The organism is Prochlorococcus marinus str. NATL2A, from assembly GCF_000012465.1.
Taxonomy (GTDB): domain Bacteria; phylum Cyanobacteriota; class Cyanobacteriia; order PCC-6307; family Cyanobiaceae; genus Prochlorococcus_B; species Prochlorococcus_B marinus_B.
In genome coordinates, this window is sequence record NC_007335.2 from 1,621,009 (window position 1) to 1,842,899 (window position 221,891).

The following is a 221,891-nucleotide window of genomic DNA, read 5'->3' on the forward strand; positions in this document are numbered from 1 at the left end:
CATTACTTGGCTTGAACAAAATCCTGAATCAAAAGAAATAATTGAAAAGTTAGTTAAAGAAAAATTAACTGAGGGCTCAGAAGTAAGTGCTAATTCAATGAGACCATTAGCGTCAGCGGCTCGACAAGCTTCTTCACGACCAAACCTAAGCCAAGTTTCAGCGAACGGTTAAAGGTAAAACATACTTGGCTTTATCTGATATCAGCAGGAATCCACCACCCTGCTGCAGGACCAACAAAGCGAACAATGATCCAAAGAATAACTAAAGCAGCAATACCTATCCATCCTGCGCGAATACTTAATTGTATAAATTGATCTCTTTGCGCTTGCGTAACAGGAAACCAAGAAACAATACGAGGTGACTCACTCCTAGGATTTTTCTTATTACGAGGTTTCAAGCCTTGCTCAGATCTTCGGCGTGCTTCTCCCATTATAAAAAAAAATATTTTTTAATCTAAGAGATTGATTTTAATAAGGCAACAAACGCTCTAAAGCAACCCACGGTTCAAGAGCTTCGAATATTAGTTTTCCCCAATTTCTATAGCGCATGCGGCCGTCAAGGATAGCGACTCGAACATCTTTCCCCCTAATAATAGCAAGCGATTTGAGAAGGATGGCAAGGGTTTCTGGGAAAAGGAATTCTCGAAACCAGTCACGACCTTGATGCTTAAGCATTTCAACTTTAGCGGCAATCCAAGGTGATTCTAAAGTAGGCAATGGAATCACTGGAAAAATTAATTGATCTGGCGTTGGTAAATTGTACTGATTAACAATCCACCACTGACAACTACAACAAACAATCCCATTAGTCTCAATATTAGTCGTTTCATGAACGACTCTCAATCCAAATTCTCCAGCTAGTTCACTAGTTATCTGAAGTCGTAGTTGCAAGTCATCTACCAAAACAATAGTTGGATGAGTACGCCCAAGAATTAATCTTTGACACTGTCTTATAATATGACGATAAAAATGAGACGTATTCGGCAAAGGTTGTCTTTTAGGAACAAATAAAGGAATAGGTTCTTGATCATATTTATTTCCCAAATCCACCTTCACATTGAAAGTAAATTTTTTACTATTTAAATCTAAAAAGAAAGAATCGCTTTGACCAGAATTAGTCAGCATTAAAAGAGTATTTTTTGATAGCAGGCCTGAGAGAGTTTGCAATGGAAGCAAAGGCTGAATATACCAATCCCAGCTAAGTTTTTGATTATCTAGTTTAGCCCATGTTACCCATCTATTGTTGACGACATTAAGAGCCCGCCGCCAAGGCATTATGGAAGGCAAGTCATCTTTGAGAATTTCTTTTAATGCTAAAAGTTCCTTATAATCAATTCTTATAACAGCATCAGAACTTAATGAATGACTGAAAAGACTTCGACTTAGACGCTCATGAGCTTCAATAATTGAAGCTTCAAAACGTGAGCGAGAAGCAATTAAATTCTGCCAATCTTTTGGAGTAATTTTAATAGACATAGACTCTCTAAGCTCGTTAGAAATAAACTCAGATTCAGGAAAAATTAATTGGCGATTTTTTAATAAATCTTTTTCATTTGCAAAAATAAGATCTTGGTATCTTAGAACCCAAATTTTTTCATCTGAGGGAATTAATTCAATTCCTTCTACATAATCGAAACCTAATCGACTAGAACTTAACTTTGGTAATTCCACTTCAAACAAGAGTCGATATTGTCTCTCTGAAAGAATCAACACAATATTATTGTTATGCAAACAAAGTGGAATCAAAAGGCCAGGCCACCAAAAATTTCTACTGTCACTTGATAATTGAATAAAAGTATTATCTTTACGACTTAAGCTTCTAGAGATCAATCTTGCAAGGGTCAAATTATGAGGCCATAGAGCAAGATTTTTTTGATAGTATTTTTTTAGATGTTTATGTGAATGCACCTCAAGCATTAGTAGGACCTTTTATCAAAAAAATCTTTTAATCGTGTTGCCCTATCAATAAATATATAGAACAATACTACTTATGGAGCTTAAAACAAAACCATCTGAAAATATTGGAATTGTGGGATTAGGTCTAATTGGAGGCTCCTTAGGCTTAGATCTCCAAAAGCTTGGATATACAGTTTATGGAATTACTCACCGAGAAAAAACTGCACAAAAAGCCAGAGCAAGAAAACTCGCCCAAATTGTTAGTACTGACCTGAGTGTTTTAAAACATTGTTCTCTTATTTATATTGCTTTACCACTTGAACAACTCCTCAATCCTTCATCAGCTTTAATCAATTCCATTCCGAGGGATGCTGTTGTTACTGATGTTGGATCTGTAAAAGTCCCTATATTAAATACTTGGAATAAGTTACATCCGCGTTTTGTAGCCAGTCATCCAATGACAGGAACGGAAGAATCTGGTGTTAACGCAGGTCAACATAATTTATTTAAAAATAAGCCCTGGGTCGTTACTCCAAATAAAGAAACTGATAAAAAAGCCCTCGAAATAGTTCGCCAAATTACTTTGTCACTTGGGAGTCAATGGATAAGCTCTGAAGCTCAAATACATGATGAAGCTGTTGGCTTGATTTCACATTTACCAGTTCTAATTAGCGCAGCATTACTCAATACACTCAGTACAGATGTAAAGCCTTCCTTATATTCACTTGCAAAAAGTATTGCATCCAGTGGGTTTGCTGACACCTCTAGGGTTGGAGGTGGAAACCCAGAGCTAGGAGTCTCCATGGCAAAATTGAACAAAAAAAATATAGAGAGACATTTAGCGTCTTATAGACATTCTCTAGATATTTTTGAAAAATATTTACTTGAAGAGAACTGGAGTGAACTCGAAAAAATACTAGTTAATACACAGGAAGAAAGACAGAATTTCATTTTAAAACCTACTAATTAAAGACAGGGATATTTAGATGTCTACCTTTAGATTCCAATAGTTGTCTTACAACCATCAAAGCTGATTGACTGACGCCAGCGGTACCTTCACCAGGGTATATAGAATCTCCACAAAGCCATAAACCTTTGAGAGGGGTTCTACTTGACAAGCCAAAAGGACCAAATTGATCTGGATGTTGACCAAGCCCTCCGACTATTCCACTAGGACGTCCTGTCCACCTTTCAAAGCTTCTTGGGGTAGAAAGTTCTTGATGATCCCAACTCGTCTCTAGCAAATCAAACTTGTGATCTAAAATAGCTCTAATCTGTTTCGATACGACACTTTTTTTTCTGGTATATGCTTGACTATCTAGATTAGACCATTGATCAATATCTACAAATACACTTGCTATTAAAGTGGCCATCCCAATTGGTGCACGTTGATCATTTTCCAAACTGATAGAAATAAATAAAGAACCAAAATGCTCATCAAATACTTGAATATGACCTGGACAATCAACGGGCAAATCTACACGACGGAGAGCTCCGTAAAATACAACGGCACCACTAGGTTTAGGTAATTTTTTTATACTTTCACGGTATGTTGTAGATAAACCTCCATCAATAGGAATTAAATCTAAAAGAGATTGAGGAGGCAAGCTAAAAACAATATCTGATGCTTTCATCTGTAACAAATTCTTTCTTCTATCAAGCACTTTGACATCAAAAACATTTGAATTTTCTTTCCTTATTATTTTGGTCACTCTATGCCCAATCAAAAGGCTTCCACCATCTCTCAAAAAACTATCTTTCAATAAATCGCTAAGAATTTGCATTGATCCATGAAGATGCCATAGACCTCTAGGAGATTGGGCCATTTGAAGAACAGTTGCACCGTATAAAGCTGCCGTTCTACTTGCTGGCTCTTGAGAGTAAAGTTTTAATTGAAGGTCTAAAAAACTTCGTAGACGTCTATCTTTATGACAACCGGTTATTGTAAGCAAGTCTGCAATAGTCAACTTACTCAAGAAACCAGTTAAAAGATTTGAAGGACGTATGGCTCTAATTAATTGACTTAAATCCCAAAAATTTCTTACCGGAAGTATTGGATCTCTTTCGACAAATTCCCAGTTACTTTCATGAATTTTAGAACATAATGACCAGAAGATTTCACTCCCAGGAAACTGTTCTTGTCTTTCTTTCTGCCATCTCAATGGATCATGCCAAAGATTGATTGGCCTACTCCCATCACCGAGAGTAACTGAACAGCCAGGATCCAAAATTTTTGCATCAGGTAAAGGAATATCTAAATAATTAAATAAACGATGATGAATTCCTCCCCTCTCCAGACCTGCAACTTGGGTAGCACCAACATCAAAGGTATAAGAACCTCTTTTAAAAGTTCCTGCACAACCACCTAATTGACTATGTGCTTCGACCAAAGTTACCTGATAACCCTCTTTAGAAAGAAGAGCAGCACCTGTTAAGCCAGCTATCCCTCCCCCAACAACAATGATAGATTCTTCAGACATAAAAAATTATCAAGCGAGAATAAAGTGAATGGAGGAATTAATCCAAAAGGCTCTTTCAAGTTCAAATAAAGTAAGCAGCAATTCACTAATAGAAAAAATAATTCCGGTAGGCGGAGGTTGTATCCACAAAGCTTGGTCCATTCATTTCCAAAACGGTAAGAGGGTTTTTGCTAAATCAAATTACATTGACAATATTAATATGTTTAAGTTTGAACGTGAGTGTCTTTCAGTTCTAAAAAGATTTGCTAATGAATCTTATATTTGCGTTCCTGAAACACTAGATCTCATAAGTTATCAAAATATATCTATACTTTTTTTAGAATGGATAGATCTCAAACAATGCCAACAAAATGTACTTGGGAAAGGCTTAGCACTGCTGCATAAATCTTCGAGTGAATGGAGCAAAAAAAATTTCGGATGGGAAGAAGAAGGTTTTATAGGTTCTAGCACCCAAGCAAGAGGTTGGAAAAGTAACTGGGGAGAATTCTTTGTAAATTATCGTCTTAGGCCACAACTTTTACAAGCAAAAGCATGGGGAGTAAGAGTTGAGGATTATGAGGATGTTTTAATATATTTAAGCTCATATCTAAATGATCATCAGCCAAAGACCTCATTAGTTCATGGAGATCTTTGGTCCGGTAATTGTGGAAGTACTAAAAATGGCTTAGGAAGTCTTTATGATCCTGCCTGCTACTGGGCTGACAGAGAAGTGGATATCTCAATGACTAAATTATTTGGTGGTTTTAATAGAGAATTTTATAAAGGATACGAAGAGATTTGGCCACTAAATAAATTTTCAAAAGATAGAAATGATATTTATAATCTTTACCATTTGCTTAATCACGCAAATATATTTGGTGGATCCTACAAAGAAAATTCCCTGAAAATACTAAAAGATCTGAGATCTCGTGTGTAACGAAACCTCAGATCTATTGTTCTCTCTGTTATTAATTTATCCTAAGTACTCTTTCTTAAGATTTTGAACTTTGTCGAATACAGCAGTTCTTTTTTCACTTGTTGTTAAGTTCTGCCAACTCCATTGGCCTAAAACAACAATTCCAAGAAGTTCTAGCAAACCAGGAAGAATTGGAAAAAAATTAACTGTATCGATAACAACCTTGATCAAAACTTGAGCTAAAACAACAACGGCAATAATCCCTGCTGCCTTGCCATACTTACCCATTTGAGTCCAATCAATTTTGCTCAAAGATTCATTAACTTTTCCCATTACATCACTGTAACGTTCTGAAAAATTAACACCTTCTGTTTTCCCTGCCTTTGATTCATCTTTAGAATCAGGATTTACATCAGACATGAACACAAGCTACTAAGCAATTATGGACTGAGCGTATCGAATTAATTTAAAAAATGCCATAGGCTGAATAGAGATAAGTCCGAACCAAAATAGAGAGGATGCCGAATCAAATCATTTTTTTTCATGAAAATTCCAAAATATATTGAATTCCATAACCGAACAAATTCTGTTCTCTCTAGATTTTTAAAGGCGGCAGAGCCTGAGGAAGGCTGCTGTATTCTAATCGGCAAAACAAACAGCTTAACTAAAGATCACAAAAGAAATATTTGGGAGGTAACTCACGTATGGAATTGTCAAAACATTTGGGGTGAAGAAGAATCGAGATTAATTGATCAAAATATAGAAGCGGTTTCTAACCAAAAAAATTTGCAATTATCCAAAAAAAATTGCTTCGAAATATACGCTAAAGATCAAATTGCATCTCAGAAATGGGCAAGAGAGAATGATCTTGAAGTTTTATGTTGTGCTCACTCACATCCTTTAAATGAAAACAGACCCTCAGAAATGGATCTATTATTCCACCAACCTCCTGGTCTTATGGTTATTTCAAATAAAGATGGAGATTTAAAAGCATGGTGGATTAAAAATAAATTAAAATTCCATAGCGTGAAAATTGAAGTTTTTTCTTTAACGTAAATAAATCAGCGAAGGTTTGATTAATGGAGCAAAGCCAGAATGAAGCAAATTTAAGTTCTGAAGAAATTGACAGGTATGCAAGACATATAAGTCTCCCAGAGATAGGTATCAAAGGCCAAGAAAAATTGAAGACAAGCTCAGTTGCTTGCATTGGGACAGGAGGGCTGGGATCTCCACTCTTAATTTATCTTGCAGCAGCTGGAATTGGACGTATCGGAATAATTGATTTTGATGTCGTTGAATACTCAAATTTACAAAGACAAATCATTCATACAACAGATTCAATAGGTCTATTAAAAACAGATTCGGCCAAACAGCATATACGCAAAATAAATCCTTCTTGTCGAGTTGATTTATTCAATCAAAAGCTAACAAGTAGTAATGCTTTGGAAATACTTAAAGCTTATGATGTGATATGTGATTGTTCAGACAATTTCCCAACGCGTTACCTGATTAATGATGCTTGTCTAATACTTAACAAACCTAATATATATGGTTCAATCGCAAGATTCGAAGGACAAGTAAGTGTATTTAATTTGAAGGAAGATAGCCCTAACTATAGAGACCTTATCCCCACGCCCCCTCCACAAGAATTAATTCCATCTTGCTCTGAAGCAGGAGTGATGGGAATTCTTCCAGGAATTATTGGTACAATTCAAGCAGCAGAAGCTATAAAGATAATAACAAATATTGGTTATCCACTTAACGGTAGGATCCTCATTTTTAATGCATTAAAAATGCAATTTAAAGAGCTAACTTTGAAATCTAATCCAGAAAATAAAAATATCCATAAATTAATAGATTATAAAAGTTTCTGTTCAGAAGTTAAAGTTAAAGATGAAGTAGAATGTGATATAGAAAGTATTTCAATTAAAGAATTAAAAGTACTTCTTAGCCAATCTTCAAAAGAAATATTATTAATAGATGTTCGTAACCAAAATGAATATAATCAATGTTCAATTACAGGTTCGTTACTCATGCCTCTTAGCTCTATTGAAAGTGGTAAAGCCATTGATGAAATTAAAATCCTTACCGCAAAAAAAAATCTTTATGTATTATGTAAAAGTGGAAAAAGATCATTGCTTGCATTAAAGCATTTAAACAAATTTGGAATTATAGGTATTAATATTCTTGGAGGTATTGATGCGTGGAATAGCGAAAAAAATTAATTAAAACTAATAATCAACTCCTCTTTTTAAATCAACTCCTTTTTCAGCATAGTGCTTGTGACACACCATCTCAGAATGAACACTTGCTAAATCAAAATATATAGGTTGGTTTTTGCATCTTCCTGTAATAATCACCTCAGTTTCTGAAGGTTTACGAAGCAATGTTTGAACAATAGGCTCAACTGGGAGGAGTTCCAAATCAACGGTTGGATTTAACTCATCCAAAATCACAGTCTTATAAAGACCACTTGAAATAGCTGCCCTTGCAATTTCCCATGCTCTTTCAGCCTCTACATAGTCAATGGGCTTTTGCTGGCCCCTCCAAACAATCGCATCTCTACCAGATCGAAGATGGTCTACTAAATGAGGATAACTTTCTCGAAGAGCCGCAATAGCGGCATCCTCTGTGTAACCACTACCACCCTTCAGCCATTGCAAAATCAAAACACGATGACTTTTATCCTGACTTATTCCTCTACCAATAGCTTGTAAAGCTTTACCCAACGCACTGGTTGATTTGCCTTTTCCTTCACCGGTATATATTTCAATCCCACCAACATTATTTTCAAAAAGAATTTCATCGTTACTAATCTCAGGTCGTCTGTGAGCTCTCATCTCAGAATGCAGTTCCGCAACTTTAATCAGAGGATTTGGTGCAGCTCTTCCAGTAACGATAATTTCCATACCATTTGGTCTTGACTTAAGTGTTTTAACAACTTCTTCAACAGGCAATAATCCTAAATCCAGAACAGGATTCAATTCGTCGAGGACAACAACTGAATACAAGGCACTAGCGATTGCCCCCTTGGCTATGTCCCAACCTCTTTGAGCTTCCTGATAATCAAATTTGGTAGATTGATCGGCGCTAAAAAATTCTCCCCTGCCAGTCCTAACTTGATCAATCAAGTGAGGGAAGCCTTGCTGCAAAGCATCTATTGCGGCATCTTCGTCATACGAGCGACCAGGTCCTTTCAAGAATCTAAGAAGTAATACCCTTGTTTGTCTTTTCTCACATATACCTAGACCTATGGTCCTCAGAACGACCCCCAAGGCTGCCTGGCTCTTCCCTTTACCCTCTCCGTCATAAACATGTAATTGTCCTTGACTACGTTCCAAGCTTTCCGATGCTGTCGTAATCCCTATACCGTTTGAAACCACAATCGATAATTCTGCTTCTTATGTATGCAACCTAACTTCTTATACAATAGACGTCATAGAATATGCAAAATACATACACAGATGAAGGAGACTAAGAGTCTCAATTTAATCAAATCAATGATTTTTTAAAAAGTGTTTTTTAGTCAACTTGAATCTTTAACTGACTCAGAACTAAAGCAATTAAGATTGTTAAGGGAGTTTATTAAAGACATAAATTATGTATGTGTTGCTTTTTCTGGAGGCGTTGATAGTTCTTTAGTAGCGACAATAGCCCATGAGCAACTAGGTTCAAAAGCCTTTGCCGTTACTGGTGTCTCTCCTTCTTTAGCTCCATATTTGCTTAAGCAAGCGCGTCTTCAAGCAGACTGGATTGGGATTCATCATGAAGAATGCCAAACAAATGAAATTAACCAACCAAATTACTTTAAAAATCCTGACAATAGATGTTTTGCATGCAAACAAGAATTACATACACATTTAACTGAAATTTCAAAAAAATTCCATAATGCTCAAGTCCTTGATGGAGTGAACTATGACGACCTTCACGACTATCGACCAGGCATTCAAGCATCAAATCAGGCAGGAGTAATATCACCTCTAGCTGAACTAGAAATAGATAAAAAATCAATTCGTTCAATTTCGAAATCATTAGGTTTACCATGGTGGGATAAACCTGCACAACCATGTTTAGCCTCTCGTATTCCTTTTGGAGAGGAAATAAGTTCAAAAAGGCTTAAGCAGATTGCGTTAGCAGAAGAATGGATTATTAATCAAGGTTTTTCAAAAGTACGTGTAAGAAGTCAAGGCCTATCAGCAAGAATCGAATTACCAGCAAATGAAATAAATAACTTTCTTAAAATCGTTGAAAGAAATAAATTAATTAAATATTTTTTATCTTTAGGTTTCCATTCTATAAGTCTAGATCTTGAGGGTTTGATTAGTGGAAAACTCACAAGAGATATAAAGACTACTTAGACAATAAATTCCGATGTCGAAAAGATGATTGATTTATTTTTAATCTTTCATTGTGGTCAAGGTTCACGATGCAAAGTTTGGATTCCGGCAGGGATCTCTCTTTCGATATTTTTAAAAGCAAAGTGCTGAGCCAAAAAATCTTTAAAAAGAAACTTACAAGCTTTTTCAGGCATCGTATGGTCACCACAAGTGAAAACATCAATAGCTGCATAACCAATCTCAGGCCATGTATGTATTGAAATATGAGATTCAGCCAATAAAGCTAGTCCAGTTACTCCTTGAGGTTTAAAGCTATGTGTCACCAAATTCATGAGTGTTGCACCAGCAATTTTGGCCGATGATGTAATAGATGTCCTTATAAAAGCTTCATCATTAAGTCTCGCGTGATCACATTGGTAGAGTTCAAGTATGCAGTGCCGTCCAATATTCTCACTAGAATTAAATTGTATAGTATCTATATCTTTTGACTTGAAAGAGTCACCCCATCCAGGATTTGGATGCAATTCAGAAAAAAAAGGTTCCATATTATCCAAAAATCATTTCCACAATAACTGACCAATAGTTTCAACTAAAAGAATCCAATTCCATTAATTGTGAGTTTCGTACCCATTCACCCTCAAAAGATTCCAGATGTGTTGCACTGATTAAACACTGATGTTTTTGACCAACAGCCTCTAAAAGCAATAATTGACGCTTGGGATCTAGCTCAGCCAAAACATCATCTAAAAGCAATATTGGAGATTTGCCATAAACCATTTTAATTAATTCTAATTCGGCCAATTTCAAAGACAATACAATAGTTCTCTGCTGACCAGCAGAACCAAAACGTCTGGCATCTACATCATTTATTGAAAACTGTACATCATCACGATGAGGGCCGACTCTACAATTACCCGTTATCTCTTCCTCAGACCTCATTTCTAAAAGTTGACGTTCAATACTCTCCCTCCAAAGCCTTTCACTCTCTTCAGCCTCTAGTTTACTACCTGGCAAATATGTAATATCTAGATTCTCTTGACTGTTACTAAGATGTTGTTGCCAGCTTGAAGCGATAGGAAGTAGACGATCTAAAATACGCCTACGTCTTCGATGAATTCTTGTACTCACTAAAGCCATTTGCATATCAAAAGAATCCAATAAAATATTTTGATCCTTGCTCGATTCAAGGCTCAAATTACGCCAAAGCTGACTTCTTTGCCTCAGCAATCTAGAAAACCTTCCTATCAAATCAGAATAAATAGGTTCCAGTTGCTGGACAATTCTATCCAGCCAATGTCTTCTAAGAGAAGGTTCTCCTCTAATTAATTCTAGATCAAGAGCACTAAAGCCTACGCTTCTCATTGGTCCAATCAAATCAATTTGACGATTTAAAAGTTTGTCATTTTTGTAGGCTTTTCTTCCACCTTTTCTATTTAGCTCTAAAGAAAGTTTTTGATCATCTTCAATCATTGCAGATAAGCAAGCCTGATCTTGATCCCAATAAATTAAATCTTGATTCCGATTCGATCGATGAGAACGTAAACTAGACAGGAGCTCTATGGATTCAAGAAGATTAGATTTACCAACTCCATTTTGACCTATGACTATCAATCTGTTTTCAGTTAACTCCAACTGAAAACCTCGATAATTTCGAAAATTATTAAGTTCTAACTGATGAAGTTGAATGTTTCTCTATGGAATTTGTATGTAAGCTAATTTTAATAAGGTCTAGTTATTTGACCTTTTTTAATAACACCCCTCGTTGGGCATGTAGCTCAGTTGGATAGAGCATCAGATTCCGGTTCTGAGAGTCGGGGGTTCGAGTCCCTCCATGCTCGTAAATTGAATTTTTCAAAGTCTGAATCCCATTGTTTTAATACCATTTGGATCCAATAAAAATCCATTGGCTTTCAATGAATCAAGAGAAATTAATGGAGCAGCAACAGAAATACTGCAGCCTGGTAACTCCCTTCTAATTATTTCAATTGCCTTAAAAACTATAATAGACATGTACTTTTCTTGTTGATCACCTGGCTCTGCAACTAAATCCCACAAATTTGCATTTAAACCTTTATCACTAGTAACACGGACAAATCCTACAAGATTCTCAGGAGTTTTTCGAATGAGAGTCAAATAAAAATCACTATTTTTCAAAGCCAATTCTAGTTTTCTTGGTTGATGAGTATCTTGGTTACACCTTGATAGCAGCCTATTTATTTTACGTATAGAAATTAGTTCGCTCCGAAGTAGAAGAAAGCCCTCGGGAATTTGAGGGCATTTATTTGCTGAATTTAATCCAAGCATGTCATCCTGTGTTTCTCATACCTGCAGCGATACCATTGATAGTCAACAATGCACCACGCAATAATTCACTACGACTATATGTACGAGAACTTTGAGTAGAGTCAATACTTACATCTTCACTAATTGGTGGTTGACGATTCTGATCTCTTAATCGCTTGAGAAGAGCTACTTGTAAAAATCCTAAAGGGACAATAGTCCTATTTCTCAGGTTGACAGACAACTGCAAAGCAGGGTCTGCACTTAATAGTTTTGACTTGCCAGTAATTTCTAAAATTAATTTCTTAGTCAAGCTGTATTCGCTTGAGATAATATCGAAAATTCTAGCGAAAGCATCCCGATCATCACTTCCACCCAAACTAACCACATAATGGTGGGCAACATCTAAATCAACTTTTGAAAGTGTCATCTCTACTTTAGATATCAACATTCTAAAGAATGGCCATCTCTGATTCAACATTCGCAACATCTCCATTTGGTCGGGGTCAGCCTTTAATTCAGTAGCTAAAGCCGTACCAACACCAAACCAACTTGGCAAAAGGAAACGACTTTGAGTCCAACCAAAGACCCATGGGATAGCTCGAAGACTTGATAAGTCTTTTGCACCACTCTTTCGTCGAGCAGGACGACTAGAAATTTGCAACTTACTAATCTCTTCTATTGGAGTAACTACCTGAAAAAATTGAACTAAATCTGGATTATCATGAACTAAGGCTCGGTAATGCTCCCTTGAACGAGCTGCAAGTCTGGTCATCAATTCATTCCAACTTGGCGTAGCATCCAATTTATTGGTAACCAAGCTATTTTGAATAACTGCAGTGGTTACAGTTTCCAGATTATATAAAGCTAATTCTGGAAGACTATATTTTGAAGCAAGTACTTCCCCTTGCTCTGTTATTTTTATACGTCCCTGAAGTGTACCACTAGGTTGAGCCAAAATAGCTTGATAAGCTGGTCCACCGCCTCTTCCTACAGACCCACCTCTACCATGAAAAATACGTAATGCTATTCCTTGTCTACTAGCTAGGTCTTGGAGTGCTATTTGGGCCTTATGAATTTCCCAATTACTTGAGAGAAAACCAGAATCCTTATTACTATCGGAATATCCCAGCATAAGTTCCTGAAGCGGTTGTTTTTTCTCTCCTACTCGTGGAAGTAATTCGCGATAAACATCAGTTTGTAGTAACGACTCCATTACAGAAGGAGCATGTTGTAAGTCCTCAACCGTTTCAAATAATGGAACAACGAGAAGATCAGAAGCTCCTAAAGTTGGATCAATCAAACCCGACTCTTTAGCTAAAAGAAGAACTTCTAATAAATCTGATGCCGTATGACTCATCGAAATTACATACGAGCGACATATACGAGTACCAAATTCTTTCTGAAGCCTATGAAGCATATGAAAAACTGAGATAGTTTCTTGAGTACTTTTAGACCACTCAAAAGAAGGCGGGATAAGTGGTCTCCGAGTTCTTAATTCTTTCATCAACCATTGAACTCGACTTTCCTCGCTCATCACTCCATACGACTCAGGGAGATCTAAATAGCGAGTGAGCTCATCCAACGCATCACTATGTCGTGTGCTTTCTTGCCTAATGTCTAAACTAGCCAACGAGAACCCAAAAATATGAACTTGATTTAGCAAAGTATCTAATGGTTCACAAGTAAGATCTGTACTAACCAAACTATTTCTAATAAGCTCTAATTCATTTTTTAATTCTTCTACAGATTTGTAGTGGAGTACTTCATCAAAACTATTATTAGTAGATATTAGCGGTTTCCCATCGGGTGAGAATTGCCATCCAGCATCCGCTAGCTGCTTATTACGTAGTTGAGTAAGTCGTAGCCTCTCAAGTGTATAGCTAAGCTTCAAGCGATAAGGTTCCAGTCTATATCTTGCAGCCCTTTCCTCATAAACCTCAGGGAAACGAACTCTGTCCATTTCCAATGACTCTAACAAAGGAGAACTTACTTGACTCCATTGCATAGATATACTGAGTTGGTCTCTTAGATCTTGAACTGATGCAATATACCTATCCAACATTAATTGTCTTTGGTAACACGCTGTTCTCCATGTGATTTCAGGAGTAACTGACGGATTCCCATCACGATCTGAACCTACCCAAGAGCCAAATGTGCAAAAAGCTTCATTAGGGATCTCTACGTCTGGATAACTTGAAGCAAGTGCGGTAGTCAGTCTCCTTCTTAATTGAGGCATTGCATCAAACAAAACCTGCTGAAAATAATGAAGGGCATAGTCAACCTCATCAAGGACAGTCGGTTTGAATTGATGAAGCTCATCAGTTCTCCACCAAAGTCTTATCTCCTCCTCTAGCTGCAACCTAAATATTTCTTTCTCTGATTCGGAAATCAAGCTATTAGATTGAAGTTGCTGCAAAAGAGTGGCAACCCTGCGTTGCTTATGGCGAACCGTGTGTCTAACTATTTCAGTTGGATGAGCTGTAAAAACAAGACGAATATCCATTTCTCTCATCAAACCATCAAGCTGAGCTGGAGGGACATTCAAACGACGTAATCGCTCAAATAATTGTGTAAAAGTTGCTGGAGCAGTCTGACTAGCTAAAGCTGGAGCGAATGGATCTATTTTATAATTACTGGTGTCTAACTTCCCTTTTTCTATGCTTTCTAAATAACTATCCTCTTCTATGCGTTGCTCCAGAATGTTTACCAACTGAAAATAAAGAGAAAAAGCCCTAGCAGCAGATATCGCCTCAGCCAAATCCATTTTTGTAATCAATTGGACTATTGCCTTTGAGGAATTGTCTTGATTTGACTTACTAGGATCACTTAATTGTTTTAATCGCAATAATCTCTCTGTTTGATCAGGTGGACATTCACTTTTGAGAACGGTTTTCCATAGATCCTCCACTAGTTCAAGCCTTTGTTGCAATAAAGATCCAGGATCTTGATCCTCAACACATACTGTCGAGTGATTAGAGATATTTTCGTTAGAAGGATTTTTCAACATACACGTATTATGAGGCAGTTCTACGGACTTAGTCACTAATAGGTTGAATTCATTTGCATGAAATTGGTCTCCTCTAGTTCCATTTCACCGATACCCTGCTGAAGCAAGGTCTGAATTGATACTCCTTTGGAATAAGAATCAAGCCACATCATTGATTGATTTCCGTTGGTCAAAACAGTTTTAATAGGTTGCAGTAACTCAAACATATCAAGCTCCTTAGCTAAAGGAGTTACATCTAATAGAAGTTCATTTATCCAATCACGACATTTGATTTGTTGCCCATTTTTCCAATGAAATAAATTGGCATCAAGACTTGATTGGGCTGCTATCAAGTCATTTTCATCTGCTAATAAAGCCAATTCTTCTTGTGTTTTAGAGCTTGCTTCAATTGGATCAAATTTTTTCATGTTGTTTTTAAGATTAATAATTCTGAGTTCAAGTAACGCTGTAATAGCCAAAAGCAAGTCAACATCAGCTACTAAATCACATATCCTTAGCTCTAATCGATTTAAAACATGAGGTCTTTCTGGACCATTTGGCCTTACTGATGTCCATAAATGTCTCTCATTTTGCATACTGCCCTGCCCTAGTTGCTCTTCAACCCATGCCACATAGTGTGCGTGATCCACAAATAAGGGAACATTAGAGGGTGTCTTAGGGAATTGAACCCATCTTTGAGAATGTGCACCCGTTGCCTGACCTTCTAAGAAAGGAGAACTAGCACTTAATGCAAGAAATAATGATGCCTCACATCTAACCAAGCGTAGGGCCGAAAAAAGTAAGGATAAATTTTCAATACCTAAATTAATGTGAATGCTTGCTGTTACAACATTCGTTCCATAGTTTTTTTCTATAAATGAGTGATAAGAATTGTCTAAATCTGACCTTTCAAAAATTTTTGTATTACCAAGACTAAGTGTGCTTCCTGGCAGAATTGTAAGTTTTTGAAAATCAAGCCATTTCCTAAGTTTTTGTCTTGGTAGTAAAAGTGCATGTTTTAAAACAGCGTATCTTTGATCTGGAACAGTTATGTACTCAAGATTTCTTTGATCCGGCTCTTTGACAAAATCTGATAAATCTTCAGTAATAGCAGATGCAACACCCACATTTTTACCAGCATATGTACCAGTAAAAAGCTCCACTTCAAACCCCTTTAAAAGCATAAAGTTGGTCATAAATCTTGGGGGTCTAAGCAAGCTAAAGCAGTAAACATCCCTTTAGCTTTATTTAAAGTTTCTTGATACTCATTAGAAGGAATGGAATCTGCAACAACCCCTGCCCCTGCTTGCACTTCAACAGTAAAACCATTTTTGTTTTTTTTACGTACAATCATCGTTCTAATAGTAATAGCTGTATTTAATGCTCCATTTAAATCTATAGACCCATAAACGCCTGAATAAGGCCCTCTACGTTGATTTTCTAATTGATTAATTAGTTGCATTGCTCTTATTTTTGGGGCTCCACTTACAGTCCCAGCTGGGAAAGAAGCAATTAATAAGTCCCAAACATCCTGTTCTTTTTTTAAAGTGCCTTCAACCTCACTTACGATATGCATTACATGCGAATATTTTTCAATAACCATTAATTCTTTCACAACAACACTACCTGGGGTACAAACTCGACCTAAATCATTTCGACCCAAATCTACCAACATCACATGTTCTGCTCGTTCTTTGGGATCTTTTAAAAGATCTTTTTCTAAGGCTGCATCTTCCAAATCATTTTTACCTCTAGGTCGTGTACCTGCAATTGGTCTCAAACTTGTCTGAATACCCTTTTCTGTTTTTTGGGCCTTAACCATTACCTCCGGGCTAGAACCAATAAGTTGCCAGTCACCAAAGTCAAAAAACGCCATAAATGGAGAGGGATTTACCATCCTCAGGCTTCGATATAGTTCAAAGGGTTTTTGCGTAACAGTCGACTCCAATTTTTGACTAAGAACTAACTGAAAAATATCGCCTTGTTTAATAAATTCTTTTGCCGCTTCAACACTATGTTCAAATTCACTTTTTGAGGTATTAGCAGCCATATCAATAGATCTATTCGATCTTTGATTCCACTTTAAAGACTTTATTGGCTTTAAAGGAGAAGCCATTAAATCTTGCAGTTCATTGATTTGTTCACAGGCAATTTCATAAGCTTTTTGAGAAGAAACTCCATCACTTAAATTCCCATATGCAACAGCTGTTATTAGGCGTTTGACTTGATCAAAAATCAGAACTTTATCCATAAACATCCAAATACCATCAGGTAAGTCTTGATCTGATAATTCATAAGTAGGCACTGAGGGCTCTATCCATTGAATTAATTCATATCCCCACATGCCAAAAAGTTGTCCCAGTTGTGGCAAGCCAGGCAAAGAAACAGATTTATAAGGCTCAAGCATTTTCCTGAGGATTTCCACTGGATTTCCATGAAACTTTTCTTGTTTTCCATCCCTCCAGCATCTAGTTAATTCATCGCCCCTTACTACTACTTTCCAAAGGGGATCTGATGCAACCACACTCCACCTACCGATAGTTTCTCCACCCTCTACTGATTCAAGCAATACTCCTGAAGGAGCATCATTACCAACTTTAAGCCAGGTTGTAAGAGGAGTTTCTAAATCTGCCGGCCAACTTTTTGCCAACGGAATATAATTAGCCCCGCTGGACACTGACAAAATAAATTCTTCCTTATCTAAATTAAGCATGACTGCATAATGGCAGTCCAATATATATATTCAAAGGGAACACAAGTTTAAATTGAATTACTTATGCATCGTAAGTTTTTTTACCGCTAAATTTCAAACTTGCTGGATTAGGATTTTCACCGATGCGTCTATTGTTGTAGCCCTCTTTCAAGCGGCCTTCATTAGGTTTCTCAGAGAAAACCCCATCTTTTGGGAAAAGCAATTCTCTATCTCCTCCAGGATAAATTCTATATATTTTACTTGTTTCAATTCTTGGTTTAAATCCTCTCAATTGAGTATTCAAGGCAAAACATTGCTCTTTTCTAGCAAAGTACATGAGATTATCACCCTCGTGCATGACTGCAGCTCCTCCTGTTGGAAGTTCAAAGACCCCAGAAGTTTTACTTGTCCATGTAATTGCATATTTTTCTTCGGTTTCAGCGGAGTTCAATAACCCACCAGTGCTACCAATGTGCTTTGGAAGTGTTCCAGGTAATACTTCGGTCATGCTTTCAATTAAATCAACTTTTTCTTTATATTTTTAAATTAGCACTTTATTTTGTGCCTTTTGACTCATTAGACGTCAACTTCACACGCGTCAACATTAACCTTAAAGATCAAGTTCTTTTGATTCAGAAACAGGAAAAAATATCGTCATTCCACTGTCTCGCCTATTTGTCAGACGTCCACCAAGGCTTTTCAAAAGTCTTTGTGTTGCAGCCTGACTAAGTTGCAAATTACCTGTAGCTGGATTCCAACTGAGTACTGGTCCAATTTCTTCATTGGAAACACTTTCTGATAATCCAGAATGAGTAGTAGCTGTAAGATGGGTTAAAATCTGAAGCTTTAGTCTCTGTCCAGCTGGCCTTAATTTCAAAGTTAATTCTCCACCCACTTGTAATCCACGACTGTTTCTGTCAATAAGACCTGTCAACATTAATTCAAGTCCTTCTGAGTCACTCAAAACTTTTGGTAAATCCTGTGTGATATCAAGAATAAGTGTCAAGCCTTTTCGCTCTAACTGACTTCTCCACACGGGAGAAAGCATTGTGAGCATTTGCCCTAAATCGGTTAAAGCTAAATTTGTTTGTTTAGGCTTGCTTCTCTCTAGCTCCACTGCATTAAAAATCAAACCAAAACGATCAATTTGTTCCGTACATTCAATATCTATTTGCTTCAAACGCGTTTCAACTACTTGAGGTAAATCTTGCTTTCTTAAAAGAGATCTTATTAAGGTTCTTATTGTCGCCAGCGGAGTTCTGATTTCATGAGTTAATGCCTCTAGCAAGGAAATTTCACTATTTTTTGAACTAGATTTGTGATCATTAATTAAATTGTCTGGCAAAGTTTGAATATTTAGACTTGGTGCAATATCTGCTAGACGTTGAGATAATAGAGGCCAAAATACTTTAGATAAATCATCATTTGTTTTTAGCTGTCCCATCTCACCAAGTGCATTTCGGAGATTATTTGCTTGTTCAACATTCTCTGTATTCAATCTATTATCAAGTAGTGTCAAAAGATCACTTAGAGTCTCGGGATCACTTCGCATTAATAATTTTCTCTCATGCGATTTACCTTCCAGAGCCAAAGCTATTTGAATTTCAGGAGTAATAACTATTAGTAATGGATCATTTCCATCTTCCTCAAGAAGAGACAAGCGCTCATAGCCTGCAGAATCATTGTGGAAATCCATCGAAGCCGATTTACTTGGAGGCAACATCCCCATAGAAGGGTTTGAAATATTTAACAAGTCCTTTGGTGCCCACACCCATCCTTGAAATTTCTTGAGTAATTTAGGTTCGTAGAGTGCAGGCAACGGAGAAGACAACCACAAACCTCTTGTAAGGTTCATTGGCAACAAAATGTCTGACTGAAGAGTATCAAGAGCTGCCCACCACATTCTCCTTACTGCGGATTCACTGCTTGTGGCATGAGGAACACCCTCAGCCATTCTTCTTTGTAAGGCTTTAATAGTTACTAGAGGCGTGCTCACGAGAACCTAAAAACCTCATGCAAACCTTTAAATCCATTTGATTGATTAGATTTTAAAGGATGAAAAAGCATAAAATGTAGAGTTAAAACTCGTGAGGTTTGCTTAGTTGCCTAATTAAAAGTTAATTAAAATCTCTTTAGAAAACTAAGTTCATAGGAGCTAATTTGTCTATGAGTAAAGATTTAATAAGGAGAAATGAATCTTAAAAACTTACTTTTCAATATTAACTAATTCAATGAAGCTAATGTTTGATCTGAAAGTGAGGATTCCTTCCTTTACATAGACAAAAAAACTTAACCTCAAGATGGTATTGGTATTAACCCTAATGATACTAAAGGCTCTATATTGACTAAATAAATGCGTTTAGAAAAACACCTAAGCAAAAGTATCTAGTCAAAGATTTCTTCTTACTGACTGACCTCGTCTAGACACTGATAAACAAAAGCCCAGACTAATAAAATTGACAAATAACGCAGTTCTTCCATAGCTCATAAAAGGTAAAGGGATTCCAGTCACAGGGCCTAGGCCAATAGTCATAAATATATTGACCATAATTTGAAAGATAAACATTGAAGTTATTCCAATCACAATCAATGATTCAAAATCAGTACGCGCATCAATAGCTATCTTTATTAATCGCAAGATTAGAATAAAAAATAAAAATGAGACCAATAAAGTTCCTAAAAAGCCTGTCTCTTCTCCAAGAGCACTAAAAATGAAATCTGTATGTTGCTCTGGAATAAATTTTAATTTAGTTAATTGACCTTGCATCAGACCTGATCCCAGCAATCCTCCAGATCCAATGCCTATTTTGCTTTGAAGCATGTGATATCCACCACCTAAAGGATCTTGGCTAGGATTAAGAAAAAGGATTAGTCGATCTTTTTGGTAATCTCTTAAAACAGATTCCCAAATCCAAGGAGAGATTTTCGCTATTAATGAATGAAAAAAGACAACTAATAAAGTTAGTAATTTTTTTTGATGTGGCAGAGACTTATAAGACAAAAAACCAATGATTGGGATCCAAATAAAAAGTCCAAATTGATATACGTATGCAAGTAATCCCGTAACCAAAGTAGCCAAAATAATAAATGCCCACTCATATGGCATCCCCGCCCAATACAACATTCCAAGAAGTATGGCTCCAAAAACAAGAGATGTACCAAGATCAGGTTGTATAAAAACCAAAATCCAAGGCAAAAAGGAAACGAATAAAGGTTTCATTAAATGGGATAAATCTGAAAACCTTTTTTGATCTAAGATAGAAGCCAAGACAAGTATTAAGGTTAATTTTGCAAACTCAGAGGGTTGAATATATAAGCCAGCAAAGCTCAACCATCTTTTTGCTCCCAAGGCAGAAGTACCACTAAAATTCACATATAAAAGTGTTGAAATAGTCAAAAAATATATTGTTAGAGTATATTTTCGTAAATCTTGCAAAGGAACTTGAGCTAAAAAATAAATAATTAATGTACCTATATAAGCAATAATTGCATGTTGATACCAATCTGTAATTCCAAGATTTCTCTGAGTGCTCGCAATTAAAAAACAAGATAAATGTACTAAAATAAAAGGCACGATCCAAATTACTAAATCTATATCTCTCCAAATCTTTTTGTTTCTTACTATTTTAAAAGAAGATATTTTATTGCGACCAAAACCCATCATTAATTTAAATCACTGTTTAACAGATAATGCATTACACAAAGTTCCAGCAAGTTCTAAAAATACTTTTGCTGTTATTGAATCTCTAGATGTATGAACGACAGGTAGATCCTTACCTGTGCCTGAAAAAGTATCTGTCTCTATTGGTATTTGAGAGAGTAAAGGGACATTATTCTCTTTAGCTAATTGACTACCTCCTCCTGAACCAAAAATCTTGTATGATTTTTGTGGCTGATCTGGAGGGATAAAATAGGTCATATTTTCTATCACTCCAAGTACTGGAATATTCATTTGTTTAAACATTGCCAAGCCCCTTCTTGAGTCTTGAAGGGATACATTTTGTGGAGTTGTAACTATTATCACACCTGCCATGGGAACTGCCTGGGCCAAAGAAAGTTGGGCATCTCCAGTTCCTGGGGGAAGATCTACTATTAAAAAATCACGTTCACCCCAAGAAGCTTGATATAAAAATTGTCGAATAATTCCATTAAGCATAGGGCCACGCCAAATTACTGGCTGATTTTGATCAATTAATAATCCCATTGAAACCATTCCAATTCCACAAGTTTCAATGGGAATAATCTTTTGCTCAGCACCCGACCCACTGACTTCAGGAGTTATTTCGCTAACGCCAAGCATATACGGCGTATTTGGCCCATAAATATCAGCATCAAGCAAGCCAACCTTAAAACCTTTTTGACTTAGAGCACAAGCCAAATTCACGGCAACCGTACTTTTACCAACCCCACCTTTACCGCTACTTATAGCGATAACATTTTTCACTTTTGGTATTGCAGTTAATCCCTGAGATTGACTACCGTGGCCAGCTTGACCAATAGGAGACTCTTTAGATGGAGATGAATCACCTATCTCTATTTGTACTTCTTCTATATCTTCCAATGACTTAATGCTTTCCCTAATATCAACTGCCATCTGACCTCTTTGAGCTATCGCAAAATTAGGGAGATTTAGTCTTACAACAATTTTCGGTGGCTTTACTGAAACTACTTCAAGCCATCCGAGTTCCACAATAGATCGTTCACTTCCGACATCCTTGACTGAATGAAACGCTTTTAAAACCTTATCGTTGGTTTGCATTCTTAATTTCTATTACATTTGATGATAGTAAAAAATTCGGCACATATTCCACCTCATGATCCAATGATATTGCCTTTAGTAATAAGTAAAAACTATTCGCAATACAAACTTTTCCAATATTGGTGTGAAATGTGCATCATTTGAAAGTATTTTTTTAAAGAAAGCAAAATACAATTAATTTTGTCCTCCTCACAAGATAAAGCCAATTTACCGGCAAACAATTCAAGAGCTCGAGCAAAAAAGCTTGTTTTAGAGCTTCAAGATGAAATTTGCGCTGGCTTAGAGACTATTGATGGTGAAGGCAAATTCCTAGAAGAATCTTGGGAGAGACCAGAGGGTGGTGGTGGACGCTCAAGAGTCTTGAAAGATGGACAAATCTTTGAGCAGGGAGGGGTGAATTTTTCTGAAGTACATGGCAATGAACTTCCACCCTCAATCATTAGCCAAAGACCAGAAGCAAAAGGTCACTCTTGGTTTGCGACAGGAACCTCAATGGTTCTTCACCCCAAAAGTCCTTACATACCTACTGTTCATCTTAATTACAGATATTTCGAAGCAGGGCCTGTTTGGTGGTTTGGGGGAGGGGCTGATTTAACACCTTTCTATCCATATCTATCTGACACGCGTCACTTTCACTCATGCCATAAAAATGCATGTGACACAATTGACAAAGATCTACATAAGGTTTTCAAACCTTGGTGTGACGAATATTTCTTCCTAAAACATAGAAATGAGACTAGAGGAGTTGGAGGTATCTTTTATGACTATCAAGACGGATCCGGCTTGCTTTATAAAGGACAAAATGCAAATGGGAAGGCCTCTAAAATCGCAAAAGAGCTAGGGGAATATTCTTTGAATTGGGAAAATCTTTTTTCACTTGCCAAAGCATGCGGGCAGGCATTTCTGCCCTCCTATGAGCCAATAATAAAAAAGCGAAAAAATCAAAGTTTTTCAACCAAAGAAAGAGACTTTCAACTTTATAGGCGAGGTAGATATGCTGAGTTCAATTTAGTATGGGATAGAGGAACCATTTTTGGATTACAAACGAATGGAAGAACGGAGTCAATATTGATGTCATTACCTCCCTTAGCAAGATGGGAGTATGGATATAAGCCAGAAGAAAATTCACGTGAGGCTCTATTAACAGATTTATTTACTAAGCCTCAAGATTGGTTTACAGATAAATCTCTGGAAAAGAGGTGTTTAACTCATCAAGCATTAGATTAGATACTGAACTTCTAGATTATTCCATTTAAAAAAGCCTGAACTATTTCAGTTGCAAGAAGCTTTATTGTTTTTTGCCTAGTTTTTAAATTTCTGAGATTTTGTTCTAATAAACCCTCTAATTTCCCGATTTCAAGAACCCTTATTTGTCTTCTTGGAGCTCCTAAACCTCCTCTAAATAACACAGGAAACCGTCCAAATTTCCTGGCAATTGACTCGTCTATTTTATTTGGTGTCTCAGAAAAAGGAGGGATTAATCCTGAACCAACTCCGTACTTACCATATGCATCAAAATGAATCTCAATCGCATACCCACCACGTTTGGCGAATCTCTTACCTACTGACCAATTCGTTCGTGGATCATTAGCATCATCTATATTTCTTATTCCTGGGTCATAAGATCTGATATTTAAACCTTTTTTTTTGCCAAGTTTAACAATTGATTCTTGTAATTTTAAATTCCAAAAAAGTTCATCACTAATTTCTGGATGCATAGGATTCAAACCAAACTTATCTACAGCTTCCCCAGGTGTGCCAGCACCAGCCAATCCCTGAGAGTCTGCGTGGCCAGCTAATACTAAAATAGGAATATTTTTATCTACATCTTTACTACCAATCCAAGTTGCAGATAGATTAGAAGCATCCCCGATGATTAGTTCAAAATCTTCTTTAAAGCTAAAATTCCTAGTATAATAAAGTTGAGCAAACGTATAAAAAGCAAGTAAAAAAACTATTAATTTTAAACTATCTAATACTTTATTTCTTAACACTAATACTAATTAAATAGGAGAAGAAAGTAGAGAGTTTTCGCTACTAAGCTCAAGACTTTCAGATAATTCCAACTGAATTGCTATCAGCTCATCACGATGAGCTTTGATTCGTAAAATGCTCATATCAGATAGATCTGAACTTAACAACTTAACTTCTAATGATTCCTCTCGTTTGGATTTAATACGATAAATGATTCCAGCCAGAGGTGCACCAATAGCAGCTAGTAGCAAAGGCCACCAGCTCAAAGAGGGATAAAGCTGAATTAGAACAAGGCCTAAACAGGCTGAGCCCACTCCTCCTAGGCAAGATAAAAAGATCACCAAAAAAGCACTAGAAGCAACATTGCCACTAAAGATCAACACTTTCTCTTCAACATTGCCTCCATTTTTTTTCCAACCACGATCTTCCAACCAAAAACTAATGCCTTTCAAAACTTCTAGGGGAGGCAAAGGGGACTGAACATCTACAATTGTTGTGCGGTCCTTACTAGCAGCTCGCAAAAAGAATCCCAAACCTATTGCCAATAGGATAGTGAGAAACAAAGTTGAGGAGAATGCCGATTGCATCTCAAAAATACGATCATTTTTATTTTAATTGTTCTGGAAAACATAGCTACAAAAGTGAGCTAAAGAAATCAAAAGATTTTTGAACACATAACATCGTTGAATTTACTGAATATTTTTTATCATTTGAGGTACTAGAATTAGATCATAAAGAAATTTCTGCTGAATTAAATTTCCATTAAATTTATTATGCCAAAAAAAACCGATGAACCCTCGACTTTCAATATCTTTGATCAAGACATAGATAGTGAAACTGAGATTGCTTTAAGATCATCTTCAGCTTTAGCAGTTGATACCGAAGCCATGGGATTAATTCATGGTAGAGATCGGCTTTGTTTAATACAAATATGTGATGAATTTGATAATGTTATTTGTATTCGTATAGAACGAAATCAACATTCAGCACCACACTTAAAATCTATTCTTGAGAACAAAACAATTGAAAAAGTCTTTCATTTTGCAAGATTTGATGTCGCTGCCTTAGCAAGTAATCTCAATATTAATGTTAATCCAATTTTTTGTACAAAAATCGCAAGTAAAATAGGAAGAACTTATAGTCCAAGGCATGGATTAAAAGAAGTAGTTTTGGAGACTGTTGGAGTGGAATTAGACAAACAAGCTCAAAGCAGTGACTGGGGAAAAGTTGGTGATTTAACTCAAAAACAACTTATCTATGCTTCAAATGATGTTAGATATTTACTAGGCGCAAAACACAAACTTGAAGAGATGTTGAAACGTGAAGAAAGATGGGGATTAGCCCAAAAATGTTTCCAATGCGTACCAGTTTTGTCCGAGCTTGATAGAAGAAGATTTACAAATATTTTTGATCATTAATTTTTTCATCCAAAAAATGTATTAATCCTCAAGCATAAAATTCTCCTCTTCTTTTAGAGCCTTTAATAATTGATCAAATGATGCGGCGGCAGATACACTTTGTTTTGTATCCTCATTTAAAGTTTGCTCAAGGAAACTTTGAGCAATTTCTTTTCTAGATTGCAAATCTTTTTTGCCTTCTTTAGCTGCCGCGACCTCTACTTTTCGTCGAGCGGCTGAAATACTAATACTTAAAGAGGATGCTAATTGAGCACAAATTTTAAGATAATGATGATCTTCAATTAGTGGCATATGCAGAAGCTTGAATAGAAAATCTTCATGAAAAATCTTTTATTAGATTACACCTCACTATGAGCCCTGGGACAAGTGATTCGAAATACTAAGTGCTATAGAGTGACTTCCGCCCTCTGGACCCATTCTTTGAGCCCCTCTTAAGCCAATAATCTCTCTATCAAAATCAGAGTTCAGTAAAAACTCTACTTGTTTTGAGAGAGTTTCATAACTCTTAGCAATAGCCACCGATCCTCCTAATAAACGACTTTGACGCTTAGCAAAATTGAAATTAAATTGGTGTCCTTTTGCTGGCAAGGAAACGCATGGGATTCCTAAACCTACTACTTGTTCTGTAGCTGTACCTGCATTAGCTACTCCTACTTCTCCCCACTTAGCCCAACAAGAAAATTGGTTAAAGCCAATCAATATAAGTAATGAGTTTTTTTTCCATATTTCTGAAATCCCATTTTGACCTGTTGATTGATAAGTAGATTTAAAGCCTAAGTCCATCAATATTAATGCTATTTTTTTTCTCATTGCAGAAGAACTTAAAGGAACAAAGACTGCAATGGAAGATTTAATTCGAACAAATTGAACTGCAATTAAAAGTTTTTTAAAATTCTGATACGCCTCAGGCAAACGACTTCCACATAACAAAATCAAACGCCTATATCTTTTAAAGTCATCAGGACATTGTCTTTTAGAAATTCCATCCATCATTGGATTTCCCAGGGACAGTGCCTTTACGCCGTGATTTCTCAAACCTCTAGCAGTGATTTTGTCTCTTACTGCAACCATCTTGCATCGACTAGATCGCATTAACCAATATTCCCATGGATCCCACTCAGTTCCTTTCAATCGATGGTAACAATCACTTACAGCGGATCTTGGACCACTGGCCCATGTGTAATCACTTTTAGGAGTACCAATAAAAAAATAATTTGCTCCACTAGCCCATGCAAAAAGAAGAGGTAATAAATCTCCAACTGCAACGATAATTTTTCCTTCTTTGGCTGCTCTATGAGTCAAAGTCCATTGAACCCAAAGACTTCCTAACAATCCAGCTTTTAAATCTAAAACCAAACCACTAAAACTCTGATTACTAAATCCTCCGCTTGGCAAAAATGTTGAGGGGCCAATCTTTGCAAGCCAACCATTTTTTACATGCTTTAAAAATGCTTTCCCATCTCCAACCATTGGGAGAACTTCTTGGGAGACATTTGGATTCATTTCATGGAGAGCTTCTATAACCCTGCAAGCAATCGTGTCTTCTCCATGTCCATTACAAAGAAACAAAAGATTTTGTTCGGCTTGACTGATACGATTTGAATTGGAAATGAAACTTTCATTTTCGGCGGCATGGCCAAGTGGTAAGGCAGAGGATTGCAAATCCTTTATCCCCAGTTCGAATCTGGGTGCCGCCTTAATTATTATTCGTTTAATTTTCCTGCAGAAGACCTCTAGCAAAATGCTCCATGTGTAGCGAGTAGCAAGTTTCAAGAAGATTCAGAAATCAATTAATTGATCTTGGTACAATATCTAAATATTGATCTATATCCATTCTTACAGTTAGTCTCTAAAAGAACCACTAGCGAAAAGCTTGTGGTTAATCAGAATGAGAAATTTTTACATCTTATTTTCACTACTTGATTAAATATTTTTTGTACATGTTATGAAGGTTTTTTTTCATTACAATTAAATAGAAGAATTCACATAGAAACATTATTCATGAATTAATATTAATCATATTAATCAATAAGAACAGTGTCTGATCAAATTGAGTTCAGTTCTTTTTATAAATTATTAAATTCAATAAAGGAAGGTAAATCTGAACAAATACCTTTACTAGATGAAACAATCAATGACTTCCAGAATGGTAATAACTCGAAAAGTTTTCTTGATGAATTAGGGTCTCTTTATCTCTCTATAGGTATGACAGAATTATATAACTTTGCGAATACAAGAGATCTCCAAGAAATTGGACTTATCGATAAAGAAGGATGGGAAACTTTATCTTCTAAAAATCAACAAGAATTACCTGTATACCTAGCAAACAAAATGATTGAGTACATTAAAGAAAATAAAAAAGTAAAGGAAATGTCAAACAAGTGGAATATTAAAGAAGGTGAAATAAGAAAGCATATAACTAAAATGGCAAGATATATAACTGAAGGGATTATTGATGTAATTGAATAGAATTAAATAAAGATTAATATTTCATATGACAATCTATTTTAATACTTTTATATCTAAATAGATAAATCAATACTCATTATCTGCCACACAAATACCTAGACATCTTATTCCGTTACTAGAAGTTCTTCCACAATGATTACATAGAACTTTTTCTTGTTGACCTTTACTTTCATTGTCATTATGTTTTTCTTCACTACTCTGCTTTTTTTCAAAACAAGAATCTTGAAAACTATTTAATTTATCCATGTAAGATAATAATATTAGTTTTATTTATTTGAAATAACTTCAATGAAGTCATGACTAAGAAAAAAATTGGGATTGGTTTTGGAACATGGGCGTGGGGAAATAAGCTTGTTTGGGACTACAAAGCTGAAACAGATGATATTTTACTTAAAAAAACTTTTTTTGATGCAATAAATGGGGGATTAGATCTTATTGACAGTGCAGATTCATATGGCACGGGAAGTTTATTTGGGCAAAGCGAAAAGCTAATAGGCGATTTCCTTGAAGAGTTGCCCAAGAGAAAGCTGAAAAAAGTTACTATCGCAACAAAGCTTGCACCCTTTCCATGGAGAATTGGTCGCAATGGTCTAGACAATGCATTCCAAGAAAGTAATCAGCGGCTAAAAGGAAATATGACAAGAGTACAACTTCATTGGAGTACTTATCGCTATGCACCTTGGCAAGAAGAACAATTACTAAATGGACTAGGAGATTTATACGAAGAAGGTTTAATCAAAGAAATTGGGCTATCTAATACTGGTCCAAAAAGACTAAATTTTTTATTCCAAAAGCTGAAGAAAAGAGGAATTAAAATTAAAAGTATACAAATGCAGCTTTCGTTATTAACAAAACCATCTTTAGAAGATGAAAATATAAAAATTATATGTGATGAGAATGAAATTGAATATTTAGCTTATAGTCCATTAGGACTGGGAATCCTTACAGTTCCACCTAATCAATCTCCTAAGCCTACAACATTCTTACGAAAAAGTTTATACCAAAGGATACTTCCAAAAACCATAGAATTGAGAACATTACTAACTCATATCGGTAAAAAGTATTCAGCTTCCCAAGCAGAAGTTGCCTTGAATTGGGTTAGGTCTCATGGAGCTAAACCAATAGTCGGTATTCGTAATCCAAACCAAGCTAAAGATGCAATTTCAGCACTTAATTGGTCTTTAACTAAAAGTGAAAAACAAAAGCTGGATTTTTGCAGGAATGCATGTCTAGCAAATATGCCACTAAATCCTTTTACTAGTCCATAATCCAAATTTAAGTATCAGGACTAACAATAACCTTCATTGAATCTGAAGAGGTTGGAAGACTAATAACTTTTGCCGGTGGAATTGGCTGTGAATTTGAGCTTTTTCCAATTATTTCTTTCTCAGGCTCTTTTTCATCATTAGCACAAGCTTCTAAAGCCTCTCTCAACAACGAGTCAAAGGTTGCACCTGGCAATCTATGCCTAGCTACCTCAAGGAACGTGAGCGGTAAAGACTCTGATGCCGCATCTTTTAATGCAGGATTATTTTTTCTATGCTCTTGCTCGTCCTGAATTGCTCGGATAAATCTTAGAGTGACTTCATGCTTAGTCGAAGCTTTAATCAAAGTATCGTTATCTCTTGGACCATTAGTTGCTTCTTGTTCTAGATCATTAATTCTACTCTCCAAACTTGTAAGTACTTCATCAGCTTCTTTCCCAATATGAGAAAGTTGTCCGTCAGACAAGTTTGGTAAATCAGCTACATATACTTTTCCATGATCTCTAAGGGTTAAAAAAGTTGGTCTTGGGCCACTATTTTGCCGCATACCCGAATCTGCTTGACCTCCAAGAGGCTTTCTAGGAGGTGTTGGACCTGCAGAACTTCTCCTACGCGTTAGACGCTGTTGATTTTCAAAAGGCATAGAGCTAATTAAGATCTAACTTCGCATTACCCGAACTAATATCCGGCTTGCGTTTTTTTACATCTTACTGTTTTTTTACCGTTATAGAAAATCTTTTTTAACCTTCATTTAATTTGTTCAGGTACTGTACTAGGGATTTTATAAAACTTCGCTTGTAACCTCAGCTTGGTATTCCAAAAATACCGATATTTTTTGAATTGTTCTGACTTTCAACAACTTGACCTATATTCCAAGCCTCAAAATCATTTTTGATACATATTTCTAAAGCAGAATTCACCTCATTTTTAGGAACAATTAAACAAAAACCAATACCCATATTAAATGTATTCCAAAGATCAATTTCAGGAATATCTCCAGCATTTTGTAACCAATTAAAGATTTCAGTTATTTCCCAAGTAGTTATATCTATATGTGGTGACAATCCAGAAGGGAAAATTCTAGGAAGATTCTCTGGCAATCCACCACCTGTAATATGCGTCATTCCATGAATTGGTAAATTTTCTCTCAACAATTTCTCAACAAGTTGAACATAAATTGCTGTTGGTTCCAGTAAAGATTGGATCAAGTTCCTTTTATCTTTCCCAAAAAGAGTATTTTCATCCACATTCGCCATAGAAAGAACTTTACGCACAAGACTAAAACCATTGCTATGAACACCGTTACTTTTAATCCCAATGATCTGATCTCCACAATTGATTTTCGTGCCGTCTATTAAGTGATGATTTTCAACGATCCCAACACAGAAACCTGCAAGGTCATATCTTCCAATGGGATAAAAACCTGGCATTTCAGCTGTTTCGCCTCCCAAGAGAGAACAATCCGATTGACAACAGCCTGCTGCAATGCCCTCTATCACTTCAGCTAAAGCATCAGGAGTCAAAGTTCCGCTTGCTATGTAATCAAGAAAAAATAAAGGTCGAGCCCCATTAGTTATTACATCATTTACACACATTGCAACCAAGTCTATTCCGACTCCAAAATGGCAACCATATTGCTGAGCTAATTCTAATTTTGTACCAACACCATCTGTCCCAGAGACCAAGACTGGACTTTCAAAGCCTTTTGGAATTCTTATACATCCTCCAAAACCTCCTAACCCACCTATGACCTCACTTTTATGAGTTTTTTCAACGCATGATTTAATTCTCTCCACAAAGGCTCTTCCAGCAGTAACATCAACTCCCGCAGTTTTGTAATCCATCAGTAAAAAGCTTTCTTATTCAAAAGATATGAACCCTAATATGAAATCCATATGGGATCAGTATGCAATCAACTTATTTCATTTCAATCATAAGTTGATGAAATTAATTTGTTTACCAACATAGTGGTACGAAAAATCTTCCAAACTAATGCTGAATTAAAAGATTGGCTTAGTGGACAAAATTCAGCAATAATTTTTATCCCTACTATGGGAGGACTTCACCCTGGGCACCAATATTTAATTCAGAAAGCAAAAGAAAAAAAAACAAACACAAACCAAATTATTCTTGTAAGTATTTTTGTAAATCCATTGCAATTTAGCAAGGGTGAAGACTTCAAAAAATATCCCAGAAATATAAAAAGAGATGCTGAATTAGCTTTTAGTGCAGGAGCAGACGCGATTTGGGCTCCAGAATATGATGAAGTTTTTCCCGGAGGCGCAGATTCACATTTTAAAATTGAAGTTCCTAAAACATTGCATAATCAATTATGTGGTGCTGAAAGGAAAGGACATTTTGATGGAGTCGCAACCGTTATTATTCGATTGATAAAAATTATCAAACCAAAGAAACTTATTCTGGGAGAGAAAGATTGGCAACAATTAATTATAATTAGAAAACTCTTTCAAGAACTATCAATACCTGTAAAAATTGAATCCTATTCCACACAAAGAGACCAAAGTGGATTTGCTTATAGTTCAAGAAATTCTTATCTTAGTGATTCTGAAAGAGTAAATGCTCAATCATTACCTAATGCAATCAAAGAAGCAAAAACAGAATTTGATAAAGGGAAAGTAATAAATCTCACAAAAATAGCTTCGATATTTAAAGAAAATAATTTAAAAATTGAATATCTCAAAATTGTAGATCCATTTTCATTAAAAGAAACAGAAAATATCAATAGACTATGCCTTTTGGCAATAGCAGTAAAATGTGGGTCTACGAGGCTAATTGATCACACTTTTCTTATGCACAGAAAACCAATTATTGCGATTGATGGTCCTGCTGGTGCAGGGAAAAGCACAGTAACTAAAGCATTTGCCAAGAAACTTGGTTTTATTTATTTAGATACTGGCGCAATGTATCGAGCAGTGACTTGGTTAATCATAAGCAATTCTATTGATCCAAATGATCAAGCGGAAATCAAAAATATCTTGAAAGATTCAAAATTAGAATTTAAAAACTCAAGCTTTGTTGAGCAAAAAATCTTCATAAATAATATTGACGTAACAGAGAAGATACGATCCCCTCAAGTGACTTCAATGGTATCCGAAATTGCCAAACAACAATTTGTAAGAGAAGTATTGACGCGAAAACAACAAGTAATTGGAAATAATGGGGGCTTAGTTGCAGAAGGAAGAGACATAGGCACAGCTGTATTTCCAGATGCAGACCTAAAAATTTTTCTTACTGCCTCTCCAACAGAAAGAGCAAAAAGAAGAGCCCTTGACTTACACAAAAGAGGTTATGAATTCTCCAGCATTGAAGATCTTGAAAAAGAAATTAAAGAAAGAGATAAAAAAGATAGTGAACGAAAAATAGCTCCTTTAAAAAAAGCTCAAGATGCCATAGAGCTTGTAACAGATGGTATGAATATTGAAGATGTATTAAAAGAGCTAATTGATATTTTCAGATCAAAGATTCCAGAGGAAGTCTGGCCAACGCCTAATTCGTGAGACTATCTATTAATCCATCCATAGCATCATCAAGTAAATCTATAACTTTATCGAATCCATTTTGTCCACCATAATAAGGGTCAGGGACTTCATCTAATTGAAAGTTTTTTGAGTAACTTAGAATAAGCTTTATTTTAGAATTTACAGGATTATTTTGATCTTTAGTTAATGATTTAACAGCATCGAGATTATCTTTATCCATAACAAGAATCTGATCAAATTCATATAAATCATTTTCTTCGATTTGTCTCGACCTACTGGTCAGTTCTATCCCCCTTGATAACGCTGTTGCTCGCATTCTTTTATCAGGAAGATTTCCAACATGCCAACTACCTGTTCCTGCGGAATCAACTACAAACAATTTTTCTAAATCTCTCTCTTTAATTTTGTGATTAAAAATGCCTTCAGCGGCAGGCGAACGACAAATATTGCCCAAGCAAACAAAGAGAATTTTTTTTACCATTTTTCTAATGTCTTTATTTTATTTTAAGTCAAAAAGGATATTATTTATATAGCTTTCAGTCCATACCTCTCCAAAAAAGCTTCGCAACATGCCTCTTGCAGGATCTTTTTCAGCCCTATATCGCATATATTTTTTCTGACCATTTAACAGTTGAAAAGATCTTTCCTTAGAAGTTATTTTTGCATCTCTCAATAAATCAAAGAAACAATTCAAGTATTCATCAAAAGCAGGTTTAATTGTCTGAGTAATTAAGTTGTCACCTTCTTCTCCTAATGGAATTCTAGACCAAAGAAAAGCTGGAGAAAAGTATTGTCTAGCATCAGAGGGAATATCACCTCCTGATGGAATTTTAGATTGCCAATGAGCATGTATAGGTTTTAATTTATTCCAAACATGTTGAGTATGATTTATATCATCTTTTAAAGCTGGTTGAAGATCTAATGCAATAAGATGTCCATTTGGAAGTGTGACAAAATCGGCTCCAAAAAAAGGGAGATCATAATTATTGAGAGGTGAAATTACCAAATTCATGACAGAAGTAATTTCACCTGCTTGCAAGCAAGCACATCTGGCCTGTCGTATTTTTTCCATCTTTAGACCCCATGTTTCCAAAATGACTTTTTTAGGATTAGAACTTGAACCAAAAAAAGACTCTCTAAACAGAAAATCATTATCTATTTGATAAGGTCTAGTTTGAAAAGTAGAAAAGGCCTTAATAGTTTCATCTAAGAAACAAGCCCAACGCCAATTACTTATTGAAATAGGATCCTGACTATTATTTCGAATAATTTGCATTTAAAAAATAAACTTAAGGATTAATGTTTTCTAGGCTTAAAGGAAATAAAAATTCTTTCATATATTTCTCTGACCATTCTTTACCGAAAAAGCCAGAAAACAAACCATGAGCAGGATCTTTTTCAGCACTATATTTATCATAATCTATATGCAATATGCTGACCTCTTGAGATTTAATATGATTTTCATTAGCTTTAGATAAATCAAGATTTTTCCAATAACATTTAAGAAAAGAACTAAAAATTTTTGGTAAAATATTTTCCGCTTCAAAATTACCTCCTTTGCAAAATAGAGCCCATGGAGAGAAGTACTTAGTTGGATCATATATATTACTTTTCATATCAGAGTTAAACTCATTAAAACTTTTTTTGAGGCTTTTCAAGCCATCAAAATATCTATCTAAATATTCTTTATCTTGAACTAGAGGCTGGAAATCAAGAATCGCAACTAGCTTTTGTTTTTTTTCAAACCACAAAAGGTCAATACCCATAATTGGCATATCATTTTGTTCATTAGGATAAGCAACTGAATTTAATACCTGAAGGCGATCTCCTGCGTCCAACCTGGTGACTCTCCATCTTCGAAATCCTGGAACATCCCATAACCAGCTGTTGAGTTTACAATTACCTTGTTTTGAAACGCATTCACAAAATTCATTCGGAACAATCAACTTTTTACCGCCATGTTCAAGAATATTTTTTGTTAACTCACTTAACAGGTCATTAAACATATACAGTCATCTCCTTGCAGAGTTTAATAACGTCTTCTCCCTTAAAAAAATTAAATCGGTTAAAGAGAATAAATACAAACCTTTTACACTTTTATATTTCATAATAGATATCTTAATAGATAATGAATATAAATAAAATAATGATCTTAAAAAAATATAAATTTTACTACTCCGTGCTACCTTTTCGCTTTTTATTTGCAAAAAATCTAAATAAAACTTTCCCTATTGCTGCAATTAAATTTCCTTCTAATTCATTAAAAATATCCATATTATATTTAAAAGATCTATTGGCCTCTTCTATAATTGAATCTGCTATCTTTTGATCAATAGGAAGATTATCCAGGGTATTTCTATACTTAATCTTAAATTCTTTTGCATCGCTGATTTCCTCAAAAATATAAAAGCTAAGTCCATCATCACCAGGAAGATTCATGGCTTTTTTAGTAATTGTTTTCAAAAGCTGTCCTCCAGACAAGTCACCTATATATCGGCTGTAATGATGCCCAATTAAAAGTTCAGGATTATCTTTCGCGATTTGTCGAATTCTTGCTTCATATTCAACAGCTGGCTTTGAGGGTTTTACCAATTCAGACCAATTACTACCAAAGTAGAACGACAAATCTTGCTCTAATTTTTTCTTACGAAAAAGCTCTTTAAATCCAATTGGAGAAATTATCGGATGAGAATTTTCACAAAGTTTTTCTATCTCTTCCTCCATCGCAGAGTAAACAAAATATAAATCAGCTAATAAATTTCTGTATGAGGACTTATCAACTACGCCCTTGAGGAAACAACTTATAAAACCTGTATTTTCAGCCATCGTATGAGACTTTTTAGTCCCTTCACGAAGTTGCCTAGCGAAGGCTAGTGCCATGAGTTCAAAATCATTTAATCAAAACTTACCACTTAGACATAAGCTCAACATTAGATGAATTAATCGCTGAATAAAAATCATGGCAAATTTTGAAAAGCTTACTGCCCCATCAGAAGGCCAAAGAATTACTTTTTCTGATGGAAACCCAGTAGTCCCAGACCATCCAATTATTCCATTTATCAGAGGTGATGGAACAGGGATTGATATTTGGCCAGCTACACAATTAGTCATCGATAAAGCTATTGAAAAAGCTTATGGAAAAAATCGATCCATTGAATGGTTCAAAATCTATGCAGGTGATGAAGCTTGCGAGTTATACGGAACTTATCAATATTTACCAAACGATACCCTCGAAGCGATCCGAACTTACGGGATAGCTATCAAAGGACCTTTAACAACTCCTGTAGGTGGTGGGATTAGATCTTTAAACGTATCTCTAAGACAGATTTTTGATCTATATTCATGTGTTAGGCCTTGCAAATATTACGAAGGGACTCCAAGCCCTCATAAAAAGCCTCAGGATTTAGATGTAATTGTTTATAGAGAAAATACTGAAGATATTTATATGGGTATTGAATGGGAATCTGATGATCCTGAATGCATCAAATTGATTGACCAAATCAATAATGAAATAATTCCAGCCAGCCAAAAACTAAAAAACAGGAAAATTCCAAGCGGATCAGGAATAGGCATTAAACCAGTTAGTAAAATTGGTAGTCAAAGACATATCAGACGTGCAATTAAACATGCACTCACCCTGGAAGGGAGCAAAAGACATGTGACCTTGGTTCACAAGGGAAACATCATGAAATTCACTGAAGGAGCTTTCAGAGATTGGGGATACGAATTAGCAACCACAGAATTTAGGAATGAATGCGTTACCGAGAGAGAAAGTTGGATTTTAGGTAATGTAGAAAAAAATCCTCACATCTCCTATGAGGAGAATGCTGAGTTAATTGATCCAGGTTATTCGTCTTTAACAGAAGAGAAAAAGAAAGCTATTTGTGATGAGGTTTGTTCCGTTCTTTCAATCATTGGCAGTAGTCATGGCAGTGGTAAATGGAAAGATATGGTGATGGTTGATGACCGAATAGCAGATAGTATTTTTCAACAAATTCAAACTCGTCCTCAAGAGTATTCCATACTTGCAACTCTCAATCTTAATGGTGACTACATATCGGATGCGGCCGCTGCAATTGTTGGTGGACTGGGGATGGCACCAGGTGCAAACATTGGAGATAAAGCGGCTATTTTCGAAGCTACCCATGGAACAGCTCCTAAACATGCAGGTTTGGACAGAATAAATCCAGGTTCAGTAATACTAAGTGGAGTAATGATGCTGGAATATTTGGGTTGGAATGAGGCAGCAAAATTAATTACAAATGGATTGAGCAAATCTATTTCAGACAAACAAGTTACTTACGATCTAGCACGATTAATGGAACCACGCGTAGAGCCTCTTAGTTGTAGTGATTTTGCGAACTCAATTGTTGAAAGATTTTAACTAATTTTATCTAGAGTCTTCACAAATTAAGAAATTGAATCCATCAATTTCAATACTTCTAGTAGTGTTTTCTCATTTCCAAGATTGCCTGGGAAAGTAATTACTGGTAAATTATATTGATCAGAATCACCTGTTACTATTGACAACCCTGGTAATATTTGTCCTTTTAAATGTACATGATTAAAATTCAACCCTTTCTGAAGTAAGATTTGTGTTGTAATACCTCCTTTACTAATAATATAACCAAATTTATTAGTTATTTTTCTAACTAGAATTGACATAAACTCTGCAAGTTCAAGTCCAAAAGTCATTCTTTCAGAGTAAGAAGAAAACTTCATTTCTTCTCGAGAAGTATATAAAACAGGTACTTTTTCTAAATCCAAAATATCATCTATTTTCGATAATAAAGTATACTCTATTTCTAAGATTTCCTGTTGACGATCTTCCAAAGCAAATATATTAGCTAATTTACTGACTGGTATTTCCAACCCTTTACAGGAATTATCCATCATTAAAACCTCTAATTGATCTGTCGCTAATTTCACATGGGAGCCAACTATTATCAAACCTGGCTTATATTTATACTCATTATTTTTCGATTTCAAAGAAACTAAATCTGCAGTACATTTAGGGTTAGGTGGCAATGCAGATAAAGATTTTATAAAGCTTGCTGCAGTCCTAAAAAGAAATCTTTTTTCTTTAGAAACTACTTTGATCGCATTAGCTAGTATTTCTAGATGATGAGGTAATTTAGCATCCACAACCACTGAAGTATTATTTTCTAATTTAGATAAAAATTTTAAAAGAGATTCAAAACCATCTTCATCATTAAAAGCCATGTCTAATTGTTTAATTTTAACGTGCAAGATATTTTTCGCCTTAATCTTTCCAAAACTTTTTTCTTCAATCCATTTAGCTAAATTACTAGTAGAAAATCCAAAAATATTATCATGACCAAAATCAGTAGCATGAACAGGTATACCATTTAAATAATGAATACCGTTTTCAGTTGTTCTTCCACCTTCCAAAAAAGCTGGAATGTGAAATGTTGCATCAAATGGTCCTAATTCTTCCGCAAGAATTGCAGGTTCTAAAACACCATGACCACGTAAGGTTGAATCACCTCTACTAATATAAAAGAAATCATTTTTGGAATATCCTTGTCTTACAAAAAATTTCTTAATAGATGAGCATATTTCTCTGGTTTTCTTAGCAGCCAACACAGAAGATAAAGATCTTGTGTTCGCAAGTATAAATATTAAAGGAGAAGACTGTTTAAATGCTTTCTCTAGATTTTGTTCATCCCAATTTAATAATAATGGGCATCCATAAACAGTTTGAGATCCAGTTGGATCATCATCAAAAATAATTATTTTCATAGAAAATAAATCTATTATTCAATCAAAGATTTATTCGAATCTCTCCCAACTTTCAGGAACTTGAATATAAGATTTACTTAAATCGGCAACAGACCCACATCCCAATAGTTTCATAGTTCTCACTATATCTGTTTGAAGAATTTCTATAGCTCTGGCAACGCCTTTCCCTCCTGCAGCAGCAAGTCCATACGCATATGCTCTACCGATCAAAACTCCTTTCGCGCCAAGACATAATGCTTTCACAACATCACTACCCCTGCGAATACCTCCATCTAGCAACACATCTATTTTCCCATCAACTGCAGCTAAAATTTCGGGCAAAACACGGATCGTGGGAGCAACGCTATCAAGTTGCCTGGCTCCATGATTAGAAATAACGATCGCATCAGCCCCTAGCTCTGCCGCTTTTTTTGCGTCATCACCAATATGTATACCCTTAACAATAATTTTTCCACCCCACGCTTCTCTTATCCATTGAAGATCATCCCAAGTAACCACTGATTGCTCTAAAGCAGGACCAATTGCCGTGTATCCCATAGGGCCATCATCTAGTTGAACATTAGGAAAACTCATTAAGCCTCCATCACTTAACCATTGAGTCATCCAGCATGGTTTAACTAATATTTGAGGAATATAAGGAAGCATCTCCAAAGGATTCATTGATAAAAGCTGTTGAGTTCCTGATCGCATATCTCTTTCCCTCAAACCAGATACAGGTGTATCAATAGTTACAACTATTGCTGAGAATCCAGCTTCTTTAGCTCTAGCAATTGTTTTTAAAGCGACTTCTTTACCACCAAGTAAATAAAGCTGATACCAAGCTGGCCCGTTTGTAGCAGCTTTAACGTCTTCTAACAAACAACCTGAGAGAGTCGACAAGGTATATCCAGTTCCAGCTTTTCCTGCCTCTCTAGCTGCAACAACTTCTCCTTGAGGATAGAACATTCTGCTACTACCTACTGGTCCCAACAAGAAAGGAAGTTGAAATTGCTGATCTAAAACAGATATTCCAAGATCACACGATGGAACAGAAACTGCACATCTAGGTCTAAATAAAATTTCATTATATGCGTTGCAATTTTGCGAAAGTGTTTGCTCTCTATCTGCACCACTATCTATATAGTTAAAAACCATTGCCGGCAGACGATTTTTAGCTCTAGACCTGAGGTCATCAATATTAAGTACCCCAGGAGAGGAAACATCTGCTCCTAACATTATTCATCACAAATTCATGAATTATGAATCTATAATATATTGAACATAGTTGCAAAAATGAACAAAATATTGAAATATTTGTGATACAAAAAGCTATAAATTAAATTTAATTAGTTAGAAACTATACTCATCAAAAACTTAAATAACTAAAAAGAATTATGCTGAAAAGTGGTAGATAAATCTATATATTCTTCTGGCTTGATTTCCAGCTTTCTATCTCCAGTAATCAGGGAATTCCTTGGGCTAGTCCAAGGCTCTAGACAAACCATTTGTCTAGGAGGGTCAGTCCATATGACTGTTGTATCCATAGGCTCTTGATGAATTAATTCAATTACATTCCTAGATAAAAAATCAAACATTTTAACCGAAGAAGAAGGATAAGAAAGAAAATCAACACCTTTATCTAAAATCCTTATCTGATCAGAGACATTAGTAACTTTCATATTAGTTTGATCAATACATTTTTCAGGCAAACCATCTATCTTTATTTTTTGTGTATTTGAAACTTGAAAATATGGATGCAGACCAAAACTGAAAGGCATAGACTCTTGACTCTGATTGTGGATTTTAATTGATATTTGAAGACTTTTTTCTTTCAAGCACACGTCCATCCACAAAGTAAAAAAGAAGGGAAAATAAGAACGTGAATCCTTTGTATCAGTGAGTTTAAGTCTTATTCCTAGTTTATCTTTTAACAAATTTATTGACCAAGGTAAATCTCTTGCAAAACCATGCTGTTTTAAAAAATACTTCTTGCCGCCATTTGAATAGCCCTCAGACAAATCACCGCATATGGGAAAAAGGATAGGTATTCCTCCTCTGACACTTTTATCTTTGTCTAGAAAACGCTCTAAATCAAAGTACAAAAGTTCCTTCCCTTCGCTGCGCCATTCAGTAATCAACCCTCCTCTTTCAGGGACAATTCTTATTGATGAATCGAATTCAGGGTTTGAATATTCCCAATGAGGATAAGGCTTTATCTTTTTTTCGAAACTGACGGTCATCGATTAGAGCTGATTAATCCATTCTAAAAGAGCGGAATTAACCTGATCGGGCACTTCATCATGCGGACAATGACCAGCGTCTAAAACAACTTCTTTTGTATTTGTAGGAGTGTGTTTTTTATAAGTAGCCCTTTTACCAGGGGCATTCATCCAAGGATCTCTATTACCCCAAAGCAATAACAATGGTGCCTTCAACTGAGAAAATAACTCATCAAGTGGTTTTCCCTGAGGTCCTGCTGGATCGAAAACACTTTTGAAGACATTAAAAGCACCCTTATCCAAAGATGGTTTTCGAATCGCTTCTACTAGTTCATCATCAACGTTAGATGTATCAATATAAACTTGATTTAAGGTACGTTTAATTGTTGAAGGTTGTCTAAGGTTTTCAAAAATTATTCTTTGCAACAGAGCATTTTTGAGAAAGATACCAGCAACAGTTTTTCTTGCTGTCGCCCAAGTTCCTTTAGTTGTTTTCTTGTCTTCACTGAAATAACCCGCAGCATTTAATAAAACCACACCTGCTGCTTCTGGACCCATCGCCGCACCACTAGCAAGCGCAGCATATCCCCCTAGAGAGTTACCTACAAGAATTGTAGGTCTCCCAATTTTTTCTTTTACGTAAGCAACTATTTGATCTTTCCAAAGTGGGCCTCCATAAGCAAGACCACTCGGTTTGGAGCTTTTACCAAACCCGAGAAGATCTAAAGCGTGAACTTCATACTTCTTTCCTAGTACTGGTAAGTTGTACCTCCAATGAGTTGTGGAGGCACCAAAGCCATGAATTAAAAGAATTGCTGGACCTTTTTCTTCATCAGTCTTGGTTTTATGAGCTTCAGGAATAATGCTCAGACTATGAACGGAATGACCTAAGAATTTCCAATCAGAAAGTTTTGTTTCTACCACTGAGGAAACCATTTAAAAGTAAATTCTAACTTCTAGATCTTAGTAAATAATTGATAGAAAAAGATTAATGATTTTATTTCTTTTTTTCGAAATTGCCTCACCTTTTTGAAAAAGAGTTCTTGATGATTTTTAAACCAATCCAACTGGATCAGCTGCAATCTCATCAGGAATAGAGTTGCCTCCTGAAGGGGGTTTATCTTTCAAAACAACTCTAAGCAAAACAGGTGCTAAAAATGTTGTTCCAATAACCATTAACAATATTGCAGCCTCAAGAGAAGGGGTAAGCAAACCAGCACTTGTTCCCAATCCTAGAAAAATCAATCCGACCTCACCTCGAGGCATCATTCCCAGGCCAACTACTAATCTATTTGTTGGTTTATCAATGACAAAGCACCAGCCAGCAGCGATTTTCCCGACAATTGCCACAATAAATAAAAAACCAGCCACGATTAGAGCAGAGCGACTCTGTGGATCAAGAGGATTGATCACAGAAAGATCCATACCTGCTCCAACAAGTACAAAGAAAATAGTTGCGAAGAGCGATACTAATGGCAAAACAGATTGTTGAATTGCGTGATTATTTTTTGAACTACTTAGTATCAATCCAGCAGCAAAAGCACCCAAAGCAGCTTCTAAACCTATAGCAGTAGCAACAAAACAGCTCAAGACTAGTATCACAAAAGAAGCTACAACAACCGCTCCGGGAGCTTTAAGTCTCTCAAGCAACCAATCAAAGGCTGGAGCAGCTGTTCGACTTAAAGCAATTGCAGCAAATACAAAAACAGTTGCAGCAAGTACTAATTTGACAATGGGAGCAATTTGTAATGATCCTCCCGTCGCAAGAGCTACAACAACTGCAAGAATAACAATTCCAAGTATGTCATCTAATACTGCTGCGCCAATAACAATTTGACCCTCACGAGTTTTTAAATAACCAAGCTCACCAAAAACACTTGCAGTAATACCAATACTTGTCGCGGTCATAGATGCACCAGCAAATATTGCAGGAATGATATCTACTTGGAAAATAAACATTAATCCAAAAGTTCCAAAAGCAAATGGCAAAATCACTCCTGCCATTGCAACAGTGAAAGCTTGTGCTCCAACTGCTACAAGTTCCTCTAATTCACTCTCCAGTCCGGTCAGAAATAACAAAGCGTATAGCCCTAAAGTTGCTACGGCTTGTAATGATGGAAAAGTTTCAAAATAAATATCTGGGACTGCTTCTTTGGGTACTGAAGCAAGGGTGCTAATAACAGAAACAAAACCTTGATTCAACTCAGCATGAGCACTAGGCGGCAATAAAAGATGTAATCCTGAGGCACCAATTAAAACTCCCGCAAGAAGTTCACCGACTATGGTAGGCAAACTTAGTCGAACCAAGATTTCAGCCAAAGTCCTTGCCGCAACAAAGATCATCAAGAAATTAATGACCCCTATCAGCGTTTCCGCTACCTCAACATCATGAGTATTAAGTGCTGAGACTAAAGGAGTTAATACCATCAGGTTCTCTAGAAAAGCCTTTTCTTTAAGATATAAATTACCTAATCACAGGGCATATTTGCCATAAATATCAAAGGTGACTTAATCAATAAGGTGTGGATCTGAAGTTACTCACTGATTACTAAGGCTTTATTGGCTAGCGTCCAAAGACCTTTGATGCCCCTATGAGCAGCTCCCAGTCACTAGACCTGCGTCTACCGACCCCAGGATGCTATGCGGATCCTGTTCGGGCTGGCATGGATGCTGATGCTGTCTTCGATGGAATGACTGAGCATCTCTTTTTTACTCTCGGCAAACTGGCTACATCAGCAAGTCTCAGAGATCTCTATATGGCTTTGAGCTTTGCTGTTAGAGACAGATTGATGAGTAGATATTTAACTAGTCAAGAGACAATCAGAGCAAGACCTCAAAAAACAGTCGCATATCTTTCAGCTGAATTTCTAATTGGACCTCAACTAAATAATAATTTACTCAATCTTGGCATCAAAAAAGAGGCAGAAGAAGCTCTTAAAAGGTTTGGAATTGAATCTTTAAATGAGATATTGGAAGTAGAAGAGGAGCCTGGCCTTGGGAATGGAGGATTAGGGAGACTTGCAGCTTGCTATATGGAATCACTTGCAAGTCTTCAGGTTCCTGCCGTGGGATATGGAATTAGGTACGAATTTGGGATTTTCAATCAATTAATTAGAGATGGTTGGCAAGTCGAAGTTACTGACAAATGGCTCAAAGGTGGATGGCCTTGGGAATTACCCCAACCAGATGAAGCTTGCTTAGTCGGTTTTGGAGGGCAAACTGAAAGTTATACAGATGACAATGGAAATTATCGCTCTCGATGGATTCCAAGCGAACACGCTATTGGTGTTCCACATGATGTGCCTGTTCTTGGTTATCGAGTAAACAGCTGCGATCGATTGAGATTATGGAGAGCTGATGCAACCGAAAGTTTTGATTTCTACGCTTTCAATATTGGCGATTACTACGGAGCTGTAGAAGAGAAAGTAGCCTCAGAAACACTATCAAAAGTTCTATACCCCAATGATGGAACTGACGAAGGAAGAAGACTACGCTTGAAGCAACAACACTTCTTCGTAAGTTGTTCCCTTCAGGATATGCTTAGAAGTTTAGAAAAGCGGTCAATAGCTGTTGAGGAGTTTCCGAATCACTGGACAGTTCAACTAAATGACACTCATCCAGCTATTGCAGTAGCAGAGTTAATGAGACTATTAATTGATCAACATAGATTGGATTGGGATAAAGCCTGGGAAATTACCAATAGATCCGTTGCATATACAAACCACACTTTGTTGCCCGAAGCTCTTGAGAAATGGGACCTTAGCCTATTTAAAAATTTATTGCCTAGACATTTAGAACTTATTTATGAAATAAATAGACGATTCTTACAACAAGTAAGACTCAAGTATCCAGGCAATGACTTGATTTTAAGGAAGCTTTCAATTATTGATGAAGAAGGAGGGAAAGCTATACGAATGGCACATTTAGCAACAATTGGAGCACATCATGTCAATGGAGTAGCAGCTCTTCATTCAGATTTAATCAAGAGACAATTACTACCTGAATTTGCACAACTCTGGCCTGAGAAATTCACTAATGTCACTAATGGAGTTACTCCACGTCGATGGGTAGCTTTAGCAAATCCTGAACTTTCTAAACTTCTTGACAAAGAGATTGGTCCTAATTGGATTACCAATATGGACCTACTACTAGAGTTAGAAAAAAAAGAAAATGACTCTAACTTTTTAGATCTTTTTGCATCGGCTAAGCTATCTGGCAAAAGGAAACTAGCCGGCTATATTCATAGACAAACTGGAGTTTTAGTAGATCCCTCAAGTTTATTTGATGTTCAAGTTAAAAGAATTCACCAGTATAAAAGACAGCATTTGAATGCTTTGCAAGTCATCGCACAATATCTAAGAATTAAAAATGGAATAACAAAAAATATTGCACCTCGTACTGTCATTTTTGGTGGTAAAGCTGCGCCAGGTTATTTCATGGCGAAGTTAATGATTAGATTTATCAATGGAATTGCAGATGTAGTTAATGCAGACCCAGATATGGATGGATTACTAAGGGTAGTTTTTCTTCCCGATTACAATGTAAAGCTAGGTGAGCAAGTCTATCCCGCAACTGATCTCTCTGAGCAGATTTCAACTGCGGGGAAAGAAGCCTCAGGAACTGGAAATATGAAATTCGCTATGAATGGTGCGTTAACAATTGGAACTCTTGATGGAGCTAATGTAGAAATCAGGGATAGAGTTGGCGCAGAAAATTTCTTTTTGTTTGGTAAGACAGAATCAGAAATCATGGAATTAAGAGATCAAGGATATAGTCCAAATAGTTTTATTGCCGAATCAAATGAACTACAAGAAACTCTTAAGTTAATAGAAGTTGGGCATTTTAGTAACGGGGATAGTGAACTTTTTAGACCAATAATAAATATCTTGACAGGGAACGATCCTTTCTTTGTTATGGCTGATTTTGATGATTACCTTCGTGCACAAGATGAGGTTAGTAAAGCTTGGAAAAAAAGTAAAAAATGGAATCGTATGGCATTGCTAAATACAGCAAGATCTGGGTTTTTCTCATCAGACAGATCAATTAGAGAATACTGTCAATCAATATGGAAAGTTAAACCATTACCTGTAGAGATAAGTTGTGAAAAATAAATAACTATTTATCAGGCAAGTCTGGTGTTTGATGCAATAATCTATTCAACCTTAAACGATCAATATTTAATGGATCTGGAGCAAGCTCACCAGCGACCTCTCGAAATTTATCTTCAACTTCATCAGGAACTTTGACATCAAAAATTCTTTCCATCAAAGCCTCAATAGAATATAAATGAGCATTAATATTCTCCAGATCAGAAACTACTTGTGTAATTGATTTATCTTTTTTCTCAATAGTTAAATTTTGACAATTATCTTCAGATTGATCGGATGACTTTGAATTTAGTTTCTTTTGCAAATCTTCTAAAACTCGTCCACATAAAGTTCGAAAAGATTGAAGCGCAGCCCAATTGACCTCTTGTTGTTGGCGCAAAGTGGGAAACTCTCTAATCAAACGATCATGTTCCCTATAAAATCTTAGGCAATCTGGACATTGGCATGGTTCTTCAGACACCTTCATCGAGGCAGCTTAGAAACCATCATTACATTTATTAGGCCGTCATAGGAGGCTCACCGTTAAAAAAGCCACCTCCTTCGTCATTGTTATCTAATTCAGAGCTTTCAGGCAGAGGTATTTCAATGCTAGTAACAACTTGAATAACATCTCTTAACCTCATTGAGTCAGCGAACCAACCCATTGCTTGTTCTGTATCACTTCTTCCTTCCGCATCATTAGCTTGATCTTCATGCGCTTCAGCTAGAAGTGTTAACCAACACAAGCATCGAGCTTGAACAATTGATAAATCTAAATCATTTGGTTGGGAGTTGGATATTTGCTCACTCTCTTGTTGAACAAGCAATCGTAAGCGAAGATCGTGAAGCTGGGCCATGTTGACTGATTCACTAAACCAACGCTAGCGAGAGAGTAATGATTTTGCACACCCACCACATATAGGACTACATATTTTTAGTTTTTATTCGTTTTTGGCACGGGGCTGGCGGGACTTGAACCCACGACCTACGGTTTAGGAAACCGTCGCTCTATCCAACTGAGCTACAGCCCCCTGAAATTAATTATGCCTTGAGGCATGATGGAGTTGAAAGCAGGGGAGGTGATCGCAATTGAACTTCAGCAAAAAGCTGAAGAATTCTATTGAGGAAAGTCCGGGCTCCTATTTGGCCAGGCTTGCTGGGTAATTCCCAGTGCGGGTGACCGTGAGGATAGTGCCACAGAAACACACCGCCTAACGCTTAATGGGGATATCCCAACAAGCGCGGCAAGGGTGCAAAGGTGCGGTAAGAGCGCACCAGCAGCATCGAGAGGTGCTGGCTAGGTAAACCCCGGCCAGGAGCAAGGCGAGGGGCACTGGATGGCCATAGACCTTGTCCCTGTAGAGAGCCGCTTGAGGCTAGCGGTAACGTTAGTCCCAGATAGATGATTACCCATTCGCTTTCTAAAGAAAGAGGAATGAACAGAACCCGGCTTATGACCTGCTTTCACTTTATTCATTTTACAAAAAAATTACAGGCAAAGTCCTATTTTTTATCACTCAAATTATATGCTTTAAATTATTATGAAAATTTCAAATCACAGAGTAGAAGAAATAATTAATTTTATTAAAGGTCTAAAGTTAGATCAAAAATTTCAAAAGGAGTTTACTAAAGAAAAAATAAAAAATATTTTATATATTAATGAATCACTTACTCATAGTTCCGCAAATAGTGAAATTAATTATGAAAATCTTGAATTTCTTGGAGACGCAGTTCTAAGACTCATTGCTTCAGATTTCATAAAAAATAAATATCCATATATGCAAGTAGGAGAAAGATCTGAACTTCGTTCACATCTTGTAAGTGATCTATGGCTAGAAGAAGTTGGTAAAAAAATAGAAATCAACAGTGTATTAGTAATTGGGAATAAAGCCCTTAGAGATAAATCAGCAAACGCAACTATTCAAGCAGAAGCAACTGAAGCATTAATAGGAGCTTTGTATGAAAGCCTTACTATTGTAGAACCTATAAAAGATTGGCTTATTCCATTCTGGGAAGAAAAAAGTAAAGAAGTTCTAGCTGATCCTCATAAGAAGAATTACAAATCAGCACTTCAAGAATTGACTCAAAGTAAAGGCTTATCAATTCCCATATATAAAACAATTGAAATTGACAAAAAGCATGACAATCCAAAACGATTTTTTTGTAATGTTTATGTCAAAAACCGATCAATAGCTGAAGGAAGTGGAAAGTCAATTAAACAAGCAGAGAAAAATGCTGCCAGTAAAGCATTGAAGTATTTCGAGAACAATGTAATTGATCAGTAATTAGTTTCTTTGGAAAAATAAATAATCAGCTTTTCTTAAGATCTTTCAAAGGTAGTGTCAACAATTTATCCCAATTACCACCTTCAAAAAGTACTGCCGCTTTATCACCGCTTATTCTTTGAACAAACCCTTCATAACCATTGTAAATTGAATCTTGGTTATTAACAGTTACTGTTGTCCCAGGAAGAATAGGATCTTTTGAATCAGTCATAAATAAGCATATTCAAATAAACTTTTAAAGAAATTCTACTCATAAAAATGTTCGAAAAAGATAAATGGATGACAATAGGTGAAATTGTTGCTCCGCAAGGGTTAAGAGGAGATCTTCGAATTAAACCTAGCAGCGACTTTCCTGAAAGATTTACAAAACCTGGGAAGAGATGGATTCAAAAAACTGATGAATTGCCTACTGAAATCAAATTAACAAAAGGGAAGCTTATTCCAGGTAAGTCAATCTATGTACTTTCAATCGAGGGAGTATCTACTAGAAGTTCTGCAGAAGAAATTATTGGTTGGAAATTAGTCATACCAATTGATAGCAGACCGATGTTGAGTAAAGATGAGTACCATTACCATGATTTAATTGGTTTAGAAGCAAGAAGAGGTCCAAGTAAAGCTCTAATTGGTTATGTAACTGACTTAATCAAAGGAGGTAATGACCTTCTAGAGATAGAGTTAGTGGAAGGTAAAAAAGTTTTGGTACCTTTTGTTAAAGAAATTGTCCCAGAAATAGAAATCAAAGAAAAATGGCTGCTAATCAACCCACCCCCTGGCTTATTGGAACTCTAATAATTATTCGAGTTTTTAATCAGAACTTCAAAAATAGATTGCAAAGTTCTTTATGAACATAACTGATCACTCAATAATTCCTGTAATTCTTAGTGGTGGATCAGGAACAAGACTTTGGCCACTTTCTCGAGAAAGTTATCCTAAGCAATTTCTAGCATTAGATTCACGCACAAAAAAAACACTTTTGCAGAAAACTTATGAAAGGCTTCTAGGTTTAGAGGGACTAGAAAATCCTATATTAATATGCAATGAAGATCACAGATTTATAGTTGCAGAGCAATTTAGAGAGATAAATACTGATCCTCAAGCAATTATTTTAGAACCCGTAGGACGTAACACAGCTCCAGCAATAGCAGTTGCTGCTCTTCAAGCAATTTCTTTAGGTAAAGACCCTTTACTATTGATTTTGGCTGCTGATCACTTGATAGAGAATAACGTTGAATTTCAAAGAGTAATTCAATCTGCAAAAATATATGCAAATCAAGGAAGTCTAGTAACTTTTGGTATAGTTCCAACAAGCGCAGAAACTGGTTACGGTTATATTGAAACAAAAGAATTTCCTACCAAAGAAAATCAAAAAATTGGTTTAGAGATAAACAAATTTATAGAAAAGCCTAATAAAGATATAGCTGAGAAATTAATCAAAGATTCTCGCTATACATGGAATAGTGGTATGTTTCTTTTTAAAGCGAGTACGATAATTAGTGAATTAAAAAAATTCGCTCCAGAGATACTTAATTATTGCAAAATTGCTCTCGAGAAAGATATAGAAGATCTTGATTTTCTACGTTTAGAAACTGAATCCTTCAAGCAATGTCCCAAAATATCTATAGATGTTGCAGTGATGGAAAAAACGAATTTAGGAATCGTTCTTCCTCTAAATGTTGGATGGAATGATATAGGAAGTTGGAAATCTTTATGGGATATTAGCAAAAAAAATAATGATGGAAACTATATAAATGGGAGAATAATAGCTGAAAAAAGTAAAAACTGTTATTTAAAAAGTGAACAACGTCTAATTGTAGGAATAGGGATAGAAAATCTAATAGTTGTTGATACAAATGATGCTATATTAGTAGCCAATAGAGATCAATCTCAAAATATTGGAAATATAGTCAAAAATCTAACTTCGACGGCATTTCCAGAAGGGAAAATGCATAAAAAAATCTATCGACCATGGGGTAATTACACTACAATTGTCGAGGGAAATAGATGGCTAGTGAAACTCATAGAGGTAAAACCAAATGCTTCTCTTTCTTTACAAATGCATCATCATAGAGCTGAACACTGGGTTGTAGTTAATGGAACAGCCTTGATAGAAAAAAATGGAGAACAACAACTTTTAAGTGAAAATGAAAGTACATTTATCCCTTTAGGTTGCAAACATAGATTAAGTAATCCAGGGAAAATGAGACTTGAACTTATTGAAGTTCAAAGCGGAACGTATTTAGACGAAGAAGACATCATTCGTTTTGAAGATTCTTATGGCAGAATAAAAAATCAGAATTAATAAAAAAGCTTTATTTTATTAAAAAAATCTTCTGGAAATTAATTAGAAAAAATGATTGAAAGTTAGAAAATTTTATTCAACGGTTACACTTTTGGCTAAATTCCGCGGCTGATCAACATCTAACCCTTTATGAGCTGCTATGTGATAACTAAATAGCTGTAAAGGTACAACAGTTAATAGGGGGCTTACCCATTCACTAACTTTTGGAATAGTAAATAATTCATCAAACATTTCCGATTCAGATCGATGTGTAGACACCCCAATTAAACGGGCATCTCTAGCTTTAGCCTCTTGCGAGTTACTAAGTACCTTTTCATACACGACCCCCGGGACAGCTATAGATACCACTGGAACATGTTGATCTAAAAGTGCTATTGGTCCGTGTTTGAGCTCTCCAGCTGGATAGCCTTGCGCATGGATGTAGCTTATTTCCTTAAGTTTTAGAGCACCTTCAAGTGCAATTGGATAATTTATTCCTCTACCCAAAAAAATTACATCCTTTGTTTCAACAAACAAATGTGCTATTTCCTTAGAGAGAGAATCATGTTTTTTTATAAGATTTGTTAGCTGTTTAGGAATTAATCTCAAATCATTAGAGAGATCTAAAATTTCTTGAGATTTTCTTTTTTGTCTATGTGATGCAAATAAAATTGTCAAACCATAAAAGGACAACATTTGACCCAGAAAGGTTTTGGTGGCTGCAACACCTATTTCAATGCCTGATCCAATATCAATAACATTTTCTAGTTCACGACCAAATGAACTATCAACCCTATTAGTAATTCCCAATTGATGAAAAGAAAAATTAGGATCTTGAGTCGAATCTCTTCTCTCCTTTTCCATCCTTAAGGCAGCTAACGTATCTGCCGTTTCGCCTGATTGACTTACTCCTATTGTCAAAGTATGGGGGGAAAGTGGAGGGGGAGCATACCGAAATTCACTCGCGAAATATACCTTTGTAGGGACCCCTGCAAACTGTTCTAACAAGTAAGCACCAACCATACCTGCGTGTCTGCTCGTGCCACAGGCAAGTATTTGTATTTGTTCTATATTCTCAAGGATCGATTTAGATACCGGCATAGCTATTGGATTTTCGGAAGGCAAGTCCATTGGCAAAAATCTATCTATCCATTGTTGTGCAGTCTCTGGCTGCTCATAAATTTCTTTAAGCATGAAATGACGGAAATTTCTTTTATCCGCAAAAAATTCCGCGCCCTCTATGATCGACGGTGCTCTATGCTGCCTCTTTCCATCATCATCATAAAGTTCAATTCCTAGTGGAGTTAAAAGTGCACTTTCGTGATCCCTCAAAGGTAAAAATGTACGGGTAAATCCTGTTAATGCTGGCGTATCACTTGCACAAAAAAACTCACCCTCGCCAAAGCCAAGAACTAATGGTGCTTGTCCTCTAGCAACCACTAAAGCATTGGGTGCCTTGGACCAAATCACAGCTATGGAATAAGTCCCTTCTAATAAAGTCAAAACTTTTTGAACAGCGATTAATAATGTTTGTTCATTAGGGGAAAGTCCATTTGCAAGATAGTGTTCTATCTCTAGACCGATTAAATGTGGAATTATTTCAGTGTCAGTTTCCGAGGTTAATTTGATTCCTTTAAGTTTCAGGCTGTTAGATAAATCTCTGTAATTCTCGATAATCCCATTTTGCACAACTGCAATTTGCCCTGAGAAATCAAGATGAGGATGGGCATTTCTTTCATTAGGTTTACCGTGAGTAGCCCATCTAGTATGGGCGATACCAACATGACCTTTTGGAGGCTTTTTTTTAATTAAGTTTGATAGATTAATTAGCTTTCCTTTTGCTTTTGTGACATTTAGTTGTCCAATTTGATCGTTATTTAAATTGTCAATTGTTGCTATACCTGCAGAGTCATAACCGCGATATTCCAATTTTCTTAATCCATCAATAAGTAAAGAAGAAACTTCTCTTGATCCAATAACAGCAAATATGCCACACATATATTTAAATTAACGTCACAAATTATTTATATAAAATAAACCTTCGTTAAGAAAAATACTAATTTTTAGTAAGCCAATCCCATACTTCTAGTTGTTTCATCACCTAAGTAAACTCTAATACTAAGGAAATCAGTTGGACAAGCAGTTTCACAACGCTTACATCCAACACAATCTTCTGTTCTTGGAGATGAAGCTATCTGTGAAGCTTTGCAGCCATCCCAAGGGACCATTTCAAGAACATCTAACGGACAAGCCCTTACGCATTGGGTGCAGCCAATACAGGTGTCATAGATTTTGACGGCGTGTGACAAATTACTAACCCATATTTTCTTGATGTATAAAACTATACTTACGTTTCGCTACATAAAAAAAAATAGTTGCAATGCCGTCACTTTTGTTAACTCGACACTCTAACCCGTAGTATTGGAAGTCAGGTCTAAGAAGGTTATGTCCCAGGAAGCAATTCTTGAAAAAGTTCGTTCTATTGTCGCAGAACAACTTAGCGTTGAAGCCGGTGAAGTTAAACCGGATTCAAATTTCCAAAACGACCTCGGAGCTGACTCTCTCGACACTGTCGAATTAGTTATGGCTCTTGAAGAGGCATTTGACATAGAAATCCCCGACGAGGCTGCTGAAGGCATTGCCACTGTTGGTGATGCAGTCAAATACATCGAAGAAAAACAGTCTTGAGGTTCAAATGATGGAGAAACTCCATCGAGTTGTTATTACAGGTCTTGGCGCCATTACTCCAATTGGCAACGACCTCGAAAGTTACCTCAAAGGGCTTCAATCCGGGCAAAATGGGGTAGATCAAATAACACTCTTTGATGCCTCATCCCATGCATGCAGATTTGCAGCAGAGGTGAAAAGTTTTGATCCGACTGGCAAATTAGAGCCAAAAGAATCCAAACGATGGGATCGTTTTTCAAAATTTGGAGTTATTGCAGCAAAAGAAGCCTTAAATCATTCAGGTCTAATAATTGACAACTCAAATTCTGGAAGAATTGGTGTAATTATTGGTTCTGGAGTTGGCGGATTGTTGACTATGGAAACCCAAGCTCATGTTTTAGAGAACAAGGGAGCAAGTCGAGTTAGTCCTTTTACTGTTCCCATGATGATTCCCAACATGGCTACAGGGTTAGCAGCTATTGCACTAGGCGCTAAAGGTCCAAGTTCAGCAGTTTCCACTGCTTGTGCCGCTGGATCAAATGCTATAGGTGATGCATTTAGACTGCTCCAATTAGGCAAAGCAGATGCAATGGTTTGCGGTGGAGCAGAAGCAAGTATCACCCCTCTAGGAGTAGCAGGATTTGCTAGTGCAAAAGCCTTATCCTTCAGAAATGATGATCCATCTACCGCAAGTAGACCTTTTGATTCTCAACGAGATGGATTTGTAATTGGAGAAGGGGCCGGAGTACTAATTTTAGAAACTCTTGATCATGCATTAAAAAGAGACGCAACAATCCATGCAGAGATCATTGGTTATGGAACCACTTGTGATGCTCATCACATTACCTCTCCTACACCTGGTGGAGTGGGAGGGGCAGAAGCTATGAAACTTGCATTAATTGATGGACAAATTAATCCCGAAGAAGTCGATTACATTAATGCTCACGGAACTAGCACTCCAGCTAATGACAGCAATGAAACATCTGCTATAAAAGCTGCTTTAGGAAATCATGCGTATCAAGTACCTACAAGCTCAACCAAATCTATGACTGGGCACTTACTAGGAGGGTCTGGTGGAATCGAAGCTGTTGCTTGTGCTCTGGCAATAAAACATGAAATAATTCCGCCAACAATTAATTATTCCAATCCAGACCCAAATTGTGATCTTGATTATGTGCCCAACAAAGCAAGAGAAAAGAAATTAGGTGTCGTACTATCTAACTCATTCGGGTTTGGCGGTCACAATGTCTGTCTAGCTTTTCGACAAATGATCTAAATCAATTTCATTTTCGCTTTCCACTTAAATTTCTTATCCCCCACTCACTAATTCAAAATGGTTGCCTTGACTACTTCCCTAGACACACTTTGCGTCAACAGCATCAGGATGCTCGCTGTTGATGCAATTAATAAATCCAAAAGTGGTCACCCAGGTTTACCTATGGGTTGCGCACCTATGGGTTATGCATTATGGGACAAGCATTTACGACACAATCCAAAAAACCCGAAATGGTTTAATCGAGACAGATTTGTTCTTTCAGCAGGACATGGCTGCATGCTTTTGTATGCTCTCTTGCATTTGACCGGCTATGACTCTGTCACCATTGAAGATATAAAAGAATTTAGACAGTGGGGAGCTAAAACTCCAGGGCATCCAGAAACCTTTGAAACTCCTGGAGTTGAAGTAACTGCAGGCCCTTTGGGAGCAGGAATTTCAAATGCAGTTGGATTAGCCATTGCGGAAGCTCACCTCGGTGCAAAATTCAACAAACCTGATTCAACAGTTGTAGACCATTACACCTATGTGATCATGGGGGATGGATGTAATCAAGAAGGTATTTCTTCAGAAGCATGTTCTCTTGCTGGGCATTTAAAACTTGGAAAATTAATAGCTCTCTATGACGATAATCACATAACTATTGATGGAAGAACAGATGTCTCATTTACGGAGGATGTCTTAAAAAGATATGAAGCATATGGATGGCATGTACAAGAAATTTCTGAAGGGAATACAGATGTTGAAGGCATATCTCAAGCAATCGAAAAAGCCAAATCAGTCACTGATAAGCCATCCATCATCAAAGTAACAACAACTATCGGCTACGGTTCTCCAAATAAAAGTGATACTGCAGGTATTCACGGCGCCCCATTGGGCGAAGAAGAGGCAGAGCTCACTAGAAAACAATTAGGTTGGTCATACAAACCTTTCGAGGTTCCCCAAGATGCTTATGATCAATATCGACAAGCCATTCAAAAAGGTGCACAGCTAGAAGAAGAGTGGAATCAAAGCCTAGCTACATACAAAGAAAAATATCCTAATGAAGCATCTCAATTTGAGCGCATGTTGAGAGGTGAGCTCCCTGAAGGCTGGGATAAAGATTTACCTACCTATACATCCGATGACCAAGGGGTTGCCACTAGAAAACATTCTCAAATATGTCTAGGTGCTCTTGGTCCAAACATCCCTGAACTAATAGGAGGTTCTGCTGATTTAACTCATTCAAACTACACAGATATAAAAGGCGAAACTGGATCTTTTCAATATGAAAGTCCTGAAAAACGTTATTTACATTTTGGTGTCAGAGAGCACGCTATGGCAGCCATATTAAATGGAATTGCTTATCACGACAGTGGTTTAATTCCTTATGGTGGAACCTTCTTAGTCTTCGCAGATTACATGAGAGGATCTATGCGTCTTTCCGCTCTTAGTGAGCTTGGAGTTATTTATGTTTTAACCCATGATTCCATAGGTGTTGGTGAAGATGGCCCAACACATCAACCTATAGAAACCATTCCATCATTGAGAGCAATGCCCAATATGATGGTATTCCGTCCTGGCGATGGCAATGAAACCAGTGGTGCTTATAAAGTTGCAATTAAAAATCGTAAGAGACCAAGTTCCTTATGCCTGAGTAGGCAGGGTATGGCCAATCAACAAAATTCATCCGTAGACAAAGTTGCTTTAGGTGGATATGTACTTGAGGAGTGCGATGGCACTCCAGAACTGATACTTATCGGAACAGGAACTGAACTTGATTTATGTGTTCAAGCAGCGAAAAAGTTAACTAAGGAAGGTAGAAAAGTGCGTGTTGTTTCTATGCCATGCGTTGAACTTTTTGAAGAACAAAGCGATAGTTATAAAGAAGAAGTTTTGCCTTCAAATATCAGAAAACGCCTAGTAGTAGAAGCCGCAGAGAGTTTTGGATGGCACAAATATATTGGTCTTGATGGTGACAGCGTAACTATGAATAGCTTTGGAGCATCTGCTCCAGGTGGATTATGTATGGAAAAATTTGGATTTACAGTTGAAAACGTACTAGAAAAATCTAGAAGTCTTCTCAACAAATAAAATTAATTATTTAATTAGAAATAGTTATTACAGAAAAAGTTAAACAAAGAACTAGTTTTCTTTGTTTAACTTTACTGGAGTTAATTCAGCTGCACCTTTTGACTGTATTTGATCGTTTAATTTATCAAGATCTTCATCTGTGATTTTTGTATTCATTGGACAATGATTAGGACCGCACATTGAACAAAACTCTGCTTTCTTGAAAATTTCTTCAGGTAAAGTTTCGTCATGATATTGCTTGGCTCTTTCTGGATCTAAGGACAATTCAAATTGTTTGTTCCAGTCAAATTCTTTACGAGCCTTACTTAATTCATCATCACGATCACGAGCTCCTGATCTATGTCTTGCGACATCTGCAGCATGAGCAGCAATTTTATAAGCAATTAAACCTTCTCTAACATCCTCAGGATTAGGCAACCCAAGATGTTCCTTAGGTGTTACATAACAAAGCATCGCAGTCCCGTACCAACCTGCCATGGCTGCACCAATAGCACTTGAAATGTGATCATAACCAGGAGAAATGTCTGTTACCAATGGACCTAGAACATAAAAGGGAGCTTCTGAACACTCCTCCATTTGCTTCCTAACATTGAATTCGATTTGATCCATAGGTACATGACCAGGCCCTTCAACCATGACTTGAACATCATGCTTCCAAGCACGTCTAGTCAATTCACCTAGAGTTTTCAATTCAGCGAGTTGAGCTTCATCTGATGCATCATGCAGACATCCAGGCCTTAGAGAATCACCTAAAGAAAAGGTGCAGTCATAGCGTTTAAAAATTTCACAAATATCATCAAAACGAGTAAATAGAGGATTTTGTTTGTAGTGATAAAGCATCCATTGGGCAAGAATTCCTCCGCCACGACTAACTATTCCAGTAATACGACCTTTAACTTTGGGTAAATGTTCAATCAATAAGCCTGCATGAATGGTTTGATAATCAACTCCTTGCTGACAATGCTTTTCTATTATGTGTAAAAAATCATCCTCATTTAACCTTGAAATAGAACCGTGAACACTTTCTAAAGCTTGATAAACAGGAACTGTCCCTATCGGGATAGGGGAGGCATTAATAATTTCAGTTCGTACCTCATCTAAATTAACCCCTCCAGTAGAAAGATCCATAAGAGTATCAGCCCCATATTTTACTGCTAGATCAAGCTTCTTTAATTCTTCACTAATATCGCTTGCATTTGGTGAAGCACCAATATTTGCATTGACTTTACATGTTGAGGCAATACCTATTGCCATCGGCTCTAAGTTCATATGGTTAATATTTGCAGGAATAACCATTCGACCGCGCGCGACTTCTTCCATAACCAGAGACTCAGGAAGATTCTCACGCTTTGCCACATACCTCATTTCTTCAGTAATTTCGCCTTTGCGAGCAAAATGCATCTGAGAAACATTGGTTTTACCTTTTCTAGAAGCCACCCATGAATTCCGCATGAACTAAAAAGCTATTGAATAAAAAAGGAGCAATATGCATCAAGATCACAAGATTTCACTTTCCTTACACTGGTTTAAACCAGATCAAGTTCAGAGGGTGTGATCTCAGCCATACCGCAAAGCAATATGGCACCCCTAGTGATAAATACAAATTAGCTCGAAATCCGCAACTAAACCCTAAAGTTTTTATAGATAAAATTTTCGAATTAAAAATTTTGTTCATTCATATCTTTTTTTATCTCTAGAAACAACATTCTTCGTCTCCGAAATCTTCTAACCGCACCAGTAAAAACCAATCCACTGCCTACAACTAAAGCAGGTATGGCTTGGATTTTATCTTTGCCCTCTCTATGTAAAAAGCCTGTAATTGCTAATAAAATTAGCAAAGGTGCTGAAATTGAGATTAATGGGTTGCCCAATCTGTTCATAAAATCAGCAACTAAATGTTTTGGAGGGTTTTAGATGCCATGACTAATGTTTGAGACAAAATTTTTATTCCTAATTCTAGGCTTCTTTCATCCAAAGAAAAGTTTCCACTGTGCAATGGAGCACAACCTTTATTGCCAGCCACTCCTAATCTAAACATCGTGCCTGAAACATCTTGCAAGAAGAAAGCAAAATCTTCAGCTCCTAATGACGGATTTTCTAAATAAACAATATTTTCTTCATCCATAAAATTCTTCGCACAGGTAGATAACAAACTAGTCAACTCTGGATCGTTATAAACTGGAGGCGCGATCGACTTGAATTTTATATTCGCCTTACCTCCGTAAGTAGAGGCTATATTTTGTACTATTTTCTCAATCCATTGAGGCAATTTTTCATAAAGGTTGTTATCAAGACACCTTACTGTGCCTAGAAGCTTAACCCTCTCAGCAATTACATTGAAAGCACTACCTCCTGAAATCTTCCCAAAGCTAATAACTACGGGCTTAAGAGCATCTAAACGTCTACTAATAGCCTCTTGAAGTCCACTAATAACTTTTGCAGAAATCCAAATTGAATCTATGCCTTCATGTGGTCTGGCTCCATGCCCTCCATCACCAATAATCTCTATTTCCAATTCAGCCGCGGCAGCTGTAAAAGTACCAGTTCTTATTCCAATCTTGCCAACTGACAAATCTGGATAAACATGCACACCAAAAAGAGCTTGAACACCTTCAAGAACCTTTTCAGCTCTCATCCAATTTGCACCTTGGGCAATCTCTTCAGCAGGTTGAAAAATGATTCGGATTCGAGAATTTGTAAATTTGTTTTTTGCTAATACTTTAGCCACCCCCAAACCAATACAAGTATGTAGATCATGGCCACAGGCATGCATCAGGCCTTGAATTGAAGATGAATATTCTAAACCTGTTCTCTCCTCAATTGGCAAAGCATCCATATCAACTCGTAAGCCAACAACAGGTCCGCTTTTGTTACCCATTTCAGCTACTACTCCCGTTTTGCCAACTGCTTCTTTTACATCCCACCCTGATTTTCTAAGCTCCCCTGCAACAAGAGCAGCAGTTTGATATTCCTGACCGCTTAGCTCTGGATGAGCATGGAGATGACGACGTAATTGAATTAAATCAGGCAGTATATCCTTGGTTAAAACGTCAATTTTTTTTCCTAAATCTTTCATCTATCATCCAATGCAAGAAATGCAATCAAATCATTTGTAGGTTTTGGAGGCCAACGGCGAATATTCAACAACCATTCTTTCTCTCGATATCGAATATCTAATCCAGCAGCCGCAGCCCAATTACTTTCAGCTTCACCTAAGAAGCCTTTACTCCATAGAAGAGCACTTAATGCTGCTCTCGCATCTGCGAATAAAGGATATTTACGGATTAATATTCTGATTTTCTTTTCAGCGAGTTCAAGATCGCCCAATTGATAAATCGCTAGCGCCTCACTAGACCTAGCCATAGCTATTGCATTGTTTGACGAGGCAGCTTGAGCAAACAATTTCTTCGCTTCACTCCAATTATCCATGGAACCCATCACATTACCTAAGTTATATAAAGCTGAAACATCTTTAGGATTATTTTTTAAAACATAGTTGTAATCTTTACTGGCGTCCTCCCAACGCTGCAAAGCTTCTTCAGCAATTCCTCTATTCAGATAAGGGTCTAAATCTTCAGGCGAAATTTCAATAGCCTTAGTTTGATCTTTTATAGCTCCTTTAGGATCACCAAGTGCGAGACGAATATTACCTCTATTACTCAAGGCAGCCGCATCATCTGGGTAATCATTTAAATAAGAACTCCAATCTTTTTCAGCTCGAATGAAATCTCCTTCTTTACTTTCTTGAAGGGCTTTCTCGAATAAAACTTTAGGAAGCACTTTAGCTTGGGTCGACAATGGCACGAAAACAAAAATAATAGAAAGTAAAAGTAGAACTTTTACAACTCTTCCCAAAATCATTTATCTATATTATTTGGGGAAGTTAGTAAATAATGTTTTTTAGCTGCTGGAGTAACAACCCTTCCCCTAGAAGTTCTGTGTAAAAAACCAATTTGCATTAGATAAGGCTCAACTACAGTTTCAAGGGTCGTTGAATCCTCTCCAAGTCCAGCAGCCAAAGTCTCAAGCCCTACTGGGCCTCCTTGATATTGATTTACTAACAAGCCTATATAACTTCTATCTGTTGCATCTAGACCTCTTTGATCCACACGATGTAGATCAAGTGCATCGTTCACAACTTCAACATCGATCTTCTTTGAATGAGAATACACTTCTGCATAATCTCTAACTCTTCGTATGAGCCTATTTGCAATCCGAGGAGTACCTCGACATCTTTTGGCTAATTGTTGAGATGCTTCCTCTGAAATTACTAAATTAATAAGTTTCGCAGATCTTTTAATTATATTTTCAAGGTCCAAATAATTGTAAAAATCTAGTCGCTGAGTTATACCAAAACGATCTCGCATAGGGGAGCTTAATGCTGCAGGTTTTGTTGTAGCACCTACTAAGGTAAAGGGGGGGATTTCGATTGATCGCATTCTAGAAGAAGTACCCTTACCTACAGTTAAATCTAACCTTCTATCTTCCATAGCTGGATACAAAAGTTCCTGTGAAATGCGATTGAGTCTGTGAATCTCATCAACAAAAATCAATTCACGTGGTTGAATATTAATCAATAATCCAACAATATCCCTTGGTCGTTCAAGAGCAGGAGCACTTGTAACTCTAGCTTTAACCCCCAATTCCTCAGCAATAACAAGAGCCATGGTAGTTTTTCCCAATCCTGGCGGCCCATAAAGCATTAAATGATCAAGTGCTTCTCCTCTTTTTAATGATGCTTTAACTGAAATCTCAAGAACTTTTTTTAATTCAGATTGACCTACAAAATCATCAAAAGATTTAGGCCTTAGTGAATCTTGTTGAGATAATTTAAGCTCCTCTTTTAAAAGACTGGGACCAACCAATCTTTCCTCTCCTTTATCATTGGGAAGAGAAGAATGATTAGTAATTGAAGACACAATTGCCATGATCAAATGGTAGTGGCATCTCAACAAAAATGGAGGTAAATAGAAGAATGAGCAAAAAAGGAAAGAAACAATCCAAAAACAATTCCTCAGTTGATGGAAATCGTCGCTTAGCAGAAAATCGACAAGCAAGATATGAATATGAAATCCTAGAAACACTTGAAACTGGATTAGAGCTTCTTGGAACAGAAGTTAAATCAATTAGAGCTGGAAAAGTAAATTTAAAAGATGGATTTTGCCTAATCAAAAAAGATCAAATTCAACTTCATAATGTTCATATATCGCCTCATAATCATGCCGGTAAATTTTTCAATCACGAACCTCTGAGAATCAAAAGACTTCTTGCACATCGAAAAGAAATCGAGAAATTAAAAATAAGTTTAGAAAGAAAAGGTTTAACAATAATCCCTTTAAGTCTTTATCTAAAAGGCTCATGGATCAAATTAAAAATAGGAGTCGGTAAAGGAAGGAAGATTCATGACAAAAGAGATCGAGAGAAGATCAATGACTCCAAAAGAGATGTAGCTAATGCTCTAAAACGTTTTTAAAAGAAAAAAATTTGTTACTTTTTACTCGAATTCTTATAAAAAATCAAACTTTAATTATCCTTTCTCATGTGACATCCAAGCTAACATTTTCGGGTGGCGGTGTTGGATCAGGATCAGCAATGAGCATATGTTGTAAAACGATTTCAGGACGCTCGCTATCTCTCCATCTAATGCGATAAGCAGGCATTTTTGTACCCCTGCTTGTCGTTTGCTCAACAGGTTCCATAACCCAACCGCGTCTTGAACGCCCTTGGGGGTTCCTTTTCACAACAGCATCTGCATGCTTGAAACGGAAACCAACTCTCTCGCCGCTCATCTGAACAAAATACTTACATGCCTATTATCCACTCTGATGGGTCACTTTGCAGTTTGTTTTAAATTTGCTTCTGGTCGTAAAAGTGGAAAAGCTATTACATCTCTTATGGAAGGACTATCTGTTAACAACATTACAAACCTATCTATTCCTATTCCAAGACCTCCTGTGGGAGGCATTCCGACCTCAAGAGCATTGATAAAATCCTCATCCAGGCTTTGAGCCTCAAGATCACCTGCTTCTTTTTTCGCTTGCTGTAAAAGTAAACGTTCTCTTTGATCAATAGGGTCAATTAATTCGCTAAAAGCATTGGCAGTTTCTCTACCAACAATAAAAAGTTCAAATCTTTCCACTAAACCTTTTTTAGTTCTATGTTTTCTAGCCAATGGAGAAATCTCAATTGGATAATCCATGACAAATGTAGGCTGAATCAGTTCAGGCTCTACTGCTTGCTCAAAAGCTTCATTTAATAGGCTTCCAACAGTATCAGCCTTATCAGGCACTTGAAGCCCCTCTCGACTCATTTCAGCCTTAGCATCATCAACATTGTCTCCAAATAATTCAAAATCAATTCCAGTAAATTCCTTAACTAAATCATGCATCGTGGCCCTTCTCCAAGGAGGTTGCAAATCTATTTCTTGCTCTTGATAATTAATTTTGGTCGATCCACAAATCTTTTCGCAAACTGAAGAAAGTAATTTTTCTGTTAAATCCATCATGTCGAAATAATCTGCAAAGGCCTCATAAATTTCAACAGAAGTAAATTCAGGATTATGCCTTGTGCTAATTCCTTCATTTCTAAAAATTCTTCCAAGTTCATAGACCCTTTGAAATCCACCCACCACAAGTCTTTTAAGATGCAATTCTGTTGCAATCCTCAGATACAAAGGTAAATCGAGCGTGTTGTGATGAGTTATGAAAGGCCTTGCATCCGCTCCTCCAGCTTCTGATTGTAAAACTGGAGTCTCGATTTCAAGAAAGTCTTTTTCATCTAACCAACGTCGAATTGAACTAACTAATAAAGCCCTAGTTCGAAAAGTTTTTCTTGACTGTGGATTTACAATTAAATCTAAATATCTTTGTCTATAGCGCTTTTCTACATCGGCAAGTCCATGCCATTTATCTGGTAGGGGTTGTAAAGATTTTGATAGCATTGACCATTCGAAAACCTTTATAGAAAGTTCACCTCTATCAGTTCTCCTTAATATTCCACTGACTCCTATCCAATCACCAGAGTCAACCAAAGAGGTAATGTTCTCAAAATTATTCTTTGGATTCTCACTATCTTCATTCCGATTTAAGGTCGCCTTTTCCAAAAAGAGTTGAATTATGCCTGTTTCATCGGAAAGAGTAAAAAAAGCAAGTTTTCCCATCACTCTTCTAGAAGTTACTCGCCCTGCGATAGATACTTCGTCTTTTTTTTCTTCGCCATTTGGTAAGTCTTTATATTTTCCCTGCAAAACAGCGGCAGAGTCAGTAGGTCGAAAATTCAAACCATAGGGACCTTTCCCAAGGGTTTTTAGTGCTTTTGCCTTCTCGAGGCGCGTATCTCTTAATTCAGACAAGGCAATGGGTACATACGGCAAGAATAAACAATTTCAAATGCAAACCTATCAATTTTGAGCTATTAATCTTTAACTGGCAATAGCAGTAGGAAATTCTCCAATTCTTTGAGAAGCATAGCCAATGCCTCTGACAGTTAAAATCAACTCAGGATTCCTAGGATCTGGTTCAAGCTTCCCTCTTAAACGAGCTACGTAAACATCCACAACTCTTAAATCAGCCGCTCTTCTTGGAGGATAACCCCAAAGCTGTTCCAGAATTTCTGCTCGAGGTACAACACGGCCAGGATCACGAAATAATAATTCCAGCAAGCTAAATTCTGTATATGTTAAGCCTATCCTTTCTCCTCCTCTACTGACTTGCCTTCTATTGGTGTCTACAACAAGATCACCAAGCTTCATTACTCCTTGACCTGACGGGACTTCTCTTGGTTCATCAATAGTTGGAGCAGGTCCCACACGTCTCAAAATCGTCGCTATTCTAGCTTCTAACTCCTTGGGGCTAAATGGTTTAGCCAGGTAATCATCAGCGCCTAAATCCAAACCTGCAACTCTTTCTGAAATCGCTTCAAGAGCAGTCAAGAATATTATTGGAACGCAAGACTCAGCTCTAATTCTTCGACAAACTGCAAAGCCATCCATCTTCGGGAGCATGACATCTAGAACCACTAAGTCTGGAGCTTCTTTGTGAAAAACCTCTAGTGCTTGCTCTCCATCCTGTGCAGATAAAACTTTATAACCAGCAAGATTTAGCCTTGTGACCAAGACTTTCAATACTGCTGGTTCATCATCTACAACCAAAATGCAGGTCATGAGATTAGCTGTTGCCTTAGTGACAGGACCATCGAAATGGCTTCTTGTTATATGACGATATCATCTTAAAGTAAGGTATTCAAAGCCATTTGACTAATCTAAAAGACAGAGTCCCCACTAATAAATAAGTATTTATTCTATTTTTAAAGCTTTAAAAAATTTTGCATTAGTTTTTTTTATAAGTAAGAAGAAGCCATGAGGAGAAAAATGGGGCAACTAATCCAGTAATTATGACCTCAGAAATTAATACAAAGATTGACCAAGAATGAAACCAATTATTTCTTAAATCGCTATAAAGAAAAATTTTTTGAACCCATATAGAAAACCCAACAAAGGCAGTTCCAAATATAGCCATCAAACCAATATTTAGAAATAATTCAATTTTTTTATTATGCAATCCATATGTACTCCAAACGATAGACAGAAGCAGCAAAGATGGAACGTAAGAAACATCACTAATTGTAAAAGAATCTATAAAGATTCCTAATAAAACTGAAGCTATAGCGGCTTTATAAGGACTATTCTTCAGTGAAAGTGGCAACAATAAGATAACAGGCCAACATGGAGTTATTCCATTTATTTTTAGCCAATCAGGAGCTGTAATTATGCAAAATTGCAAACAAGTTAAAATAAAAAAGATTGATATTTTCTTATTATTTTTGAGCATCATTTTTCAAGACTTGAACCCAATCAACCGCATCAGGTGCTGCAGTTAATTGAACTATTGCATATGGAGATGGCAAGGCTTTTTCGTTCACAAACTTAACAATTCCAATTGTTAAGTTTGGGGGTAATAGAGTACTTGCTGGCGATGTAGTAACAGCATCTCCAATTTTAGCCAAACTATTTTTATTTAAAAAAATCAGTTTTGGTCTATTTGTTCCCATCCCAGTCAAAATCCCATGGTGCTGAGTACGATCAATCCAAGCTCCTACCTGATGACCAGGATCGGTCAATAATCTAACTCTTGCAGTAAGTGGGGTTACGCTGTCAATTAGACCAATTAAGCCGCCTGGACCAATTACTGTTTGCCCTTTCAAAACTCCATCTTTTGCACCCTTATTAATTTCTAACTGTTGCCACCAATTTCTTGAAGATCGAGATATTACAGCAGCTGAAATTCTTTGATTAGTATTAAAATCTTTTAAAGAAAGAGCTCTTCGTAAACGAGAATTATCATCTGCAAGCAATTTTAATCGAATATTTTTTTCAGCATTATCTCCTTCCTTGATCCATTCGCTTTGAGCAGTACCTGGGAGTATGGGTTTTAATAAAACCGAGTATAAATCTAAATATCCTGCTCCTTTTGACCAACGAATCCCAAATAATAAAGCTCCAAATAAAAATATTACCCATAACCTCCCTTTCAAAAGCAAATGAAACCCTATTTCCCTTCGGGCTTTAATCATTGTTCAATCTCTAATTACATTTCGAGCAAAATCAGGCGTATCTAAAACTCTTCTCATTGATTTAAAATCATCTAAAACCAAACCACATCCATTTACTACACATAGCAATGGATCTTCGGCTACGTGCGTAAAAATTCCTGTTTCATGACTTAACAGATCACTAATTCCTCTAACAAGAGCCCCCCCTCCTGCAAGCATTATACCCCTATCAACAATATCTGCCGCTAGTTCAGGTGGAGTTCTCTCTAGAGTTCTTTTAACAGCATCAACAATCTTATTCAGAGGCTCTGACATGGCTTCACGTAAATCGCCTGCTTTCAAGTTGATTGATCGAGGCAACCCTGAGAGTAAATGTAATCCCCGTACATCTATTGATTGCAAATCAAATTCATTAGATGGAAAAGCTGATCCAATTTTAATTTTTATCTCTTCAGCTGTTCTCTCACCAACTACTAGGTTATGTACTTTTTTCAAATAGGTCGCGATTGAATCATTAATTTCATCGCCTGCAACTCTCACAGATTCACTTAAAACTGTTCCACCAAGACTTAAAACAGCAACTTCAGTAGTCCCTCCACCAATATCAACAATCATTGTCCCTATGGGCTCAGTAACTGGCAAAGAAGCTCCAATTGCAGCAGCGACAGGCTCATCAATCAAATGCACCTCTCTTGCTCCCGCGAGACCAGCCTCCCGAACTGCCCGTCTCTCTACACCAGTCACACCACTGGGAATACCAACTACTAGTCGGGGTGCAATTATTCCACGGCCCTCATTGCATTTTTGAATAAATGTCTTAAGCATTTGCTCAGCCGCATCAAAGTCGGCTATTACCCCATCCCGAAGGGGTCTAACGGCACGAATATTCCCTGGTGTTCGCCCTAACATTAACTTCGCATCATTGCCCACTGCGAGTGGGATCCCCTCTTCTAAGTCCATCGCTACAACAGAAGGTTCTTGCAGAACGATTCCTTTACCAGAAACATAAATCAAGGTATTTGCAGTACCTAAATCAATCCCAATATCTCGGGAAAATTTGAAACGGTTAAAAAACACGGATTTCAATCATTTGAGCCATCATAAAGAGAGTTGAACTAAGATAGATATATTATTTAGCAACCAGTAAACAGAGGAGGTAATGATGGCAATAAATTCAGTCACTCTTGTTGGAAGAGCAGGCAGAGATCCTGAAGTTAGATATTTTGAATCTGGAACTGTAGTAGCAAATCTAACAATGGCCGTAAATAGAAGGAATAGGAACGATGAACCAGATTGGTTCAATTTAGAAATTTGGGGAAAACAAGCCCAAGTAGCGGCTGATTATGTAAAAAAAGGCTCTTTGATCGGTATAACTGGTAGCTTCAAATTGGATAGTTGGAAGGATCGCAATACTGGAGAGGATAGAAATAAGCCAGTTGTTAGAGTTGATCGTCTTGAATTATTAGGATCAAAAAGAGATTCAGAAAATAGTAATTTTCAAAACAACAATTTTAGCCAGCAACCAAGTAATAACGACGAAATTCCATTTTAAAAATATCTTTTTAGTTGTTAATTAGTTTACGTAGAGTTTTATAAATTAAATTTATTAAAGCTCCAGATATAACAACAATAATGATTATCTTAAATACACTTGAGAAGGGACTAATTAACGTTTCAATGTTTGCATAATTATCCCCTAAATAGAACCCTGTAATTGTTAAAAACAACGTCCAAATCAAGCTTCCAGCGGTTGTCCAAATTAGAAAAGGAGTGATAGGCATTAACTCAACCCCTGCTGGAACTGAAATCAAAGTACGAATTCCAGGTACTAATCTTCCCCAGAAGACTAAAGACACTCCATACCTGTTGAACCATTTACGACTGCGAGCAAGTTCCTGAGGCTTAATCCCAATCCAACGTCCATTCTTCTCAAGCCATTTCTCAAGTCTTTCTTCATTCACCAATCTGCCAATTCCATACCAAGGCAACGCCCCAATAACAGTTCCGATTAAACCTGCTAAAACAACTGGTAAAAAATCTAATTGACCTTGAGACACATAAAAGCCTCCAAGAGGCATAATCAACTCTGAAGGAATTGGCGGAATTAGGTTTTCCAAAAACATTGCCAATAAGATCGCTCCATAACCAATCCACTGATTGGTCTCAACTGCATTTCCTATAAATACTGGTAAAGAAGAAATAAATTCAGATATTTCCATTTAGTTTGAACTATTTAAATAAAATCAATAACGATATTGCTCTGTCTTGTAGGGACCTTCGATTGGAACATTAATATATTCAGCTTGTTCTTGAGTTAACTTAGTTAACTTTGCTCCAATCTTATCTAGATGAAGAACAGCCACCATTTCATCTAAATGTTTGGGCAAGACATAAACTTTGTTCAAATATTTAACGCCATATTTAAATAGTTCAATTTGAGCTAATACTTGATTAGTAAAAGAATTACTCATAACAAAACTAGGATGACCAGTGGCACATCCAAGATTAACTAATCTCCCTTCTGCTAGAAGAATAATTTTGTTACCGCTTGGTAAAGTTATGTGATCTACTTGGGGTTTAATATTTTCCCATTCATAAGACTTTAAAGAGGAAACCTCTATTTCATTATCAAAATGGCCAATATTACAAACAATCGATTCATTCTTCATCCTAATCAAATGCTCATGACGAATCACTTGAAAATTTCCAGTGGCAGTAACAAAAATATCTACATCTTCCACAACTTCATTTAATCTCACAACTCTATAACCCTCCATTGCGGCTTGAAGAGCACATATTGGATCTATCTCAGCAATCATTACTGTCGCGCCTAAACCCCTTAAAGACTGCGCAGAACCTTTTCCAACATCTCCATATCCCATTACAAGGGCTACCTTGCCAGCCACCATGACATCTGTAGCTCTTTTGATCCCATCCACCAAGGACTCTCGGCAACCATAAAGATTATCAAACTTACTTTTAGTCACAGAATCATTTACGTTGATTGCTGGGAAAACAAGTTCTCCATTTTTTTCCATTTGATAAAGACGAGCTACACCTGTTGTGGTTTCCTCAGTAATTCCTTTTATAAAAGATTTAGCTTTTGAATAAAAAGTTGGATCTTGTGAAAGTTTTTTCTTAATGGAAGCAAATAATGCAATTTCCTCTTCATTTGAAGGGTTATTAAGAACTGAAATATCTTCTTCCGCTTTGCTCCCCAGAATAATCAATCCAGTCGCATCACCACCATCGTCAAGAATCATATTTGCAGATTCACCATCTCTCCACTCAAAAATTTTATGCGTATATTCCCAGTATTCATCTAAAGTCTCACCCTTCTTGGCAAATACTGGGACTCCTGAATTTGCAATAGCTGCAGCAGCATGATCCTGAGTGGAAAAAATATTACATGAAGCCCATCTAACTTTTGCACCAAGTTCAACGAGAGTCTCAATAAGAACTCCTGTTTGAATAGTCATGTGGAGACTACCTGCTATGAAAGCACCTTTTAAGGGTTTTTGGGATCCATATTTTTTTCTCAGTGCCATTAAACCAGGCATTTCTGTTTCAGCTATCAAAAGTTCTTTTCGCCCGAATTCTGCTTCCGTTATATCGTTAACGACGTAATCAGTATTATTCTCAATACTGTTGAGATTTGACTTGGTTGCTGCGAACATAAGTTGGACTCTCTATGGGAGATAGTGGAAAAAGATACAGAAAAACAATTCAAGGTTTTTAATTCATTTGCTCAGCAAACCAATAATTTCTGCTGGACTTTAGATAAACCTGAATCAACGATGTCATTAGGTTCAACATTAACAAAAATATTTCCAGATCTACGCATTCTCCTTTTAAATGGGCCTCTTGGAGCAGGAAAAACCACATTAGTTAAAGGAATTGCAAAAAGTCTAAAAATTCAAGAGCCCATTACTTCTCCAACTTTTCCTTTATCCCAACATTATCCTTTGGGATCGCCTCCATTGGTACATCTTGATCTTTACAGGATTGAAGAACAAAATGCGGCAAACGAATTTTTTTTACAAGAGGAAGAGGAATCTAAAGCCATTGGTGCATTGATGGTTGTTGAATGGCCAGAAAGGTTATCACTGCCAATGCCTGATGCTTGGAGAGGAAAATTAGAATATTCCTCAGAAAATCAATCCCGTTTTTTTCAGCTGATTTCTCCTTTAGATAAAGACAATAAATTGTCAATATCATCTAAGTAAGGTTGTGGTTCTATCGCTCCTAATCCCTTGCAAACATGAGAGCCACATGCAATTCCAAATTGAATAATATCTTTAGCACTTTGTTCACTGATTTGATCTAATTCAACAGAGATGAGTTTATAAATTAATCCTGCAGTGAATGCATCACCAGCTCCAGTTGTATCAACCACAGAAGAGGGGATAATCGCAAATGATTTGCCAAGGTGATTATTGAGTCGCCATAAAATAGGATTTGATCCATCGGTAACTACAACAGATGGTCTTTGCGGAAGAGATGAAGAGATTTCAGTTGGATCAGAACTATTAAAAAACCATTGAGCCTCCTCTTTTGCGAGTTTTATTAATGAGACGTTTTTTAAAATTGACAATATTTGATTTTTTTCTTTCACAGAGGGCTCTGAGCCGGTCGAAACTTGGTTTCGCCAAAAAGTTGGACGCCAATTCAAATCAAGGGCAATCTTTATTCCTGAATGCATAGCATTTTCGATACACCACAAAAAAGCTTTGGATGATATTTCTGAAGCCAAAGGAATTGTTCCTGCCACTAACCATTGCGCATTTTCCGCAACCAATGGCCAGTCTCGAATAATTTGTTCCAAAGATATGGCTTGATCGGCAAATCCCAAGCCTTTATCACCCTCAAATCCTTCAAAACATCTTTCTCCATCAGAGTCTCTACGAACCAATACAACTCTTGTTGGACGAAGAGTATCTTGCTGTAATCCAGAGGTATTAATTCCCCTTTGGATTAATAGATTATTAAAATCCTCTCCAAAAGCATCATTTCCTAAAGAGCCAATAAAAGAGACCTTCGCTCCTAGTCTGCTCAAGGCACAAGCAACATTAGCTGGAGCGCCACCAAAACAATCTGTTACTGGCAAATCACTAGATGGGTCTCCACCAAGAGGTCCAAGTCGATCTATTAAAGCTTCTCCAATCGCAATGACACTTCCAGCACGCATGTCTAATTAATTATTAATAGATTTATTATTGGTGATTTACAGATTTTTATTTCCAATACAAAGATGTTTATGTAATTCAGAAATAATTTTAGTATTAGCAGCAGGAAAAGGAAAATCAAAAAGTTTGTCGGGAGACACCCAAAGTAATTTTTGACTAGCTAAAGGTTTGGGCTGACCTGATATCCATGCGCAAATATGAACAGTAAAATTCAGCCTCTTGTGAGTATAAGCGTGTTCAAAAGATAAAAGCTTTTCTCCAACGTTGACAACAATCCCAAGCTCTTCTTTTAATTCTCGCTCGATAGTTTTCACAATCGATTCGTTGGGAATTTTTTTTCCTCCTGGAAATTCCCACATTCCTCCCATACTTGAGTTTTCTAATCGCTGATCGATAAGCAATTCACCTTTTTGATTAAAAACAAGCCCAATTCCAATTTCTTGCAGAGGCTTTATTTTGGTCATTTCTTTTTTAGGAAAATCTTCAGGATCGTACTTTGTATAAGCAACACAAAAATTTTGTAGTGGGCAAGAAGAACAACTTGGATTTTTGGGAGTACAAATAATTGCCCCTAAATCCATCAAAGCCTGATTGAAATCCCTTGGACTTTGCCTTTCAATCAATAACGAGCTGAATTCCCATAATTTTCTCTCATCTCTAATAGATTTTCTTTCAATGGCTAGCAATCTAGACAAAATTCTTTTTACATTCCCATCCAATATTGGCGTTGGCAGGTCAAATGCAGATGAGATGATGCTACCTGCAGTACTTCTACCGATACCAGGAAGAGACATCCACTTATCTATTTGATTAGGCCAAGAATCTGGATCTTGATCTCTATTTTTGCCAACAAATTCAACTAATATTTTAGATGATTGATGAATTCGTTTCGCACGTGAATAGTAACCAAGACCTTGCCATATCATAAGAAGATTCTCCAAATCAGCCTCTGCTAAATACGACAAGGTAGGAAAACACTTCATCCATTTTTTCCAGTAAGGAATAACGACCTTCAACTGAGTCTGCTGAAGCATGACCTCTGCAATCCAAATTCCATAAGGAGATATACTTTCACCTGATCGAGGAACGGAACCATCTTTCTTTAATTTCCATGGTATCCAGTATCTACCATTTTCCCTAAACCATTCCAGAAGTGAATTTTGGATATCTTGAGGAGAATCAAAAATGCCCATCAAAATAAATCAAAATTGAAAAAATGTTCTTTCACAATATCATTTTTTTGATAATTTTATCGACTCAAATTAATACTTTTTGAATAGCTAATACATCGAATAATATGAAAAACAAAACTATTCACTTTACGAAAGATATATCTTTAAGTAAAAATAATTTCATCCTTCTCTAAAAATATGAAGCAATTCTGGAATTGGAAAAATTATCAAATTGCATGGCAAGTAGAAGAAACAAGTAATGATTCAGGAATCGCTATAGTATTAATTCATGGTTTTGGAGCATGTAAAGAGCATTGGAGATTCAATCAAAAAACTATTAGCTCAATTGCACCATGCTATGCATTAGATTTAATAGGTTTTGGAGACAGCAGTAAGCCAAATTCACAGATTCCATATGAAAAGAAAACCTATCAGAATTTCAATTATTGTTTTGATAATTGGAGTCAGCTAGTTTATGATTTTTGTAACGAAATAGTTAAAAAACCTGTCTTATTAATTGGAAATTCGATTGGGGGAGTTATTGCATTAAATACATCGAAAAAATTATCTCAAAAAGCCTTAGGGGTCATATTAATTGATTGTGCTCAAAGGACAATGGATGATAAACGCCTAGCTGAACAATCGTTATTAATGAGATTTTTAAGACCAGTGATTAAAACTTTTGTAAGACAAAGACTTTTAAGTTCCAACATTTTTAACATCGCAGCACAACCAAAATTTATTGCGAAAATTTTAAAAGTAGCTTATCCAAGTCGAAATAATGTTGATGAAGAGTTAATAGACACACTCTTCAAGCCAACCCAAAGCAAAGGAGCTCCGGAGGCTTTTAGAGGATTTATTAACCTATTTGATGATTATCTAGCACCAAATTTACTAAAGGAAATGAATACTTCAGTTCACTTAATTTGGGGAGAAAAAGATCCTTGGGAACCTGTGAAAGAAGCTCAAAAATGGTTTAAAACTTTTGAATGTATAAAATCTTTAGATGTTATTTCAGACGCAGGACATTGTCCCCATGATGAAATGCCAGAAAAAGTTAATCCTATTCTTATAAAGATAATTCAAGAAGCCATATAAGCTTCAACTGAGTCTCCGGTTTTTCTTAAACCTCGCAAACCGTCTCTTTCTAAATTTCTTACTCTATCTCTACTAATACCCAAAACTCTTCCAATACCAGTAAGACTCATCGGATCATCACCATCTATACCGTATCTCATTCTTAAAACACGATTTTGTAATTCGGGTAATTGTTCGAGTAATGTTTCTAAATCACCCTTCATGCAATCACTTTCAATTTGTTCGGAGGGCATATCAATTTCGTTAGATAATAAGTCTAATAAAATAGTATCTTCACCATCGCCAATTTTTGTTTCTAAGCTAACTGGCTGCCCAGCTCTACTCATTAAATCTTTAACGTCAGTCTCTGGCAACTCAACATACTCAGATAGTTCTTTCAAGGTTGGAGTTCTAGAAAGTTCTTGACTTAATTCTCGTTGACCTTTTTTCAACTTGTTTAGCATTTCAGTTATGTGTATAGGCAGTCTTATAGATCTACTTTTTTCAGCAATTGCGCGTGTGATGCCTTGACGTATCCACCAGTAGGCATAGGTTGAAAACTTGTATCCACGAGTAGGATCAAATTTTTCAACTCCCCGAACTAAGCCGATAGTTCCTTCTTGAATTAAATCTAATAATTCCATATTTCTTTTTGTGTATTTCTTAGCAACACTTACTACCAAACGAAGATTGGCTGCAACCATTCTCTCTTTTGCTCTTCTTCCGCTCTTTAACTTCTTTTTTAATTGGATCGGAGAGATTCCAGCTTTGTCAGCGAAAAAGTTGATGTCTGGCTTTTCCCCTAAATCGCTCTCGAGTTCGGTCTCAAGATTTTCAAGGGAAACAAGATCTTGAACTTGTCTTCCCAAAGTAATTTCCTGCTCGTGTGACAGCAAAGGGACTCTTCCAATATCTCTTAAGTAAGAACGAACTAAGTCAATATCCGTAACGGATCTTGCAGAAGCAGCGGAAGATGAATTCTTAGTCTTAGGAGCCTCTACTGCCGTTGTCATAGGTTTGTTGAGTTTTGTAAAGCTTACTACTAAGAATTGTAAAGATCAAATAAGAATAGCTCGGCTTCCCACACTTTGAGTAAAAACACTCATTCGACTTCTACCCCAATCTTCCTAGGAGCCAAGAAGCAGTTTTCAAATAAATCAGTACCCCTGCAACATCTGTGGCAGTAGTAATAAAAGGTGCAGACATTAAAGCGGGGTCTAAGCCCATACGATCAAAAAGCAAAGGTAATGAAGCTCCTGCGGTAGCAGCAAGAGTTGTAATAGCAATCAAGCTTATTCCTACAGCAGTTGCAACTAAAGGTCCCTGTCCTTGCCACCAAGCAAAAGGTACGACAAAAACAGCCATCGAAACTCCCAGCAAGGCTCCTGCTAAAGCTTCTTTTGCAATAGCCCTAAATAGACCAAGTCGTTGTATTCGTTGAGTACTCAAACCTCGAATAACAACCGTTGAGCTTTGAGCCCCAACATTCCCTCCTGCGCCAATCAATAAAGGAATGAAAGCAGTCAACAAAACCACTTGCTTCAAAACCTCGTCATTCATTGCAATCACTTGAGTTGTTAATCCATTTGCGAGGACCAAAACGGCAAGCCAGACAATACGCCGTCTGGCTACAACGAATAAATTGCTTTGGAAGTAATCATCTTCATCACCAGCTTGAACCGCTCCAGCTGCATAAATGTCCCTAGTCGCCTCTTGCTCAATAACATCAATTACATCATCAACAGTGACAATTCCTACTAGTCTTTTCTCAAGATCTACCACCGGTAAAGCTAAAAAATCATATCTTTGAATTGCTCTTGCAACCTCTTCTTGATCAGTATCGGTTCTGACATTTACAACCTCTCTTGTCATCACTTCTCCAATAAGTGATTCAGGATCAGCAACTACTAAATCCCTTAAAGATAAAATTCCAGTCAGATGCCTCTCTTTATCAGTCACATAAAGGCTGTAAATGGTTTCTGAAAAAGTAGCTCTTTGTCTGACTAGTTTTAAAGCTTGTGAAACGCTAAGAAATTCTTTGAGATCTATAAATTCTGTTGTCATTAATCTGCCAGCCGTTTCAGACTCATACCCCAACAGCTGAGCAGTTACTCGTCTTTCTTCGGGACTAAGCTCTGCAAGTAAACGCCTTACAACTTTTGCAGGCAACTCATCAAATAGTCGAACACGATCATCGGGTGACATTTCTTCAACTAAATCGAGTACTTCGTTTGACCTCAAACGATCTAAAAGATTTTGTTGTACTGAAGGATCTAAATATTCGTAAACCTCAATTGCTTCGTTTTTATTCAAAAGCCTAAAAGCCAAGGCTTGCAAAATCATCGGCAAAGTTCCAATAGCCTGAGCTATATCAACAGGCTGCACAGGGCTGAGAAGTAATTTGACGCCATCGTAATTTCCCGCTGAAAGCATTGCCTCTAGTTGCTGAGCAACTGCCTCAGCAACCAAACTGCCATTAGCCAAGGATTGAGTCTCACGAGATGCCCCTATTTCTTCGTTCATATTTGGAGCAGCAAGCCATTATTATTTTATGGCTAACTCCAGTTTTTTATCACTTCCATATCCATGTCCGTAAATATCAGCAAAGTGGAGGTCTTCTCTTTTAAAAATCAGAAAATAACTTTTGATCATTACAAAGGAAATGTCTTATTAATTGTCAATGTCGCAAGCAAGTGCGGATTTACTAAGCAATATAAAGCTCTTCAGTATCTTCAGGATAAATATGAATCCAAAGGCTTCAAAGTTTTAGGCTTTCCTTGCAATGACTTTGGAAACCAAGAGCCTGGGCAATTGGAAGAAATAAAAGAGTTCTGTTCAACAACTTATGGAGTCAATTTCCAACTTTTCCAAAAAGTTCATGCCAAAGGCAAAACAACAGAACCATTTACTACCTTGAATCAAGTAAGTCCATCTGGAGACGTTGAATGGAACTTTGAGAAATTTCTCATTAATACTGAGGGAGATGCGGTCGCAAGATTTAAAAGTTCAATAGAACCTGACAGTCCTGAAGTCACACAAGCAATAGAAAAATTACTCGATTAAGCATTTAATCTCTTTGCAAAGATGTGGCCTAAAGCAATAGACAAAACTCCCATAAGTACAATTGAAAGTGAGTTCAGTAAAAATAATTTATACAGGCCTTGATTTAGTAACTTATATAAGTGAGACATCCAGCTACTAAAGGTAGTCATAGAGCCACAAAGTCCAACACAAAGAGTTAATTTATATCTTTTTAAAATATTTAATGAATTAAAAAATCCTAATAAAAAGCAACCAATTAAATTGACTATAAAAATTTCATCAATTTGCCATCGAAATAAAGCTCCAAGAAATGCTCCTAAAGATATTAAGAAAAATGTATTGTTTTTAATATCTATACCCATCTATTGAGTACCTAAGAACAATCCAAATGCAAAAGCAATGATTCCTATACTCACAGAAATAATAAATAACTTTAAAGCTCTAAAAAGTTCCAATTGCAAACATAAATCAAACAGATCATAAACAAATGAAGAAAAAGTACTGAGGCTTCCAAAAAAACCAATTGAAAAGAATAATATTAATTGGTAAGAATAAGTAAAAGCTCTAAATTGCTCTACAAGTGAAAGGAATAAACCAAGGCCAAAAGAAGCAAAAGTATTAATTATTAGAATTAAAAAACCTTTGTCTAAATTTAAGTTTCCTAATTTATGATGAATTTGAAATCGAATATTAGCCCCTAAAATTGCACCAATAGAAACAAATAAAATATCAGACATATATCATATTACTCAAATTTCCACCCATCCTCTTCTATAAAACAACTGATCAAAGTTATGACATAAAACACTAACTAATAACCAATTTTTGCTCTCATTACTTTCCCATACTTGAATAACTTTAACTGGTGTTCCTGCTTTAACCTTAGTTAAAGTAGATGAATTATTAGAGGCTGAGGTAAGCAAATTAAAATCTTTTAATGCAATTATTGGTGATCCAATATTATTTTTTCTATGCTGAATAATTGATTCTTGGGCACCCCCAGCAGGTAATGTAGTAGGGGCTACCAAACCAATACATAAAAGCCATGTCCAGACAATAAAAGTACTAATTATATTCATCAAATATCTAAAGTAGCCAGGTCCAGATCAACACTATGAGTTTCAATAAATTCTCTTCTTGGTGCAACTTTATCACCCATTAAAATTGTAAATATTCGATCAGCTTCAAGAGCATCTTCTATCTCAACTCTTTTCATCATTCTAGTTGTTGGGTCCATAGTTGTTTCCCATAATTGTTTAGGCATCATTTCTCCTAAACCTTTAAATCGTTGAATTGTATAATTTGCTTTTTCTCCAAAACTTGCAAGAGTTTTTTGCATATCTGATTCGTTATAACAATATTTATGATTCTTTCCTCTTGTAACTTTATATAGAGGTGGACAAGCAATATAAATATATCCACCTTCTACAAGATCCTTTTGATACCTATAAAAGAAAGTCAACAGCAACGTTCTTATATGAGCACCATCTACATCAGCATCAGTCATGATTACTACTCTGTGATATCTGAGATTCTTAACTTCAAAATCCTCACCTTTTATTCCTAAACCAAGAGCAGTTATTAAAGATTGAATCTCAGTATTTTTATACATCTTCGCATCATCGGTTTTCTCAATATTTAGAATTTTTCCTCTCAAAGGTAAAATTGCTTGAAATTTTCGATCTCTTCCTTGCTTAGCCGATCCTCCAGCAGAATCTCCCTCAACTATATAAATTTCTGATTCTGATGGGTCTCTTGAACTACAATCAGCCAATTTTCCTGGCAAAGTAGAACTTTCTAAAACACTTTTTCTACGAACCAATTCTCTAGCTCTTCTAGCTGCCTCAGCAGCATTAAAGGCTTGTATTGCTTTCTCTAAAATTAAGTCAATAACACCTGGGTTGAATTCTAAATATTGACTCAGAGCCGTCCCTACCAAGCTATCAACAATTCCTCGAACCTCAGTGTTACCTAATTTAGTTTTTGTTTGACCTTCAAATTCTGGATCTGGAACTTTTACAGATAAAACAGCTGTTAAACCTTCTCGAATATTTTCCCCTGCTAAATTCGAATCTCCATCTTTTCGTTTACCTCTTTTCTTTGCAAATGAGTTTAACGTTCTAGTTAATACTGTTTTCAGACCCTCAATATGAGTTCCACCATCTATGGTGCGAATATTATTAGCAAATCCAAGAATGCTATCTGAATAAGCATCAACGCACCATTGCATTGCTGCTTCTACTTGAACACCATCTTTTTCTGAGTTGACATAAATAATCTCTGGATGTAATGAGTCTTTTGCTTTAGTCATATACTCTACATATTCTTTTATTCCACCTTCGTAAAAATAAACTTCTTCATATGGAGTTTGCGAAGAATCATTCGATTGCTTTCTCTCGTCACGAAAAACGATACGAACCCCTCCATTTAAATAGGCTAGTTCTCGTAGTCTCGATGATAAAATTCCGTATTCAAACGATATGCCATCCGTAAAAATTTGATCATCAGGTTTAAAGCAAACAGTAGTACCAGTTAAATTTTTATCTGATTTCGAAAGATTCTCAGACTTTAGACTCCCAATTGATGCGCCTCTTTCGAACCGCTGAAAATGAACTTGTTGTTGCCTCCTAACTGTTACTTCCACCCATTCACTTAAAGCATTTACAACCGATATTCCAACACCATGCAAACCTCCAGAAACCTTATAACCACCGCTTCCAAATTTGCCACCAGCATGCAAAACAGTTAGAACGGTTTCAAGAGCACTTTTACCAGTGCGAGGATGTAAGTCAGTTGGAATTCCCCGACCATTGTCTGATACTGATGCTGAACCATCCTCACAAAGCAATATTGTGATTTGATCACAGTGACCAGCTAGTGCCTCGTCTACAGCATTATCAACAACTTCATACACAAGATGATGAAGTCCTTTAGAGCCTGTTGAACCTATATACATTCCAGGCCGCTTTCTTACAGGTTCCAAGCCTTCAAGAACTTGGATCTGCTCAGCACCATAAGCCGCTTGGACTTTTGAATCTTTACTCATTCTGATAAACGGATGCAGGCAAGGTTGTATTTGATACGAGCATTAGCCGAAACCTTTCCCCAAATTTCAATTTAACATTGGTATCAAGGAAAGTCTTAGGAAAAATTTAAAACCAAATTAAAAAATTTAATTTCATGCAATTACTGCTAATAAAACCCCTGAAAGACAATCATGCAACCCAATAAACCTCTTGTCGTAGCCCTTATGGGCCCAACTGCAAGTGGTAAAACTGAACTTGCGATTGATATTGCAAAAAAAATCAATTCTAATATTCACAATATTGATTCTCGCCAAATTTATATTGATATGGATATTGGCACCGCAAAGCCAACAGCAGTTCAACAAAGCCAAGTAAACCATTTCCTTATTGATATTTGCTTGCCATCTAAACCAATCAATCTTCATGATTTTCAATCCATAGCCAAAACATCCATTGAGAGAGATTTAGAAAAAAAGGGTTTAACTTTACTTGTAGGAGGAAGTGGTTTATATCTGCAAGCCTTAATTGGAGGACTTAATCCTCCAGCGGTACCTCCTCAAAAATTCTTAAGAGATCAACTTAAAAAAATCGATAAAGCCGAACGACACAAATTATTAAAGCTTTGTGACCCTTTCTCAGCGCAGAGAATACATCCAGAAGACTCAATAAGAATAATTCGTGCTCTTGAAGTTTTTTATGCAACAGGAAGAATGTTTTCGAAGGCTAAAAACATGAGGCCTACTCCTTGGAGAGTTTTGGAACTTGGATTAAATCCTGAAAATTTAACCAGTAGAATTCAACTTAGAACTAGAGAAATGTATAAAAAAGGGTTAGTAGAAGAAACAGGAGATTTGATCAATAAATACGGAAATAATTTACAGTTGCTTAAAACTATTGGATATGGTGAAGCAAGGTCTATGATTAATGGAAAGATTAATTATGAGGAGGCTTTAGAAATAACAATAAAACGAACTTGCCAATTAGCCAAAAGACAAAAAACTTGGTTTAGAAATAAGCATAATTCTAAATGGCTAAATGATGAGAATGCATTACCCGAAGCTTTAGCTTCTATCTATGAGTTTCTTGGTTGATGAGATCATATATGCTTAGAATTGCTCCAAAAGGTTTTTCCACGTTAATTAATTACTGAATGCCACCACGTCCCCGTTTTGATCGTCGCGCTCCAGAAAGGGAGTTGCCCAATATTAATGAAAGAATCAGCTATTCGAGCTTGAGGGTTGTTGATTCAGATGGCACTCAACTTGGAGTCATCAGTCGCGAGGACGCTTTAGAGGTCGCTAAAGAGAGAGAATTAGATCTTGTTCTAGTAAGTGAGAAGGCGACTCCTCCTGTATGCCGAATAATGAATTATGGGAAATTTAAGTTTGAGCAAGAAAAAAAAGCAAAAGAAGCTAAGAAAAAATCACATCAAACAGAAGTTAAAGAAGTAAAAATGAGGTATAAAATTGATCAGCATGATTATCAGGTCCGTATTAGTCAGGCCACTAGATTCTTAAAGGCTGGAGATAAAGTCAAATGCACAGTTATATTTAGAGGCCGCGAAATTCAACATACTGCTCTAGCAGAGACACTTTTAAAAAGAATGGCCAAGGATTTGGAAGAAAAGGCTGAAGTACAACAATCGCCCAAAAGAGAGGGAAGAAATATGATCATGTTTTTAACTCCGCGTAAAACTCCTCTTTTAAAGAAAGAGAGTGAAATAACTGAGCCCAAAAAAGCTTTGAGAACAATTGATTAAATTAAACAAAATTGTCATATGACAAACAAAAAATTGTCACTGGCTATTCTTTTTATTAATCTAGCCACATTCACACCTGGCATATCAACGCGTGAGATTCCACATACAACAGGACAGTGAAATCCCGGCATCAAGCCAGTTATATAACCAAGTTTGTTTTGCTATTGCAGCAAGACATTACCCACCTGGACATAGGTTGCCCAGTACTAGGCAACTTGCGATGCAAACTGGTTTACATCGAAATACTATAAGCAAAGTCTATAGACAGCTAGAAAAAGATGGAGTTGTTGAAGCTATTGCAGGTTCAGGTATTTATGTTCGGGATCAGCAAAAACAAAAAGATTTAAGAAGTAGCTCTCATGCACTACGTAAAAAAGGTATCCAAGATATAGACCATGAAGTCCGTAAAAGTATTGATGAACTTTTAAATACGGGATGCACCTTGCAGCAAACGAGAGAATTATTTACCCGTGAAATTGATTGGAGGCTGAGATGCGGAGCTCGCTTACTTGTTAGTACTCCTAGAGAAGATATTGGAGCATCATTACTAATTGCTGAAGAATTGGCTCCTCATTTAGATGTCCCAGTCGAGGTTGTTCCAATGGAAGAACTAGAGAGTGTTTTAGAAAGCTCAAGCAAAGGAACAGTCGTGACAAGCAGATATTTCTTACAGCCTTTGGAAGAATTAGCAAACCGACATCAAGTTCGAGCTGTCGCTGTAGATCTCAGCGATTTTCAAAAAGAACTAACCATATTAAAAAAACTTCGCTCAGGCAGTTGTGTAGGAATAGTTAGTATTAGCCCAGGAATATTAAGAGCAGCAGAGGTTATTTTACACAGTATGCGAGGCAACGAATTACTTTTGATGACTGCAAATCCCGATGTAGGTAGTAGATTAATAGCTTTACTAAGGGCTGCCAGTCATGTGATTTGTGACAGCCCAAGCCTTCCTCTTGTGGAACATACTCTCAGGCAAAATCGTTCACAATTAATGCGCATGCCTCAAATACATTGTGCACATAAATATCTTAGTGACTCTACAATTGAGGAGCTTCGAAAAGAGATTGGTCTCTTAGAGTAATCAATGCTTAAAATTATTAAGGCAGATTTCTCAATTATCAAAGAAAGAGATCCGGCTGCTAGAGGTTTTTTAGAGATTGTTTTTTGTTACCCAGGGTTTCAAGCCCTGGTTGTACATAGAATTAGTCATAAACTCTGGAATCTAAAACTTCCACTAGTCCCAAGATTACTCAGCCAAATAACACGGTTTTTAACAGGTGTAGAGATTCATCCGGGAGCGAAAATTGGTAAAGCTGTATTTATAGATCATGGAATGGGAGTTGTTATTGGCGAGACGAGTGAGATAGGCAACAGATGCCTTTTATATCAAGGAGTTACTCTTGGTGGAACAGGTAAAGAAAATGGGAAAAGACATCCAACTTTAGAAGCAAATGTTGTCGTTGGAGCCGGAGCTAAAGTTCTTGGTGCAATCATTGTTGGCACGAATACAAGAATTGGGGCTGGGTCAGTGGTAGTTAGAGATGTAGAAGCTGATAGCACTGTAGTAGGGATCCCAGGCAGGGTAGTGCATCAAAGTGGAGTCAAAATCAATCCACTTGCTCACTCTGCGTTACCTGATACAGAAGGAAATGTAATAAGAAATTTAATGGAAAGAATTGATGAGCTTGAAAATCAAGTAATTAACTTTCAAGAGATAATCAGAAATTCAAATATAGGGATAAATGATAAGAACTTCCATCAAGGAGAATCACAAAATTTAAAAGACAAAGAAATCATCGAATTCATCGGAAAGAATAAAAAATAATAGATAAAATTTAGTATTATTTTCAAACCAAGAAAGGTAATTTTCCACTACTCTTTTTTAGAAAATTTAGAGAGAAGTATATTCCTACAAAGTTAATAATTAGTATTAATAATGATTCTCTATAATTAACAAATCCACTATTAATGCTGACTCTTAAAGGGTCTAAAATTCTATAAAATAAATTAACATCAGTTATCCAGCCTATATTACCTAAACTCTCTTTTCTGTATAATATTGGAGATGTTAAAAAGACTATTTGCATAATTATTGGAACTAGTTGAGCCAGATCAGTATATCTAATACTGATCAAACAAAGAAGCAAAGGAAACCAATAAATGAATAAAACAAAATTGAGCATGGGAATCCATGACGCAGTACATATATTTATTAGTAATACAGGTTTAAAAAGTAAAAGTACAATAAAAACCAGCAAGAAAGACTGAAAAAAAGTCTGAATCTGAAATGCCCATTCTTCTAAGGTATAAAATAATGGCCTTAAGTTCATATTTTTTATATTTGAGGAATTATTAGAAAAAAGATTAGGAGCCATACAAACAGATGAAGAAATTGTATTCCAAATAACCAATCCAATTCCTAGATATACAAAATACGAACTGAAGTCTTGAACTTTAAAAACAGTTCCATACACAAAACCTAAAGTTGAGATTGACAGTAAGTTTGAAAATCCTAGCCAAAAGCTACCAAGAGTAGTTCTTGCAAATCTTGCTCTTGTTCTAGATGTAGCGGTATACCACCATACTCTTCTGTTATTTATAGCAAACTTAAAATCATCAATTATCATTGCTGTGGATATAATCATGAGTGTGATAATAATTTAATGAAGCATCTAGTGAGCCATCATAAACAACTTGCCCATGGTTAAATACAATACCTCTTGTACAAAATTGTTTTAAAAGATGTTCAGAATGACTTGCAAGTATAAGAGTCCCTGAAGAATTCATAAATGATTTCATACGTTTCTCAGCCCTTTCAAAGAAATCAGAGTCTCCAGTCCCAAATCCTTCATCTATTGCTAAACAATCATGGGGTATGGATGTCAAAATTGAAAAAATTAATCTAGCACTCATTCCTTCACTATAAGTTTTAATTGGTAGTGAAATAAACTCACCTAGTCCAGAAAATTCTATAATATCTTGAAGAAATTGATCAAAACCATTTAAACTTTTATTTACTAGCAAATAATGTGCCTTGGCTGCATCAACGCCAGTGAGATCTGTACTTGTTAAAAAACTTTTTTGAAGCATGGGATACACATCGACTTCAACATCTAAATCACCTTCTGTAGGTAAATAAATACCAGAAATAACCTTTAAGAAGCTAGTCTTGCCTGAACCGTTATGACCAATTAACGCAACTCTTTCTCCATTCATAATTGTCAAATTTATATTTCTCAAAGCCTCAATTTTTGTAGTTGTTTTATTTTTGACTAATTGACCACCAATAATAGAGTTTAAAACACCTTTTGTTAAAAGATTAGATAACTTTTGATCGTGTTTAAAAGAAATTGGAATTGTTAGAGATAAGTTTCTAATTTTTATTATTGCTTTTGTTGATGTATTAATTTTCTCAAAGCTCATCTTATGAAGTATTTCTGTAACGGCATACTTATCCAAATGATAACTTGAATCGACTTTGTTCAGATAATTTATACCGACTTGAAGAGCTTTCCCTAAGATCCAAGGATCAATAGAATCTGGCTTATATGCATTTATCCAACAAATATCTTTACTTATTTGATCGGTAAATAATTGAGCAGCTTGTACTTTTTTTTCTAGGACTTCAACATCCTTCAAAGAAATATTATCAATTTTTTCTTCAATGTTAGACTGCTCAATAGTCAACATAGATGCTAATTCGTATATCTTTAATTCACCTCTTTTACACTTTAAAGACCAAGTATTTAAACTATCAAAATCTGCTTTTCTTGCAAATAAATTCAAGTAAATTTGATTAATTTGAAACTCTATAGAATTCACAGATGTTAAACTTTTCTTATACTCCTCTTGTGATGAAAAAGCCTTTGCGACATCAATTAAATTTGCTTTATCTTCTGATTTTGATAACCAGTAATTCATTCCCGCAGGATCACATGGTCTACCAAAAAATGCGATATATAGCTTCTGCAGTTCATTAGAGTTAAATGATGTCATTTACATCACTTTATTATTCATGATTCAACTTTCTTAGTTGTTGGTTGAAACATAAACATTGAATAAATAACATTTCTCCGAAAATTAATCATCATCTCTAAAAACATGTCATATCCTTCATTTTTATACTCGATTAATGGATCTTTTTGTCCATAGCCTCTTAAACCAACAGATTCACGTAAGGAGTCCATTGATTGAAGATGTTCTCTCCATAGTGTATCAAGTTGTTGAAGCATGAAAAATTTTTCAGCTTCTCTCATAATCCCTGGATGTGTTTCTTCTAATTGAGCCTCTTTCAGATCGTAAGCATTTCTCATTTGCTCTTGTAAAAAAACTTTTAATTGATTAGTGTCTAAACCTATTAATTCGGAGCTTTTTAAGTCATTTAAAAGATAAATAAATTCTTGTACTTTCCCTACTAATTTATCAAGCTCCCATTCTTCTGGAGGTAACTCTTCATTGATATATGCATCGACAATTTCTCCCATAGTTTTTTCACCATAACTAATCACTTGAGATTTTAATTCTTGCCCCTTAAGCACTCTTCTTCTCTCGCTATAAACTGCTTTTCGTTGATTATTCATTACTTCGTCATATTCAAAAACTTGTTTTCTAATGTCGTAATAGTAAGTTTCAACTTTTTTCTGAGCTCCCTCCAAAGATCTTGTTAACATTCCAGACTCAATTGGCATATCTTCTTCAACCCTAAAGGCATTCATAAGTCCTGCGACTCGATCCCCTCCGAAAATCCTCAATAAATTATCTTCCAAAGAGAGAAAAAATCTAGTACTGCCAAAATCTCCTTGTCTTCCAGCTCTTCCTCTCAATTGATTATCAACTCTTCTTGATTCGTGACGCTCAGTCCCAATCACATGAAGGCCTCCAGCCTCTGTTACCAACTTCTCTTCATTATTGGTAATAACCTCGTACTCGGTTTTTATTGAGTGAATTGCTCTTCTTATAGCCAAAATATTTTCATCTTTTGTTGGTGTCTTTTCTGCAGCAGTAGCTATGTAATCCTCCAATTCTCCAAGTGTCAAAGCTCTATCTCCCCATTCTTTAACAAGTTTTGCAGCTAATTGGCCAAGTTCATTATCAGTTTTATCGGATAAAATAACCGGAAAAAGGTTATTTAGTGAGCTAGATTGATTGCTAGTTTTTGCTTCTGCCTTAACCTCGAGAGATTTAAAACCTGAAGCTTTATCCCTTTGCAAAGGAACTGGGGGATTATGTCTATCCTCAGGTTTAACCAAACGAGAACTTAAAACCTGTTTTATTTTTAGCTTGGCCATATATTCACTATTCCCACCAAGGATTATATCCGTACCTCTTCCAGCCATATTGGTGGCAATAGTTACTGCTCCTTTTCTCCCTGCTTGTGCAACAATTTCTGATTCTCTCTCTACATTTTCAGGCTTAGCATTCAACAAATTATGTGGAATATTTTCCTCAGCGAGAAGTGTACTTAATAATTCACTTTTTTCAACACTTGTAGTCCCTACAAGTATTGGTCTACCTTGTTTATTAATTAATGAAGTTTCTTTGGCAACAGCACGCCATTTAGCATTTTCAGTTTTAAAGACTTGATCAACCCAATCCTCTCTTGAAACTTTTTTATTAGTTGGAATAACACTTGTTTTTAATTTATATGTTTTGTCAAATTCCACCTCCTCTGTTTTAGCAGTGCCTGTCATTCCAGACAGACGAGGATAAAGAAGAAAGAAATTCTGATAAGTAATTGACGCTAAAGTCTGAGTCTCTGGCTGTATGGCTAAATTTTCCTTTGCTTCAATGGCTTGATGCTGTCCATCACTCCATCTCCTTCCTGGCATTACCCTCCCGGTGAATTCATCAACTATCACAGCCTCTCCATTACGGACTATATAGTTAACGTCTTTTGTAAAAAGTTCTTTTGCCTTTAAGGCATTTGTAACGTAATGAGCCCATGGATCTTTGGGATCGAAAAGATCTTTAACTTCTAAAAGTTCCTCTGTTTTTGCAAACCCATCATCAGTTAAAACGCAACTTCTTTGTTTCTCATCAACTTCATAATCGCCTTCGGGATCAATTCCATCTTTGCCTAACTCCGAAGCTCTCTGTAATTTCATAACAACTTCTGCAGCCTTTTGATATTTCTCCTGAGGGCGTTCAACTTGACCGGAAATGATTAGTGGAGTACGAGCTTCATCTATAAGAATTGAATCAACTTCATCGATCACACAAAATTGAAAATCTCTTTGAACAATCTCCGCTTTATCGGCAGCCATGTTATCTCGCAAATAATCAAAACCCAATTCAGAATTGGTTGCATATGTAATGTCACATTGATAGTTTTTTTTCCTCTCTCGAGGATTCATATCCTGCTGTATTAAACCAACTTCTAATCCAAGAAAACGGTGTACTTGTCCCATCCATTCAGCATCCCTCTTAGCTAAATAATCATTAACCGTAACAACATGAACACCTTTTCCAGTTAAAGCATTTAGATAACTAGGCAAAGTAGAAACAAGCGTTTTTCCTTCACCAGTTTTCATTTCCGCTATCTGTCCCTCATGTAAAACCATTCCTCCAATAAGTTGGACATCAAAATGTCTCATTCCAAGAACTCGCTTGGAAGCCTCTCTTACAACAGCAAAAGCGTTTGGTAACAACTCATCTAAAATTTTTAATTGTTTATCTGAATTTTCAGCTTTCTCTAGCCTTTGCCTAAATTCATTTGTGCTACCCCTAAGCTCTTCGTCACTCAACACGGAAATGTCTTCTTCTAAAATATTGATCTCTGAAACTATTGGATAATAATTTTTCAGTCTTCTTTTATTAGGATCCCCAAGCAACTGTCCAAACATTCAAAATAAATTTAATTCCCTTCATTATATGATGCTTGAGATCGATATCACTTAATATAAAATATTAAATAAGTATTCATACACGTAACAATCAGTTTTTCTGCTTATGTTTTATAAATTAATTTGATCGTAAAAAAAATACAAAAGTATGTTTCATCGATGCAGTAAAGTAATATTGGTTTTTATTAAGGCAAGAGTGTGAGCCCCCAAAAAACTGCTCTTATCACAGGCATCACAGGGCAAGATGGTAGTTACCTAGCAGAATTACTAATATCAAAAGGATATGAAGTACATGGCCTTGTTAGAAGATCAAGTCAAGTAAATACACATCTAATCGATCATTTGATAAGTGATAATGAAGAGAAAAAAAAAGTTCATTTACACTATGGAGATCTTACACACAGCACAAATTTAGTAAGAATTATAAAAGAGATTGAGCCAGATGAGATCTATAATTTAGGTGCTCAAAGTCATGTAAAAGTAAGCTTTGAATCGCCAGAGTACACAGCTCAAACTGATGCACTGGGACCTTTGCGAATACTTGAAGCTGTAAGGATCCTTGGATTAACTAAAAAGACTAGAATTTATCAAGCCAGTACGTCCGAATTATATGGCCTAATACAAGAAACACCTCAAAAAGAGACCACACCTTTTTATCCAAGAAGTCCTTACGGAGTAGCAAAATTATATGCTTATTGGATAACTATTAACTACCGTGAGTCTTATGGAATATATGCATGTAACGGCATACTTTTCAATCATGAGTCTCCAAGAAGAGGTGAAACTTTCGTAACAAGGAAAATCACTAGAGGTTTAACAAGAATAAATTTAGGCTTAGAAAAATGCCTAGAGATGGGAAACATTGATTCTCTAAGGGACTGGGGACATGCAAAAGACTATGTGGAGATGCAATGGAGAATGCTTCAACAAGAGACACCTGAAGATTATGTGATTGCAACTGGCCAAACAACATCAGTTAGAAATTTTATAGAAAAATCATCTATTGCTCTGGGCTGGGGCGGAATCGAATGGGATGGAGAAAATGAGAAAGAAGTTGGCAGAAGAAAAGACAATGGAGATCTGGTAATAAAAATCAATCCAGAGTTTTACAGGCCTGCCGAAGTAGAGCAATTATTAGGTGATGCGACAAAAGCACATAACAATCTCGGATGGAAGCCGAAAATAAAAATAGACGAATTAATAATGGAAATGATCAATGCTGATAAATTAATTGCTGAACTAGAACTAAAACAGATGTCTATTTAAATCAAAAAATCACCAATAATATTTTAGTTGTTATGTTATGTAAAAATATTGATTAATGCTACTTACTATTGATTCACTTATAAGTGATGAACTCATAGATCACACAAAATATACATTATCAGGAAGCGAATCACTATCTTATTATGTAGATAAAACTGTAGGAGTTGAAAGCCTAGATAGATATTATTTAGATTCTAATCAACAAACTAAATATTTAGATACAATTAAAACAATTAACCAAGGTCATAACCAAGAAGAGCAGAATTTTATCAAAGATATTTTTAATAGATTAGATTTAATTATTGATCTTGATTTCTATGAAATGTCACATAATAATGGTTCTATGCTTGATATCTATCACATAACTTACTCATCACATTTCGAACAAAATGTAATTGGTCAAGCAATTCAGCAAAAAACTAGCACTGGTGGATGGTGGGATATTTTTTGGAAGGATAGTCCTAATGAAAGAAGCTCAGATAGTAAAGAAAACTTTAATACAATACTCCACGAAATAGGCCATACACTTGGACTTAGTCATCCTAATGATGATCCTTTTGATAAAAATTTTAATTCCCAAGATACAATAATGTCTTACAATAAAGGTCCAGGAGATTGGGGACACTGGTTCTCCACAAAGGATATTAATGCATTGATAAAAATATGGGGAAGAGAAAATGATCTTGGTTTTATTGACTTTGATGGTGATAGTGTTCAATATAAATTTAAAAAGTCAGAGGACAAAAAATACTTCATAGAAACTGAGATTGGGTTCGAAGATATAACTAACATTTATAGTTTAAATTTCACAGATAAAACTATTAATGTAGGAGATGATATTATTGATGTTTTTAATTTATTAAATGATAAAGAAGATGCTACCAGCAAAATTTACAGGCTCTATAACGCTTCATTTTCTAGGTTTCCAGATAAAGAAGGATTAAAATATTGGATTAATAAGAATAAGTCAGGTGAAAATACTTTTCGTCAAACTGCCAATTCTTTTATACTTTCGGATGAATTCACAAAAAAATACGGTAAAGATCCTAGCAACATTGATTACATCAAAAATCTCTATCAAAACGTTCTTAATAGAGATCCAGACATCATTGGACAATCATATTGGTTAGGTAAATTAAATGAAGGTTTGGAGGATAGAACAGAATTATTGATCGGATTTTCCGAATCTGAAGAAAATAAAAATATGTTTTCAATCGAAACAAATATTTTTTAAATATCCTCTTATTAACATCTGAACGAAATTTCTTGAAATAATTAAGTATGGATACGCTTTACAATATATAGTAGTTAGAAAGCATTAACAAAATGGCCAACGTCACAATAGATGGAAAAGAATACGACGTCGATTCTCTTAGTAAGGAAGCAAAAGAACAACTTGCGAGCTTAAAATTTGTCCAAGGTGAGATTCAAAGGCTTCAAGCCCAAATGGCAGTTTGCCAAACGGCAGCTGCTGCATACTCTAATGCATTAAAAAATTTACTAGATTAAGGTGTTTTAACTAGTTCCATAAAATAATGCTCATATATAAAATACGTATATGAATACGAGAAATTACATATAAACTATAATGGAATCAATCAAATGTCTAAATGATGACACAATACAATTATTGTCAAAGCACAAATTACTTAAAACTCTTGTAAGGTCTGAAATAATTAAAGATGAGCTAAGTAAAATATACATAGATGAGAAGAGAAAAGAGGAGTTAATTTTAGAATTTAAAAAACAACAAAATATAATTGAAGACGATAAATATAAAAATTTCCTCAATATTAATCATCTCAATGATTATGATGTTGAGGACATCGCTCTAGGAAAAACTAGGATCTATGAATATTCTTTGAAGAATTTTGGTCACAAGATTGAATCTTGGTTTTTAGAGAGAAAAAGTCAATTAGATATAATCGTTTATAGCTTAATTAGAGTAAGTGATCCTTTTATAGCAAGAGAGCTTTACTTAAGAATACTCTCTAAAGAGACAGATATTGGTGATTTGGCTACAGAGTTTTCTGAGGGTATTGAGAAAAAAACTAGAGGTATTGTAGGTCCTATATCTATAGGCAATTCTCATCCATCTCTTGCAAATTTTTTACAAAATTGTGAAATAGGTAAAGTACAACCACCCTTAAAAATCAATAACTCTTTTTTAATTATTAGAGTTGAGAACTTTGAGCCAGCAAAACTTGATGAAGACATGAAAAAGAATATGGGAGAAGAATTGCTTAACAAATGGCTGGACATTCAGGCAGATGATATGATAGAAAAATTAATAAAAAATCACTCCACAAAGTCAAATAATTCCATAACCTCATGAATGAAAATATTAATATAAGTTTAAGAGATATTGAAGGATTTAATTCAATTAGTGACTACAGTATTCAAGAGCTAAAAAATGATTTAAAGCCTATAAGATATAAACTTGGAATGCCTATTTGTGATACAAGTAATATTCCTAATAAAATAATAGTTATAGTTTCTGGCGAGGCAAGAGTTGTAAATGGGCAAATCAATAGTTGCGAATTAATTTCCAAACTAGGAGCTCAAGAATTTATTGGGCTAGCATCTCTTATCAATGCTCGAGGTTGCGAATTAATTTCCGCAAGTACAGAACTTATAGGCTTATCATTTTCTGATAAATTAATCATCAAACTGTATAAAGAAGAAGAAAGTTTTAGAGAATGGTGCAACCAAAAAATACACCTTTCGGAAATCAATCAATTAGCCAATCATCTATATAATGATATAGCAGATTCAAATATCTCTATACAAACATTATCAGATATTTTATCAAAAAATATTAGAGTTAAAACTTATAAAAATGATGAATTTATTTCTAATAATACAGAAATTAAAAATTATTTAATTAGTGATAATGTTAATGATTCTACAATTTTTGATATTTTAGATCAACAAAAAATATCCACTAGAGGTCCATTTCCTGCAAGAATATTTGAATTAAATAAAGCAATTTATGCAAATATATCTAAACCTAAATCTACAAGTAAAAAGCCGTCAGAAGACAATATAAATTTAAATAAAAGCTTAAAAAGTGAAGACAAGATGCTTGATATAAGTTCAGAAAAAGTAGGTCAATACAACACAGAAAAGAACATTAAATTAATCAAAGGTCAAGGTGATCTAAGAGAGGCATTAGCTTGTTTGCAAATGCTTGCCTCAGAAATCAACTTGCCTTATCGTTCAGATTCTATTGAAAAAATTCTCCGAGATGCTTTAAATCGAGGGAAAAAGCCCAATCTTCAACTTCTTGGAGGTATTACCTCAATAATGGGGTTGCATTCAACAATAGCTAAGGTACCTAAATCAGAAGCCAGTAGAATACCCTATCCCTCCATAATTGCTTGGAAAAATAGTTTTGCTCTTGTCAAAGAAACTAATAGTTTATTTCTAGAAATTATTTCACCAAATAAAGGTATTATCCGCTTAGATACTAATAACTTAGATGATAGTTTTAATGACGGATTTATTGAACTACTTTTAGTTGAAAAGAATGATCAAACACCAAATATTAAATTTGGATTAAGCTGGCTTTTGCCTGCAATTAATAGGTATCGAGGAGTACTTTTACAAGTTTTGCTAGCCTCTTTTATTGCTCAACTTTTTGGGCTAGCAAACCCATTATTAATTCAAGTTGTCATTGATAAAGTTATTAGTCAGAGAAGTCTTGATACTCTTCAAATATTAGGTATCGCATTAATTGTAATCACAGTTTTAGGCGGAGTAATTAGTAGTTTAAGAACTTTTCTATTTAATGAGACTACAAATAGAATAGACTCAAGGCTTGGTTCAGAGGTCATTGACCACCTTCTGCGCATACCCCTGGGATATTTCGATAAAAGACCAGTTGGTGAACTTGGGAGCAGAATTGCAGAACTAGAAAAAATAAGAAACTTTCTTACAGGTCAAGCCCTTACAACAATACTTGATGCTGCATTTTCAGTCATTTACATAATAATAATGGCCCTTTACAGTTGGTTGTTAACCATAGTGGCTCTAATAGTTGTTCCAATTCAAATATTTATAACAATTATTGGTGCACCATTAATAAGAAGACAAATAAGAGAAGTTGCTCAAAGAAACGCTAAAACCCAAAGTCATTTAGTCGAAATATTAACCGGTATACAAACCGTAAAAGCGCAAAACATAGAGAATGTCAGTCGCTGGAAGTGGCAAGAATTGTATGGAAGTTATATATCGAAGTCATTCCAAAAAACAATAACAGGTACAAGTTTAAATGAAATAAGTCAGGTTCTACAACAAATATCTCAACTTCTTGTGTTATGGATTGGAGCAGGATTAGTACTAAATGGAAAGTTAACGTTAGGCCAACTTATCGCATTTAGAATTATATCTGGATATGTAACTCAACCTCTTTTACGATTAAGTACAATATGGCAAAACATACAAGAACTAAAAGTCTCCTTTGAGAGATTGGCAGACATCATAGATACGCCTGAGGAATCTTCAGAAGTTGATAAAGCAAAAATTCCACTACCTAGCTTGAAAGGATTAATAGAATTTAAAAATGTAGAGTTTAAATTCAATCAAAACAGTCCTAATGTACTTAATAACATTAATCTCACAATAAAACCAGGTCAATTTGTAGGTATTGTCGGCCAAAGTGGTAGTGGAAAAAGTACACTTATGAAATTATTACCCAGACTATATAAACCTAATGAAGGTAAAATACTAATTGATGGTTACGACATTAATAAAGTTGAACTATATTCTCTCAGGAGACAAATAGGTATTGTTCCACAAGAACCTTTATTATTTGCAGGTAATATTAGTAGCAATATATCTCTAATTGATCCAGAAGCACCCAGTGATGAGATTGTGAGAGTAGCTAAAATTTCGAATGCTCACGATTTTATTATGAGTCTTTCAGAAGGATATAGTACAGATATAGGTGAACGAGGAGCGGGATTATCTGGAGGCCAAAAACAAAGATTAGCTATAGCAAGAACTTTATTAAGTAATCCGAAATTGTTAATACTTGATGAAGCTACAAGTGCTTTAGATTATCAGACTGAGAGAAAAGTATGTGAAGGTTTAAGAGAAGCTTGTAAAGAATCGACTGTATTTTTCATTACTCATAGATTAAACACAGTAAAAAATGCTGATGTCATCGTTATGCTTCACGATGGTTGTATTAGTGAAGTTGGTACGCATGATAAGCTAATGGAGCTTAAAGGTAGATATTTTGCTCTATATCGTCAACAGGACGCTTCATAAAGATGAGCAGCCTAAACAAAAAATTTTACTCATCGGTAATGAAAATAAAACACGTAGTTCCAAAATTAAAAAAAAAGTTTGGAACCCAAAAAATAATTTTTAAAAATTTTGAAATAAAAAAATTATTAAATAATGTCGTAAACGAAAATAGATATTATAAAAAAACAAAAAAAATATTTAATGAGATAAAAATTCAAAATATTCAAGATAATATCGAAAGGTTATTCAAGAGTGATACTAATAAGATTGTATTAAAACAATCTAAATATTGGGCAAGAGCGATTACTTGGGTTCTTTTAGGAGGTACAGCATTTTCAATAGGATGGTTAGCCTTTGCCAAAACCGAGGAAATAGCAATTGTAATGGGAAATCTAGAACCGATTGGAGGAGTAGTCGATGTACAGATGCCACTTCAGGGGATTGCACGGGAAATTCTAACCGAAGAAGGTTCTAGGGTAAAGAAAGGAGACGTTCTCATAAGGCTAGATACTGAAATAACAAAGGCACGTTTAGATTATCTTCTCGAAAATTTGAAATCTAAAAATTTAATACTTAATAAGCTAAAACAACTATTAGATGAAGGAGCTGTTTCAGAATTGCAATATCTTGAACAAAAAATCAGTGTAGAGGAACTAATGAGTGAAATAAAAGCAAATCAAGTGCAATTTAAATATCAAGAAATTAAAGCACCCATATCTGGCACAGTTTTTGATTTAAAACCTAAAAGCCCAGGATTCGTTGCCCAAACTAGTGAACCAGTACTTAAAATAGTTCCAGCCAATAATTTAATCGCAAAAGTTGAAATTGATAGTCGATCAATAGGATACATAAAAATTGGTAAAGCGGCAGACATAAGCATTGATACATTTCCTTCAACAGATTTTGGTGTAATTAAAGGAACAGTAACTAGTATTGGTTCAGATGCATTGCCACCAGATCCATCGCAAGGTAAAGGATATAGATTTCCGGCAAAAATAAAATTAGATGAACAATTTTTAAAAGTTAAGACTGGAAAAAAGCTTGCTATTCAAGCAGGAATGGGTTTAACAGCAAATATCAAATTAAGAAAGTTAACTTATCTTCAACTACTTCTTAGTAATTTTAGTGACAAGGCCGAATCACTAAATGCTATTTAATTCATAGGTGCAGATCAATCTCATAGAGAAATATATGATATATATAAATACAAAAATCTAATAAAAATGCTGCTTATAAAAATATTATTTAACTAGCTAAACCAATCAACAAAAAAATAATCGAAAAAGAAGAGATATAATTTATAAAAATGAAAAATTAAATGAAAAATATATAAGAAATAAAATTACTCAGGATTAGAAATTTATCTACGATAATTAAACAATCGATAAAACATAAACTTACAATAAAAAGAAATACTAAAAAGAAAATCAGATTAAAGAATGCAACTTTGATTTCTTAAAGGTTTACTAGTCATTAATTGATAATGACTCATGAATAGTAGTTATAAGGCAAAAAAAAACCTCTGGTTTCCCAGAGGCTTTTTGGATAAGTCTTTAATTAAACTTAGATATGGAAAATACCAGCTGCATGAGTAACAGCTACCTTAGTGATAACAGTATCATTAAGTTGGAAGAACTGGTCATCTGAGTTATTGGTGTTAGCACCTTCAGAGAAGATGAATGAATCACCACCTGTAGTGTAAGCAACAACATCACCTGCAGCATGTGTACCAGCAGCTGCAGCAGCTAGGAACTCTAGTCCTGTAGCAGTACCTGTGTTCTTGGTGTAAACACCTTCAGCAGCACCAGTACCAACTGTGTAACCGGTAATAGTACCATCACCGTCGGTTGCGGTTCCTCCTGGAACAAGAATATTAGCCTCAGTATTTAATGCATATCCGGTAATTATTATCGGTGCACTAGCACTACCAAGGGTCTGACCTGCAGTAGCTGTGATCGACAATGAAGCTCCAGTTTGATCAATTGTCGTGATTGAAGAAGCAGTAAAGTTAGCTCCAAAAGTGGCTGTAGATGCTGCAGTCGTAAAATCGAGAATCTCAATACCGCTGATTCCTACAATGTCGGCGTCAACAATGGTTCCTTGATTTGTGATTGAGAGAATGTCACCAGTACCACCTTGACCATCAAGAGCTGGGTTAGCAACGCTGAAGGCATCAAAAACAGCATCAGTCACTCTGAAAGTATCGTTACCTGTACCAGCATTAACTGTATCCCCACCAGCGACTGTAATGAAGTCTGCAGCAGTACCAGCTGTAATTACGTCAATTTGTGGTGTACCAATGATGTCATTGGCCGTTGTTGGAAGTCCAGTAATTCGAGCACCGAATGAGCCAGTAAATCCAGAGAGATCAACATACTCGAAGCCAGTAACGGTTCCAGTTGGTACTGAACCGTCTATGCTGACGATTTGATTCGTTGTCGAGGTTAAATCAACATTCAAACCACCAAGGATAGCTGCAAAATTAAGATCCAATGTATCTGTTCCGGCACCAGCTGCAATTACGTCACCAGAATTTGCCCACATAAATGTGTCATTACCATCTGAACCTGTATATGTGGCAGCAGCAGTTGAAGATCTTGTAGTCGTCTGTAGAACAGAACCACCTACTCCCATGCCAGATGCATCAATTACTGTTACATCTTCTGCAGTAGAAATAATTTCAACATCATTTGTACCAGTTAAATTGACCGCCATGGTAGCTCCAGTTGCAGTCATAGACAAGCCACTAAGGTCCAAGTCAACTTGAAGAGCTGTTTCTGGCTTGATAACAAGTGTTTCAACGTCAGCCATTGTGATCTTCAAATCATCATTTGCGGATGCTGCTGAAACATTAACTGTTTGAGATTCAGTACCACTGACAGTTGCCAACTTAATTTCTAGTTCTGAAGCAGTACCGTCAGTAGTCGTGTAATCAACCGTGACACCAGAAGCCAAACTAGATAGTTCAAGTTTTTCGGATGAAATATCAACGACATTTATCTGAGACAAGCCTGAAGCCTTAGACATATCCAAAACGTACTCAGTACCATGATCAGCCAAACTTATATCGAAGTTTTCAATACCTGTCATGTTTGGAGTAACGCTAGCATCTGTCGCAGCATCATAGGAAGCTGAAACTGTGTCTGTATTTGCAGTACCTACAACAGAAATTGTTGTAGCAGCCTCACCATCATCGAAATCATTTAAGCCAAAGGTTAAGTCAGTAATGACTCCTGAATAACCTGAGAAATCAAATACAGCACTATTAGTTGCAGTTAAAGTATCAGATGCATTTATACGGAATGAAGACAATGCATTACCACCTGTAACGTTGACTGCTGTAGCAGCGTTCAAACCGTTAGCAGCATTACCATCTGAATCCATTGATACATCAGCCTAACCTGAGATAATCAGGTTAATAGTGTCAACATCTGAGACATTATCAGTGATCGCATCTCCATCACCAAGGGTAAGGTTAAGAACATCAGTTCCTCCATTACCGTTGACAGTGATATCGGCATTAGTGGTTTCTCCGATAGTGAAGGTGTCATTTTTAGATGAACCAGTAATGTTATGAGCTCTGTCACCTTTAAGGTCAAAGGTAGTAGCTATAGCAGTACCTGCAGTAGCAGTTAGTATTCCAAAATAACCAGTCGCATCAACAGCTGTTGTATCAGTATCAAGAGTATTAAGCGTCATTGTCTGTCCAGCATCAGCAGCTGAACCGACTACAACAATCTTTGCTGCATTAAGTGAGTCAACATCAAGACTTGTGTTGGCATTTGAGGTGTCAGTGTCGTCAGTGACGTCAAATGTAACTGTCTCAATTCCAGTTGCTTTTACTTCAATAGTGTTTGTATTTGGAGTAGTTCCATCTGTGTCATTCAGGTTGAACGTAAGTGAATCTGAAGTTCCAGAGGAATCAGCAAGACTGATATCGAATAAACCATCTACATCACCATCGGTATTGTTGAGACCTGCTCCAACTTTTACTCCAGCAGCCAGATTAGTGATTGTTGTTGAAGTTGTGTTTGTTGTAACAGCAATTTCACTGGCTCCAGTAACTTTGGAAGCGTCAAAAACAAATACTCCGCCATTAGTTAGGTTCAGAGTTTCTACATTAGAGACATTTAGAGCACCGGTCGTAGCAGTTAAACCCGTTACAGTTGCAGAAAGTGTATCTGTGCCTGCTCCTCCATCAACGGTGTCTGCATTGTTTAGATTAGAACCGAAGACTAATGAATCAGCACCTGAACCAGTAGTAATCGTTTGATTAGCAGCTACTCCATCGAGTTGCAAGTCTCCAGTAAAAGTAGAAGCATCAACAGTGACAAGTTTTGAAGCAGTTATTGTGCCATCAATATCAAGAGAAGAGTCACCAGTGATCTTCAAAGTAGTCAGGGCGTTTGTACCACCGTCAGTAAGAGTAGATACTACATAATCAACTGTGTTAGCTGATAAGCCTGAGGTATTAATAGTAAGTGTCTCAATGTCACCAGCTGAAATTTGCTCAATTGTTTGTGTTAAAGCCTTGTCACCAGATGGTGAAGTTAGGTTTACGGTTAGCGAATCTGCAGTTCCTGATGGATCTTTCAAAGAAGCAGTTACTTGAGCCCCTGAACTAATTTCTACAGTTTGATCAGTTAAATTTGTGAATGAAACGTTTGAGTATCCAACTTCTGCAACAGCAATATTACCGGTACCAGTAATACTGTCGAAATTGATTGTGTCTCCGGTGTCAGATGTTCTGGTAATAAAAACACCATCACCTGTTCCGTCTACGTCGACAGCTGTGGCAGTAAATCCTGTCAAGGCGTTGATAGATGCAGCTAGTTCAGCAGCAACTTCAGCGTCAGTATTGGTGCCCGTAGCGGAAGCAATTGATGTTGATACACCGTTTAGAGAGTATGAATAATCATCGCCAGCTGCGTTCAAAGAACCTGTCACATGAACTGTTTTTGTGTGCCCAGCTGCTTTTAGAGTTGTAAATGAACCAACTCCATCTGCATTAACTACAGCCGAATCGTTAGTTGGATTGACTTCTAAAACCTCAACGTTACTTACATTTGCGAATGTTGTACTTGTAAGGGTGGCATTACCCAAATCCAAGCTTAAAGTATCTGTTCCGGCGCCTCCATCAACAACATCAGCACTTGTAAAGCCAGTAGAAAACTCAACGAAATCATCACCTGATCCACCAGTTACTGAAGCTATATCTCCTGTATTGAGCTGTATAGAAAGGTTACCGGTGAATGCAGATGCATCTACAGTTCCATCAATAGCTGTTGTTGTGGCATTGTCTGCAAAATCTACATCACCAACGATTTGAAGATTCGCAGAGCCAGTTACGTTTAATGCTGTAGCGTTATCGATTACGACATCAGTCAACTGACTTTGAGTCAGAGTTGAGTTGATTGTCAAAGTTTCGATAGAAGCTGCTGTGAAGGTACCGCCAGAAAGATTACTCACATCAAGAGTAATTGCGTCACTTGAGCCAGATACAGCAGTTGAAGTATGAGTAAGGGTTAAGTCAGCCGCACCATTTCTCAACTCTGCATTTGTCAACACAGTCATTCCTTGGAAAACAGTGTCTCCATCAGATCCAGAAGAACTCAAACCAACTGTTGAAGGTGCACCGAGCAGAGTTGTATCTACGGTTGTAACACCAGTAGGTCCATCAAAGTTAGTTAGTAAAACCTTTTCAATGCCAGTTGCTTGAACACCGCTAAGAGTTGTAGCTGCATCACCAGAAACAGCGATGTTTAAAGTATCTACACCTGATCCACCATCAATTACGTCACCAGCTTGGATGGTCGTACCAGTAGCACCGCCAACAATAACTCCATTAATCTTGTCGTTACCAGCACCACCAGTGACTGAATCCTGATTAGTTGTGAGAGTTAATGTCTTAGATGCAGTAGCAGTTGTTGGCACCCCATTTGAAGTAATGGTTGCGACACTTGCAGCTATACCTGCAGCAGTTGAAGCTGTATCTTTATCTATTGTTGATAGATAATTTCTTGCAGCGATGATGTTGTTACCAGCAGCAAAAGTAGAATCAGCTGCTAGACCATCATTTAGAGGCTGATAAGAAAGTATTCCAGCTGTAGTCTCTTTAATTTTGGCTGTATAAGCTACTGCTGCTTCAGTTCTATTACTTAAGGCTGCTTTATCATCTGCGCTTCCAGAATTATTTTGAGCAGCCCAAATAAGATCATTTGCAATCTCAGCTAATTGCAAATTACCTAAACGAATTTGCTGAGACCAATAAGTCAAGCCAGCTACATCGGCATCTCTATCGAATAGATTTTTATAAATCTGGTTTACTTGTGACTCGATGGAGAGAGTTCCGTACTCGCTTGTGAATTCGGGCTGAGCATACATATTTGCTGCAAATGCCGCGGTAGTGATCCCTCTTTCCGTCCAGTAATCAAGACCAGTGGGATCCGCAGCGCGTCCGAAGTAAGCAACGTATAGCTCTTGAAGTTGGGTACTAGTCGCGTTGGTCATGGGGGTGATGAAAATTAGTTATTCGTAAAGGGATCTCCGCAGCTAGACTGCGGCTATCTGTTTTCGGTTGGGGCACTATATAGCCCAACCAGCAGAATCACCGGAACTATACGGTGTATTGCTCATATATCAAGGCTAATTAGATACAAAAACAAGGAATCCCAGACATTTTAGTTCTCGGTCTAAGTTGAATTTCGTGCAATTAAATTGCTCAATCAAAAATAATTTTTTTTGGCTAAAGGGATTTAAGGAATAGAAAAACCGTTCGTATTACTGAGTTCTCGAGAATATGAATGTTCTGATCCCCCACAAAATCTAAAAAATTAAGAAAAGCTTTATTCATGCGTTAATCCTATTGAACCTCTAAAGACTGAACCAGCTAACAAAGTGCACACCAACAAAAGATATTGAATCAAAGAGTAAAATTAAAGGTGAAAAACAGACATAATCACATCAAAAATAGTTAGTTCATCAAGTTTCAATAAATTTATTTCATTAGAAAACTTGTAAAGTTGAAATACATAAAATAATCTCAAGACAAACAAAAAAACATGAAATCACTTGTTATTAAAAGTGTGGAGTACTAGTTGAAAAGTAAAACCGCCGTTGTTCTGGGATGCAAAGGACAAGATGGTTCTTTGATGTGCAGATCGCTTTTGGAAAAAAATTACAAGGTAATCGGATTAATTCGTGGAGAATTAAAAGATGAGAGCAATCTTCACAAGCTCGACATAAAAAATAAAATAAAAATTGAAACAGGAGACATAAAAGATTTTCAGATCATAAGTAACTTGATTGAAAAATATCAGCCGGATTGCGTGTACAACCTTGCTGCTCAGTCATCCGTGGGTCAGTCGTTCCAGAATCCAAAAGAAACAATAGATTCAATTGTAAATGGAACGATGAATATTTTAAACGTATGCAAAATTATCAATTACACCGGAAGAATTTTTTTTGCTGGTAGTAGCGAAATGTTTGGAAATATCGAAAGCAAGGCTAATATTGATCACCCACAACAACCAAATTCACCATACGCTATCGCTAAACAAACAAGCTTCAATCTGGTAAAAATGTACAGAGAGATATATGCATTAAAATGTACAACTGGGATTTTGTTTAATCATGAATCAAATTTAAGACCAGAAACATTCGTAACACAAAAAATTATAAAAACTGCTCAAGAGATCAAAAAATATAAAAAAAAGAAATTAATAATTGGCAATATTGATATAATAAGGGATTGGGGTTGGGCTCCGGAATACATCAATGCTATTCAGTTGATATCTAATTCTAATTTAATTAAAGATCACATAGTATGCACCGGTAAGGCAACAAGTTTAAAAACTTTTATTCAAAAAGTTTTTGCCAAGCTTGATTTAGATTGGGAAGAGTTCACTGTAGTGAATAAAAATTTATTTAGAGCTTCTGATATAAAAAGAAGTTGTGGAGATCCTACACCACTTTTTGAAGAATTAGGGTGGAAGTCCAAGGTTAATTTCGATTCAGTAATTGAGAGAATGCTTAATCAATGAGTTAAGTCAAATTGTAATCATAGCTATTCATTAATTTCTAGACTATTAATCATATTAAATAAACGAAATCCCAGTCTAGAAAACTTAAAATTATTAATAAATTTTTGTTTATTATATTGTAGAATTTCAGCTTCTTTTTTATTTTTTGATCTCTTGATCCAATTAATAATTCCATTGGCAATTTCATCAGAAGTAAACCCAGGTAGGTATTCAATGCAATCAGAAATATCATTAAATATTGGATTGGGAGTAACTAAAGTTGGTTTTAAAGCCGCTAATGCTTGTCTCACTGAAGCGCTTGAAGATTCGTTGGTATGTTGATAAGGAAAAACAATCAAATCTTGCGAAGACAAATTTTTTACAGTTTGTTCATCGGCCATATATTCAGTGTTTATGTTAACTATATCTCTAATATTCAACTTATGAACTAAATCTACCAACTCATTGTAAACATAAGTAAAGGAATCATTATAGATTGCCGTAAACAAATTTAATTCTAAATATATGTTTCTATCAGATAAAATTTTGACTGCCTTAATCAATTCATTGAAACCCTTATTAGGCAAACAAAAACCATATGAAGCTATTCTTAATTTATGTTTATGACTAAATAAGTTGGCTCTAGAAAAGTCTTTAGATAATTCATGATTAATGGGAACATATTTTATGCCATGCGGAAATAAACTTACATTTTCCTTCAGGCCTAAAAGCTTTAAGCGATTCAGATCTGTTAATGTATGGACTAATATTCTGCTACATTTAAATAGAGAAGGAATTAAGTTCTCTATACGTTTTTTATTATTCCCAATTGGATCAAGAGTCGAATGCATAAATAAGATTATATTGATTTTATGTGATGAAACTTTATCTATGAAACTAGATAATTCAGAGAAATTAAAAAATCCATAATTAAATTGTATTACTAAAGAAGTTATCTGGGCATTAATAACGTCATTAAATAATTGATTTAAATCTTGCGATATATCATTATCTAATTCCCAACACTGAATTGTTTCGTAAGTTGTACTAATTTTTTGTGATGAAATTGGAGTAAATATTGTTACTCTTGAGAAAATATTATCTATTAAATTTTTTGAGTAAGATGCAATACCACATCTAGTTCCCCAGGATGTAATCCATCCTATACGTGGATGAATACTTTGCATATTATTCAAAATATTTTGTGAAAAATCTAGATTCTTAAGTGCCACATTTTTCCAGGTAAATTTTTCAATATCTGATTTAGCTTTAGAAATTTTAGACCTTAAACTTAACTTATTTGAATGAAATAATTCTTTCATAAGTTCCGACAAGTGAGAACAAGATGGCTCTGCCCAATAAGACATGCCTAAATCAAAATGTGTTTTTGCTGATAAAAACTCATAATCAATTAGCCAGCTATTTTCATGATTACAGAAATCAGTTTGACCTCCCCAAGCTGTAGTTATAACAGGCAAATCTAGAAACATTGCCTCAGCTATGGGTAAACCAAATCCTTCTCCCCGGCTTGGTGCTACTAATGCATCTGAGCTAAAATATAATGCTTTTAACTGTGAATCACTTAAATCCTCGTTGATAATCATTACATCTGGATATTTAGAATTTATAGATTTCTCCTTCTTTAGGATTTGATCTACATTATTATGGGAATTCTTGAATGTTTTTATAATTAAAGTAACGTCATCATAAGAATTAAAAGCCTGGCCATAAGCTCTTAATAAGATATCAATTCCTTTACGTGGAAAGCATGAAGATACGTGGAGAAACCTAAATTTATTGGAGTTTAGCGAAAAATTCCTATCACTTTCTAAATCCTCTAAATGATCTATACCAAGGCCACAAACACTAATGGGAATTCGCACGCCATTATCTATTAAAATCTTTTTTACTTGAGAAGACATTACTGAAACACCCTGCAAATAAGTATTAAATTCAACAACCCATTCCTGAGGAAATTCAGATTCCTCCCATCCATATGAGTGAAGAAGATTTATTATTGATTGCAAGTCCGCTACTCGCGGAGGATATAAATTTCTGCTAGATACTATTGAAGATTCAGTCGATTCCAAAGATTGTTTATATAGTTTATATATAGAAGGATATTGCTTAATAAATTTGATATTAGGAACATAATCACCAGGTCCCTCCGTATTATGTATCGTTACATTTTCTATGATTTTAGTAAGAGATTGAACAAAAGATCTATTTAAAATTGCGAGGCTATAATTTGAATCAAATGGACCTTCCACTCTCCAAGAAAAGGGAGAATCTAAAGGAATCAAAGAACGTGATATAAAGTCTGTTTCTAAATTGACTAAATCAATTGAAGATGCAATTTGGTCTGCGAGATTTTGACTTAAATTAGCCTGAAGGTTCTTATCATTTTTTATTTTACTTAATAAAATATTATAGCTATTATTATTTTTATAATTTATATATTCCCAATTACAATTAGAATAATCTTTCGGATTGTCATTAATAATATTTTCACAAGCTTCTAAGACTTTTCTACTGGTGTCGAACCAAGAAAATTTCTGTGCTTGGTAACTTGCGTTTTTTATTAAAGAATTTCTAAAAACAATATCAGTTAACGCTTTCTGAATAAGATTCTTAATAGAATCAGTGTCATATGGGTCAAACATTGCATTCGCATCGCCAATAATTTCTGGAATACTTGTACAGTTTGATGCTATTGAAGGAGCTCCACATGACATTGCCTCTAGAATAGGCAGACCGAAACCCTCATGGAAAGATGGAAAAACAAATAAAGCGCAGTTTTGATATAAATAAACTAAATCTTTATCTGAAACATAGCCTAAAAGAATTACACTTTTTTTATTGATAGAGAACTCTTTTATCCAACCATGAATTAAATCAGTTTCTGAAGGTAATAACTTTCCAGAAAAAACAAGTTTGTATTTTAAGAGAACCTCAAAAGGAAGTTTTGAATATGCCTTTAACAAACCTTTAATATTTTTTCTAGGATCGCTTGCCCCAGAATATAAAATATAATGATCAAGGGTATCTAAAACACTGTGTGTTGATTTATCAGTCTCAACTTTCTTTATATTAAATATATCCCTATTACAAGCAGAGGAAATATTATAAACTTTATCTTCCGCATAACCTAAATACTTAATTGCTTCATTTTTAGATGATTTCGAAATAGAAAGTAATCCATCTAATGTTTTTAACTTATCAATTTTATTTAAATAAAATTCTTTAAAAGCTGGATTAGAATTTAAGTATAGATCTGGATGTAATAACGGAATTAAATCATAGAAGATCGATAATACTGGGGCTGCAAGAATATCGTTATCAAATTCTGTAAAGCAATTGTCTGTATACCCTTCAAAAAAACTAGTTAAAAGAATAACATCAGGAAAAACACGATTGAATGTATATGATCTTAAATATCTTGCAATATTTAAAGCATTATCATTTTTAGAAATATAATCTAGAGGTGCTAAAGAATACCAATTTATATAATTAATATTACTCCGACTTAGGTACTTTCTAAAATCAGAACTAATATCTAAAAGACAAGCATTTCCAATCAGAACATATTCATTCTCTGGAAAATTATCTAAAATATTCGAGATTATTTCATAAGAATATCTTCCTATACCTCTTTTTCTACTTCCTAAACTTTGAACACCTGAAAGGTCAATAGCAATTCGCATTCTATTAATCCATAAAATTTTTGAATAAAGATCTAGATATTTTTTGTGAACGTTTAGATAGTTGATGATGTAACATTAGAAATTTATTAAAATCTTCAGAACTTTTATCTAAAATCTTATATTTAGCTAAATTAGCTTGATTTTTATTTAAATATTTAGAGAAAGAACCAAAAAGGAATTTGTCGTTCAAAAAATACAAAATTTTATGGATTTTATTTGAAAAAATAATTTTTTTTATAAAATTATTTTTAATTATTTTATTAAATAATTTAAAAAATAATAAACTGAAATATTTTTTTAATTTAAATAGTATCTTATAAAATGGATATAAAATCTTCCGTATAATTCGATAAATTTTAAGGATATACTTTAAATCATTTTTTAAGATATTAACTTCATTATTTAAGAGTTCAAAAGCGTTCAGTTGATTACTTAAGGAATTTTTTAAAGACGTAATCTCTGTTTGACTAGAAGCATTAATATTTTCTAATTCTAATAGAATTTTCTCATTTCTTAAATCAAAATCGACACAAGCATCCATAGTCTTAGGTGCTTGATTTAGCTTTTGCTGCCAATCAATATCTTCAGAAAAAATTAGTTGAGATTTCGATACATTTTTTGTCGCGACTATCAACAGATCCTGCGCAACACCGTTTAGAATTCTTGTGATTTTAGAATGGTTTTCATTCTTCATAGGACCACCATTAATATAAAAATCACTAACTGTTTCAAACCCTATACTTTTCATAGAGAATTTGATTGCTTCAGGATTAATATGAGAAATATGTGTTTGGTCTAAATAAAAAGTATTAGTTGATACAATTAAATTATCAATACTAGGTGTTTCAATTATAAAAACACCGTCCTCGCTAAGAACTCTATAACATTCGGAAAGTATTTTAAAAGATTGCTTATAATTTATATGCTCAATCATATGAAACATTGTTAATATTGACACAGAATTAGTTGATAATGTTGGCAGAATATCTAATGCATCCCCATCAATAATATTTAAACCCTTTTCCGTACATAAAGATATCATCTCTTGGTCATTTTCTATGCCAAAGCAATTCTCTATTTTGTTACTCCATTTTTGAACCCACTCACCTCTTCCAGATCCTATATCTATTAATTTTGGTTTTTCAATATCTTTAATAATCAAATCAATTAAAAAATCATACTTTGAGAATTGGGATAAAATTGATTCAGTATCTCCTCGAAATTTATTCTCAAAGTCTAAATAAAAATTAGATGTCATAATTTTAATCTTTAGTTTTTTGATCTGACCAATATATAATACTATCTCTGGAAATACAGAATAAAAAGTCTATCATTTTTTCTTCCGCTAATCAATCATCAATCAATCAATTATAACTACTAATTATTTATTATACTAATGCAGGCTTAATAAATATGTATGAAATTTTTTTTATATTATTATTAAATGTTTTATTTTACAACTTAATAGATGCAAAATGTTACAATAAAATTTAAAATTAAAAAGTTGTTTTCGCCCCAACTCGATAAAATAGATTTAATCTTCAAAAGTGAAGCCAATAATCCTCATCAAACATTTAAACGGAGCTCCAGGTCTCAGACTCTTTGGACTTGGACCAAAGTGCATTCCGGTAAATGCAATTGATCAACTTAAAAATTTACTTGAAAATCAAAGTTTCTGGGCAAAAGGTCGAAAAAAAAATGAAATAAAAAAAATGATTAAAAATAGCAGTTGTGTTATCACTTTGTGGCAAAAAAATAGATTAATAGGTTTTGGTCGAGCAACAAGTGACTATATTTATCGAGCAGTTTTATGGGATATTGTCATTGTTAAAGATCAACAAAATAGTGGGCTCGGTAAATTATTAGTCAATTCACTCTTATCATCAAAATCAATTAAAAAAGTTGAAAAAATTTATCTGATGACAACAAATTCGCAAGATTTCTATAAAACCTGTCAATTTGAAGAGATCAATACGCAATCATTACTAGTCTATAAATATATTGATCAACAAAATTAAATATAAAATTAATAGAAATGGAACAAATTTTTAAGCAATCTCAGGACAAGAAGAAAATCAATGAAGTTAAAACCTTCTCAGTTCCATTTGCTTTAGAAGAAAACAAAGACAATATTACCATTTATACTAATACTACCTCAGAAACTTCGAAGCAAAAAATCATTAATCAAGCAATCAAGTTTCATTTACAAGGTAATATTTTAGAAGCAAAAAAATATTATCAATATATAATAGATCAAGGATTTAATGATCACAGAGTCTTTGCTAATTATGGAGCAATTTTAAGAGATCTTGGCAAATTAAAAGATGCAGTATTAGCAGTTCGTGAAGCTATTAAAATTAATCCTAATTTTGCTGAGGCATATTGCAACATGGGAATAATATTTAAAGACCTTGGTAATTTACAAGACGCAGAATTTTATACTCGCAAAGCAATTCAAATTAATCCAGATAGTGCATTGGCTTACTCGAATCTGGGAATCATATTGAAAGACCTTGGTAATTTACAAGACGCAGAATTTTATACTCGCAAAGCAATTCAAATTAATCCTAATTTGCCAGAGGCTTATTCCAATCTGGGAATAATATTGAAAGACCTTGGTAATTTACAAGACGCAGAATTCTCATACCGCAAAGCAATTCAAATTAATCCTAATTTGCCAGAGGCTTATTTCAATCTTGGAATCATATTGAAAGACCTTGGTAATTTACAAGACGCAGAATTCTCATACCGCAAAGCAATTCAAATCAAACCTAAATTGGCAAATTCCCATAATAATCTAGGAATAATCTTGAAAGATCTTGGTAAGTTACAAGACGCAGAGTTGTCATACCGCAAAGCAATTCAAATTAATCCTGATTACGCAGAAGCTTATTCCAATCTAGGAAGCACATTAAAAGAGCAAGGTAATTTTACTGATGCTATAAATCAATTCAAGCATGCACTAAAATTGAACAATGAATTAACATCAGCTAAGGCTGGTTTAATGTCTACTAAGGGTAATATATGCGATTGGAGTGATGAAAGAACTCGTAATATATGGCTTAAATCACTTGGTATTAAAGGAAAAGCTATTAATCCATGGGGATTACTTTCATTAGAAAATAATCCTTTAAATCATTTAAAAAGATCTAAGAAATTTTATAAAGAAAAATATATACGACCAACTCAATATATTAAACCTTCCCCAAAAAGTTTAATTCATATAGGTTATTTCTCTGCTGATTTCCTGAATCATCCTGTAATGCAACTAATTGCTCCTCTACTTGAGCTACATGATAAATATAGGTTTAAAATATATTTATACTCATTTGTGCCAAAAGAAGATGAATATACTGAAAGAGCAAAAAAGTCTGGATGCATATTTAGAAACATCAAAAATTTAAATGATATTGAAGCAGTTGAATTAGCAAGAAGTGATCAGTTAGATATTGCAGTAGATCTCATGGGATATACCAGACACAATAGAATGCCTATATTCTCATATAGGGTGGCACCAATACAAATCAATTACTTAGGTTATAATGGTTCTATTGGCTCAGATACTATTGATTATATTATCGCGGATAAAATCACAATTCCGAGAGAGTATGAAAAATTTTATTCCGAAAAAGTAATACGATTGCCAAATTGCTTTATATGTGATGATCATAAAAAAGAAATTTCTAAAGAGTCCATATCTCGTAAAGATTTCAACCTTCCTGACCAAGGCTTTATATTTACTTGTTTTAATAATAATTATAAAATAACAGAAAAAGAATTTAATATATGGATGAACTTACTTAGAAAAATAGAAGGAAGTGTTCTTTGGTTATATAAGGCAAATCAATGGTCAATGAATAATTTATACAAGGAAGCGAGTAAACGAAAAGTAGATCGAGACAGAATAATATTCTCTGAAAAATTACCAATGAGCAAACATCTAGCTAGGCATTCTCTAGGTGATTTAGCACTTGATACTTTTAATTACAATGGAGGTGTGACTAGTTCTAATGCGTTGTGGACTGGTTTACCAGTGCTTACAAAAATAGGTCAGAATTTTACTGCTAGGATGTCTGCCAGCCTGCTTACATCATTGGGACTTCCCGAATTAATTACTTATAGTGAAAGTGAATACGAAGATAAAGCTTTATATATTGCTAGCAACTCTGAAGAGATTATTCGATTGAAATCTAAATTAAACAAATCGAAAGAAACATCACCACTTTTTAATTCAAAATTATTTACGCAAGATCTTGAAAATATTTATCTTGATCTGGTAAAAAAATAATTTTAGCCTGAACCGTTAATCAATTATTAGAAGACACATGCTAATAAAAGTTCAACAATCACCTCAAGAATATTTTGAAATTAAAGATTGAATCAGAACTGCCTTATTTAGGTAACTTTTAATACTTTAGCAGCACCTCATCAGTCTTCCGTCTAAAGGAGGAAAAGAAGTTTTACCAGAAGGGGAAGAGATGAGAAATAACCAAACGCGTCTATTTGCGACATGTCTGGACTAATTACTTCCCTTTGAAGGGATACAATCACCCTGCTTAATTAAAGGGCAAGATCATTTCAAAGCAAACCCTCAATACAAGGTATAATTCTCACTAATAGATCCTTTGCAAAATAAATAATTTGACCGAAGAAAGAAAGAATCAAAAGCAAGAAGGCTCTAAAGTAAAAACATTCCCAGTCTCTTTTGCTTTAGGTGAAATTAAAGAAAACATCACTATTACGACTAATAGCGCTTCTAATACTTCAAAGGAACAAAAAAGATTTGGAGACCAGAGTAAAACTATAAAGAAAAAAGATACCAATACAATTACTAAACCTTCCAAAGATCAAATCATTAATCAAGCATTTAAATTTCATTCACAAGGCAATATAAAAGAAGCAGCAAAAAATTATCAATATTTCATTAATCAAGGTTTCTCTGACCACATGGTTTTTTCTAATTATGGAGCAATATTAAGAGATCTTGGTAATTTACAAGATGCAGAATTATATACTCGCAAAGCAATTAAAATTAATCCTAATTACGCATTGGCTTACTCTAATCTGGGAAATGTATTAAAAGATCTTGGTAAGTCACAAGATGCAGAATTGTCATACCGCAAAGCAATTCAAATTAATCCTAATTACGCAGATGCACATTACAATCTGGGAATAATATTGAAAGAACTTGGTAATTTACAAGACGCAGAATTGTCATATCGCAAAGCAATTCAAATTAATCCTAATTACGCAGATGCATATTCCAATCTGGGAAATGTATTAAAAGATCTTGATAATTTACAAGACGCAGAATTGTCATACCGCAAAGCAATTCAAATTAATCCTAGTTACGCAGACGCATATTCAAATCTGGGAAATGTATTAAAAGATCTTGGTAATTTACAAGACGCAGAGTTGTCATACCGCAAAGCAATTCAAATTAATCCTGATTACGCAGAGGCGCATTTCAATCTAGGAAATCTATTAAAAGATCTTGGTAAATTACAAGACGCAGAGTTGTCATATCGCAAAGCAATTCAAATCAAATCTGATTACGCTGAGGCGCATTACAATCTAGGAATCATATTGAAAGACCTTGGTAATTTACAAGACGCAGAATTTTATAATCGCAAAGCAATTCAAATCAAACCTGATTACGCTGAGGCGCATTTCAATCTGGGAATCATATTGAAAGACCTTGGTAATTTACAAGACGCAGAATTCTCATATCGCCAAGCAATTCAAATCAAACCTGATTACGCAGATGCCTACTCCAATCTGGGAAATGTATTAAAAGATCTTGGTAAGTTAAAAGACGCAGAATTGTCATATCGCAAAGCAATTCAAATCAAACCTGATTACGCTGAGGTTTATTCCAATCTGGGAAATGTATTAAAAGATCTTGGTAATTTACAAGACGCAGAATTTTCATACCGCAAAGCAATTCAAATCAAACCTGATTACGCAGATGCTTACTCCAATCTGGGAAATATATTAAAAGAGCTAAGTAATTTCACTGACGCTATAAATCAATTCAAGGATGCACTAAAATTGAACAATGAATTAACATCAGCTCAGACTGGTTTAATGTCAACTCAGGGTAATATATGCGATTGGAGTGATGAGGAGACTCATAATAAATGGCTTAAATCACTTGGTATTAAAGGAAAAGCTATTAATCCATGGGGATTACTTTCATTAGAAGATAATCCTTTAAATCATTTAAAAAGATCTAAGAAATTTTATAAAGAAAAATATGTACGCGCAACTCAATATATTAAACCTTCCCCAAAAAGTTTAATTCATATAGGTTATTTCTCTGCTGATTTCAGGACTCATCCTGTAATGCAACTAATTGCTCCTTTACTTGAGCTACATGATAAATATAGGTTTAAAATATATTTATACTCATTTGCACCAAAAGAAGATGAATATACTGAAAGAGCAAAAAAGTCTGGATGCATATTTAGAAACATCAAAAATTTAAATGATATTGAAGCAGTTGAATTAGCAAGAAGTGATCAGTTAGATATTGCAGTAGATCTCATGGGATATACCAGACACAATAGAATGCCTATATTCTCATATAGGGTGGCACCAATACAAATCAATTACTTAGGTTATATTGGCAGTATTGGTTCAGATACTATTGATTATATTATCGCGGATAAAATCACAATTCCGAGGGAGTATGAAAAATTTTATTCCGAAAAAGTAATACGAATGCCAAATTGCTTTATATGTGATGATCATAAAAAAGAAATTACTAAGGAGTCCATATCTCGTAAAGATTTCAACCTTCCTGACCAAGGCTTTATATTTACTTGTTTTAATAATAATTATAAAATAACAAAAAAAGAATTTAATATATGGATGAACTTACTTAGAAAAGTAGAAGGAAGTGTTCTTTGGTTATACAAATCAAATCAACTTTCCATGAATAATTTATACAAGGAAGCGAGTAAACGAAAAATAGATCGAGACAGAATAATATTCGCTGAAAAATTACCAATGAGCAAACATTTAGCTAGGCATTCTCTAGGTGATTTAGCACTTGATACTTTTAATTGTAATGGAGGTAAAACAACTTGTGACGCGTTATTGGCTGGCTTACCATTACTTACAAAGATAGGTCAGAGTTTTACTGCTAGGATGTCTGCCAGCCTGCTTACATCATTGGGACTTCCCGAATTAATTACTTATAGTGAAAGTGAATACGAAGATAAAGCTTTATATATTGCTAGCAACTCTGAAGAGATTATTCGATTGAAATCTAAATTAAACAAATCGAAAGAAACATCACCACTTTTTAATTCAAAATTATTTACGCAAGATCTTGAAAATATTTATCTTGATCTGGTAAAAAAATAATTTTAGCCTGAACCGTTAATCAATTGCCAGTAAATTTAAAGTAAATAATAGTTAATTATTTTATCTCAATATATCTTACAAATAAATATCAAATATCAACTGATTTCTTGAACTATATTTGAATATTTAATTTAATAACAACATACAAAGTTTCATAATACCTAATTAATCAAATCCTCAAATTCTTTCAATTCTATTAATAAGTTATAAATATCACCGAAGTTGTTTTCATGAAGGATTAACGATTTATTTACAGTATGAGTTGCTTTTATTGGTTTGAGATATTTTTCTGGGGAAATTTTATTAAGAATTAGTATATATTTAATTAGCTCGTATTTAGATATAGTATTGGTCCCATATACAGATATTGGAGGGAATGAATCAAAATTATTAATTATTTTAAAAGCTATTTCTGCCCATTTTAAAGCAGTTATACCATTCCAAAAATGATTAACATAACCATATATTAAATTAGATGATTTGATCCTAGATAATGTCCATGAATATAATGATTTATTTGACTGATCAGAAGCTATTATGGAAGCTCTTATAACTCTTATGAGATCAATATGAATTTGATAAGTTTTTCTGGAATATAAACATGCTTTACTCTTACCATATAGACTATCACAATCATAATTTGAATCTAGCCCATAAGGAGCTAAGTTTGGATTTCCCTTGTAAACACAATCTGTACAGGGATGTATTACTCTAAAGTTATTTTCAAGCAGTAATTCTGGTAATAAATAATTGATTTTAAAGTAATCTATTTTTGTGTTTACATTTGTATAATTAGGCATCTTTTGAGGAATAGATCCAGCACAATTTATAACAAAGTCAGCGTTTTCTAATGAACTTATAAATTCGTTTTTATTTTCTAAATTATATTTTACCGGAAATATTAAATGAATGTCATTACCAAACATAAGAAAATAATTGAATACAACCTTGCCCAACATTCCAGAGGGTCCAATTATTGCAATTTTCATATTCTCAAGGCTTAAAATAATTAAATTTATTTAGAATTTTATTAAGTTCTGATTTCGAAATTAAACAATCTTTTGAGCTATAACTATCATTTCTTAATTGAGTACAATCTGATTTAAATTTGGTACGAAAAGGTTTTAAGATATAAAAAGTCCCACAATCTGAATTGGATAACCTTGACATTTCTTCTTGTGTAACTAAAACCTCATGAATCTTTTCTCCAATTCTTGGATAACCTATATTAAATTTTAAGTTAAAATTTTCTTTATATATCTCAAACAAATCTAAAACTTTAATACTTTTTGATTTAGGAATAAGTGATGCTTGATCGTATGAAATTCCTTCAAAGATTAAATCAATTGCTTGATCAACATCAATAATAAATCTTGTCATTTTCTTAGAAAACAAAGTTAATTCTGTATTTGAATTTATTGATTTCCAAATCATTGGAATAATGCTACCTGTAGAATTAAGCACATTTCCATAGATAACTGTAGATAAATTTGTACTAGAATGTCTTTCATAATTATTCTTGAGTATGAATTGTTCACCTGCAAAATACTTCAAACTACCATATATAGTTGTCGCAGCTCTGCTTTTATCAGAGCTGATAAATATAGCGCTATCAAATTTATTTTCAATTGCTATATGTTTACTATTGATAGCGCCATTAGCTATTGTTTGTAAAGCTTCTTCTGGGTTCTGATCACATGAACTAATTTGCTTTAGACTTGCAGCAAAAATTCCAATATTTGCACCTTTAGCTGATCTATTTAATAATTCTTTATCTCTGATATCTCCTAGAATAAAATGAACATTTGGATATTTTTCCTTTAAAAAATGATGTTTTGCCTCGTCTCTAGAGTATATGATAATTTCATTTTTTTTATATAACCTTTCAATAAGACTTCTACCTAAGAAGCCAGTACCACCAGTTATGAAAATTCTTTTATCTTTTGGAGTAAAACTGTACACTATGAAACTATTTTACTGAGATTATAGTCATAAAATAGCTGCTGTCTATGATAACTTTTAACTCAATAGAAGTATAATAATTATATAAATTAAAATTAATAATAAAAGTATTTAGCATTTGCTTTGCCAGACAGGATGACTTTATGTTTTAAATTTAATCACGAAAAAAAATATTAAATTCATTAAATTATAAATACAGTTATCCTATTACATTTAAAGTTTATAACTTAAAAATTATATTACAAAACATAAAAAATATTCAACTATATAATACTTATGATTAAATTTATCTTGATCTGGTAAAAAAATAATTTTAGCCTGAACCGTTAATAAATTATTATCAATAGTGAGCATTTTATAATAATTTTCGTTTTAGAAGCTTAAAAAATTTATATATAAATCACTATAAATTTAATCACTAATACTCAAAAAGTTCTGATTATCTAGGTACCATCTCACTGTAAAATCTATAGCCTCATAAAAATCGTATTTAGGAGACCATTTTAATTCGTTAATTATTTTATTATTATCTATCGCATATCTAAGATCATGTCCGGCTCTGTCTTTAACAAATTTTTTAAATCGTATATGTGGTGCATTACTTTTTTTATATAAATCCAAATAATCACAGACAATGTTAACTATCTCCTCATTCGTTTTTAGTTGTCTACTACCTATACAATATGAATCTCCCAATCTACCTTTTAACATTACTTGAATTAATGCATCCACGTGGTCCTCTACGAATATCCAATCTCGAACATTCTGTCCGTTACCGTAAAGCGGTATGGATTTACTATTTAAAGCATTATTTATAATCACTGGTATTAATTTCTCAGGATATTGCCATGGTCCAAAATTATTACAGGAATTAGTAATAATTGCCGGAAATCCATAGGTGTTGCTCCAAGCTTTTACTAAATGATCACTAGCAGCTTTTGTAGCAGAATATGGACTTCTTGGATCATATGAAGTTGTCTCTGAAAAGAAAAAGCCTTCTTTAATTGATCCAAAAACTTCATCTGTGCTTACATGAATAAGTCTAAAGCTATTCTGTCTATTTATAGACATTAATTCCCAATGAGTTCGTAATTCTTGTAATAAATTGAAAGTTCCGATTATATTACTATCAAGAAAATCTTTAGGTTTAGAAATTGATTTATCTACATGACTTTCAGCTGCTAAATGAAAAACCAAATCTGGATTACTAAATCTTATTGCATTTTTTGTATCTTCTATATTGAACAAATCAACATTAAGAAAATGATATTTATTTGAATCGATATGCTCATCAAAAACTTTAAGGTTACTTGCATAATTTATTTTATCTAAATTATATATTTTCAAGGTTGTCTCTCGTAGTAATCTAGAAATAAGATTAGTACCTATAAAACCAGACCCTCCTGTAATTAGGATAGAATTTATATTTTCAGGAAAAAGATTCATCAGCTAACTTTTGATTTTTTATTATGAAAAAAATTAAATTATTTATTGCTTTCTAAAATTTCATTAAGATACTCTCCATATCTTGAATATTCCAAAGTGTTTGCAAGATTAACAACTTGATTCCTATCAATCCAACCTTGTCTAAAAGCAACTTCTTCTGGACATCCTATCATTAATCCTTGTCTTGATTGAATTGTTTTTATATATAATGATGCATCAAGGAAAGAATCAAAAGTACCAGCATCAAACCATGACATACCTCGCCCAAGCAGTTCAACTTTAAGGAGATTATCCCTTATATAACTATTATTTAGTGAAGTTACTTCTAGCTCGTTTCTAGATGAATAATTTAATTTCCTAATTCTATCAAAAACAGAGTTATCGTAAAAGTATAATCCAGTAATAGCAAAATTACTCTTTGGAATCTTCGGTTTTTCATCTATAGTGAGAACATCTCCATTAGTATCAATATCTACAACTCCATAACGCTCCGGATCACTTACTTGATAGGCGAATATAGTAGAACCTTTATCAAATGAATCTGAAATTTTCCAAAGATTGTATAAATTATTACCATGAAAGATATTATCTCCTAAAATAATTACCGTATGACTTTGACCAACAAATTCTTCACCCAATAATATTGCATCAGCAATACCTTTTGGTTCCTCTTGAATTGAATATTGTATATTTATACCCCACTTACCACCATCACCTAAAAGCTTATTGTATGATTCTATTGAACTTTTTAATGTAATAATTAAAATATCCTTGATGCCACCCAACATTAATGTAGTCAATGGATAGTAAATCATTGGCTTATCATATAACAAAAACAGATGCTTATTAGTAGAGTAAGTAGAAGGTAAAAGCCTTTTACCAATCCCTCCAGCTATAATGATTCCTTTACGTTGAGATTGACTTTGCAATTTAAATCTCTAGTTATTATTTATTATATATTACCGTAACGATTGCCCTATTTCTCTAGCTTTTCTTTGATATAAATTTTAATTAAGGCTCTAAGATTTATTGATTTTTTTTTTTTAAGATTTATGATTGGTACCAAGTAGACTTAATATAAAATTAAACTTGGCCAGTTTAAAAAATTGAAGCATCTCGTAAGAAATACTTTTTACTTATATTTATCAAGATTCATCTTGTGTATTTTAGGTGGCCACTCTAGAGCGCTTAACTTAATATTAGCAATGGTTTTAGCATGGGCAAATTTAAATATATCTGATTGCAATTACTGACAATATTTAAACATATCTAGCTATGCGATAGATCCTCAAAGATTAGCGATTCTCTGTTATAAATTGAGTTTTATAACGCTCCCTTAAGGATTTTACGGGGGGCCCACTTTAGAAGAGCGTTGAGATTCCTATCTAATATTCTGATATAACAAGACTTGGGGCTAAATATTGAACAGTAATTCGCGAAATGCCCTTGGCAATGTTTATCAAAGCAATACTATAGATGACTATGTCCTTGCATCCTTTCTGTATGCACACTTCGGGATTGAATATCGATTTCGGAATTAGGCTTGAATGCACTTCCATTAGCTGAAGGGAATTCAAGTAAGGAAAAAAACTTACCAACAAAAGATATCAAACTTTGAATAGTCTTAATAAGGAAACCAACGACGAGCATTACTGGCGATTTGCAAGGAGAGTGTTAGTTAAGGTATCTTCCGCAATAATGGGAAAACTAGGACCTCAAGAAAAAAAATACATGTTAAAGAGCTAACAAATAGTAATTACGCTGTCATACCTGACTACACATGCTCAGTAGATACAACAAGATTACAAAGAAATGAAAATAAATATGTATAGCTTATTAATAATTAAAATTAACTTAAAATCAATCAGATGAGATTTTCATCAATCATACTAGAATATAAAATTATCTAGTAAGTCATGAGCTCAAAGTTTAAATCAAGCAAACTTTGGCAGTCAATTTGCAAAAACAATCTCAACAAGCTTAACGATTCTAATATAAGTTCATTCAGGGATATTGGTAATATAAACAATAGAATTTGCTCCTGGGATCCAACTGAAAGCTCAACTAGATATTTTAAAACACTTTTAATGCGTTTTATTTGGGATTTAGAGCAAAAATCAATAGATCAAAACCTAGACATGAAGCAATTTATTGCAAATATTAAAAACCAACAATTAGGATCACCTATATATATTAATTATTTTGATTTTAAAATTTCCCTTGATTATGCACTTTGTCTTGAAGAAATATTGTTTCTAAATAAATCAATGACTGGAGTTTCAAAGATTCTTGAAATTGGAGCTGGTTTCGGAAGAACATGCCATGCATTATTGTCAAATTTTGATGAAATTAATCAATATATAATCTGTGATTTACCTCCAATAATTAACTTAGCAAAGAATTATCTATATAAAGTTCTAAATGAACATCAATTCAAAAAAATCATTTTCATAAGTAACGAAATGCTCGAAAGTGCAGATCCTGTTGATTTAACTATTAATATAAACTCTTTTCAAGAGATGGAGTCAGATGTTATTAACAATTATATAAAATTTATTGCTAAAAAATCTAGAGCTTTTTTTTGTAAAAATCCCATATGCAAATATGATCCAAATAGCATAAATCTAAAAATTAAAGATAAGAATGAGTTTGAATACGCTATGAAATTAGGTCTTTGTAAAGATATAGTTGATATATTTGATCCAAATCAATTACAAATTGCTGCAGCAAAATACGTTGCTTTATATAGACCAAAAAACTTTAAAATAGAAAGAAATGAAAGATCAAAATTATGGCCCCAACATCATAGTGTGTTATATCTGAAATAATAACATTGTTTTCCTTTAATAAAAATCTTGAGACGATAAATAAATTTTCAATGTTATAAGGTTATTTTTGATTTCATTTTATTTGCTTAGTCCCTTCATAACATGGGATAAAGAATCTCTCCAATGAAGTGGCTTCATCTTTAGAGCATTCATTGTGGCAAAGCAATCGAGCACAGAATAATTAGGTCGCTTAGCAAGGGTTTTGTAGTTTTTTGATTGTATCGGCTCAATTCTTAATGGGTTTTGAAATAAATCAAGCTCAATCGCAATTTCACTTATTGCTATGGCAAAGTCATACCAACTAGCGACACCAGCATCGCTAAAATGCAAAATCTTAGGAGTATATATTTTACTGCTTACCATAATTGAACGTAAAACAGCAATAGCCAAATTCTTGGTCGATGTAGGTGAGCCAATTTGATCAGAGACAACCTTTAAAGTTCTAGGTTTATCAGATTCTTCAGAATGTAGGTGTATCATTTTTAGAAGAAAATTATTGCCTACTGGTCCATATACCCAACCACTTCGGATTACTATACCTTTATCATAAGCTAAAACAAATTCTTCCCCTCTCGCCTTACTCTTTCCATAAACACACAGTGGCTGTATTAGGTCAGAAGTTTTATATGGCGAGCTTTGATCGCCATTGAAAACATAATCTGAACTTATTTGAATTATTTGTCCACCATATTTAGTCAAAGCCTCGACAAATGCAGCTGGAGCTTGAGCATTTACCTGATATGCAATATTTGGCTCTGTCTCAGCCTTCTCAACATTTGTGTATGCTCCAGCATTTATTACCCAATCAGGTTTGTGATATTCGACGATAGATTTACATGCATCGTAATCAACTAGATCTAATTCCTCTCTAGTGCATTGAATAATTTCAAGAGACATTTGAGTTGAAAAGGACAAAGACTCTGAGACAATTTGCTGACCAAGTTGACCATTAGCTCCAGTTAACAAAATCTTCATTCAAACATGTCCATACTTTTTAACTCTGAAAAAGAAGGCAACATTAAATCCTTCTTTGATAATTCAGGATGCAGAAAATTTTCTGGCCAGATAATTTTAATATCTGGATCATCCCAACTTATACCGCGTTCACATTTAGGATCCCAGTAATCAGTTGTCTTATATAAAACCTCTGTACAATCAGTTAAAGATAGAAATCCATGAGCAAATCCAACTGGAACCCATAACTGCTTCTTATTCTGGGCACTTAAGTTGATTGATCCCCAAGACTTGAAGGTCTTGGATGACATTCTTAAATCAACTATAACATCGTATATTTCGCCAGCGATACAACGCACCAACTTCCCTTGAACGTGAGGAGTAATTTGATAATGCAATCCTCGTAAGACTCCCTTTCGAGAGAAAGATTGATTATCTTGAAGAAATATCTGAGGACCTTGATCATGATTTAACAGTAAATCATCAAATATTTGAGAATTCCAGCTCTCAAAAAAATTCCCTCTTTCATCATTAAAAAGACAAGGCGAAAAGACCAAAGGGCCCTCAAGAAGCTCTCCAATTGAATTATTAATAGATTGAACATTCATTTTAAAATTCCAATCGACTTGTCAGGAGTTATGTAAAAATAATATTATACAAGCTTTGAAGATTGTTAATTAGATTACGTTTAAATTCTCAATTCCTTAATCTTATTAAGGATTGCTAATTCATATGTTCTGGACTAATTCGCACAATTGGATCAAACTTATTAAACTATTAATTTATATTTTAATATTAAATTAAATCTATTTCTTATTTTGGTTGAGAAACACTATTTTTTGTGAGAAATAAAAGAGAAAAAGAAATTTTTTCAAATACATTTTGTGGTGATTTTCTATCTTTTTAGAACAGATATTCAAACTTCCAATGGAAATTAATTAAAAGGCTGTTTAATATAATCAGATAAAGAGTTCTACAATGGATGTTTTTAAGATTTTTCTCAACATTAAAAGAGAAGTGTAGCTATGTGTTAGCGATCAGTTCTTTTCAAAATATTTGGAAGCAGATTTAGAATAACCAAAAAGATTGATGCAACCACATCGAAGTTGTTCAGAGGCCCAAAAGAAACCCTTTCATTAGAAGGCATTAGCGAAAGCGGATGAAGAGATTCGAACTCTCGACATTCTCCTTGGCAAGGAGATGCTCTACCACTGAGCTACATCCGCAAAAAATTAGTTTGTATAATTAGCATGCCTCAAAAGAGGTGCGATGGTCAAATGATTTTTTCAAGTAATAAGATAACTTAATTCACAGCCTTCATAAGCGAACCCATCTCTAAAGCTTGCAATGCATAACTCCATCCCAAATTATTTTTAATACCCGCTCTCTCTAATGCTTGTTGCATTGTATCGGTAGTCAATACTCCAAAAATGATTGGAACACCTGTTTCTCTAGATACTGTTGCTATACCTTTGCTAGCCTCAGAGACAACAACATCAAAATGAGGAGTATCACCTCTAATGACCGCTCCCAAGGTTATTACCACATCATAATTACCATTACGAGCAAGTTTTTGAGAAATGATAGGCAGTTCAAAAGAACCTGGTACCCAAGCAATATCTAGTTGATTACTTGATTCTGATACATCAATACCATGACGTGATAAACAATCCATGCATCCGCTTAAGAGCTTATTAGTAATGAGATCGTTAAACCTGGCTATTACAATAGCTACTCTTAAAGAAGAGGAATTTACAAAAGTACCCTCAATAGTCGCCATTTTTCAAAGGGTTTTGTTACCTATTAACAGTAACCTCTGGTGAGTAAATTTAAAACACTCGATTATAAAATAGTCTATATCTCTTCAATCAATTCGAATTATTACACACTCATTTGATGAGTTATGTATTCACCTACCAAGGCTTGAAGAAGTACTAAATGGAACCAGACTCCTGCAAGGATCTCTATTTTTTTAATATTCGGATTTCTATTATCCTCTGGATTGGATTGGGTCATGTAAAAAACAGGAACACCAATTACCAAAAGCAAGGAGGAGAACAAAAGTGCGTTTGCAACGATTGAATTAATAGCCAGCATGTCGAAGCTAGAGAAATTTCTCGATATCAGATAATTATCCCATGGAAGTGTTTTCTTACTGCATTACTATGAAAATTTGTATTGAGCCTTCACATGCAAAAAAAAATAATTCTTCTAATATGCATTGACTAAACTGTGAGTAATGAAATGGCTGCCAGCCAAAACCCTATACAAGGCAGTCTATTTGGGGGGAATGAGGAAAGCGATCTCAATAAAGCTGAAAAGCTGAAAGGTTCAGAAAGATCGAACGTAAATCTGTCACATCAACAACTAAAAGAAGACGCATCGCTTAGACCTCGCATAAAACAGACTCCTAAAAATCCAAATCAGATAATTGATTTGGATGAGTTGTCTCGTCTGGCAATTGAGGAACCCAAATGGTCACATCACAATTTACCAAAAATTGATGATCTCACTCCTGCACTGAGACATTATGTCGAATTAAAAAAAGAGAATCCTGACCGAGTTTTGCTTTATAGGCTTGGAGACTTCTTCGAATGTTTTTTTGAAGATGCAATAACACTCTCAAAACTTTTAGAAATCACACTCACAAGTAAAGAAGCTGGAAAAAAAATTGGCAAAATTCCAATGGCTGGAATTCCTCATCATGCATCTGATCGTTATTGCACAGAACTAATTAAAAAAGGTTTATCTATTGCTATTTGTGATCAACTTGAAGCTGCTCCAACAAAAGGCAATAAATTAATAAAAAGAGGCATAACAAGATTAATAACCCCTGGAACAATTCTAGAAGAGGGAATGTTAAGTGCTAAAAAAAATAATTGGCTAGCTTCTGTTCTTCTAGAAGCCAAATCTAATCAAGAAATAATTGACTGGTCTTTAGCAAAAATAGATGTAAGCACCGGTGAATTTATTGTTCAAGAAGGTCAAGGAAGTAATAATTTACGACACGAATTAATTAAATTGAATGCAGCTGAAGTTATTTCAGAGAAAAAGTCAATCTCAAATAAAATCTGGTATGAAGGATTAATAGAAATAACAGAATTTAATAGAACATCATTCTCTAATTTAGAGGCAATAACAACTATTAAAAATCATTATTGTCTAAATAATATTGATAGCCTAGGGATACATTCTAACTCACTATCAATTAGGACTATTGGAGGATTAATTTCATATTTAAATAAAACGCACCCAAATATAGATGATAAATCTAACAATGAAATAAAAACAAATATCTGTATTGACTACCCTCGAATAAAAAATAGTCGATCAGGATTAATTATAGATAGTCAAACAAGAAGAAATTTAGAAATTACCTCAACTCAGAAGGATGGAAAATTTCAAGGCTCATTACTTTGGGCAATTGATAAAACATTAACTGCAATGGGTGCGAGATGCATTAGGAGGTGGATAGAAGAACCTACAAAAGATGTTAATGCAATTAAAAATAGACAGAATATAATTGGATTTCTAGTCAAATCATCGACATTAAGAAAAAATATTAGAAAAACCCTTAGAGCCATGGGTGACTTAGAACGTCTTTCAGGTAGAGCAGGAGCTCAACAAGCGGGAGCACGTGATTTAGTTGCTATCGCAGAAGGAATTAACCGTTTACCCTTAATTAAAAATTATCTAAATGAGCCCATATTTGATAAAACTAAGTATTTTGACTCTATTATAAATATAGATAAAGACTTAATAGAACTTGCATCAAAAATCAATAATCAAATCATAGACAATCCACCACTTAGCCTTACAGAAGGGGGTCTATTTTATGATGGTATAAACCCTGTACTTGATGGACTAAGAAACCAACTAGATGATCATAATATATGGCTCAACTCTCAGGAATTAGAAGAGAGAAAGAAAAGCAATATAAATAATTTAAAGCTTCAATATCATCGATCTTTTGGATACTTTTTAGCTGTTAGCAAATCAAAGGCTATAAATGTTCCAGATCACTGGATCAGAAGACAAACCTTAACTAATGAAGAACGTTTTGTGACACCAGGATTAAAAGAAAGAGAAGGAAAAATCTTTCAAGTTAGAGCAAGAATATCAGAACTAGAATATGAACTTTTTTGTGATTTAAGAAAACTTACAGGGAGTAAATCAAACATTATTAGACAAGCTGCAAAAGCAATATCTCACTTAGATGTTTTAACTGGACTAGCCGAACTAGCCGCTAATCACAACTATATTCAACCTCAGATAATAGATATGAATGAGCAAGATAAATCAAGAAAATTATCTATTATTGATGGCCGTCATCCTGTAGTTGAACAAATTTTAGTTGATAAAGTTTTTGTACCTAATGATATAGAACTTGGCTCTAAGACCGATCTAATTATTCTTTCAGGGCCAAATGCTAGTGGAAAAAGTTGTTATTTAAGACAAGTAGGTCTCTTGCAAATCATGGCTCAAATTGGAAGTTGGATCCCAGCTAAATCAGCACATATGGGAATAGCTGATCAAGTATTTACACGTGTTGGAGCAGTGGATGATTTAGCTTCAGGCCAATCAACTTTCATGGTCGAAATGATTGAAACTGCCTTCATTCTTAATAATGCTACTGAAAACTCATTAGTTTTATTAGATGAAATTGGAAGAGGAACTTCAACTTTTGATGGGCTATCTATTGCCTGGTCAGTAAGCGAGTTTTTAGCAAAAAAAATTAAAAGTCGTTCAATCTTTGCAACTCATTACCATGAATTGAATCAAATTTCTGAATATATTGAAAATGTCGAGAATTACAAAGTTGTAGTTGAATATAAAAATCATTCCCTTTCATTCCTTCACAAGGTCGAAAGAGGAGGAGCAAATAAAAGTTATGGAATTGAAGCTGCGAGGCTTGCGGGAGTCCCCCCAGACGTAGTCAATAATGCAAGATTGATATTAAAAAATCTAGAAAAAAATAACTCCAACACCATTCAAATCACTAAGCCAATTGAAAGTTGCAAATAAAATAAAGAACAATCGTTGCAATTTAATGCTCAGCTGCTCTCAATAAAGCATTTGTAGCAGCTGCCGCTAGGGATGCGCCTCCTTTAGAACCTTCAAGAACAATATATGCACAATCACTATTTAATAATCGAGTTTTACTCTCATTAACCCCAATAAAGCCCACTGGCATTCCAATAATTAAACTTGGGGGCTTATCGCCAGCTTCAACAAGATCTAACAAAGAAATTAAAGCTGTTGGAGCGCTCCCAATTACAACCAGTGGAGCAGTTGGGTTTTTTATGGCGTCTTTATCCTCAAAATTTAACCACTTATTTTTCATACCAATTGCACTTCTAGTAGTCAAACTTGTATTTATGGATATAGAAGCTGGAGCCATATCTAAAATGCATTCAATATTTGAATTCAAGGTTCGTTTAGCCATAGGCGATATTGCTGCCTCTGCCATATGAGTATCAGTCAAAATCGTTGCACCATTTTTCAATGCCCTAATAGCATCCTTACAAGCAGTGGGACTAAACTTGAGACATGACTGCAAACTAAAGTCTCCACTTGAATGAATAATGCGTTCTAAAATTGATTGCTGAGTTTGATCAAGTCCGGTATTGCCTAGTTTAGATCGAATGTATTTGATGCTTTCTAGAAAAATTGGATGTTCTGATGTTTTCACTGTTAAATTTCTTTGGCTAATTTAGGATCAAAATCTTATTAATAAAATATCTCTAAGTAATGCCAATACATTTAATCTGGGGGAATGATTATGAAGCCTGTAACAGAGAAATAGAAGAACTAATTAATTCAGTCATTGACTCCTCATGGAAAAGTTTCAATTATAGTCAACTAGATGGAAATGATCCTAAGCAAAATCTAAGAGCACTAGAAGAGGCTCAAAGCGCTCCCTTAGGCAGCGGAGGCAGGATTGTGCTAGTTAGAAGAAGTCCATTTTGTAACGGATGCTCTATTGAGCTTGGTAATAAACTTGAACAAGTAATCAAATTAATTCCCGACAAGACTCATCTGATTTTAAGTAATGCAAATAAACCTGATAAAAGACTTAAAACTACTAAATTAATAGAAAAAAGCATCCAATCAAATACATTATCACAGGAAAAAAGTTTTATTCTTCCACTGCCATGGGATATCAATGGGCAAAGGAATTTAGTGAAGAATAATTTAGAACGATTAAATCTAAAAATGAATTATGAAACAATTGATTTAATAGTAGAAAGTATAGGTAATGATAGCTCTTTAATCAATACTGAGCTTCAAAAGCTTTCATTATTCTCAGAAGCAGTTAATACAAACTTAACTACAGATAAACCGCGAGAAATATCAAAAGAACTAGTCAAAAAACTAATTCAAAATAATTCGACTAATGCACTTGAAATTGCCAATTCACTATTGAAAGGAGAGAAAATTATAGCTCTAAATAAAATTCAATCCTTACTTAAAAATGGAGAGCCAGCTTTACGATTAATAACAACGTTGACTGGTCAATCAAGAGGATGGCTTTGGGTACATCTATTAGATTCACAAGGGAATCAGGATGTCAAAGAAATAGCCAAACTTGCTGGGATTGCAAACCCAAAACGTATTTTTGTAATTCGCAAACAAATTCAAGGTAAATCTTTGGGAACATTGCTTGAATTGATGAAAAAACTTTTAAAAATTGAAGCCTCAATAAAATCAGGAATCAAGCCAATCGATTCTTTTAAAGATAATCTGCTAACAGACAGTAAAATTTTGGCTAATAACTGAAATAATCAATAAGTTTACGTAAGTTCAATGGCATTGCTGGTTCAAAAATTTGGCGGCACTTCTCTAGGAAGCATTGAGCGCATAAAAGCTGTCGCGCAAAGAATCAAATCAAGTAAAGAAAAAGGTGATGATCTAGTAGTTGTTGTGTCGGCCATGGGACATCAAACTGATGAGTTAACACGGCTAGCATCAGAAATAACTGTTGATCCTCCTCATAGAGAAATGGATATGCTCCTCTCAACTGGGGAGCAAGTTTCAATATCATTATTAACAATGGCCCTGAACGAATTGGGCACACCAGCAATCTCTTTGACTGGAACTCAAGCTGGAATTATCACAGAATCAGCTCATGGAAGAGCCAGAATCCTCGAGATAAGGACAGAACGAATAAAAAATCTCTTAGACCAAGGTCAAACCATAGTTATTGCTGGATTCCAAGGAACAACTCTTGGCATAGGAGGAATTGCTGAAATTACAACTTTAGGTAGAGGAGGTTCAGATACTTCTGCAGTAGCTCTAGCGGCATCGCTTGAAGCTGCTAAATGTGAAATTTATACCGATGTTCCTGGCGTACTTACAACTGACCCAAGAATTGTGAAAAATGCAAAATTAATGAAAAGTATTAGTTGTGATGAAATGTTAGAATTGGCCAGCCTTGGAGCAGCTGTTTTACATCCTCGAGCAGTTGAAATAGCAAGAAATTTCGGCGTAACTCTTGTCGTTAAATCCAGTTGGGACAACCTTGATGGAACCACTCTAACTAGTAATAAGAAGCCTGACTTTTCTCAAGGTGGAATAGAACATCGAAGTCCTGTCGATGGATTAGAACTTCTTGAGAATCAAGCTGTAGTAGCTTTATCTAATATTCCAGATCGTCCAGGAATTGCTGCGGAACTTTTTGAATCTCTATCAGAGGGTGGGGTGAATGTCGATCTCATTATTCAAGCGACACATCAGATCGACTCTAACGACATCACTTTTACTGTTGCTGAAAATGAATTACATAATGCACTAACTCAATGTAAAAAACTCGTTAATACTATTGGAGGTGATATCTCTTTTCAAAAAGATCTGACTAAACTAAGTATTTATGGAGCTGGGATAATGGGAAGGCCTGGAATAGCCTCATCGCTATTCCAAATTCTATCTGACTCTGGTATTAATATCAGACTAATCGCAACTAGTGAAGTCAAAGTCAGTTGTGTTATTGATGCAGAATTAGGGAAAAAAGCACTACGTAATGTAAGCGAAGTTTTCAAGCTCACTGATAAACAAATTACCGTGAATCCTACGATTGAAAATAATAACGAGCCAGAAGTAAGGGGAATAGCTTTAGATAAAGATCAAATACAAATTAGCGTGAAGAATGTTCCAGATAAACCAGGGACTGCCTCCACAATATGTTCCACTTTAGCTGAGAAAAATATCAGCTTAGATACTATAGTTCAATCTGAAAGAAAGCATAAAGATAAAACCAAAGATATCAGCTTCACTTTAAAGAAAAATGATAGAAGCGATGCTAAATATGCATTAAAAGAATTGATTGGCAATTGGAAAGGATCAAACCTCGAAGAAGGAGAGTCAATAGTACGAATTAGCGCAGTAGGTTCTGGAATGCCTTTTACAAAAGGAACAGCCGGTAAAATTTTTAGAGCACTAGCAAATCAAAAAATCAACATAGAAATGATCGCCACCAGTGAAATAAGAACAACTTGTATTATCTCAGAAAAATATGGTGAAAAAGCATTAAATGAAATTCATTCTTGCTTTAAATTAGGAAAAAATGAAAGCTAAAAATAATTTATCTACCGACTAACCTATGCCTTAATTTCTTTATACGATCTCTAAGAATTGCTGCTGTTTCAAAATCTAGGTCTTTAGCTTTTATTTTCATTTTAGATTCCAATTTTTCAATTAATTCAGGCAGAGATTCTAAAGATACTCCGCTATCAGAATCTTTAGCGCTGTGTTCAATCAACTTATCAGCGATATCAACGAAATCATCGGTACTTCCATCTTGATTTAATCTTCTGGAGATCTCTAAAAAAGAAAGAATAGAATTACTTGCTTTCTTACCTGCTGGCTTAGGAGTTATACCATGCTCAATATTATAAATATTCTGTATTTCTCGGCGTCTTTCAGTCTCACTAATAGCCTTTGCCATAGAATCAGTCATCTTATCTGCATAGAGCAAAGCTAAGCCTTCTACATGTCTTGCTGCTCGACCTATTGTTTGTATCAAAGATCTTTGAGCTCTTAAAAATCCTTCTTTATCTGCATCAAGAATTACTACAAGAGAGACCTCAGGTAAATCCAAACCTTCTCTTAGAAGATTCACTCCAACTAATACGTCATATTCTCCCAATCGTAAATCTTGAATGATTTCAATTCTCTCAATTGAATGGATCTCTGAATGTAAATAGCGAACTCTTATTTTGTTTTCAGATAAATAATCTGTAAGATCTTCAGCCATTCTTTTCGTGAGCGTTGTGACAAGTATTCTTTGATTTTTTGATGCTCTTTTTCTAATTTCAAAAAGCAAATCGTCAACTTGACCATGTGTTGGACGTACTTCAACTAGAGGATCTAAAACACCGGTAGGTCTGATAACTTGCTCAACTATATTCTTTGTACTTTGGGACAATTCCCAATCACCAGGAGTCGCACTTATAAAAACAGTTTGTTTTGCCTTATTCCAAAATTCTATATCCTTTAAAGGACGATTATCAGCTGCACTTGGTAGTCTAAATCCATGATCTATTAAGACTTTCTTTCTTGCTTGATCACCATTATACATAGCTCTTAATTGAGGACAAGTAACATGACTTTCATCAATAAGTAATAACCAGTCTTTTGGGAAATAATCAATAAGACATTCTGGGGCAGAGCCAGGTTCTCTTCCAGAAAGATGACGAGCATAATTTTCAACTCCATTACAATATCCAACTTCTTTTAACATTTCTAGGTCATAAATTGTTCGCTGTTCTAACCTTTGAGCCTCGAGTAATTTACCCTCTTGATTAAGAAATTCTAATCTATCTTTTAACTCTTTTTTTATTGCTTTAATTGCAGAATCGAGGCGATCTTTTGGGGTAACAAAATGTTTTGCTGGATATATGTTGATTGAGTCAAGTTTATTTAAGATTTCTCCAGTAGTAGGATCGACATAGCTAATACTTTCTACTTCATCTCCAAATAATTCAAGCCTTACAAGTCTGTCATCATATGCTGGCCCTATTTCTAATACATCTCCTCTAACTCTAAATCTACCTCTACTGATTTCGATATCGTTACGAGTATATTGATTTGAAACTAATGATCTAAGGCAAGATCTTAAATCAATACTTTGACCAACTTGAAACTTTACAGAAGCCTTTAGATATTCACTTGGAATTCCTAAACCATATATACAACTAATTGAGGCAACAACTATGACATCATCTCGTTCAAATAAAGACCTAGTCGCAGAGTGGCGTAACATATCAATCTCTTCATTAATTGATGAAGTCTTGGCTATGTAAGTATCACTGACTGGAACATAAGCCTCTGGCTGATAATAATCATAATATGAGATAAAATATTCAACGGCATTATCTGGGAAAAATTCCCTTAGTTCATTGCATAATTGAGCTGCAAGTGTTTTGTTATGAGCTAAAACTAACGCAGGCCTTCCAGTTTGAGCGATCAAATTGGCTATTGTAAAAGTCTTCCCTGTTCCAGTTGCACCTAATAAAGTTTGAAATTTTTCCCCATCATTTACACCTCCAACAAGCCCTTTAATCGCTGCAGGTTGATCCCCTTTCGGAGTATAAGGAGCTTGAAGTTTATACTCAGGCATCTTCTTTTTAAAGGTTAAGAAAAGATAGATTTATTACTTCCATATTCTTCCAATTTTGAACATAAAAAAGCTTAAATTACCTTATAAAACTCATTGATTAATCGTGGAAACCAATTTCAAAGAATTTAAAGCCTGACGAAGACCTTTTACAGTAGCAATCATAGCTAATTCAGTATTCAATTTATTTATTGCTGATCCAATACCAACCCCATTAGCTCCTACTGCAATAGCCATTGGGACTGTGACTTCAGAGAGTCCAGAAGCACAAATCACAGGCACATCAAGATTACTCTCCTTTAAAGCAGATGTGATAGCGGAAGTTGCGGCCAAAGTAGGTGAAGCTTTTTCTATTAACCCTAAAGCTCCAGGACTCATGGGATGAGAGCTTGTGCCTCCTTCTGTCTGAATTAAGTCGACCCCTCTATCAACAAGATCTAACGCTAATTGAGCTTGACTATCTAAAGGCAAAACATGAGGAACGGTCACTGACAAAAAAACTTCAGGCAAAAGGCGTCGAGATTCAGTAGCTAATGAGAGAACTTCATCAGCTGAGAAAAAACGCCCATCTGGATAAAAAGAATCAAAATTCCCAATCTCAATCATTGATGCTCCTGCTTTAACAGCGTTAGGGAACAACCTTGGTTCAACCGAACTTACACACACAGGAATATTCGAGACCTCTGACGCTAGCTCTACTAATTTTGGTTCACAAGCAATGTCCAATAAATCGGCGCCCCCATGACCAGCAGCTTTCGCAATTAGAGATACTGATTCTGGATTAAAATTACTTAAACCAGAAATTACTTTCAATAAAGATCTATTTTGAATACTCTTTTGAAGTGAAACTGGCAATGCCTGCAAACGTGTCATAAAAACATCAACTATTAACCTGATTGTGACATTGACTCAGCAAAAGAACTAAAAAAATGGGAATAGAGCTCTGAAACCAAAGCAAATGTCACAATCTTCTCAAAATGACAGGTCTTGGAGTAAATGGCATATGCGTTTACACAAAAGACTGAAACAAAATAAATCTCTGCTTCCCAGTAACTCCACCATTCTTTTAGCCATATCTGGTGGCCAAGATTCGATGGCCCTTCTCAAATTAATTATTGATTTAAAAAGACTGCATCAGTGGCAAGTCGAAGTCTGGCATGGAAATCACCAATGGCATGCTAAATCCGAGGAAACAGAAGATGAGCTGAAACTGTGGTGTCTGAAAAATCAAATTTCATTTCACTCTAATAAAGCAGATAAAAAAGAAGTCGCTAATGAAGAAAAGGCAAGAGATTGGAGATATAAAAATCTAATAATGAAAGCTAAGTTTTTATCATCAAAGAATATACATTTTCCGTGTACAAGAATTTTAACTGGTCATACAGCTACTGATCGAGCAGAGACAGTCATTATGAACTTAGCCAGAGGGACTGATCTGACTGGACTTACTACTCTTAAGGAGCAAAGAACTATAGAGAATAATATAGATTTAACCAGACCCCTACTGATTTTCAATAGAAATGAAACTCTCGAAATTTGTAAAGATTTTAACTTACCAATTTGGATTGATCCATCAAATGAAAATATTAATTTAACAAGAAATAAAATAAGAAAAGAAATTTTACCTATTTTAAATTCGATCTATAAGGGAGCAGACTCAAGAATAGCCTCAGTAGCTAATAGACTTGAAAGTTATAACGAAGACCAAAAATTATTTGCAAAAATAGCAATACAATTTTGCCAAGGAGAAAAAATCAATTCTCTATCGAGAATCAAACTATTCGGCTTAACAAACTCTATTAGACAAATAATTCTTTCTAATTGGTTAAAGACAATGGGTGTAAAAAGGGTAACAGCTTTGCAAATTGAAGAAATAAATACAAAAGTATCTCAAAGAAAACCACCTGGAAGTATCCATCTTCATGGAGACTTCCTAATACGTTGGAACAAAGAAGCTATTTATATCTCAAATAAAACTAATTAAAATAAACAATTTTTTAGTTATCAGCTAATTGCTGATCTGCGACGTCTTGTTCTTCCTGTGGGCATTTCCTCAGCATTAGGTTCCGTATTTGTTTTTTGTTCTGCTGGTGAACTTGTTTCTTGATTTGCTACGGATGCCTTTGTCGTCTTAGGGGCTTTATCAGCAGTTTTCTTAACTACTTGTCGTGAATCTGGCTGTTGATCAAGTTGAGGTTTATATGCGCGAGTTCCTCCTGGAGCAGGTTGAACAAGGCAAAGAACTAAAGGCTCCGCTTGAACCTCTCTTCTCAACCGACGAGATAATCCTGATTCAACCTCTCTTTGCAATCCTATCCAATCGACCTCAACTGATTTTCCCCCGGTCTTAAGAACGAGCTGTTTCCATCGATTTTCTAAGACCCAATTAATCTCTCTTTCAGTCCAATTAACCATGGTTTTGGCATCAACATTAGTGATAACACCACGAAGATTTACCCTAGGTGGTGCAACCATCACCCCATCAGTACTAATTGGAGTAAGAACGGTAATAACTCCATCATCAGCAAGTTGCTGACGTTCTTTTAATACTCGAGTATCCACAATCCCTGTTCTAGAAGAATCGAGTAATTCCACTCCAGATTTAACTGGTGAGCCTTGCAATAGAGAATCTGGTCTTAATTCAGCAACGTCCCCATTTTCCATCACCAATACATTCTCTGGATGCACCCCCATTGAGACAGCAGTTTTCCCATGTAAAACTTGCATTCTGTACTCACCATGAACAGGAATGAAGTATTTAGGTCTTGTTAATCCAAGCATCCATTTTTGATCTTCTTGGCATCCATGGCCTGAAACATGAATCCCCTTATCTTTGCCATAAATTACTTTTGCACCCAGTTTGATTAATTTATCAATCGTATGCATCACAGAAATAGTATTCCCAGGAATAGGGCTAGCAGAAAAAATAACAGTATCACTAGTTTTCAATTGAACATGTTGATGCTCGCCTCTAGCAATACGGCTTAAAGCAGCCATTGATTCTCCTTGACTACCTGTCATCAATAAAAAAGTCTCTCTATCAGGCAAATCTCTGATCTGTTTAATAGGAAAAAATAAATCATCAGGAAAACGCATATAACCAAGTTCCCTTGCCTTACCAACCACATTCAGCATTGAACGACCTAGCAAGCCAACCTTTCTACCGTTTTTCATTGCTAGCTCCAAAAGCATCGCTACACGATGAGTTGAACTAGCAAAAGTAGTAACCATAACTCTGCCTTCAGCAGTAGCAATGTATCTATCTAAATTTGGAAAAACAGAATATTCAGAGGGCGTGAATCCTGTAACTTCAGAGTTGGTTGAATCAGATAGAAGGCAAAGAACACCTTTATCTCCATAGTGAGCCATCCTGGCTAAATCTGCAGGCTGTCCGTCAGGTGGGGTATGGTCGAACTTAAAATCTCCAGTGAAAAATACTACTCCCACTGGAGTCGTAACTGCAAAGGAATAACTATCAGAAATTGAATGTGTATTTCTTACAAATTCAACTGAAAAATGTTGCCCAACTTTAATAACTTCTCTTGGTCCACATACTTGTATTGTTGTCCGATCAGCAACTCCAGCTTCCTCCATTTTCCCCCTCAGCATAGACATAGCGAGGGGAGGGCCGTAAACAATTGGAATATTAAAGTTCTTTAAATGATGAGAAATTCCACCAATATGATCCTCATGCCCATGAGTAACCACCAAACCTCTTATTCGATTTTGATTTTCTCGTAGATAAGTAGTGTCTGGCATGACAACATTTACTCCATGCATCCCATCAGTTGGGAAAGCAAGACCAGCATCAAGAATCATGATGTCGTCTCCGTATTCAAAGACGCAAGTATTTTTACCGATTTCTCCGAGGCCGCCTAAGGGAATAATCCTCAAACAAGGAGATTTGGTTTGATTATTTTTTGAACCTTGAGAATTCATTGAACTTGATGTCATGGAAAAATTTATGTGAAAAAACTTGATTGTTACCTAAATGAAAGCCACACCCAATGTGGATAGAGGGAGTAGATCAAATCAATCTCAGAGAAGAGAGTATCTTCACGAGTTCTTCTTTCATTTCACTGTTTAAAGAGACTAGAGGACTTCGAGGAGGTCCAACAGACCAACCGATGAGTTGAAGTGCCGCTTTAACAGGAATTGGATTTGTAGTTGCAAAAAGGGATTTAAAAAGAGGTTGTAATGTCTCGTGCAAATAAAGTGCCTCAGAATATTTACCCTCTAAAAAACTCTCTATAAGTTTCTTCAAATTAGGAGCAACTAAATGACTTGCGACACTAACAACACCAACTGCCCCTACTGAAAGCATTGGTAAAACCAAAGCATCATCACCGCTATAAATAGCTAAATCTGATCCACAATAGTTTCTTAATTGAGTCACTTCCTCAGTTGTTCCACTTGCAGCTTTAAAACTGACTACATTACTGCAATCCATAAGCTTACTAACAATACTAGGCGATATTGAACACCCTGTCCGCCCAGGGATGTTATAGAGCATTAAAGGCAACTTTGGAGCGGCATTTGCAATAGCGCGAAAATGAACTTCTAATCCCTCTTGCGGTGGTTTGTTGTAATAAGGAACAACAACTAAAGCACCATCAGCGCCTGAATTAGCTGCTTCCTTTGTTGCTTCAATTGCCTCAGAGGTCGAATTACTTCCTGTTCCAGCTAAAACTTTAGCCCTAGAGCCTAAGGAATTTCTTACTGTTTCCAGCAATTTTTGTTGTTCTTGCCAACTTAGAGTCGGTGACTCTCCAGTAGTTCCACATACAACGATGCCATCTGAACCTTGATCTACCAAATAATTTGCCAAATCGGCAGCAAGACCATAATCAACTTTCCCTTCATCATCAAATGGGGTCACCATTGCGGTTAGCAGCCTTCCAAAAGGGGCTGGTGATAACAAAGCTGACTTATTCATAATTCTTTGGCAGTAGAAGTTCAGCAATCTGCACTGCATTAAGTGCTGCACCCTTGCGGATTTGATCTCCACATAACCATAGTTCTAAAGCATTCGGGTTACTTATATCTTGCCTTATTCGACCAACTGATATTGGATCTCTGCCAGTTACATCTTGAGGCATCGGAAAACGATTATTTTCCAAGTCCTCAAGTATTTCAACTCCCGGTGAAGCCTCCAAAATCTCATAAGCTTCTTTTACTGGAAAAGGCTTTGTAAATTCAATATTGACCGATTCAGAATGGGCTCTTAAGACTGGGACTCTTACACATGTTGCGGTCAATGAAAGTTCGGGATCTCCAAGAATCTTTCGGGTTTCATTAACCATTTTCATCTCTTCCTCGCAATAATTATTCGATTGCAAAGGTGAATTATGCAAAAAAAGATTAAACGCCAAAGAATACGGAAGAACTTTACTTTTTGGAGTTTTTCCATCTAAAACTTCTTGGCTTAATTTTTCTAATTCTTCCATTGCCATTGCACCTGCACCACTAGCGGATTGATAGGTTGATACAACGATCCTCTTAATGGGGATATGCCTAGTCAATGGAGATAGAACCAACGCTAATAAAATAGTCGTGCAATTCGGATTAGAAATTACACCTTTGTGCTTAATAGCATCAGAAGGATTAACTTCTGGAACGATCAAAGGAACATTCTCGTCCATTCGAAATGCACTAGAGTTATCAATCATCAAAGCTCCAGAACTTTGAATTGTATCTTTCCATTTACGAGATATTGAACTACCAGCTGAAGCCAAAATTAAATCTACATTTTTAAAACTATCTTTAGTTGTCTCTTCGACTTTCACCTCAGTTCCACAAAAACTCTGAATGTCCCCTGCTGAGCGATGGGAGGCTAGTAAAATTAATTTTCCAACAGGGAATGATCTCTCTTCAAGCAAAGCCAATAATTCCTTTCCTACAGCTCCACTCGATCCAAGAATCGCAACTGTAAGTGGTCTATTTGGAAGAAGAGATTTTGGTTTCAAACTTGATGAAGAAAATTAAAAGGTTGAATAAAAAAGTTTTTCTTATTGGAAAAATCAACAAATAACAAATTTTTCGATGCTTTTTAGGCCACAATAGCTTTGGAAGTGACTTAACGCTTTCTTACGCTAACCAAATTTGAGAATTCCGTTTCAATGAGTGCTGCAAAATTAAACGTAAAAACCAGTGCAAAACCCAATAGCAGAATTGCTGTAGAGGTAGAAGTGCCCGCAAATCGATGCAAAAATAGTTACGACGAAGCCTTAAGCAAACTCAGCAGATCTATCTCAATCCCAGGCTTTCGCAAAGGTAAAGTCCCAAAAACAGTAGTAATCCAGCAACTTGGAGTCAAAAGAATACAGGCCTCTGCACTGGAATCACTATTGCAAAAAGTATGGACAGAAACCTTAGATCAAGAAGGAATAGAACCTTTGTGTGAGCCTGAACTAGAAGATGGCTTTGAGACTATTTTGGAGAATTTTAACCCTGAAAAAACTCTAATATTGAAACTTGAAACTGACATAACACCTATCCCAACTTTAAAAAAATCATCTGGTCTAACTGCTGAAGTAGAAAATCTAATATTTGATCCCAAAAAAGTTGATGAACTGATTGAGCAATCCCGAGCTCAACTAGCAACTAAAGTCCCAGTTAGTGATCGTGCCGCACAAAAAGGAGATATTGCCTTAGTCAGCTTTAAAGGAAGTTTCTCAGATGATGGAAGCGAAATTGAAGGGGGAAGTGCAGATTCAATAGAAATAGAACTCGAGCAAGGCAGAATGATCCCTGGTTTTATTGAGGGAGTGATTGGAATGAATATCAACGATGAAAAAACATTGAAATGTGAGTTTCCCAAGGATTATCATCAAGAAGAAGCCAAAGGCAGAAAAGCTGAATTCAATGTCAGTTTGGAAGATTTAAAAATCAAGGAATTACCTGAACTCAATGACGAGTTTGCTAAGCAAGCAAGTGACAAAGAAAATATGTCTGACTTACGCGCAGATCTTGAAAAGAGACTCAAAGAGGACAATGACAGAAAACAAGCGAAAACTCGTCAAGACTCACTTCTAGATGTTTTGGTCAAAGAACTTGAAGTTGATCTACCGAAAAGTCTTATTGACCAGGAAGTTCGAACAATTGTTGAACAAACAGCTCAAAATTTTGCTCAACAGGGCATTGATGTCAAATCAATGTTTACTCCAGAGCTTGTGAAATCACTCATGGAGTCTTCAAAAGGCGAAGCAGAGAAAAAGCTTCGTCAAAAATTTGCTCTACAGGCTTTAGCTAAGTCGGAAAAAATTGAAGTTTCAGACAAAGAAATCAACTCAAAACTTGAACAAGTAGAAGCTGATATCAAACTTTCAAACGAAAAAAATATCGACGCAGAACGTCTTAAAGAAGCTATTACTGATGATTTATTGCAAGAAAAATTGTTTGCTTGGCTTGAAGAAAATAATACTGTTGTAGAAAAAACCCCAGAAAAAGCTAGGGATCAAATCAAGGAGAAAAGCTCTAAAAAGAAAACAACAAAAACAAATAAAGAAAAGAAAAGTTCTAAAACACCCAAATCCTAGTTTCTACGCATAGATTAGTAGTATTAGCTATTTAAAATTCAAGTTGATTGAAGCAAGACAAAATCACCCCATTAATAGTTTATGGAATAACTCCTCTCTATTTTCAGGACCGGGAGTGTTACCAACAGTAATCGAACAATCAGGTCAAGGTGATAGGGCATTTGATATTTACTCTCGGTTACTTCGTGAAAGAATCATCTTTCTAGGAACTGATGTAAATGATCAAGTTGCTGATGCATTAGTAGCTCAAATGCTTTTTTTAGAAGCTGATGATCCAGAAAAAGATATTCAGCTGTACGTGAACTCTCCTGGAGGGTCAGTAACTGCGGGCCTGGCTATTTACGACACCATGCAGCAAGTTAGTCCGGATGTCATAACAATTTGCTACGGGCTTGCAGCAAGCATGGGTGCTTTTCTTCTCTCTGGAGGAACAAAAGGGAAAAGACTTGCATTGCCAAATTCGAGAATAATGATTCATCAACCTCTTGGTGGAGCTCAAGGTCAAGCTGTCGAAATTGAAATTCAAGCCAAAGAAATTCTCTATTTAAAAGAGACTCTTAATTCACTTTTGGCTGAGCATACTGGACAAAATATTCAAAAAATTTCAGAAGACACTGATCGAGACCACTTTCTTTCTCCCCAAGAAGCGGTTGAATATGGCCTGATCGACAAAGTGGTTTCTAATCTCAACTCCATATGAATCATTAAGGAAGGCTGACAAGACATCAATCCTCAATGATCCTATTAATTGAGACTGAACAAAATTCATTATCGGTCTATCTAACCTGTTTTTTTTTAGAGCTCGATGGCAAAATTTGAGGCCCATCTTAAATGCTCCTTTTGTGGCAAAGCCCAAGATCAAGTGAGGAAACTCATTGCTGGTCCAGGAGTTTACATATGCGATGAATGTATCGACTTATGCAACGAAATTTTAGATGAAGAACTGATTGATAATCCAACCCATCAAAGAAATGGTCATGAACAAAGCCGTAAAGCTAAAGCTGCCACAACGACAGCTAAACCAGCTCCAACCTTGGCATCCATCCCCAAGCCAATTGAAATTAAAAAGTTTTTAGATGCTCAAGTAGTTGGGCAAGAACCAGCAAAAAAAATCTTATCGGTAGCTGTCTACAATCACTACAAGAGACTTGCTTGGAAAGGTGACGGGTCTGGCGAGACTGATTTAACGGCAACAAAATTACAAAAATCTAATATTTTATTAATTGGACCAACTGGATGCGGAAAGACATTACTTGCCCAAACATTAGCTGAAATGCTTGATGTTCCATTTGCTGTTGCTGATGCAACAACTCTTACTGAAGCTGGATATGTTGGAGAGGATGTAGAAAACATTCTTTTACGTCTCCTACAGAAAGCAGATATGGACGTGGATTTAGCACAAAGAGGAATTATTTACATTGATGAAATTGACAAAATTGCTAGAAAAAGTGAAAACCCATCCATTACTCGAGATGTCTCTGGAGAAGGGGTGCAACAAGCTCTTCTAAAAATGCTCGAGGGTACTGTTGCCAACGTTCCTCCTCAGGGAGGAAGAAAGCATCCTTACGGTGACTCTATTCAAATTGATACGAGCCAAATACTCTTTATATGTGGTGGAGCATTTGTTGGCTTAGATGACGTAGTGGAAAAAAGACTTGGAAAAAATTCAATTGGTTTCATACAAAATGAAAACAGAACAAGAACAAAATCTAATAGAGATCGTGTTGGTGCAGATCTAATTAATGACCTTGAGCCCGACGACCTAGTGAAATATGGTCTGATTCCCGAATTTATTGGAAGAATGCCTGTCAGTGCAATATTAGAACCGCTAAATGCTAAAGCACTTGAGTCCATTCTCACGGAACCAAGAGATGCTTTAGTAAAGCAATTTAGAACTTTATTAAGTATGGATAATGTAGAACTCTCATTTGACGAGGATGCTGTTGAGGCAATTGCGCAAGAAGCTTATAAAAGAAAAACCGGAGCTAGAGCTTTGCGAGGAATTGTTGAAGAAATCATGCTAGATCTAATGTATAGTCTTCCATCTCAAACTAAAATTAAAAATTTCAACGTTACAAAAAAAATGGTTGATGAAAGTACTGGTGGAAAAGTTGTTCCTCTCTTATCAAATGAAAAAAGAATCGTTAAGGAATCTGCCTAGAAAGAATAAACTATGAATACCTTTATTAAATTTAATTAGTGTAATAAAAAAATTATAAACTTTGAAAAAATTAAATTAGTCAAATATTTGATGAATGACTATAGATTATGAATATGATCAAATAACTCAAGATCAAATTCATTCATATTTTTAATTGAAATGATAACGACTTATGAGCCATTACATCATAAATATCGCCCAACAAGCTTTGACGAACTAGTTGGGCAAGATCCAATCAAGTCAACATTAAAACAGGCATTAATTAGTGATCGAATTGCCCCTGCATATATTTTTTCTGGACCTCGAGGAACAGGTAAAACATCAAGCGCGCGCATTTTCGCAAAGTCTTTAAATTGTTTAAAAAGTGAAAAAGCTACAACCACGCCTTGCGGGCAATGTGAACTCTGTAAGGGAATTAGCTCTGGCAATGCATTGGATGTAATTGAAATTGATGCAGCTTCGAATACAGGTGTTGAAAATATTCGTGAATTAATAGAAAGGTCTAGATTTGCTCCTGCAAAAGCTCGCTGGAAAGTTTATGTCATAGATGAATGCCATATGCTTTCAACCGCAGCCTTTAATGCACTTTTAAAAACGTTAGAAGAACCTCCCCGTCAAGTCGTATTTATTCTTGCGACAACTGATCCTCAACGCGTTTTACCTACAATTCTTAGTAGATGCATGCGGTTTGATTTTAGAAGAATAGCTCTGCATGATTTAGAGAGTCATTTAATCAATATTGCTAAAAAAGAGGAAATTCAAATCAACGAAGAAGCAATATCATTAATTGCCAAACACTCCCAAGGAGGGTTGAGAGATGCGGAAAGTTTACTTGATCAAGTCAGTTTACTTCCTCCGCCAATAACTCAATTAAACATAATTAATTTAATAGGAGCTATACCAGAAGAAGAATTAATTATATTAGCAAAGTCTTTAATAACTAAAGATCCGAATTCTATTCTGAATATTTGTAATAGCCTAATAAATAAAGGGAAGGAGCCAATTGCAATTTTACAAGGAATAGCATCTATATTAAGAGATCTAGTTGTAACAAAAGTCACAAATAAACCAACAAATTTATGTAATATTTCCCAAGAGCATAGTGAAAGTTTAAACTTCTTAGCAACATCTAGTAATCTTGATCAAATACTCAACCTACAGGCCAAGTTAAAAGGATCAGAAAGTAATATAAGAAACAGTAATCAACCAAACTTATGGCTAGAAATTCATCTACTTGGAATGCTTTCCGATGAAGTTTCCAAAGAAAATAATAACATCAAACAATCCTTAGTTAAAACCAAAATATCAGATAACTCTGAATCTGAAAATACAAATAATACATCAAACAGCATAGTCCCTAATACAGAGAAAGAACAAATTAAAACAACAGCTTTTCTAGACGAAACAAAAACTAGTCCAACTTTAAATCTTGATGATATTTGGAAAAAAGTTATAGCTATGTTAGAGCTTCCTTCAACAAAGATGCTACTTTCACAACAAGCTAAATTAATCAATCTGAGTTCAGATTCTGCTGAAATAGCAATTTCTGAAAAATGGATAAATATGATTCAAAGTCGAAAAAATCTGATTGAAGATGCTTTTTATAAAGCGATAGGATCGTCAACTAAAGTTCTATTAATACAACAAAAAGATAACTTTTCAAATCATAATAAAGTTGAAAATAATCTTCAAAAAATAGAACCAAAAAATCAAATTAAAGTTGATAGAGAGCCAAATAAAAATATTGTTAAAGAGGAGAAAATAGAGTCAAAAAATAATTTAAAGGTAAATTCTATTGATCAAAAAGCTAAGCAATTCGCAGACTTCTTTAATGGAGAAATTGTGAATCTTGAATGAATAAAATAACTTCCTCAAGAACCAATATGATCAGTTTTTTCCCAAATCAACGTCTTACGAAATAGTGACATCTTAACTACTATAAACGGTATAACAATAAACCAATGTGCAAGGTAAATTGTGGCTCCTAGTATATTAATAAAATTAGGTGATGGTAATCTTGGACCTTCGCTATTTTGAGAACATCCTTTCCAAAAAGCTAAACTAGATATACCAAATGCAACTATTGATAGTGGCCAATAAAGTGGCGTTTCAAATAAAATAATTGATACAATCAAATCTATAAGTGATACAACCGGTAAAACATATTGCAATAAGAAAAAGCAAGATAAATCTATTTTTTTAAATTTTGAAAGTCGATTTGAGATCAATAAGGGCCAGTAATCAAAAAATCTTTGCAAACCTCCCTCGGCCCATCTTTTTCTTTGTCGGAATAAAGCCGACAATGATTCCACTGCTTCCTCTTGAATAGGTGGATCCCACATTATTACTATTGGCGATCGGGTTAATAAAAACCGGAAACTTAGATCTAAATCGTCAGTGATAGTTTGTTCATTAAAGCCTCCACAACATTCAAGAACTTTTCTATTAATTAATTGTCCATTACCTCTTAACTCCGAAACACCCCCACTAGCAAGTCTGCCCCTTTGAATAACGGCATCCATTGCCATCTCCATTGCTTGATATGAAGCAATTTGATTTAACTCACAATTTACAACTGATTTTCTTAACTGCACAGCAGACCATCCACCATGCAAAGCAAGAGCTATTGCTCTAAGTAATACATTGCTCTGTAGTTGTGCATCAGCATCAAGAATAAATAACCACTCTCCATCAGTTTTATTCAATACAGAATTCAGAGCTCCTGATTTTCCACCACCACTCATCAATGGACGACTTAAAACATTAATTCTAGAAAAGCTTGTACGTAATTTTTTTAATAAATCAGGTGTTCGATCTTGACTTCCATCATCAATTATCCATAAAGAAATCTTCTCCTCTGGATATTCAATTGATAAAAGTCGTGAAACTAATCGCTCTATTACATTTTCTTCATCACGTGCTGCCACCAACACATCTACTTTGGGAAGAGTCTCAACAAATTTTTCTTCCTTAATTAGATACTCGTTTTGCAATTGATAATTGTCCCTGCGATCTCGTAAAACAACTCTTAACCCATACCCACCCAGCAAGACAGCCAAAGTAATTGAAGGGAATAAATTCTTGCTAGGCGCCATAAGATGAGGAAAAATTCCTGCCAAAGCGCAGCAAATCAAAAACAATATTGATTTAATGCGTCGGTTTTCTCCACTGATTTTGGCTAAAGCCATGGAGTAATCCTTTTATCAACAAGTGACTCTAAGAGGCTTTCATCACTAAGGCAAAAATCCATATTTAGTTTTCGGATAATAATGAGCAAGAATTTGCTTGGTAGTCCATCCTTTTTTTGCTAACTCTATAGCCCCAGACTGAGACATTCCTGCTCCATGGCCAAAACCTCCACCAGAAAACAGCCATTTACCTTCTTTAATTTCTTTAACAACGAATAATGTGCTTGGTAATTCTCCAAGAACACGTCGAATGTCATCAAGTTTAAGCAAAATTTTAGAACCAGACTTCCCTTCAATTTTTAACGAAGTGACTCTCCCACTACTTCCTCTCCTTAAAACTTCAATTTTATATGGATAAAAAGAACTGCCAACTTTTTGAGCTTTTTTGAGCTGTTTAGATATCTGAGAAGACTCTATCGTTCGTTCCCATCTAAAAAGTGGATGATCAGAGCCAAAAGCCTCAGACTTGGAAAATAAAAAAGATTTCAAATTTTTCTCATTTGATAGAGGTAAATCAACCGAACCAGCCCAGTGCTTTGGACCATCCAAGCGCATTTGCAAATAGGGAACTTGATTAATTGACCATGCTTCATCGACCGAGGCCATTACTCCACCATTAGTTGCGTGATAAACAGTGTTTATTGGCTTTTTATTCCAAGTGAGAATTTTGCCAGTTGTTTTTTTTATAGCTGTTGCAATTTTCAAATTGGCTTTAGATGGATCCTTATAAACCTGACATTGGGTATCACTACAAAGATTGTATCCATCAACTTTGAATCTATGGGTATTGGCCATAGCCCATGTTCTAGCTAGTACCGCCTGCGCTGCTAGTGCTGCTTCAGGTGAACTGGCGCCGATTTCATAAGGAACGACTCCGTTTAAATATCTCTCAATCGGAACATGCTCAACCAGAGTCCAACTTCCATATGCATCTGGCTGGATCGAAAATGGACCTAAGTATATCCCCTTCTCCCAGCGCAACCCATCAGGAGCTTGCAAAGAGATAGGACCTTTGAGGGCAATCTTTCCATCATTTCCATCAAGATAAGGAAAAACAAACTTTGAAACTTTTATTTTTTGATAAGTCGACTTTATGGCTGGAGGAATCTCGATGTCGCCTGATACCCAAACCTCCCAATCCAAGGGATGCGCAATAGTTGATTCAATACCTTTATCTTTTAAATCATTTGCCAATCTTTCAGCAGACTCGAAACTTGCAAAAGGACCAATTTTGTTTCGAACAAATACTTTTGGATTTAATAATTGTTGTGCTCGCCAACCAATATTAATTTCTTTAGCCTTTCTTATGACTCCATTAGCATCTTTCAGAATCAAGTTTCTACCAATACTTACAAGCCTCAAAGATGGAGATTTTTGATCATTGATGATTTCCTTTCCTAAATATGGCTTGATCCCAACAAGCAGAACATTTTTTCCTGAACTAATTAAAGGCGTCTCAGGAGGCGACTGATGAGTTTCAAAAAACTTAACTTTGCGAGGAGACGCAATACTTACTTGATTTGAATAAGGCAAACCAATCAAGAAAAGTAAACCAAAAACAAAAAAACTCTTTTGAGCCTTTAAATAACTTTTAATCAAAACAAAAATCTTCTTCCATGAGAATTTAATAATTTCGGGTTGGCTTAAGTGGGCTCAAGGACGTATTCTTATAGACTAACTATGCTTTATCAATGCCAAAGCTCAAGACCCGCAAAGCTGCTGCAAAGCGGTTCAAAGCAACAGGCACTGGCAAGTTCATGAGACGTCGTGCTTTTCACAATCACTTACTCGACCATAAGAGTCCTAAATTAAAAAGGCACCTTAAAACAAAAGCAGTCGTAGACGAACGTGATGCGGAGAACGTAAGGCTTATGCTTCCCTATGCTTAAGTCTTCTCAAAACGTTTATTAGTTCAATTTCTTGATTTCTGATTATTAATTATGGCACGCGTTAAAAGAGGTAATGTTGCTAGAAAACGTAGAAACAAAATCCTTCGCTTAGCGAGAGGATTTAGAGGGGGTAATGGAACTCTTTTCCGAACCGCAAATCAAAGAGTAATGAAAGCCCTTTGTAACGCATATAGAGACAGAAGAAGAAGAAAACGTGATTTCAGGAGACTTTGGATTGCAAGAATCAATGCAGCAGCAAGATTAAATGGATTAAGTTACAGCAAGTTCATGGGTGGCTTAAAGAAAGCAGATATAAGAATTAACAGAAAAATGCTGGCTCAATTAGCAGTTATAGATCCTAAAACATTCACAAACGTTGCAGTTAATTCAAAAAGTTAAATATGTTTCATCTTTTTTTACTTATTTAAAGTTATGAATGAATAATTAATTAAGATAAAAAAATACAGAAGAAATTCCAAAAATCAAGAAAATGATAATAATAAATAATTACTATACAGTTAACAAATTTTTTATTTGAGTTTTAGTTGATGATAGTTAATCTTCCTCAAACTTATTTAATAGGACTGTGTTTGCTTTTAGTAATTATTGCTATTTTAGTAGGAAGACAACTTTATAAAGTAAGAAAAGATGAAATGAAGCTAATCAAATTAGAAAAAGAAGATTCAAATACAAAAGAAAATTCAGCAAAAATGTATGAATTGGCATCTGTTCAATTAAAGAAAAGATTATATCCTCAAGCTACATCAACCTTAAAACAGGCCTTAAAGAAACTTGATGGCGAGCCAGAAGAAGCTAAAGCACTAATAGAAAATGCATTAGGCTTTGCACTCGCTGCTCAAAATGACTTTAAATCAGCAGTAATTCATTACAAAAAAGCATTAACAGCAAAATCTGAATATCCAGTAGCGCTAAATAATCTCGGTTTTGCTTATCAACGGTTGCTCAAAGAAGATGAAGCTTATAAAAATTATAAAGAGGTTTTAAAGTTAGATCCTAATAATAAAACTGCGATCTCTCAAATTAAAAGACTTGAGCGTATAGTTGGAAAAGATAAAGATCAATTATCGAATAAAAAAGGCTTCTAAATCATTATTAATCCATCATGTTTGACCCATGCAAAAAACAAATAAATTTCTAAAAATAGGAAATAAAGAGTTCAAAAGTCGACTTCTTGTTGGAACTGGCAAATACTCATCCTTAGAAGTCATGCAAAAAAGCCTAATAAATACAAAATGTGAAATAGTTACTGTCGCAGTTAGAAGAGTTCAAGGGCTAGAACATGGACATAAAGGATTAATGGAATCAATAGACTGGAAAAGAATATGGATGCTGCCAAACACTGCAGGATGCTCAAATGCCGAAGAAGCTATTCGAATAGCAAGACTTGGCAGAGAATTAGCAAAGTTAGCAGGTCAAGAGACTAATAATTTTGTCAAATTAGAGGTTATTCCTGACAAAAAATATTTATTACCCGACCCAATTGGAACCTTAAAAGCAGCCGAACAATTAGTTAAAGAAGGATTTACTGTTCTTCCATATATAAATTCTGATCCATTAATTGCAAAACAGCTTGAAGAAATTGGATGTGCAACCGTTATGCCTCTTGGTTCCCCCATTGGATCTGCTCAAGGAATAAGAAATGCTGCAAACATTGCGATGATTATCGCAGAATCTCGAATCCCAATAATTATTGATGCAGGCATTGGAGTTCCAAGTGAAGCAGCGCAAGCATTAGAAATGGGTGCTGATGGGGTTCTAATAAATAGTGCTATTGCTTTAGCTGAAAACCCAATTCTTATGGCTCAAGCCTTCTCTAAGGCTACCGAGGCAGGCAGGGATGGCTATCTATCTGGAAGACTGAAAGAGAACCCTCTTGCTAGTCCAAGCTCTCCACTAGATGGAGTTATATCAAATAATTAGAGAAATTCGTTAAAAATTAGTAACGTAATAGGCTAATAAACAAAAAGACATGGCAGTCACTAGAGAAAGTCAAGGCAGGCTTAACGTTTTTGCGGATGAGCCAAGAATTGAAATACTTACAAAAGAAAGCAGTGGCAACAAAGGTTCTTGGCTTTTGACCCTTGCTGGAGTTATCCTTGTAATTGGGCTTATCGCATATTCTTTAACAATCAAGTGAAACCCTTATAGTAGCTTGAATAATATGAGTGTTTGCTCTGTCTTTTGGAGTTTAGAGTGAAAGTTTTCGTTCTTGGTGGTGACGGCTTCTGCGGATGGCCTTGTGCAGTAAATCTTGCTGATAAAGGTCATGATGTATTCATCGTGGATAATCTGAGTCGTCGAAAAATCGATATAGACCTTGAAGTTGAATCCTTAACTCCAATTACAAGTATTGGAGAAAGGATTCAAGCTTGGTCTGAGATAGGCGGAAAACCTATTCAATTTATTCATTTAGACCTTGCCTCTGAATATCAAAAGCTTTTAGATCTGTTGATCGAGGAAAAGCCGGATTCAATAATTCATTTTGCTGAACAACGTGCTGCTCCATATTCCATGAAAAGCAGCGCAACCAAGAGATATACAGTTGATAACAATGTCAATGGTACTCATAATCTCCTTGCCGCAATTGTTGAATCTCAATTAGATATTCACATTGTTCATCTTGGGACAATGGGAGTTTATGGCTATGGATCTCATAGAGGCGCGACCATTCCTGAAGGTTACTTAAAAGTGGAAGTACCCCAACCAGATGGCAGTCGTTTTGAAGAAGAAATCCTTCATCCAGCAAGTCCTGGCAGCGTTTATCACATGACAAAAACGCTTGATCAATTGCTCTTTCTTTACTACAACAAAAATGACCAGATCAGAATCACTGATCTTCATCAAGGAATCGTATGGGGAACGAATACTGATGTCACAAGTCGTGACCCAAGATTGACTAATAGATTTGACTATGACGGTGATTATGGAACAGTGTTAAATCGATTTTTAATGCAGGCGGCCATTGGATACCCATTAACTGTTCATGGTACTGGTGGACAAACAAGAGCTTTTATACATATTCAAGATTCAGTAAAATGTGTTCAATTGGCACTCGAGAACCCTCCTGAGAAAGGTGAAAGGGTGAAAATTTTCAACCAAATGACGGAAAGTCACCAAGTTGGGGAATTAGCTAAAAAAGTAGCCTCTCTCACTGGAGCAAAAATTAATTATCTGCCAAACCCAAGAAACGAAGCGGTTGAAAATGATTTGATAGTTGATAATCGATGTTTTATTGAGCTTGGATTAGATCCGACAACTCTCGATAATGGACTTTTAGAAGAAGTGGTTAATGTCGCGAAAAAATTCTCCAATCGCTGTGATTTAAAACGAATACCTTGTGTATCTGCATGGACATCAACCCAAGCAAAAGCAATCCATAAATCCTAAACCTAACTAGTACAAAATCTTGAAAAGACACGCTCAGTGAAAATAGCTTTCTTTACAGAAACTTTCCTACCCAAAGTTGATGGAATAGTCACTCGTTTAACTAAAACAATTCAAAATCTAGTTGCATCTGGTGATGAAGTAACCGTTTTTTGTCCAGAAGGCTGTCCATCAAGCTATATGGGTGCAAAAGTTGTAGGTGTCCCTGCGATGCCATTACCTTTATATCCAGAACTCAAGCTAGGACTCCCTGGCCCAGGTGTTTCAGATGAATTAGAAAACTTTAAACCTGACTTAATACATGTCGTCAACCCTGCGGTGCTTGGATTGGGTGGTATTTGGCTAGCCAAAACAAACAATATCCCCCTTGTAGCCAGTTACCACACTCATTTACCAAAGTATTTAGAACACTATGGAATGGGAATGTTAGAGCCGCTTTTATGGGAATTGTTAAAAGCGGCTCATAATCAAGCAACTCTAAATCTGTGTACTTCCACTGCAATGGTGCAAGAACTCTCAGAAAAAGGAATTCAAAATACCGCTTTATGGCAAAGAGGAGTGGATACAGATATTTTCAAACCAGAACTCAGAGACGAAGAAATGAGAAAGCGTCTGTTAGGAAGTTTTAGCGATGAAGGATCTCTATTGATATATGTGGGAAGACTCTCAGCAGAAAAACAAATTGAAAGAATTAAACCTGTACTTGAAGCACTTCCAAGCACTCGACTAGCTCTTGTTGGAGATGGCCCATATAGACAACAATTAGAAAAAATTTTCCAAGGAACTTCAACTACCTTTGTGGGATATTTAAGTGGGAATGAACTAGCAAGTGCTTATGCATCCGGTGATGCCTTTTTATTCCCCTCAAGCACAGAGACCCTGGGATTAGTTCTGTTGGAGGCAATGGCTGCTGGATGCCCAGTCGTAGGAGCGAATAAAGGTGGAATACCAGATATAATTTCAGATGGCGAAAATGGATGTTTATACAATCCTGATGGAGAAAATGATGGGGCTTTAAGTTTAATTGAAGCTACAAAAAAATTATTGGGCAACGAAATAGAACGCACATCTATGAGAAAAGCAGCTCGTTCAGAAGCTGAGAGATGGGGATGGGCAGGCGCTACAAAACAATTGAAAAGTTATTACGAAGACGTGCTAGACAAAAAACGATCAAATATTGCTGCTTAGTTTTTACGCAGCATGAGGAGGTGGAGTGGGAGAATCAAATGATTGCATTGGTAATACCAACGTCGCCCATGGAGAAAGTTTTGCTGGCCTTTGTTTCTTAGGCTGACGAACCCCAAATGGGACTCGAACGACATTCGTGCCAGCAACTTGTAAAAGTTCTCCTTTAGTTAAAACAGATTCAACGCAATTAGAAAAAGAAGGCAAGGACAAATCATCCTTTTTATTCATTTGATCTGGAAGATCAAAAGATGTCTTTTTGTTCATTTAGTCCCCATATAATTTAAGGCTGAGGCAAAGATTAAAAGAAAAAATTGCAAAACAACCCAAAAATAACCAATAATTTGGTTTTCGATTGAAACTTAACTAAGAAAATAAGTTTTAACCAGTCTTCAAACAGAATTAATATCTTCTAAATCTTGAACTGAAGGACAACTACAAATCAAATTCCTGTCTCCATAAGCATTATTAATACGTGAAACTGATGGCCAAAATTTATATTTTTCTTGATCAGGCAATGGATAAGCAGCTTCTTTACGAGAATAAGGTCTATCCCAATCATCCGAGGTAACTGTTTTTAAAGTATGTGGAGATTGTTTTAAAGGATTATTTATTGGATCAATCTTTCCTAATTTTATTTGTTCAATTTCTTCTCGTATTCCTATCATCGCGTCACAAAAACGATCTAATTCAGGCAAACTTTCACTCTCTGTTGGTTCAACCATCAAAGTTCCAGCAACAGGCCAACTTATTGTTGGTGCATGAAATCCATAATCCATCAATCTCTTGGCAACATCCTCTACTTCTATGCCTAACTGACTCTTTAATGGTCGTAAATCTAATATGCATTCATGAGCTACTAGCCCATTGGGATCTTTAAATAAAACTGGATAATAAGGATCAAGTCTTTTTGCTAAATAATTAGCAGAGAGAATTGCTATAGAACTCGCTTTGCGTAACCCATCGCTACCCATCATTCGGATGTACATCCAACTGATGGGCAATATTCCAGCGCTACCAAATGGAGCTGCAGATACTGCCGAAATAGCCTTTTGGCCTCCGCACTTGATAATTGAATGTCCAGGCAGATAAGGAACCAAATGATCTGCTACAGCTATAGGACCTACTCCGGGGCCGCCTCCACCATGAGGAATGGAAAAAGTTTTATGAAGATTTAAATGGCACACATCTATTCCATAAGATCCAGGCCTGCAAATACCTACCTGAGCATTCAAATTTGCTCCATCCAAATAGACCTGACCACCCTCTTGATGAATGACTTGGCACATTTCACGGATATTTGGCTCAAATACTCCATGAGTTGATGGGTAGGTAACCATCAATGCAGCCAAATTCTTTGAATGAATTTTTGATTTATTCTTTAAGTCTTCTAAATCAACATTGCCATATTCATCACATTTAACAGAAACAACTTTAAAGCCAGACATTACCGCACTAGCTGGATTGGTACCGTGAGCACTTGTTGGAATCAAGCAAATATTCCTATGGCCCTCTCCCAGAGACTGATGCCATGAACGTATTACAAGCAAACCAGCAAATTCTCCTTGAGAACCTGCATTTGGCTGAAGAGAAACTCCCTGAAAGCCTGTTAAAGCAGACAGCCAATTTTCAAGGTCGTTAATTATTTCGTGGAATCCAGTTAATTGAGTATGAGGAGCAAAAGGATGAATAGAGGAAAACTCTCTCCATTCAATGGGTAAAAGTTCCGCAGCTGCATTCAATTTCATTGTGCAACTCCCAAGAGGAATCATTCCTTGAACTAAAGAAAAATCTTTCGATACTAAGCAATGTATGTATCTCATTAAATCAGTCTCACTTTGATATTGATTAAATACCGATTGTTCAAGCCAAGATTTTTCTCGGAGTGGAATATCAATTAGTGAAGCATTCTCAAAAATAAAATTGGAAAGATCATGAGTTTTTTTTCCTTTAACTTGTGCAAGTATTTGATGCAATTTATAAATTTCTTCATCACATGTTAATTCATCAAAAGTCACACCAAAACCCTTAGCATTTTCAAAATCTGATCCGATAGGAAGAACTCTTAAGTTATATCCTTCTTCAGACGCTAGCTGAATAACTTCCGATGCTTCTGAACAATAAACATCAACACTGTCAAATGCTGAATATTTTTCTATAGGGTATTCTAAATTCATTAATATGGATTCAAAATTTGATCTATATTTGACCACATTTTCTGCTATTTGCTTAAGACCTTTTGGGCCGTGATGTACTGCATAAAAAGAAGAAAGAACAGCTAGTAAAACTTGAGCTGTGCAAATATTACTTGTTGCTTTATCTCTTCGAATATGTTGCTCTCTAGTTTGAAGTGCAAGCCTCAATGCTTGATTTCCTTCTACGTCAACTGATTGCCCAACTATCCTTCCGGGTATTTGTCTTTTATATATTTCTTTAGTTGCAAAAAAAGCGGCATGTGGTCCACCAAAAGCAATTGGAACTCCAAATCTTTGTGCACTTCCAACTACAATATCTGCACCAAATTCGCCCATAGGTTTAATCAAAACTTGAGCTAAAGGATCAATTGCAATGGTCACAATTGCATTACATTTATGTGCGTCATTAATTATTTTGGTTGGGTCCCAAATACGACCATTTTTTCCTGGTAACTGAATAAGAATTCCAAAAACATTTTTATCGATTTCAAAATTATTGTTATCAAACATCTCAAGGGAAATGCCTAGCGGTTCGCATCGGGTTTTTAATACATCAAGTGTTTGAGGCAAAATTTCTTGATCTACTAAAAACTTATTAGCATTTTTATTTTTTCTAACAGTCAAACTCAAACTAATTGCCTCAGCTGCCGCAGTGGCTTCATCAAGTAAAGACGCATTTGATATGGGTAAGCCTGTTAATTCACTTATTAACGTCTGAAAATTAAATAAAGCTTCTAATCTGCCTTGAGATATTTCTGCTTGATAAGGAGTATAAGCTGTATACCAATTAGGATTTTCTAGAACATTTCTTTGTATAACTGGAGGTATAACAGTCGAATGATAACCCAGACCAATCAGCGAACGATGTTCAACATTTTTCTTTGAAATTATATTGATTTCTGTTAACGCTTTATTTTGATCACACCCATCTGGGATAGAAACACCATTGTTTTCTGAATCAAATATTTCATTGGGAATGACAGAAGATATAAATTCTTCCGCATTCTCATAACCAAGATGTTGAAGCATTAAAGCTTCATCTTCGTTAGTTGGACCTATATGGCGAGACTTAAAAGTGAAATCCTTTAATTCTGCTTTTGACATGAGCTTGTTCTCAAGCACAAGCAAATTAAGTTATTGGAGAGAGAGCCAGTGTAGAGAAAAATTTTCCAATTTGTTGTAAGAAAAAATTATTCAGCAGGATTTTATGCAGAGATTTTCTTTGAATAAGTTTCAGAGTCCATAAGCTCTTTTAGTTGAGCAGGGTTATCAGGACGAATTATTAATAACCATCCTTCGCCATGAGGATCATTTTGAAGTTCCTCTGGGCTTGCTAAAACAGAATTGTTTCTATGAACAATCTCTCCGCTCACTGGAGCATACATATCCTCAACAGCCTTTACTGATTCGACTGATCCAAAGCTCTCTCCTTTGGCTATTGCAGTGCCTTCCTCTGGAAGATCAACAAAAACAATGTCTCCTAACTGATCTACTGCAAATTCACTGATGCCAATTCGAACTAAAGAATCATCTGCAAAAGCATATTCATGACTGTCAGCAAAACGAAAATGATCTGGAAAGGAAAAAGCCATTGCGTCAAAACGAAAAACGCTTAATCATTCTGGGGTAATTTGATCAATCCTGCCTGAAATAAATTGGATAATGCATGAATCAAAGCAATTTTGACATGAGCGCGATGAGATCCTCCTTGAATAAATAGATCAAATGGAGGTTTCATAGGAGCATCAGCAGAAAATTCACTCGTACTACCATCTACAAAAGTTCCTCCAGCCATGACTAAATTATTTTCATACCCTGGCATTGGAGCAGGAATTGGATCGAGAAAAGATCCAATAGGTGATTTTTCTTGAAAAGACCTACAAATAATTTGTAAGATTTTTGGATCGCCGATTCTGACTATTTGGATCAAATCAGTTCGCTTAGAAGCAGGAGTTGGCAATACTTTAAATCCCAATTCGCTAAATGAAGTGGAAATAATTTCAGCCCCTATTAATGCCTCTGAGACCATTTGAGGCGCCAGAAAAAGTCCTTGTAAAATTGTTCTATTTAAGTCAAAAGTAATACCGCCCTCAGATCCAATGCCTGGAGCAGTCAAGCGACAACATGCTTTATCAACTAAATCAGCTTTCCCCGCAATATATCCACCAGTAGGAACAATAGTTCCACCTAAATTTTTTATTAAAGAACCTGCAATCAAATCTGCCCCTACTGACGTTGGTTCATTCGTTTCGACAAATTCTCCATAACAATTATCAACAAAACAAATACAATTAGGCTGGATTTTATGACATAAATAACAAATCTCTTTAATAACCTCAATACTCAAAGATGGGCGCCATGTATAACCGCAACTACGCTGTATAAATATTAATTTTCTAGGTATTTTTAAAGCTTTCTCCAAAGCTAAAAAGTCTATATTTCCATCATCTTTCAAAGATATTTCTTCATAAGCAATACCAAACTCAATTAAGGATCCTTTACCATTCCCCCGCAATCCAATAACTTCTTCAAGTGATTCATAAGGCCTTCCAGTAACAGATAATAAGCCATCACCTGGCCTTAAGACTCCAAACAAAGAAGATGTAATAGCATGAGTTCCGCTGACAAGCTGAAGCCTTACCGCTGCTTTTTCAGCATCTAAAACATTTGCAAAAATTTTATCAATTATGTCTCTCCCTAAATCTCCATGTCCATAACCTGTTAAAGATGCAAAATGTTGTACATTTAGATGAGAATCAGAAAAAGCCTTTAATACTTTTTCTAACTTAAATGTTATGCTATCAGTCTTTTCTTTAATCGATAGATATAATTTCTTTTCTATATTTTCAACAAAATTTTTAGCAGAATTTTTTAACATATTGTTTTTTAAGCTTCAATAAATTTTAAATCAATTAATCGGAAAAAATAATCTCTAATTTTTCTTGATCTTTAAGTAATAAGCCTTTTTGGCGAAGATTTTCTAAAAAGTCATCTGCACCTTGCAAGTTAGTTGTATTTAACAATTTATTTGTTGCGTGTAAATCTAATAATTCACCATCAAGCTCCTCAGCTGTGTAATCCCTTAAACCCGCCATAACTGCTTCAAATCTTTCTCTTCGTTGCTTTTTGCTTACAGGATATGCTGACATGACTTGCTCTCTACACATTCTCCAAGACCTTCCTTTACATAAATAGTCCGCCAAAGCAGCACTAAGCTCAGGAGCCTCAGCCTCCTCAATGAACCAATCAAAAGAGGAAGGCAAAGACGCTAATCCAACAAAAATCTCAAAAAAATCACCAGCAGAAAGTGGATTATTGTCATTTCCGTCAACAGCAATAGCTGATTCTTGAAGCGATCTAAGCAGCTCAGGATGAACGTTAACTATTTGACTTTCTATATTTTCTAACCCTCGCGAAAGTACTTGATTAACCTTACCCAACGCAAAAAATACTTCAGGACTTGGAGATACAAGTTTTCCATTTCGTAGATTTGAGATTTGGGAACTATGAACTCTACCTAGATCCAAACTTTCAGCCAAAGCAGGAAGAACTTTATGAGACCAGCCATTACGCTCATGCCATACATGCACTAGATGAGCCATAGCCCTTCTGCCTGCAGTTAATTGATCCCGAAAACTAGAGGTCACAAATCACATTCAAGATTGATAGATAGACCTGATTAGGATCCTTATCGTATATTATATACACAACGTAGACAGATCACTAATGGTTTCAAGTTTGATCGAAGCTTCGGCTCCATTAAAAAAACCAGTTGCTGCCGATAAAGCGATGGCTGCATCGAAGAAGCTTCAAGGCCATGTACCAAGGCGGATTCAGAATAAAAGGGCGAGAAAAAGATGGGGAACAGTCATATTCATGCTGACAATACATGCTTTAACCATATTTACTTTGCAAGCTCAATTTTGGAGCTGGCTTGCATTTTCTGGATTTATTTTCTTGTATTGGGTAACTGCTTGCTTGGGAGTAACGACAGGATATCATCGCCTTCTTTCACATCGTTCTTTTCAAGTTCCAAAATGGCTTGAAAGATTTTTTGCAACTTGTGGAGCATTAAGTTGCCAACATGGACCAATTGATTGGGTCGGTCTTCATAGGCATCATCATACTTTTTCCGATACTGAAGCTGATCATCATGACAGTAATAAGGGATTCTGGTGGAGTCACATGGGATGGATGTTTGAAGATGTACCTGCCATGAAAGCGGTACCAAGACTTTCTGGAGATTTAATCAAAGATCCATACTATCGGTTCTTAAATAAAAATTTTTTACTTTTGCAACTACCCTTAGGCGCAACACTTTATTTAATTGGACAATCAGCTGGAGTTGGAGGATGGGCAATGGTCCTATGGGGAATACCTCTAAGACTCGTTTTTGTTTATCACATAACTTGGCTAGTTAATTCAGCAACTCATTGTTGGGGAACTATTGCGTATGAGAGTGGGGATAATTCAAAAAATAATAAATGGGTAGCAGCACTTACATTTGGTGAAGGATGGCACAATAATCATCATGCTTTCCCTAATTCAGCAAAGCATGGCCTTCAACGCAAACAAATAGATCTAACTTGGCAACACATACGTTTTTTGAAAGCAATTGGCTTAGCTAAAAAAATTAGACTCCCTGTCGCGTCGTAATATAAATATCAATATTAAATAGCATTTATTCATTTTCGATCCATGGCTAAGAGAGTTCAAGTAGTTCTGAATGAAGACATAAAAAGTCTTGGTAATGATGGTGATCTTGTTGAGGTTGCTCCAGGTTTTGCAAGAAACTTCTTATTACCCAACAAAAAAGCGTTACCAGTTACTCCAACTGTTTTAAAACAAGTTGAGCACAGAAGAGCAAAACAAGCAGAAAAAGAAGCAGCTAAAAAGCAAGAGGCTATTGATTTCCAAACAGCTCTGACAACGATTGGCAGATTTACCGTCAAAAAACAAGTCGGTGAGGATGGAGTCTTATTTGGAACAGTAACAAATGGAGATGTAGCAGAAGTTGTAAAAGAAGCTACTAAAAAAGACATAGATCGTAGAGACATATCTATCCCTGAAATACATGGAGTTGGTAAATATAAAGTGCAAATTAAGCTTCATAACGAAGTAAATGCTGAAATAAACCTTGAAGTTACAAGTTACTAATAGTTGCATCTTTGCCTGAACAAGCCAAAGTAGGTGTCCTTGTCCAAAAAGCGATAAATGATAAGCACCCCCTCTTCAAATAACGGGGATTTTTCAAAGCAAGGTAGAGATTTTGGAGCTTTTAATAATTCCAAGATTGAGAAGCCTCGTTTTGAAGCTCAACCTGACCAAATACCACCACAAAATTTAGAAGCAGAAGAATCTGTTCTTGGTGGAATTTTATTGGATCCTGATGCGATAGGACGTATAGCTGATTTGCTACAAGTTGAAGCTTTTTACATATCTGCTCATCGAGAAATATATAGAACTGCATTAATGCTTCATAGCCAGGGCAAGCCTACAGATTTAACAGCAATGAGCGCTTGGCTTGCGGATACAAATTCTTTAGAAAAAGTTGGAGGCAACAACAGATTAGTTGAACTTGTTGAGCGGGTTACATCTACAGCATCAATCGAACAAGTTGCTAAATTAATTAGCGATAAATTTCTGCGTAGACAATTAATTAAATCTGGAAATGATGTAATCAAATTAGGCTTTGATCAAAGTCTTCCCATGGAAGAAGCTATTGATCAAGCTGAACAGAAGATCTTTGCTATTAGCCAAGAGCAACCATCCAAAGGTCTAACACCCACAGCAGAAATTTTGACAAGTACTTTCAATGAAATAGAGAGTAGATCACTTGGTACATCAGTAGCAGGCATACCAGTTAATTTTTACGATCTGGATGCAATGACACAAGGACTGCAGCGGAGCGATCTAATAATTGTTGCAGGAAGACCAGCAATGGGAAAAACTTCAATTGTTCTTAATTTGGCGAAAAACGTTGCGCAACTTCATGACCTACCTGTTTGTGTATTCAGTCTTGAGATGAGTAAAGAGCAACTAACTTACAGATTGCTATCAAGCGAGGTAGGTATTGAGAGCAGTCGATTAAGAACGGGACGTTTGCAACAAGATGAATGGCCATTACTTGGTCAAGGTATTAATACGCTTGGTCAATTACCAATCTTCATTGATGACAAACCAAATTCCAGTGTTCTTGAGATGAGGTCCTTATGTCGTCGCCTAATTGCTGAACAAGGTAAAGAACTGGGACTAATTGTGATTGATTATCTTCAACTAATGGAAGGTACTTCTCCAGATAATCGAGTTCAAGAAATCTCAAGGATTACTAGAGGCCTTAAGGGTATGGCAAGAGAACTTAAAGTGCCTGTAATCGCTTTATCTCAATTAAGTAGAGGAGTTGAATCAAGAACCAATAAAAGACCAATGCTTAGCGATCTGCGTGAATCTGGCTCAATAGAACAGGATGCGGACTTGGTTCTAATGATTTATAGGGATGAGTATTACAATCCAGAAACTACTGATAGAGGAATTACAGAAGTTATCGTGACAAAACACCGGAATGGACCCGTTGGAACAGTTAAATTACTTTTTGAACCCCAATTCACTAGATTTAGAAATCTTGCTGCTTAATTGTTTGAAAATTTATTTCCTAAATGCTTAATTGATGATTACTAAACAATCTTCAAATGAAAGTTTTGACGTAATTGTTGTAGGAGGTGGTCATGCAGGCTGCGAAGCAGCTCTGACTTCAGCAAGATTAGGATTGAATACAGCTTTATTTACACTCAATTTAGATCGAATCGCATGGCAGCCATGTAATCCCGCAGTGGGGGGACCAGCTAAAAGTCAATTAGTTCATGAAGTTGATGCGCTAGGAGGGATAATCGGAAAATTAGCTGATTTAACGGCTCTTCAAAAAAGAGTGCTTAACGCAAGCAGAGGGCCTGCAGTTAGAGCATTGAGAGCGCAAACAGATAAGCGATCATATGCACATGAAATGCTTAAAATTCTGCAAAACACGCCAAATTTAAAGATTAGAGAGGCAATGGTTACTGGGCTAGAAGTTGAACATTATCCCAATCAGATTGACCAAAAAACACCAGAAATTCAAGAAAGAATTGGATTTATCAAGGGAATTAAAACCTATTTTGGAAGCGTTTTTCATGCAAAAGCAGTTGTACTTACAACAGGCACATTTTTAGGAGGCAGAATTTGGATTGGCAATCAATCTATGAGCGCAGGTCGAGCAGGAGAGCAAGCCTCTGAGGGGTTAACTGAAGAATTAAAAAAATTAGGCTTTACTACTGATCGTTTAAAAACAGGAACACCTGCTCGCGTCGATAGACGAACTATTGATCTTGACTCCCTCGATGAGCAATTGAGCGATGCTTCAGATAAATTCTTTTCTTTTGATCCTCTTTCATGGAAAAGTGGAGAACAAATGAGTTGTCATATCACTCGAACAACAAAACAAACTCACCAACTTATTAAAAATAATCTTCATTTAACTCCTATTTATGGAGGTTTTATTGATAGTAAAGGTCCCAGATATTGTCCATCCATTGAAGATAAAATTGTACGTTTTGCTGATAAAGATTCACACCAGATTTTCTTAGAACCCGAAGGTAGAGATACTCCAGAAATGTATGTGCAAGGTTTCTCAACTGGACTGCCCGAAAACTTACAATTAGAACTTTTAAGGACACTTCCAGGCTTACAAAATTGCGTGATGCTTAGACCTGCTTATGCAGTTGAATATGACTACATACCAGCCACACAATTAGAAGCAACTCTAGAAACAAAGAGAATAAGTGGCTTATATAGTGCAGGCCAATTAAATGGAACTACAGGGTATGAAGAAGCTGCAGCTCAAGGTTTAGTAGCAGGCTTAAATGCTGCAAGGTTAGTAAACAATAAAGAAGGAATTATTTTTGAAAGAGAAAGTAGTTATATAGGAACTATGATTGACGATTTAGTTACAAAGGATCTAAAAGAACCATATAGAGTGTTAACCAGTAGAAGTGAGTATAGATTAATCCTAAGGGGTGATAATGCAGATAGAAGATTAACTCCTCTTGGTTATCAATTAGGGTTAATTGATGAAAGAAGATGGAAAATATTTAATGCTAAACAACAATTAATCAATCAAGAAAAAGAAAGACTAGAGAAAGAAAGAATTAAAGAAAGTGATAAGTCTGCAAAGGAAATATATTCCTCAACTGGAACACCTATAAAAGGATCATTAACTTTAGCAAATTTTCTCAGAAGAACAAATATTCACTATAAAGATTTAATTACGTTTAATTTAACAACTCAAAGTATTCCTTTAGATGTTGAAGAAGGAGTGGAGATAGATATTAAATATAGTGGTTATTTAGAAAGACAAAAAGCTCAAATAAATCAATTAAAACAGCAAAGCAAAAAGTTATTACCAAAAAATTTAAATTACAATAATATAGAAACACTATCTAAAGAAGCTAGGGAGAAATTAACAATTTCTCAGCCAAAAAGCCTTGGGCATGCTGCACAACTGCCAGGCGTTAGCAAAGCTGATCTAACTGCACTTCTTGTATGGTTAAAAATAGAGAAGATGAAAAAAGTTAAAAGAAAAGATTCACTTCAAATAACAAATTAATAACAGTGAATTCACGTCAATCTCAATTACCTTCTCCTGAAGTGATTTGGAAAGCATCGAAAGAAAATGTTCTTTCAGGGAGAGGTAATCATAAGCTGTCTGGAGCTTGGCAGTTAATGCTATTGGGGGACGGCAGCCCAACAAGACATCTCAAGCTATTAACTGGACATGAAGTTGCCATAAAAGTTATTTCCATGGCAACGGAAAATAATAATGAAATTGGCGTACCAGAAGAAGTCAATGAGCTAGAACCACCTTTAATACGAAGGCAAGTTTGGCTGACATGTGGAGACTTAACCTTGGCCTGGGCTGAAAGCTGGTGGAATTATCAAGAAGCAGAAAAACATCTGCGCAATAAAGATCAACCTATCTGGAAAAGCCTCACCCAAGGACGCTCAGAACTTTTTAGAGAGGTAGATGGATTGGGTTTAGTAAATGCCAATTGGCTGAAATTAGAATTCGATGAAGAGGGACCTTTTTGGAGCAGGCATTACCGATTTTTTCGTGAACAAAAAGAATTAACTGTAATCAGAGAAGTATTTAGCCCAAAGTTAGAAAAATGGCTTGGACCAGTTCCAAGGAAGGCTTTTTGAGAAACTAGTACTTTCTTCGACTAGATCTTGGTATATTTTTTCTTCTTTGAGGAGTTCGTTCATCTAAACAAGAATCGTTTGATTTCGATGTATTTTGCTTAATTAAATTATCTTTTCTTTCCCACTTATTTAATTTAAAAGATTGATCGTCTGGCCATTCATCCAGTTCGTCAGAATTATTTCTCCTTCTTTCAATCTGAGGTGGTAAGGCTTTAGGAGCTCTTAAGGAAATAGCAGTTAAGGGTCTTTTTGTATTGTTTAAGCTTTCTTGAAAGGGTTCAACATCTAAGTCTTCATTATCCAACCAATCGTCATCATCCTCAAAAAACCAATCAATTTTCTCTTCCATCCAACGACCAACTTTATCGAAATTTGCTGAAGTCTCTTTATCTTGCCATCCTCCCCTTCTTTGACCCGGGCGATTACCTGCGACACCATCTACAACCTGTTTTCCAGTTTGTATCCATTTATCCATTCTGCGATCAAGAGGTGCCCGAGATCGCTGACGAATTTGATTACGATTGTTATATGAGCTCATCTTTTAAATTTAACGCTTTCAAACCAACAAGTGAATCACCGTAAAGAAGAAAATTATTTTTTAGTTCTAGAAAAAGGTTGAAATTCAAGCACACATTTTTGATCCCATCGACCTCCAAAATAATTATTACAACAACTACGACAGGCAGCGCCTTTGACAATACGTCGATAACTAAAACTTCGTTTACATGAAGGACAAGTTGCCACCCATTTGGGAATTCTGTTTGATATTGGGAAAGAATGACGAACTGTTACTTGAAAATCAGTTTGAGCGGAATTGATCTCTGCCATACGTTGATGAAAATTAGGCCCATGGGCCTCTTCAACTTTCAGGACAAGATCAATCCAAGCATGAATCATTTCGTGGCACAAAGTACTGTTTAATGCTTTTTGGGGAAGATTCTCTAATACTGGTCTAGACAAAATTATTTCACTAGCTTTAACTCCTAAGAAATTCGTTTTACGTCTATATATCCCAGCCGTAGTCCGCATCCGACCATCACTCCAACGCACAGAGACTCTGGGAACTCCTTTCTCCAACAAAGAGTTGTGAAAATGTTGTCTGTTTAATTTAAGAAATAATGGTAAAACAGGTATTAAAGACATTGATGCAGAGAACTCATTAGCTTTATTATTTCGATAACATTCTGTCTGACTATCAATAACAAACAAGCTAATCTCATAGCTAATAAGTCAGACTCTTTAATCAAAAGGAATTAAAAACATGGATAGCGCTTTAATCAAAGCAATTGGTTTAAAAGCTCTCTTAGTTGGAGTTGGCGCACTTCTCCTGTTTTGGACTTTTAATGCAATTAAACTCGTTGTAAGTGCTAGAGGGATTAATCCTCTTGTGAAAAAGTTTTTTGATCAGATTGCAGCTGGCCGAATAGATGGGGCTTATAGACTTACGACAAAAGCTTATAAATCACACGTCAATAGACAAGACTTCATCAAATTTTTGGGTAGCTTGCAATTAAATCGATATAGAAACTTAAAATCAGGGCGTCCAAGGATAGAAGACAATCAAATCATGCTCACACTAAGCTTGAAATCAGAAGATAAGAAAAATGAAATGCCGCTGGATTTCACTTTTATTAAAATCAACGAAAATTGGCAAATTGATCGTATTGCTAAAGCCAATAAATAATTAAGCAGAATGTGATAAGTGAATTCAAACTTTAATCAACATTTTGAACGTATAAAAGAGCTGAGAGCTTTACTCAATAAAGCAAATTACTCCTACTATGTATTAGATTCACCAGAGATAGACGATTCTGTTTATGATCAACTCTATCGAGAATTAATTGAAATTGAAAATATTCACCCATCTTTAATTACTGATGATAGCCCCTCACAAAGATTAGGAGGTGTTCCTTCTAAAGGATTCAAAAATGTTGAGCATAATATTCCTCTTTTAAGTCTAGATAATGCTTTTAATTTAAACGAAGTAGAAGCATGGTACGGAAGGATCAGCAAATTAATAAGTTCAGAAAATAAAAATATCAAAAAAGTTTATGATCCAGAACTTATATGTGAATTAAAAATTGATGGAAATGCTATTTCATTAAGATATGAAAATGGAATTTTAACTAGAGCAACAACTCGTGGAGATGGAAAAACTGGAGAAGATATCACTACTAATATCAGAACAATTTCGACAATTCCTTTACGTTTATTATTAGAAAATCCACCCTTATGGGTTGAAATTAGAGGCGAGGCTTTCATGCCCAATAATATATTTAATAAACTCAATATTGAAAGAAAAAATAATGATCAACCACTCTTTGCAAATCCTAGAAACTCTTGTGCTGGAACATTAAGACAATTAGATCCCAAAATAGTTGCATCTAGAAAACTTGACTTCTTCGCATACAGTCTTTATTTTCCAGAAAATTGGGAGCCAACTGATAACAATTTTAAAAAACCAATTTCTCAATCTGAATCACTTGAGTTTTTAAAAAATATTGGGTTTAAAGTTAATACTACATATGAAACAACAAAAACATTAAATGAAGCAAATAAGTATTACAAATATTGGGAAGTTAAAAAAGATTTTTTAGCTTATGCAACTGATGGCATAGTAGTAAAAATAGATAAATTTGAAATACAAAATCTATTAGGAGCAACCAATAAAGCTCCAAGATGGGCAATTGCTGTCAAATATCCAGCGGAAGAGAAAGCAACCAAGTTAAGAAAGATAATTTTCCAAGTAGGTCGCTCTGGTGCAGTTACACCAGTAGCAGAATTTGAATCGATAGAGCTTGCAGGAACATCTGTGAATCGTGCAACTCTTCATAATGCAAAAAGACTTGCCTCTTTAGATCTTCATTATGAAGACACAATAATTGTTCGAAAAGCCGGGGAGATTATTCCTGAAGTGATTAGGGTTATAAAAGAGTTTAGAAAAGTTGATGCAAAATTAGTTCAACTTCCTCAAAACTGCCCAGAATGTAATTCGAAGTTAATTCTAGAATCAAACGAAGCAATTACAAAATGTATTAATTATAGATGCGCAGCAAAATTAAAAGGTCTTTTACGTCATTGGGTCAGTAAAGGTTCAATGAATATAGATGGATTAGGTGAAAAAATTATCAATCAATTAGTAAATGAAGGATATGTAAAGTCAATCGCTGATTTATACAAACTTGAAATTGATTCCCTTTTAGAGCTTGAAAGGTTTGGTGAAAAATCTGCAAATAATCTACTAATAGAAATTAACGAATCTAAAAACAAAAATTGGCACAAACAACTCTACGGCTTAGGGATACCTCACATAGGAGAAGCGAATGCTAAATCTCTTTCGAACAACTTTAATAGTATCGAAGAACTTAATGCTATTGCGAAGGAGTCACCTGAAAAAATATCCAATATTTATGGATTTGGGAATGAGATGAAAGATGCAATAGTTAAGTGGTTTGATGATTCTAATAATCAAACCTTAATTAAAGAATTAAAAGCAATTGGATTTTCTCTAAAAGAGAGTTTAGATTCAAACTACAATTCAAATCAATCAAATGTTTTTGATGGTAAGAGTTTTGTCTTAACAGGGACTTTGGATTCACTTACAAGAGATGAAGCAAAAGAATTGATAGAAAGTGCTGGAGGGAAAGTCAGCTCTTCAATTAGTAAAAAAACAGACTTCTTAGTATCAGGAGAAAAAGCTGGAAGTAAATTAAACAAAGCACAAGAGCTTGGAGTAAAAATAATTAACGAAAATGAATTGAAGCTATTACTATAAAATGGTCATAATTTAAAAATGCTTAAAAATAAAATTTTTTCTTTAATCAAAACTGAATGTGGGCGCGCTAAATATGAAATGCTGGCTTCCAAAAAAGGTATATTTAATCGAATAAGACTGTATTGGTTTATCCTGTTTGCAACGATTAAAGATTGGAATTTAACAGCTGAGGATTAATCTAAGGATTTAGAATCCTGATTTATTTTTCTTGTTGAACGTAAAACTAAAATAACAATTAAAATTGTTGAAAAGATACTAATTAAGCTCCAAATAAATGAACTTGTATCAGATCTTCCAGAAAGTACTTCGCCAAAACTTGAAACTTTAAGTGCTAAGGAACCTAAGCTGCAATATAAAATTGTGCCAGGTAATATACCAAACATTCCAATAGTAAAATCACGAACTTTTACATCGCTCAAGCCATAAGTAAAATTAAGTAAGCCAAATGGAAAAAGAGGAGAAAGTCTAGTTAAAAGAATGACTTTCAGACCCTCGCGTTTAACAGCCTTCTCCATAATTTGAACTTTTGGAAAATTCGAGACCTTGCTTTGAGCCCATTCTTTTAAAAAAGTTCTCCCTAAATAAAAAGTTAGATGAGCTCCAACAAAAGCACCTACAAAAACAACCGAACTTCCAAGCCAGGTTCCATAAAGAAAGCCAGACAACATGGAAAGCCAGGAGCCTGGCAGCAAGCAAGACACCCAAAAAACATAAACCAAAGCAAAACCCAAAATTCCTAAAGGACTGCTTAAAAAAGGAATAAAATTATTGACTAGAGTTTCTATGTTTTGAGTCATAAGTTCTAGATAAATCAATCCAATCCCATGAGACGCTCTTTGACTAGACGGACTTGAGCTTCTGACTCCGTTAAGTTTGCTCTGCATTCTTCAACAACATCTTTGGGAGCTTTATCAACAAAATTCTTATTCGCTAAACGTCCAGAAAGACTTTCAATTTCTTTTTGTGCTTTATTTAAATCTTTTTCTAGCCTAGATCTTAATGAAGCTATATCTATTAACCCTTCAATAGGCAACACTACCTCAAGCTCTCCACTTACGCCTGCTAGAGCTTTCATTGAAGGCAATGACTTTGCTTGCTCTGGAGATAATATCTGTACTTCCTTAGCCTTGGTCAAAACAGCAATATCATTGATTGATGTTGTTAGTGTTTTTTGTAAGACCTCTTTACCAGAAACCAACATGACAGGAACTTTTTGAGAGGGTTTCAACCCAGCAACTGCTCTTAGATTGCGAATCAATCTGATAGATGCAAATAAATCAGAGAAAGAACTTTCTAAATCTAGATTCAAGTCTTGTTCATTTGATTTGGGCCAAGGCTGCAAAGCTAAAAATTGATCCTCATCTAAACCTGTTAATCCATGCCAAAGCTCCTCTGTCAAATGAGGCATTAGAGGATGAAGCATAATCAATAGATCACTTAGAACTTTGTATAAAACACTTTTCGCTATTTTTCGATCTAATAATTCATCGGAAGAAAGATTTTCTGAATTATTCAATCGACGTTTAATTAATTCTAAATACCAATCACAAAAATCATTCCAAGCAAATTCATATAGTCCCTTAGCGGCCTCTCCTAGAGCATAATTTTCATATCGATTAGCAGTCTCATGATTGACTCGTGCAAGTCTTGATAAAATCCACCTGTCTGATAATTGCAACTTAGAAGAATCGTATGACTCCAAGTTTTCATAATCCTGGTCTTCAAGATTAATAAGAGCAAACCTAGTTGCATTCCAAAGCTTATTAGCAAAATTTCTAGATGCCTCAACCGTTGCTGATGTTTGATTTTTACGATCAAAGTCAAGACGTATATCTTGGCCAGCACCTGCAACTTCACGAACAAGAGCAAACCTCAAAGCATCTGTTCCATATCTTTCTATTAGTAATAAAGGATCAATGCCATTTCCAGCACTTTTACTCATCTTTCTGTTCTGTTCATCTCTAACAAGTCCGTGAATATAGACGTCAGCAAATGGCATCCGCTCCGTAAAGACACCAGCCATCATTGTCATCCTTGCTACCCAAAAGAAAATAATGTCAAAGCCAGTAACCAAAGTATTCGTGGGATACCAACGTTGAAAATCAGGATGGGTTTCATCAGGCCAACCTAATGTAGAAAAAGGCCATAATCCGCTGGAAAACCATGTATCTAGCACATCTTCATCTTGCTCAATTTTAACTGAATCTCCATATTTTTCTCGTGCTAATTTCTTCGCTTCATCTTCTGTTCGAGCAACAATGTACGGGGTTTCATTAACAACTTTATTATCTGTTTGACTAATTACAAACCAAGCCGGAATGCGATGTCCCCACCAAAGTTGTCTACTAATACACCAATCTCTTATATCAGTTAACCAATCACGATAAACTTTAGACCATCTATTAGGAATAAATTTAGGTTGTCCTTTCTCAAAAAATTCAGAACAACTACTAGAGAGAGGATCCATTTTCACAAACCACTGAGTTGACAGCAATGGTTCTACTGGTACTTTCCCTCGGTCAGAGAAAGGCACACTATGTTTATAAGCTTCTATTTTGGTTAAAAGACCAATCTCCTTTAAAGAATCAATAACAGCTTCACGAGCTTCAAAACGATCCAAGCCTTCAAATTGACCTGCATTGTGATTCATCGTTCCTTTTTTAGTCATGACTGTTATTTGAGGTAAGTCATGTCTCTGACCTATCTCAAAATCATTAGGATCATGAGCTGGAGTGACTTTGACACATCCAGTTCCAAAATCTTTATCTACATGAGGGTCTCCAATAATTGGAATGGTTCTGCCAACTAAAGGCAAAGTAAGTTTCTCCCCTATGAGATCTTTATACCTTTCATCTGATGGGTTCACAGCAACTGCGACATCCCCAAGCATCGTCTCAGGACGTGTAGTCGCTACTTCTAAGTAACTAATTTGTTTCGCACTTGATACAGATGATGTGACTAGGGGATATCGAAAATGCCATAGATGTCCATCTACTTCTTTCATTTCAACTTCTAAATCACTCACAGCCGAACCAGAGGCAGGACACCAATTCACTAAATATTCTCCTCGATATATCAATCCCTTTTCATGTAAACGAACAAATGCCTCAGAAACAGCTTTACTCAGTCCTTCATCCAATGTAAATCTCTCTCTACTCCAGTCTACGGAATATCCCAAACGCTTTAATTGATCAACAATTCTTCCACCACTTTTTTCTTTCCACTCCCAAGCTTTTTCCAAAAAAGAAGCTCTACCAAGATCACGACGATTTTTGCCTTCTTCCTTAAGTTGTCGCTCGAGAATAGTTTGAACCGCAATTGAAGCATGGTCTGTTCCTGGAAGACAAAGAACATTATTTCCTTTTAATCTCTTATACCTGACAACTGTATCGATTAAGGCAGTATTAAAAGCATGCCCCATATGCAAACTACCTGTGACATTTGGAGGAGGAATAACTACGGAGAATGGGTCTCCAGGGGCTGATGGATCAGGTTTAAAAGCTCCTTTTTCTTCCCAAGCTTTCTGCCAGCGATTTTCAGTACCTACTGGATCATATGTTTTAGGAAGCCCTGAGGCTTCAGATAATTTTGTAGTTTTTACCCGCTCTATCACAGAAAAAAAATGTGTTTAATTTAATTTACTCATTCCCGACAAAATTTTTACATCATTCTTGCTTTTCCTAAATTCAAATGTCACTTTTCACGTTCCAAGGAATCGAAATTATTGAGTCATGCCTTTCCCATGCAGCCGAAGATAAAGAAACCTTGTCACCTAAACCGATCCTTTCTAAGGCTTGAACTACGTCATTATCATTAATCATCTTTTCTAAAGCGATAGGCATAATCAAAACTTGCGCTTCTGCAGGATCAGCCATCACATGTAATGACAAATCCTCTAAAGCTCTTTCAAAAAATATTTTTCTCATTCGACTTGTTAAAGCAGAACCCATCGCTTTCGCAAACATTTCTAGGCTTTCTTTTTCTCCAGAAAGCCCACAATTTAAACTTAACCAAATTAAAAATTTAGCCCAACTATCTACGCTCCATAATGGCTGAAAGCTATCTCGCTTACTATAAATTAATTCCAACAATGCGAACTCAAAGGCTTTTGCTTGAATAGACGTGCGAGATATTTGTTCCATAGAAGACATTTTCTCCAACTACAGCCAAACTAGTGTTTATTGTTCGTTATCTGTTTATTTGTCATGGATCTGAACGACCCTGAACTTGAGTTCTCCGATCTTGTTTACGCATATCAAAGCTGGGTCATCGCTGTAATCAACGATGAAAAATTAAATAGTAAAGAAAAGTTGCTTACAGAGGAAATATCAGATGATGCTTTAAATGCTATGAGATTCTTACCAGGTGAAGTAACTAGCGCAATTGAAACAAGTTTAGCTCGCGTCTATGAAGTTGATTCCGATGAGCTCTCTGCGATCTTGTTTCAAGAAGAATAAATTCAATTCTCTAATTGTTTTAAAAACTTATTGAACTTTTGACAGTTTTCTAAAGCCTGATCCACATGGAGAAGGTTCAGCCCCTTTTGGAGTGCTAATCAGAAATCCACCTCCACTTAGATCACCAAAATAATTCAGCTTCAGACCTTGAAACAATAGAATTTGATCTTGGCGAGCATACAAAGTGATTCCGTCAGCTCTAGCGAGTGGAACACCGTCGTTTTTTCCCGGTCTAATTCTGATAAATTGCCAACCCTCCCCACACTTATCATCCAATAAATCAATATGCATAACTCCAGGAGATCCAGTAAAAGCAGCTTGCCTGTTTAACTCTGCGACTGCCGTTGCTGAAATTTTTAATCCGGGACCATTTAGCATAAATAAAGAAATTAGATGGGCGATCCAGGGTTCGAACCAGGGACATCCTGCTTGTAAGGCAGGCGCTCTACCGCTGAGCTAATCGCCCGTACAATTTTTAGTCCTTTGACTAATTCATTTACTTTATACCTCAAGCTGCTCTGTTGTTGAGAATTAATCATAATTAGATCAACGATTCAAAAAAAATCGTTTCTGAGCTTTTTAAAAGTTCTATCAAGACAACTAGAAATGACAAACACAAACCAAATAAATACAAAAGATAAAATGAATAAACTCCTTGAAGTAGTTTCAGACCTCAGAGATCCAATCAATGGCTGTCCTTGGGACCTAAAGCAAACGCATCTTTCTTTGGTCCCATATGTTCTAGAAGAAGCCTATGAAGTTGCTCACGCAATAAGAGAAGACAATCCTGATGAATTAAAAGAGGAGCTTGGAGATCTCTTACTACAAGTGATTTTGCATGCTCAAATAGCAAAAGAAAAAAACTTGTTTGACATAACAGACATCATTGACATGATCACTGAAAAACTAATTCGAAGGCATCCACATGTATTTCAAAATAAAGCAAAAGTAAGTGTCAAAGAAGTGGAAGACTCTTGGGAAACAATCAAGAATAATGAAAAACCATTAAATAATTCAAAAGCCCCAATTAGTGACCGATTAAAATTAAAGATAAGACCACAACCTTCTACGAAAGCAGCACTAATTATCTCCAAAAAAGCTTCAAAAAACGGATTTGAATGGGAAAACATTGATCAAATCTGGGATAAATTACATGAAGAATTAGAAGAATTAAAAGATGCATTAAAAAAAGAAAATACTGCCGAAGCTGAAGCTGAAATAGGAGACGTATTATTTACATTGATAAATATTGCAAGATGGAATAAAATTTCAATAGAAGATGGGTTAGCAAAAACTAATAAAAAATTCCTAGAACGATTAACATATATAGAAGAAAATATAGATGGAGAATTACATTCCCAATCAAAAAAGAAATTAGAAAAATATTGGAAATTAGCGAAGATCAATCTCAAGCATTAATATCATAATTATGAATTACAAGCTAAAAACAAGATCAGAGTGGCTTGACGAATATCATCAAGGCGTTAGGTATGGACTACAGGGAAAATTAATACTAGAAGAGTCTAGTCCTTTTCAAAAAATTACCATATATGAAAGCAAAAGATATGGAAAAGCACTATTACTTGATGATTGTTGGATGACTGCAGAAAAGTCTGAAAAGTGTTATCACGAATGTCTTATTCATCCTGCCTTATGTTGTTCTACACAAATAGAAAATATTTTAATCATTGGAGGAGGTGATGGTGGTAGTGCAAGAGAATGTTTAAAATATAAAGAGGTTAAGTCTATCGATTTAGTTGAAATTGATCTAAGAGTTATTGAATTAAGTCAAAAGTATTTACCTACTATTGGTGGTGATGCATGGTCTGATTCAAGATTGAATTTACAAATAAAAAATGGAATTGATTGGGTAAAACATACACAAGAGAATTCATATGATGTGATTATTATTGATGGCGCAGATCCTATTGGACCGTCCAAAGAATTATTCAGCAATTCTTTTCTCAAAGATTGCAAACGAATACTTAAACAAGGAGGGGTTTTGGCAACACAAAGTGAATCTCCAGAGTCTTTTCAAAAGATTCATATAAATATTGTCAAAGTTCTTCGTGAAATTTTTGACTACGCAGATCCAATGTACGGATCTGTATCTATATACCCAAGTGGTTTATGGAGCTGGACATTTGCATCTATGAAGCAGCAAAGATATATGCATCCAAAAAAAAGTCGAGTAAAAGAGATCTCCGAAAATTGTCAGATTTGGAGTACGCGATGGCAGCAAGGTGCATTTAACTCTATTCCTGCATTCATAGAAAGGGAGCTAGCAAAAAAATGACCAAATCCAACCTAAGAGATCTATCACTATTTAATAACGATGGTGCAATATTTATGGGCGCCCAAAGAGACATCGATCAATCCAGAGTGTCGCTTTTAGGAGTTCCTTATGATGGAACTTGTTGCTTTAGGCCTGGTGCAAGATTTGGTCCTTCTGCTATTAGGGAAGATAGTTATGGAATTGAAACATATTGTCCGCAATTAGATTTAGATTTAGAAGATATTAACTTTACTGATATAGGTTCATTAGATGTTCCCCTTGGAGATGCAGAATTAACACTTGATTATATAAGCGATGCTACAAATATTTTACTTAAAAATAATTTAAAGCCTCTTATTATTGGTGGAGAACATTCAATAACAATTGGGATTATTAAATCAATAATTACTAATTATCCTGACTTAATTATGCTTCAATTAGATGCTCACGCAGACCTTAGAGATGAATGGTTAGGTAGTAAATTAAGTCATGCATGTACTATGAAAAGATGTTTAGAAATACTACCTAGCAAAAAGATCTTTCAAATAGGAATAAGAAGTGGAACAAAATCAGAATTTCTTGAAATGAATAATAGTAAAAGGTTCATTCAACATACTTTAGGAGAGAATGCAAAATCTTTAGAAGAAGCTCTAAAAAGTTTTAAAGGGAGACCAATCTATTTAACTTTTGATTTAGATTGGTTTGATCCCTCTGTAATGCCAGGAACTGGCACTCCTGAGCCCGGGGGCTATTTTTGGGGAGATTTTGCAGCAATAATAAATGTGATTAAGTCTCATAACTTAATTGGTGCTGATGTAGTCGAATTATCTCCCAAATTAGATACCACTGGTATTAGTAGCATCCTTGCTGCAAAAGTTATACGTTCATTAATTATGTTATTGGACAAATCATCCTAAAAAAATTTGCATTTAAGTTTTCATTCAACTAACACCTTTCCAAAATCGAGTTGTTGATGAACAAATTTTTCAGAAATCTTTGGGAAATTAGGTTCTTTTTTTATCCAATGACCACAAGAAACAAATGAAGATATCTCAGAATGTATTTTTATTTTTCTAAGTTTGCACCATGAGAATGAATCAAAATGACTTGAAACACATTGATTGCAGCTCCTACAAGATCTTTTTGCAGTCATTAAGTCTTAACCCAAGACTCATAGAGTAGTAAAACTTTCCGGATCGAGCCACAAAGCATTAAATTTAGTTTTAGAAATTCTTATAAGTTCACGTTATTAATTGTGAATTTCTTTTACTGTTCAACAAAAAATGAAATTACTGCAAACTCCTCTTTATCAAGAATGCAAAGAATTAGGCGGTAAAATGGTCCCTTTTGCAAATTGGGAAATGCCTGTTAGTTTCTCTGGGTTAATAGAAGAACACAATGCAGTAAGAAAAAATGTTGGAATGTTCGACATATCTCACATGGGTGTTGTGCAATTAAAAGGTAAAAATATCAAAAGTGCATTACAAAATTTAGTTCCCTCAGACGTGTTTCGAATAGGACCTAGTGAAGCGTGTTATACAGTTTTTTTAAAAGAAAATGGAGGAATTCAAGACGATCTAATCATTTATGACCAAGGAGTTTTAGATACAAATGAAGAGAGTATAGTTCTAGTTATTAATGCGGCAAGAAAAGAATCTGACATTGAATGGTTGAGTTCAAATCTTTTTAAAAAGGAAATTACAATATCCGAATTCATGCCAGAGGGTGCATTAATTGCGATCCAAGGTCCAGAATCTATCAGTACACTTGAGAAAATTCTCGAAGAGCCTTTATCTAATTTGCCACGTTTTGGTCACAGAACTATCACTTCAAATCCCAATCTAATAAACTCACAAGAATCAATTTTTATTGCACGAACTGGTTATACAGGAGAGGAAGGTTTCGAATTCTTGTCATCTCCTGAAACAGCAAAGTCTATCTGGAAGAGTCTAATTGCGTCGGGAGTTACTCCATGCGGTCTAGGAGCAAGAGATACACTGCGGTTAGAGGCTTCTATGCATTTATATGGCAACGATATCAACCTAGATACAACTCCCTTTGAAGCTGGCTTGGGTTGGTTAGTTCATTTAGAAATGCCTAATGATTTCATAGGTAGGAAAGCTCTAGAAAAACAAGCCGAAGTTGGAACGCAAAAAAAACTTGTTGGTATTCAAGTCCTTGATAAAGGAATTGCAAGAAAAGGATATCCAGTTCTATACAACAGCGAAACTGTTGGAATAGTCACTAGCGGAACATGGTCTCCAACATTGCAAAAACCCATAGCTCTTGCTTATGTGCCAAGCGAAATTGCAAAAGTCAATACTCAAATAGAAGTAGAAATTAGAAGAAAAAAACATCCTGCAATAATCGTAAAAAGACCTTTCTATCGAAAAGGTTTTTGAGCAAGTAGAAACTGTGTTGTGCATAAAAGCCGGTCTTTGTGGGAAACTCATTATTCATGATGATTGAGAATTTTATGCGCAATAAGACTTGTGGAGAACTACGAGCTTCCGCAATTAGCGCAAATGTTCAACTATGTGGTTGGGTTGATCGCAGAAGAGATCATGGCGGAGTAATTTTTATTGATCTAAGAGACCGTTCTGGAACAATTCAAATCACAGTTGATCCAGATCAAGGTCAAGATCTTTTTAGCATCGCTGAGAGTCTTAGAAATGAGACTGTTCTGCAGATCAATGGATTAGTAAGAGCAAGACCTGACGAAGCTATTAATACAAAAATCCCAACCGGTGAAGTAGAAGTCTTAGCTAAAAATATAAAAATTCTGAATACTGTCACTAGTACACTTCCTTTCTCAGTGTCAATTCATGATGAGGAGAGTGTTAAAGAAGAAATCAGGCTAAAGCATAGATATTTAGATCTCAGAAGAGAGAGAATGAATAATAATCTTCGATTGAGACATAACACTGTCAAGGCGGCTAGAAGTTTTCTTGAAAACGAAGGATTTATAGAAGTTGAAACACCAATTTTGACTCGCTCAACTCCTGAAGGAGCCAGAGATTACTTAGTACCCTCACGTGTATGTGGTGGCGAGTTTTTTGCTTTGCCGCAATCCCCGCAATTATTCAAACAATTGTTGATGGTTGGTGGAGTTGAACGTTATTACCAAGTCGCTCGTTGTTTTCGTGATGAAGATTTACGCGCAGACAGGCAACCAGAATTTACTCAATTAGATATTGAAATGAGTTTTATGGAGGAAAAAGAGATCATCGAATTAAATGAAAAATTAATTGTAAGTATATGGAAAAAAATTAAAGGGATTGATCTCCAAACTCCATTTCCGAGAATGACTTGGCAAGAAGCTATGGATCGTTTTGGAACTGACAGACCTGATACTCGATATGGAATGGAGCTTGTCAACACAAGTGATTTATTTTCCAAAAGTGGATTTAAAGTTTTTTCAAATGCTATTTCTTCTGGTGGATGCGTTAAGTGCATCACCATTGAGGATGGAAATAATTTGATTAGTAATGTAAGAATAAAACCGGGTGGAGATATTTTTAGCGAAGCCCAAAAGGCTGGCGCTGGTGGACTAGCATTTATCAGGGTTCGAGATGATAAAGAAGTCGATACAATTGGAGCCATAAAAGATAATTTAACTACCTCGCAAATAAAAGAACTCCTATTAAAAACCCAAGCTAAACCTGGAGATCTAATACTTTTTGGTGCAGGGCCCACAAACATTGTTAATAGAACTTTAGATAGAGTTCGTCAATTTATTGCGAAAGATCTAAAGATAATCTCAGACAACGAATTAAAAACTCAGTGGAATTTTCTTTGGGTCACTGATTTTCCTATGTTTGAATTCAATTCTGATGAAAATCGTCTTGAAGCAATTCATCATCCTTTCTGTGCTCCTAAGCCTGAAGATATTGGTGAATCAGAAAGCCTATGGAAAGACAAATTACCCAATTCAAATGCTCAAGCGTATGATCTAGTTCTTAATGGATTAGAAATTGGCGGGGGATCTTTAAGAATTCACAACTCAGAACTTCAAAAAACCGTACTAGAAGTAATTGGTCTATCAAAAAATGAAGCAGAAGAGCAATTTGGTTTTTTAATTGATGCCCTTGCCATGGGTGCTCCACCACATGGTGGGATTGCATTTGGACTGGACAGAATAGTTATGCTCTTAGCCAATGAAGATTCAATTAGAGATACTATTGCTTTTCCAAAAACACAACAAGCTCGTTGTTCTATGGCTAAAGCGCCTGCAAACGTGGAAAACAAACAATTAGAAGACCTCCACATAGCTTCTACTTGGATAGATCCTGATTGAATTGCTAGAAATTAGCGGTAAAAACATTATCCTAAAGAGAAAATATGTAAATTTCTTGGCGTTTACCTAGATCAAGGTAGCTTAAAGAATGATTGAAAAGTAAATGGCAAAATTTGTTTTCGTCACTGGTGGTGTAGTTTCAAGCATTGGCAAAGGAATTGTTGCCGCAAGTCTTGGCAGACTACTTAAATCAAAAGGGTACAGTGTTTCGATTTTGAAGCTTGACCCATATTTAAATGTTGATCCTGGGACGATGAGCCCATTTCAACATGGAGAAGTTTTTGTAACTGAAGACGGAGCTGAAACTGATTTGGACCTTGGGCATTATGAGCGCTTTACAGATACTGCAATGTCAAGACTAAACAGTGTCACGACAGGTTCCATTTATCAAGCTGTGATTAATAAAGAAAGAAGAGGTGACTATGACGGAAGGACAGTTCAAGTCATCCCCCACATCACTCGTGAAATTCGCGAAAGAATTAAACGTGTAGCAAACAATAGTGGTGCAGATGTAGTGATCTCAGAAATTGGCGGAACAGTTGGAGATATTGAATCTCTACCTTTTCTTGAAGCAATAAGAGAATTTAAAGGGGATGTAAAAAGAAACGATGTTGTTTATGTTCACGTCACATTATTGCCTTACATAGGTACATCTGGAGAAATTAAAACCAAGCCAACACAGCACTCAGTAAAAGAATTGCGTTCTATAGGTATTCAGCCAGATATTTTAGTTTGTCGCAGTGATAGGCCCATTAATGATGGCTTAAAAAATAAAATAGGGGGTTTCTGTGGAGTTAACTCTGATGCGGTCATAGCATCCTTAGATGCTGACAGTATTTACTCAGTACCATTAGCGCTCAAAGATGAGGGACTTTGTAAGGAAGTATTAGATTGCTTGGATCTGAATGATCATGAAAGTGATTTAAAAGACTGGGAACGATTAGTCCATAAATTGCGCAATCCAGGTCCTTCTGTCAAAGTTGCATTAGTTGGCAAATATGTACAATTAAATGATGCCTACTTATCAGTAGTCGAAGCATTACGTCACGCATGTATCTCGCATGATGCATCTTTAGATCTTCACTGGATCAATGCAGAAAACATAGAATCCGAGGGAGCTGAAAAACTACTTCAGGGAATGGACGCAATTGTCGTTCCAGGAGGTTTTGGTAACCGTGGCGTCAATGGGAAAATAGCTGCTATTAGATGGGCAAGGGAGCAAAGGGTACCTTTTCTAGGGCTTTGCTTAGGTATGCAATGTGCTGTCATTGAATGGGCTCGCAATATCGCTGGTTTAGAAGATGCATCTAGTGCCGAACTAAATCCGAATTCAAAACACCCAGTAATTCACTTACTTCCAGAACAACAAGACGTCGTTGATTTAGGAGGAACAATGAGATTAGGAGTATATCCTTGTAGACTTCAAGCAAACACAACCGGACAAAGTTTATACAACGAAGAAGTTGTTTACGAAAGGCATAGACATCGTTATGAATTCAATAATTCATACAGAACTCTACTAATGGAATCTGGGTATGTAATTAGTGGTACTTCACCTGATGGTCGATTAGTAGAGTTAATAGAATTAAAAAATCACCCATTTTTTATTGCATGTCAATATCATCCAGAATTCCTCTCTAGGCCAGGAAAACCACACCCTTTATTCGGTGGTTTGATTCAAGCCGCACAAATGCGTGTACCATCCTCGCCGAGTGAGGCATTTAATCCTCAATCAAAAATTATTGAAAAAAAATCACTAGAACAGCAATAGATGGAATCTTCTCTACCAGTAGTGGAATGTTTTCATTCTCTACAAGGAGAAGGAGAACATGCAGGTAGAAGCGCTTACTTCATCAGATTAGCTAGTTGTAAAGTTGGATGTCCTTGGTGTGATACAAAAGATTCGTGGAATTCAGAACTTCATCCACAACAAAGCTTGATAGATTTATCAACTCAAACAGCCAAAGCCCAAGAAGAAGGTGCAGCCTTTGTTGTAATCACGGGAGGTGAGCCACTACATCATAATTTAGATGATCTCTGTAAAGAAATTAGAAAATCTACACTCAATCTAGAGAAAAAATCTATTCCAATTCATCTCGAAACTAGTGGAGTAGATATGCTCAGTGGCAAGCCAGATTGGATAACATTATCTCCTAAACGGCATTCTCCTCCACGCCTTGATAATCTCTTATCTTGCCAAGAATTAAAAGTTGTTATCCAGAATGCTGAAGATTTACTTTTTGCTAAAACAATGGCTGATTCAATAAAAAATAATGGAAAAATTAAACCTCAATTATTTTTGCAAGCAGGATGGGAAAATGAAGAAGGACAAACACTTGCAATCAAGTTTGTCAAAAATAATCCGGATTGGAGATTAAGTATGCAAACTCACAAATGGCTAGGTGTACTCTAACCATCTATATAAATGAGATTTTGCTTCATTAGATTTAAAAATAAAAATAATGATTGAACATACAACAATTGCATTACTTTCCGGAGGAATTGATTCAGCTACAGCTGCATGTATCGCTATGGAAGCTGGGCAAAAAGTAATTGGATTATCATTTGATTATGGCCAACGACATCTTAAGGAGTTACAAGCAGCAGCAGATTTAGCAAAAAATTTAAATCTTGAGGATCATATAACAATAAAGATTGATTTGTCTTCTTGGGGTGGTTCCTCCTTGACCGACACGTCACAAGCAATACCAACTCAAGGCATACAAAAAAATACTATTCCTAACACTTACGTTCCGGGTAGAAACACTATCTTTGTTGCTATTGGTTTGAGTCTTGCAGAAGCTCGTGGAGCCAATCGAATCGCATTAGGAATAAATGCAATGGACTATTCTGGATATCCAGATTGTAGACCGGATTATTTAAAAGCATATCAAGAATTAGCTAACCTATCGAGCAGAGTAGGACGCGAGGGAAATGGGATAAAACTCTGGGCTCCACTACTAGATTGGGAAAAAACAAAAATCTTTGAAGAGGCATTACGCTTAAAAATTCCTATAGAAAAAACATGGAGTTGCTATCAAGGTGAAAGTAAACCATGTGGTAAATGTGATAGTTGTCGTATTAGAGATAAAGCATTAAAAGAAATAGGTCGCGAAGATCTATGTAGTCAAAATATCTAGTGAAAAATATTAAACGACTACTATGTCAATGGGAATCACCTGAGCTAGTAGCCTATAAATTGATTCGAGAATGGGGAGAGGCAGGATTTATATGGCTTGATGGCGATGGGAGTGATTTAGGTCGATGGGTCACCTTAGGAATTAATCCTTTAGAACAGTTTTGTTCTAGAGAATTAGGAAATTCAAAAAAGTACTCTAATCCTTTTAAAATTTTACGCGAATTACCGCAAGGGCATTGGACTGGTTGGTTGAGTTATGAAGCTGCATCTTGGACAGAACCACAAAACCCATGGCAAAAAAGTTCCATGGCAACTTTATGGATAGCCTCTCATGACCCTATATTAAAATTTGATCTTCAGAAGAGAGAGCTATGGCTAGAAGGCAAAGATCCAAAACGCATCTCAATTATGGAAAATTTTCTAAACAGTACTTTTCACCAAAAGCTTTCTAAACCAGACAGTGAAGCAGCAAAACAAGCAGAATGCAAACATAGTATTCCCCTAGAATCTTGGGACTGGCGGTTAACAAGTCAAGAATATTCTGAAAGAGTTGATGAGATCAAAGAATGGATTGCGAACGGTGATATTTTTCAGGCTAATCTAACTACCTCATGCCAAGCCCCATTGCCAGAATCCATGCGTCCAATAGACGTATATTCAAAACTTAAAAAATACTCCCCTGCTCCATTTGCTGGAGTAATTATTGGCGATCAGATGGCAAAAGGAGAAGCTATTATATCAACTTCACCAGAAAGATTTTTAAAAGCGTTACCCAGTGGTGAGGTGGAAACGAGACCAATCAAAGGTACTAGACCAAGAGATAGAGATCCAGAAAAAGATGCTGATTGGGCAGCAGAGCTTATTTGTAGTCCAAAAGATCATGCTGAGAATGTAATGATTGTAGATCTACTAAGAAATGATCTTGGAAGAGTATGCCAACCTGGTTCAATCAATGTTCCTCATCTACTAGTTTTAGAAAGCTATTCACAAGTTCATCATCTGACTTCAGTAGTTAAAGGTAGACTCAATACAAATAAGACTTGGGTTGACTTGCTTGAAGCCTGCTGGCCAGGAGGTTCAGTAACAGGAGCACCGAAGCTTAGAGCATGTAAAAGATTGTATGAACTTGAACCAACAGCGAGAGGTCCATATTGTGGATCAATATTAAATATAAATTGGGATGGAGTACTTGATAGTAATATTCTCATTCGATCTTTAATGATTAAAGAATCTTCTATCAGTGCTCATGCTGGATGTGGAATTGTTGCAGATTCAGATAGTCAAAAGGAAGCTGAAGAAATGAATTGGAAATTGATGCCACTTTTAAACGCATTAACATGACTGAAAATAAGAACGAAAAATTAGGATGGATTAATGGTCATTGGGGAGTCTTCAAAGATTTAAAAGTGCCAATTAATGATCGAGGTCTCAACTTTGCGGATGGCATCTTTGAAACGATTTTAATTTTGAATGGAATTCCACAGCTTCTAGATGAGCATTTAAATAGATGGGAAAAAAGTGCAAGTATCTTAGAAATGAATTCCCCACCATCGAAAGAATGGTTGATTTCACTCGTTGAAGATGGCATTAATCAAGCACAATTAAAGAACATCAATGGAGTCATTCGTATTAATTGGACCAGAGGAGAATCCGAACAACGTGGAATTGATATCAGCAAGACAAGCCTTCATAGTTTTTGGTTGGAGATAGATTCTTATCAACCAAATTTTGAATCTATATCTACAATAATTAGTCAAACCGAAAGAAGAAATTCTTTTAGCCGATTGAGTTCTTGTAAAACATTTTCCTATAACCAAGGGATTCAAGCACGTATTGAAGCAAAAAATCTAGGCTTTAATGATGCACTATTATTAAATAGTCAAGGTGAAATATGTTGCGCCACGACAGCAAATATATTAGTAAAAAGAGAAAATAATTGGTTAACTCCACCATCTAATAGTGGTTGTCTACCTGGCATAATGCGTCAAAGAGGAATTGAGTTGAACATAATAAAAGAAGCTCTCATTGAAGCGACACCAAAAGATAATGATGAATGGTTTTTAATCAATAGTTTAAGTTGTCGTCCAATTCAAAAAATAAACAAAAAAGAATTAAAAATATCAACTAACCCCAAAGAATTTTGGCTGAGTTTGTTAAAAATCTAAAAAATAATATCGGACAGACTATCTATATAGGAATTGGAAATGTCACTTCAGCTGGCTTTGGAGAGCAAGCTTCTACCTGAAAATCCACAACTGAACCTATTACAACAATCGCAGGAGACCTTAAATTTTCTTCTTGAACTCGGTCAAAAAGCTTTACCAAAGGGCTCTTAATATAACGTTGACCAATTACAGTCCCCTGCTCAATAACTGCCGCAGAAGTTTCAGGATTCATACCACCAGCAATCAACTCTGCTGAGATAAATTTTAAATTATGAACACCCATATATATAACGATTCCATCACTGGATTTCGCTAAAGACCGCCAATTTACAGCTGGGCGTTTTTTATCAATCCCCTCATGTCCAGTCACAAAAGTAACTGAAGATCCAGCAAGTCTATGAGTAATAGGTATCCCAACATAAGCAGGAGCAGCTATACCTGAAGTAACGCCAGGTACTACTTGTACTGGAACCCCTTTTTTATGAAGATAAGAAGCTTCTTCCGCACCTCTACCAAACAAAAATGGATCACCACCTTTTAATCTAACAATACAAGAATAACTCTTTGATAAATCAAACAAAATATCATTCGTTGTCCTTTGAGGAACCGAGTGATGACCACGCCTCTTGCCTACTGAATGAAGTTGACAATTTGAAGAAACTAGTGCAAGTAGCTCTACAGGAACTAAAGAGTCGTATACAAGAGCATCACATTTACTAATTAGTTTTTGCGCTTTTACTGTTAATAAATCGGGATCACCAGGACCTGCTCCGACAAGATGCACAGTGCCAAACTGATTTGTATTCATGGCAAGTTACCCAAAATATTAACAAGACCACAATGAATAATATCAATCTCAAGCAAAGATTTAAGCTGCTCTCCTTTACTATCAATTTCTACATTTTTGTTTGGAGTCAAAAGATAGGGAATAGGAAGATAATTCTTCTCCTTTTTATCGGTATCTTGATTCCATCTAGACCATGAATAAAGAGGAATATTTAGGAATTTTTCTAAGGACTTAAGAAAAACACTTGAAGTATCTGAAGAGACAGGGTGATGAATCAACGCAGGTTTAACAAAAGGACTCTGACTAGTTATCAGATCATCTATTAATGATAGCCATGGTATAAAAGAACCTAGGAAAGGAAACAATTTTATATTTTGTCCCTCTTCTTGCAAACGTTGAAATATTTTTGGTACATCACTACAAACATGACTTCCAGGTAACAAAAAAAGAGGAACTAAAAACACTGATCTATTACCGATGTCAATTTGCTCTGGATTGTCATCAGTTAAAGCCTCTATTGAAACAGAGCGATTTTTAAGCCTCTTTAATTGGTCAACCAAAGAAAGAAGAGATGGATGTATCTCACCACCTCGAGAACCATGCACTAGTAAATGTAAATGGTGAGGAGGCTCACAATTAATTCTATTTGGTAACAAAGACAACTTTTGATGGACATCTGAAGATGTATTAGTACTTTCAGCTAATTTATTAAAATTGAGATGATGAGAAATTCTAGATACTCGAGAACAAATAATTTCAGGCGAGGAGAAGGGGTTGATCGAAGAAACACTCAATACAGAGGAAGAAAAAGATTCAAAAGTACTTTTCATCGAGACCTCTTTGCTATGAAAGAGGTTTGGGAAATGCTCAAAAGTGGAGCGATTAGAAGCCTCGGAGAAATTGGACGCCAATACTAAATGAGAAATTATGAAACCAATTAATCAATTAAATGGATAGATAGGATGTATTGAATGATACCAAGATAAATAAAAAATTTGGTAAAAACTGATACATCTAAAGTTTAGATTTTAAAGGTTAATTATAAATGTCAAACCTCAATACTAATGGTTCAATACTATCTCGAAGGCAAAAAACTAAATCAAGTTGAAAAAAATAAAGCTGCTAAGGATGGACTCGAAATCGGAAAGGATATAGACAAATTTGCTGAAATGGGTTGGGAGCAAATGGATAAAACTGATTTAGAATTAAGATTGAAATGGTATGGGATGTTTTGGAGACCCAAAACCCCTGGAAAGTTTATGTTAAGGTTAAGAATACCTAATGGAATAATCAATGCAGAACAATTAAAAGTAATTGCATCAATTGTTGCGAGATATGGAGAGAATGGAAGTTGTGATATAACAACTAGACAAAATATACAACTTAGAGGTGTTTTAATTAGTGATTTGCCTGAGATATTAAATAGGTTAAAAAAAGTAAACATATCAACAACTCAATCTGGATTTGATAATCCAAGAAATGTTACTGGAAATCCCATCGCTGGAGTTGATCCAGAAGAGATTATAGACACAAGAATATATACATCAAAAATGCAAGATCATTTAACTAGCGATGGTAAAGGAAACTCAGAATTTTCAAATCTTCCAAGGAAATGGAACACAGCTATAGCAGGCTCTAAGGATAATTTTCTTTTACATAATGATTTAATTTTTCATCCAGTTAAAATTAATGAGGTTTTAGGTTTTAGTGTTTGGATTGGAGGTGTACTTTCATCAGTAATGAATGAATATGCAGTTCCGTTGAATGCCTGGGTTGAAGAAGAAAAAATTTATGAATTAACATCAATTATTTTATCCCTCTGGAGAGATAATGGGGAACGTAATATAAGACCTAAAGGTAGGTTTAGATTTTATTTAGATAAAATTGGCATTGAAACATTTAGAAATCTTATCGAAAAACAATATGGAACATTAAAAGAAGATCCAGGGTCAATATTTTCAGATAAACCAAGGTCATTTTTTGGAATTCATTCTCAAAAACAAGAAGGTAAATATTTTGCAGGAATTCATGTGCCAGTAGGCCGTCTTTTGGCTGAAGATTTACAAGATCTAGCAAATATATGTGAGAATTTTGGTGATAAAGAAATAAGACTTACCGAAGATCAAAATATTATTATTACTGGTATAGATACAAATCTAATTGAAGAATTTAAGGAGCAATCTATCTTACAAAAGTTTCCATTAGAACCAGAAACTATTGCAGCAGGTACTGTTTCTTGTACTGGAAATACCTATTGTGGTTTCGCTCTAACAAATACAAAAGATCAAGCTTTAAAAGTCTCGCATGAATTAGACAAAGAATTAGATTTGAAAGACGAATTAAAGATTCATTGGACTGGGTGTCCTAATAGTTGTGGTCAAGCCTATATGGGAGGAATTGGTTTAACGGGCAAAAAAGCTAAAGACAAAGAAGGAAAAACCGTTGAAGCTTATGATATAAGCATTGGTGGATCACAAGGGCCTAATTATAAATTAGGAGAATTAATAAAAAAATCTGTCCCTCAAAATGAATTAAAAGATGTACTAAAAGATTTACTTATTTCAGATTTTGATGCAAAAGAAAAAATATTTTTAAGTAAAAAATCTGGTTCATTAACTCGATTTATGAATTGGTTTAGTCCTCTTGGCAAAGATAAACCGCTGATTAATCGAGCTAATGGCAGCCACGACATCTTTTCCAAATTTATGAATCGAATTAGTAATTAATTCGATTTTATAAAAAATTAGTTTTCTTACTTTTTAAATTTATGACTCAAAGTACTTCTCAAATGAGCTACGTCTTACCTAAAGATTCTATTTCTCGTTTCATGAATTGGTTTAACAACCTTGGTAAAGATAAACCGCTGATTAATCGAGCTAATGGCAGCCACGACATCTTTTCCAAATTTATGAATCGAATTAGTAATTAATTCGATTTTATAAAAAATTAGTTTTCTTACTTTTTAAATTTATGACTTCAAGTGCCTCTCAAATGGACTACGTCCTACCAAATGAATTGGTAGATGGAATGATTGCTGCAGGTGGCAAGAAATCATCTGTAAGCGTAAAAAACTTGCTAATAAGAGGCTTCTATTCAGGAGCAATTTTAGGTTTAGCGACATGTCTTGCAATTACTATTGGTATTCAATCTGGGATGCCTTGGTTAGGTTCTTTTATATTTCCTTTTGGTTTTGCAAGTATCGTTCTTTTCGGTATGGAGCTTGTTACTGGTAATTTTGCGTTACTACCAATGGCCGTATGGGCTGGAAAGAGTTCTTGGTCTGCAACTGTAAGGAATTGGCTATGGGTTTGGATCGGTAATTTTCTAGGTACAGCATTTGTTGCCGTACTACTTTCAATTAGTTTATCAAGTGCTGGAAATGTAGATCCATTAACTGCTGCTGAAGGTGGAAAAGGATGGGCAGTTGTAGCAGCAAAAATAATAGCTATACATAAAGCAAACACAGTTGTTAAATATGAAGCACTTGGAAGTACTGGTTTTTTCCTTGCATTTTTACGTGGAGTAATTGCAAACTGGCTGGTTTGTTTAGGTGTAACAATGGCACTTGTAAGTAAAAGTGTTCCAGGAAAGATACTTGCTTGCTGGCTACCTATAACTGCATTCCAAACAATGGGAATGGAGCACATAGTAGTTAATATGTTTTTGCATACAACTGGCCCTCTACTTGGTTCGGGTATTCCTTTTACAAAAGTAATTTTTTGGAATTTCTTACCAGTGACGATTGGAAATATTGTTGGAGGAATGGTATTTATTGGAATGCTTTTCTATAGCACCCACAAAACTCCTATCTCTAATGTTTTACCAGACGTAAAAGATGAAAAATTAGAACGAGAGCTCGAAGCACAACTTGGTGCAAGATAAAATTAAAAAAATTAAATTTTAAACTAAATTAAGAAAGCCTAGAAAGTTGTATTCTAGGCTTTCTTAATATGTCTACTATTTAATAGTTATTAATAGGGTTTTAAAAGATTTTCCATTAATCTCTAAACAAATCAGATACTTGACTTGATCAATAAACAAATAGTAAATTAAAAAATTACTTTGATTAATTATTTTCTAATCCACTAAATTTAAATTCTATGATTATTGAAGAAAGCAATATATGGGATACCATTAATAACGCGAAAAAAACCAAGCCAAGTGCTGAGTGGCTTAAGACTGCATACAATCCAAATATTAACTTTGAACTTAGACAAGAAATCGCTATTCGCTTGGGACAATTATCAAAAGTAGGATGGATAAAAATAAAAGATCTACTTAAGACGTATGGAAATAAAGATGAACTAATCCTTGCTGCAGGACTTACTTATCAAGATGATGCCAAAGAATGGCTCTTAAACCATCTCTATAGTGATGACACAATGAACATCAAAGTCGTAGAAGCTTTGGCTTGCTGGGGAGGAACCTTACCGATTGAGCTTATTAAAAAAACATTAGAAGAAAAAAGTGCGCAAATGAAAATAGCTGGTTTAGAATTATTAAAATTCAAAGCTCATTTACTTTCTGATTTTGATTTACTTGAGATAGCAAAATCTCCTTTAAATGATTTCAGAGAAGAGATAGTGATCAAAACACTGACAATAATTCAAAGACGTGAAAGCTTAGATATCTGTGAAGCCATCAGCGATGTAATACAAAAAGGCTCGGATAAATCTGCGTACTATGGACTAATGGCTCTTGGTTCAATCGGTACTAAAATTAGTAAAAATATCCTATTAGATTTAGTTAAAAATTTAAAGAATACTGAGCGCAAAGAACTTGCAAAAAAACAACTTAACTTTGAAATATAAACTCCAATGACAAATAAATATGAAGAATTTAAAACCTATTTAAAAAAAATAGGTAGTGGTGAGTTTACAGGGAAAAGCCTTACTCGCGAAGAAACTAAATCAGCTCTCATGCTGATGCTAAAAGAAGAAGCAAGTGCAGCACAAATTGGTGGCTTCATGATTGCACATAGAATTAGACGTCCTATCCCTGAAGAACTAGCCGGGATGATTGATGCCTATATCGAACTAGGACCCAAAATTCAATCGCCCAGCAATCAACGTCAACCTATATTTTTTGGGATGCCTTTTGATGGTAGGAAAAAAACAGCACCTATTTATCCTCTGACAACTTTACTATTACTAACTCAGAAACAGCCTGTTATTTTGCATGGTGGTTCTCGTATGCCAGTAAAATACGGCGTTACCCATAACGAACTCTTTCAAGCCTTAGGAATAAATTTAACCGGTCTATCCATAGAGCAACTGCAAAGTTTTTTCAACCATAACTACCTAGCTTTAATACATCAGCCAGATCATTTTCCGCTAGCTGAAAATTTAATTCCTTATAGAGATCAAATAGGTAAGCGCCCACCTCTAGCAAGTATGGAATTAATCTGGACATGTCATCAAGGAAGTCATCTACATATAAGTGGCTATGTTCATTCTCCTACTGAAGAAAGACATTGGAAAACCTTAGAACTTATGGGAGAACAAAATGTGATTACTATCAAAGGACTGGAAGGTGGAATAGATCTTTCAATAAGTCGTTCATCAACAATTGGACAGTACAAAAATCAACATGGAACTAGAACTGTTTTTCATCCCAAAGACTACGAATGTTCTGGAAAAGATATTGAATGGAGCGACATCACAGAATGGAAGAAATTTGCCTTACAAGCTCTTAATGGCGAAGGCCCTTTAACTAAAGCGTTAGAGTGGAATGCTGGTATTTACTTTTTTTATGCAGGTATAAGCTCTGATATTAAAGAAGGAATTAATAAAGCAAAAGAAGTAATCAATTCAGGATTTGCTCTCAAGCAATTAGAAAAATTAATTCATTGGAGTGACGAAAATATTGATTCCTAAAAGTTTAAAAAAATAAATTTAATACAAAGTTTTTTCCATCAAATAACGAGAAAAATGCACACCACCTATTTGGATTTCCTCAGGAGCAATAATTGTCCATCCATGACGTAAAAGCAGTTGATAACTACATAAACTTGCCTCAGTTTTTAAAGTTATTGGCTTATCTGTAAGAGTATCTGCCTCAATTTGATGTAATAGAGCCGTAGCATGCCCCTGCCGGGACGAACGCCCTCGGCAATAAAGCAATGCCAAGCGATTATGGGGATATTTTAAAGCAAATGCTTCAATAGTTTTATCAACACAACTCACCCAGCCCACCCCTTGCTTCAAAGGTTTATCTAAAATCCCAGGAAGATATGCCAAAGCCGACCACGCTTCAATCTGTTCTTGGCTGTACAAGGATTTATCGCAAGTTCGAATAGCATCTTCATAAACTTCTCTGAGAGCCATTTCATCAGAACTCTCACAAGGTCGCAAATATCGATTTAGACTGCTAAATGAAGCCAAGTTCTCTGACAGTATGAGAAGGTGAATAAATTATGAGCTATTTGCATTGAGAAGGCTAAAAATTCCCACCCTTTTAGGAGCTTTCATCACACTTCTAGATGATCGATTAGGCGAAACCATTGTTTTACCTTTATTACCTTTTTTATTAGAACAATTCACGACAAGCGCGACGACTCTTGGTTTTTTAACTGGAACTTATGCGATATCTCAGTTTGCTGCAGCCCCACTAATTGGAGCTATGAGTGATCGTTTCGGTCGTAAGCCAATCATGATCACATGTGTATCTGGTTCAGTAATAGGAATATGTCTATTTGCATTAACTGTAAGCCTGAATTGGGATAATTATTTACCTTTATGGGCCTCAACTTTACCTTTATCTTTACTATTTTTAGCCAGAATAATTGATGGTATCAGTGGCGGTACTGCAGCTACTGCTACTACAATACTTGCAGACATATCAACTCCCGAAAATCGCGCAAAAACCTTTGGATTAATTGGAGTAGCGTTTGGTTTGGGTTTTATTCTTGGGCCAGGATTAGGAACAGCTCTTGCTAAATTTAGTGTCACTTTACCGGTATGGGTCGCAAGCGGATTTGCAATATTTAATCTTATTTTTGTAATTTTCTTTTTACCGGAAACACTGCCCAAAAACAAAAGAAATTTATTACCAAGAAAAAGAGATTTGAATCCAATCAGTCAGCTCTTGATTGTATTCAAAAACCCCTTAGCTAGAAGACTTTGCTTATCATTTTTTGTTTTCTTTATGGCATTTAATGGCTTTACAGCTGTTTTAGTCCTTTATTTAAAAGAAAAATTTGGATGGAGTCCTGAATTATGTAGTGCTGCTTTTATTGTCGTTGGAGTTATCGCGATGATTGTTCAAGGAGGCCTAATTGGTCCTCTTGTAAAAAGATTTGGGGAGTCGAGATTAACTTTTGCTGGTATTGGCTTTGTAATGACAGGATGTATTCTTTTAACTCTCGCAAATATAGATACGTCAATTCCTCTTGTATTTTCTGGCGTCGCAATACTTGCAATGGGAACTGGACTAGTAACTCCTAGTTTAAGAGCACTAATTTCAAGAAGACTAAGTTCTATTGGTCAAGGAGCAGTATTGGGAAATCTGCAGGGTTTACAAAGTCTGGGAACTTTTCTTGGAGCAATAGCAGCAGGACGCTCATATGATCTTTTGGGTCCAAGAAGTCCATTCTTTGGCACAATATTGCTTCTAATATTTGTTATGTTTTTAATTTCAGGGAAAAGTCTTACCAAGCAAAAAGTAATCTCCTAGACTGATAGATGATCAAGATATTAAAATAATAATTAGAAGTTAAATAAATTGGTTATAGATATGACTAGTCCAAAAATCAATAATGAAACTTATATTAATCGTGAACTCAGTTGGATAGATTTTAACAAACGTGTTTTAGAACTTGCTACAGAAGAGGAAACGCCATTACTAGAAAAAATTAAATTCAGTTCAATTTTTAGCAATAATTTAGACGAATTTTTTATGGTTAGAGTTGCTTCATTAAAATCACAAGTAGAAGGTGGAATCTCAAAAAGAAGCCAAGATGGAAAATCACCTGAAGAACAACTTATCGGAATTCGAAATTATTTAGACCCTATTTTAAAGACGCAGCAATATAAAACAAAACAATATATTGAAGATGACTTTAAAAAAGAGGATATATTTATTCTTGAATATAAAGAATTAAATGAAAGACAAAAAGTTTGGATAAATAATTATTTTACCACTGCAATTTTTCCGATACTAACTCCCTTAGCAGTTGACCCTTCTCATCCATTCCCATTTATAAGTAATCTTAGTTTAAATTTAGCTGCAATTATCGTCGATAGTGAATCAGATAAAGAGCAATTTACCCGCATAAAAATTCCTGGAGAAAGTATTTCCAGATTTATAAGTATTCCAATTGAACTACATGATAATGAATCAACAAAATACACAGGAATAGCGATTGAACAAATCATTGCAAATAATCTGTCCATGCTTTTCCCTGGAATGAGTGTTAAAGAATATTCGTTCTTTCGCGTTACAAGAGATGCTGATCTAGAGCTTCGAGACCTTGAAGCTGATGATTTAATGAGTGCTCTAGAAGAAGGTTTACGCAAGCGCCGCAAAGGAGGTGAAGTAGTCAGGCTCGAAGTCTCTACAAATACCCCAAAAGTGATTCTTGATCTTTTACAAGAAGGGATGAATATTGACAAAGAAAACTTATATCAAATTGAGGGGTTACTAGCATTAGATGAATTAATAGAATTAACTAATTTCAATCTTCCTAAATTAAAATTTAGAGAGCATCAAGGCGTTACTCATAATTCACTCAAAAATAGTCAATTACGAGAACAAGAAGAATTAGATACTAGAAGTAACAGCAATTTTAAAAGTATATTCTCCATTATTCGCCGTAGTGATTTACTAGTCCATCACCCATACAATCTATTCTCAACATCAGTCGAAGAGTTTATTAATCAAGCTGCGGAAGATAAGCAAGTCATGGGAATCAAAATGACCTTGTATAGAATTTCCAAAGACTCTTTAATTATTGATGCCCTAATAAGAGCTGCTGAGAAAGGAAAGCAAGTCATGGCTCTAGTTGAACTAAAAGCAAGATTTGATGAAGATAATAATATCCAATGGGCAAAACAATTAGAGCAAGCTGGAGTGCATGTTGTCTATGGAGTAATTGGACTAAAAACTCATACAAAAATCGCTTTGATTATAAGAAAAGAAAAAAACAGATTAAGAACATACTTTCATATTGGGACTGGTAATTATAATTCGAAGACGTCTAAAACATATACAGATTTTGGCTTACTGTCTTGCCAACCTGAACTTGGTCAAGATCTTATTGAACTATTTAATTATCTGACTGGATTTGCTAAACAACAATCCTACAGAAAATTATTAGTTGCACCGGTAACTCTTAGAAGTGGAATAGAAAAACTAATAAAAAGAGAAATCAATTATGCAAAAAATGGCTTACCAGCCAAGATAATAGCCAAAATGAACTCCCTAGTTGATCCAGAAATCATAAAATTACTTTATATAGCATCGCAGGAAGGAGTAAAAATTGAACTTATAATTAGAGGAATGTGCTGCCTATACCCTCAGAAAAAAGGGTTAAGCGAAAATATAAAAGTAACAAGCATTATTGGTAGATTTTTAGAACATTCAAGAATCTTTTGGTTTAATAACGATGGAGATGCAGAAGTATTTATTGGTAGTGCAGATTGGATGAGGCGTAATTTAGATAGAAGAGTTGAAGCAGTTACACCTATTGAAGAGAATAAGATTAAAAAAGAAATTAAACATTTATTAGATTCTTATTTAGAAGCAAATCAAGACTCTTGGAACATGCAAAGTGATGGAAGCTATACCAAGAATCAAATTTTGAATGATAAGAAAAAATATATTCAAGAAAAAATTATTAAGCTATACAAAAAAGAAGAAAATTAAAAAAATTTCATAGCTTTTTTTAAATATTTAATCTATTTTTTTGATGCGCTTTATACCTAATTAGGCGAAAAATCATAAATTTTTCGTTTCAATTAGTCAACTTCTCCTTATAAGTGCTAACTTCTTAATAAATCTAATTTCAAGAGGCCAGGGTGATGGGGATCCCGCTGGAATCTGCCAAGGAAATTTCTGATGTTTCATCGGGAAAATCTAATTCGGCAAGCACAAGTCAAAAACTATCTGCATCAACTGTAAGTAGTCAAAAATCTCGAAGTTCTAGAAGACAAAGTAATCGTCTAGCTACTGATGCGATAGGTTTTTATCTAACAAGTATTGGCAGAGTCCCACTTCTGACTCCTGCAGAAGAAATTGAGCTTGCTCATCATGTTCAACAAATGAAAGATTTGTTGAATCTTCCTCTTGAAGAACGCTCTACCCGCCAGAAGCACAAAATAAAAATGGGTAAACGGGCAAGAGATCGCATGATGGCTGCAAATCTTAGACTTGTTGTAAGTGTTGCAAAAAAATATCAAAATCAAGGTCTCGAATTACTCGATTTAGTTCAAGAAGGTGCCATTGGATTAGAAAGAGCTGTTGATAAATTTGATCCTGCAATGGGTTATAAATTCTCAACCTATGCGTACTGGTGGATAAGGCAAGGGATGACTCGTGCCATTGATAACAGTGCTAGAACTATTCGACTGCCAATACACATCAGCGAAAAACTTTCAAAAATGCGCCGCATATCGCGTGAATTATCTCATCGATTTGGGAGGCAACCAAATCGACTCGAGTTGGCAAACGCAATGGGAATTGAACCTCAAGATCTAGAAGATCTAGTGTCTCAAAGTGCACCATGTGCCTCTCTTGATGCTCATGCAAGAGGCGAAGAAGATCGTAGTACTCTTGGAGAATTAATTCCAGACCCAAATTCTGATGAACCCATGGAAGGGATGGATAGAAGTATTCAAAAAGAACATCTCGGAGGCTGGTTATCTCAATTAAATGAGAGAGAGCAAAAAATCATGAGACTTCGCTTTGGACTTGATGGAGAAGAACCACTTACTCTAGCTGAAATTGGAAGACAGATAAACGTTTCTAGAGAACGTGTAAGACAACTTGAGGCTAAAGCAATTTTAAAATTGAGGGTAATGACTACTCATCAAAACGCTGCCTAAACATTGCCTATTCAAATAGCTGTTTTTGTTATTGCTTTATGGATAATTATAATTTTATTGATTGCATTTTTATGTAAGAGATATTTTCCTAAACAAGAGGAGTTAAGTAGAAAAATTATTCATATAGGAACAGGGCCCGTAATTCTTTTAGCTTGGTTATTTGATATTCCAAAAAATATAGCTTTCTTATCTGCATTGTTTATCACCCTAGCCTTAGGTATTAATTATCAATATCGTTTATTACCTGCCATTGAAGATATCGAAAGAAAAAGTTTTGGAACAATTGCATATGGCATCAGTATCACACTTTTACTTCTATTATTCTGGCCTCGCTACGCATCATCTATTTCCATTGGAGTCCTATCAATGGCTTTTGGTGATGGATTCGCGGGTTTAATCGGAAGATCTATTAACTCTCCAAAATGGTCAGTACTTGGTCAAACAAAATCGATTGTTGGAACATTAACAATGACATCAGTAGTAGCCATAACTACTTCAATTATCTCTTCAACTAATAATTTAGGCATACAACCACTAGATATTTTAGGTATATCACTCATAGCAACTTTTTTAGAACAAATAAGTCCTTGGGGCATTGATAATCTAACTGTTCCTATTGGAGTAACTTGTATTGGAATATGGTTAGTAGGAATATAAACAGTTAACTACATTTATTTGACCGATTCAGCTAGTTCTTCTAATAAAATTTCAGTTGTAGAAAAGTTTATGCATGCATCCGTAACACTTTGCCCATAGGTAAGTTTTGACAAATCTGAATTTAATTTCTGATTACCCTCAACAAGATGACTTTCTATCATTACGCCCATTAGATTCTTTGATCCACCTCTTATCTGTGCTGCTACGTCTTTTAAAACTTCTGATTGTCTACGAAAATCTTTATTAGAATTACCATGACTACAATCAACCATCACTTTTCCAGGCATATTAAATTGTGCTAATTCATCTGCAATTAAATTAATTGCATCAAGATGGTAGTTAGTTCCATTCTTACCACCTCTTAAAACAAGATGACCATTTGGATTACCTGTAGTACTAACTATTGAGGCATGACCATCATGATTAATTCCTAAAAAATGATGAGGTTTTGAGGCCGCTTGCATTGCATTAATCGCAATCGTAGCTGTCCCATCAGTACCATTCTTATAACCAACCGGCATTGATAATCCAGACGCCATTTCACGATGAGTCTGACTCTCTGTCGTTCTTGCTCCAATAGCAGTCCAACTAATTAAATCAGCAATATATTGAGGAACAACTGGATCAAGTAATTCAGTTGCAGCCGGCATTCCTGCTTTGGCTAAATCAAGTAATAGACCTCTTGCCTTTCTTAAGCCAGTATTAATATCGTAAGAATTATCAAGATGAGGGTCATTAATAAGTCCTTTCCAGCCAACAGTTGTGCGTGGTTTCTCAAAGTAAACACGCATAACAATCTCAAGCTTTTGACTATATCTCTCCCTCAATGGGGCTAAACGATTTGCATATTCAATGGCCGCATCAACATCATGAACCGAACACGGTCCAACAATGACCAAAATTCTTGGATCATTACCATGAAGAATTGATTGAATCTTATTGCGAGTAGTAGAGACAACTCCAGAGGATGCCTTATCTAAAGGCAAATCTCTATGAATTAATGCTGGTGACATTAATGGACGAGTCTCGACCACATGAAGGTCGGAGGTGCTATCCACCATTGAAAAATATGATGAGGTGGACATTTAAAGCGTGATCATAGATATAAGATTAGAGAAGTATCAGTCATAGGGGGGTAATAAATTGCATTATCTGAATGTTTGTTCAAGAATCATGCGGTTGTAAACAATGAAAACAAAAGGCTCACACTCAAATACATTCTCTTTTGAGATTTAAAAATGCTAAAAGATTACTTATCACATGTTGCAGAAAGAGAAGCTTTGGGGATCCCTCCACTTCCTTTAGATGCAAAACAGACTCAAGTTTTAACAGAGTTATTAGAAAAACCAGATCAAGGTATCGATCAAAACTTCTTACTTGATCTTCTTGTTAATCGAATTCCTCCCGGAGTTGATCAAGCCTCTTATGTCAAAGCGACTTGGCTTAGCTCAATTGCTCAAGAAGAATCAAAAAGTCCGTTAGTAAATCCTCTAAAAGCAACTGAGCTTTTAGGTACAATGATTGGCGGATATAATGTAGCAGCGTTAATTGAAATACTAAAATCTAATAATAAAGAATTAGCAACTTCAGCCTGTAATGCACTAAGTAATACTCTTTTAGTTTATGACGCTTTAAACGACATTTTAGAGTTAGCAAAAACTAATATTTATGCAAAAAAAGTTATCAATAGCTGGTCTAATGGAGAATGGTTCACGAATAAACAACCCTTAGCTCAAGAAATAACAGTAACAGTATTTAAAGTTGAAGGAGAAACAAATACAGACGACCTCTCTCCAGCAACTCATGCCACAACAAGACCAGATATTCCTTTACATGCTCTAGCGATGCTAGAAACTCGAGATCCAAATGGTTTAAGGACTATTGAAGAATTAAAAAAGAAAGGATATCCAATTGCATATGTTGGCGATGTCGTTGGAACAGGAAGCTCTAGAAAGTCAGCAATTAACTCAGTCCTGTGGCATACAGGACAAGACATACCTTACGTACCAAATAAAAGAGGGAGTGGGGTTGTAATAGGAGGCAAAATTGCTCCTATTTTCTTTAATACTGCTGAAGATTCAGGTGCACTTCCAATTGAATGCGATGTAAGCAATCTCAAAACAGGTGATGTAATTACTATTTTTCCTTACAAAGGAGAAGTTAGAAGAAGTAAAAATGAGACAAACAGTGGAGAACTTCTATCAAAATTTGACTTAAAACCACAAACTATTACTGATGAAGTAAGAGCGGGTGGGCGAATTCCTTTAATGATTGGAAGAGCTTTGACAGACAAAGTTAGAACAAAATTAAAACTTCCACCCTCTACTCTTTTTATTCGTCCTGGTCAGCCACCTGCATCAAAGTATGGGTTTACACAAGCTCAAAAAATGGTTGGAAAAGCTTGCGGTTTAGAAGGCGTGCTCCCTGGTGCAAGTTGTGAGCCAATAATGACAACAGTTGGTAGTCAAGACACTACTGGTCCGATGACTAGAGATGAAATGAAAGAATTAGCGTGTTTAGGATTTTCTGCTGATTTAGTTATGCAGAGTTTCTGTCATACGGCAGCATATCCCAAGCCTGTTGATATCAAAACTCAAAAAGAACTCCCTGATTTTTTTGCTGAAAGAGGAGGAATAGCATTAAAACCCGGTGATGGAATTATTCACAGTTGGTTAAACAGGATGCTTTTGCCTGACACAGTCGGGACAGGTGGCGATAGTCATACACGATTCCCGTTGGGCATCTCATTTCCAGGAGGTTCGGGAGTAGTGGCATTTGCGGCAGCCATTGGTTCCATGCCTTTAGATATGCCGGAGTCAGTTCTTGTTAGATTTACAGGGTCTTTGCAAACTGGTGTCACTTTAAGAGATGTAGTTAATGCCATTCCGTGGATGGCCATACAACAAGGTCTTCTGACCGTCGCAAAAGCAAACAAAGTTAATGTGTTCAATGGAAAGATATTAGAAATTGAAGGTCTACCAAACCTAAAATTAGAGCAAGCCTTTGAGTTGACTGATGCAAGTGCAGAAAGATCTTGTGCTGGATGTACTATTCAACTGTCTGAATCAACAATCAGTGAGTATTTAAAAAGCAATATTGTTTTACTTAAAAATATGATTGCTAGAGGATATCAAGACTCACGAACAATAAGTAGAAGAATTAAAGAAATGGAATATTGGTTAAAAAAACCAAATTTACTATCAGCCGACTCAAATGCTCAATACTCAGAAACCATCGAAATAGACTTGAATGAACTGAAAGAACCTGTTTTAGCTTGTCCTAATGATCCTGATAACGTCAAACTTTTAAGCGAAGTCGCAGGCACTCCCATTCAAGAGGTTTTTATTGGTTCGTGTATGACTAATATTGGTCATTATCGAGCCGCTGCAAAAATTCTCGAAGGAGAGGGAAAGATATCAGCGCGATTATGGGTATGTCCGCCAACACGAATGGACGAAGAAATTTTGAAAAAAGAAGGATACTACGAGATTTTTGAAAAAGCTGGTAGCCGAATGGAAATGCCTGGTTGTTCTCTATGCATGGGCAATCAAGCTCGTGTAGAAGATAATTCAACTGTTTTCTCAACAAGTACAAGAAATTTCAACAACAGATTAGGGAAAGGAGCTCAAGTGTTCTTAGGAAGTGCAGAATTGGCTGCTGTTTGCGCTTTGTTAGGTCATATCCCTACAACTGATGAATATCTTGCAATAGCTTCCAAAAAAGTTTCACCAATAACTGACGAAATCTACAGATACTTAAACTTTAATGAAATACCAAACTTTATAGAAGATGGTCGTGTAATAACAAAAGAAGAAGAAGCCTCTATTTTACAAACCTAAATTGAATTAAATGATCAAAAGTAAAAGTCAAAATCCAATACAAAAAAAATCAACTCAAAGCATAAAAAAACTTCTTCAGAGGAAATGGCTAAATGTAATTCTTGCTCTCATACTTACAGGTTTAGGCGCAGCATTAACAGGAATATTATTTAAAACTGGAATTCATACATTAGAAGATTATCGATCAAATCTTCTTGCCTCTATGCCTAGATGGATAGTTTTACCAATACTAGGAGCATTGGGAGGATTGATTTCTGGATCGCTCATTCAAAATTTTGCCCCTGCAGCAAAAGGAGCGGGCGTAAGTCACATCATTGCTTTTCTTCGCCATAAGCCAGTCCCCATGGGATTAAGAGTTGGAATAGTAAAACTGTTTGCTGGAATTATTGCTATTGGAAGTGGATTTCCGCTAGGACCAGAAGGCCCAGCAGTACAAATGGGAGGATCTGTTGCTTGGAAAATGGCAAAATGGCTAAAAGCCCCTATTTCATTTCGCAGAGTCATAGTTGCAGCAGGCGGAGGAGCTGGAATTGCAGCAATTTTTAGTGCACCTATTGGAGGCTTTGTCTATGCAATTGAAGAACTTCTAAATTCAGCCAGACCAGTAGTCCTCTTGCTAGTAGTAGTAACAACTTTCTGGGCTGATAGTTGCGCTGATATTTTGCAAGCGATTGGACTAGATCAAAAAGCTGGTGGATTTGTTAATAATTTAGGTTTTCAATTAGAGAGAGCATATACACCTGTAATCGAATTCTTTCCAATAGATTTTTTATACCTAATTTTTTTAGGAATTATATTAGGATTATTAGCAGAAATGTATTGCCGATATGTTTTAAAAATGCAAGTTCTAGGCAATAAATAGTTTAAAAATAAAACCATTGAAAGAATGAGTTTATCGGGTTTATTGCTCGGTACTATGTATTCAATTATTCCTGAAAATTTTCATAATATCGAAGGATTACAAAAAATTATTGTTAATGAAAGTAGCAATTTCACACTTGCAATAAGTATATTTTTTATTTTATTCTTTGCCTCAGGCCTTGCTGCTGCTTCAGGTGCACCAGGAGGTTTGTTTTATCCAATGCTTACCTTGGGTGGAGCAATAGGTTTAGCAAGTGGTATTGGAGTCGAGACAATAACTGGGCATGTTCCAACAACCTATATTTTCGCAGGAATGGGGGGATTCGTAGCTGGATGCTCAAGAACCCCTTTAACAGCAATGTTTTTAGCCTTCGCATTAACTAAAAATCTTTTAATACTAAAGCCACTATTAATTACATGTATAGCTAGCTTTTTGACTGCCAGAATATTTAATGAACACTCAATTTATGAAAGACAAATTACAATTGAAGAAGGAGAATTAATTTAATACTTTATTAAATTGTTTTAATGAATTATTGTGGCTCGTAGAATTATAGATCATACATCTAAGACCTATCAATAATATCCAACCTAAGATATTTATTCTGCTATCAAAGAGTGGAATGTCTGTCGCATGAAAACAAATAAGAATTAACGTAGAGGTCCACCAAGCTCGATCTACTATAATATTTTTTTGAAGATTTAAATTATTAAATATTCTCTTGAAGGAAGAAATTAATAATAAGCTAAACACAAATATATTAATTAAAAAAGAGACTATTATGCCATGACTAATTGCTAATTCTAAAGGCAAATTATGAGAGTGCCCATGAGATAAACCTGTCCTTAAAGGATAAATAATTGAAAAAGCTGCTGCCCCCCAACCAAACCATGGTTTCTCAAAAATTAAGTTAAATGCTATTTTCCATTGACCAATGCGCGTTGCTTCAAAAGGTCTAGTATCAACGAATTGCATATCATTTAGCCTCATCCAAATAGATTCAGGAACAATACTTCTTGCAAATTGTTGAATCCCAAAGTCAAAAAATGGTAAAACCGCAATAATCACCGGAAGAAAGCAAATAAACATAAAAGGAATTAACCAACTCCATGATGCTGAACCAAAAACTATTGGTAAGGCTAAAAAAATTGCACCCCATGCATTTCTAGAGTCAGTCAAAATCATTCCTGAAATAAAAGCAATTAAAAGAGCACATGGAATAGCACGGTTTCTTCCAATAATAAAAGGATGCAAAACAGACGCCAAACAGAATGGCCATACACCCGATAACCATGCAGCAGTAATATTCGCGTAATCAAACAACCCAGACAATCTGCCTAGTGGCTCTCCTCCTGGAGAAATAAACCAAATTATTAAACCATCAAAAATCTGCCAAGGCCCTTCCCACCCAAGCCATAGCTGACCAAAGCCTGTTATTAAAACAGGAAGACTTCCGAAGACAAGCCAAGAAGCACATTTTTTTCTTCTTTCAGGAGTTAGCAAATATGGTTGCAAGCCCCAAAAACACAAGAAGAATGGCAACCAATTAAAAAGACCAAGCCAAGCTAGCCAGCCGGTATGAGAACGAATTGAACCAATTATCATCAAACAAGTTACGAGCACTAGCGGATAATTCCAGTATTCACTCCAATAGAGATCTCTTCTTTTAAGACCTCCTTCAAAAAGAGCTACAAGCAAAAATACACAAGAAATTAACGCGCTGGACGGCAAACACAATACAGCTAACTGAAAACAAGTCCAGCCAACATTGTCTGAAAAATTATTTTTTAAATTTAGGAAATAAGCATTATTAATCATGTAAATACAGCCGTTCTGCCTCTATAAACAATAACTTGTCTTTTTAAATGCAATCTTAAAGCTCTTGCTAAAGCGACTCGCTCCAAATCTCTACCCTTTCTTATTAAATCTGATACTTCATCACGATGACTCACGTTAGATATAGTCTGTTCAATTATGGGACCAGCATCAAGATCCTTAGTGACATAATGCGCTGTTGCACCAATTAATTTTACTCCTCTATCCCAAGCTTGATGATATGGTTGAGCCCCTTTAAAAGCAGGAAGGAAAGAATGATGAATATTAATGAGATTTGGAAACTGCTCTAAAAAAGAACTACTTAAAATTTGCATATATTTAGCCAAAACACCTAAATCAATGTTGTACTCATGTAGTAAATCTAAAATTTTACTTTCGGAATCTGCTTTATTATTTTTATTTACTTGTATGAGCTTAAAGGGAATGGAAAAATTCGAGCAAATTTCCTCTAAATCTGAATGATTTGAGATAACTAAAGGTACATTCATACACAATTCGCCTGCCTTAACTCTCCATAAAAGATCAACTAAACAATGACTCTGCTTACTAACAAAGATTGCAACATTAGGAAAATCATCAGAGAAGCTCAAGACCGCTTTTCCATTCAATCTTTGCTCCAGTAAATTTACCTCAGAGGTGATTTCGTTTTTATCAAGCAGAAATCCATCTAAATCCCACTCAATGCGACTTAGAAACAATTTTGCATCTGCATCTGTATGGTGATCAGCATGTCTAATATTGCCATTTTTACTCGCTATCCAACTTGCCAAATCACTTACAAGTCCTGGCTTATCAGGACAAATGAACTGCAAAATAACTGTTTTGATGCTCACTATAGCTATATCCTTAAACTATTCTCTTTTTTAGACCACACATTGAAAATTAACAAGCAAATTTCATAGCATCTGTGCAAATGAATAGCCAAAAAACAGAAAAGAAACACACCACAATCTCAATTGTTGGAGGTGGGATAGCAGGAATTACAACTGCCTTTCACTTAGGAAAAAAAGGTTATCAAGTAAATTTAATCGACCCAACATTAAATTCAGAAATAAATAATTTAAATCCAAAAAATGGAACACAAGCTAGTTTGGGTGTTCTCATGGGAAATATCTACAAAAGATCAAAAGGAAGAGCATTTTTACTAAGAAAAAAAAGTATGAAATTATGGGAAGAATGGCTTACGCAAATAAACTATTCGGAGAAAGATTTTATTCTTGAAAAACCATTAATTAAATTAGCAAGTTCAGAAAAAGAGTATCAATCAATGGTTGAATTAAGTCATAATAAAAAAAATTATGGAATTGAACTTTTAAATAAAAATTCTTTAGATTTCTGGAATTCTACATTTGAGACAAGATTAATAGGGGGATTAATATCTCGTGAAGATGGTCGATTAAATCCAATAAAGTTAATCAAGTCATTAATAGAAAGTCTTGATCAAATCAAGATAAATAAAATCTACAAAAGTGTTATTAGCATAAGTAAAAATAGTAATTTAAATGATAAAAGCTGGACTATTAACCTTGAAAATAATCAATCTATTAATCAAGATTATATCATCATTTGTTCTGCATTAAATACTCAAAATTTATTAAAACCATTAGGTCATGAAATACTTTTAGAACCAATATTAGGACAAGTTATTGAATTAGAATTAAAAAAAGAAATTCAGAATTGGAAAAAATGGCCTGCAATATTAAATTATCAATCTATAAACTTTATACACCATGATCCCAATCGCATGCTTATAGGAGCAACTGTCGAAAAAGGAACTAAACCAAGCCTATTAGATAAACAAAAAATGCTAAATCTGAGAAACGGTTCTCCAAAGTGGATGATCAATGCAAAAGTCAGTCATGAATGGAGCGGAATAAGAGCTAGACCAACTAATGAGGCTGCTCCCTTATTAAAACAATTAGAACCAGGTCTATTAATTAATACAGGTCACTACAGGAATGGTGTTTTGTTAGCTCCAGCTTGTGCCGAATGGATTGGACTTCAAATTGAGGGCCAATAAATATTAATTAATCTATTTATTTATTTTGTCTCTGTAAAGTCTGCATCAATAACATCATCACCATCAACTTTACTATCCGTATTAGAATCTGCTGCGGCTTGAGAAGCATCATTCGCTTGTTGATATACAGAAGCTCCTAAGGAATACAATTCTTGTTGTAGCTCCTCAACTAGCGTCTTCATGGATTCATAGTCATCTTTTTCGGTCGCTTCTTTTAACTTAATGCGTTTCTCTTCAACTTTCGCTTTTGCTGCTTCATCAACTTTATCGCCAAGCTCACCGATTTGTTTTTCAGCCTGATAAACAAGTGTTTCAGCTTGATTTTTAATATCAATTTTTTCACGCTTTTCTTTATCTGCAGAAGCATTCATTTCTGCATCTTTAACCATTTTATCAACTTCGTTATCCGACAAAGTGGATGCTCCAGTAATAGAGATACTTTGTTCTTTACCACTTCCTTTATCTTTGGCATTAACACTAAGAATTCCATTAGCATCGATGTCAAAAGTTACTTCAATTTGCGGCACACCCCGAGGAGCAGGAGGAATTCCATCTAAACGAAAGGTTCCTAGACTTTTATTATCAGAAGCCATCTCACGTTCCCCTTGTAAGACGTGAATTTCTACATTGGTTTGACCATCAACTGCAGTTGAGTAAGTCTCAGCTTTTTTAGTGGGAACAGTAGTATTTCTTGAAATCATTTTTGTCATCACCCCACCCAAAGTTTCAACCCCAAGTGACAATGGTGTTACATCAAGTAGCAAAATGTCTTTAACTTCTCCAGCAAGAACTCCACCTTGAATAGCTGCTCCAACAGCTACTACTTCATCTGGATTCACTGTTTGATTTGGATCCTTAGTAGTTACTCTTTTTACTAACTCTTTAACAGCTGGCATTCGAGTAGAGCCTCCAACCATAACAATCTCATCTATTTCACCAGTAGATAATTTTGCATCTTTCAAGGCTTGCTCTACGGGGACTCTGCAGCGATCAATCAGGTTTGAGGCCAACTCCTCAAACTTTCCTCTTGTAAGAGTCAAATCAAGATGCTTAGGCCCTTCAGGCGTAGCAGTTATAAATGGAAGATTTATTTCGCTTTGAGTAGCGTTTGATAATTCTATTTTAGCTTTTTCAGCTGCTTCAGTTAAGCGTTGAAGTGCTTGCTTATCTTGGCGTAAGTCAATGCCTTCATTACCTTTGAATGTAGAGGCCAAATGATCAACAATTACTCTATCAAAATCGTCACCACCCAAATGAGTATCTCCAGAAGTAGAGAGAACTTCGAAAACTCCATCACCAACTTCTAAAACAGATACATCAAAAGTCCCTCCACCCAAATCAAAAACTAAAATTCTTTCATTACTCTTTTTGTCTAGTCCATATGCTAAAGCAGCAGCAGTTGGCTCATTAATAATTCTTAGGACTTCTAGGCCTGCAATCTTTCCCGCATCTTTAGTTGCTTGTCTTTGTGAATCATTGAAATAAGCAGGAACTGTAATAACTGCTTGAGTTACTGTTTCACCTAGGTATTTGCCTGCATCATCAGAAAGTTTTCTTAAAACTTGAGCACTTACTTCCTCAGGAGAAAACTGCTTATCAAGTATTGGACATTTTATTTTGACATTGGAGCCTGCTTTTTCAACTCCATAACTAACTTCCTTTGATTCGTCATTTACTTCATCAACTCTTCGACCAACAAACCTCTTTGAAGAATAAAAAGTATTTTCTGGATTCATCACCGCTTGGCGCTTGGCAATTTGCCCAACCAATTGGTCTTGATTTTTTGTATAAGCAACGACAGATGGAGTTGTTCTAAATCCTTCAGCATTTGCTATTACTGTAGGCTTACCGCCCTCCATTACAGCGACACAACTATTTGTAGTTCCTAGATCGATTCCGACAACCTTCCCCATGGGTGAGTAGCTCCTAATTTCTTTCTTTAGCTCACATCCTCGTCAGTGAATCCTGTTTGAGGGGAGGCGTGGTTCCCGAACATTCTCTTAGCAAATTTGAATCAACATCATCAAAAATGAGTACTATCACTGGAAAAACTAATCTTGTAGGACTTCTTGGACAACCAGTAAATCATTCACTGTCTCCAATTATGCACAATGCCGCATACGAAGAGATGGGACTAGACTGGTGTTATGTGGCAATGCCTTGCGAGAGTCAAGATTTAGAGAAAGTCACAAAAGCATTAAGATTTTTAGACTTCAAAGGCCTAAATATAACTATCCCCCATAAACAAGAGGTTTTAAAGGCTTGCAACAAATTAACTGAAATTTCAAATGAAATCCAAGCAGTTAATACACTTATACCAGAAGAAAATAATCAATGGATAGGAGCAAATACTGATGTACAGGGATTCTTGACACCATTAAAAGATCATAATTTAAAGAATAAAAATGTGGTGGTAATAGGTTGCGGAGGCAGCGCTAGAGCAGTAGTAATGGGATTAAGCAGTTTAAATGTTAAAAAAGTAACAATAATTGGTAGGAACGACAGTAGCTTAAATATTTTTGTGAAAAGCACGCGTAATTTATTATCAAGAAGGGGTATATCAATTGAAAGTATTAATAACAAAGAATTAAATGTTTCACCATATATTCAAGAAGCCGATTTAATTATCAATACAACTCCAATAGGAATGAATGACAGTAAAACTAACCAAGAAAATGTTCCTCTTGGTCGTGAAATATGGGACTGTCTCTCTAATAAAACTATTTTATACGATTTGATTTATACTCCAAGACCAACAAACTGGTTACAAATTGGGCAACAAAAAAATTGTTTTACAATTGATGGGTTGGATATGCTTGTCGAACAAGGAGCTTTTTCAATAAGACTTTGGAGTGGTTTTCATGACGTACCGGTTCAGACAATGAAATCATCTGCAGAAAAACATTTAATGGTTTAATCTAAGAAAAATACTATGGGTTATGCCTTCAATAGGAGCCAGATTATTAGGGGTTCTTCTATATATGATTCCATGGTCTGACTCTCTTACCTTTGGAAATCATTTATATATAAAATATCCTTTTATTCAAATCATTCAAATACCAGCAATTCCCATAATATTAATTGAAAGATCAATACCTTTTGGGAGTTTATTATTATTTTTAGCCATCTTTTTTGGTCTGGTCAGAAATAGTAAAGTATCTTATTTTTTACGTTTTAATGCACTTCAATCATTGTTAATAAATATTGGAGTAATCATAGTTAGTTTTATTTTCGAGATTATTTTTAGTCCTTTTTCAAACTCATTAATTATCAGAACATTCTCGAGTTCTTTATTAATCGGTCTTTTTTTAATGATTGTTTATTCTGTTTGGTCTTGCACACAAGGAAATGAGCCGAATTTGCCGGGAATAAGCCAAGCAACAAAAATGCAATTGTGAAAGTTACCACTTCAGTATAAGATTAATATTCCGTCGCTCTAATAAAGAGCCTTGCAGTCCTAGTCGGAAATCTCATTCATGTCTGAACAACCCTATTACGAAACCATGTACATTCTTCGCCCGGATATACCGGAAGAAGAAGTTGATAGCCATTTAAAAAAATATAGTGAGATTCTTGAGAAGTCTGAAACGGAAGTATTAGATAGTCAAATGAGAGGCAAAAGAAGACTTGCCTATCCCATTGCAAAACATAAAGAAGGAATATATGTGCAATTGAGCCACAAAGGCAACGGACAACAAGTTGCAACCTTAGAGAGAGCCATGAGGTTAAGTGAGGACGTTATTCGCTACATCACAGTTAAACAAGATGGTCCTTTGCCAACTCCAAAACCAACTTCTAAAGAAAACGAACCAGAAAAGGAAGAAGTAAAACCTACCGAAGAAAAAACTGAATCACCTTCCAAAGACGAGAAGAAAGAAGACTCTAAGGAATAAAAGTAAAAGCTAACTCAAATTCAAACTTCTTTATTTTACTTGTTTATCCAAGACCAAATTCGACTTGGCAATCCCCATACATATATAAATCCTTCAGCGGATTTGTGATTGAACTTATCCTCACTTCCATAAGTAGACATATCTGAAATATACAAACTATTTTCTTTTGACTTACGACCAATAACATCGACATTACCCTTAAAAAGCCTAACCCTGACTGTTCCATTGACTTGCTTCTGAGAATAATTAATAAATCCATCCAAAGCTTCTTTTAGAGGACTAAACCAAAAACCTTTATAAACCAAGTCTGCCCATTGTCGTTCCAGTCTAGATTTAGTATCTAATAAGTCAGCGGGTAAAGTTAAACTCTCAATTTCCTGATGAGCTTTAATTAATAAAAGCAATCCTGGAGTTTCATAAATTTCTCGACTTTTAATTCCCACTACTCTGTCTTCAATAATATCCAAACGTCCAAAACCATGCTTTCCTGCAAGGCTATTAGCTTTTTTGATCAAAGATACTGGCTCCATTTCTTCTCCATTAATTGCAACTGGATAACCATTTTCAAACAAAATATCTGCTATCTCAGGCTCGTTTGGTGAATCAGCAATAGAGGAAGTGATGCCAAAAACCTCTTCTGATGGCATCTGAAATGGATCTTCAAGAGGACCGGCTTCAATACTTCTCCCCAAAAGATTCAAATCAATCGAGTAGGGATTTTTTTTACTTACAGGAGGAACTATTCCATATTTTTCTCCATAGGCAATAGTTTCTTCGCGGCTCATACCCCATTCACGCGCTGGTGTAAGCAATTGCAAATCAGGAGCTAAAGCTCCAATTGTCACATCAAAGCGAACTTGATCGTTCCCTTTACCCGTACACCCGTGAGCGACTCCATCAGCATTTAATTCTCTTGCAATTTCAACAAGTTTTTTTGCAATTAATGGTCTAGCTAATGCAGTTGAAAGAGGATATCTTCCTTGATACAAAGCATTAGACCGAATTGCTGGAAAGGCAAAATCTTCAATAAAAGGCTTTACTAAATTGCCAATTAGTGATTGTGAAGCTCCTGCTGAGATAGCCTTTTTTTTGATTTCATCCAGCTCATCACCTTGTCCAAGATCTGCGGCAAAAGCAATTACATGCTCGACTCCATACTCCTCCTTCAAGTAAGGAATACAAACACTAGTATCGACCCCTCCTGAATAAGCCAAAACAACTTTGTTAGCCTTTCCCATATGGTTCGCTCCTTTAAGGAAGTTCAATTCTCTTTAGTAAATATAGAGAACTATTGGACAATATTTATGATTTAGATAATCAGTGGTGATTCAAATATTTTCAGGGGCTAAAAATTAGAGATGTGATTCAAAATCATTCCCATGGCTGCTTTATAGATTTTCCTGATTGGCGGCTTTCAGTTAAGAATCCTATTAACCACACAGAAACAAAAGCTAAGGAAGTTAACCCAAAAAAAATAAGTACATAAATTAACCAAGCATCAATATTATGACCAAAAATCAACAAATCTTGGACATCATTATTAGTAGTGAAAATAAAATAAATTTGTGAAAGCTTAAAAGTCACTTAATAACAAAAATTAAATTGAAGGATTTAAAGAAAAAGATCTCTTAAGCAAAAAATAAATTAAAAGAAAAAGAGAAGGACCAAAGACCAACAACCATACTAAAAAATGGTTTATATGAAAGGGATTAGGATGAACAATGCCTGCAGCACGAAGAGAAATACTTACTAAGAGAGCTATTACCCAAGTAAAAGACATCAATATCAGCTTTGAAGTCAGCATAAAGATTAGAAAATTAATCCATAATGCATTATGTTAATTCATCGATCATAATATTGATATGAGCGATCTAGAAAAAATCAATTTATCTGATTTAGACGGTATTAACCCCGCGCTAACTAGATATGGTAGACAAGAACCTGCTCCTGTTCTACCACTAAGAGAAGAACCCGATTTATTATCTTGGCTAGAAACAAGTGGAAGATTAGTGTCTGATCAAGATTCAAATGATCAAGAAATAAGTACAGTTGAAGAAGAAGAACTTTCAGCTTTAATGGGAGAAAAAGAAGACTATAAGGCTGAAGAAGAACCAAGCGATGAAGAATGGGAAGATTAATTTACTAGCTTAAATTTTGAAAAAATCTAATAAGCTTTTAGATAACAAAAAACTATCATTTTATAATAGTGTTAATAATCATATATTAGTTTTATTTGGATTAATATCAATTACTTGTGTCTTTTCTGATTTTTATTATAAAACTAGCAATTTAACTATTCCCTTTATAATTACAACGCTTGTATCATCAATTATTACTTTTATTGGTATACCTAAGTTAAAAAAGATAAAGATTAAACAAATCATTAGAGATGAAGGACCGAAAAATCATTTTCTTAAGCAAGGAACTCCAACAATGGGTGGAATTTTCTTTATACCCATTGGAATAATAGTAAGCAACATTTTATATTTCAACCAAGAGAATTATAATATTATTTTGACTTTAAGCTTTGTTATTATATTTTTTATGTTTATTGGTTTTATAGACGATTTTCTAAGTTTAAAAAAAAAATTAAATACTGGTCTAAGCTCTAACCAAAAAATACTTTTACAATCTTTGATCAGTCTCATTTTTATTCTTATTTGTGCATCTAATAATTTAATACCTCAAAATATACAAATAGCTAATAAAGTATTTAATATAGGAAATTTAATTTATCCTTTAGGAATATTTGTATTATTAGCCGAAAGTAATTCAACGAATTTGACGGATGGTTTAGATGGTTTATTGAGTGGCTGTAGCGTATTAATTTTCACAGGTCTAGCTATCAGTATTTTAATTGAAAATCCAAGTAATAATTCTACACTCGCTCCTCTCTGCATAGCAATGGCTGGAGCTTGTATGGGATTTCTTTTTCTAAACAAATATCCTGCAAAATTATTTATGGGAGATTCAGGTTCCTTAGCTATAGGAGCATCCCTAGGTGGTATAGCTTTAATATCAAATCATCTTTGGTCTCTTCTAATTATGGGGGGAATACTTGCCGCAGAATCTATCTCAGTAATAATTCAAGTAAGTATTTTTAAAATTTCTAAACGAGTAAAGGGAAAGGGTCATAAATTATTTTTAATGACTCCGTTACATCATCATTTTGAACTTAAAGGTAACAATGAGAGTTTAATTGTAAGTAGCTTTTGGTTAATTACATTATTCTTAGTCATAATAAATCTAATTTTTTTGATTAAATCTTAACTCTTTAAATTGAAAAGATGACCTATTTTACTTGGAAAGAAGAAGGACTAACTCAAGACTGTGAAACTTTAGATTCTATGGCCGCTAGATTTGAAGAATCTGCAAGACTTATGAGAAAAATGTCAGCAGAGGGTTTTAAAGTAGAAAAAAGAAATAAACGGCAGATAATCACCCATATCGATTCAAAAGTTTTTAATGATTGGGGATTTGTTAGTGAGGAGCCACCATATCAACAACTTACAATGATACTTGAAGAAGAAATAAAATAAAATTTACTTTTTTATTGTCAAAATATAACTACTTAAAACCATGCCAATAGTGAAAATTAATGGCTTTTAAAAAATCGAAAATGCTTTATGCCATCTAAAACACCATCTTGAGCATCAGAAAAGAAAACCCTTTGTTGAGATCTCAATGCGTCTAAAGATGAATCGTGGTCAAACGGGATAAGAGCGGTGGTTAAACCCCTTACCAACTCAGCATCGCCTTGCTGACTTGCTACTACGAAAACTTTTTCTAAAGATAACCCCCAACGTAAAGTCAAGTATCTAATAGCTTCTGCTCGTGATGCTCGCAAAGGAACAACATCTAAATACCAATGACATTTTAGGTGAGGAGAAGCAGCAAGTCCGGACTGCCTAAGTCTTTTTCGTACCAAAGGTAAAATGGCATGACTAGGTTCTTTTAATAAATAACTAACCTTATAAGGAGCTTGGTGATCAGATGGTTGAAGCTCTAAGTAATCTTTTAAATCAAACAAAACTTTTTCTACACCTTTACGATTCCAATCAACAGTAATTGAATCTTGCCAAAAAATATCTGATTTATTTTCCTCAGAATAATAAATTTCAGTACCAGCTTGACATACCCAAACAGAAGGTTTGGGTAGCTGTGTTTCTGCATATCTATAACGAGCAGCTTTAATAGATCTTCCAGTTAAAATTCCCAATTGGATATCCTGATTCAATGAATTATTTTCTAACTTGTTTCTCAATATTGATAAGGATTTTGATTGCTCAAGGTAATTATCTAAGTCAAAAAATAATATTTTTTGACCGATAGGAGTGATTTCTTTAATATTTCCAAGTGTCCAGTGTCGAGGTGCAAGAAATTTGAGACGCTTCTGCATAAATGCAATGTAATTACAAACATGAGCATCCCAGCTAAAATGTCTACTTACTCCCTCAACGCCATTGTTACTCCAAGTTTTCCATAAAGAAAGGTTTGAACCAGCTGTCTCTAAACCATCTCTAAACGCTTCTAAATCAGTTACATCTACTAGTAAACCATTTTCACAACGAGAATGGATCTCCCTTGGGCCTCCATCATCAGTAGTCACCATAGGCAAACCACACGCAGCAGCTTCCAATAATGTCAATCCAAATGGCTCGGTTAAAGCGGGGTTAACAAATAGTCCGCCTCTATTTGCAGCCCAACGATAAATTGATGGGATTTGCTCTCTTTTATGCTGTTTTGGAAAAGCAATTTTTCCATATAAATTATATTTATCAACCAATTCAAAAACTTGCTGAAATACTTCTCTTTGCTGTTTCTCAAGCTGACGAGAATCTTCACGACAACCTAAAATCAAAATAAGATTATGTCTTTGCTGCAAAATTGACGAACGTCCATAAGTCTCAATTAAGGCTGGAATATTTTTTCTCCTTACTGCCCTTGATATAGCTAAGAGTGGTGGAAGATTTAAATCTCTCAAAAAAGGTTTAAAAAGCTTGTTTAATTCTTTTTCCTCATCCTTTGAATTAATATCTACTGGGTGAAAGCGATTTAAATCAACACCAGGTGGAATTATTTCTACGTTTTTTGAGCTAAATCGTCCATAACGAGCGTACTGTTCATCAGATTCCTGCTTAGTGCTTGTGATAAGTAAATTTGAATGTGCTAAAGCTAATTCCTCTGCATCAATTCTTTTGCTAATTGAATAAGTTTGCTCTATATGATCATGATCAATTCCAGCAGCCAATAATCTTCTCAGTTTTTCACGGCCCAATGAATGGCCCGTAAAAACTAATGGTAATCCTAATCTTCGACTAACCAATGCTCCTACATAACCAGCATCGGCATAATGAGCATGAATCCAATCAGGGAATTTATTTTCTTTTTGCAATCTTTCAACTATGCGATCAGCTAAATCATCTAAGTAAGGCCATAACAACTCCTTCCTTACATAACGCTTTGGACCAAAAGGCAATCGAATAATTTCAGCACAACTTGATATCTTTTCAACAGGATTCGAGTAGTCAGAAGATACTTTCCTATCATTAATTAATCTTGTAATAAGTTCGACTTTTTCAACTTCTGGTCTTGCTGCAAGTCCTTTTACTAATTCTAAAACATATAAAGTTTGTCCTCCAGTATCTGAGTCTCTACCTAACTCAAGATCATGTGAACGGATTAAACCATGCAAATTTAAATGTAAAAGTCTTAGCCCCAAGCAAAACCTCAATAAGATATTCTGGATTCTTAATTCATTTATTACTCATTAAATCTAAAGAAAGTATAAAAATAAACTTATAAGTAATTAAGTTTTTTAATATTCTGTCTATCACTTGATATTTAGAGTTTTAAAAATTGAAAGAATCAAAAAGCAATATTTAATATTAAGGAATGTGTACAAAAATGAAAAAATTAAACTATCTAGAAGAGTGCATTTCTAAAACTTTTTTTAAATAATCACCTGTATGACTATTTTTATTTGTTGCCACTTCTTCAGGAGTTCCCATAGCAATAATCTCTCCTCCTCTATTACCTCCTTCAGGGCCCATATCAATAATCCAATCTGAACACCTAATAACATCTAAATTATGCTCGATAACAATAATTGAGTTCCCTTTGTCTACCAATCTCTGAATAACATCCATTAATTTATGAACGTCATAAAAACTTAACCCAGTTGTAGGCTCATCGATTAAATAAAGAGTTTTACCAGTAGCTCTTCTAGATAGCTCAGTGGCAAGTTTTACTCTTTGAGCTTCTCCTCCAGATAGTGTTGGAGCAGGTTGACCAAGTTTAATATATCCAAGCCCAACATCTAAAAGCGTCCTTAATCGATCTGCAGCTTGAGGTATAGCAGAAAAAACATCAACTGCTTGCTCGACAGTCATTTCTAAGACATCGGAAATAGAATAGTTTTTATATTTGACTTGTAATGTCTCGCGATTAAATCGAGCTCCTTTACATACATCACATTGAACATACACATCAGGAAGAAAATTCATCTCAATTACATTTACACCTTGACCACGACATGCTTCGCATCTTCCACCTTTAACGTTAAAACTAAATTGACCTGCTTGATATCCTCTGGCTTTTGCTTCAACAGAGGTTGCAAAAAGTTGGCGTATAGGATCAAATGCACCTGTATAAGTAGCAGTATTAGATCTTGGGGTTCTACCAATTGGAGATTGATCAATAACAATAACTTTATCAATAGATTTAATACCTTTCAGTTCTTTTAATCCTTTTGGAAAAGGAACTTTCAAGCCTAGAGAGTGATTTAAAGCAGGATGAAGTAATTCATTTATCAGAGTACTTTTACCACTTCCACTTACTCCAGTAACAGCAACTAATCTGCCTAATGGAAAATCAACTGAAACATTTTTTAAATTATTTTTATTACAATCAATCAAACGTAATTTTCTTTGTACTGAATCTCTCCTGCTAGTAGGAGTAGGAATAGATGAGCGCCCGCTAAGATAAGCACCCGTCAATGATTTTTTTGCTGTCAACAAATTATCCAAAGATCCTTGAGCTATAATTTCACCTCCATGCACACCTGCACCAGGTCCAATGTCTACCAAATGATCAGCTGATCTTATCGTGTCTTCATCATGTTCTACAACCACCAAAGTATTACCTAGATCACGTAGCTTTTTTAATGTAGACAATAATCGATCATTATCTCTTTGATGTAGTCCAATACTAGGTTCATCTAACACATAAAGAACTCCTGTTAAACCAGCACCTATTTGCGTAGCAAGGCGTATTCTTTGAGCTTCCCCCCCAGATAAAGTCATTGCGGGCCTATCTAAAGTTAAATAATCAAGTCCAACATCTAACAGAAATTGAAGCCGTAATCGAATTTCTTTGAGGACTAATTCCCCAATCTTCTTTTGTTTATTAGAAAGTAATTGCTTTGAATTATTAGTTGTTTCTAAACCCATTAATTCTTCAACATTCTCAAGAGTGGTAGAAACACTTGATGAAGTGAGATCAGTTATGGCAAAAGGCCCAAGCTTTACAGCAAGTGCTTCCGGACGTAACCTCTTACCATGACAGCTTGCACATGGAACTAGTTCAAGGTATTTCTCTAACTTTTGGCGAACAGCTTCTCCGTTCGCATCCTGTAATTGTCTTTCTAAAATAGGTAAAATACCTTCAAAAGGTCTTTTAAATCCCGAATCTTGCTTATATCTACTATCTACTTTTATTAAAATAGGTTCCTTACTACCATTTAACAAAATATTTTTTTGCTCCTCTTTTAAATCTTTCCAAGGAGTTTTTATTTCAAAACCAAATGCCTCGCCAACTGAAAATAATAATGAAAAATAATATGAATTATCTTTATCACTCCAGGGTGCAACAGCAGCATAAACCGGTAAAGATGGGTCAGGTACAACCCTCTCACAAGTAAATTTTTTCAAATGACCTAAACCATGACAATCAGGACAAGCTCCATATGGGCTGTTAAATGAAAATAATCTTGGAGATAATTCCTCAATTACCGCCCCATGAACTGGACAAGCGAAATTCTCAGAAAATAATCTTTCTTTTTCAATACCTTTAGGAAGTTCTTCGTTCTTTTTAGGGACTACTTCAACGATTGCTAAACCATCTCCCCTTTTCAAAGTAGTGCTTAATGAATCAGTTAATCTCTCTTCGATACCCTCTCTCGCAATCAATCTATCAACCACTACTTCAATAGAATGAACTTGATTTTTATCTAATTCAATATTATCTGCCAACTCTCTCACTTCTTTATTAATTCTTACTCGAACAAACCCTTCTGCAGCAAGTCCAGATAATAATTTTGAGTGTGTTCCCTTTTTACCTCTGACGACTGGTGCAAGTAATTGATATCTAGATCCTTCGGGAAGAGTCTTAATTTGATCAACCATCTCATCTATACTTTGGGGCTTAATTGGCCTAGAGCACTCAGGGCAATGAGGTTCCCCGGCTCTTCCAAAAAGCAAACGAAAATAATCTTGTATCTCCGTAACTGTTCCAACTGTTGAACGCGGATTATGACTTGTTGATTTTTGATCAATTGAAATTGCTGGTGATAAACCTTCAATTGAATCAACGTCTGGTTTATCAACCTGACCTAAAAATTGCCTTGCATAAGCAGACAAACTCTCCACATAACGTCTTTGCCCTTCAGCAAAAATAGTATCAAAAGCTAAAGAACTTTTACCACTTCCACTAACACCTGTAAAAACAACCAATTGATTTCTTGGAATAGATAAATCAACGTTTTTTAAATTATGTTGCCTTGCACCACGAATAGTTATGACATCTTCGCTAGAAGAACCATTATTTAATGCATTTTTTTTTGAATTAGGTTTCGGACTTCCCATTAGGGAAAAATACTAATGGTTAATTATATAAAAAGATATGCTCATCATGCAGCCTTATGTTCCAGCAAGCTCGCCGCATAAGCATTCGCTTCTACAATTTCACCGCCAGCCAATAAAGCCAATTCCCTTTGCCTATCTGAGATTTCCCTTAAATTAATAAAATCAGACTTTGTGTGACCAGAGATAACACTCTTTTTTAAAGCAAAATGATTATCAGCAAATGCTGCAATTAAAGGTTGATGAGTCACGCAAAAAACTTGACGATGATTTGCTAATTCACAAAGCAAATTAGCTACGTAACTACTAATTGATCCACTAACACCCGAATCAATTTCATCAAAAATCAATAAATTGCAATTTTCAAATGTAGAAAATATTGCCTTTATTGCAAGAAGAACCCTAGACTTCTCTCCACCAGAGGCTGTTTCAGCAAGAGACGCTAAAGGGATACCTGGATTTGCTGAAAACATAAAGTTGACTTTATCAATACCATTGATTGTTGGTTCACATTCTTCAAAGACGACTTTAAAGCGAACATTAGGAATACCTAATTTTTTTAAGCTAATAATCAATTTTTCTTCAAGTTGTGAAGCAATATTTTTTCTTATAACTGATAAATCTTTATTAGATTTGTCTCTTATAGTTCTTTTTTTATTTTCATCAGAAGAGTACTCATTAATGCTATTAGAACTTTCTTGCAGAGATAAAGAATTGAATAACTCATTTTTATACTGAATAAGATCTGATATATTTCTTTGATATTTTTTTTGATAAAATTTGAGAGTAGATAATCTAACTTGCAAATCATTTAAAAAAGACGGATCAATATCTAATGTTTTTTCGTAATCATTAATTTGATAAATTAAATCATTAAGATTATTAGTTATTGTATAAAAAGACTCAGAAATAGGTTCTAAAGAAGAATCAATTTGAGAAAGACTCTTTAATTCATTAATACAGAAATCAGCATGGTCTAAAATAGATGGGTACTCATCTAAACTTTCATTTAAACGAGTTAATAATGATTTAACGCCTTCTTTTAATCTTAGAATATTGGATAAACGATTCTGATCAGTCTCTAACTTAATTTGTTCGTTAGGATCTTCTAATTCTAATTTATCTAAGTCTTGATATATGTATTTCATTTCCTCAAACTCTTTTTTGGAATTCATAGTTCTAACTCGCGCTTCCTCTAATCTAAAATTAGAGTCATTCCATATATTCCAATTTTGCTTTACCTTAGTAATCGATTCCTTAATTAAATTTAGACCTAAAGAATCTAATAAACTTAATTGATGTAATGAATTATTTAAAATATAGGTATCACCTTGTAGAGTAAAATCTAATAAAAGGGATCTCAATTCTGATATTTGATCTCTATTAACTATTACGCCATTAATTCTAAATCTAGATTTATATTTATTTTCCTTTAAACGCCATTCCCTTGTCACAATTAATTCTTCATCAATGTCCAATTCTTGATTAATTAGCCAATTTTTTGTGTTTTGGAGTACAGAAAAAACCCCCTCAATTGATGAACAGAGAGAACCTTCGGCAACTAATCGATTATCTAGAGGAGTTTTTTTATTAGCTAATAAAGCATTTAAGGTATCAATAAATATTGATTTACCTGAGCCAGTTTGCCCAGTAAAAGCAGTAAACCCCTTTTCAAAGTCAATCTCTGTATTCCCAAATAGAGCTATATTTTGAAAGCGAAGACTGTTTAACATGAATCAAAGCAACCAAAAAGACGCAAACTGAGAGTAAAATGAATTAGAAGAGAGGTAGAACTTTGCCATAATAAAATGGCCGAAGAATTAAGCGATTTTATTGAAGCCTCAGGTCTACTTTCATATGACCCGGTGGCTATTGACTCAATCTACAAAAAAAATCCAATTCGTCTACTTCGAAGACTCTGGCAAACACTTTTACCAATTGGATTATTTTTGCTAGGCGTTGGATGGGAAAAGTTAATTGGTTCTCTAGACAAAGATGAAAGAAAAACTTTTAGGGCGAAAGAATTTACAAAACTACTGGTAGATCTAGGACCAGCATTCATTAAAGCTGGACAAGCGCTCTCGACTAGGCCAGACATTGTTCCGCCAACTGTTTTAGAAGAATTAGCACAACTTCAAGATCAACTACCTGGCTTTGATAGTAAGCTCGCAATGGCTTGTATTGAACAAGATTTAGATAATAAAATAGAGAATATATTTGCAGAGATAGATAAAGAACCGATTTCAGCTGCATCTTTAGGTCAAGTACATAAAGCAAAACTCAAAAGTGGAGAGCAAGTTGCTGTTAAAATTCAAAGACCAGGATTAAGAGAGCAAATAACTTTAGATTTATATATAGTAAGAAATATAGCAATCTGGTTTAAAAATAATATAGGGATTATTAGAAGCGATCTAGTTGCATTAATAGACGAACTAGGTAAGAGAATATTTGAAGAAATGGACTACATTAATGAAGCAAATAATGCAGAAAAATTTAAAGAACTTCATAGCGGAAATGATAAAATTGCAGTACCAAAAATTTATAGAAAAGCAACAAGTAGAAGAGTGCTTACAATGGAATGGATCGATGGGACAAAATTAACAAATATAGAAGCTGTAAAAAATTTAGGAATTAATCCAAATGAAATGGTGGAAATTGGAGTAAGTTGTAGTCTTCAGCAACTTATTGAGCACGGTTTTTTTCACGCCGATCCACACCCAGGGAACATCTTAGCAATGAAAGATGGACGATTATGTTATTTAGATTTTGGGATGATGAGTGATATTACGCAACAATCTAGGGTTGGATTAATTAGAGCAGTTGTGCATCTTGTCAACAGGAGATTTGATAAACTTTCTAATGATTTTGTTCAACTAGGATTTCTTTCTGAAGATGTTGATTTAACTCCAATTGCGCCAGCATTTGAAAGTGTATTTACTACTGCTTTGGAAATAGGCGTAAACAAAATGGATTTTAAAGCCGTAACAGATGATATGTCTGGAATTATGTATAAATTTCCTTTTAAATTACCACCTTATTATGCACTAATAATCAGATCTTTAATTACTTTAGAAGGCATAGCACTAAGTGTTGACCCTAATTTTAAAATACTAGGAGCTGCATATCCTTATTTCGCAAGAAGACTAATGGAAGATGAAAATCCAGAATTAAGAAATAGTTTAAAAGAAATGCTTTTTGATGAAAATACTCTAAAATTAGAAAGATTAGACGATCTTCTACAAAGCGCTACAAAGGAAAAACTACTTGATGGAGAAAAAATATTAGATCAAACAATTGATTTTTTATTTTCTAAAAAGGGTCTTTTTCTTAGAAATGAATTAGTAAATATCTTAGCTTCAAAAATAGACTCTGTTGGATGGAAAACTTTAATTAGATTAAATGAAAAGTTACCGACGAAAATTCGTTCAAAGACTATAGAAAAATCATATAAAATTAATAATAAACAACTTTTAAATATATCTTCAATAAAGAAAATGTTTAAAATGTCAAAAATGAAATCTGGTTTTAAAAGAAAAATACTTTTTAAGAAATTACCAAAAATTCTAATCACTAAAGATACTTATCGCATGGGCTTAGGGTTAATGCAAAAAACTTCAGAAAAAGGGATAATTAGATTAGTTAAAGTTGCCGCTGGCGTAAGACAATAAATGAAATTTAAATATATTATTCTTTTAATATTATTTCTCAATCAAAGCGCTAAAGGAGCAGAAAACCTATTTCTTTATAAAGGAACATTTAGTAGAAGCATTAGAATAGAAGAACTATCTAAATTTAAATTAACAAAAAAGCCCAGCAATAAATTAAAAAATCTAATAAAGATTACGGGCCAAAAAGAAAAAAACCTACATAAAATCCTATCTACAAAAATAGAATTTCCAATAAAAACAAGTAGCAAATTAATGAACAGTAGAATAGGAGAAGTTTTTTTAAGCAGGTTATCTAAAATAATTCATCCTAATAAAATATCTAACATAAAATTAAGCTCTAAAGCTTTAAGGTCTGGACTTTTAATAGGTTCTTTTAATAACAATCAGAAAATTAATCTAATAGATTTTTTAAAGGCTTATCCAAATAAAAATATTGCTTTTGATCTAAACGCATTAAGTAAAACCCTTAAAAAAGTAGACTCATTAAAAGAGTTAATCGAATTCTACGCAGATTCACCCTTTAAAAAACTGAAAGATGGAAGGTCTAGCACTTAGATTGTTTACAATTGATTAACTAAGTAGTGTCATTTTCTAAGAAATTAAAACAACTTTTCACTTCTACCCCCCCCAAAAACAATTGGGATGGACTTATAGAAACATACAAAACTTGGTTACCAGTAAGTAATAAGACACCCATCATTACTTTAAAAGAAGGCGCAACTCCTCTGATTGAAGTCAAATCCATTTCTAATCGAATTGGAAATGGAGTAAAAGTATTTGTCAAATATGACGGTCTAAATCCGACTGGATCCTTCAAAGACAGAGGAATGACTATGGCGATTAGTAAAGCTAAAGAAGCTGGGTGTGAAGCTGTCATTTGCGCAAGCACAGGTAATACTTCAGCATCTGCAGCAGCTTATGCAAGCAAAGGAGGAATGAAATCCTTTGTAATTATTCCAGATGGATATGTAGCTCAAGGTAAACTAGCTCAAGCTTTAGTTTACGGAGCTGAAGTATTAGCTATTAAAGGGAATTTTGATAAAGCACTAGATATTGTTAGAGAACTATCTGATAAATATCCAATTACTTTAGTTAACTCAGTGAATCCTTACAGGTTACAAGGACAAAAAACCGCAGCATTTGAGATAATAGAAAATCTTGGAAATGCGCCTGATTGGTTATGCATTCCAATGGGAAATGCTGGAAATATAAGTGCTTATTGGATGGGCTTTCAAGAATTTTTTCACGCTGGAAAATCAAAACGTCTCCCAAGAATGATGGGTTTTCAAGCGAGTGGTTCTGCGCCTTTAGTCGAAGGTAAAAGTATCAATAACCCAGAGACAATTGCTACTGCAATAAGAATTGGTAATCCTGTTAATAAAGAAAAAGCTATTTTAGCAAAAGAATCAAGTAATGGTAGATTTTCTTCCGTGTCAGATTCAGAAATAATCAACGCATACAAAATTCTTGGTAGAGAAGAAGGCATTTTTTGTGAGCCTGCAAGTGCAGCTTCTGTGGCTGGTCTATTAAAAATAAAAGAAGATGTCCCAAAAAATTCAACTATTGTTTGTGTTTTGACAGGGAATGGTCTAAAAGATCCTGATTGCGCAATAAAAAATAATGATTCAATCTTTCATACGGGAGTAGAAGCAGAAATAAATTCAATAACAAAAATAATGGGCTTTTAAAAACAATCAAATATCCAAAAAAAATACTGTCTGTTAATTTCGAAGATTCCTGTTTCTGTAAACTGGGGAAAAGCTATTGAAACTCATCAATAATTAATCTTCTTTTTTCCACAGGAGATAAAATTAGTGGATAAGAATATTTTTCTCCTCCTTTTAAAAAACTTTTCCACAGACAAAATTTCAGAAA

Annotated in this window: 196 protein-coding genes, 5 tRNA genes, 1 other RNA gene, 1 pseudogene and 1 riboswitch (1 of these 204 running past the window's edge); of the genes and pseudogenes, 96 read left to right on the forward strand and 107 right to left on the reverse strand. The window is 35.2% G+C overall.

All coding sequences use genetic code 11. The features are described from left to right. Nucleotides 1-172 carry the final stretch of a recombinase RecA gene (recA, locus tag PMN2A_RS08920; protein WP_011295477.1) on the forward strand. 962 nt of this gene lie to the left of the window's left edge, so 172 of the gene's 1,134 nt are visible here — the last part of the coding sequence; its start codon lies off the left edge, out of view; the stop codon is at nt 170-172. A gap of 19 nt (nt 173-191) precedes the next feature. On the opposite strand, the gene PMN2A_RS08925 is transcribed toward recA, so the two are convergent. Both PMN2A_RS08925 and PMN2A_RS08930 read right to left on the reverse strand, forming a co-directional pair. Beyond that, entirely contained in the window at nt 192-431 is a 240-nt protein-coding gene (locus PMN2A_RS08925) for a DUF2839 domain-containing protein (protein WP_011295478.1), read from the reverse strand. 37 nt (nt 432-468) lie between these two features. Beyond that, nucleotides 469-1,917, reverse strand: coding sequence for a helicase (locus tag PMN2A_RS08930; RefSeq protein WP_011295479.1), 1,449 nt, complete (start codon nt 1,915-1,917; stop codon nt 469-471). Nucleotides 1,918-1,990: 73 nt separating this feature from the next. On the opposite strand from PMN2A_RS08930, the gene PMN2A_RS08935 reads away from it, so the two are divergent. Further along, nucleotides 1,991-2,866, forward strand: coding sequence for a prephenate/arogenate dehydrogenase (locus PMN2A_RS08935; RefSeq protein WP_011295480.1), 876 nt, complete (start codon nt 1,991-1,993; stop codon nt 2,864-2,866). Here PMN2A_RS08935 and crtD read toward each other — a convergent pair. Beyond that, complete coding sequence (crtD, locus tag PMN2A_RS08940; RefSeq protein WP_011295481.1) at nt 2,859-4,376, reverse strand: C-3',4' desaturase CrtD; 1,518 nt, start codon at nt 4,374-4,376, stop codon at nt 2,859-2,861. The two genes, PMN2A_RS08935 and crtD, sit on opposite strands and share 8 nt — an antisense overlap. Nucleotides 4,377-4,404: 28 nt before the next feature. Between crtD and PMN2A_RS08945 the strand changes: the two genes are divergently transcribed. After that, nucleotides 4,405-5,292 (forward strand): fructosamine kinase family protein, encoded by an 888-nt coding sequence (locus tag PMN2A_RS08945; RefSeq protein ID WP_011295482.1) that lies wholly within the window; start codon nt 4,405-4,407, stop codon nt 5,290-5,292. Between the two features lie 36 nt (nt 5,293-5,328). Here the strand turns inward: PMN2A_RS08945 and PMN2A_RS08950 are convergent, their stop codons facing one another. After that, nucleotides 5,329-5,691: a CAAD domain-containing protein gene (locus PMN2A_RS08950; protein ID WP_011295483.1), complete on the reverse strand. Its 363-nt coding sequence runs from the start codon at nt 5,689-5,691 to the stop codon at nt 5,329-5,331. Nucleotides 5,692-5,814: 123 nt separating this feature from the next. Here PMN2A_RS08950 and PMN2A_RS08955 point away from each other — a divergent pair, with 123 nt between their 5' ends. Beyond that, complete coding sequence (locus PMN2A_RS08955) at nt 5,815-6,327, forward strand: M67 family metallopeptidase (protein ID WP_011295484.1); 513 nt, start codon at nt 5,815-5,817, stop codon at nt 6,325-6,327. A 23-nt stretch (nt 6,328-6,350) separates the two neighbouring features. Next, nucleotides 6,351-7,496 carry a molybdopterin-synthase adenylyltransferase MoeB gene (moeB, locus tag PMN2A_RS08960; RefSeq protein WP_011295485.1) on the forward strand — a complete coding sequence of 382 codons (1,146 nt, stop codon included), beginning with the start codon at nt 6,351-6,353 and terminating at the stop codon, nt 7,494-7,496. A 6-nt stretch (nt 7,497-7,502) separates the two neighbouring features. Here the strand turns inward: moeB and PMN2A_RS08965 are convergent, their stop codons facing one another. Beyond that, the gene (locus tag PMN2A_RS08965) at nt 7,503-8,654 is read right to left on the reverse strand and encodes a cob(I)yrinic acid a,c-diamide adenosyltransferase (protein ID WP_011295486.1); all 1,152 of its coding nucleotides are present in this window, start codon (nt 8,652-8,654) and stop codon (nt 7,503-7,505) included. Nucleotides 8,655-8,786: 132 nt separating this feature from the next. On the opposite strand from PMN2A_RS08965, the gene larE reads away from it, so the two are divergent. After that, the gene (gene larE, locus PMN2A_RS08970) at nt 8,787-9,629 is read left to right on the forward strand and encodes an ATP-dependent sacrificial sulfur transferase LarE (protein ID WP_011295487.1); all 843 of its coding nucleotides are present in this window, start codon (nt 8,787-8,789) and stop codon (nt 9,627-9,629) included. A 56-nt stretch (nt 9,630-9,685) separates the two neighbouring features. Here the strand turns inward: larE and speD are convergent, their stop codons facing one another. Both speD and recF read right to left on the reverse strand, forming a co-directional pair. Next, the gene (speD, locus tag PMN2A_RS08975; RefSeq protein ID WP_011295488.1) at nt 9,686-10,153 is read right to left on the reverse strand and encodes an adenosylmethionine decarboxylase; all 468 of its coding nucleotides are present in this window, start codon (nt 10,151-10,153) and stop codon (nt 9,686-9,688) included. 40 nt (nt 10,154-10,193) lie between these two features. Continuing rightward, the gene (gene recF, locus PMN2A_RS08980; protein WP_071813642.1) at nt 10,194-11,294 is read right to left on the reverse strand and encodes a DNA replication/repair protein RecF; all 1,101 of its coding nucleotides are present in this window, start codon (nt 11,292-11,294) and stop codon (nt 10,194-10,196) included. A gap of 78 nt (nt 11,295-11,372) precedes the next feature. Between recF and PMN2A_RS08985 the strand changes: the two genes are divergently transcribed. Further along, a tRNA-Arg gene (locus PMN2A_RS08985) sits at nt 11,373-11,446 on the forward strand. 13 nt (nt 11,447-11,459) lie between these two features. On the opposite strand, the gene PMN2A_RS08990 is transcribed toward PMN2A_RS08985, so the two are convergent. The 8 genes from PMN2A_RS08990 to PMN2A_RS09025 form a co-directional block, all read right to left on the reverse strand. Continuing rightward, nucleotides 11,460-11,912 (reverse strand): hypothetical protein, encoded by a 453-nt coding sequence (locus PMN2A_RS08990; protein ID WP_011295490.1) that lies wholly within the window; start codon nt 11,910-11,912, stop codon nt 11,460-11,462. Between the two features lies 1 nt (nt 11,913). Beyond that, nucleotides 11,914-14,898 carry a phosphoenolpyruvate carboxylase gene (ppc, locus tag PMN2A_RS08995; RefSeq protein ID WP_011295491.1) on the reverse strand — a complete coding sequence of 995 codons (2,985 nt, stop codon included), beginning with the start codon at nt 14,896-14,898 and terminating at the stop codon, nt 11,914-11,916. A gap of 35 nt (nt 14,899-14,933) precedes the next feature. Then, nucleotides 14,934-16,073 (reverse strand): glutamate--cysteine ligase, encoded by a 1,140-nt coding sequence (gene gshA, locus PMN2A_RS09000; RefSeq protein ID WP_011295492.1) that lies wholly within the window; start codon nt 16,071-16,073, stop codon nt 14,934-14,936. Continuing rightward, on the reverse strand, nt 16,070-17,590 hold the full coding sequence (locus PMN2A_RS09005) for an anthranilate synthase component I family protein (RefSeq protein WP_011295493.1): 1,521 nt from the start codon (nt 17,588-17,590) through the stop codon (nt 16,070-16,072). Before PMN2A_RS09005 ends, gshA begins: the two co-directional genes overlap by 4 nt. Before the next feature lie 61 nt (nt 17,591-17,651). Beyond that, the gene (gene psaD, locus PMN2A_RS09010) at nt 17,652-18,077 is read right to left on the reverse strand and encodes a photosystem I reaction center subunit II (protein ID WP_011295494.1); all 426 of its coding nucleotides are present in this window, start codon (nt 18,075-18,077) and stop codon (nt 17,652-17,654) included. Between the two features lie 102 nt (nt 18,078-18,179). Next, nucleotides 18,180-19,565: a sensor histidine kinase gene (locus PMN2A_RS09015; RefSeq protein ID WP_011295495.1), complete on the reverse strand. Its 1,386-nt coding sequence runs from the start codon at nt 19,563-19,565 to the stop codon at nt 18,180-18,182. A 393-nt stretch (nt 19,566-19,958) separates the two neighbouring features. After that, nucleotides 19,959-21,233 (reverse strand): rod shape-determining protein RodA, encoded by a 1,275-nt coding sequence (gene rodA / locus PMN2A_RS09020; protein WP_011295496.1) that lies wholly within the window; start codon nt 21,231-21,233, stop codon nt 19,959-19,961. A 9-nt stretch (nt 21,234-21,242) separates the two neighbouring features. Beyond that, the gene (locus PMN2A_RS09025; protein ID WP_011295497.1) at nt 21,243-22,328 is read right to left on the reverse strand and encodes an Mrp/NBP35 family ATP-binding protein; all 1,086 of its coding nucleotides are present in this window, start codon (nt 22,326-22,328) and stop codon (nt 21,243-21,245) included. 180 nt (nt 22,329-22,508) lie between these two features. Between PMN2A_RS09025 and hemF the strand changes: the two genes are divergently transcribed. Then, entirely contained in the window at nt 22,509-23,555 is a 1,047-nt protein-coding gene (gene hemF / locus PMN2A_RS09030) for an oxygen-dependent coproporphyrinogen oxidase (RefSeq protein WP_011295498.1), read from the forward strand. 11 nt (nt 23,556-23,566) lie between these two features. Here hemF and PMN2A_RS09035 read toward each other — a convergent pair whose 3' ends face one another. Continuing rightward, complete coding sequence (locus PMN2A_RS09035; protein ID WP_011295499.1) at nt 23,567-24,322, reverse strand: hypothetical protein; 756 nt, start codon at nt 24,320-24,322, stop codon at nt 23,567-23,569. Between the two features lie 9 nt (nt 24,323-24,331). Continuing rightward, nucleotides 24,332-24,889 (reverse strand): cofactor assembly of complex C subunit B, encoded by a 558-nt coding sequence (locus PMN2A_RS09040; protein ID WP_011295500.1) that lies wholly within the window; start codon nt 24,887-24,889, stop codon nt 24,332-24,334. 186 nt (nt 24,890-25,075) lie between these two features. On the opposite strand from PMN2A_RS09040, the gene PMN2A_RS09045 reads away from it, so the two are divergent. Then, entirely contained in the window at nt 25,076-25,720 is a 645-nt protein-coding gene (locus PMN2A_RS09045; RefSeq protein ID WP_011295501.1) for a ribonuclease D, read from the forward strand. A 21-nt stretch (nt 25,721-25,741) separates the two neighbouring features. On the opposite strand, the gene PMN2A_RS09050 is transcribed toward PMN2A_RS09045, so the two are convergent. Further along, nucleotides 25,742-26,011, reverse strand: a complete 270-nt coding sequence (locus PMN2A_RS09050; protein WP_011295502.1) for a hypothetical protein — start codon at nt 26,009-26,011, stop codon at nt 25,742-25,744. 57 nt (nt 26,012-26,068) lie between these two features. Beyond that, the gene (locus tag PMN2A_RS10210; protein ID WP_011295503.1) at nt 26,069-27,289 is read right to left on the reverse strand and encodes a lipid-A-disaccharide synthase-related protein; all 1,221 of its coding nucleotides are present in this window, start codon (nt 27,287-27,289) and stop codon (nt 26,069-26,071) included. A gap of 57 nt (nt 27,290-27,346) precedes the next feature. Here PMN2A_RS10210 and PMN2A_RS09060 point away from each other — a divergent pair. Next, a tRNA-Cys gene (locus PMN2A_RS09060) sits at nt 27,347-27,417 on the forward strand. Between the two features lie 340 nt (nt 27,418-27,757). Continuing rightward, complete coding sequence (locus PMN2A_RS09065) at nt 27,758-28,189, forward strand: hypothetical protein (RefSeq protein ID WP_011295504.1); 432 nt, start codon at nt 27,758-27,760, stop codon at nt 28,187-28,189. A gap of 66 nt (nt 28,190-28,255) precedes the next feature. Here the strand turns inward: PMN2A_RS09065 and PMN2A_RS10945 are convergent, their stop codons facing one another. After that, nucleotides 28,256-28,435, reverse strand: coding sequence for a hypothetical protein (locus tag PMN2A_RS10945; protein WP_011295505.1), 180 nt, complete (start codon nt 28,433-28,435; stop codon nt 28,256-28,258). A 50-nt stretch (nt 28,436-28,485) separates the two neighbouring features. On the opposite strand from PMN2A_RS10945, the gene PMN2A_RS09075 reads away from it, so the two are divergent. Next, nucleotides 28,486-29,457, forward strand: a complete 972-nt coding sequence (locus tag PMN2A_RS09075) for an aldo/keto reductase (protein WP_011295506.1) — start codon at nt 28,486-28,488, stop codon at nt 29,455-29,457. Between the two features lie 7 nt (nt 29,458-29,464). On the opposite strand, the gene PMN2A_RS09080 is transcribed toward PMN2A_RS09075, so the two are convergent. Together PMN2A_RS09080 and purM are read right to left on the reverse strand one after the other, a co-directional pair. Further along, nucleotides 29,465-30,097 carry a hypothetical protein gene (locus PMN2A_RS09080; protein WP_011295507.1) on the reverse strand — a complete coding sequence of 211 codons (633 nt, stop codon included), beginning with the start codon at nt 30,095-30,097 and terminating at the stop codon, nt 29,465-29,467. Nucleotides 30,098-30,257: 160 nt separating this feature from the next. Beyond that, entirely contained in the window at nt 30,258-31,298 is a 1,041-nt protein-coding gene (gene purM, locus PMN2A_RS09085; RefSeq protein ID WP_011295508.1) for a phosphoribosylformylglycinamidine cyclo-ligase, read from the reverse strand. Between the two features lie 123 nt (nt 31,299-31,421). Here purM and PMN2A_RS09090 point away from each other — a divergent pair, with 123 nt between their 5' ends. Further along, nucleotides 31,422-32,972: a bifunctional pantoate--beta-alanine ligase/(d)CMP kinase gene (locus PMN2A_RS09090; protein WP_011295509.1), complete on the forward strand. Its 1,551-nt coding sequence runs from the start codon at nt 31,422-31,424 to the stop codon at nt 32,970-32,972. Here the strand turns inward: PMN2A_RS09090 and PMN2A_RS09095 are convergent. The 4 genes from PMN2A_RS09095 to PMN2A_RS09110 form a co-directional block, all read right to left on the reverse strand. Next, a complete protein-coding gene (locus tag PMN2A_RS09095) occupies nt 32,962-33,435 on the reverse strand; it encodes a low molecular weight protein-tyrosine-phosphatase (protein WP_011295510.1) in 474 nt (157 codons plus the stop codon). The genes PMN2A_RS09090 and PMN2A_RS09095 overlap by 11 nt on opposite strands. A gap of 18 nt (nt 33,436-33,453) precedes the next feature. Beyond that, a complete protein-coding gene (locus PMN2A_RS09100; RefSeq protein WP_011295511.1) occupies nt 33,454-34,230 on the reverse strand; it encodes a phycoerythrobilin:ferredoxin oxidoreductase in 777 nt (258 codons plus the stop codon). 13 nt (nt 34,231-34,243) lie between these two features. Then, nucleotides 34,244-34,960, reverse strand: a complete 717-nt coding sequence (locus tag PMN2A_RS09105; RefSeq protein WP_011295512.1) for a 15,16-dihydrobiliverdin:ferredoxin oxidoreductase — start codon at nt 34,958-34,960, stop codon at nt 34,244-34,246. A gap of 166 nt (nt 34,961-35,126) precedes the next feature. Next, nucleotides 35,127-35,834: a heme oxygenase (biliverdin-producing) gene (locus tag PMN2A_RS09110; protein ID WP_011295513.1), complete on the reverse strand. Its 708-nt coding sequence runs from the start codon at nt 35,832-35,834 to the stop codon at nt 35,127-35,129. Nucleotides 35,835-35,913: 79 nt separating this feature from the next. Between PMN2A_RS09110 and PMN2A_RS09115 the strand changes: the two genes are divergently transcribed. Next, on the forward strand, nt 35,914-37,338 hold the full coding sequence (locus PMN2A_RS09115) for an NADP-dependent isocitrate dehydrogenase (RefSeq protein WP_011295514.1): 1,425 nt from the start codon (nt 35,914-35,916) through the stop codon (nt 37,336-37,338). 26 nt (nt 37,339-37,364) lie between these two features. Here PMN2A_RS09115 and PMN2A_RS09120 read toward each other — a convergent pair whose 3' ends face one another. The 5 genes from PMN2A_RS09120 to PMN2A_RS09140 all read right to left on the reverse strand — a co-directional run bounded on the left by PMN2A_RS09120 (nt 37,365) and on the right by PMN2A_RS09140 (nt 43,342). After that, a complete protein-coding gene (locus tag PMN2A_RS09120; RefSeq protein WP_011295515.1) occupies nt 37,365-38,717 on the reverse strand; it encodes a four-carbon acid sugar kinase family protein in 1,353 nt (450 codons plus the stop codon). A 30-nt stretch (nt 38,718-38,747) separates the two neighbouring features. After that, complete coding sequence (locus PMN2A_RS09125) at nt 38,748-39,932, reverse strand: alpha-hydroxy acid oxidase (protein ID WP_011295516.1); 1,185 nt, start codon at nt 39,930-39,932, stop codon at nt 38,748-38,750. Nucleotides 39,933-40,078: 146 nt separating this feature from the next. Continuing rightward, nucleotides 40,079-40,936, reverse strand: coding sequence for a galactose mutarotase (locus tag PMN2A_RS09130; protein ID WP_011295517.1), 858 nt, complete (start codon nt 40,934-40,936; stop codon nt 40,079-40,081). Nucleotides 40,937-40,939: 3 nt separating this feature from the next. Further along, on the reverse strand, nt 40,940-41,851 hold the full coding sequence (locus PMN2A_RS09135) for an alpha/beta fold hydrolase (RefSeq protein WP_011295518.1): 912 nt from the start codon (nt 41,849-41,851) through the stop codon (nt 40,940-40,942). 117 nt (nt 41,852-41,968) lie between these two features. Further along, nucleotides 41,969-43,342, reverse strand: a complete 1,374-nt coding sequence (locus PMN2A_RS09140; RefSeq protein ID WP_011295519.1) for a cation:proton antiporter — start codon at nt 43,340-43,342, stop codon at nt 41,969-41,971. 164 nt (nt 43,343-43,506) lie between these two features. Between PMN2A_RS09140 and PMN2A_RS09145 the strand changes: the two genes are divergently transcribed. Further along, entirely contained in the window at nt 43,507-46,026 is a 2,520-nt protein-coding gene (locus PMN2A_RS09145; protein ID WP_011295520.1) for a glycogen/starch/alpha-glucan phosphorylase, read from the forward strand. Nucleotides 46,027-46,030: 4 nt separating this feature from the next. On the opposite strand, the gene PMN2A_RS09150 is transcribed toward PMN2A_RS09145, so the two are convergent. From PMN2A_RS09150 to PMN2A_RS09160, 3 genes are all read right to left on the reverse strand, one after another. Further along, nucleotides 46,031-46,483 (reverse strand): hypothetical protein, encoded by a 453-nt coding sequence (locus tag PMN2A_RS09150; protein ID WP_041711287.1) that lies wholly within the window; start codon nt 46,481-46,483, stop codon nt 46,031-46,033. Nucleotides 46,484-46,520: 37 nt separating this feature from the next. Further along, on the reverse strand, nt 46,521-46,859 hold the full coding sequence (locus tag PMN2A_RS09155) for a hypothetical protein (RefSeq protein ID WP_011295522.1): 339 nt from the start codon (nt 46,857-46,859) through the stop codon (nt 46,521-46,523). Between the two features lie 100 nt (nt 46,860-46,959). Further along, a tRNA-Arg gene (locus PMN2A_RS09160) sits at nt 46,960-47,033 on the reverse strand. A gap of 35 nt (nt 47,034-47,068) precedes the next feature. On the opposite strand from PMN2A_RS09160, the gene rnpB reads away from it, so the two are divergent. Then, nucleotides 47,069-47,472, forward strand: an RNA gene (gene rnpB / locus PMN2A_RS10015) — RNase P RNA component class A. Between the two features lie 71 nt (nt 47,473-47,543). Beyond that, nucleotides 47,544-48,287 carry a ribonuclease III gene (rnc, locus tag PMN2A_RS09165; RefSeq protein ID WP_011295523.1) on the forward strand — a complete coding sequence of 248 codons (744 nt, stop codon included), beginning with the start codon at nt 47,544-47,546 and terminating at the stop codon, nt 48,285-48,287. Between the two features lie 25 nt (nt 48,288-48,312). On the opposite strand, the gene PMN2A_RS09170 is transcribed toward rnc, so the two are convergent. Next, a complete protein-coding gene (locus tag PMN2A_RS09170) occupies nt 48,313-48,498 on the reverse strand; it encodes an NAD(P)H dehydrogenase subunit NdhS (RefSeq protein ID WP_011295524.1) in 186 nt (61 codons plus the stop codon). Nucleotides 48,499-48,545: 47 nt separating this feature from the next. Between PMN2A_RS09170 and rimM the strand changes: the two genes are divergently transcribed. Both rimM and PMN2A_RS09180 read left to right on the forward strand, forming a co-directional pair. After that, a complete protein-coding gene (gene rimM, locus PMN2A_RS09175; RefSeq protein ID WP_011295525.1) occupies nt 48,546-49,076 on the forward strand; it encodes a ribosome maturation factor RimM in 531 nt (176 codons plus the stop codon). 52 nt (nt 49,077-49,128) lie between these two features. Continuing rightward, on the forward strand, nt 49,129-50,586 hold the full coding sequence (locus tag PMN2A_RS09180) for a mannose-1-phosphate guanylyltransferase/mannose-6-phosphate isomerase (protein WP_011295526.1): 1,458 nt from the start codon (nt 49,129-49,131) through the stop codon (nt 50,584-50,586). Between the two features lie 72 nt (nt 50,587-50,658). Here the strand turns inward: PMN2A_RS09180 and glmS are convergent, their stop codons facing one another. After that, complete coding sequence (gene glmS, locus PMN2A_RS09185; protein ID WP_011295527.1) at nt 50,659-52,563, reverse strand: glutamine--fructose-6-phosphate transaminase (isomerizing); 1,905 nt, start codon at nt 52,561-52,563, stop codon at nt 50,659-50,661. A gap of 65 nt (nt 52,564-52,628) precedes the next feature. Continuing rightward, the gene (psaC, locus tag PMN2A_RS09190; protein WP_011295528.1) at nt 52,629-52,874 is read right to left on the reverse strand and encodes a photosystem I iron-sulfur center protein PsaC; all 246 of its coding nucleotides are present in this window, start codon (nt 52,872-52,874) and stop codon (nt 52,629-52,631) included. A gap of 136 nt (nt 52,875-53,010) precedes the next feature. Here psaC and acpP point away from each other — a divergent pair, with 136 nt between their 5' ends. From acpP to tkt, 3 genes are read left to right on the forward strand one after another with little or no spacing between them, the layout of a single operon-like run. Beyond that, on the forward strand, nt 53,011-53,253 hold the full coding sequence (gene acpP, locus PMN2A_RS09195) for an acyl carrier protein (RefSeq protein WP_011295529.1): 243 nt from the start codon (nt 53,011-53,013) through the stop codon (nt 53,251-53,253). A 7-nt stretch (nt 53,254-53,260) separates the two neighbouring features. Next, the gene (gene fabF, locus PMN2A_RS09200; protein ID WP_011295530.1) at nt 53,261-54,508 is read left to right on the forward strand and encodes a beta-ketoacyl-ACP synthase II; all 1,248 of its coding nucleotides are present in this window, start codon (nt 53,261-53,263) and stop codon (nt 54,506-54,508) included. Nucleotides 54,509-54,565: 57 nt separating this feature from the next. Beyond that, nucleotides 54,566-56,578 (forward strand): transketolase, encoded by a 2,013-nt coding sequence (gene tkt / locus PMN2A_RS09205; RefSeq protein ID WP_011295531.1) that lies wholly within the window; start codon nt 54,566-54,568, stop codon nt 56,576-56,578. A 51-nt stretch (nt 56,579-56,629) separates the two neighbouring features. Here the strand turns inward: tkt and thiC are convergent, their stop codons facing one another. The 5 genes from thiC to ruvB all read right to left on the reverse strand — a co-directional run bounded on the left by thiC (nt 56,630) and on the right by ruvB (nt 61,506). Continuing rightward, entirely contained in the window at nt 56,630-58,030 is a 1,401-nt protein-coding gene (gene thiC / locus PMN2A_RS09210) for a phosphomethylpyrimidine synthase ThiC (RefSeq protein WP_011295532.1), read from the reverse strand. A 43-nt stretch (nt 58,031-58,073) separates the two neighbouring features. Further along, nucleotides 58,074-58,177: riboswitch (TPP riboswitch) on the reverse strand. A gap of 59 nt (nt 58,178-58,236) precedes the next feature. Beyond that, nucleotides 58,237-58,458, reverse strand: coding sequence for a DUF3188 domain-containing protein (locus tag PMN2A_RS09215; RefSeq protein ID WP_011295533.1), 222 nt, complete (start codon nt 58,456-58,458; stop codon nt 58,237-58,239). An 11-nt stretch (nt 58,459-58,469) separates the two neighbouring features. Next, nucleotides 58,470-59,654 (reverse strand): amidohydrolase, encoded by a 1,185-nt coding sequence (locus PMN2A_RS09220; protein ID WP_011295534.1) that lies wholly within the window; start codon nt 59,652-59,654, stop codon nt 58,470-58,472. Continuing rightward, entirely contained in the window at nt 59,651-60,439 is a 789-nt protein-coding gene (locus PMN2A_RS09225) for a tetratricopeptide repeat protein (RefSeq protein WP_011295535.1), read from the reverse strand. Before PMN2A_RS09225 ends, PMN2A_RS09220 begins: the two co-directional genes overlap by 4 nt. Then, on the reverse strand, nt 60,436-61,506 hold the full coding sequence (gene ruvB, locus PMN2A_RS09230) for a Holliday junction branch migration DNA helicase RuvB (RefSeq protein WP_011295536.1): 1,071 nt from the start codon (nt 61,504-61,506) through the stop codon (nt 60,436-60,438). Before ruvB ends, PMN2A_RS09225 begins: the two co-directional genes overlap by 4 nt. Before the next feature lie 47 nt (nt 61,507-61,553). On the opposite strand from ruvB, the gene smpB reads away from it, so the two are divergent. Continuing rightward, nucleotides 61,554-62,051 carry an SsrA-binding protein SmpB gene (gene smpB, locus PMN2A_RS09235; RefSeq protein WP_011295537.1) on the forward strand — a complete coding sequence of 166 codons (498 nt, stop codon included), beginning with the start codon at nt 61,554-61,556 and terminating at the stop codon, nt 62,049-62,051. A 64-nt stretch (nt 62,052-62,115) separates the two neighbouring features. Here the strand turns inward: smpB and PMN2A_RS09240 are convergent, their stop codons facing one another. The 6 genes from PMN2A_RS09240 to PMN2A_RS09265 all read right to left on the reverse strand — a co-directional run bounded on the left by PMN2A_RS09240 (nt 62,116) and on the right by PMN2A_RS09265 (nt 67,204). Further along, a complete protein-coding gene (locus PMN2A_RS09240; RefSeq protein WP_011295538.1) occupies nt 62,116-62,367 on the reverse strand; it encodes a hypothetical protein in 252 nt (83 codons plus the stop codon). A gap of 41 nt (nt 62,368-62,408) precedes the next feature. Then, a complete protein-coding gene (lysS, locus tag PMN2A_RS09245) occupies nt 62,409-63,950 on the reverse strand; it encodes a lysine--tRNA ligase (RefSeq protein ID WP_011295539.1) in 1,542 nt (513 codons plus the stop codon). A 48-nt stretch (nt 63,951-63,998) separates the two neighbouring features. After that, nucleotides 63,999-64,739: a response regulator transcription factor RpaB gene (rpaB, locus tag PMN2A_RS09250; RefSeq protein WP_011295540.1), complete on the reverse strand. Its 741-nt coding sequence runs from the start codon at nt 64,737-64,739 to the stop codon at nt 63,999-64,001. Nucleotides 64,740-64,905: 166 nt separating this feature from the next. After that, on the reverse strand, nt 64,906-65,409 hold the full coding sequence (locus PMN2A_RS09255; protein ID WP_041711076.1) for a hypothetical protein: 504 nt from the start codon (nt 65,407-65,409) through the stop codon (nt 64,906-64,908). Continuing rightward, entirely contained in the window at nt 65,393-66,148 is a 756-nt protein-coding gene (gene mreC / locus PMN2A_RS09260; RefSeq protein WP_011295542.1) for a rod shape-determining protein MreC, read from the reverse strand. The genes PMN2A_RS09255 and mreC overlap by 17 nt, the downstream gene beginning before the upstream one ends. Nucleotides 66,149-66,151: 3 nt before the next feature. Continuing rightward, complete coding sequence (locus PMN2A_RS09265) at nt 66,152-67,204, reverse strand: rod shape-determining protein (protein WP_011295543.1); 1,053 nt, start codon at nt 67,202-67,204, stop codon at nt 66,152-66,154. 85 nt (nt 67,205-67,289) lie between these two features. Here PMN2A_RS09265 and PMN2A_RS09270 point away from each other — a divergent pair, with 85 nt between their 5' ends. After that, nucleotides 67,290-67,679, forward strand: coding sequence for a single-stranded DNA-binding protein (locus PMN2A_RS09270; RefSeq protein ID WP_011295544.1), 390 nt, complete (start codon nt 67,290-67,292; stop codon nt 67,677-67,679). Nucleotides 67,680-67,689: 10 nt separating this feature from the next. Here PMN2A_RS09270 and PMN2A_RS09275 read toward each other — a convergent pair whose 3' ends face one another. Continuing rightward, nucleotides 67,690-68,346: a DedA family protein gene (locus PMN2A_RS09275; protein ID WP_011295545.1), complete on the reverse strand. Its 657-nt coding sequence runs from the start codon at nt 68,344-68,346 to the stop codon at nt 67,690-67,692. Nucleotides 68,347-68,370: 24 nt separating this feature from the next. Then, entirely contained in the window at nt 68,371-69,804 is a 1,434-nt protein-coding gene (gene ahcY, locus PMN2A_RS09280; protein ID WP_011295546.1) for an adenosylhomocysteinase, read from the reverse strand. A 24-nt stretch (nt 69,805-69,828) separates the two neighbouring features. Here ahcY and tsaE point away from each other — a divergent pair, with 24 nt between their 5' ends. Continuing rightward, nucleotides 69,829-70,353, forward strand: coding sequence for a tRNA (adenosine(37)-N6)-threonylcarbamoyltransferase complex ATPase subunit type 1 TsaE (tsaE, locus tag PMN2A_RS09285; RefSeq protein WP_011295547.1), 525 nt, complete (start codon nt 69,829-69,831; stop codon nt 70,351-70,353). On the opposite strand, the gene PMN2A_RS09290 is transcribed toward tsaE, so the two are convergent. Then, complete coding sequence (locus PMN2A_RS09290) at nt 70,299-71,315, reverse strand: carbohydrate kinase family protein (protein WP_011295548.1); 1,017 nt, start codon at nt 71,313-71,315, stop codon at nt 70,299-70,301. The genes tsaE and PMN2A_RS09290 overlap by 55 nt on opposite strands. 36 nt (nt 71,316-71,351) lie before the next feature. Further along, entirely contained in the window at nt 71,352-72,506 is a 1,155-nt protein-coding gene (locus tag PMN2A_RS09295) for an A/G-specific adenine glycosylase (protein ID WP_011295549.1), read from the reverse strand. A 177-nt stretch (nt 72,507-72,683) separates the two neighbouring features. Here PMN2A_RS09295 and PMN2A_RS09300 point away from each other — a divergent pair, with 177 nt between their 5' ends. Beyond that, entirely contained in the window at nt 72,684-73,583 is a 900-nt protein-coding gene (locus PMN2A_RS09300) for an alpha/beta fold hydrolase (protein WP_011295550.1), read from the forward strand. Here the strand turns inward: PMN2A_RS09300 and PMN2A_RS09305 are convergent. Both PMN2A_RS09305 and mgtE read right to left on the reverse strand, forming a co-directional pair. After that, nucleotides 73,568-74,575, reverse strand: a complete 1,008-nt coding sequence (locus tag PMN2A_RS09305) for an RpoD/SigA family RNA polymerase sigma factor (protein ID WP_011295551.1) — start codon at nt 74,573-74,575, stop codon at nt 73,568-73,570. The two genes, PMN2A_RS09300 and PMN2A_RS09305, sit on opposite strands and share 16 nt — an antisense overlap. Before the next feature lie 100 nt (nt 74,576-74,675). After that, nucleotides 74,676-76,085, reverse strand: a complete 1,410-nt coding sequence (mgtE, locus tag PMN2A_RS09310; RefSeq protein ID WP_011295552.1) for a magnesium transporter — start codon at nt 76,083-76,085, stop codon at nt 74,676-74,678. 63 nt (nt 76,086-76,148) lie between these two features. Between mgtE and PMN2A_RS09315 the strand changes: the two genes are divergently transcribed. After that, a complete protein-coding gene (locus PMN2A_RS09315; protein WP_011295553.1) occupies nt 76,149-76,625 on the forward strand; it encodes a glutathione peroxidase in 477 nt (158 codons plus the stop codon). Here PMN2A_RS09315 and PMN2A_RS09320 read toward each other — a convergent pair. The 4 genes from PMN2A_RS09320 to gyrB are packed head-to-tail and all read right to left on the reverse strand — an operon-like array spanning nt 76,622 to nt 79,650. Continuing rightward, nucleotides 76,622-76,966: a fluoride efflux transporter FluC gene (locus PMN2A_RS09320; protein ID WP_011295554.1), complete on the reverse strand. Its 345-nt coding sequence runs from the start codon at nt 76,964-76,966 to the stop codon at nt 76,622-76,624. The two genes, PMN2A_RS09315 and PMN2A_RS09320, sit on opposite strands and share 4 nt — an antisense overlap. Then, the gene (locus PMN2A_RS09325; protein WP_011295555.1) at nt 76,967-77,341 is read right to left on the reverse strand and encodes a fluoride efflux transporter FluC; all 375 of its coding nucleotides are present in this window, start codon (nt 77,339-77,341) and stop codon (nt 76,967-76,969) included. Between the two features lie 12 nt (nt 77,342-77,353). After that, nucleotides 77,354-77,683, reverse strand: a complete 330-nt coding sequence (locus PMN2A_RS09330; RefSeq protein WP_011295556.1) for a hypothetical protein — start codon at nt 77,681-77,683, stop codon at nt 77,354-77,356. Beyond that, nucleotides 77,683-79,650, reverse strand: coding sequence for a DNA topoisomerase (ATP-hydrolyzing) subunit B (gene gyrB / locus PMN2A_RS09335; protein ID WP_011295557.1), 1,968 nt, complete (start codon nt 79,648-79,650; stop codon nt 77,683-77,685). The genes PMN2A_RS09330 and gyrB overlap by 1 nt, the downstream gene beginning before the upstream one ends. A gap of 171 nt (nt 79,651-79,821) precedes the next feature. On the opposite strand from gyrB, the gene miaA reads away from it, so the two are divergent. The 4 genes from miaA (at nt 79,822) to epsC (ending at nt 83,214) form a co-directional block, all read left to right on the forward strand. Further along, complete coding sequence (gene miaA, locus PMN2A_RS09340; RefSeq protein WP_011295558.1) at nt 79,822-80,721, forward strand: tRNA (adenosine(37)-N6)-dimethylallyltransferase MiaA; 900 nt, start codon at nt 79,822-79,824, stop codon at nt 80,719-80,721. Between the two features lie 59 nt (nt 80,722-80,780). Then, complete coding sequence (gene infC, locus PMN2A_RS09345) at nt 80,781-81,389, forward strand: translation initiation factor IF-3 (RefSeq protein WP_011295559.1); 609 nt, start codon at nt 80,781-80,783, stop codon at nt 81,387-81,389. Nucleotides 81,390-81,480: 91 nt separating this feature from the next. Beyond that, complete coding sequence (locus PMN2A_RS09350) at nt 81,481-82,470, forward strand: GntR family transcriptional regulator (RefSeq protein ID WP_011295560.1); 990 nt, start codon at nt 81,481-81,483, stop codon at nt 82,468-82,470. A gap of 3 nt (nt 82,471-82,473) precedes the next feature. After that, entirely contained in the window at nt 82,474-83,214 is a 741-nt protein-coding gene (gene epsC, locus PMN2A_RS09355; RefSeq protein WP_011295561.1) for a serine O-acetyltransferase, read from the forward strand. Between the two features lie 22 nt (nt 83,215-83,236). Here the strand turns inward: epsC and PMN2A_RS09360 are convergent, their stop codons facing one another. The 3 genes from PMN2A_RS09360 to secA are packed head-to-tail and all read right to left on the reverse strand — an operon-like array spanning nt 83,237 to nt 88,231. After that, nucleotides 83,237-84,034: an ABC transporter permease gene (locus PMN2A_RS09360; RefSeq protein WP_144043295.1), complete on the reverse strand. Its 798-nt coding sequence runs from the start codon at nt 84,032-84,034 to the stop codon at nt 83,237-83,239. Next, the gene (locus PMN2A_RS09365) at nt 84,006-85,385 is read right to left on the reverse strand and encodes an ATP-binding cassette domain-containing protein (RefSeq protein ID WP_011295563.1); all 1,380 of its coding nucleotides are present in this window, start codon (nt 85,383-85,385) and stop codon (nt 84,006-84,008) included. The genes PMN2A_RS09360 and PMN2A_RS09365 overlap by 29 nt, the downstream gene beginning before the upstream one ends. A gap of 17 nt (nt 85,386-85,402) precedes the next feature. Beyond that, nucleotides 85,403-88,231, reverse strand: a complete 2,829-nt coding sequence (secA, locus tag PMN2A_RS09370; RefSeq protein WP_011295564.1) for a preprotein translocase subunit SecA — start codon at nt 88,229-88,231, stop codon at nt 85,403-85,405. A gap of 198 nt (nt 88,232-88,429) precedes the next feature. Between secA and gmd the strand changes: the two genes are divergently transcribed. From gmd to PMN2A_RS09400, 6 genes are all read left to right on the forward strand, one after another. Then, nucleotides 88,430-89,497 (forward strand): GDP-mannose 4,6-dehydratase, encoded by a 1,068-nt coding sequence (gene gmd, locus PMN2A_RS09375; protein WP_011295565.1) that lies wholly within the window; start codon nt 88,430-88,432, stop codon nt 89,495-89,497. 55 nt (nt 89,498-89,552) lie between these two features. Further along, entirely contained in the window at nt 89,553-90,731 is a 1,179-nt protein-coding gene (locus tag PMN2A_RS10005; protein ID WP_011295566.1) for a DUF4214 domain-containing protein, read from the forward strand. Nucleotides 90,732-90,823: 92 nt separating this feature from the next. After that, nucleotides 90,824-91,006, forward strand: coding sequence for a DUF6447 family protein (locus tag PMN2A_RS09385; RefSeq protein WP_011295163.1), 183 nt, complete (start codon nt 90,824-90,826; stop codon nt 91,004-91,006). 79 nt (nt 91,007-91,085) lie between these two features. Next, complete coding sequence (locus PMN2A_RS09390; RefSeq protein ID WP_011295567.1) at nt 91,086-91,832, forward strand: peptidylprolyl isomerase; 747 nt, start codon at nt 91,086-91,088, stop codon at nt 91,830-91,832. After that, the gene (locus tag PMN2A_RS09395; RefSeq protein ID WP_011295568.1) at nt 91,829-94,771 is read left to right on the forward strand and encodes a peptidase domain-containing ABC transporter; all 2,943 of its coding nucleotides are present in this window, start codon (nt 91,829-91,831) and stop codon (nt 94,769-94,771) included. Before PMN2A_RS09390 ends, PMN2A_RS09395 begins: the two co-directional genes overlap by 4 nt. Nucleotides 94,772-94,809: 38 nt before the next feature. Next, a complete protein-coding gene (locus tag PMN2A_RS09400; RefSeq protein WP_144043296.1) occupies nt 94,810-95,907 on the forward strand; it encodes an HlyD family secretion protein in 1,098 nt (365 codons plus the stop codon). Between the two features lie 406 nt (nt 95,908-96,313). Here PMN2A_RS09400 and PMN2A_RS09405 read toward each other — a convergent pair whose 3' ends face one another. Both PMN2A_RS09405 and PMN2A_RS11065 read right to left on the reverse strand, forming a co-directional pair. Beyond that, nucleotides 96,314-98,134, reverse strand: a complete 1,821-nt coding sequence (locus PMN2A_RS09405) for a beta strand repeat-containing protein (protein WP_011295570.1) — start codon at nt 98,132-98,134, stop codon at nt 96,314-96,316. 12 nt (nt 98,135-98,146) lie between these two features. Beyond that, complete coding sequence (locus tag PMN2A_RS11065; RefSeq protein ID WP_011295571.1) at nt 98,147-101,260, reverse strand: DUF4214 domain-containing protein; 3,114 nt, start codon at nt 101,258-101,260, stop codon at nt 98,147-98,149. A gap of 587 nt (nt 101,261-101,847) precedes the next feature. On the opposite strand from PMN2A_RS11065, the gene PMN2A_RS09415 reads away from it, so the two are divergent. Beyond that, nucleotides 101,848-102,792, forward strand: a complete 945-nt coding sequence (locus PMN2A_RS09415; RefSeq protein ID WP_011295572.1) for a GDP-mannose 4,6-dehydratase — start codon at nt 101,848-101,850, stop codon at nt 102,790-102,792. 23 nt (nt 102,793-102,815) lie between these two features. On the opposite strand, the gene PMN2A_RS09420 is transcribed toward PMN2A_RS09415, so the two are convergent. Then, on the reverse strand, nt 102,816-106,475 hold the full coding sequence (locus tag PMN2A_RS09420; protein WP_011295573.1) for a glycosyltransferase: 3,660 nt from the start codon (nt 106,473-106,475) through the stop codon (nt 102,816-102,818). A 4-nt stretch (nt 106,476-106,479) separates the two neighbouring features. Next, entirely contained in the window at nt 106,480-107,733 is a 1,254-nt protein-coding gene (locus PMN2A_RS09425; RefSeq protein WP_011295574.1) for a class I SAM-dependent methyltransferase, read from the reverse strand. Between the two features lie 289 nt (nt 107,734-108,022). Here PMN2A_RS09425 and PMN2A_RS09430 point away from each other — a divergent pair, with 289 nt between their 5' ends. From PMN2A_RS09430 to PMN2A_RS09440, 3 genes are all read left to right on the forward strand, one after another. Next, nucleotides 108,023-108,493 carry a GNAT family N-acetyltransferase gene (locus PMN2A_RS09430; RefSeq protein WP_011295575.1) on the forward strand — a complete coding sequence of 157 codons (471 nt, stop codon included), beginning with the start codon at nt 108,023-108,025 and terminating at the stop codon, nt 108,491-108,493. Between the two features lie 17 nt (nt 108,494-108,510). Further along, nucleotides 108,511-110,763, forward strand: coding sequence for a tetratricopeptide repeat protein (locus PMN2A_RS09435; RefSeq protein WP_011295576.1), 2,253 nt, complete (start codon nt 108,511-108,513; stop codon nt 110,761-110,763). Nucleotides 110,764-111,116: 353 nt separating this feature from the next. Then, nucleotides 111,117-113,846 carry a tetratricopeptide repeat protein gene (locus PMN2A_RS09440; protein ID WP_011295577.1) on the forward strand — a complete coding sequence of 910 codons (2,730 nt, stop codon included), beginning with the start codon at nt 111,117-111,119 and terminating at the stop codon, nt 113,844-113,846. A gap of 161 nt (nt 113,847-114,007) precedes the next feature. On the opposite strand, the gene PMN2A_RS09445 is transcribed toward PMN2A_RS09440, so the two are convergent. From PMN2A_RS09445 to rfbA, 4 genes are all read right to left on the reverse strand, one after another. Further along, nucleotides 114,008-114,835, reverse strand: a complete 828-nt coding sequence (locus PMN2A_RS09445) for a dTDP-4-dehydrorhamnose reductase (protein ID WP_011295578.1) — start codon at nt 114,833-114,835, stop codon at nt 114,008-114,010. A gap of 4 nt (nt 114,836-114,839) precedes the next feature. Next, nucleotides 114,840-115,808, reverse strand: a complete 969-nt coding sequence (locus tag PMN2A_RS09450; RefSeq protein WP_011295579.1) for a polysaccharide biosynthesis protein — start codon at nt 115,806-115,808, stop codon at nt 114,840-114,842. Between the two features lie 411 nt (nt 115,809-116,219). Further along, nucleotides 116,220-117,254, reverse strand: coding sequence for a dTDP-glucose 4,6-dehydratase (rfbB, locus tag PMN2A_RS09455; protein ID WP_011295580.1), 1,035 nt, complete (start codon nt 117,252-117,254; stop codon nt 116,220-116,222). Nucleotides 117,255-117,292: 38 nt separating this feature from the next. Further along, nucleotides 117,293-118,183 (reverse strand): glucose-1-phosphate thymidylyltransferase RfbA, encoded by an 891-nt coding sequence (gene rfbA / locus PMN2A_RS09460; RefSeq protein WP_011295581.1) that lies wholly within the window; start codon nt 118,181-118,183, stop codon nt 117,293-117,295. 987 nt (nt 118,184-119,170) lie between these two features. Here rfbA and PMN2A_RS09470 point away from each other — a divergent pair. Then, nucleotides 119,171-120,082 carry a putative sugar O-methyltransferase gene (locus tag PMN2A_RS09470; RefSeq protein ID WP_011295582.1) on the forward strand — a complete coding sequence of 304 codons (912 nt, stop codon included), beginning with the start codon at nt 119,171-119,173 and terminating at the stop codon, nt 120,080-120,082. Nucleotides 120,083-120,160: 78 nt separating this feature from the next. On the opposite strand, the gene rfbD is transcribed toward PMN2A_RS09470, so the two are convergent. The 5 genes from rfbD to psbZ all read right to left on the reverse strand — a co-directional run bounded on the left by rfbD (nt 120,161) and on the right by psbZ (nt 123,133). Further along, nucleotides 120,161-121,057, reverse strand: coding sequence for a dTDP-4-dehydrorhamnose reductase (rfbD, locus tag PMN2A_RS09475; RefSeq protein WP_011295583.1), 897 nt, complete (start codon nt 121,055-121,057; stop codon nt 120,161-120,163). Further along, nucleotides 121,054-121,644 carry a dTDP-4-dehydrorhamnose 3,5-epimerase gene (gene rfbC, locus PMN2A_RS09480; protein ID WP_011295584.1) on the reverse strand — a complete coding sequence of 197 codons (591 nt, stop codon included), beginning with the start codon at nt 121,642-121,644 and terminating at the stop codon, nt 121,054-121,056. Before rfbC ends, rfbD begins: the two co-directional genes overlap by 4 nt. A 546-nt stretch (nt 121,645-122,190) precedes the next feature. After that, nucleotides 122,191-122,262: transfer RNA gene (locus tag PMN2A_RS09485), tRNA-Gly, on the reverse strand. A gap of 77 nt (nt 122,263-122,339) precedes the next feature. Further along, nucleotides 122,340-122,816: a 6,7-dimethyl-8-ribityllumazine synthase gene (gene ribH, locus PMN2A_RS09490; protein ID WP_011295585.1), complete on the reverse strand. Its 477-nt coding sequence runs from the start codon at nt 122,814-122,816 to the stop codon at nt 122,340-122,342. 101 nt (nt 122,817-122,917) lie between these two features. Further along, nucleotides 122,918-123,133 (reverse strand): photosystem II reaction center protein PsbZ, encoded by a 216-nt coding sequence (psbZ, locus tag PMN2A_RS09495; protein WP_011295586.1) that lies wholly within the window; start codon nt 123,131-123,133, stop codon nt 122,918-122,920. Nucleotides 123,134-123,280: 147 nt separating this feature from the next. Between psbZ and mutS the strand changes: the two genes are divergently transcribed. Next, nucleotides 123,281-126,061 carry a DNA mismatch repair protein MutS gene (mutS, locus tag PMN2A_RS09500; RefSeq protein ID WP_011295587.1) on the forward strand — a complete coding sequence of 927 codons (2,781 nt, stop codon included), beginning with the start codon at nt 123,281-123,283 and terminating at the stop codon, nt 126,059-126,061. A 22-nt stretch (nt 126,062-126,083) separates the two neighbouring features. On the opposite strand, the gene PMN2A_RS09505 is transcribed toward mutS, so the two are convergent. Then, nucleotides 126,084-126,728 carry a precorrin-8X methylmutase gene (locus PMN2A_RS09505; RefSeq protein WP_011295588.1) on the reverse strand — a complete coding sequence of 215 codons (645 nt, stop codon included), beginning with the start codon at nt 126,726-126,728 and terminating at the stop codon, nt 126,084-126,086. Between the two features lie 59 nt (nt 126,729-126,787). Here PMN2A_RS09505 and holA point away from each other — a divergent pair, with 59 nt between their 5' ends. Next, entirely contained in the window at nt 126,788-127,816 is a 1,029-nt protein-coding gene (gene holA, locus PMN2A_RS09510) for a DNA polymerase III subunit delta (RefSeq protein WP_011295589.1), read from the forward strand. A 27-nt stretch (nt 127,817-127,843) separates the two neighbouring features. Next, nucleotides 127,844-129,610 carry an aspartate kinase gene (locus PMN2A_RS09515; protein WP_011295590.1) on the forward strand — a complete coding sequence of 589 codons (1,767 nt, stop codon included), beginning with the start codon at nt 127,844-127,846 and terminating at the stop codon, nt 129,608-129,610. Nucleotides 129,611-129,617: 7 nt separating this feature from the next. Here the strand turns inward: PMN2A_RS09515 and uvrB are convergent, their stop codons facing one another. Both uvrB and PMN2A_RS09525 read right to left on the reverse strand, forming a co-directional pair. Beyond that, the gene (gene uvrB / locus PMN2A_RS09520; protein ID WP_011295591.1) at nt 129,618-131,654 is read right to left on the reverse strand and encodes an excinuclease ABC subunit UvrB; all 2,037 of its coding nucleotides are present in this window, start codon (nt 131,652-131,654) and stop codon (nt 129,618-129,620) included. 90 nt (nt 131,655-131,744) lie between these two features. Next, nucleotides 131,745-132,524 carry a DUF561 domain-containing protein gene (locus PMN2A_RS09525; protein WP_011295592.1) on the reverse strand — a complete coding sequence of 260 codons (780 nt, stop codon included), beginning with the start codon at nt 132,522-132,524 and terminating at the stop codon, nt 131,745-131,747. Nucleotides 132,525-132,654: 130 nt separating this feature from the next. On the opposite strand from PMN2A_RS09525, the gene tilS reads away from it, so the two are divergent. Beyond that, a complete protein-coding gene (gene tilS, locus PMN2A_RS09530) occupies nt 132,655-133,635 on the forward strand; it encodes a tRNA lysidine(34) synthetase TilS (protein WP_011295593.1) in 981 nt (326 codons plus the stop codon). A 20-nt stretch (nt 133,636-133,655) separates the two neighbouring features. Here the strand turns inward: tilS and PMN2A_RS09535 are convergent, their stop codons facing one another. From PMN2A_RS09535 to PMN2A_RS09545, 3 genes are all read right to left on the reverse strand, one after another. After that, nucleotides 133,656-135,605 carry a ribonuclease J gene (locus PMN2A_RS09535; protein WP_036905851.1) on the reverse strand — a complete coding sequence of 650 codons (1,950 nt, stop codon included), beginning with the start codon at nt 135,603-135,605 and terminating at the stop codon, nt 133,656-133,658. A gap of 73 nt (nt 135,606-135,678) precedes the next feature. Continuing rightward, nucleotides 135,679-136,587, reverse strand: coding sequence for a 4-hydroxy-tetrahydrodipicolinate synthase (gene dapA, locus PMN2A_RS09540; protein WP_011295595.1), 909 nt, complete (start codon nt 136,585-136,587; stop codon nt 135,679-135,681). Further along, nucleotides 136,580-137,617: an aspartate-semialdehyde dehydrogenase gene (locus PMN2A_RS09545; protein WP_011295596.1), complete on the reverse strand. Its 1,038-nt coding sequence runs from the start codon at nt 137,615-137,617 to the stop codon at nt 136,580-136,582. The genes dapA and PMN2A_RS09545 overlap by 8 nt, the downstream gene beginning before the upstream one ends. A 153-nt stretch (nt 137,618-137,770) precedes the next feature. On the opposite strand from PMN2A_RS09545, the gene tig reads away from it, so the two are divergent. The 4 genes from tig (at nt 137,771) to PMN2A_RS09565 (ending at nt 143,207) form a co-directional block, all read left to right on the forward strand. Then, nucleotides 137,771-139,189, forward strand: a complete 1,419-nt coding sequence (tig, locus tag PMN2A_RS09550) for a trigger factor (protein WP_011295597.1) — start codon at nt 137,771-137,773, stop codon at nt 139,187-139,189. Between the two features lie 43 nt (nt 139,190-139,232). Next, nucleotides 139,233-139,889, forward strand: a complete 657-nt coding sequence (gene clpP, locus PMN2A_RS09555; protein WP_041711084.1) for an ATP-dependent Clp endopeptidase proteolytic subunit ClpP — start codon at nt 139,233-139,235, stop codon at nt 139,887-139,889. A gap of 105 nt (nt 139,890-139,994) precedes the next feature. Continuing rightward, nucleotides 139,995-141,350 carry an ATP-dependent protease ATP-binding subunit ClpX gene (gene clpX / locus PMN2A_RS09560; RefSeq protein WP_011295599.1) on the forward strand — a complete coding sequence of 452 codons (1,356 nt, stop codon included), beginning with the start codon at nt 139,995-139,997 and terminating at the stop codon, nt 141,348-141,350. Nucleotides 141,351-141,509: 159 nt separating this feature from the next. Beyond that, nucleotides 141,510-143,207 (forward strand): DNA polymerase III subunit gamma/tau, encoded by a 1,698-nt coding sequence (locus tag PMN2A_RS09565; protein WP_011295600.1) that lies wholly within the window; start codon nt 141,510-141,512, stop codon nt 143,205-143,207. A gap of 14 nt (nt 143,208-143,221) precedes the next feature. On the opposite strand, the gene PMN2A_RS09570 is transcribed toward PMN2A_RS09565, so the two are convergent. Together PMN2A_RS09570 and PMN2A_RS09575 are read right to left on the reverse strand one after the other, a co-directional pair. Next, nucleotides 143,222-144,538: a glycosyltransferase gene (locus PMN2A_RS09570; protein ID WP_011295601.1), complete on the reverse strand. Its 1,317-nt coding sequence runs from the start codon at nt 144,536-144,538 to the stop codon at nt 143,222-143,224. A 45-nt stretch (nt 144,539-144,583) separates the two neighbouring features. Continuing rightward, nucleotides 144,584-146,137, reverse strand: coding sequence for a SpoIID/LytB domain-containing protein (locus PMN2A_RS09575; RefSeq protein WP_011295602.1), 1,554 nt, complete (start codon nt 146,135-146,137; stop codon nt 144,584-144,586). A gap of 92 nt (nt 146,138-146,229) precedes the next feature. On the opposite strand from PMN2A_RS09575, the gene rpmI reads away from it, so the two are divergent. From rpmI to PMN2A_RS09610, 7 genes are all read left to right on the forward strand, one after another. Further along, a complete protein-coding gene (gene rpmI, locus PMN2A_RS09580; protein WP_011295603.1) occupies nt 146,230-146,427 on the forward strand; it encodes a 50S ribosomal protein L35 in 198 nt (65 codons plus the stop codon). 51 nt (nt 146,428-146,478) lie between these two features. After that, a complete protein-coding gene (rplT, locus tag PMN2A_RS09585) occupies nt 146,479-146,826 on the forward strand; it encodes a 50S ribosomal protein L20 (RefSeq protein WP_011295604.1) in 348 nt (115 codons plus the stop codon). A gap of 149 nt (nt 146,827-146,975) precedes the next feature. Further along, the gene (locus PMN2A_RS09590; protein WP_011295605.1) at nt 146,976-147,533 is read left to right on the forward strand and encodes a tetratricopeptide repeat protein; all 558 of its coding nucleotides are present in this window, start codon (nt 146,976-146,978) and stop codon (nt 147,531-147,533) included. Between the two features lie 28 nt (nt 147,534-147,561). Further along, complete coding sequence (locus tag PMN2A_RS09595; RefSeq protein ID WP_011295606.1) at nt 147,562-148,368, forward strand: thiazole synthase; 807 nt, start codon at nt 147,562-147,564, stop codon at nt 148,366-148,368. Between the two features lie 49 nt (nt 148,369-148,417). Then, on the forward strand, nt 148,418-148,585 hold the full coding sequence (locus PMN2A_RS09600; RefSeq protein WP_011295607.1) for a hypothetical protein: 168 nt from the start codon (nt 148,418-148,420) through the stop codon (nt 148,583-148,585). A 56-nt stretch (nt 148,586-148,641) separates the two neighbouring features. Continuing rightward, a complete protein-coding gene (locus PMN2A_RS09605; RefSeq protein ID WP_011295608.1) occupies nt 148,642-149,835 on the forward strand; it encodes an NAD-dependent epimerase/dehydratase family protein in 1,194 nt (397 codons plus the stop codon). 36 nt (nt 149,836-149,871) lie between these two features. Continuing rightward, the gene (locus PMN2A_RS09610; RefSeq protein ID WP_011295609.1) at nt 149,872-151,020 is read left to right on the forward strand and encodes a glycosyltransferase family 4 protein; all 1,149 of its coding nucleotides are present in this window, start codon (nt 149,872-149,874) and stop codon (nt 151,018-151,020) included. 3 nt (nt 151,021-151,023) lie between these two features. On the opposite strand, the gene PMN2A_RS09615 is transcribed toward PMN2A_RS09610, so the two are convergent. The 5 genes from PMN2A_RS09615 to PMN2A_RS09635 form a co-directional block, all read right to left on the reverse strand. Then, nucleotides 151,024-151,284 carry a hypothetical protein gene (locus tag PMN2A_RS09615; RefSeq protein ID WP_011295610.1) on the reverse strand — a complete coding sequence of 87 codons (261 nt, stop codon included), beginning with the start codon at nt 151,282-151,284 and terminating at the stop codon, nt 151,024-151,026. A gap of 125 nt (nt 151,285-151,409) precedes the next feature. Beyond that, nucleotides 151,410-154,316 carry an aminomethyl-transferring glycine dehydrogenase gene (gene gcvP, locus PMN2A_RS09620; RefSeq protein WP_011295611.1) on the reverse strand — a complete coding sequence of 969 codons (2,907 nt, stop codon included), beginning with the start codon at nt 154,314-154,316 and terminating at the stop codon, nt 151,410-151,412. A 101-nt stretch (nt 154,317-154,417) separates the two neighbouring features. Next, a complete protein-coding gene (gene gcvH / locus PMN2A_RS09625; protein ID WP_011295612.1) occupies nt 154,418-154,804 on the reverse strand; it encodes a glycine cleavage system protein GcvH in 387 nt (128 codons plus the stop codon). A 20-nt stretch (nt 154,805-154,824) separates the two neighbouring features. Next, a complete protein-coding gene (locus PMN2A_RS09630) occupies nt 154,825-156,090 on the reverse strand; it encodes an aminotransferase class I/II-fold pyridoxal phosphate-dependent enzyme (protein ID WP_011295613.1) in 1,266 nt (421 codons plus the stop codon). A 34-nt stretch (nt 156,091-156,124) separates the two neighbouring features. After that, the gene (locus PMN2A_RS09635; protein WP_011295614.1) at nt 156,125-156,859 is read right to left on the reverse strand and encodes a hypothetical protein; all 735 of its coding nucleotides are present in this window, start codon (nt 156,857-156,859) and stop codon (nt 156,125-156,127) included. A 79-nt stretch (nt 156,860-156,938) separates the two neighbouring features. Here PMN2A_RS09635 and PMN2A_RS09640 point away from each other — a divergent pair, with 79 nt between their 5' ends. From PMN2A_RS09640 to PMN2A_RS09660, 5 genes are read left to right on the forward strand one after another with little or no spacing between them, the layout of a single operon-like run. Then, the gene (locus tag PMN2A_RS09640; protein ID WP_011295615.1) at nt 156,939-157,868 is read left to right on the forward strand and encodes an acyl-CoA desaturase; all 930 of its coding nucleotides are present in this window, start codon (nt 156,939-156,941) and stop codon (nt 157,866-157,868) included. 42 nt (nt 157,869-157,910) lie between these two features. Then, nucleotides 157,911-158,369 (forward strand): 50S ribosomal protein L9, encoded by a 459-nt coding sequence (gene rplI, locus PMN2A_RS09645; RefSeq protein WP_011295616.1) that lies wholly within the window; start codon nt 157,911-157,913, stop codon nt 158,367-158,369. 57 nt (nt 158,370-158,426) lie between these two features. Then, entirely contained in the window at nt 158,427-159,845 is a 1,419-nt protein-coding gene (gene dnaB, locus PMN2A_RS09650; protein WP_011295617.1) for a replicative DNA helicase, read from the forward strand. 34 nt (nt 159,846-159,879) lie between these two features. Further along, on the forward strand, nt 159,880-161,850 hold the full coding sequence (gene mnmG, locus PMN2A_RS09655) for a tRNA uridine-5-carboxymethylaminomethyl(34) synthesis enzyme MnmG (protein ID WP_011295618.1): 1,971 nt from the start codon (nt 159,880-159,882) through the stop codon (nt 161,848-161,850). Nucleotides 161,851-161,855: 5 nt separating this feature from the next. Further along, nucleotides 161,856-162,443, forward strand: coding sequence for a chorismate lyase (locus PMN2A_RS09660; protein WP_011295619.1), 588 nt, complete (start codon nt 161,856-161,858; stop codon nt 162,441-162,443). Between the two features lie 4 nt (nt 162,444-162,447). On the opposite strand, the gene PMN2A_RS09665 is transcribed toward PMN2A_RS09660, so the two are convergent. Together PMN2A_RS09665 and PMN2A_RS09670 are read right to left on the reverse strand one after the other, a co-directional pair. Next, complete coding sequence (locus PMN2A_RS09665) at nt 162,448-162,981, reverse strand: hypothetical protein (RefSeq protein WP_011295620.1); 534 nt, start codon at nt 162,979-162,981, stop codon at nt 162,448-162,450. Nucleotides 162,982-163,034: 53 nt separating this feature from the next. Next, nucleotides 163,035-163,586, reverse strand: a complete 552-nt coding sequence (locus tag PMN2A_RS09670; protein WP_041711299.1) for a SprT family zinc-dependent metalloprotease — start codon at nt 163,584-163,586, stop codon at nt 163,035-163,037. 118 nt (nt 163,587-163,704) lie between these two features. Here PMN2A_RS09670 and PMN2A_RS09675 point away from each other — a divergent pair, with 118 nt between their 5' ends. Together PMN2A_RS09675 and ligA are read left to right on the forward strand one after the other, a co-directional pair. Beyond that, a complete protein-coding gene (locus PMN2A_RS09675; protein WP_011295622.1) occupies nt 163,705-164,127 on the forward strand; it encodes a hypothetical protein in 423 nt (140 codons plus the stop codon). Between the two features lie 18 nt (nt 164,128-164,145). Beyond that, nucleotides 164,146-166,218: an NAD-dependent DNA ligase LigA gene (ligA, locus tag PMN2A_RS09680; protein WP_011295623.1), complete on the forward strand. Its 2,073-nt coding sequence runs from the start codon at nt 164,146-164,148 to the stop codon at nt 166,216-166,218. Nucleotides 166,219-166,391: 173 nt separating this feature from the next. Here the strand turns inward: ligA and PMN2A_RS09685 are convergent, their stop codons facing one another. The 3 genes from PMN2A_RS09685 to PMN2A_RS09695 form a co-directional block, all read right to left on the reverse strand. Beyond that, the gene (locus tag PMN2A_RS09685) at nt 166,392-167,015 is read right to left on the reverse strand and encodes a TVP38/TMEM64 family protein (RefSeq protein WP_011295624.1); all 624 of its coding nucleotides are present in this window, start codon (nt 167,013-167,015) and stop codon (nt 166,392-166,394) included. A gap of 14 nt (nt 167,016-167,029) precedes the next feature. Then, nucleotides 167,030-169,831 (reverse strand): valine--tRNA ligase, encoded by a 2,802-nt coding sequence (locus PMN2A_RS09690; protein ID WP_011295625.1) that lies wholly within the window; start codon nt 169,829-169,831, stop codon nt 167,030-167,032. A 73-nt stretch (nt 169,832-169,904) separates the two neighbouring features. Next, nucleotides 169,905-170,360 carry a hypothetical protein gene (locus tag PMN2A_RS09695; protein WP_011295626.1) on the reverse strand — a complete coding sequence of 152 codons (456 nt, stop codon included), beginning with the start codon at nt 170,358-170,360 and terminating at the stop codon, nt 169,905-169,907. 63 nt (nt 170,361-170,423) lie between these two features. Between PMN2A_RS09695 and PMN2A_RS09700 the strand changes: the two genes are divergently transcribed. Continuing rightward, nucleotides 170,424-170,675, forward strand: a complete 252-nt coding sequence (locus tag PMN2A_RS09700; protein ID WP_011295627.1) for a hypothetical protein — start codon at nt 170,424-170,426, stop codon at nt 170,673-170,675. Between the two features lie 27 nt (nt 170,676-170,702). Here the strand turns inward: PMN2A_RS09700 and PMN2A_RS09705 are convergent, their stop codons facing one another. Both PMN2A_RS09705 and PMN2A_RS09710 read right to left on the reverse strand, forming a co-directional pair. After that, nucleotides 170,703-171,053 (reverse strand): hypothetical protein, encoded by a 351-nt coding sequence (locus tag PMN2A_RS09705; protein WP_011295628.1) that lies wholly within the window; start codon nt 171,051-171,053, stop codon nt 170,703-170,705. Between the two features lie 16 nt (nt 171,054-171,069). Beyond that, a tRNA-Val gene (locus tag PMN2A_RS09710) sits at nt 171,070-171,141 on the reverse strand. Nucleotides 171,142-171,281: 140 nt separating this feature from the next. Between PMN2A_RS09710 and mazG the strand changes: the two genes are divergently transcribed. Genes mazG through speB form a run of 3 tightly spaced genes read left to right on the forward strand, consistent with a single transcriptional unit; the run spans nt 171,282 to nt 173,867 of the window. After that, entirely contained in the window at nt 171,282-172,094 is an 813-nt protein-coding gene (gene mazG, locus PMN2A_RS09715; RefSeq protein ID WP_011295629.1) for a nucleoside triphosphate pyrophosphohydrolase, read from the forward strand. Between the two features lie 10 nt (nt 172,095-172,104). Beyond that, a complete protein-coding gene (gene speE, locus PMN2A_RS09720) occupies nt 172,105-172,971 on the forward strand; it encodes a polyamine aminopropyltransferase (RefSeq protein ID WP_011295630.1) in 867 nt (288 codons plus the stop codon). After that, complete coding sequence (gene speB / locus PMN2A_RS09725; protein WP_011295631.1) at nt 172,968-173,867, forward strand: agmatinase; 900 nt, start codon at nt 172,968-172,970, stop codon at nt 173,865-173,867. Before speE ends, speB begins: the two co-directional genes overlap by 4 nt. Before the next feature lie 20 nt (nt 173,868-173,887). On the opposite strand, the gene PMN2A_RS09730 is transcribed toward speB, so the two are convergent. Continuing rightward, the gene (locus PMN2A_RS09730; RefSeq protein ID WP_011295632.1) at nt 173,888-174,103 is read right to left on the reverse strand and encodes a hypothetical protein; all 216 of its coding nucleotides are present in this window, start codon (nt 174,101-174,103) and stop codon (nt 173,888-173,890) included. 130 nt (nt 174,104-174,233) lie between these two features. Here PMN2A_RS09730 and gcvT point away from each other — a divergent pair, with 130 nt between their 5' ends. The 7 genes from gcvT to PMN2A_RS09765 all read left to right on the forward strand — a co-directional run bounded on the left by gcvT (nt 174,234) and on the right by PMN2A_RS09765 (nt 182,551). After that, nucleotides 174,234-175,352, forward strand: a complete 1,119-nt coding sequence (gene gcvT / locus PMN2A_RS09735) for a glycine cleavage system aminomethyltransferase GcvT (protein ID WP_011295633.1) — start codon at nt 174,234-174,236, stop codon at nt 175,350-175,352. Between the two features lie 74 nt (nt 175,353-175,426). Continuing rightward, a complete protein-coding gene (gene aspS, locus PMN2A_RS09740) occupies nt 175,427-177,247 on the forward strand; it encodes an aspartate--tRNA ligase (RefSeq protein ID WP_041711090.1) in 1,821 nt (606 codons plus the stop codon). Nucleotides 177,248-177,350: 103 nt separating this feature from the next. After that, nucleotides 177,351-179,018 (forward strand): CTP synthase, encoded by a 1,668-nt coding sequence (locus PMN2A_RS09745; RefSeq protein WP_011295635.1) that lies wholly within the window; start codon nt 177,351-177,353, stop codon nt 179,016-179,018. Beyond that, entirely contained in the window at nt 179,019-179,660 is a 642-nt protein-coding gene (locus PMN2A_RS09750; protein WP_011295636.1) for a 7-carboxy-7-deazaguanine synthase QueE, read from the forward strand. It abuts the gene before it with no gap. 49 nt (nt 179,661-179,709) lie between these two features. Further along, nucleotides 179,710-180,387, forward strand: a complete 678-nt coding sequence (gene queC, locus PMN2A_RS09755; protein WP_011295637.1) for a 7-cyano-7-deazaguanine synthase QueC — start codon at nt 179,710-179,712, stop codon at nt 180,385-180,387. Further along, the gene (locus PMN2A_RS09760; protein ID WP_011295638.1) at nt 180,387-181,727 is read left to right on the forward strand and encodes an anthranilate synthase component I family protein; all 1,341 of its coding nucleotides are present in this window, start codon (nt 180,387-180,389) and stop codon (nt 181,725-181,727) included. The genes queC and PMN2A_RS09760 overlap by 1 nt, the downstream gene beginning before the upstream one ends. Continuing rightward, nucleotides 181,724-182,551 carry an aminotransferase class IV gene (locus tag PMN2A_RS09765; protein ID WP_011295639.1) on the forward strand — a complete coding sequence of 276 codons (828 nt, stop codon included), beginning with the start codon at nt 181,724-181,726 and terminating at the stop codon, nt 182,549-182,551. The genes PMN2A_RS09760 and PMN2A_RS09765 overlap by 4 nt, the downstream gene beginning before the upstream one ends. A 22-nt stretch (nt 182,552-182,573) precedes the next feature. Here PMN2A_RS09765 and cobA read toward each other — a convergent pair whose 3' ends face one another. Both cobA and PMN2A_RS10010 read right to left on the reverse strand, forming a co-directional pair. Then, the gene (cobA, locus tag PMN2A_RS09770; RefSeq protein ID WP_011295640.1) at nt 182,574-183,359 is read right to left on the reverse strand and encodes a uroporphyrinogen-III C-methyltransferase; all 786 of its coding nucleotides are present in this window, start codon (nt 183,357-183,359) and stop codon (nt 182,574-182,576) included. Then, nucleotides 183,356-184,168 carry a CbiX/SirB N-terminal domain-containing protein gene (locus PMN2A_RS10010; RefSeq protein ID WP_011295641.1) on the reverse strand — a complete coding sequence of 271 codons (813 nt, stop codon included), beginning with the start codon at nt 184,166-184,168 and terminating at the stop codon, nt 183,356-183,358. Before PMN2A_RS10010 ends, cobA begins: the two co-directional genes overlap by 4 nt. 234 nt (nt 184,169-184,402) lie before the next feature. Between PMN2A_RS10010 and PMN2A_RS09785 the strand changes: the two genes are divergently transcribed. The 5 genes from PMN2A_RS09785 to PMN2A_RS09800 all read left to right on the forward strand — a co-directional run bounded on the left by PMN2A_RS09785 (nt 184,403) and on the right by PMN2A_RS09800 (nt 189,214). Further along, on the forward strand, nt 184,403-186,064 hold the full coding sequence (locus PMN2A_RS09785; RefSeq protein WP_011295642.1) for a ferredoxin--nitrite reductase: 1,662 nt from the start codon (nt 184,403-184,405) through the stop codon (nt 186,062-186,064). Nucleotides 186,065-186,105: 41 nt separating this feature from the next. Further along, the gene (locus tag PMN2A_RS10340) at nt 186,106-186,267 is read left to right on the forward strand and encodes a ferredoxin--nitrite reductase (protein WP_225866306.1); all 162 of its coding nucleotides are present in this window, start codon (nt 186,106-186,108) and stop codon (nt 186,265-186,267) included. Nucleotides 186,268-186,329: 62 nt separating this feature from the next. After that, on the forward strand, nt 186,330-187,220 hold the full coding sequence (locus tag PMN2A_RS09790) for a formate/nitrite transporter family protein (protein WP_038655547.1): 891 nt from the start codon (nt 186,330-186,332) through the stop codon (nt 187,218-187,220). Between the two features lie 218 nt (nt 187,221-187,438). After that, nucleotides 187,439-188,149: a hypothetical protein gene (locus tag PMN2A_RS09795; protein WP_011295644.1), complete on the forward strand. Its 711-nt coding sequence runs from the start codon at nt 187,439-187,441 to the stop codon at nt 188,147-188,149. A 6-nt stretch (nt 188,150-188,155) separates the two neighbouring features. Further along, nucleotides 188,156-189,214, forward strand: coding sequence for an anthranilate phosphoribosyltransferase family protein (locus PMN2A_RS09800; protein WP_011295645.1), 1,059 nt, complete (start codon nt 188,156-188,158; stop codon nt 189,212-189,214). 18 nt (nt 189,215-189,232) lie between these two features. Here PMN2A_RS09800 and PMN2A_RS09805 read toward each other — a convergent pair whose 3' ends face one another. Further along, nucleotides 189,233-189,664: an acetyltransferase gene (locus PMN2A_RS09805; protein ID WP_049752699.1), complete on the reverse strand. Its 432-nt coding sequence runs from the start codon at nt 189,662-189,664 to the stop codon at nt 189,233-189,235. Nucleotides 189,665-189,767: 103 nt separating this feature from the next. Here PMN2A_RS09805 and PMN2A_RS09810 point away from each other — a divergent pair, with 103 nt between their 5' ends. The 4 genes from PMN2A_RS09810 to PMN2A_RS09825 all read left to right on the forward strand — a co-directional run bounded on the left by PMN2A_RS09810 (nt 189,768) and on the right by PMN2A_RS09825 (nt 195,037). Next, the gene (locus PMN2A_RS09810) at nt 189,768-191,012 is read left to right on the forward strand and encodes a tetracycline resistance MFS efflux pump (RefSeq protein ID WP_011295647.1); all 1,245 of its coding nucleotides are present in this window, start codon (nt 189,768-189,770) and stop codon (nt 191,010-191,012) included. Nucleotides 191,013-191,072: 60 nt separating this feature from the next. Further along, nucleotides 191,073-193,202, forward strand: coding sequence for a polyphosphate kinase 1 (gene ppk1 / locus PMN2A_RS09815; RefSeq protein ID WP_011295648.1), 2,130 nt, complete (start codon nt 191,073-191,075; stop codon nt 193,200-193,202). A 155-nt stretch (nt 193,203-193,357) separates the two neighbouring features. Further along, a complete protein-coding gene (locus PMN2A_RS09820) occupies nt 193,358-194,380 on the forward strand; it encodes an RpoD/SigA family RNA polymerase sigma factor (RefSeq protein ID WP_011295649.1) in 1,023 nt (340 codons plus the stop codon). 3 nt (nt 194,381-194,383) lie between these two features. Further along, the gene (locus PMN2A_RS09825; protein ID WP_011295650.1) at nt 194,384-195,037 is read left to right on the forward strand and encodes a diacylglycerol/polyprenol kinase family protein; all 654 of its coding nucleotides are present in this window, start codon (nt 194,384-194,386) and stop codon (nt 195,035-195,037) included. Nucleotides 195,038-195,051: 14 nt separating this feature from the next. On the opposite strand, the gene PMN2A_RS09830 is transcribed toward PMN2A_RS09825, so the two are convergent. Next, nucleotides 195,052-196,122, reverse strand: a complete 1,071-nt coding sequence (locus PMN2A_RS09830) for a 3-deoxy-7-phosphoheptulonate synthase (RefSeq protein WP_011295651.1) — start codon at nt 196,120-196,122, stop codon at nt 195,052-195,054. A gap of 153 nt (nt 196,123-196,275) precedes the next feature. On the opposite strand from PMN2A_RS09830, the gene acnB reads away from it, so the two are divergent. Together acnB and PMN2A_RS09840 are read left to right on the forward strand one after the other, a co-directional pair. Continuing rightward, nucleotides 196,276-198,876 carry a bifunctional aconitate hydratase 2/2-methylisocitrate dehydratase gene (gene acnB, locus PMN2A_RS09835; protein WP_011295652.1) on the forward strand — a complete coding sequence of 867 codons (2,601 nt, stop codon included), beginning with the start codon at nt 196,276-196,278 and terminating at the stop codon, nt 198,874-198,876. Between the two features lie 10 nt (nt 198,877-198,886). Further along, a pseudogene (locus tag PMN2A_RS09840) lies at nt 198,887-200,245 on the forward strand (ClC family H(+)/Cl(-) exchange transporter). Here PMN2A_RS09840 and PMN2A_RS09845 read toward each other — a convergent pair. Continuing rightward, nucleotides 200,237-201,556 carry an O-antigen ligase family protein gene (locus PMN2A_RS09845; RefSeq protein ID WP_011295653.1) on the reverse strand — a complete coding sequence of 440 codons (1,320 nt, stop codon included), beginning with the start codon at nt 201,554-201,556 and terminating at the stop codon, nt 200,237-200,239. The pseudogene PMN2A_RS09840 and the gene PMN2A_RS09845 sit on opposite strands and share 9 nt — an antisense overlap. Further along, entirely contained in the window at nt 201,553-202,407 is an 855-nt protein-coding gene (gene purU / locus PMN2A_RS09850; protein ID WP_011295654.1) for a formyltetrahydrofolate deformylase, read from the reverse strand. The genes PMN2A_RS09845 and purU overlap by 4 nt, the downstream gene beginning before the upstream one ends. Nucleotides 202,408-202,487: 80 nt before the next feature. Here purU and PMN2A_RS09855 point away from each other — a divergent pair, with 80 nt between their 5' ends. Next, nucleotides 202,488-203,594, forward strand: coding sequence for an NAD(P)/FAD-dependent oxidoreductase (locus PMN2A_RS09855; protein WP_011295655.1), 1,107 nt, complete (start codon nt 202,488-202,490; stop codon nt 203,592-203,594). Nucleotides 203,595-203,614: 20 nt separating this feature from the next. On the opposite strand, the gene dnaK is transcribed toward PMN2A_RS09855, so the two are convergent. Further along, nucleotides 203,615-205,507, reverse strand: coding sequence for a molecular chaperone DnaK (gene dnaK, locus PMN2A_RS09860; RefSeq protein ID WP_011295656.1), 1,893 nt, complete (start codon nt 205,505-205,507; stop codon nt 203,615-203,617). A gap of 68 nt (nt 205,508-205,575) precedes the next feature. Here dnaK and PMN2A_RS09865 point away from each other — a divergent pair, with 68 nt between their 5' ends. The 3 genes from PMN2A_RS09865 to rpsF all read left to right on the forward strand — a co-directional run bounded on the left by PMN2A_RS09865 (nt 205,576) and on the right by rpsF (nt 207,487). Continuing rightward, a complete protein-coding gene (locus PMN2A_RS09865; protein WP_011295657.1) occupies nt 205,576-206,511 on the forward strand; it encodes a shikimate dehydrogenase in 936 nt (311 codons plus the stop codon). Nucleotides 206,512-206,533: 22 nt separating this feature from the next. Then, nucleotides 206,534-206,992: a Tic20 family protein gene (locus PMN2A_RS09870; protein WP_011295658.1), complete on the forward strand. Its 459-nt coding sequence runs from the start codon at nt 206,534-206,536 to the stop codon at nt 206,990-206,992. Between the two features lie 78 nt (nt 206,993-207,070). Continuing rightward, nucleotides 207,071-207,487: a 30S ribosomal protein S6 gene (rpsF, locus tag PMN2A_RS09875; RefSeq protein WP_011295659.1), complete on the forward strand. Its 417-nt coding sequence runs from the start codon at nt 207,071-207,073 to the stop codon at nt 207,485-207,487. Nucleotides 207,488-207,522: 35 nt separating this feature from the next. Here the strand turns inward: rpsF and PMN2A_RS09880 are convergent, their stop codons facing one another. Continuing rightward, nucleotides 207,523-208,725 carry an argininosuccinate synthase gene (locus tag PMN2A_RS09880; protein ID WP_011295660.1) on the reverse strand — a complete coding sequence of 401 codons (1,203 nt, stop codon included), beginning with the start codon at nt 208,723-208,725 and terminating at the stop codon, nt 207,523-207,525. A gap of 133 nt (nt 208,726-208,858) precedes the next feature. Continuing rightward, on the reverse strand, nt 208,859-209,071 hold the full coding sequence (locus PMN2A_RS09885) for a hypothetical protein (protein WP_011295203.1): 213 nt from the start codon (nt 209,069-209,071) through the stop codon (nt 208,859-208,861). Nucleotides 209,072-209,349: 278 nt separating this feature from the next. Between PMN2A_RS09885 and PMN2A_RS09895 the strand changes: the two genes are divergently transcribed. From PMN2A_RS09895 to PMN2A_RS09905, 3 genes are read left to right on the forward strand one after another with little or no spacing between them, the layout of a single operon-like run. Then, nucleotides 209,350-209,625, forward strand: a complete 276-nt coding sequence (locus PMN2A_RS09895; protein WP_011295662.1) for a DUF3134 domain-containing protein — start codon at nt 209,350-209,352, stop codon at nt 209,623-209,625. Between the two features lie 16 nt (nt 209,626-209,641). Then, on the forward strand, nt 209,642-210,757 hold the full coding sequence (mraY, locus tag PMN2A_RS09900; protein WP_011295663.1) for a phospho-N-acetylmuramoyl-pentapeptide-transferase: 1,116 nt from the start codon (nt 209,642-209,644) through the stop codon (nt 210,755-210,757). A 17-nt stretch (nt 210,758-210,774) separates the two neighbouring features. After that, nucleotides 210,775-211,026, forward strand: coding sequence for a hypothetical protein (locus PMN2A_RS09905; protein WP_011295664.1), 252 nt, complete (start codon nt 210,775-210,777; stop codon nt 211,024-211,026). Between the two features lie 56 nt (nt 211,027-211,082). Here the strand turns inward: PMN2A_RS09905 and PMN2A_RS09910 are convergent, their stop codons facing one another. From PMN2A_RS09910 to PMN2A_RS09920, 3 genes are all read right to left on the reverse strand, one after another. Then, on the reverse strand, nt 211,083-213,221 hold the full coding sequence (locus PMN2A_RS09910; protein WP_187146451.1) for an HAD family hydrolase: 2,139 nt from the start codon (nt 213,219-213,221) through the stop codon (nt 211,083-211,085). Between the two features lie 187 nt (nt 213,222-213,408). Next, the gene (gene uvrA, locus PMN2A_RS09915) at nt 213,409-216,351 is read right to left on the reverse strand and encodes an excinuclease ABC subunit UvrA (protein ID WP_011295666.1); all 2,943 of its coding nucleotides are present in this window, start codon (nt 216,349-216,351) and stop codon (nt 213,409-213,411) included. Nucleotides 216,352-216,395: 44 nt separating this feature from the next. Next, complete coding sequence (locus tag PMN2A_RS09920; RefSeq protein WP_011295667.1) at nt 216,396-218,081, reverse strand: DNA repair protein RecN; 1,686 nt, start codon at nt 218,079-218,081, stop codon at nt 216,396-216,398. 75 nt (nt 218,082-218,156) lie between these two features. Between PMN2A_RS09920 and PMN2A_RS09925 the strand changes: the two genes are divergently transcribed. The 3 genes from PMN2A_RS09925 to thrC are packed head-to-tail and all read left to right on the forward strand — an operon-like array spanning nt 218,157 to nt 221,704. Then, nucleotides 218,157-220,016, forward strand: a complete 1,860-nt coding sequence (locus PMN2A_RS09925) for an ABC1 kinase family protein (protein ID WP_011295668.1) — start codon at nt 218,157-218,159, stop codon at nt 220,014-220,016. Then, nucleotides 220,017-220,571, forward strand: coding sequence for an alpha/beta hydrolase (locus tag PMN2A_RS09930; protein WP_011295669.1), 555 nt, complete (start codon nt 220,017-220,019; stop codon nt 220,569-220,571). A gap of 26 nt (nt 220,572-220,597) precedes the next feature. Beyond that, nucleotides 220,598-221,704 carry a threonine synthase gene (gene thrC, locus PMN2A_RS09935; RefSeq protein ID WP_011295670.1) on the forward strand — a complete coding sequence of 369 codons (1,107 nt, stop codon included), beginning with the start codon at nt 220,598-220,600 and terminating at the stop codon, nt 221,702-221,704. Nucleotides 221,705-221,891: the final 187 nt, after the last annotated feature.

Excerpts from the sequence above, each read along its gene's own strand:
- PMN2A_RS08925 (WP_011295478.1), bottom strand. The coding sequence starts at position 431 with ATGGGAGAAGCACGCCGAAGATCTGAGCAAGGCTTGAAACCTCGTAAT.
- PMN2A_RS08930 (WP_011295479.1), bottom strand. The coding sequence starts at position 1,917 with ATGCTTGAGGTGCATTCACATAAACATCTAAAAAAATACTATCAAAAA.
- PMN2A_RS08935 (WP_011295480.1), top strand. The coding sequence starts at position 1,991 with ATGGAGCTTAAAACAAAACCATCTGAAAATATTGGAATTGTGGGATTA.
- crtD (WP_011295481.1), bottom strand. The coding sequence starts at position 4,376 with ATGTCTGAAGAATCTATCATTGTTGTTGGGGGAGGGATAGCTGGCTTA.
- PMN2A_RS08945 (WP_011295482.1), top strand. The coding sequence starts at position 4,405 with ATGGAGGAATTAATCCAAAAGGCTCTTTCAAGTTCAAATAAAGTAAGC.
- PMN2A_RS08950 (WP_011295483.1), bottom strand. The coding sequence starts at position 5,691 with ATGTCTGATGTAAATCCTGATTCTAAAGATGAATCAAAGGCAGGGAAA.
- PMN2A_RS08955 (WP_011295484.1), top strand. The coding sequence starts at position 5,815 with ATGAAAATTCCAAAATATATTGAATTCCATAACCGAACAAATTCTGTT.
- moeB (WP_011295485.1), top strand. The coding sequence starts at position 6,351 with ATGGAGCAAAGCCAGAATGAAGCAAATTTAAGTTCTGAAGAAATTGAC.
- speD (WP_011295488.1), bottom strand. The coding sequence starts at position 10,153 with ATGGAACCTTTTTTTTCTGAATTGCATCCAAATCCTGGATGGGGTGAC.
- PMN2A_RS08990 (WP_011295490.1), bottom strand. The coding sequence starts at position 11,912 with ATGCTTGGATTAAATTCAGCAAATAAATGCCCTCAAATTCCCGAGGGC.
- ppc (WP_011295491.1), bottom strand. The coding sequence starts at position 14,898 with ATGTTGAAAAATCCTTCTAACGAAAATATCTCTAATCACTCGACAGTA.
- gshA (WP_011295492.1), bottom strand. The coding sequence starts at position 16,073 with ATGACCAACTTTATGCTTTTAAAGGGGTTTGAAGTGGAGCTTTTTACT.
- PMN2A_RS09005 (WP_011295493.1), bottom strand. The coding sequence starts at position 17,590 with ATGCTTAATTTAGATAAGGAAGAATTTATTTTGTCAGTGTCCAGCGGG.
- psaD (WP_011295494.1), bottom strand. The coding sequence starts at position 18,077 with ATGACCGAAGTATTACCTGGAACACTTCCAAAGCACATTGGTAGCACT.
- rodA (WP_011295496.1), bottom strand. The coding sequence starts at position 21,233 with ATGATGGGTTTTGGTCGCAATAAAATATCTTCTTTTAAAATAGTAAGA.
- PMN2A_RS09025 (WP_011295497.1), bottom strand. The coding sequence starts at position 22,328 with ATGCAAACCAACGATAAGGTTTTAAAAGCGTTTCATTCAGTCAAGGAT.
- PMN2A_RS09040 (WP_011295500.1), bottom strand. The coding sequence starts at position 24,889 with ATGCAATCGGCATTCTCCTCAACTTTGTTTCTCACTATCCTATTGGCA.
- PMN2A_RS09045 (WP_011295501.1), top strand. The coding sequence starts at position 25,076 with ATGCCAAAAAAAACCGATGAACCCTCGACTTTCAATATCTTTGATCAA.
- PMN2A_RS09050 (WP_011295502.1), bottom strand. The coding sequence starts at position 26,011 with ATGCCACTAATTGAAGATCATCATTATCTTAAAATTTGTGCTCAATTA.
- PMN2A_RS10945 (WP_011295505.1), bottom strand. The coding sequence starts at position 28,435 with ATGGATAAATTAAATAGTTTTCAAGATTCTTGTTTTGAAAAAAAGCAG.
- PMN2A_RS09075 (WP_011295506.1), top strand. The coding sequence starts at position 28,486 with ATGACTAAGAAAAAAATTGGGATTGGTTTTGGAACATGGGCGTGGGGA.
- PMN2A_RS09080 (WP_011295507.1), bottom strand. The coding sequence starts at position 30,097 with ATGCCTTTTGAAAATCAACAGCGTCTAACGCGTAGGAGAAGTTCTGCA.
- purM (WP_011295508.1), bottom strand. The coding sequence starts at position 31,298 with ATGGATTACAAAACTGCGGGAGTTGATGTTACTGCTGGAAGAGCCTTT.
- PMN2A_RS09095 (WP_011295510.1), bottom strand. The coding sequence starts at position 33,435 with ATGGTAAAAAAAATTCTCTTTGTTTGCTTGGGCAATATTTGTCGTTCG.
- PMN2A_RS09100 (WP_011295511.1), bottom strand. The coding sequence starts at position 34,230 with ATGCAAATTATTCGAAATAATAGTCAGGATCCTATTTCAATAAGTAAT.
- PMN2A_RS09105 (WP_011295512.1), bottom strand. The coding sequence starts at position 34,960 with ATGTTTAATGACCTGTTAAGTGAGTTAACAAAAAATATTCTTGAACAT.
- PMN2A_RS09110 (WP_011295513.1), bottom strand. The coding sequence starts at position 35,834 with ATGGCACTAGCCTTCGCTAGGCAACTTCGTGAAGGGACTAAAAAGTCT.
- PMN2A_RS09115 (WP_011295514.1), top strand. The coding sequence starts at position 35,914 with ATGGCAAATTTTGAAAAGCTTACTGCCCCATCAGAAGGCCAAAGAATT.
- PMN2A_RS09120 (WP_011295515.1), bottom strand. The coding sequence starts at position 38,717 with ATGAAAATAATTATTTTTGATGATGATCCAACTGGATCTCAAACTGTT.
- PMN2A_RS09125 (WP_011295516.1), bottom strand. The coding sequence starts at position 39,932 with ATGTTAGGAGCAGATGTTTCCTCTCCTGGGGTACTTAATATTGATGAC.
- PMN2A_RS09130 (WP_011295517.1), bottom strand. The coding sequence starts at position 40,936 with ATGACCGTCAGTTTCGAAAAAAAGATAAAGCCTTATCCTCATTGGGAA.
- PMN2A_RS09135 (WP_011295518.1), bottom strand. The coding sequence starts at position 41,851 with ATGGTTTCCTCAGTGGTAGAAACAAAACTTTCTGATTGGAAATTCTTA.
- PMN2A_RS09140 (WP_011295519.1), bottom strand. The coding sequence starts at position 43,342 with ATGGTATTAACTCCTTTAGTCTCAGCACTTAATACTCATGATGTTGAG.
- PMN2A_RS09145 (WP_011295520.1), top strand. The coding sequence starts at position 43,507 with ATGAGCAGCTCCCAGTCACTAGACCTGCGTCTACCGACCCCAGGATGC.
- PMN2A_RS09155 (WP_011295522.1), bottom strand. The coding sequence starts at position 46,859 with ATGGCCCAGCTTCACGATCTTCGCTTACGATTGCTTGTTCAACAAGAG.
- rnc (WP_011295523.1), top strand. The coding sequence starts at position 47,544 with ATGAAAATTTCAAATCACAGAGTAGAAGAAATAATTAATTTTATTAAA.
- PMN2A_RS09170 (WP_011295524.1), bottom strand. The coding sequence starts at position 48,498 with ATGACTGATTCAAAAGATCCTATTCTTCCTGGGACAACAGTAACTGTT.
- rimM (WP_011295525.1), top strand. The coding sequence starts at position 48,546 with ATGTTCGAAAAAGATAAATGGATGACAATAGGTGAAATTGTTGCTCCG.
- PMN2A_RS09180 (WP_011295526.1), top strand. The coding sequence starts at position 49,129 with ATGAACATAACTGATCACTCAATAATTCCTGTAATTCTTAGTGGTGGA.
- glmS (WP_011295527.1), bottom strand. The coding sequence starts at position 52,563 with ATGTGTGGCATATTTGCTGTTATTGGATCAAGAGAAGTTTCTTCTTTA.
- acpP (WP_011295529.1), top strand. The coding sequence starts at position 53,011 with ATGTCCCAGGAAGCAATTCTTGAAAAAGTTCGTTCTATTGTCGCAGAA.
- fabF (WP_011295530.1), top strand. The coding sequence starts at position 53,261 with ATGATGGAGAAACTCCATCGAGTTGTTATTACAGGTCTTGGCGCCATT.
- tkt (WP_011295531.1), top strand. The coding sequence starts at position 54,566 with ATGGTTGCCTTGACTACTTCCCTAGACACACTTTGCGTCAACAGCATC.
- thiC (WP_011295532.1), bottom strand. The coding sequence starts at position 58,030 with ATGCGGAATTCATGGGTGGCTTCTAGAAAAGGTAAAACCAATGTTTCT.
- PMN2A_RS09215 (WP_011295533.1), bottom strand. The coding sequence starts at position 58,458 with ATGAACAGATTGGGCAACCCATTAATCTCAATTTCAGCACCTTTGCTA.
- PMN2A_RS09220 (WP_011295534.1), bottom strand. The coding sequence starts at position 59,654 with ATGAAAGATTTAGGAAAAAAAATTGACGTTTTAACCAAGGATATACTG.
- PMN2A_RS09225 (WP_011295535.1), bottom strand. The coding sequence starts at position 60,439 with ATGATTTTGGGAAGAGTTGTAAAAGTTCTACTTTTACTTTCTATTATT.
- ruvB (WP_011295536.1), bottom strand. The coding sequence starts at position 61,506 with ATGGCAATTGTGTCTTCAATTACTAATCATTCTTCTCTTCCCAATGAT.
- smpB (WP_011295537.1), top strand. The coding sequence starts at position 61,554 with ATGAGCAAAAAAGGAAAGAAACAATCCAAAAACAATTCCTCAGTTGAT.
- PMN2A_RS09240 (WP_011295538.1), bottom strand. The coding sequence starts at position 62,367 with ATGAGCGGCGAGAGAGTTGGTTTCCGTTTCAAGCATGCAGATGCTGTT.
- rpaB (WP_011295540.1), bottom strand. The coding sequence starts at position 64,739 with ATGACCTGCATTTTGGTTGTAGATGATGAACCAGCAGTATTGAAAGTC.
- PMN2A_RS09255 (WP_041711076.1), bottom strand. The coding sequence starts at position 65,409 with ATGATGCTCAAAAATAATAAGAAAATATCAATCTTTTTTATTTTAACT.
- mreC (WP_011295542.1), bottom strand. The coding sequence starts at position 66,148 with ATGATTAAAGCCCGAAGGGAAATAGGGTTTCATTTGCTTTTGAAAGGG.
- PMN2A_RS09270 (WP_011295544.1), top strand. The coding sequence starts at position 67,290 with ATGGCAATAAATTCAGTCACTCTTGTTGGAAGAGCAGGCAGAGATCCT.
- PMN2A_RS09275 (WP_011295545.1), bottom strand. The coding sequence starts at position 68,346 with ATGGAAATATCTGAATTTATTTCTTCTTTACCAGTATTTATAGGAAAT.
- ahcY (WP_011295546.1), bottom strand. The coding sequence starts at position 69,804 with ATGTTCGCAGCAACCAAGTCAAATCTCAACAGTATTGAGAATAATACT.
- PMN2A_RS09290 (WP_011295548.1), bottom strand. The coding sequence starts at position 71,315 with ATGCGTGCTGGAAGTGTCATTGCGATTGGAGAAGCTTTAATAGATCGA.
- PMN2A_RS09295 (WP_011295549.1), bottom strand. The coding sequence starts at position 72,506 with ATGGGCATTTTTGATTCTCCTCAAGATATCCAAAATTCACTTCTGGAA.
- PMN2A_RS09300 (WP_011295550.1), top strand. The coding sequence starts at position 72,684 with ATGAAGCAATTCTGGAATTGGAAAAATTATCAAATTGCATGGCAAGTA.
- PMN2A_RS09305 (WP_011295551.1), bottom strand. The coding sequence starts at position 74,575 with ATGACAACGGCAGTAGAGGCTCCTAAGACTAAGAATTCATCTTCCGCT.
- mgtE (WP_011295552.1), bottom strand. The coding sequence starts at position 76,085 with ATGAACGAAGAAATAGGGGCATCTCGTGAGACTCAATCCTTGGCTAAT.
- PMN2A_RS09315 (WP_011295553.1), top strand. The coding sequence starts at position 76,149 with ATGTCCGTAAATATCAGCAAAGTGGAGGTCTTCTCTTTTAAAAATCAG.
- PMN2A_RS09320 (WP_011295554.1), bottom strand. The coding sequence starts at position 76,966 with ATGGGTATAGATATTAAAAACAATACATTTTTCTTAATATCTTTAGGA.
- PMN2A_RS09325 (WP_011295555.1), bottom strand. The coding sequence starts at position 77,341 with ATGTCTGATATTTTATTTGTTTCTATTGGTGCAATTTTAGGGGCTAAT.
- PMN2A_RS09330 (WP_011295556.1), bottom strand. The coding sequence starts at position 77,683 with ATGAATATAATTAGTACTTTTATTGTCTGGACATGGCTTTTATGTATT.
- gyrB (WP_011295557.1), bottom strand. The coding sequence starts at position 79,650 with ATGAGTAAAGATTCAAAAGTCCAAGCGGCTTATGGTGCTGAGCAGATC.
- miaA (WP_011295558.1), top strand. The coding sequence starts at position 79,822 with ATGCAACCCAATAAACCTCTTGTCGTAGCCCTTATGGGCCCAACTGCA.
- infC (WP_011295559.1), top strand. The coding sequence starts at position 80,781 with ATGCCACCACGTCCCCGTTTTGATCGTCGCGCTCCAGAAAGGGAGTTG.
- epsC (WP_011295561.1), top strand. The coding sequence starts at position 82,474 with ATGCTTAAAATTATTAAGGCAGATTTCTCAATTATCAAAGAAAGAGAT.
- PMN2A_RS09360 (WP_144043295.1), bottom strand. The coding sequence starts at position 84,034 with ATGATTATATCCACAGCAATGATAATTGATGATTTTAAGTTTGCTATA.
- PMN2A_RS09365 (WP_011295563.1), bottom strand. The coding sequence starts at position 85,385 with ATGACATCATTTAACTCTAATGAACTGCAGAAGCTATATATCGCATTT.
- secA (WP_011295564.1), bottom strand. The coding sequence starts at position 88,231 with ATGTTTGGACAGTTGCTTGGGGATCCTAATAAAAGAAGACTGAAAAAT.
- PMN2A_RS10005 (WP_011295566.1), top strand. The coding sequence starts at position 89,553 with ATGCTACTTACTATTGATTCACTTATAAGTGATGAACTCATAGATCAC.
- PMN2A_RS09385 (WP_011295163.1), top strand. The coding sequence starts at position 90,824 with ATGGCCAACGTCACAATAGATGGAAAAGAATACGACGTCGATTCTCTT.
- PMN2A_RS09390 (WP_011295567.1), top strand. The coding sequence starts at position 91,086 with ATGGAATCAATCAAATGTCTAAATGATGACACAATACAATTATTGTCA.
- PMN2A_RS09395 (WP_011295568.1), top strand. The coding sequence starts at position 91,829 with ATGAATGAAAATATTAATATAAGTTTAAGAGATATTGAAGGATTTAAT.
- PMN2A_RS09400 (WP_144043296.1), top strand. The coding sequence starts at position 94,810 with ATGAAAATAAAACACGTAGTTCCAAAATTAAAAAAAAAGTTTGGAACC.
- PMN2A_RS09405 (WP_011295570.1), bottom strand. The coding sequence starts at position 98,134 with ATGGATTCAGATGGTAATGCTGCTAACGGTTTGAACGCTGCTACAGCA.
- PMN2A_RS11065 (WP_011295571.1), bottom strand. The coding sequence starts at position 101,260 with ATGACCAACGCGACTAGTACCCAACTTCAAGAGCTATACGTTGCTTAC.
- PMN2A_RS09420 (WP_011295573.1), bottom strand. The coding sequence starts at position 106,475 with ATGCGAATTGCTATTGACCTTTCAGGTGTTCAAAGTTTAGGAAGTAGA.
- PMN2A_RS09425 (WP_011295574.1), bottom strand. The coding sequence starts at position 107,733 with ATGACATCTAATTTTTATTTAGACTTTGAGAATAAATTTCGAGGAGAT.
- PMN2A_RS09435 (WP_011295576.1), top strand. The coding sequence starts at position 108,511 with ATGGAACAAATTTTTAAGCAATCTCAGGACAAGAAGAAAATCAATGAA.
- PMN2A_RS09445 (WP_011295578.1), bottom strand. The coding sequence starts at position 114,835 with ATGAAAATTGCAATAATTGGACCCTCTGGAATGTTGGGCAAGGTTGTA.
- rfbB (WP_011295580.1), bottom strand. The coding sequence starts at position 117,254 with ATGAATCTTTTTCCTGAAAATATAAATTCTATCCTAATTACAGGAGGG.
- PMN2A_RS09470 (WP_011295582.1), top strand. The coding sequence starts at position 119,171 with ATGAGCTCAAAGTTTAAATCAAGCAAACTTTGGCAGTCAATTTGCAAA.
- rfbD (WP_011295583.1), bottom strand. The coding sequence starts at position 121,057 with ATGAAGATTTTGTTAACTGGAGCTAATGGTCAACTTGGTCAGCAAATT.
- rfbC (WP_011295584.1), bottom strand. The coding sequence starts at position 121,644 with ATGAATGTTCAATCTATTAATAATTCAATTGGAGAGCTTCTTGAGGGC.
- ribH (WP_011295585.1), bottom strand. The coding sequence starts at position 122,816 with ATGGCGACTATTGAGGGTACTTTTGTAAATTCCTCTTCTTTAAGAGTA.
- psbZ (WP_011295586.1), bottom strand. The coding sequence starts at position 123,133 with ATGCTGGCTATTAATTCAATCGTTGCAAACGCACTTTTGTTCTCCTCC.
- mutS (WP_011295587.1), top strand. The coding sequence starts at position 123,281 with ATGGCTGCCAGCCAAAACCCTATACAAGGCAGTCTATTTGGGGGGAAT.
- holA (WP_011295589.1), top strand. The coding sequence starts at position 126,788 with ATGCCAATACATTTAATCTGGGGGAATGATTATGAAGCCTGTAACAGA.
- PMN2A_RS09515 (WP_011295590.1), top strand. The coding sequence starts at position 127,844 with ATGGCATTGCTGGTTCAAAAATTTGGCGGCACTTCTCTAGGAAGCATT.
- uvrB (WP_011295591.1), bottom strand. The coding sequence starts at position 131,654 with ATGCCTGAGTATAAACTTCAAGCTCCTTATACTCCGAAAGGGGATCAA.
- PMN2A_RS09525 (WP_011295592.1), bottom strand. The coding sequence starts at position 132,524 with ATGACACGTTTGCAGGCATTGCCAGTTTCACTTCAAAAGAGTATTCAA.
- tilS (WP_011295593.1), top strand. The coding sequence starts at position 132,655 with ATGCGTTTACACAAAAGACTGAAACAAAATAAATCTCTGCTTCCCAGT.
- PMN2A_RS09535 (WP_036905851.1), bottom strand. The coding sequence starts at position 135,605 with ATGACATCAAGTTCAATGAATTCTCAAGGTTCAAAAAATAATCAAACC.
- dapA (WP_011295595.1), bottom strand. The coding sequence starts at position 136,587 with ATGAATAAGTCAGCTTTGTTATCACCAGCCCCTTTTGGAAGGCTGCTA.
- tig (WP_011295597.1), top strand. The coding sequence starts at position 137,771 with ATGAGTGCTGCAAAATTAAACGTAAAAACCAGTGCAAAACCCAATAGC.
- clpX (WP_011295599.1), top strand. The coding sequence starts at position 139,995 with ATGGCAAAATTTGAGGCCCATCTTAAATGCTCCTTTTGTGGCAAAGCC.
- PMN2A_RS09565 (WP_011295600.1), top strand. The coding sequence starts at position 141,510 with ATGATAACGACTTATGAGCCATTACATCATAAATATCGCCCAACAAGC.
- PMN2A_RS09570 (WP_011295601.1), bottom strand. The coding sequence starts at position 144,538 with ATGGCTTTAGCCAAAATCAGTGGAGAAAACCGACGCATTAAATCAATA.
- rpmI (WP_011295603.1), top strand. The coding sequence starts at position 146,230 with ATGCCAAAGCTCAAGACCCGCAAAGCTGCTGCAAAGCGGTTCAAAGCA.
- rplT (WP_011295604.1), top strand. The coding sequence starts at position 146,479 with ATGGCACGCGTTAAAAGAGGTAATGTTGCTAGAAAACGTAGAAACAAA.
- PMN2A_RS09590 (WP_011295605.1), top strand. The coding sequence starts at position 146,976 with ATGATAGTTAATCTTCCTCAAACTTATTTAATAGGACTGTGTTTGCTT.
- PMN2A_RS09595 (WP_011295606.1), top strand. The coding sequence starts at position 147,562 with ATGCAAAAAACAAATAAATTTCTAAAAATAGGAAATAAAGAGTTCAAA.
- PMN2A_RS09600 (WP_011295607.1), top strand. The coding sequence starts at position 148,418 with ATGGCAGTCACTAGAGAAAGTCAAGGCAGGCTTAACGTTTTTGCGGAT.
- PMN2A_RS09615 (WP_011295610.1), bottom strand. The coding sequence starts at position 151,284 with ATGAACAAAAAGACATCTTTTGATCTTCCAGATCAAATGAATAAAAAG.
- gcvP (WP_011295611.1), bottom strand. The coding sequence starts at position 154,316 with ATGTCAAAAGCAGAATTAAAGGATTTCACTTTTAAGTCTCGCCATATA.
- gcvH (WP_011295612.1), bottom strand. The coding sequence starts at position 154,804 with ATGGCTTTTTCCTTTCCAGATCATTTTCGTTTTGCTGACAGTCATGAA.
- PMN2A_RS09630 (WP_011295613.1), bottom strand. The coding sequence starts at position 156,090 with ATGTTAAAAAATTCTGCTAAAAATTTTGTTGAAAATATAGAAAAGAAA.
- PMN2A_RS09640 (WP_011295615.1), top strand. The coding sequence starts at position 156,939 with ATGGTTTCAAGTTTGATCGAAGCTTCGGCTCCATTAAAAAAACCAGTT.
- rplI (WP_011295616.1), top strand. The coding sequence starts at position 157,911 with ATGGCTAAGAGAGTTCAAGTAGTTCTGAATGAAGACATAAAAAGTCTT.
- dnaB (WP_011295617.1), top strand. The coding sequence starts at position 158,427 with ATGATAAGCACCCCCTCTTCAAATAACGGGGATTTTTCAAAGCAAGGT.
- mnmG (WP_011295618.1), top strand. The coding sequence starts at position 159,880 with ATGATTACTAAACAATCTTCAAATGAAAGTTTTGACGTAATTGTTGTA.
- PMN2A_RS09665 (WP_011295620.1), bottom strand. The coding sequence starts at position 162,981 with ATGAGCTCATATAACAATCGTAATCAAATTCGTCAGCGATCTCGGGCA.
- PMN2A_RS09670 (WP_041711299.1), bottom strand. The coding sequence starts at position 163,586 with ATGTCTTTAATACCTGTTTTACCATTATTTCTTAAATTAAACAGACAA.
- PMN2A_RS09675 (WP_011295622.1), top strand. The coding sequence starts at position 163,705 with ATGGATAGCGCTTTAATCAAAGCAATTGGTTTAAAAGCTCTCTTAGTT.
- PMN2A_RS09685 (WP_011295624.1), bottom strand. The coding sequence starts at position 167,015 with ATGACTCAAAACATAGAAACTCTAGTCAATAATTTTATTCCTTTTTTA.
- PMN2A_RS09695 (WP_011295626.1), bottom strand. The coding sequence starts at position 170,360 with ATGGAACAAATATCTCGCACGTCTATTCAAGCAAAAGCCTTTGAGTTC.
- PMN2A_RS09700 (WP_011295627.1), top strand. The coding sequence starts at position 170,424 with ATGGATCTGAACGACCCTGAACTTGAGTTCTCCGATCTTGTTTACGCA.
- PMN2A_RS09705 (WP_011295628.1), bottom strand. The coding sequence starts at position 171,053 with ATGCTAAATGGTCCCGGATTAAAAATTTCAGCAACGGCAGTCGCAGAG.
- mazG (WP_011295629.1), top strand. The coding sequence starts at position 171,282 with ATGACAAACACAAACCAAATAAATACAAAAGATAAAATGAATAAACTC.
- speE (WP_011295630.1), top strand. The coding sequence starts at position 172,105 with ATGAATTACAAGCTAAAAACAAGATCAGAGTGGCTTGACGAATATCAT.
- speB (WP_011295631.1), top strand. The coding sequence starts at position 172,968 with ATGACCAAATCCAACCTAAGAGATCTATCACTATTTAATAACGATGGT.
- PMN2A_RS09730 (WP_011295632.1), bottom strand. The coding sequence starts at position 174,103 with ATGACTGCAAAAAGATCTTGTAGGAGCTGCAATCAATGTGTTTCAAGT.
- gcvT (WP_011295633.1), top strand. The coding sequence starts at position 174,234 with ATGAAATTACTGCAAACTCCTCTTTATCAAGAATGCAAAGAATTAGGC.
- aspS (WP_041711090.1), top strand. The coding sequence starts at position 175,427 with ATGCGCAATAAGACTTGTGGAGAACTACGAGCTTCCGCAATTAGCGCA.
- PMN2A_RS09745 (WP_011295635.1), top strand. The coding sequence starts at position 177,351 with ATGGCAAAATTTGTTTTCGTCACTGGTGGTGTAGTTTCAAGCATTGGC.
- PMN2A_RS09750 (WP_011295636.1), top strand. The coding sequence starts at position 179,019 with ATGGAATCTTCTCTACCAGTAGTGGAATGTTTTCATTCTCTACAAGGA.
- queC (WP_011295637.1), top strand. The coding sequence starts at position 179,710 with ATGATTGAACATACAACAATTGCATTACTTTCCGGAGGAATTGATTCA.
- PMN2A_RS09765 (WP_011295639.1), top strand. The coding sequence starts at position 181,724 with ATGACTGAAAATAAGAACGAAAAATTAGGATGGATTAATGGTCATTGG.
- cobA (WP_011295640.1), bottom strand. The coding sequence starts at position 183,359 with ATGAATACAAATCAGTTTGGCACTGTGCATCTTGTCGGAGCAGGTCCT.
- PMN2A_RS10010 (WP_011295641.1), bottom strand. The coding sequence starts at position 184,168 with ATGAAAAGTACTTTTGAATCTTTTTCTTCCTCTGTATTGAGTGTTTCT.
- PMN2A_RS09785 (WP_011295642.1), top strand. The coding sequence starts at position 184,403 with ATGGTTCAATACTATCTCGAAGGCAAAAAACTAAATCAAGTTGAAAAA.
- PMN2A_RS10340 (WP_225866306.1), top strand. The coding sequence starts at position 186,106 with ATGACTCAAAGTACTTCTCAAATGAGCTACGTCTTACCTAAAGATTCT.
- PMN2A_RS09790 (WP_038655547.1), top strand. The coding sequence starts at position 186,330 with ATGGACTACGTCCTACCAAATGAATTGGTAGATGGAATGATTGCTGCA.
- PMN2A_RS09795 (WP_011295644.1), top strand. The coding sequence starts at position 187,439 with ATGATTATTGAAGAAAGCAATATATGGGATACCATTAATAACGCGAAA.
- PMN2A_RS09800 (WP_011295645.1), top strand. The coding sequence starts at position 188,156 with ATGACAAATAAATATGAAGAATTTAAAACCTATTTAAAAAAAATAGGT.
- PMN2A_RS09805 (WP_049752699.1), bottom strand. The coding sequence starts at position 189,664 with ATGGCTCTCAGAGAAGTTTATGAAGATGCTATTCGAACTTGCGATAAA.
- ppk1 (WP_011295648.1), top strand. The coding sequence starts at position 191,073 with ATGACTAGTCCAAAAATCAATAATGAAACTTATATTAATCGTGAACTC.
- PMN2A_RS09820 (WP_011295649.1), top strand. The coding sequence starts at position 193,358 with ATGGGGATCCCGCTGGAATCTGCCAAGGAAATTTCTGATGTTTCATCG.
- PMN2A_RS09830 (WP_011295651.1), bottom strand. The coding sequence starts at position 196,122 with ATGTCCACCTCATCATATTTTTCAATGGTGGATAGCACCTCCGACCTT.
- acnB (WP_011295652.1), top strand. The coding sequence starts at position 196,276 with ATGCTAAAAGATTACTTATCACATGTTGCAGAAAGAGAAGCTTTGGGG.
- PMN2A_RS09845 (WP_011295653.1), bottom strand. The coding sequence starts at position 201,556 with ATGATTAATAATGCTTATTTCCTAAATTTAAAAAATAATTTTTCAGAC.
- PMN2A_RS09855 (WP_011295655.1), top strand. The coding sequence starts at position 202,488 with ATGAATAGCCAAAAAACAGAAAAGAAACACACCACAATCTCAATTGTT.
- dnaK (WP_011295656.1), bottom strand. The coding sequence starts at position 205,507 with ATGGGGAAGGTTGTCGGAATCGATCTAGGAACTACAAATAGTTGTGTC.
- PMN2A_RS09870 (WP_011295658.1), top strand. The coding sequence starts at position 206,534 with ATGCCTTCAATAGGAGCCAGATTATTAGGGGTTCTTCTATATATGATT.
- rpsF (WP_011295659.1), top strand. The coding sequence starts at position 207,071 with ATGTCTGAACAACCCTATTACGAAACCATGTACATTCTTCGCCCGGAT.
- PMN2A_RS09880 (WP_011295660.1), bottom strand. The coding sequence starts at position 208,725 with ATGGGAAAGGCTAACAAAGTTGTTTTGGCTTATTCAGGAGGGGTCGAT.
- PMN2A_RS09895 (WP_011295662.1), top strand. The coding sequence starts at position 209,350 with ATGAGCGATCTAGAAAAAATCAATTTATCTGATTTAGACGGTATTAAC.
- PMN2A_RS09905 (WP_011295664.1), top strand. The coding sequence starts at position 210,775 with ATGACCTATTTTACTTGGAAAGAAGAAGGACTAACTCAAGACTGTGAA.
- uvrA (WP_011295666.1), bottom strand. The coding sequence starts at position 216,351 with ATGGGAAGTCCGAAACCTAATTCAAAAAAAAATGCATTAAATAATGGT.
- PMN2A_RS09920 (WP_011295667.1), bottom strand. The coding sequence starts at position 218,081 with ATGTTAAACAGTCTTCGCTTTCAAAATATAGCTCTATTTGGGAATACA.
- PMN2A_RS09925 (WP_011295668.1), top strand. The coding sequence starts at position 218,157 with ATGGCCGAAGAATTAAGCGATTTTATTGAAGCCTCAGGTCTACTTTCA.
- PMN2A_RS09930 (WP_011295669.1), top strand. The coding sequence starts at position 220,017 with ATGAAATTTAAATATATTATTCTTTTAATATTATTTCTCAATCAAAGC.